At 32.9% G+C, this 230,686-nt stretch carries 196 protein-coding genes, 8 tRNA genes and 1 riboswitch (2 of these 205 running past the window's edge); of the genes, 118 read left to right on the top strand and 86 right to left on the bottom strand.

Annotated elements, in window-relative coordinates; translation table 11 throughout:
• The 5 genes from BM053_RS02120 to BM053_RS02100 form a co-directional block, all read left to right on the top strand.
• Window positions 1-690, top strand: partial view of a SulP family inorganic anion transporter gene (locus tag BM053_RS02120; RefSeq protein ID WP_091473490.1) — the end only. It extends 912 nt beyond the left edge of the window; the window shows 690 of its 1,602 coding nt (coding positions 913-1,602); the start codon falls outside the window, past its left edge; its stop codon occupies window positions 688-690.
• Window positions 691-715: 25 nt separating this feature from the next.
• Complete coding sequence (locus BM053_RS02115) at window positions 716-1,381, top strand: DUF2490 domain-containing protein (RefSeq protein WP_091473488.1); 666 nt, start codon at window positions 716-718, stop codon at window positions 1,379-1,381.
• A 30-nt stretch (window positions 1,382-1,411) separates the two neighbouring features.
• A complete protein-coding gene (locus tag BM053_RS02110) occupies window positions 1,412-2,071 on the top strand; it encodes a carbonic anhydrase family protein (RefSeq protein WP_091473485.1) in 660 nt (219 codons plus the stop codon).
• 18 nt (window positions 2,072-2,089) lie between these two features.
• Complete coding sequence (gene can / locus BM053_RS02105; RefSeq protein ID WP_091473483.1) at window positions 2,090-2,725, top strand: carbonate dehydratase; 636 nt, start codon at window positions 2,090-2,092, stop codon at window positions 2,723-2,725.
• Window positions 2,726-2,809: 84 nt separating this feature from the next.
• Window positions 2,810-3,490, top strand: a complete 681-nt coding sequence (locus BM053_RS02100; RefSeq protein WP_091473481.1) for a DedA family protein — start codon at window positions 2,810-2,812, stop codon at window positions 3,488-3,490.
• A 27-nt stretch (window positions 3,491-3,517) separates the two neighbouring features.
• Here BM053_RS02100 and BM053_RS02095 read toward each other — a convergent pair whose 3' ends face one another.
• The 10 genes from BM053_RS02095 to miaB form a co-directional block, all read right to left on the bottom strand.
• A complete protein-coding gene (locus BM053_RS02095; RefSeq protein WP_091473479.1) occupies window positions 3,518-5,896 on the bottom strand; it encodes a hypothetical protein in 2,379 nt (792 codons plus the stop codon).
• An 82-nt stretch (window positions 5,897-5,978) separates the two neighbouring features.
• Window positions 5,979-7,607 (bottom strand): chaperonin GroEL, encoded by a 1,629-nt coding sequence (gene groL, locus BM053_RS02090; RefSeq protein ID WP_091473476.1) that lies wholly within the window; start codon window positions 7,605-7,607, stop codon window positions 5,979-5,981.
• Window positions 7,608-7,670: 63 nt separating this feature from the next.
• Complete coding sequence (locus BM053_RS02085) at window positions 7,671-7,946, bottom strand: co-chaperone GroES (protein WP_091473474.1); 276 nt, start codon at window positions 7,944-7,946, stop codon at window positions 7,671-7,673.
• A gap of 132 nt (window positions 7,947-8,078) precedes the next feature.
• Window positions 8,079-8,477, bottom strand: a complete 399-nt coding sequence (gene secG, locus BM053_RS02080; protein ID WP_091473472.1) for a preprotein translocase subunit SecG — start codon at window positions 8,475-8,477, stop codon at window positions 8,079-8,081.
• 3 nt (window positions 8,478-8,480) lie between these two features.
• Window positions 8,481-9,332, bottom strand: a complete 852-nt coding sequence (locus BM053_RS02075; RefSeq protein ID WP_091473469.1) for a tetratricopeptide repeat protein — start codon at window positions 9,330-9,332, stop codon at window positions 8,481-8,483.
• Between the two features lie 26 nt (window positions 9,333-9,358).
• The gene (locus BM053_RS02070) at window positions 9,359-9,862 is read right to left on the bottom strand and encodes an LptE family protein (RefSeq protein ID WP_091473466.1); all 504 of its coding nucleotides are present in this window, start codon (window positions 9,860-9,862) and stop codon (window positions 9,359-9,361) included.
• A 94-nt stretch (window positions 9,863-9,956) separates the two neighbouring features.
• Window positions 9,957-11,213 carry a sigma 54-interacting transcriptional regulator gene (locus BM053_RS02065; RefSeq protein WP_091473464.1) on the bottom strand — a complete coding sequence of 419 codons (1,257 nt, stop codon included), beginning with the start codon at window positions 11,211-11,213 and terminating at the stop codon, window positions 9,957-9,959.
• 11 nt (window positions 11,214-11,224) lie between these two features.
• Window positions 11,225-11,347, bottom strand: coding sequence for a hypothetical protein (locus tag BM053_RS12260; protein WP_262487526.1), 123 nt, complete (start codon window positions 11,345-11,347; stop codon window positions 11,225-11,227).
• 45 nt (window positions 11,348-11,392) lie between these two features.
• Complete coding sequence (locus BM053_RS02060; protein WP_091473461.1) at window positions 11,393-11,764, bottom strand: GxxExxY protein; 372 nt, start codon at window positions 11,762-11,764, stop codon at window positions 11,393-11,395.
• 69 nt (window positions 11,765-11,833) lie between these two features.
• Window positions 11,834-13,279, bottom strand: coding sequence for a tRNA (N6-isopentenyl adenosine(37)-C2)-methylthiotransferase MiaB (gene miaB / locus BM053_RS02055; RefSeq protein ID WP_091473460.1), 1,446 nt, complete (start codon window positions 13,277-13,279; stop codon window positions 11,834-11,836).
• Between the two features lie 252 nt (window positions 13,280-13,531).
• Between miaB and topA the strand changes: the two genes are divergently transcribed.
• The 7 genes from topA (at window position 13,532) to BM053_RS02020 (ending at window position 23,188) form a co-directional block, all read left to right on the top strand.
• Window positions 13,532-16,048 (top strand): type I DNA topoisomerase, encoded by a 2,517-nt coding sequence (topA, locus tag BM053_RS02050; protein WP_091473458.1) that lies wholly within the window; start codon window positions 13,532-13,534, stop codon window positions 16,046-16,048.
• A gap of 3 nt (window positions 16,049-16,051) precedes the next feature.
• Window positions 16,052-17,197: a formimidoylglutamase gene (locus tag BM053_RS02045; RefSeq protein ID WP_091473455.1), complete on the top strand. Its 1,146-nt coding sequence runs from the start codon at window positions 16,052-16,054 to the stop codon at window positions 17,195-17,197.
• A gap of 142 nt (window positions 17,198-17,339) precedes the next feature.
• Window positions 17,340-18,734, top strand: coding sequence for a T9SS ring complex lipoprotein PorK/GldK (porK, locus tag BM053_RS02040; RefSeq protein WP_091473742.1), 1,395 nt, complete (start codon window positions 17,340-17,342; stop codon window positions 18,732-18,734).
• Between the two features lie 52 nt (window positions 18,735-18,786).
• Window positions 18,787-19,428: a type IX secretion system motor protein PorL/GldL gene (gene porL / locus BM053_RS02035; protein ID WP_091473453.1), complete on the top strand. Its 642-nt coding sequence runs from the start codon at window positions 18,787-18,789 to the stop codon at window positions 19,426-19,428.
• A gap of 48 nt (window positions 19,429-19,476) precedes the next feature.
• On the top strand, window positions 19,477-21,012 hold the full coding sequence (gene porM, locus BM053_RS02030; RefSeq protein WP_091473451.1) for a type IX secretion system motor protein PorM/GldM: 1,536 nt from the start codon (window positions 19,477-19,479) through the stop codon (window positions 21,010-21,012).
• 50 nt (window positions 21,013-21,062) lie between these two features.
• Entirely contained in the window at window positions 21,063-22,073 is a 1,011-nt protein-coding gene (porN, locus tag BM053_RS02025) for a type IX secretion system ring subunit PorN/GldN (protein WP_091473449.1), read from the top strand.
• Between the two features lie 68 nt (window positions 22,074-22,141).
• On the top strand, window positions 22,142-23,188 hold the full coding sequence (locus BM053_RS02020; RefSeq protein WP_091473447.1) for an NAD(P)/FAD-dependent oxidoreductase: 1,047 nt from the start codon (window positions 22,142-22,144) through the stop codon (window positions 23,186-23,188).
• A 97-nt stretch (window positions 23,189-23,285) separates the two neighbouring features.
• Here the strand turns inward: BM053_RS02020 and BM053_RS02015 are convergent, their stop codons facing one another.
• The gene (locus BM053_RS02015; RefSeq protein WP_091473445.1) at window positions 23,286-23,675 is read right to left on the bottom strand and encodes a DUF983 domain-containing protein; all 390 of its coding nucleotides are present in this window, start codon (window positions 23,673-23,675) and stop codon (window positions 23,286-23,288) included.
• A 106-nt stretch (window positions 23,676-23,781) separates the two neighbouring features.
• Between BM053_RS02015 and BM053_RS02010 the strand changes: the two genes are divergently transcribed.
• Window positions 23,782-25,692 carry an ABC-F family ATP-binding cassette domain-containing protein gene (locus BM053_RS02010; RefSeq protein WP_091473444.1) on the top strand — a complete coding sequence of 637 codons (1,911 nt, stop codon included), beginning with the start codon at window positions 23,782-23,784 and terminating at the stop codon, window positions 25,690-25,692.
• 178 nt (window positions 25,693-25,870) lie between these two features.
• On the opposite strand, the gene BM053_RS02005 is transcribed toward BM053_RS02010, so the two are convergent.
• From BM053_RS02005 to BM053_RS01990, 4 genes are all read right to left on the bottom strand, one after another.
• Window positions 25,871-27,025 carry an 8-amino-7-oxononanoate synthase gene (locus BM053_RS02005; RefSeq protein WP_091473442.1) on the bottom strand — a complete coding sequence of 385 codons (1,155 nt, stop codon included), beginning with the start codon at window positions 27,023-27,025 and terminating at the stop codon, window positions 25,871-25,873.
• A 54-nt stretch (window positions 27,026-27,079) separates the two neighbouring features.
• On the bottom strand, window positions 27,080-27,562 hold the full coding sequence (locus BM053_RS02000; protein ID WP_091473440.1) for a DUF1761 domain-containing protein: 483 nt from the start codon (window positions 27,560-27,562) through the stop codon (window positions 27,080-27,082).
• A gap of 102 nt (window positions 27,563-27,664) precedes the next feature.
• Window positions 27,665-28,111: a KTSC domain-containing protein gene (locus BM053_RS01995; protein ID WP_091473438.1), complete on the bottom strand. Its 447-nt coding sequence runs from the start codon at window positions 28,109-28,111 to the stop codon at window positions 27,665-27,667.
• A 58-nt stretch (window positions 28,112-28,169) separates the two neighbouring features.
• Window positions 28,170-28,242 (bottom strand) — tRNA-Met (locus tag BM053_RS01990).
• Window positions 28,243-28,446: 204 nt separating this feature from the next.
• Here BM053_RS01990 and era point away from each other — a divergent pair.
• Window positions 28,447-29,328, top strand: a complete 882-nt coding sequence (era, locus tag BM053_RS01985; protein WP_091473435.1) for a GTPase Era — start codon at window positions 28,447-28,449, stop codon at window positions 29,326-29,328.
• Window positions 29,329-29,548: 220 nt separating this feature from the next.
• Window positions 29,549-30,859, top strand: a complete 1,311-nt coding sequence (gene der, locus BM053_RS01980) for a ribosome biogenesis GTPase Der (protein ID WP_091473433.1) — start codon at window positions 29,549-29,551, stop codon at window positions 30,857-30,859.
• A 114-nt stretch (window positions 30,860-30,973) separates the two neighbouring features.
• On the opposite strand, the gene BM053_RS01975 is transcribed toward der, so the two are convergent.
• From BM053_RS01975 to BM053_RS01935, 9 genes are all read right to left on the bottom strand, one after another.
• Window positions 30,974-31,369 (bottom strand): hypothetical protein, encoded by a 396-nt coding sequence (locus BM053_RS01975; RefSeq protein WP_091473430.1) that lies wholly within the window; start codon window positions 31,367-31,369, stop codon window positions 30,974-30,976.
• A gap of 11 nt (window positions 31,370-31,380) precedes the next feature.
• Window positions 31,381-32,133 carry a class I SAM-dependent methyltransferase gene (locus tag BM053_RS01970; protein ID WP_091473428.1) on the bottom strand — a complete coding sequence of 251 codons (753 nt, stop codon included), beginning with the start codon at window positions 32,131-32,133 and terminating at the stop codon, window positions 31,381-31,383.
• Window positions 32,124-32,858 (bottom strand): DUF2071 domain-containing protein, encoded by a 735-nt coding sequence (locus BM053_RS01965; RefSeq protein ID WP_091473426.1) that lies wholly within the window; start codon window positions 32,856-32,858, stop codon window positions 32,124-32,126. The genes BM053_RS01970 and BM053_RS01965 overlap by 10 nt, the downstream gene beginning before the upstream one ends.
• Window positions 32,852-33,229 (bottom strand): DoxX-like family protein, encoded by a 378-nt coding sequence (locus tag BM053_RS01960; protein ID WP_091473424.1) that lies wholly within the window; start codon window positions 33,227-33,229, stop codon window positions 32,852-32,854. Before BM053_RS01960 ends, BM053_RS01965 begins: the two co-directional genes overlap by 7 nt.
• Window positions 33,230-33,268: 39 nt before the next feature.
• A complete protein-coding gene (locus BM053_RS01955; protein ID WP_091473422.1) occupies window positions 33,269-34,066 on the bottom strand; it encodes a TPM domain-containing protein in 798 nt (265 codons plus the stop codon).
• Window positions 34,066-34,503: a TPM domain-containing protein gene (locus BM053_RS01950; RefSeq protein WP_091473420.1), complete on the bottom strand. Its 438-nt coding sequence runs from the start codon at window positions 34,501-34,503 to the stop codon at window positions 34,066-34,068. Before BM053_RS01950 ends, BM053_RS01955 begins: the two co-directional genes overlap by 1 nt.
• A gap of 11 nt (window positions 34,504-34,514) precedes the next feature.
• On the bottom strand, window positions 34,515-35,105 hold the full coding sequence (locus tag BM053_RS01945; RefSeq protein ID WP_091473740.1) for a LemA family protein: 591 nt from the start codon (window positions 35,103-35,105) through the stop codon (window positions 34,515-34,517).
• A 72-nt stretch (window positions 35,106-35,177) separates the two neighbouring features.
• Window positions 35,178-35,510, bottom strand: a complete 333-nt coding sequence (locus BM053_RS01940; RefSeq protein ID WP_091473418.1) for a MerR family transcriptional regulator — start codon at window positions 35,508-35,510, stop codon at window positions 35,178-35,180.
• Window positions 35,510-36,487 carry a M23 family metallopeptidase gene (locus BM053_RS01935; protein ID WP_091473416.1) on the bottom strand — a complete coding sequence of 326 codons (978 nt, stop codon included), beginning with the start codon at window positions 36,485-36,487 and terminating at the stop codon, window positions 35,510-35,512. Before BM053_RS01935 ends, BM053_RS01940 begins: the two co-directional genes overlap by 1 nt.
• A 335-nt stretch (window positions 36,488-36,822) precedes the next feature.
• Here BM053_RS01935 and alaS point away from each other — a divergent pair, with 335 nt between their 5' ends.
• Both alaS and BM053_RS01925 read left to right on the top strand, forming a co-directional pair.
• Window positions 36,823-39,459, top strand: a complete 2,637-nt coding sequence (alaS, locus tag BM053_RS01930; protein WP_091473414.1) for an alanine--tRNA ligase — start codon at window positions 36,823-36,825, stop codon at window positions 39,457-39,459.
• 148 nt (window positions 39,460-39,607) lie between these two features.
• Entirely contained in the window at window positions 39,608-40,375 is a 768-nt protein-coding gene (locus tag BM053_RS01925) for a hypothetical protein (protein WP_091473413.1), read from the top strand.
• A gap of 55 nt (window positions 40,376-40,430) precedes the next feature.
• Here BM053_RS01925 and BM053_RS01920 read toward each other — a convergent pair whose 3' ends face one another.
• Window positions 40,431-42,191, bottom strand: a complete 1,761-nt coding sequence (locus tag BM053_RS01920) for an ABC transporter ATP-binding protein (RefSeq protein WP_091473410.1) — start codon at window positions 42,189-42,191, stop codon at window positions 40,431-40,433.
• 161 nt (window positions 42,192-42,352) lie between these two features.
• On the opposite strand from BM053_RS01920, the gene BM053_RS01915 reads away from it, so the two are divergent.
• The 10 genes from BM053_RS01915 to BM053_RS01870 all read left to right on the top strand — a co-directional run bounded on the left by BM053_RS01915 (window position 42,353) and on the right by BM053_RS01870 (window position 53,229).
• Window positions 42,353-43,141 (top strand): hypothetical protein, encoded by a 789-nt coding sequence (locus BM053_RS01915; protein WP_091473408.1) that lies wholly within the window; start codon window positions 42,353-42,355, stop codon window positions 43,139-43,141.
• A 132-nt stretch (window positions 43,142-43,273) separates the two neighbouring features.
• Entirely contained in the window at window positions 43,274-44,029 is a 756-nt protein-coding gene (locus tag BM053_RS01910) for a hypothetical protein (protein WP_091473406.1), read from the top strand.
• A 207-nt stretch (window positions 44,030-44,236) separates the two neighbouring features.
• Entirely contained in the window at window positions 44,237-45,019 is a 783-nt protein-coding gene (locus BM053_RS01905; RefSeq protein ID WP_091473404.1) for a hypothetical protein, read from the top strand.
• Window positions 45,020-45,115: 96 nt separating this feature from the next.
• Window positions 45,116-46,066 carry a GSCFA domain-containing protein gene (locus BM053_RS01900; protein WP_091473401.1) on the top strand — a complete coding sequence of 317 codons (951 nt, stop codon included), beginning with the start codon at window positions 45,116-45,118 and terminating at the stop codon, window positions 46,064-46,066.
• Window positions 46,067-46,141: 75 nt separating this feature from the next.
• Window positions 46,142-46,420, top strand: coding sequence for a hypothetical protein (locus tag BM053_RS01895; protein ID WP_091473398.1), 279 nt, complete (start codon window positions 46,142-46,144; stop codon window positions 46,418-46,420).
• A gap of 2 nt (window positions 46,421-46,422) precedes the next feature.
• Window positions 46,423-48,345, top strand: a complete 1,923-nt coding sequence (locus tag BM053_RS01890) for a tetratricopeptide repeat-containing sensor histidine kinase (RefSeq protein WP_091473396.1) — start codon at window positions 46,423-46,425, stop codon at window positions 48,343-48,345.
• 100 nt (window positions 48,346-48,445) lie between these two features.
• Window positions 48,446-51,202, top strand: a complete 2,757-nt coding sequence (locus tag BM053_RS01885) for a T9SS type A sorting domain-containing protein (protein ID WP_091473394.1) — start codon at window positions 48,446-48,448, stop codon at window positions 51,200-51,202.
• A 102-nt stretch (window positions 51,203-51,304) separates the two neighbouring features.
• Entirely contained in the window at window positions 51,305-51,763 is a 459-nt protein-coding gene (locus BM053_RS01880; protein WP_091473391.1) for a hypothetical protein, read from the top strand.
• 78 nt (window positions 51,764-51,841) lie between these two features.
• A complete protein-coding gene (locus tag BM053_RS01875) occupies window positions 51,842-52,489 on the top strand; it encodes a response regulator (protein ID WP_091473389.1) in 648 nt (215 codons plus the stop codon).
• Between the two features lie 119 nt (window positions 52,490-52,608).
• Window positions 52,609-53,229 carry a DUF4230 domain-containing protein gene (locus tag BM053_RS01870; RefSeq protein ID WP_091473387.1) on the top strand — a complete coding sequence of 207 codons (621 nt, stop codon included), beginning with the start codon at window positions 52,609-52,611 and terminating at the stop codon, window positions 53,227-53,229.
• Window positions 53,230-53,232: 3 nt separating this feature from the next.
• Here BM053_RS01870 and BM053_RS01865 read toward each other — a convergent pair whose 3' ends face one another.
• The 5 genes from BM053_RS01865 to BM053_RS12135 all read right to left on the bottom strand — a co-directional run bounded on the left by BM053_RS01865 (window position 53,233) and on the right by BM053_RS12135 (window position 59,015).
• On the bottom strand, window positions 53,233-54,987 hold the full coding sequence (locus BM053_RS01865; RefSeq protein ID WP_091473385.1) for an aromatic amino acid hydroxylase: 1,755 nt from the start codon (window positions 54,985-54,987) through the stop codon (window positions 53,233-53,235).
• A gap of 46 nt (window positions 54,988-55,033) precedes the next feature.
• Window positions 55,034-55,999 (bottom strand): DUF6340 family protein, encoded by a 966-nt coding sequence (locus tag BM053_RS01860; protein ID WP_244148496.1) that lies wholly within the window; start codon window positions 55,997-55,999, stop codon window positions 55,034-55,036.
• 136 nt (window positions 56,000-56,135) lie between these two features.
• Window positions 56,136-56,669 (bottom strand): DUF4136 domain-containing protein, encoded by a 534-nt coding sequence (locus BM053_RS01855; protein WP_091473380.1) that lies wholly within the window; start codon window positions 56,667-56,669, stop codon window positions 56,136-56,138.
• A gap of 60 nt (window positions 56,670-56,729) precedes the next feature.
• Window positions 56,730-58,706: a urocanate hydratase gene (locus BM053_RS01850; RefSeq protein WP_091473378.1), complete on the bottom strand. Its 1,977-nt coding sequence runs from the start codon at window positions 58,704-58,706 to the stop codon at window positions 56,730-56,732.
• A 132-nt stretch (window positions 58,707-58,838) separates the two neighbouring features.
• The gene (locus BM053_RS12135) at window positions 58,839-59,015 is read right to left on the bottom strand and encodes a C1orf53 family protein (protein WP_167357266.1); all 177 of its coding nucleotides are present in this window, start codon (window positions 59,013-59,015) and stop codon (window positions 58,839-58,841) included.
• A gap of 25 nt (window positions 59,016-59,040) precedes the next feature.
• Between BM053_RS12135 and BM053_RS01845 the strand changes: the two genes are divergently transcribed.
• Entirely contained in the window at window positions 59,041-59,367 is a 327-nt protein-coding gene (locus BM053_RS01845) for a hypothetical protein (protein WP_091473376.1), read from the top strand.
• 1 nt (window position 59,368) lies between these two features.
• Here the strand turns inward: BM053_RS01845 and BM053_RS01840 are convergent, their stop codons facing one another.
• Complete coding sequence (locus tag BM053_RS01840; protein ID WP_091473373.1) at window positions 59,369-62,764, bottom strand: T9SS sorting signal type C domain-containing protein; 3,396 nt, start codon at window positions 62,762-62,764, stop codon at window positions 59,369-59,371.
• A gap of 362 nt (window positions 62,765-63,126) precedes the next feature.
• Window positions 63,127-68,871, bottom strand: a complete 5,745-nt coding sequence (locus BM053_RS01835; protein ID WP_091473371.1) for a GEVED domain-containing protein — start codon at window positions 68,869-68,871, stop codon at window positions 63,127-63,129.
• Between the two features lie 214 nt (window positions 68,872-69,085).
• Here BM053_RS01835 and BM053_RS01830 point away from each other — a divergent pair, with 214 nt between their 5' ends.
• From BM053_RS01830 to hemL, 4 genes are all read left to right on the top strand, one after another.
• Entirely contained in the window at window positions 69,086-70,978 is a 1,893-nt protein-coding gene (locus BM053_RS01830; protein WP_091473369.1) for a T9SS sorting signal type C domain-containing protein, read from the top strand.
• Between the two features lie 192 nt (window positions 70,979-71,170).
• A complete protein-coding gene (locus BM053_RS01825) occupies window positions 71,171-72,073 on the top strand; it encodes a 1-aminocyclopropane-1-carboxylate deaminase/D-cysteine desulfhydrase (protein ID WP_091473367.1) in 903 nt (300 codons plus the stop codon).
• On the top strand, window positions 72,066-72,929 hold the full coding sequence (locus BM053_RS01820) for a glucosaminidase domain-containing protein (RefSeq protein WP_091473366.1): 864 nt from the start codon (window positions 72,066-72,068) through the stop codon (window positions 72,927-72,929). Before BM053_RS01825 ends, BM053_RS01820 begins: the two co-directional genes overlap by 8 nt.
• Window positions 72,930-72,957: 28 nt before the next feature.
• Window positions 72,958-74,244: a glutamate-1-semialdehyde 2,1-aminomutase gene (gene hemL / locus BM053_RS01815; protein WP_091473363.1), complete on the top strand. Its 1,287-nt coding sequence runs from the start codon at window positions 72,958-72,960 to the stop codon at window positions 74,242-74,244.
• Between the two features lie 47 nt (window positions 74,245-74,291).
• Here hemL and BM053_RS01810 read toward each other — a convergent pair whose 3' ends face one another.
• The 4 genes from BM053_RS01810 to lysS form a co-directional block, all read right to left on the bottom strand.
• Complete coding sequence (locus BM053_RS01810; RefSeq protein ID WP_091473361.1) at window positions 74,292-74,630, bottom strand: hypothetical protein; 339 nt, start codon at window positions 74,628-74,630, stop codon at window positions 74,292-74,294.
• Between the two features lie 32 nt (window positions 74,631-74,662).
• The gene (locus tag BM053_RS01805) at window positions 74,663-75,001 is read right to left on the bottom strand and encodes a hypothetical protein (RefSeq protein WP_091473359.1); all 339 of its coding nucleotides are present in this window, start codon (window positions 74,999-75,001) and stop codon (window positions 74,663-74,665) included.
• Window positions 75,002-75,064: 63 nt separating this feature from the next.
• Window positions 75,065-75,523 (bottom strand): hypothetical protein, encoded by a 459-nt coding sequence (locus BM053_RS01800; RefSeq protein WP_091473357.1) that lies wholly within the window; start codon window positions 75,521-75,523, stop codon window positions 75,065-75,067.
• A gap of 118 nt (window positions 75,524-75,641) precedes the next feature.
• Complete coding sequence (gene lysS, locus BM053_RS01795) at window positions 75,642-77,333, bottom strand: lysine--tRNA ligase (protein ID WP_091473355.1); 1,692 nt, start codon at window positions 77,331-77,333, stop codon at window positions 75,642-75,644.
• 290 nt (window positions 77,334-77,623) lie between these two features.
• Here lysS and lipB point away from each other — a divergent pair, with 290 nt between their 5' ends.
• The gene (gene lipB, locus BM053_RS01790) at window positions 77,624-78,325 is read left to right on the top strand and encodes a lipoyl(octanoyl) transferase LipB (RefSeq protein ID WP_091473353.1); all 702 of its coding nucleotides are present in this window, start codon (window positions 77,624-77,626) and stop codon (window positions 78,323-78,325) included.
• 2 nt (window positions 78,326-78,327) lie between these two features.
• Here the strand turns inward: lipB and BM053_RS01785 are convergent, their stop codons facing one another.
• Window positions 78,328-78,987, bottom strand: coding sequence for a ribonuclease HII (locus BM053_RS01785; RefSeq protein ID WP_091473351.1), 660 nt, complete (start codon window positions 78,985-78,987; stop codon window positions 78,328-78,330).
• Window positions 78,988-79,186: 199 nt separating this feature from the next.
• Between BM053_RS01785 and BM053_RS01780 the strand changes: the two genes are divergently transcribed.
• The 10 genes from BM053_RS01780 (at window position 79,187) to BM053_RS01735 (ending at window position 93,160) form a co-directional block, all read left to right on the top strand.
• Window positions 79,187-82,315 carry a SusC/RagA family TonB-linked outer membrane protein gene (locus BM053_RS01780; protein ID WP_091473349.1) on the top strand — a complete coding sequence of 1,043 codons (3,129 nt, stop codon included), beginning with the start codon at window positions 79,187-79,189 and terminating at the stop codon, window positions 82,313-82,315.
• Between the two features lie 10 nt (window positions 82,316-82,325).
• Window positions 82,326-83,855 (top strand): SusD/RagB family nutrient-binding outer membrane lipoprotein, encoded by a 1,530-nt coding sequence (locus BM053_RS01775; RefSeq protein ID WP_091473346.1) that lies wholly within the window; start codon window positions 82,326-82,328, stop codon window positions 83,853-83,855.
• Window positions 83,856-83,880: 25 nt separating this feature from the next.
• Entirely contained in the window at window positions 83,881-84,699 is an 819-nt protein-coding gene (locus tag BM053_RS01770) for a hypothetical protein (RefSeq protein ID WP_091473344.1), read from the top strand.
• A gap of 20 nt (window positions 84,700-84,719) precedes the next feature.
• The gene (locus BM053_RS01765; protein ID WP_143076452.1) at window positions 84,720-85,703 is read left to right on the top strand and encodes a hypothetical protein; all 984 of its coding nucleotides are present in this window, start codon (window positions 84,720-84,722) and stop codon (window positions 85,701-85,703) included.
• Window positions 85,704-85,787: 84 nt separating this feature from the next.
• Window positions 85,788-87,710, top strand: a complete 1,923-nt coding sequence (locus BM053_RS01760) for a putative porin (protein ID WP_091473339.1) — start codon at window positions 85,788-85,790, stop codon at window positions 87,708-87,710.
• A 194-nt stretch (window positions 87,711-87,904) separates the two neighbouring features.
• Window positions 87,905-89,266, top strand: a complete 1,362-nt coding sequence (locus BM053_RS01755) for a pyridoxal-phosphate dependent enzyme (RefSeq protein WP_091473337.1) — start codon at window positions 87,905-87,907, stop codon at window positions 89,264-89,266.
• A gap of 169 nt (window positions 89,267-89,435) precedes the next feature.
• Window positions 89,436-90,704: a DUF2851 family protein gene (locus BM053_RS01750; protein WP_091473335.1), complete on the top strand. Its 1,269-nt coding sequence runs from the start codon at window positions 89,436-89,438 to the stop codon at window positions 90,702-90,704.
• Window positions 90,705-90,848: 144 nt separating this feature from the next.
• Window positions 90,849-91,076 (top strand): hypothetical protein, encoded by a 228-nt coding sequence (locus BM053_RS01745; RefSeq protein WP_011963325.1) that lies wholly within the window; start codon window positions 90,849-90,851, stop codon window positions 91,074-91,076.
• A 3-nt stretch (window positions 91,077-91,079) separates the two neighbouring features.
• Window positions 91,080-91,955, top strand: coding sequence for a ComEA family DNA-binding protein (locus BM053_RS01740; protein ID WP_091473333.1), 876 nt, complete (start codon window positions 91,080-91,082; stop codon window positions 91,953-91,955).
• Window positions 91,956-91,990: 35 nt separating this feature from the next.
• Window positions 91,991-93,160: an acyl-CoA dehydrogenase family protein gene (locus BM053_RS01735; protein ID WP_091473331.1), complete on the top strand. Its 1,170-nt coding sequence runs from the start codon at window positions 91,991-91,993 to the stop codon at window positions 93,158-93,160.
• A gap of 83 nt (window positions 93,161-93,243) precedes the next feature.
• Here the strand turns inward: BM053_RS01735 and BM053_RS01730 are convergent, their stop codons facing one another.
• Window positions 93,244-93,912 (bottom strand): ferredoxin reductase domain-containing protein, encoded by a 669-nt coding sequence (locus BM053_RS01730; RefSeq protein WP_091473329.1) that lies wholly within the window; start codon window positions 93,910-93,912, stop codon window positions 93,244-93,246.
• A gap of 165 nt (window positions 93,913-94,077) precedes the next feature.
• Here BM053_RS01730 and rpsU point away from each other — a divergent pair, with 165 nt between their 5' ends.
• From rpsU to BM053_RS01640, 18 genes are all read left to right on the top strand, one after another.
• A complete protein-coding gene (gene rpsU, locus BM053_RS01725; RefSeq protein WP_091473327.1) occupies window positions 94,078-94,272 on the top strand; it encodes a 30S ribosomal protein S21 in 195 nt (64 codons plus the stop codon).
• A 69-nt stretch (window positions 94,273-94,341) separates the two neighbouring features.
• On the top strand, window positions 94,342-95,238 hold the full coding sequence (locus tag BM053_RS01720; protein WP_091473325.1) for a tyrosine-type recombinase/integrase: 897 nt from the start codon (window positions 94,342-94,344) through the stop codon (window positions 95,236-95,238).
• A 32-nt stretch (window positions 95,239-95,270) separates the two neighbouring features.
• Window positions 95,271-95,573 (top strand): ribosome hibernation-promoting factor, HPF/YfiA family, encoded by a 303-nt coding sequence (gene hpf, locus BM053_RS01715; protein WP_091473324.1) that lies wholly within the window; start codon window positions 95,271-95,273, stop codon window positions 95,571-95,573.
• Window positions 95,574-95,662: 89 nt separating this feature from the next.
• Window positions 95,663-95,736, top strand: a tRNA-Thr gene (locus BM053_RS01710).
• Between the two features lie 66 nt (window positions 95,737-95,802).
• A tRNA-Tyr gene (locus BM053_RS01705) sits at window positions 95,803-95,883 on the top strand.
• Window positions 95,884-95,938: 55 nt separating this feature from the next.
• A tRNA-Thr gene (locus BM053_RS01700) sits at window positions 95,939-96,010 on the top strand.
• Between the two features lie 58 nt (window positions 96,011-96,068).
• Window positions 96,069-97,256: an elongation factor Tu gene (gene tuf, locus BM053_RS01695; protein ID WP_011963319.1), complete on the top strand. Its 1,188-nt coding sequence runs from the start codon at window positions 96,069-96,071 to the stop codon at window positions 97,254-97,256.
• 60 nt (window positions 97,257-97,316) lie between these two features.
• A tRNA-Trp gene (locus tag BM053_RS01690) sits at window positions 97,317-97,387 on the top strand.
• A 16-nt stretch (window positions 97,388-97,403) separates the two neighbouring features.
• A complete protein-coding gene (secE, locus tag BM053_RS01685; RefSeq protein WP_091473321.1) occupies window positions 97,404-97,601 on the top strand; it encodes a preprotein translocase subunit SecE in 198 nt (65 codons plus the stop codon).
• Window positions 97,602-97,611: 10 nt separating this feature from the next.
• Window positions 97,612-98,163, top strand: coding sequence for a transcription termination/antitermination protein NusG (nusG, locus tag BM053_RS01680; RefSeq protein WP_091473320.1), 552 nt, complete (start codon window positions 97,612-97,614; stop codon window positions 98,161-98,163).
• 62 nt (window positions 98,164-98,225) lie between these two features.
• Entirely contained in the window at window positions 98,226-98,669 is a 444-nt protein-coding gene (gene rplK, locus BM053_RS01675) for a 50S ribosomal protein L11 (protein WP_091473318.1), read from the top strand.
• A 2-nt stretch (window positions 98,670-98,671) separates the two neighbouring features.
• Window positions 98,672-99,361 carry a 50S ribosomal protein L1 gene (gene rplA, locus BM053_RS01670; protein ID WP_091473316.1) on the top strand — a complete coding sequence of 230 codons (690 nt, stop codon included), beginning with the start codon at window positions 98,672-98,674 and terminating at the stop codon, window positions 99,359-99,361.
• A 5-nt stretch (window positions 99,362-99,366) separates the two neighbouring features.
• On the top strand, window positions 99,367-99,867 hold the full coding sequence (gene rplJ / locus BM053_RS01665) for a 50S ribosomal protein L10 (RefSeq protein WP_091473313.1): 501 nt from the start codon (window positions 99,367-99,369) through the stop codon (window positions 99,865-99,867).
• A 53-nt stretch (window positions 99,868-99,920) separates the two neighbouring features.
• Complete coding sequence (rplL, locus tag BM053_RS01660; protein WP_091473312.1) at window positions 99,921-100,292, top strand: 50S ribosomal protein L7/L12; 372 nt, start codon at window positions 99,921-99,923, stop codon at window positions 100,290-100,292.
• A gap of 261 nt (window positions 100,293-100,553) precedes the next feature.
• Window positions 100,554-104,366, top strand: a complete 3,813-nt coding sequence (rpoB, locus tag BM053_RS01655) for a DNA-directed RNA polymerase subunit beta (protein ID WP_091473310.1) — start codon at window positions 100,554-100,556, stop codon at window positions 104,364-104,366.
• A 232-nt stretch (window positions 104,367-104,598) separates the two neighbouring features.
• Window positions 104,599-108,918 carry a DNA-directed RNA polymerase subunit beta' gene (gene rpoC / locus BM053_RS01650; RefSeq protein WP_091473308.1) on the top strand — a complete coding sequence of 1,440 codons (4,320 nt, stop codon included), beginning with the start codon at window positions 104,599-104,601 and terminating at the stop codon, window positions 108,916-108,918.
• Between the two features lie 99 nt (window positions 108,919-109,017).
• Entirely contained in the window at window positions 109,018-109,326 is a 309-nt protein-coding gene (locus tag BM053_RS01645; RefSeq protein WP_091473306.1) for a DUF3467 domain-containing protein, read from the top strand.
• A gap of 148 nt (window positions 109,327-109,474) precedes the next feature.
• A complete protein-coding gene (locus BM053_RS01640) occupies window positions 109,475-114,070 on the top strand; it encodes a T9SS type A sorting domain-containing protein (protein WP_167357265.1) in 4,596 nt (1,531 codons plus the stop codon).
• Window positions 114,071-114,150: 80 nt separating this feature from the next.
• Here BM053_RS01640 and BM053_RS01635 read toward each other — a convergent pair whose 3' ends face one another.
• The gene (locus BM053_RS01635) at window positions 114,151-115,740 is read right to left on the bottom strand and encodes a peptide chain release factor 3 (protein WP_091473301.1); all 1,590 of its coding nucleotides are present in this window, start codon (window positions 115,738-115,740) and stop codon (window positions 114,151-114,153) included.
• Window positions 115,741-115,882: 142 nt separating this feature from the next.
• Here BM053_RS01635 and BM053_RS01630 point away from each other — a divergent pair, with 142 nt between their 5' ends.
• From BM053_RS01630 to BM053_RS01610, 5 genes are all read left to right on the top strand, one after another.
• Window positions 115,883-116,809, top strand: a complete 927-nt coding sequence (locus tag BM053_RS01630) for a PorP/SprF family type IX secretion system membrane protein (RefSeq protein ID WP_091473299.1) — start codon at window positions 115,883-115,885, stop codon at window positions 116,807-116,809.
• A 135-nt stretch (window positions 116,810-116,944) separates the two neighbouring features.
• Window positions 116,945-118,921, top strand: a complete 1,977-nt coding sequence (locus BM053_RS01625; RefSeq protein ID WP_091473297.1) for a peptidylprolyl isomerase — start codon at window positions 116,945-116,947, stop codon at window positions 118,919-118,921.
• A gap of 24 nt (window positions 118,922-118,945) precedes the next feature.
• Window positions 118,946-120,304, top strand: a complete 1,359-nt coding sequence (locus BM053_RS01620) for a peptidylprolyl isomerase (protein WP_244148495.1) — start codon at window positions 118,946-118,948, stop codon at window positions 120,302-120,304.
• Between the two features lie 415 nt (window positions 120,305-120,719).
• Window positions 120,720-121,673 carry an AAA family ATPase gene (locus tag BM053_RS01615; RefSeq protein ID WP_091473293.1) on the top strand — a complete coding sequence of 318 codons (954 nt, stop codon included), beginning with the start codon at window positions 120,720-120,722 and terminating at the stop codon, window positions 121,671-121,673.
• Window positions 121,674-121,920: 247 nt separating this feature from the next.
• The gene (locus BM053_RS01610; RefSeq protein WP_091473291.1) at window positions 121,921-122,664 is read left to right on the top strand and encodes an SDR family NAD(P)-dependent oxidoreductase; all 744 of its coding nucleotides are present in this window, start codon (window positions 121,921-121,923) and stop codon (window positions 122,662-122,664) included.
• On the opposite strand, the gene BM053_RS01605 is transcribed toward BM053_RS01610, so the two are convergent.
• Entirely contained in the window at window positions 122,661-123,797 is a 1,137-nt protein-coding gene (locus BM053_RS01605; protein ID WP_143076451.1) for a hypothetical protein, read from the bottom strand. The genes BM053_RS01610 and BM053_RS01605 overlap by 4 nt on opposite strands.
• Window positions 123,798-123,830: 33 nt before the next feature.
• Between BM053_RS01605 and BM053_RS01600 the strand changes: the two genes are divergently transcribed.
• Entirely contained in the window at window positions 123,831-124,949 is a 1,119-nt protein-coding gene (locus BM053_RS01600; RefSeq protein ID WP_091473287.1) for an acyltransferase family protein, read from the top strand.
• A gap of 186 nt (window positions 124,950-125,135) precedes the next feature.
• Window positions 125,136-127,400 (top strand): aconitate hydratase, encoded by a 2,265-nt coding sequence (locus BM053_RS01595; protein ID WP_091473285.1) that lies wholly within the window; start codon window positions 125,136-125,138, stop codon window positions 127,398-127,400.
• 50 nt (window positions 127,401-127,450) lie between these two features.
• Here BM053_RS01595 and BM053_RS01590 read toward each other — a convergent pair whose 3' ends face one another.
• The 6 genes from BM053_RS01590 to BM053_RS01565 all read right to left on the bottom strand — a co-directional run bounded on the left by BM053_RS01590 (window position 127,451) and on the right by BM053_RS01565 (window position 131,412).
• Window positions 127,451-127,729, bottom strand: coding sequence for a TIGR03643 family protein (locus BM053_RS01590; RefSeq protein WP_091473283.1), 279 nt, complete (start codon window positions 127,727-127,729; stop codon window positions 127,451-127,453).
• Between the two features lie 91 nt (window positions 127,730-127,820).
• On the bottom strand, window positions 127,821-128,657 hold the full coding sequence (locus tag BM053_RS01585; protein WP_091473281.1) for a sterol desaturase family protein: 837 nt from the start codon (window positions 128,655-128,657) through the stop codon (window positions 127,821-127,823).
• Window positions 128,658-128,690: 33 nt separating this feature from the next.
• Complete coding sequence (locus BM053_RS01580) at window positions 128,691-129,290, bottom strand: alpha-ketoglutarate-dependent dioxygenase AlkB family protein (RefSeq protein ID WP_091473279.1); 600 nt, start codon at window positions 129,288-129,290, stop codon at window positions 128,691-128,693.
• Between the two features lie 63 nt (window positions 129,291-129,353).
• Window positions 129,354-130,058, bottom strand: a complete 705-nt coding sequence (aqpZ, locus tag BM053_RS01575) for an aquaporin Z (RefSeq protein WP_091473277.1) — start codon at window positions 130,056-130,058, stop codon at window positions 129,354-129,356.
• Window positions 130,059-130,088: 30 nt separating this feature from the next.
• Complete coding sequence (locus tag BM053_RS01570; protein WP_091473275.1) at window positions 130,089-130,442, bottom strand: DoxX family protein; 354 nt, start codon at window positions 130,440-130,442, stop codon at window positions 130,089-130,091.
• A 58-nt stretch (window positions 130,443-130,500) separates the two neighbouring features.
• Window positions 130,501-131,412 (bottom strand): EamA family transporter, encoded by a 912-nt coding sequence (locus BM053_RS01565; protein WP_091473273.1) that lies wholly within the window; start codon window positions 131,410-131,412, stop codon window positions 130,501-130,503.
• A gap of 182 nt (window positions 131,413-131,594) precedes the next feature.
• Between BM053_RS01565 and BM053_RS01560 the strand changes: the two genes are divergently transcribed.
• On the top strand, window positions 131,595-133,697 hold the full coding sequence (locus BM053_RS01560) for a TonB-dependent receptor domain-containing protein (RefSeq protein ID WP_091473271.1): 2,103 nt from the start codon (window positions 131,595-131,597) through the stop codon (window positions 133,695-133,697).
• Between the two features lie 62 nt (window positions 133,698-133,759).
• Here the strand turns inward: BM053_RS01560 and htpG are convergent, their stop codons facing one another.
• Window positions 133,760-135,658 carry a molecular chaperone HtpG gene (gene htpG / locus BM053_RS01555; protein WP_091473269.1) on the bottom strand — a complete coding sequence of 633 codons (1,899 nt, stop codon included), beginning with the start codon at window positions 135,656-135,658 and terminating at the stop codon, window positions 133,760-133,762.
• A gap of 172 nt (window positions 135,659-135,830) precedes the next feature.
• Between htpG and BM053_RS01550 the strand changes: the two genes are divergently transcribed.
• The 4 genes from BM053_RS01550 (at window position 135,831) to BM053_RS01535 (ending at window position 138,430) form a co-directional block, all read left to right on the top strand.
• Window positions 135,831-136,307 carry a lipocalin family protein gene (locus tag BM053_RS01550; RefSeq protein ID WP_091473267.1) on the top strand — a complete coding sequence of 159 codons (477 nt, stop codon included), beginning with the start codon at window positions 135,831-135,833 and terminating at the stop codon, window positions 136,305-136,307.
• Between the two features lie 11 nt (window positions 136,308-136,318).
• The gene (locus tag BM053_RS01545; protein WP_091473265.1) at window positions 136,319-137,014 is read left to right on the top strand and encodes a YiaD family glycine zipper/OmpA-like lipoprotein; all 696 of its coding nucleotides are present in this window, start codon (window positions 136,319-136,321) and stop codon (window positions 137,012-137,014) included.
• An 89-nt stretch (window positions 137,015-137,103) separates the two neighbouring features.
• Window positions 137,104-138,048: an ABC transporter ATP-binding protein gene (locus tag BM053_RS01540; RefSeq protein ID WP_091473263.1), complete on the top strand. Its 945-nt coding sequence runs from the start codon at window positions 137,104-137,106 to the stop codon at window positions 138,046-138,048.
• Window position 138,049: 1 nt separating this feature from the next.
• Window positions 138,050-138,430 (top strand): hypothetical protein, encoded by a 381-nt coding sequence (locus BM053_RS01535; RefSeq protein WP_091473261.1) that lies wholly within the window; start codon window positions 138,050-138,052, stop codon window positions 138,428-138,430.
• Here BM053_RS01535 and BM053_RS01530 read toward each other — a convergent pair.
• Window positions 138,423-139,196 carry a sulfite exporter TauE/SafE family protein gene (locus BM053_RS01530; protein WP_091473258.1) on the bottom strand — a complete coding sequence of 258 codons (774 nt, stop codon included), beginning with the start codon at window positions 139,194-139,196 and terminating at the stop codon, window positions 138,423-138,425. The two genes, BM053_RS01535 and BM053_RS01530, sit on opposite strands and share 8 nt — an antisense overlap.
• A 103-nt stretch (window positions 139,197-139,299) precedes the next feature.
• Here BM053_RS01530 and BM053_RS01525 point away from each other — a divergent pair, with 103 nt between their 5' ends.
• Window positions 139,300-140,307, top strand: a complete 1,008-nt coding sequence (locus BM053_RS01525) for a 3-oxoacyl-ACP synthase III family protein (RefSeq protein WP_091473256.1) — start codon at window positions 139,300-139,302, stop codon at window positions 140,305-140,307.
• Window positions 140,308-140,443: 136 nt separating this feature from the next.
• Here the strand turns inward: BM053_RS01525 and BM053_RS01520 are convergent, their stop codons facing one another.
• From BM053_RS01520 to BM053_RS01510, 3 genes are all read right to left on the bottom strand, one after another.
• Window positions 140,444-142,918, bottom strand: a complete 2,475-nt coding sequence (locus BM053_RS01520; protein ID WP_091473254.1) for a TonB-dependent receptor — start codon at window positions 142,916-142,918, stop codon at window positions 140,444-140,446.
• Between the two features lie 155 nt (window positions 142,919-143,073).
• Window positions 143,074-147,963, bottom strand: coding sequence for a choice-of-anchor L domain-containing protein (locus BM053_RS01515; protein ID WP_091473252.1), 4,890 nt, complete (start codon window positions 147,961-147,963; stop codon window positions 143,074-143,076).
• 345 nt (window positions 147,964-148,308) lie between these two features.
• Window positions 148,309-150,810 (bottom strand): T9SS type A sorting domain-containing protein, encoded by a 2,502-nt coding sequence (locus BM053_RS01510; RefSeq protein WP_091473250.1) that lies wholly within the window; start codon window positions 150,808-150,810, stop codon window positions 148,309-148,311.
• Window positions 150,811-151,010: 200 nt separating this feature from the next.
• On the opposite strand from BM053_RS01510, the gene argS reads away from it, so the two are divergent.
• Complete coding sequence (argS, locus tag BM053_RS01505; protein ID WP_091473248.1) at window positions 151,011-152,795, top strand: arginine--tRNA ligase; 1,785 nt, start codon at window positions 151,011-151,013, stop codon at window positions 152,793-152,795.
• A 54-nt stretch (window positions 152,796-152,849) separates the two neighbouring features.
• Here the strand turns inward: argS and BM053_RS01500 are convergent, their stop codons facing one another.
• Together BM053_RS01500 and BM053_RS01495 are read right to left on the bottom strand one after the other, a co-directional pair.
• Window positions 152,850-153,188, bottom strand: coding sequence for a DUF6686 family protein (locus BM053_RS01500; protein ID WP_091473246.1), 339 nt, complete (start codon window positions 153,186-153,188; stop codon window positions 152,850-152,852).
• Window positions 153,189-153,194: 6 nt separating this feature from the next.
• Window positions 153,195-154,106, bottom strand: a complete 912-nt coding sequence (locus tag BM053_RS01495; protein WP_091473244.1) for a DUF6607 family protein — start codon at window positions 154,104-154,106, stop codon at window positions 153,195-153,197.
• A 110-nt stretch (window positions 154,107-154,216) separates the two neighbouring features.
• Between BM053_RS01495 and BM053_RS01490 the strand changes: the two genes are divergently transcribed.
• The 10 genes from BM053_RS01490 to BM053_RS01445 all read left to right on the top strand — a co-directional run bounded on the left by BM053_RS01490 (window position 154,217) and on the right by BM053_RS01445 (window position 164,022).
• Entirely contained in the window at window positions 154,217-156,334 is a 2,118-nt protein-coding gene (locus BM053_RS01490) for a TonB-dependent receptor plug domain-containing protein (RefSeq protein ID WP_244148494.1), read from the top strand.
• Window positions 156,335-156,352: 18 nt separating this feature from the next.
• The gene (locus BM053_RS01485; RefSeq protein ID WP_091473240.1) at window positions 156,353-157,450 is read left to right on the top strand and encodes an HmuY family protein; all 1,098 of its coding nucleotides are present in this window, start codon (window positions 156,353-156,355) and stop codon (window positions 157,448-157,450) included.
• Between the two features lie 128 nt (window positions 157,451-157,578).
• Complete coding sequence (locus tag BM053_RS01480) at window positions 157,579-157,758, top strand: hypothetical protein (protein ID WP_091473237.1); 180 nt, start codon at window positions 157,579-157,581, stop codon at window positions 157,756-157,758.
• Window positions 157,759-158,137: 379 nt separating this feature from the next.
• Complete coding sequence (locus BM053_RS01475; protein ID WP_091473234.1) at window positions 158,138-158,626, top strand: PAS domain-containing protein; 489 nt, start codon at window positions 158,138-158,140, stop codon at window positions 158,624-158,626.
• A gap of 5 nt (window positions 158,627-158,631) precedes the next feature.
• The gene (locus BM053_RS01470) at window positions 158,632-159,018 is read left to right on the top strand and encodes an acyl-CoA thioesterase (protein WP_091473231.1); all 387 of its coding nucleotides are present in this window, start codon (window positions 158,632-158,634) and stop codon (window positions 159,016-159,018) included.
• A gap of 93 nt (window positions 159,019-159,111) precedes the next feature.
• Entirely contained in the window at window positions 159,112-160,461 is a 1,350-nt protein-coding gene (gene ffh, locus BM053_RS01465; protein ID WP_091473228.1) for a signal recognition particle protein, read from the top strand.
• A gap of 72 nt (window positions 160,462-160,533) precedes the next feature.
• Complete coding sequence (locus BM053_RS01460) at window positions 160,534-161,418, top strand: bifunctional 5,10-methylenetetrahydrofolate dehydrogenase/5,10-methenyltetrahydrofolate cyclohydrolase (RefSeq protein ID WP_091473224.1); 885 nt, start codon at window positions 160,534-160,536, stop codon at window positions 161,416-161,418.
• Between the two features lie 159 nt (window positions 161,419-161,577).
• Window positions 161,578-162,072, top strand: coding sequence for a GNAT family N-acetyltransferase (locus BM053_RS01455; RefSeq protein ID WP_091473221.1), 495 nt, complete (start codon window positions 161,578-161,580; stop codon window positions 162,070-162,072).
• Between the two features lie 146 nt (window positions 162,073-162,218).
• Window positions 162,219-163,238: a tetraacyldisaccharide 4'-kinase gene (gene lpxK, locus BM053_RS01450; RefSeq protein ID WP_091473218.1), complete on the top strand. Its 1,020-nt coding sequence runs from the start codon at window positions 162,219-162,221 to the stop codon at window positions 163,236-163,238.
• Entirely contained in the window at window positions 163,210-164,022 is an 813-nt protein-coding gene (locus BM053_RS01445; protein ID WP_091473215.1) for a purine-nucleoside phosphorylase, read from the top strand. Before lpxK ends, BM053_RS01445 begins: the two co-directional genes overlap by 29 nt.
• Here the strand turns inward: BM053_RS01445 and BM053_RS01440 are convergent.
• From BM053_RS01440 to BM053_RS01405, 8 genes are all read right to left on the bottom strand, one after another.
• Entirely contained in the window at window positions 164,009-166,210 is a 2,202-nt protein-coding gene (locus BM053_RS01440) for an ATP-binding protein (protein ID WP_091473211.1), read from the bottom strand. The genes BM053_RS01445 and BM053_RS01440 overlap by 14 nt on opposite strands.
• Before the next feature lie 36 nt (window positions 166,211-166,246).
• Window positions 166,247-167,245, bottom strand: coding sequence for a type I glyceraldehyde-3-phosphate dehydrogenase (gene gap / locus BM053_RS01435; protein WP_091473208.1), 999 nt, complete (start codon window positions 167,243-167,245; stop codon window positions 166,247-166,249).
• Between the two features lie 22 nt (window positions 167,246-167,267).
• On the bottom strand, window positions 167,268-168,140 hold the full coding sequence (gene lipA / locus BM053_RS01430) for a lipoyl synthase (RefSeq protein ID WP_091473205.1): 873 nt from the start codon (window positions 168,138-168,140) through the stop codon (window positions 167,268-167,270).
• A gap of 140 nt (window positions 168,141-168,280) precedes the next feature.
• On the bottom strand, window positions 168,281-169,087 hold the full coding sequence (locus BM053_RS01425) for an energy transducer TonB (protein WP_091473203.1): 807 nt from the start codon (window positions 169,085-169,087) through the stop codon (window positions 168,281-168,283).
• Between the two features lie 169 nt (window positions 169,088-169,256).
• Complete coding sequence (locus BM053_RS01420; RefSeq protein ID WP_091473201.1) at window positions 169,257-169,805, bottom strand: RNA polymerase sigma factor; 549 nt, start codon at window positions 169,803-169,805, stop codon at window positions 169,257-169,259.
• Window positions 169,796-170,908 (bottom strand): glycosyltransferase, encoded by a 1,113-nt coding sequence (locus BM053_RS01415; RefSeq protein WP_091473197.1) that lies wholly within the window; start codon window positions 170,906-170,908, stop codon window positions 169,796-169,798. The genes BM053_RS01420 and BM053_RS01415 overlap by 10 nt, the downstream gene beginning before the upstream one ends.
• Before the next feature lie 102 nt (window positions 170,909-171,010).
• The gene (locus BM053_RS01410) at window positions 171,011-172,039 is read right to left on the bottom strand and encodes an iron ABC transporter permease (RefSeq protein WP_091473194.1); all 1,029 of its coding nucleotides are present in this window, start codon (window positions 172,037-172,039) and stop codon (window positions 171,011-171,013) included.
• A 1-nt stretch (window position 172,040) separates the two neighbouring features.
• Window positions 172,041-173,183, bottom strand: coding sequence for an ABC transporter substrate-binding protein (locus BM053_RS01405; protein ID WP_091473191.1), 1,143 nt, complete (start codon window positions 173,181-173,183; stop codon window positions 172,041-172,043).
• Window positions 173,184-173,474: 291 nt separating this feature from the next.
• Between BM053_RS01405 and BM053_RS01400 the strand changes: the two genes are divergently transcribed.
• The 11 genes from BM053_RS01400 to BM053_RS01350 all read left to right on the top strand — a co-directional run bounded on the left by BM053_RS01400 (window position 173,475) and on the right by BM053_RS01350 (window position 182,916).
• A complete protein-coding gene (locus BM053_RS01400) occupies window positions 173,475-173,864 on the top strand; it encodes a C1orf53 family protein (RefSeq protein WP_167357264.1) in 390 nt (129 codons plus the stop codon).
• Between the two features lie 6 nt (window positions 173,865-173,870).
• Window positions 173,871-174,383: a bifunctional adenosylcobinamide kinase/adenosylcobinamide-phosphate guanylyltransferase gene (cobU, locus tag BM053_RS01395; protein ID WP_091473184.1), complete on the top strand. Its 513-nt coding sequence runs from the start codon at window positions 173,871-173,873 to the stop codon at window positions 174,381-174,383.
• Between the two features lie 16 nt (window positions 174,384-174,399).
• Entirely contained in the window at window positions 174,400-176,076 is a 1,677-nt protein-coding gene (gene cobT / locus BM053_RS01390) for a nicotinate-nucleotide--dimethylbenzimidazole phosphoribosyltransferase (RefSeq protein ID WP_091473181.1), read from the top strand.
• Between the two features lie 95 nt (window positions 176,077-176,171).
• Window positions 176,172-176,978 (top strand): adenosylcobinamide-GDP ribazoletransferase, encoded by an 807-nt coding sequence (locus tag BM053_RS01385; protein WP_091473178.1) that lies wholly within the window; start codon window positions 176,172-176,174, stop codon window positions 176,976-176,978.
• Window positions 176,963-177,487: an alpha-ribazole phosphatase gene (gene cobC, locus BM053_RS01380; RefSeq protein ID WP_091473176.1), complete on the top strand. Its 525-nt coding sequence runs from the start codon at window positions 176,963-176,965 to the stop codon at window positions 177,485-177,487. The genes BM053_RS01385 and cobC overlap by 16 nt, the downstream gene beginning before the upstream one ends.
• Window positions 177,488-177,581: 94 nt before the next feature.
• Window positions 177,582-177,780: riboswitch (cobalamin riboswitch) on the top strand.
• Between the two features lie 31 nt (window positions 177,781-177,811).
• Complete coding sequence (locus BM053_RS01375; RefSeq protein WP_091473173.1) at window positions 177,812-179,674, top strand: TonB-dependent receptor plug domain-containing protein; 1,863 nt, start codon at window positions 177,812-177,814, stop codon at window positions 179,672-179,674.
• 5 nt (window positions 179,675-179,679) lie between these two features.
• The gene (locus BM053_RS01370) at window positions 179,680-180,738 is read left to right on the top strand and encodes a YncE family protein (RefSeq protein WP_091473170.1); all 1,059 of its coding nucleotides are present in this window, start codon (window positions 179,680-179,682) and stop codon (window positions 180,736-180,738) included.
• A 138-nt stretch (window positions 180,739-180,876) separates the two neighbouring features.
• Window positions 180,877-181,386, top strand: a complete 510-nt coding sequence (locus BM053_RS01365; RefSeq protein ID WP_091473167.1) for an RNA polymerase sigma factor — start codon at window positions 180,877-180,879, stop codon at window positions 181,384-181,386.
• Window positions 181,373-181,825 (top strand): hypothetical protein, encoded by a 453-nt coding sequence (locus BM053_RS01360; protein WP_091473164.1) that lies wholly within the window; start codon window positions 181,373-181,375, stop codon window positions 181,823-181,825. Before BM053_RS01365 ends, BM053_RS01360 begins: the two co-directional genes overlap by 14 nt.
• Before the next feature lie 25 nt (window positions 181,826-181,850).
• Window positions 181,851-182,378: a DUF4252 domain-containing protein gene (locus tag BM053_RS01355; RefSeq protein ID WP_091473736.1), complete on the top strand. Its 528-nt coding sequence runs from the start codon at window positions 181,851-181,853 to the stop codon at window positions 182,376-182,378.
• A gap of 1 nt (window position 182,379) precedes the next feature.
• Window positions 182,380-182,916 carry a DUF4252 domain-containing protein gene (locus BM053_RS01350; protein ID WP_091473735.1) on the top strand — a complete coding sequence of 179 codons (537 nt, stop codon included), beginning with the start codon at window positions 182,380-182,382 and terminating at the stop codon, window positions 182,914-182,916.
• 53 nt (window positions 182,917-182,969) lie between these two features.
• Here BM053_RS01350 and BM053_RS01345 read toward each other — a convergent pair whose 3' ends face one another.
• The 4 genes from BM053_RS01345 to BM053_RS01330 are packed head-to-tail and all read right to left on the bottom strand — an operon-like array spanning window position 182,970 to window position 186,668.
• The gene (locus tag BM053_RS01345; protein ID WP_091473161.1) at window positions 182,970-183,410 is read right to left on the bottom strand and encodes a sterol desaturase family protein; all 441 of its coding nucleotides are present in this window, start codon (window positions 183,408-183,410) and stop codon (window positions 182,970-182,972) included.
• Window positions 183,411-183,415: 5 nt separating this feature from the next.
• Window positions 183,416-184,255 (bottom strand): phytoene/squalene synthase family protein, encoded by an 840-nt coding sequence (locus BM053_RS01340; protein WP_091473158.1) that lies wholly within the window; start codon window positions 184,253-184,255, stop codon window positions 183,416-183,418.
• 1 nt (window position 184,256) lies between these two features.
• On the bottom strand, window positions 184,257-185,720 hold the full coding sequence (locus BM053_RS01335; RefSeq protein WP_091473154.1) for a phytoene desaturase family protein: 1,464 nt from the start codon (window positions 185,718-185,720) through the stop codon (window positions 184,257-184,259).
• Between the two features lie 48 nt (window positions 185,721-185,768).
• Window positions 185,769-186,668, bottom strand: coding sequence for a MerR family transcriptional regulator (locus BM053_RS01330; RefSeq protein ID WP_091473151.1), 900 nt, complete (start codon window positions 186,666-186,668; stop codon window positions 185,769-185,771).
• 83 nt (window positions 186,669-186,751) lie between these two features.
• On the opposite strand from BM053_RS01330, the gene BM053_RS01325 reads away from it, so the two are divergent.
• On the top strand, window positions 186,752-187,888 hold the full coding sequence (locus BM053_RS01325) for a lycopene cyclase family protein (RefSeq protein ID WP_091473148.1): 1,137 nt from the start codon (window positions 186,752-186,754) through the stop codon (window positions 187,886-187,888).
• Between the two features lie 204 nt (window positions 187,889-188,092).
• Here BM053_RS01325 and BM053_RS01320 read toward each other — a convergent pair.
• The 3 genes from BM053_RS01320 to BM053_RS01310 all read right to left on the bottom strand — a co-directional run bounded on the left by BM053_RS01320 (window position 188,093) and on the right by BM053_RS01310 (window position 188,391).
• A tRNA-Leu gene (locus BM053_RS01320) sits at window positions 188,093-188,175 on the bottom strand.
• 43 nt (window positions 188,176-188,218) lie between these two features.
• Window positions 188,219-188,291 (bottom strand) — tRNA-Lys (locus BM053_RS01315).
• Window positions 188,292-188,318: 27 nt separating this feature from the next.
• Window positions 188,319-188,391: transfer RNA gene (locus BM053_RS01310), tRNA-Lys, on the bottom strand.
• 126 nt (window positions 188,392-188,517) lie between these two features.
• Here BM053_RS01310 and BM053_RS01305 point away from each other — a divergent pair.
• Window positions 188,518-189,039, top strand: coding sequence for a shikimate kinase (locus BM053_RS01305; RefSeq protein WP_091473145.1), 522 nt, complete (start codon window positions 188,518-188,520; stop codon window positions 189,037-189,039).
• On the opposite strand, the gene BM053_RS01300 is transcribed toward BM053_RS01305, so the two are convergent.
• Genes BM053_RS01300 through BM053_RS01290 form a run of 3 tightly spaced genes read right to left on the bottom strand, consistent with a single transcriptional unit; the run spans window position 189,031 to window position 190,500 of the window.
• Window positions 189,031-189,528 (bottom strand): phosphoribosyltransferase domain-containing protein, encoded by a 498-nt coding sequence (locus tag BM053_RS01300; protein ID WP_091473141.1) that lies wholly within the window; start codon window positions 189,526-189,528, stop codon window positions 189,031-189,033. The two genes, BM053_RS01305 and BM053_RS01300, sit on opposite strands and share 9 nt — an antisense overlap.
• 5 nt (window positions 189,529-189,533) lie before the next feature.
• On the bottom strand, window positions 189,534-190,130 hold the full coding sequence (locus BM053_RS01295) for a methyltransferase domain-containing protein (protein ID WP_244148492.1): 597 nt from the start codon (window positions 190,128-190,130) through the stop codon (window positions 189,534-189,536).
• Window positions 190,105-190,500 carry an RNA-binding S4 domain-containing protein gene (locus BM053_RS01290; RefSeq protein WP_091473136.1) on the bottom strand — a complete coding sequence of 132 codons (396 nt, stop codon included), beginning with the start codon at window positions 190,498-190,500 and terminating at the stop codon, window positions 190,105-190,107. Before BM053_RS01290 ends, BM053_RS01295 begins: the two co-directional genes overlap by 26 nt.
• Before the next feature lie 76 nt (window positions 190,501-190,576).
• Here BM053_RS01290 and BM053_RS01285 point away from each other — a divergent pair, with 76 nt between their 5' ends.
• Window positions 190,577-191,500 (top strand): FKBP-type peptidyl-prolyl cis-trans isomerase, encoded by a 924-nt coding sequence (locus BM053_RS01285; RefSeq protein WP_167357263.1) that lies wholly within the window; start codon window positions 190,577-190,579, stop codon window positions 191,498-191,500.
• Window positions 191,501-191,576: 76 nt separating this feature from the next.
• On the opposite strand, the gene BM053_RS01280 is transcribed toward BM053_RS01285, so the two are convergent.
• The 5 genes from BM053_RS01280 to BM053_RS12250 all read right to left on the bottom strand — a co-directional run bounded on the left by BM053_RS01280 (window position 191,577) and on the right by BM053_RS12250 (window position 196,086).
• Window positions 191,577-192,530, bottom strand: coding sequence for a transketolase family protein (locus tag BM053_RS01280; RefSeq protein WP_091473134.1), 954 nt, complete (start codon window positions 192,528-192,530; stop codon window positions 191,577-191,579).
• A gap of 19 nt (window positions 192,531-192,549) precedes the next feature.
• Complete coding sequence (locus tag BM053_RS01275) at window positions 192,550-193,224, bottom strand: hypothetical protein (protein ID WP_143076450.1); 675 nt, start codon at window positions 193,222-193,224, stop codon at window positions 192,550-192,552.
• A gap of 7 nt (window positions 193,225-193,231) precedes the next feature.
• On the bottom strand, window positions 193,232-194,086 hold the full coding sequence (locus BM053_RS01270; protein ID WP_091473128.1) for a transketolase: 855 nt from the start codon (window positions 194,084-194,086) through the stop codon (window positions 193,232-193,234).
• A gap of 163 nt (window positions 194,087-194,249) precedes the next feature.
• The gene (locus BM053_RS12255) at window positions 194,250-195,410 is read right to left on the bottom strand and encodes a T9SS type A sorting domain-containing protein (protein ID WP_262487528.1); all 1,161 of its coding nucleotides are present in this window, start codon (window positions 195,408-195,410) and stop codon (window positions 194,250-194,252) included.
• Window positions 195,400-196,086: an alkaline phosphatase D family protein gene (locus BM053_RS12250; protein WP_091473122.1), complete on the bottom strand. Its 687-nt coding sequence runs from the start codon at window positions 196,084-196,086 to the stop codon at window positions 195,400-195,402. Before BM053_RS12250 ends, BM053_RS12255 begins: the two co-directional genes overlap by 11 nt.
• A 179-nt stretch (window positions 196,087-196,265) precedes the next feature.
• Between BM053_RS12250 and tgt the strand changes: the two genes are divergently transcribed.
• The 5 genes from tgt to dnaB all read left to right on the top strand — a co-directional run bounded on the left by tgt (window position 196,266) and on the right by dnaB (window position 202,264).
• Window positions 196,266-197,396, top strand: a complete 1,131-nt coding sequence (tgt, locus tag BM053_RS01255; protein ID WP_091473120.1) for a tRNA guanosine(34) transglycosylase Tgt — start codon at window positions 196,266-196,268, stop codon at window positions 197,394-197,396.
• A gap of 66 nt (window positions 197,397-197,462) precedes the next feature.
• Window positions 197,463-198,548 (top strand): LptF/LptG family permease, encoded by a 1,086-nt coding sequence (locus tag BM053_RS01250; protein ID WP_091473117.1) that lies wholly within the window; start codon window positions 197,463-197,465, stop codon window positions 198,546-198,548.
• Window positions 198,535-199,413 carry a DMT family transporter gene (locus tag BM053_RS01245; RefSeq protein ID WP_091473114.1) on the top strand — a complete coding sequence of 293 codons (879 nt, stop codon included), beginning with the start codon at window positions 198,535-198,537 and terminating at the stop codon, window positions 199,411-199,413. Before BM053_RS01250 ends, BM053_RS01245 begins: the two co-directional genes overlap by 14 nt.
• A 195-nt stretch (window positions 199,414-199,608) precedes the next feature.
• Window positions 199,609-200,562 carry an acetyl-CoA carboxylase carboxyltransferase subunit alpha gene (locus BM053_RS01240; RefSeq protein WP_091473110.1) on the top strand — a complete coding sequence of 318 codons (954 nt, stop codon included), beginning with the start codon at window positions 199,609-199,611 and terminating at the stop codon, window positions 200,560-200,562.
• Window positions 200,563-200,713: 151 nt separating this feature from the next.
• Complete coding sequence (gene dnaB, locus BM053_RS01235; protein ID WP_091473107.1) at window positions 200,714-202,264, top strand: replicative DNA helicase; 1,551 nt, start codon at window positions 200,714-200,716, stop codon at window positions 202,262-202,264.
• A gap of 71 nt (window positions 202,265-202,335) precedes the next feature.
• Here dnaB and BM053_RS01230 read toward each other — a convergent pair whose 3' ends face one another.
• The 3 genes from BM053_RS01230 to BM053_RS01220 form a co-directional block, all read right to left on the bottom strand.
• Complete coding sequence (locus BM053_RS01230; RefSeq protein ID WP_091473105.1) at window positions 202,336-204,507, bottom strand: LamG-like jellyroll fold domain-containing protein; 2,172 nt, start codon at window positions 204,505-204,507, stop codon at window positions 202,336-202,338.
• Between the two features lie 180 nt (window positions 204,508-204,687).
• Complete coding sequence (locus tag BM053_RS01225; protein WP_091473101.1) at window positions 204,688-207,414, bottom strand: LamG-like jellyroll fold domain-containing protein; 2,727 nt, start codon at window positions 207,412-207,414, stop codon at window positions 204,688-204,690.
• Between the two features lie 149 nt (window positions 207,415-207,563).
• Window positions 207,564-210,254, bottom strand: coding sequence for a beta strand repeat-containing protein (locus BM053_RS01220; protein WP_091473099.1), 2,691 nt, complete (start codon window positions 210,252-210,254; stop codon window positions 207,564-207,566).
• Between the two features lie 182 nt (window positions 210,255-210,436).
• Between BM053_RS01220 and BM053_RS01215 the strand changes: the two genes are divergently transcribed.
• The 3 genes from BM053_RS01215 to trxB all read left to right on the top strand — a co-directional run bounded on the left by BM053_RS01215 (window position 210,437) and on the right by trxB (window position 214,111).
• A complete protein-coding gene (locus BM053_RS01215; RefSeq protein WP_091473095.1) occupies window positions 210,437-212,440 on the top strand; it encodes a tetratricopeptide repeat-containing sensor histidine kinase in 2,004 nt (667 codons plus the stop codon).
• On the top strand, window positions 212,440-213,066 hold the full coding sequence (locus BM053_RS01210) for a response regulator (RefSeq protein ID WP_091473093.1): 627 nt from the start codon (window positions 212,440-212,442) through the stop codon (window positions 213,064-213,066). The genes BM053_RS01215 and BM053_RS01210 overlap by 1 nt, the downstream gene beginning before the upstream one ends.
• Window positions 213,067-213,163: 97 nt before the next feature.
• The gene (trxB, locus tag BM053_RS01205; RefSeq protein WP_091473090.1) at window positions 213,164-214,111 is read left to right on the top strand and encodes a thioredoxin-disulfide reductase; all 948 of its coding nucleotides are present in this window, start codon (window positions 213,164-213,166) and stop codon (window positions 214,109-214,111) included.
• Window positions 214,112-214,179: 68 nt separating this feature from the next.
• Here trxB and BM053_RS01200 read toward each other — a convergent pair whose 3' ends face one another.
• The 6 genes from BM053_RS01200 to BM053_RS01175 all read right to left on the bottom strand — a co-directional run bounded on the left by BM053_RS01200 (window position 214,180) and on the right by BM053_RS01175 (window position 219,525).
• Window positions 214,180-215,016 carry a GIN domain-containing protein gene (locus tag BM053_RS01200; protein WP_091473088.1) on the bottom strand — a complete coding sequence of 279 codons (837 nt, stop codon included), beginning with the start codon at window positions 215,014-215,016 and terminating at the stop codon, window positions 214,180-214,182.
• A 75-nt stretch (window positions 215,017-215,091) separates the two neighbouring features.
• Complete coding sequence (locus BM053_RS01195) at window positions 215,092-215,832, bottom strand: head GIN domain-containing protein (protein ID WP_091473086.1); 741 nt, start codon at window positions 215,830-215,832, stop codon at window positions 215,092-215,094.
• Between the two features lie 26 nt (window positions 215,833-215,858).
• Entirely contained in the window at window positions 215,859-216,935 is a 1,077-nt protein-coding gene (locus BM053_RS01190; protein ID WP_167357262.1) for a M23 family metallopeptidase, read from the bottom strand.
• A 7-nt stretch (window positions 216,936-216,942) separates the two neighbouring features.
• Window positions 216,943-218,649, bottom strand: a complete 1,707-nt coding sequence (locus tag BM053_RS01185) for a PspC domain-containing protein (protein WP_091473081.1) — start codon at window positions 218,647-218,649, stop codon at window positions 216,943-216,945.
• Window positions 218,650-218,654: 5 nt separating this feature from the next.
• A complete protein-coding gene (locus BM053_RS01180; RefSeq protein ID WP_091473079.1) occupies window positions 218,655-218,984 on the bottom strand; it encodes a PadR family transcriptional regulator in 330 nt (109 codons plus the stop codon).
• Between the two features lie 76 nt (window positions 218,985-219,060).
• Window positions 219,061-219,525, bottom strand: a complete 465-nt coding sequence (locus BM053_RS01175) for a DUF4870 domain-containing protein (protein WP_091473077.1) — start codon at window positions 219,523-219,525, stop codon at window positions 219,061-219,063.
• 184 nt (window positions 219,526-219,709) lie between these two features.
• Between BM053_RS01175 and BM053_RS01170 the strand changes: the two genes are divergently transcribed.
• From BM053_RS01170 to BM053_RS01120, 10 genes are all read left to right on the top strand, one after another.
• Window positions 219,710-220,162, top strand: coding sequence for a DUF4442 domain-containing protein (locus tag BM053_RS01170; RefSeq protein WP_091473075.1), 453 nt, complete (start codon window positions 219,710-219,712; stop codon window positions 220,160-220,162).
• A gap of 81 nt (window positions 220,163-220,243) precedes the next feature.
• Window positions 220,244-221,152: a TIGR01777 family oxidoreductase gene (locus BM053_RS01165; RefSeq protein WP_091473073.1), complete on the top strand. Its 909-nt coding sequence runs from the start codon at window positions 220,244-220,246 to the stop codon at window positions 221,150-221,152.
• A gap of 196 nt (window positions 221,153-221,348) precedes the next feature.
• Window positions 221,349-221,921: a nucleotide exchange factor GrpE gene (locus BM053_RS01160; RefSeq protein WP_091473071.1), complete on the top strand. Its 573-nt coding sequence runs from the start codon at window positions 221,349-221,351 to the stop codon at window positions 221,919-221,921.
• Between the two features lie 45 nt (window positions 221,922-221,966).
• Window positions 221,967-223,088 (top strand): molecular chaperone DnaJ, encoded by a 1,122-nt coding sequence (dnaJ, locus tag BM053_RS01155; protein ID WP_091473069.1) that lies wholly within the window; start codon window positions 221,967-221,969, stop codon window positions 223,086-223,088.
• 186 nt (window positions 223,089-223,274) lie between these two features.
• The gene (locus BM053_RS01150) at window positions 223,275-224,198 is read left to right on the top strand and encodes an ABC transporter ATP-binding protein (protein ID WP_091473067.1); all 924 of its coding nucleotides are present in this window, start codon (window positions 223,275-223,277) and stop codon (window positions 224,196-224,198) included.
• Window positions 224,198-225,502 carry an ABC transporter permease gene (locus BM053_RS01145; protein ID WP_091473065.1) on the top strand — a complete coding sequence of 435 codons (1,305 nt, stop codon included), beginning with the start codon at window positions 224,198-224,200 and terminating at the stop codon, window positions 225,500-225,502. The genes BM053_RS01150 and BM053_RS01145 overlap by 1 nt, the downstream gene beginning before the upstream one ends.
• 187 nt (window positions 225,503-225,689) lie before the next feature.
• Window positions 225,690-226,853: a sigma-54-dependent transcriptional regulator gene (locus BM053_RS01135; RefSeq protein ID WP_091473061.1), complete on the top strand. Its 1,164-nt coding sequence runs from the start codon at window positions 225,690-225,692 to the stop codon at window positions 226,851-226,853.
• 49 nt (window positions 226,854-226,902) lie between these two features.
• A complete protein-coding gene (locus tag BM053_RS01130; protein ID WP_091473059.1) occupies window positions 226,903-227,556 on the top strand; it encodes a DEAD/DEAH box helicase in 654 nt (217 codons plus the stop codon).
• 18 nt (window positions 227,557-227,574) lie between these two features.
• Window positions 227,575-227,793, top strand: a complete 219-nt coding sequence (locus BM053_RS01125) for a putative signal transducing protein (RefSeq protein WP_091473057.1) — start codon at window positions 227,575-227,577, stop codon at window positions 227,791-227,793.
• 107 nt (window positions 227,794-227,900) lie between these two features.
• A complete protein-coding gene (locus BM053_RS01120; RefSeq protein ID WP_091473055.1) occupies window positions 227,901-228,860 on the top strand; it encodes a Fic family protein in 960 nt (319 codons plus the stop codon).
• A 10-nt stretch (window positions 228,861-228,870) separates the two neighbouring features.
• On the opposite strand, the gene BM053_RS01115 is transcribed toward BM053_RS01120, so the two are convergent.
• Window positions 228,871-229,356, bottom strand: coding sequence for a YqiA/YcfP family alpha/beta fold hydrolase (locus BM053_RS01115; protein WP_091473053.1), 486 nt, complete (start codon window positions 229,354-229,356; stop codon window positions 228,871-228,873).
• A gap of 131 nt (window positions 229,357-229,487) precedes the next feature.
• Here BM053_RS01115 and BM053_RS01110 point away from each other — a divergent pair, with 131 nt between their 5' ends.
• On the top strand, window positions 229,488-230,686 hold the 5' portion of the coding sequence (locus BM053_RS01110) for an ABC-F family ATP-binding cassette domain-containing protein (protein ID WP_091473051.1). The gene runs 436 nt beyond the window's last position; 1,199 of the gene's 1,635 nt are visible here — the first part of the coding sequence; the start codon lies at window positions 229,488-229,490; its stop codon lies off the right edge, out of view.

The raw sequence follows: 230,686 nt of genomic DNA, 5'->3' as shown, positions 1-230,686 counted from the left end.
AATATTTTAAGTTCATTACTTGGCGGTTTGCCCATGACATCAGTAGTTGTTAGAACTTCGGCCAATAATAATGCTGGCGCAAAATCTAAAATGTCTGCTATTATTCATGGAGTATTATTGCTGGTAAGCGTTTTGGCAATTCCTACAATTTTGAATAAAATTCCGTATGCTACTTTAGCGGCTATTTTATTATTAGTTGGATATAAATTAGCAAATCCGAAAACGGTGAAGCATTTTTGGAAAAAAGATAAAATTTATCAGTTCATCCCGTTTATTGCCACCTTTGTTGCTGTCGTTTTGACTGATTTGTTAAAAGGAGTTGCATTAGGAATGATAATTAGTGTTATTTTTATCTTAAAAGGGAATATGCAAAGAGCCTATGTGTTTAGAAAAGAAGCTTTTCATGATGGTGATGTAATACATATTGATTTGGCACAAGAGGTATCTTTTTTGAATAAAGCCGCCATCAAATCGACATTGGCATCTATTCCAGAAAATTCAAAAGTGATTATCAATGCTTCAGAAACCGTCTATATTGCACACGATGTTCTGGATTTGATAAAAGAATTTAAAAAAATAAAATCGAAAGAAGAAAATATAAAAGTTAAATTAGTAGGCTTTAAGAAAGCATACGATTTAGTAAATACTGGTGAAGAAGACAAACATGTTTTTGTAGAACAGAAAGTTTAAAAAGCACAATTCTAAATTCGTAATAATGAAAATAGTATATATAATTATTGTTTTTATATGCTTTTGTAATCTTTCTTTTTCTCAAAAATCGGAAACGGGTAATTGGTTTATGTATTTTGGTAATCAAAAGATTAATTCAAAATGGAATTGGCATAATGAAGTTCAGTATAGAAATTATAATTTCATTGGAGATACCAATCAATTGTTATTAAGAACAGGAATTGGATACAATCTAACAGAAGATAATAACAATCTTCTGTTAGGTTATGGATTTATTAATACCCAAAAGTATATACCCAATTCCGAACAAAAAGTAGAATCAAACGAACATAGGATTTACCAGCAGTTTGTTACTAAACAAAAGATAGGACGCTTATTTATTAATCATAGATATAGGATTGAAGAGCGTTTGATTAAGCCTAATTTTCAAATGCGTTTCCGATATTTGTTAGGAGTTAATATTCCTATAAATACTAAAACATTGGAAAAAAATACAATTTATTTATCTGCATACAATGAAATTTTTATAAATGCAGAGAGTCCAATATTTGACAGAAATCGCTTGTATGGCGCATTAGGTTATTATATCCATAAAAACATTAAAATAGAAGCAGGGTTTATGGCACAAACACTCGAGAATTCTGATCGAAATCAGTTTCAAATAGCCATTTTCAATAATTTGCCATTTTAAGAAATTTAAAATAAAAAATAACATATAATTATGAAAGCACACAATAGAGAATCACAAGCACAAATGACTCCACAAAGAGCATTGGAGTTTTTAGAAGAGGGAAATAAAAGATTTGTAAACAATCTTAAAGCACATAGAGATTTATTAGAACAAGTAAATGCAACGGTTGATGGTCAGTGGCCATTTGCTACAATATTGAGTTGTATTGATAGTAGAACATCGGCAGAATTAATTTTCGACCAAGGACTTGGTGATGTATTCTCGGTTAGAATTGCAGGAAATATCGTAAATACCGACATTTTAGGAAGTATGGAATTCGCTTGTAAAGTGGCAGGTTCTAAGCTAATTGTAGTACTTGGTCATAGTAAATGTGGTGCTGTAAAAGGTGCTTGCGACCATGTAGAAATGGGGAATTTAACAGAGTTATTATCTAAAATACAACCTGCTGTTTATCAAGAAAAAAGCACAAATGAAGATAGAACTTCTAAAAATGCTACTTTTGTAGAAAATGTAGCTGAAATTAATGTGAAACGAAGTGTGAAAAGCATTCTCGAGCGTAGCAATATTATTGAACAAATGGTCGAAAATGGAGAGATTGGAATTATTGGAGCTATGCACAATATAGAAACAGGTAAGGTTACTTTTTATAAAGACACATTATTTATAAAAGATACTCAGAGCTTGGTTTAAAATAAAAAAAAGAATAAGATGAGTGAGTTTTATAAAAAAATATTAGATAATAATAAAAAGTGGGTTGAAAATCAATTAAAAACTGATGCTAATTATTTTAAAGATTTATCGGAAGGACAAAGTCCGCCATTATTATGGATAGGTTGTTCAGATAGTCGTGTTCCTGCAAATGAAATTATAGGAGCAAAACCAGGAGAGGTTTTTGTACACAGAAACATTGCAAATATGGTTATTCATAGTGATATGAATATGTTGAGCGTATTAGATTATGCTGTAAATGTACTAAAAGTAAAACATGTTTTAGTTTGCGGACATTACGGTTGTGGTGGTGTAAAAACTGCTATGGGTAATGCTTCGGTAGGAATTATAGACAATTGGATTCGTCATATAAAAGACGTGTATCGTCATCATAAAGGCGAATTAGATGCTATTGTTGATGAAAATGAACGTTTTAATCGTTTTGTAGAAGTAAATGTTATAGAGCAAGTGTCGGATTTAGCAAAAACATCGATCGTACAAAACGCTTGGAAAAATGGTCAAGAATTGTATTTACACGGTTGGGTTTACGGGTTGAATTCTGGAATTGTAACCGATTTAGGTGTAAATTATAGTTCGAACGATGATTTAGACGATGTTTATCAGCTTAATATTTAATACAACATTAATATATTTAAATTGGGCGAATGTACTAATTGTGGTACATTCGCTTTTTTAAAATAAAACTTTTATATTTACTACATGAATAACTTTGATTGGAAACAACTTTTTAACCCAGAATTTTATATTTTATTAGAATTTAATGGCATTAAAATCGGCTTAATTGTAGTATTGTTTATCGTTTTTGCAGAAACAGGATTGCTAGCAGGCTTTTTTCTGCCAGGAGATAGTTTGTTGTTTTTGGCTGGGATTTATAGCGAAGCATTAATGCAACAAATATCATTAGGAAACGGATTTGTTAACGTTACAGTTTTGGCATCTTTGGTAGCTGTGATGGGAATTACGGGGAATATGTTTGGCTATTGGTTTGGGGCAAAAAGTGGAGCGTATTTATACAACCGCAAAGACAATTTCTTATTCAAAAGAAAATATTTATTAGATGCAAAAGCCTTTTTTGACAAATACGGAAACAAAGCCATCATTTTTGCACGATTTATTCCTATTGTGAGAACATTTACACCAGTTATTGCCGGAATTGTAGGAATGAACAAAAAGAGTTTTATGTTTTTTAATATTTTAGGTTCTTTTTTGTGGGCGTTTACAATGATTTTTTCGGGACATTATTTGTATCAGTTGTTTTTAGAAAGATTTCACATCGATTTAAAACATTATATCGAATACATAGTAATTGGAATTGTCGCAGTAACTACTTTCCCAGTGTTGTTTAAACTGCTAAAAAAATCAGTTCATTTAGAAGATTAAAGTTAAATAAAAGAATTAGATAGTTTTTTATTTAATATCTAATATCTTTATTTCTGAAATCATTTCACCATCACTTGAAATTCCTTCTATAATTATTTTGACAGATTTTTGAAATAAATTGGGGAATGAAAAATGAAATTGCCCACTTTCATTCGTTAAAACTTTTGGATTCCAATAAATTGTTCCAAAGTTTTTAAATCCTTTATCGTTAACATTATTATATTTAGGATTTTCGAACTGTCTAATAGGTTGAAATCCATTTGTGATTTTAAAGGATTTCGATAGTATACTTAAATTATTAGTAGACACAAAATTCTTCTTAGTATATATCATTATAGATCCATTTGCTCCCATAGAACCTAATCCGTAACCTGATTTATTAAAATATATTTCATCAACATTACTTAAACTTAAATTATATAATTGGTTAAACTCTGAAGGAGTGTTGTCAATAAATAAAGCTGGGCTACTGGAACTATTTAAAGAAGAAGTTCGTCTACTGCTAACGGTTATATCAATGCCACTATTGTTAACTTGATAACCATGAAATTGAATAAAGCTAATGATATCTATAAATCTTTTAGCTTCGTCGTCAGTTATTTTGAAGCCGTCTGCCATACCTTGATTCAAGCGGTTTGAGGCATATTTTAATTTTTTAGTTTTAATTCCACTTGATATATTAACACTATCCAAAATAATTGAATTCCAAAGTTTTGGAAATTCAATTTCGTCAACTTTTGAACCATCTAAAATACAAGATTTCTCTTTGACAACAAAGGGTTTTATGAACTTACGATTGTTGTTTAAAATTTGAGAATATTGCTTTAATTTTAAATTGTTTCCTTTCAAATCGGATAATTTAAAATGTACAAATGAAGAATCAATCGCCATAATGTTTTCAAAAACGTATTCATTTTTTTCATTTAAATCTGAAAATTCATTTAGATTGCTTGAAGGTGAACATAAATTTATTTTGATGCCTTTAGAGTTTTTCAATGATTCATCGTTTATTCTACCTTTTATAGTAAGACCTTGGTCGAAAGAAAACTTATCTTCAGGGATATTATTTAGAAGCTTGTTAAAATCATATTTAGCATTTAAAGTTATTAGTTGATTGTCTAATTGTGCATGTTTAGATTTACTAAAGTCATTAAGAAAATAGTTAGAATCTATATTTTCATTAATTAGATAATTATCAAAAAGGAAAGAATTAAAAATAGGTTTGCTTAAATAAGTACTCTGAGATTCATTTGGTAATATTGAGATGCTTAGTTCTCCAAAAATTAAAGGAGAAAAGCCATTAATATCTACAGTACCATTTTTTATTTGTGCAATTGCTAATTTAGTATTGTCTAAACTTTTCAGAGGTTTGTAAATGACTCTTTCTGCAATTTTATTTAATTTTTTATCAATTAAAGTAATTGTGTTTATTCCGCTTAAAAACAAATCATTACTTAGAATTAGAGTTTTTTCACTTTTGTTTTCTTCAAAAATAACATCTAAAAAAAATGCATTGTCATTCTGATGTACTAATAATGCTAAAGAATCGTTGGTTAAACTTGAAATTGTTCTTTTGTTTGACCTTATTGTTACGATTGCTTTATTTGGAAGGGTATAATTATTTATTGCCATATTATAACCTGATAGCGTTACATTAGGTAAATGTTTTTCTGTTTTTTTGCCATTAATTTCAAAAGCTAGTTTGTATAATTGATTGCTAGGATTGTTTATTACGAATTTTCCGTAACCAAAATTGTCTGTTGAAAAAGAGGTTATGAGGCTTCCTTTAGAGTCTAAAATCTCTACATTATTTGCAATAATCCCATTTTCGTTACAATCAGATATTTTAACTCCAAAAGTATTTGATACACCTTCTAAAAACACTCCGCTTTCTGGATATAAAAGAACGTCAAGTGTATTAAAGTTTATTTTTTTGGGGTTTATGTAATTATTTTCTAAAGGATTTAGGATAAAAATTTTATAAATAGAAGATTCATCTTCGGTAAAATTATTCATGTAGTTCGTGAATACTTGTAAATAATAAATACCAGATTTAAAATTTTTATCAATTACTAAGTCTCCTTCAAATGTGCTATTTTCGGCGAAATAAAGTTTTGTTGTAATGTTTTTTCCGTGTTCGTCAATTAACGAGACAAATACATTCGATGTTTTTGCATAAGGTTTTTTGCTCTTTTTTTCTATAATATATCCTTTAAACCATATCTTTTCTTCAGTTAAGTAGGTGCTTTTGTTTAACTGTAAATGAATATTTTCTCTATCTAACTTATAATAGTTTTCAATTGATTTTGTTATTCCCTCTTCATTTTTCTTTAAATCATCTTGAGCTTTGATAATGTTAGAAAATAGTATTGTTAAAAATATAAAAAAAGATAGGCTAGTTTTCATGTGTTATTTTAAAAAATGGGATTATAAAAAAATCAGGCAAAACATTTTTGCCTGATTTTGTTTTTTTGGTGACAAGTTAATCTTACATCATGCCTGGCATACCGCCACCCATTTGTCCGCCACCAGCGTTTTCTTCTTTTATTTCGACCAAAGCACATTCGGTAGTAAGAATCATTCCAGCAACTGAAGCGGCGTTTTCTAACGCTACACGAGTTACTTTTTTAGGATCTATAATTCCCGCTTTTAGCATATCTACATATTCGTCAGTTTTAGCATTGTAACCAAAATCACCTTTTCCTTCCGCTACTTTTGCGACTACAACAGAACCTTCCAAACCTGCATTTTCAACAATAGTTCTTAACGGAGCTTCTACAGCGCGAGATACAATTTGTATTCCTGTAGCTTCGTCGGCATTATCGGCTTTAATATCTTTCAATACATTTTTAGCTCTTAGTAAAGCGACTCCACCACCAGCAACAATTCCTTCTTCGACTGCTGCACGAGTTGCGTGTAAAGCATCGTCAACACGGTCTTTTTTCTCTTTCATTTCTACTTCAGAAGCAGCACCAACATAAAGAACTGCAACTCCACCAGCTAATTTAGCCAAACGTTCTTGCAATTTTTCTTTGTCATATTCAGAAGTTGAAGCTTCCATTTGACCTTTTATTTGATTGACACGATTTTTAATCATATCTGCTTCACCAGCACCACTTACAATTGTAGTGTTATCTTTATCGATAGTTACTCTTTTTGCAGTTCCTAACATTTCGATAGTCGTGTTCTCTAAGGTAAAACCTCTTTCTTCAGAAATTACAGTTCCACCAGTTAAGATGGCAATATCTTCTAACATTGCTTTTCTTCTGTCACCAAAACCAGGTGCTTTAACAGCCGCGATTTTTAATGCACCACGCAATTTATTTACTACTAATGTTGATAAAGCTTCACCATCTACATCTTCAGCAATAATCAATAATGGTTTTCCAGATTGAGCTACTGGTTCCAAAACAGGAAGTAACTCTTTCAAAGAAGATACTTTTTTGTCATACAAAAGAATATATGGACTTTCTAATTCTGCATCCATTTTTTCAGGATTGGTCACAAAATAAGGAGAAAGATATCCTCTGTCAAACTGCATTCCTTCTACAACATCTACATAAGTATCTGTTCCTTTAGCTTCTTCAACTGTAATTACACCTTCTTTTCCAACTTTGGCGAAAGCATTTGCGATTAATTCGCCAATTACTTCGTCATTATTTGCAGAAATAGATGCGATTTGTTTTATTTTTTCTGAATCACTTCCAACAACTTTAGCTTGTTTAGTCAAATCGGCAACAATAGCTTCAACAGCTTTGTCAATTCCTCTTTTCAAATCCATTGGATTGGCTCCGGCAGCTACGTTTTTCAAACCTTCTTTTACAATAGCTTGTGCTAAAACAGTTGCAGTTGTAGTTCCATCTCCAGCCAAATCGTTGGTTTTTGAGGCTACTTCTTTCACCATTTGAGCTCCCATGTTTTCTAATGGGTCTTTTAATTCAATTTCTTTGGCAACGGTAACTCCATCTTTAGTAACGGTTGGTCCACCGAAAGATTTTCCAATAATTACGTTACGCCCTTTTGGTCCAAGGGTTACTTTTACTGCGTTTGCTAATGCATCAACACCACGTTTTAATCCGTCACGTGCTTCTATATCAAATTTTATATCTTTTGCCATCTCTGAGTTTATTTGTTTATTCGTTAATTTGGTTATTTGAAAATACTTGTCTACAGCTTAAAGCTATATAATTGCTAAAATATCCTCTTCTCTCATGATCAAATAATCTTTTCCTTCTAGTTTCAATTCAGTTCCAGCATATTTTCCGTAAAGTACAGAATCTCCAACTTTTACCGTAAGGGGTTCGTCTTTTTTTCCGTTTCCAATTGCAACTACAGTACCTTTTTGTGGTTTTTCTTTGGCAGTGTCTGGAATAAAAATTCCTGAAGCTGTTTTTGTTTCAGCAGCTATTGGTTCGATAAGAACTCTGTCTGAAAGTGGTTTGATATTTAATGCCATAATAATATATTTTGTTTTATTTATGTTATTGTCTTTTCAGAAATTATGCCAAGCAATTAAAACTGACATTTTTTCTTATAAAAAATGCCAGCATTGACAGGCTGGCACTTTGATTTTATATTTCGTAAGAAACTATTTTTTAGCTTCTTCGGTTACTGGTTTAGCAGCTTCCGTAGTAGCTGGTGTTTCAGTTGCTTTTGTTTCCGTTTTTGCAGCTTCTGGAGTTGCTTGTGGTGCAGTAGGAATTGCTGGTGCCGTAACGGCGCTATCATCAATTACTTTAGAACCAGTATCGCTACTTCCTCCGTTAAAACTTAAACTTGACATTAAAATTAATACGATTAATGCACCTGCAAGATACCAAGTACTTTTGTCTAAAAAGTCTGTTGTTTTTTGCACTCCACCCATTTGAGTTGACCCTCCTAATGAAGAAGATAATCCACCACCTTTAGGGTTTTGAACCATGATGACTACGATAAGTAAGAAACAAACTATTGTTATTAAGACTAAAAAAATTGTAAATGTGCTCATTGTTTAACTATTATTATTTTGTTGTAACGTTTTTATATCCGAAATTCGGTCTGCAAAGAAAGTAATTTTTTCTGGATATTTCAAAATTAATATCTCATATGCTTGAATTGCTTTGCTATATTTTTTTTGTTCTAAATAAACCTTGGCTAAAGTTTCGGTCATTAGATAAGAATTGTCTTCTGTTTTTACAGCAATTACAGGTGTTGAAGCATCTTTTTTAACTGGCGAAATTTTAGGATTTGCTTCTATAAATTTGTCGATAATATCTAATTTTGATGACAAATTATTTTCTAAAATAGGATTTTCTTCTCTAATTATTGGTTTTATTTTAGATAATTGTAACCATTCTTGAAACGAATGTGTTTCGGAATTATTGAATGTTAGTGGTTTTCCTATTTCTAATTTTTCTTCAATAGCTAAAACTTCAACTTTTTCGAATATTATTTCTTCTTCAATATCTTGATTGGCTTCTTTTATAGACGAAATAATCGATTTTTCGAGGTTGTTTATTTCTGGTTTTATTTCGGTTTCAATAATTTCTATTATCGTGCTATCTACAACAGTTATGTCAAGAATTTGGGCTTCTTTTTCTTCAAAATATCCTTTCTGAATACCGATAAAATTTTCGGAAGTAATTAAATCAAATAAAATAGTTCTGTCGGTTGTAAAAGCTGCTGTATTTTTTAATTCCGAATTATATTTGAAACTATCTTGTTTGTATAAACCTTTTAAATGCAAACTTCTGGCACTTTGAAAATAAGGAAAATCATGCAAAATTTTTTCCAAAGCAATTATTTGCCTGTCATTGACGGCATCGGGTTTGTTTATTAAATAAGTGTATTCTGTTACGTTCATTTTCAGATTTCAATCTAATATTTAGATTACCATTTTGCTAATGTAGCGTTAAACATATCTTGCGAAATGCGTTCGAAAATTAAGTCTAAAGATTTTTTTAGTTGTGCTCCTGTAGGTAAATTATTCCCTGGAAAATCATCATAAAAATTAAAGCGTTTTTCAAAATCTTCCTCTGGTTTATTTTTGTTTGAAAACTTAAGATTGATGGTTATCGACAATCTGCTTTGCGCAGCTGTTAAATCTGCTGTGGCAGTCATTGGACTAACTCGGTAATCTACAATTTCGCCTTCGTAAACTAAATCGCCATCGGTTGATGTTAAGTTTAAGTTGGTCTGATTCTGAATTAAATCTTGCAAACGACGTGTAAAATCTCGGTCTATTCCAGGTTCTACTAATTCTGAAACATTTTGAAAATAACCTACTTGAAAAGTTTTTGCATCAATTTTTCCTGTTCCTGTAAAATTGTAAATAGAACAACCTTGAACTAAAAAAACGGAAAAAATTAAGATTATGTATTTTATTCTATTCATTTTATTTTAAAAATTGCTTCGCCATTTTGCTAACGCTCGGGTCAAAGATATTCAAATAATTGTCAATTATCAATTGTCAATTATTCATTATTATTTAAAGGTCAAATTGTTTTATTTTTCGGTACAAAGTTCTTTCGGAAATCCCCAATTCATCAGCTGCAGCTTTGCGTTTTCCTTTGTTTTTTTCTAACGATTTTTTAATCATCTCAATCTCGCGTTGTTCCAATTTCAACACTTCTTCCTCTTCGATGGTTTCGGCAAATTGAAATTCGTCTTCATTTTCATCAAAATCAGTATCTTCATCATGATTGTTGAAAGTTGTATTTCTTGGTTCTTCTTCGAACGAAATTTCGCTGTCAGCTTCTTTCGGACCGTATATTTTCTGGATTAAATTGGTATTGATTTCTTGCACTTTTGCCGAACCATTTTTCATGAGTTCCAACGTTAATTTCTTCAAATCGTGCAAATCGCTTTTCATATCAAAAAGGACTTTGTATAAAATATCTCTTTCGGTGCTAAAATCGCTTTCTGACTTTTTATTTTTAATAACCGAAGGCAAATTGCTTCCTTCTTGCGGTAAATAAGATGATAAAGTGCTTCCTGAAATATCGCGATTGGTTTCTAAAACCGAGATTTGTTCGGCCATATTTCGCAATTGACGAATGTTTCCTGACCAACGAAATTTTTGTAAAACGGAAATGGCATTGTCATCTAATTTCAAAGGAGGCATTTTGTATTTATGGGCAAAATCGGCAGCAAATTTTCTGAATAATAAATGAATGTCATCTTTTCGGTCGCGTAAAGCAGGCAAAGTAATATCGACAGTGCTTAGTCTGTAATATAAATCTTCCCGAAATTTTCCTTTTTCGATGGCATCAAATAAATTAACATTGGTTGCGGCAACAATACGAACGTTGGTTTTTTGCACTTGACTTGAACCTACTTTTATAAATTCACCATTTTCTAAAACACGAAGCAAACGCACTTGTGTTGTGAGTGGCAATTCGCCAACTTCATCAAGAAAAATGGTTCCGCCATCAGCTACTTCAAAATAACCTTCACGAGTTCCCGTTGCGCCTGTAAAAGCTCCTTTTTCGTGTCCGAAAAGCTCACTGTCTATGGTTCCTTCTGGGATGGCCCCGCAGTTTACAGCAATGTATTTTCCGTGTTTTCTGTGCGAAAGGGAATGTATTATTTTAGGAATACTTTCTTTACCAACACCACTTTCACCTGCTACTAATACCGAAATATCTGTAGGAGCAACCTGAATAGCTTTTTCTATTGCACGATTCAATTTTGGATCATTTCCAATAATCTCAAATCGTTGCTTTATTGATTGTACTGTTTCCATACGATGTCAATCTATTTTAGATTTGTTGTTTCCTCAACTTTGTGTTTTGGAAAATAAGTTTTAATGGTATAAAAAGTAATTGCAAATCCTACTACAAATGCAATTATTGCTATGATTATATTTTTTTTTGACATTTTTCTTTTTTTTGCCACAGATTAAAAAGATTTTCACAGATTTTTTTAAAGTGAATATCTTTTGTACTGTAAAGATTTGGTTTGAAAGTTTACTAATAATCCAATTTCTGAATCTGCAAGTTTTAAATAATTTAAGACTTGAGCAACATGTTCGTTAGAAAATTCTTTAACAGCTTTAACTTCTAATATTATATCTTCATTTACTATAAAATCCGCATAGAATTTATGAGGTAAAATCTTGTTTTTATACTCAATCGAAAATTCTTTTTCTCTTTCGAAAGGAATATTATTTTCTTTAAATTCAATTTCTAGAGCATCTTTATAAACTATTTCTAATAAGCCTGGACCTAGAATTCTATGAACTTCCATACAAATACCAATGATTTTATAAGTTTCCTCTTCTCTGTAGCCGTCCATAATTATTTTGTATTTTTACCACAGATTAAAAAAATTAAAAGGATTTCAAAAAAATCTGTGGCTATTTTTTTAATTCATTTCACTTAAACCAAGTGGGATTCCTTTTAAAGTTCCACTCGTACAACTTTCTATTTTCACATTTACAAAATCTCCAATATTGTAATTTTCTTTTGGGAAAACCACTGTAATGCTTTGCGAATTTCTTCCTGAAAACTCTTCTGTCGATTTTTTAGACACTTTTTCGACTAAAACTTCTACAGTTTGACCTATAAATTCCTCAGAGCGCGACCAAGCGTGTTTTTGTTGCAAATCGACAATTTCTTGTAATCTTCTAGCTTTGGTTTCTTCGGTAACATCATCTTCCATTTTTCTTCCGGCCAATGTTCCTGGGCGCTCTGAATACGAATACATATAACCAAAATTATATTTTACATATTCCATTAAACTCATTGTGTCTTGGTGATCTTCTTCGGTTTCGGTAGGAAAACCAGCAATCATATCTTGCGAAATAGACGCATTTGGAATAATTGCTCTAATTTTATCAATCAAAATCATATATTCTTCACGGGTATGCAAACGGTTCATTTCTTTCAAAATTCTATTACTTCCCGATTGAACAGGTAAGTGAATGTGCTTGCAAATATTAGCATGTTTGGCAATGACGTGCAACACACTTTCGTGCATATCTTGTGGATTTGAAGTCGAAAATCGAATTCTCATTTTAGGAAAACCAACAGCAACCATTTCTAACAACTGGTCAAAATCGACAGCAGTAGCTTTTTGCATTTCGGTAGCATTGGTAAAATCTTTTTTCAATCCGCCACCGTACCATAAATAACTATCCACATTCTGACCTAAAAGTGTAATTTCCTTAAAGCCTTTGTTCCATAAATCTTGAATTTCCGCCATGATGCTTTGTGGCTCACGACTACGCTCACGCCCACGAGTAAAAGGAACTACGCAAAATGTGCACATATTATCGCAACCACGCGTGATAGAAACTAAAGCTGTGATTCCGTTGCTCATCAATCGAACAGGAGAAATATCTCCGTAGGTTTCGTCTTTGCTTAAAATTACATTTATCGCATCACGACCTTCTTCAACTTCGGTCAATAAATTTGGTAAATCTTTATAAGCATCAGGACCTACAACAAGATCGACAATTTTCTCTTCTTCAAGAAATTTGTCTTTCAAACGCTCCGCCATACAACCCAAAACGCCGACTTTCATCTTCGGATTTATGCGTTTTACAGCATTGTATTTCTCCAAACGCTTGCGAATAGTTTGCTCTGCTTTGTCCCGAATCGAACAAGTATTAACTAAAACCAAATCGGCTTCTTCTAACACATTTGTAGTATTATAGCCATTTCCAGAAAGGATAGACGCTACAATTTCCGAGTCCGAAAAATTCATTGCACAACCATAACTTTCTATAAAAAGTTTCTTAGTGTTTTCGGGTTTATTCTCTAAAACAAGACTTTCACCTTGTTTGCTTTCTTCGATAATCTTTTCCATAAGTCAAATTCTTTCGCAAAGATAGTGCAAAACAAAAATTCTGACAAGATGGCAGTTTTATTTAACAAAATTTTTATTGGGAGCTGTTCCCGCCATTCGCTATATCTTTTGCTTTCTAAAGAAAAAAGCAAAAGGATGCCGCTGCTGTCGGGGCTAAAATATCCAGTCTAAAAAGAAAATTTTTCTAAAAATGAACCCAAAAAGACATTATATAAAAAAAACTTCTACTTTTGCCAAATCAATAAAACAGCAATGGCAAAGAATTTAGTAATAGTCGAATCACCTGCAAAGGCAAAAACAATCGAAAAATTTCTTGGAACAGATTTCCAAGTAGAATCAAGTTATGGCCATATTGCCGACTTGCCTTCTAAAGAAATTGGTGTTGATGTCTTAAACGGTTTCAAACCCAAATACGAAGTTTCGCCCGACAAAAAAGCGTTGGTTTCTAAACTAAAGACTTTAGCCAAAAATGCCGAAATGGTTTGGTTGGCTTCCGATGAGGATCGCGAGGGAGAAGCAATTTCTTGGCATCTTGCTGAAGAATTAAAACTAGATCCTAAAAAAACGAAGCGTATTGTTTTTCACGAAATTACAAAAACTGCGATTCTAAAAGCAATAGACAATCCACGTGAAATAGATTATAATTTAGTCAACGCGCAACAAGCACGTCGTGTTTTGGATAGATTGGTTGGTTACGAATTATCGCCAGTATTGTGGAGAAAAATAAAAGGAGGATTATCGGCTGGAAGAGTACAATCGGTTTCGGTTCGGTTGATTGTAGAGAGAGAAAGAGAAATCATCAATTTTAAACCTGTTGCTACTTATTCTGTTCAGGCTGAATTTACTAACGAAGCTGGAAAGTCATTCAAAGCAAAACTGCCTAAGAATTTTAATACAAAAAAGGAAGCCGAAGATTTTTTAAATAAAAATATCGGTTCTATATATAAGGTAGGAGATTTAGAAACAAAACCTACCAAAAAAACACCAGCAGGACCATTTACAACTTCGACTTTGCAACAAGAAGCCGCTCGTAAATTATATTTACCAGTTGGAATCACGATGCAATTAGCACAACGTTTGTACGAAGCAGGACTCATTACTTACATGAGAACAGATAGTGTAAATTTATCTAAAGATGCGATGGAAGCTGCGCAAGCTGAAATTATTAAATCTTACGGAAAGGAATATGCTAAACCTCGAACTTTTGTCAATAAAAGCAAAGGTGCACAGGAAGCACACGAGGCGATTCGTCCTACCGACATGTCGCAACACACTGTAAATATCGACCGTGATCAAGCGCGTTTGTATGATTTAATTTGGAAAAGAACATTAGCTTCTCAAATGAGTGATGCCGAATTGGAAAGAACAAATGTTAAAATCGAAGCTAATAATCATTCGGAAATTTTTACTGCTTCTGGAGAAGTTATCAAATTTGAAGGGTTTCTAAAAGTATATTTAGAAGGTCATGATGATGACGAAGAAGAGCAAGAAGGAATGTTGCCTTCGATGAAAGTAAATGAAAAATTAGCAAATAATTATATTACAGCTACCGAAAGATATTCTCGTGCAGCAGCAAGATATACCGAAGCTTCTTTGGTGAAAAAATTAGAGGAATTAGGTATTGGTCGTCCATCTACTTATGCGCCAACAATTTCTACGATTATTAATAGAAATTACGTCGAAAAAGGAAATCTAGAAGGTCAAGAAAGAAATTACACACAATTGACGCTTCAATCTGGTAAAGTAGGAGAGAAGCTGCTTAAAGAAAATACAGGATCTGATAAAGGAAAATTGGTTCCAACAGATATTGGTACTATTGTTACTGATTTCTTAGTGAAAAATTTCGATAATATTTTAGATTATAATTTCACAGCAAAAGTAGAACAAGATTTTGACGAAATTGCCGAAGGAAATATCGAATGGGCGAAAATGATGCAAGATTTCTATGATAAATTTCACCCTACGGTAAAAGATGTCGAAGCTAATGCTGATAGAGAATCGGGCGAAAGAATTCTAGGAATAGATCCAAAATCTGGAAAACCAGTTTCTGTTCGTTTAGGGAAATTTGGACCAATGGCTCAAATTGGTGCCGCCGATGACGAAGAAAAAACATTTGCCAGTTTATTGAAAGAGCAAAATATTGGGAACATTACTTTAGAAGAAGTATTGAATTTATTTTTGCTTCCAAAGAATTTAGGAACTTATAAAGGAGAAGAAGTTGAGGTTTCAAATGGACGTTACGGGCCTTTTATCCGTTTCGGAACAACATTTGTTTCCTTGCCAAAAGGCGAAGAACCATTAAATGTGGATTTAAATAGAGCACAAGAATTAATCGATGAAAAATTATTAGCCGATGCTCCAATTGCAGTTTACAAAGGTGAAGGTGTTCAAAAAGGAACGGGGCGTTTTGGTCCTTTCTTAAAATGGAACGGTATTTTTATCAATGTAAGTACAAAATATAATTTCAATAATTTGTCACAACAAGACATCGAAACGATTATTGAAGATAAAATTCAGAAAAACATTGATAAAGTAATTCATAATTGGGAAGCTGAAGGGATTTTGGTTCAAAAAGCACGCTGGGGAAGATCTGAAATTATAAAAGGTAAAATCAAAATCGAATTAAGCAAAGACGTCGATGCTACAAAATTAACATTGGCAGAAGTGCAAGAAATGATTGCTAAGAAAACACCTGCAAAAAAAGCGCCAGCCAAAAAAGCAGCAACTAAAAAGCCTGTGGCAAAGAAAGCAGTTGCTAAAAAGAAATAAAATATGGTATTCGATTTTTTACAACCATTAGACGACAATTTTTTAGCATTTATTCAAGGATTGTCACCACAAACTTTGGGTAAAAAGGTTGTATTTCATACTGATACCGAATTTCCAAACATCGAAAGCGCATCTATTGCAATTATTGGTGTTTTAGAAAATAGAGGATTGGGCGATACGAAGGAAATTGTCGATTTATCAAACATAAGAAAAGAATTTTATAGTTTGTTTCCAGGGAATTGGCAAACACAAATTATCGATTTAGGGAATATCGTAGCAGGAGAATCGTTAGAAGATACTTATTATGTTCTAAAAACTGCAATTGCACAACTTATCAAAAACAAAGTCGTCCCTGTTGTTATAGGAGGTTCGCAAGACTTAACCTATGCTATGTATCGTGCTTATGATTTGTTGGAGCAAATGGTCAATGTGGTTTCTATAGATAGTACATTCGATTTTGCAAGAGAAAATGGTTTGTTGTCGGAATCGTATTTAACAAAAATGATTGTCGATGAACCAAATAATTTATTTAATTATAGTAATTTAGGCTTTCAAACTTATTTTAATGCCCAAGAAGAAATAGATTTAATCGAAAAATTATATTTTGATGCCTATCGTTTGGGCGAAGTTTGTAACAATCCAACAATTGCAGAACCTGTTTTTCGTGATGCAGATTTGGTTAGTATTGATTTGTCGTCAGTAAAATCTTCAGATTCAGGGAATTTTGCTACATTTGTACCTAATGGTTTTTCGGGGAAAGAAATTTGTTCTTTATCAAGATATGCCGGAATTAGCGACAAAGTGAGCTCTTTTGGGGTCTTTAATCATGAAAATTCCAAACAAGAATCGGTTTTAATAGCTCAAATAATGTGGTATTTTGTAGAAGGATTTCATTTTCGTTCTAATGAGTATCCATTTGGAACCAAAGAGAATTATATTAAATATATTGTTACCTTAGATGACGAGCTTGTTTTTTACAAGAGTAATATTACAGAAAGATGGTGGATTGAAATACCATTTATTTCATTGCAAAACAATAAGTTAAAGAAATCTACGTTATTGCCTTGCGTGTACGAAGATTATTTAGCTGCATGCGCAGGCGAAGTACCAGAAAGATGGTGGAAAGCCCAAAGAAAAAATATAATTTAATTTCCAACAACATAAAATATAGCGAAAACCAACTATTTTCAACTTTTTTAAGGTTTTTTTAATAAAAAAATTGTTTTTTTGAAAATAAATAAATAGGTTTACGCCCTTAAAAGTTATGAATATATACTTAACCCAAATTTATATGAAGAAGTTCATTTTATTAGCAGTGCTGGTTTCATTTTTATACAGCTGCGGTTCAGGAGACAAAGGAGAGCTTGTAGGTGTTAAAGGTAAAGCTTGGCATACCGAAAAGCCTTTTGGTATGACATTAGTGCCTGGTGGTGCTTTTATCATGGGTAAATCCGATGATGATTTAGCAAACGTGCAAGATGCTCCAACTAAAACAGTAACTGTTCGTTCATTTTATATGGATGAAACAGAAATTACTAATAGTGAGTACAGACAGTTTGTGTTCTGGGTAAGAGACTCAATTGTTAGAACGCGTTTGGCTATTTTAGCTGATGAATTAGGTGAGAAAAACGACCCTAAATCTAAATCTTCTAAAAAAGGAGGAAGTATTGCTGATTATGCATTTGTTGATGCTGATACTACAAACATGAGTGTTTATGATAAATACATGTACGATAACTATTATAGTGTTGGTACAGGTGATGATCCTTATGCGGGAAGAAAAATAAACAACAAAATTCCTTTAAAATGGCAAACTGGTCAATATCCAGATGATAAATATACTGAGGTTATGGATTCTATGTATATTCCTTCTGAGGAAGCATACAATGGTTTAAGAACTATCGATGTAGATAAATTAAAGTTCCGTTATTCTTGGATGGATATCCAAGCGGCAGCAAAAGCTAAAAAAGGAAAACGTAAAGAATTTATTCGTAAAGAACAAGTTAATGTTTATCCTGATACAACAGTTTGGATTAAAGATTTTGCTTATTCTTATAATGAGCCAATGCATAATGATTATTTCTGGCACCAAGCGTATGCAGAATATCCTGTTGTAGGAGTTAGTTGGAAGCAAGCTAAAGCATTTTGTGCTTGGAGAACTTTGTTTAAAAATTCATATGTTAAAAAACAAAGAGGAAGAGATTTGATAAACACTTTCCGTTTGCCTACAGAAGCAGAGTGGGAATATGCAGCTCGTGGTGGTATAGAATCTGGAACTTACCCATGGGGAGGTCCTTATGCTAGAAATGACAGAGGTTGTTATTTGGCTAACTTTAAGCCAGTGCGTGGAGATTATGCTGCTGATGAAGCTTTGTATACTGTAGAAGCTCAGTCTTATGAGCCAAACGATTATAACTTGTATAACATGTCAGGTAATGTAGCAGAATGGACAGATTCATCTTACGATCCTGCAGCTTACGAATATGTTTCTACAATGAATCCAAATGTAAATGATATTAAAAACATGCGTAAAGTAACACGTGGTGGATCTTGGAAAGATGTTGCGTATTACCTACAAGTAGGTACTCGTGATTTCGAATATGCAGATTCAGCAAGAAGTTATATTGGATTCCGTACATTGCAAGATTATATGGGAACTGATGCGACAGGAAACGCAGGAAAATAATTAATTAACCAAACTTTATTTTATATTTTAACTTAACTAAATTTTATTTATTATGGCAATTTTAAGCAAAAAAGCGATGAACTTCGCTTACGGTATGGGAGCAGCAGTTGTAATTGTTGGTGCATTATTCAAAATTACTCACTTCGAATTAGGACCTTTAACAGGAACTTTGATGCTTTCAATCGGATTATTAACAGAGGCACTTATTTTCGCATTATCAGCTTTTGAGCCTGTTGAGCACGATTTAGATTGGTCGTTAGTTTATCCAGAATTAGCTGGTGGTGAAGCATCAGGTAAGAAAAAAGAAGTAAAAGAAGATGCGCAAGGATTGTTATCTCAAAAATTAGATGCAATGTTAAAAGAAGCTAAAATTGACGGAGAATTAATGTCAAGTTTAGGAAATAGTATCAAAAATTTCGAAGGAGCTGCAAAAGCAATTTCTCCAACGGTAGATTCTATGACTTCTCAAAAGAAATATGCTGAAGAAATGACTATGGCAGCTGCACAAATGGAATCATTAAACAGTTTATATAAAGTTCAATTAGAAAGCGCAACTCGTAATGCTCAAGCAAACAGCGAAATCGCTGATAACGCTTCTAAACTTAAAGAACAAATGCAATCTATGACGTCTAACATTGCTTCTTTAAACAATGTTTACGGTGGTATGCTTTCTGCAATGAGTAACAAAGGATAATTAGTTTTTAACTAAATTTATTTACTAACAAAACTAATTTAAAAAAAAATGGCAGGAGGAAAATTAACCCCTAGACAGAAGATGATTAACCTGATGTATCTGGTTTTTATCGCGATGTTGGCAATGAATATGTCCAAAGAAGTATTATCAGCTTTTGGATTAATGAATGAAAAATTTGAAGGATCTAATACATCTGCAGTAGCTACAAATGAGCAAATGCTTATGGCTTTAGACACAAAAGCTGCTGAAGCTAAAGGAGAATTTGCTGTTGCATCTGCTTCTGCGCACAAAGTAGAAGCTGTTACTAAAAGTTTTTACGCTTATGTTGAAACTTTGAAAAAACAAGTTTTAGAAGGTGTTGAAGTTGATCCAGAAACTGGAAAGCTACCTTACGAAGCAATGGATAAGGGAGAAAGTATCGACAACTGGTTTACAGGTGAAGGTTATGCTCCAAAAGGAAACGAAATTATTGCTAAAATTGAAAAGTTTAAAGCGGATATGAAAGTAGCTCTTGGAAGTGAAAAAAAATACGCTGTAATTCTTGCAGAGGTTAACAAAAAATTTGATGTTTCAGATGTTGCAAACAAAGAAGGGTTGAAAGATAAATATTTGGCTTACCACTTTAAAGGGTTTCCATCTGTTGCTTCTTTAGCTAAGCTTTCTGCTTGGCAAAGTGATATTAAAAAAGCGGAATCTGATGTGTATAGTGCTGCACTTGGAAAAGCTGCTGTGGCAGTTGCTTCATACAGTAACTTTAAAGCTATTGTAGCATTAGACAAAAATGTTTATTTTGAAGGAGAAACAGTAACAGGAAAAGTTGTTATTGGTAAATATGACGAAAATACAAAGCCTTCTGGATTTTCTGGACCAGGTAAAATTGTAAATGGTCAAGCAGTTATATCACAATCAGCTGGAAGCGTTGGAGAACATAACGTTAAAGGTCAATTTACTTTTATGGAAGACGGGAAACCAATTCCTTTACCATTTGATGGGAAGTATGTTGTTGTTGCTAGACCAAATTCTGCTACAATATCTGCTGACAAAATGAATGTTGTATATCGTGGGGTTCCTAATCCAATGACTATTTCATTTGCTGGTGTTGCGTCTAATAACGTAAGTGCATCTGCTCCAGGTATGTCAAGTGCTGGTGCTGCTGGAAAATACACATTAAGAGCAGGTTCTGGTACTTCAGTAATGATTAATGTATCTGCAAAATTACCTGATGGTAAAGTGGTTTCTGACAAAAAAGAATTCCGTATCAAAGGTTTACCAGCTCCAACTGGAAAAATCCGTGGAGAGGTTGCTGCTAAAGGACAAAAAGGAAACTTAGAATCTTGTACAATATCTGCAGTTATGGAAGATTTCGATTTCCCAGTTACTGTAAATGTTACACAATTTAATATTAAAGTTCCTGGACAACCTACAATTGTAGTTTCTGGAAGTAAAATGGACGGTAGAGCAAGATCTGCAATTCAAAAAGCAACTAGAGGAGATGTAGTTGTTATTTCTGAAATTAAAGCTAGCTTCTCAGGAATTGACCAAGTTGCAAAAAGAGTTTCAACTTGTACATACGAAGTACAATAATAGTTTAAGAATTTCGTTTTAGATTCTATAAACTTTACAATTATAAAATTATGAATTGGAGAAATTTATTATTAGTTATTATTTTTATTGCAGGAAGTTCAACTTCTTTTGCACAATCTAATTTGTTGAATGCTAAAAATCCTAAAGAAATTGGATTGAAATCAGCAGCGCAACAACTAAAAGATAATGACAAACCATTAGAATATGGTTACGTTGATGACAGAGATGTTTTGATGTCTAAGAAAACTTGGGAAATTATCGATCTTGATGAAAGAATCAATTTTCCTTTGTATTATCCTATAGACACTGCTAATGTTGGTAATGAGCGTCGTTCATTATATGATGTATTAGTAAAAGGAATCAAATCTGGTAAATTAACAGAAATATATTCTGATAGTTATTTTAGAGAAAAGAAAACATTAAAAGATATTAATGCTTCTTTAACTAAAACAGATACTAGTGATGCTGGTAGAGAGCAAATGAATGAAGATCCAGATGCTTTTAGAACAAGAATTGTTCAAAAACCAGAAACTATTATGGTTGCGGGTAAAAAAGGGAAAATGAAAGCTCAAAAAACAGGAAAAATGTTAACAGATACTATTCCTGCTGTCAGAAAAATTTCTGAAGAGTTTATCGTTAGAACTGACCTAGCTTCAATAGACGTTTCTGATTATAGAATTGTTGGATTATGGTATTTCGACAAACGTCAATCTGATTTACGTTATAGAATCTTAGGAATCTGTCCTGTAATACCTGATGTTTATACAATGGATAAGCCAGAAAAAGAATACATCGATTTATTTTGGGTTTTCTATCCAGGAGCAAGAGAAGTATTACATGAGTGGAAAGCATTCAATGACAGAAACTCTTCAATGCCTATCACTTTCGATAATTTGTTAAACTCACGTCGTTTCAACGCACTTACTTACAAAGAAGAAAATGTGTACAATGACAGAGAAATCGTTGATTATATGAAAGAAAATTCATTAATGCAATTATTAGAGTCTGAAAGAGTAAAAGATAAAGTTCGTAATTTCGAGCAAGATATGTGGAATTACTAATATAAATTTCTCCAATTTAAAACATAAAAACTCTTACCAATTTGGTAAGAGTTTTTTACTTTTACAAAATGATTGATTATCTAATTGTTGGTTCTGGAATTGCGGGAATTTGTTTTGCAGAAATTGCTTTGCAAAATAATAAAACCATTTTGGTTTTTGATAATGATTCCCAAAACTCCTCAAAAATTGCTGGCGGAATTTACAATCCAGTAATACTAAAACGGTTTAGTGAAGTTTGGAATGCGACTGAACAAGTAAAATATCTAAACGATTTTTACCCTAAAATAGAGAATCGATTAAACATAAAAATAGACTTTAAAACACCAGTTCTAAGAAAATTTTTTTCTGTCGAAGAGCAAAATAATTGGTTCATCGCTTCTGACAAGCCTAATTTATCACCTTTTCTCTCTATAAATATTCTGCACAAAACCTACTCTGGTATAGATGCTCCATTTGGTTTTGGGGAAGTTTTACATACAGGTTATGTAGATACAAGATTTTTGCTAGAATCCTATCACAACTATTTGAATGATAATAATTTATTTTTTCACGAAAGTTTCAATTATTCAGAACTAAAAATGTATTCTGATGGTGTTTCGTACCGAGATATAAAAGCAAAAAATATCATTTTTGCCGAAGGTTTTGGTTTGCATTCCAATCCGTATTTTAATCATTTGCCACTAGATGGCACAAAGGGAGAACTTCTTATCATTAAAGCTCCCAATCTAAATTTAGATTGCATCTTAAATTCGAGCGTTTTTATTTTGCCAATTGGTAATGATCTGTTTAAAGTGGGAGCAACTTATAATTGGGCTGATAAAACGAATAATCCATCGGAAGAAGGCAAACAAGAATTGTTAGAAAGAATCAATGAACTGCTTAATTGTGAGTTCGAAATCATCGAACATTTTGCAGGAATCCGACCGACGGTCAAGGACAGGCGACCACTTGTTGGGACACATCACGAGTATAAAAACATACATATTCTTAACGGATTGGGCACTCGTGGCATCATGCTTGGTCCATCGCTGGCTCGTGATTTATTTTTGCATATGGAACACGGAACCCCGTTGGATATAAATATTGATATCAAAAGATTTGACAAGAAGAAGTAGAAGCAAGACTTCTTTATACAGCTTTATCTTTGAAAAAATAGATTGTTTATTGACAAATTGCGTGTTCTAATTCCAGTAAATCAAAATACTGAAGGTATTACTTCAGCTTTTCTTTCCAGTCTTTATCAAAACCAATATTCAAATTAATCCAGATGTTTCTAGACAATCGCATAATAATAGGCATAAAACAAGTAAGGGAAAGCATAATGGCAACAAAAGAAGTTTTCAAATTAGTTTGAAAACCATAATGAGAAACCAAAAAAGTTATAATTCCCAAACCAACACCCAGCGCATAACTAACGAACATGGCACCAAAAAAGAAGGAAGGTTCCATTTTATATTTCAGACCACAATGGCTACATTTTTCATGCATATCAAAAACTTTACTCAAAATATAGCTGTTTTTTACCTTATACATGCTTTCTTCGTGACATTTAGGACAAGTTCCTGTTAAAATGCTATATAATTTGGATCCTTTTTTTAACATTTGCAAAAAATTTAGTTTACCATGATTTTGGTAGTGCAAATTTACGATTTTCATTCAATGTTTAAAGTCTCAAAACCTGAAACTTTAAATTTTAAACAAAAAGATAATGCTTAACATACACAATTTGTCGGTTTCCTTTGGAGGAACATATTTATTTGAAGAAGTAACCTTCAGAATGGGCGCTGGCGATAGGGTAGGACTTGTCGGAAAGAACGGCGCAGGAAAATCGACCATGCTAAAAATCTTAGCGGGCGATTTCAAGCCAGATTCAGGAAGTATTTCGACAGCAAAAGAAGTTCAAATAGGATTTTTGCGTCAAGATATCGATTTCGAAGAAGGAAGAACCGTTCTTGAGGAAGCTTATCAAGCATTTATCGAAATAAAAGCAGTCGAAAAGAAACTAGAAGAAGTAAACCACCAACTGGTTACTAGAACTGATTACGAAAGTGAAGAATATTCATTAATTATAGAAGATTTATCAGACTTAACGCATCGTTTTGACTTGTTAGGTGGTTATAATTATGTGGGAGATACTGAGAAAATTCTTTTAGGACTGGGTTTCAAAAGAGAAGTTTTCGATAATCTTACCGAAACATTCTCAGGAGGTTGGCGTATGCGTATCGAATTAGCTAAATTATTGCTTCAAGCCAATGATATATTGCTTCTCGATGAGCCAACCAATCACTTGGATATAGAAAGTATCATTTGGTTAGAAAGTTTCTTACGTAATTATCCGGGTGTTGTGGTTATTGTATCGCACGATAAAATGTTTTTGGATAATGTTACTAACAGAACTATCGAAATTTCATTAGGAAAAGCCTACGATTTCAATAAACCATATTCTGAATATTTAGAATTGCGTCATGAGATTCGTGAAAAGCAATTGGCAACACAGAAAAATCAAGCCAAAAAAATTGAAGAAACTGAAAAGTTAATCGAAAAATTCCGCGCCAAAGCTTCAAAAGCTTCGATGGCACAATCATTAATAAAAAAGCTAGACAAAGTAGAACGAATTGAAGTCGATGAAGACGATAATTCGGTTATGAATATTTCCTTTCCAGTATCTAAAGTACCAGGAAAAGTAGTCGTTGAAGCAGAATATGTAACGAAAGCTTATGGCGAGAAAGTTATCTTAAAAGATATTAATTTACTCGTAGAACGTGGTAGTAAAATTGCCTTCGTTGGGCAAAACGGTCAAGGAAAATCGACATTTATCAAAGCGATTGTTAACGAATTTGAATATCAAGGTTCAATCAAATTAGGGCACAATGTACAAGTAGGTTATTTTGCGCAAAATCAGGCGGAATATCTTGATGGCGAAATTACTTTACTTCGCACTATGGAAGACGCTGCAACCGATTCTAATCGTAGCAAAGTACGTGATATGTTAGGTTCATTCCTATTTCGTGGCGATGATGTTGAGAAAAAGGTAAAAGTCCTTTCTGGAGGTGAAAGAAACCGTTTGGCATTGTGTAAATTGCTCTTGCAACCTATCAACGTCTTGCTTATGGATGAGCCAACGAATCACTTAGATATCAAATCTAAAAATGTCTTGAAAGCTGCTTTGCAAAAGTTCGAAGGAACTTTGCTTTTGGTTTCTCACGATAGAGATTTCTTGCAAGGAATGTCCAACTTAGTATACGAATTCAAAGACCAAAAAATCAAAGAATATTTGGGTGATATCAATTATTTCTTAGAACAACGCAACTTGGAAAACATGCGTGAAGTCGAGAAAAAAGACATCGAAAAGAAAGAAGCGCCCACTACAAATGCAAAAGCATCATACGAAGACCAAAAGAAAAACAAATCACTTCAAAATCGTTTGAGCAAAATAGAAAGTCAAATAAAAGAGCTAGAACGCAATATTCAGCAAGACGACAAAGCACTAGCGTCTAACTATGACAAACATTCTGAAGATGCAAAATTCTTCGTTGCCTACAACAAGAAAAAAGCGGATTTAGACAAATTGTTAGAAGATTGGGAAGTTGTGCAAGGCGAAATTGACAATGCTAATTAGGAGCTATTTCCAGCTTTCCGTTACAAGTTTTTTTATCTCGTATACTTTTTTCTAAGCAAAAAAAGGAGCTTCTATCGTCGCTCTTTTTTTGCAAGAAAAAATGTAACGAGATTTCAAAAAGCTTTCCACTTCAATCTGGGCTAGAAATCAACATTCAATTAAAAAGTGTAATTCGTAATTATTTAAACGGATTTCGTTCTATCCAAGTGACTTCAGGATCAAAATATCCAAACAATTTCCCAATATATTTATTGATAAGGGAATTAGAATGAGAAATAAAACCAACCATTTGGATAGGTTTTGCGCCAACAGAACTTTTTATTTCTAGTGCTGTTCGTGAGAAAATAAGTTTCGAATATTTTTTGGTAATCGAATAGCCAATCATATCGTAAAGCATATTCAAATACAACATTTTTTCTTTTTGGTGTTCGTCGTCATAACCAAGAAAATAAGTATCTAAGGCACTTCCGTTTATAATCATGGTGTTGAAACCAATGAGTTTATCTTCAATAAAATAACCATAAAAAAGAAATTTATCATGTAAAATTTCTTTCAAATTAGCAAAATGATGCTCGGCCAAATAAAAAGTATTGAAAGGCGCATTTTTAGTCACATTAAAATACAATTCGTTTATTTTAGATTCATTTTCTCTAATTTCTTCTAAACTCATTTGACGTTTAGAAACCATTTCCGATTTTTTTCGAGCTCGTTTGTAATGGTCACGGTATTTTTTTGATAACGCAGTTACATAATCATTTTCATTTTCCCACAAATCATCATTGGTAAAAACCATATTAGGTTGTGTCGAAAATTGAAAATATTTCCTGAAACCATTAATCTTAAAATGATCACTTTCAGAAACAGTAAAATCTTTAAATGAAGTAATGTGAATTTTTATTCCCGCTTTTTTCAAATCTATTTTAAGCTGAGAAACTGCTTTTTTTAGTATCGACAATCCTTCTTTGATTTCAATATTATTGCTAAAACAGTAAGCGTTTTGCCCAGTAAGCATATTGTTGCCAATAAAAAGTACATTGGCAGCAAAATTCCGAAAAGCAAAATCACGTAATTTCGATTTGATGCAACTTTTGTTTACACCAAACGAAGAAACATCAGTTAGATTTAGACTTTGAGTGATTGCAACACCAACAAGTTCTTCATTTTTAAACAAAGCAATGTAATGACAAGTCATGTTTTTTGGTGAGGATTCATCTAAAACTTGTAAATATTTTTTAGATAAAAAAATGTTATTTACAGCGACTTCGTTCCATTTTTCTGGAAGTTCATTTGCATTTTTGTAAATATGAAAGGAGTAATTTGTTTTCAAAGGCATAAAAAAATCTCTTCACCAAAAGTAAAGAGATTTATGTTTAATAAAATGTTAAAATTATTTCATGGCGCAAATTATTCCGCCCATGATAGCGAAACATACAATCCAGAATCCGCCAGTTACAAGTGTATATTTGAAGCTTCTTTTTTCATACAAAGCATTTGTGCCAATAACTGGAAGTGCTAGAAATAATCCAGTCATAGTTCCGTGTAAAGCGCCATGTTTGAAAGATCTAAAAGCATCGCCATAATCTGCCATAAAAGCAGTATAAGATGGTTTTGCAGTGGCAACATCTCCGCCAATGAGTCCTAAAGCGCCAAATTGATGAATTGTGACTGTTTGTAAAATAAAAGCAATAAAAAACGCATACAATACGGAAACTCCAAAAATCATAATCATATTTGGTTTTTCTCCTTCTTCTGGGTTTATGCCGGTTTCTTTCATCCAGATTGTTCCGAAAACTTTTGGGTTATACCAGATAAATCCAACAACAAGTGTCGATAATGCTGCAAGTAATAATGCTAAAAAATTAATTTCCATGGTTTTGGTTTTTATGGTTAGTTACTCAAATATAATAAAAAATATAATAAAAAAAGACTTTCGGTTAGGAAAGTCTTTAATAGTTATAATGTAATATTATGATTAATCTTCGGCAGCTTCACCAGATTTTCTGTAAATGAAGTTTCCGTAAATATGACGTTTTGCAAAACGATTAGGAGATTCAGCATTAACCATTTTTACATAAATATTTCTAGGAACACCAATGTATTCGTATTCCATTCCGTTAAAATATTTAATATGTAAAGTTTGTTTTTCTAAATGAAAACCATGAATATTAGAATTTGTAATTGTATCTGTATATTCAGGAAGGTTTTTCTCGACAGTTTCGGCCGAAATACTTACTAAAAAGTGATAAGCACCAATAATATGCTTGCTTTTTTCTTCAGCAGCTAGTTTTCCAGCTTCGTCATTTACAAATTTATCAGGATGAGAATCTTTCATACTGTTTCTGTAAATGGTTTTTAATTCTTTCAAAGTTACATTTTTGTCAACTTCAAGTAACTTTCTGTATTCGATAACTCTTTTCATACCAATGTTTAATAATAATATTTAAAAAAAGCCACTCTTTTCAGAATGGCTTGCTTAGTAGCGGGAACAGGACTCGAACCTGTGACCTTCGGGTTATGAGCCCGACGAGCTGCCTACTGCTCTATCCCGCGTTGTTTCGAGTGCAAATATACAACCAATTTTCATTCGTGCAACAAAAATAGTAAAAAACTTTATATATTTTCTATTTACTTGAATTTTAACACTTTAACTTTGTTTTTAGCTTCTAATGTAATAGTGCTTATGTAATTAAGATTTCTTTTTGTTGCGACTATTCACTTGATATGACTACCTTTGCAAAATAAAATACAATATAAATGTCACATAAAGCAGGTTTTGTAAACATCATAGGAAATCCAAACGTTGGAAAATCGACGTTAATGAATGCCTTTGTTGGAGAACGATTATCAATTATTACATCAAAAGCACAAACAACACGTCATAGAATTCTTGGAATTGTAAATGGGGAAGATTTTCAGATGATTTTGTCTGATACGCCAGGAATTATCAAACCAGCATACGAAATGCAGGAATCGATGATGAATTTTGTGAAATCAGCTTTCGAAGATGCCGATGTTTTGATTTATATGGTCGAAATTGGTGAGCAAGACCTGAAAGACGAAGCTTTTTTTAATAAAATCATTCATGCAAAAATCCCTGTTTTATTACTTTTAAATAAAATAGATACTTCAAACCAGGAACAATTAGAAGAACAAGTTGCTTTTTGGACTGCCAAAGTTCCTAATGCAGAAATTTTTCCAATTTCGGCATTACAGAATTTTAATGTGCCAGAAGTTTTTGATAGAATCATAAAGTTATTACCAGAATCGCCAGCTTATTATCCTAAAGATCAGCTGACGGATAAGCCTGAAAGATTTTTTGTAAACGAAACTATTCGTGAAAAAATCTTGCTACATTATAGTAAAGAAATTCCGTATGCGGTAGAAATTGTAACTGAAGAATTTTTTGAAGATGATAATATTATCCGTATTCGTTCTGTGATAATGGTAGAACGTGATACCCAAAAAGGAATTATTATTGGTCACAAAGGAGAAGCTTTAAAACGAGTAGGAGTAGAGTCTCGTGCTGATTTAGAGAAGTTTTTTGGCAAACAAATACATATCGAATTGTATGTAAAAGTGAATAAAAACTGGAGAAGTAACGCAAATATGTTGAAGCGTTTTGGTTATAATCAGTAAAGTTGATTTGGTTATTTGTTTATTCGAAAACCTTAAATTGATGACAAAGCCCTAGCCCTGATAGTAGTGAAAATCCTTTTGTTTTTTTCTTTAAAAAATAAAAGATTGTAACGAATAGCAGGAAATAGCTCCTAAAAATTTAAAAAAAACTTTCCAACTTTGCAACTTTGTAGCTTTGTACCTTTTTATAACTACCTTTGCAAAATATTAAAAATACCTTATGAATAACATTGTTGCGATAGTAGGAAGACCTAATGTAGGGAAATCAACCCTTTTTAATAGGCTGATACAAAGAAGAGAAGCTATTGTAGATTCGGTTTCTGGAGTTACCAGAGATAGAAACTACGGTAAAAGCGAATGGAACGGAAAAGAGTTTTCTGTGATTGATACTGGCGGATATATTCGTGGTTCTGACGACGTTTTTGAAGGAGAAATCCGCAAACAAGTAGAATTAGCGATTGACGAAAGTGATGTAATTATTTTCGTAGTTGATGTCGAAGAAGGAATTACTCCTATGGACGATGCGGTTGCGAAAATGTTGCGTAAAGTAACCAAACCTGTTTTACTTGCTGTAAATAAGGTTGATAATGCGATGCGTGAAAAAGATGCTGTCGAGTTTTATAACTTGGGATTAGGAGAATATTATACTTTTGCCAGTATTTCAGGAAGTGGAACTGGAGATTTACTTGATGCGCTTATTGATGCTTTTCCAGTAAAACCATTACCAACTCAAGAAGAAATTGTGTTGCCTCGTTTTGCAGTAGTAGGTCGTCCTAATGCTGGAAAATCTAGTTTTATAAATGCCTTAATTGGTAAAGAAAGATTTATGGTTACAGACATTGCGGGAACTACTCGTGATGCGATAGATACTAAATACGACCGTTTTGGTTTCGAATTTAACTTGGTAGATACTGCAGGAATTCGTCGTAAAGCTAAAGTAAAGGAAGATTTAGAATTTTACTCAGTAATGCGTTCGGTTCGTGCTATCGAACATGCAGATGTTTGTATCTTAATTATCGATGCGACTCGTGGTTTTGAAGGGCAAGATCAAAGTATTTTTTGGTTGGCTGAAAAGAATAGAAAAGGGGTTGTCATCTTAGTAAATAAATGGGATTTGGTCGAAAAAGATACGATGTCAACTCGTGATTATGAAGCCAAAATTCGTGCAGAATTGATGCCGTTTGTCGATGTGCCTATTCTTTTTGTATCAGCACTTACAAAACAGCGTTTGCTAAAAGCATTAGAAGCTACTGTTCAGGTTTATGAGAATAGACAACAACGTATTTCGACTTCGAAATTTAACGAATATATGTTGAAAATTATCGAAAATCACCCACCACCAGCTTTGAAAGGGAAGTTTGTAAAAATTAAATATTGTATGCAGTTGCCAACACCAACACCACAGTTTGTGTTTTTTGCCAACTTGCCACAATATGTAAAAGATGCTTACAAACGTTTCTTAGAGAACAAAATCCGTGAGAATTGGGATTTTGAAGGTGTTCCGATTGATATTTATATTAGAGAGAAATAACAGAATTATATAAAATAAAAAAGCAACTTGAAAGAGTTGCTTTTTTATTTTATACCAAATCACCAGATTCCGTGATAAGTTAAATTATATTGATGATTGCAGAGGAAGAGAGTATTAATTTAGTGTTATTTTGAAGAAAGTATAACTTAAATAGATCCAAAGTGTTGAAAAAACAATGTGAACTATTGTTTCAAAAATTTTTCCTTTCCAAAGTTTTGAGGAGTAGCCAAAAAACTGAATTAACAATCTACAAAACCAAAAGAGTCCAAGTCCAAAACTAATTTTTTTACCAAAAGGAGTTGTAATAATTTCTGTTGCTGAAGTAACACAAAGAATTCCCATTAATAAAACCGTTAAAGCAATAAAAAATGTATGTATTTGCATTACTTGTTTGTTAATTAAGCTTAAATGATTCAATTCTTCTTTCCAATTAAAATATTTTGGAAAAATGATGTGAATTAAAGATAGCATAATTAGCAGATAACCTATTGTGTTAAGTTGAAATTCCATTTATTAATAAATTAAGGACAAGAATTAAAGACAGACATAAATGGAGTAAATTTCGTTTCGTTAAATGAAGAAAAACCAGCTTCTTTAAACGCTTTTTTCCATGTTTTTTTGGAAAAAAAATGTGTAAATCCGATTGAGAAGGCGACAAAATTTGGAAAATCTCGCAAGTGTTCAACCATAATAACACTTCCGGTTGATTTACAAACCCTATGACATTCTTTTAAAAACTGAACTTTTTCTTCTTGAGTACGAATTTCGTGAACTGCTGATAGCAAAAATATATAATCAACAGAATTGTCTTTCAAAGGGATTGCGTTTGAAATAATTTGTTGTGTATTTGGATATACCAAACTCACTTTTCTTGCTCTTATTATTGCGGGTTCTGTATGTTGTTTAGAATTATAAAAGTCAAAAACTTTTAAATCAGATTCAGGGAATAGGTTTTTGATGATAAAACTTGTTTCGTCAAATCCAGCGTTAATGTTCAAAATTTGAGTGTCTTTAGAATCTGTTAGGTTGAGGTTTTTTAACCAGTTAAAATTATAATAGCCTGAAAAATCGTAAACATAAGCTGATACTATTAATGGCATTGTCAATCCATAAATAAAGGACAAAAGGATGATCGAATACAAAACATTTGACCAATTAAATAATATGTGACTTGTAAGAATTAATGTCAAAGCGACTAAGCCAAACACATAAAAATGTCGGTTAAAGCTTAAAATATTTAATACTCCTTGAAAAGGTTTTCTTTTTACTTCCATTTTTCAATTTTTCCTTTTTTCCAATAATATGGAATGTTTTCAATAATAAAAGCATTGGCTAATTTCACGTCAGAAAAATTGAATTTCTTTAAGAAGTCAAAACTGTAATTAATTATTTCAATTGGTTTTGGATTCCATTTTTCGCGAACACCTTCAATAATTAGGATTTCATTTTCTTTAACTGTAAAAGTAAAGGGTAGCGGACCAGCATATTTTTTAGCTGTTTTCCAATCGATAAAAGGGGAATTTATTGGGAGTGAAATTTCCTCGTCTCTTATATCAGAATAAGTGAAATTAAATTTTGATTTTAAAGATTCAAAACGGGTGTTTTCTTTAGATTCTTTTTTGATGATATCAGTTGTAGAATAATTGTAATGCGTAAATATATTTCCAAAGAATTCCATTTTCTTTTTATTTGTCTCAGATTTTAGAATATATAATCCTCTGAAAATTTTCCCTTTAGGATTTTTATATTTCACAAAAATTCTATAACCTATTAAGAAAAAATCATTTCCCATGAATTCGGGAAACCCCTTTGGACGTAATTTTTCAGTTTCAACCATTGCAACTGCAATGAAAGCCCATTTGTTATCATATGTGTCTAATTCGAGACAATCAGGTAGTAAACTTTCTAATTCTTCCTTAGTAATAGCGAATGTTAAGACAATTGACTTTTTGAAAAAAGTTTCAACGGCAAATGGATGATTTTTTAATTTTTCTAACACTTTTCTTTGTTTAGAATAAATTCGTTAAAATAGATGAATAGACAAAATAATAATGCAAAAACCGAATTCCATTTTCCCCACAATAGTAAATCAGGAACCAAAGTGAATTCTAAAATGTTCATTATTAAAATAATGATGATTTGTGCTATGGCGTTAATTTTAGATTTAATTCTACTGATAATCCAAATTGCCATTAAGACTTCCAAAAAACCTATTAGTTTGGTAATAATATAAGCGGAAGGATTATCTAAACATAAAATTTCTTTAACGATTTCTTGATGTCTTGGAACATAACCTAATATTTTACAAAAAAGTCCATTGACAAGCCAAATTAGAGCGATTAAGTAAATGCAAAGTTTTTTATATATCATAATAAATTTAAATTCGACATTCTAAAATCTAAAATTAACTTACCAACTTCCGCTACTTCCGCCGCCAGAGAAACCTCCGCCGCCGAAGCCACCACCAAAACCTCCGCCACCAGAGAAACCACCTCCAGATGAACCGCCAAAACCTCCGCCGCCACTTCGTCCCATACTACTTAAAATAATCACGTCGAGTAAGCTAGGTGTTCTGCCAATTCCGCTTCCGTTTCCTTTGTTATTTTTAGAAATTATAACAAGTATAATGATAAAAAGAATGATGAAAAAGATAATAGGAATTCCTCCGCTATCATCTTTATCTCCTTTTCGAGTTCCTTTGTATTTGCCATTAAAGACATCAAAAATTGCATCGGCGCCTTTATCCAATCCGTTGTAGTAACTTCCTGCTTTAAATTCTGGAATAATGATATTTCTAATAATTTCGCCACCAATTCCAGCAGTTAATCTGTCTTCGAGTCCATAACCTGGATTGATTGCTATTTTTCTATCGTCTTTTGATACTAGAATAATAACTCCATTATCTTCTTTTGCTTGTCCCAAGCCCCAAGTGTGCGCCCATTTTGTTGCTAACTGACTTACATCTTCACCTTTTAAACTTTCGATAGTAATAACCACAATTTGCGTACTTGTCGAATCTGAATATTTAATAAGTTTTTCTTCCAGTTGTGATTTTTCGCCAGCGCTTAAAACATTGGCATAATCATATACTGAAGTCTGAAATTTTGGAATTTCAGGAATAGTAAATTGGGCAAAACTAATTTGAGTAAATAAAAAACAAACGAGTAGTTTCAGAAAAATCGAGTAATTCTTTTTAAGTGAAGTCATTATCCTTTTGATATTTCGTTTGATAATTCGTTGGTATCGTGGTCTTGATAAGGAAAATATTTTTTGAGTTGTTCTCCAGCTCTTAGAATACCATCAATAAGTCCTTGTTTGTAATTTTCGTTTTTGAAATGTGACACCATAACGTCTCTCGTACAATCCCAAAAATCATTTTGAACTACGTCATTAATACCTTGATCGCCGCAAATGACAAAGGTCTTGTCTTTTACAGCTAGATAAATCAAAACTCCATTTTTGAGTTCGGTTTCATCCATTTTCAATTCATGAAAAACTTCCATGGCGCGATCATACGCATCCATGGAAGTTGTTTTTTCAATATGTACTCTAATCTCGCCAGAAGTTTCTTTTTCAGCCACACGGATAGCTTCTACAATTTCTTGTTCTTCTTCTTTAGTTAAAAATTCTTCTACTTTTGACATTAGTTTTTATATTAGAATTTTACTTCAACAGGTTTTGCAGCGCCTGGTTCAGCATCAAAATATGGTTTTCCTTCAAATCCGAACCAACCTGCTAAAATAGAGTTTGGAAACGTTTTTACATGATTGTTAAATGGTTTGATAGCTTCGTTAAAACGAGTTCTAGCTGTCAAAATTTGATTTTCTGTACTAGCCAATTCGTCTTGTAATTTTAAGAAATTTTCGTTCGCTTTTAGCGTAGGATAAGCTTCAACACTAACTAATAATCTTGACAATGAAGAAGAAACACCACTTTGTGCTTGGTTAAATTGTGCCAATTGTTCTGGTGTAATATTTTTTGGATCAACAGTAATAGATGTTGCTTTTGCACGTGCTTCGATTACAGCAGTTAATGTGCTTTTTTCGAAATCGGCAGCGCCTTTTACAGTATTTACTAAGTTTCCAATTAAATCATTTCTACGTTGGTAAGAGGTTTGTACATTTCCCCATGATTCCGAAACATCTTCGTTCATTTTTACAGCAGAGTTATTAAAACCTGCAGCCCAACTATAAAGTGCGAATGCAATTACTGCAATTATCCCAACGGGAATTAACCATTTTTTCATAATTTTTGTTTTTAAAGGTTTGTTTTTGTTTTTAATTGATTTTTGCAATTGTCATTGATATTGCAATTTTATTTATAATTCAGTTTTAATGCTCAATAATTGTGCCTTAATGCTTTCTAATTTGCTAATAATATCAAACTTGTCTAAGGTTTTTTTCTGGTCTTCTTTCAAATGTACTTTTGCGCCTTCTAGCGTAAAACCACGTTCTTTAACCAGATGAAATATCAGTTGCAAATTCTTTACATCTTCGGGCGTAAACATTCGGTTGCCTTTCGCATTTTTCTTTGGTTTCAGAATATCAAATTCTTTGTCCCAAAACCGAATAAGGGATTGGTTCACGCCAAAAGCAGTGGCAATTTCGCCCATGCTGTAATATCTTTTATCTTTAGGTAAATCTATATGCATTAATCCAGAGATTGATTTTCTTGTGTTGCTAATTTGGCAATAGCCGTATATTCTACCGCCGAAATATTTCCGTAATAAAAATTAATCGGGTTTACTACATTTCCGCCTTTGTGTACTTCATAATGCAAATGCGGAGCCTGACTACGTCCGGTACTTCCAACAAAACCTATTATATCACCACGATTTACACGCTGTCCCGCTCGTTTGTTATATCTGCTTAAATGTGCATACAAAGTTTCATAACCAAAACCATGACTTATTACGATATGATTTCCAAAACCTGAAGCGCCTGCATCAGCACGTCTTATCACACCATCTCCAGTAGCATAAACTGGCGTTCCCGTAGGCGAAGTGAAATCCATTCCTTTGTGCATTTTTCTGGCTTTGGTAAACGGATCGCTTCGGTATCCAAAACCAGAAGCCATATGTCTCAATTGTTCGTTTTTTACAGGTTGAATAGCAGGAATAGAACCCAAAAACTTCTCTTTTGCTTTCGATAATTTCAAAATCTCATCAAGCGATTTCGATTGCATCGCGAGTTGTTTCGAAATCATGTCTACACGTTCAGTAGTATTGGTTACCAATTTTTCGTTATTAAATGCCAACAATTGTTTAAACCTACTTTCGGTAATAATCCCTTTCTTTTTTTCCATTTCCGAAATAGGAGCGTTGTTAAAATATACTCGGTAAATGTTATTGTCACGATCAGCAACATTAGCTAAAACCGCATCTAATTCGTCTATTTGTTTGTTTAAAATGGTATAATTTAATTTCAAATTCTCATTTTCTCGAGTCAGCAATCTGTCTTTTGGAGTTTCAAAGTAAGGTGTATTTAATACCGCAACAAAACATAAAAATCCAAACAATGCCGACGCCACTAAAAACAACGCGATATAACCAAAACTTCTCGCTTTTTTAGTTTTTATTTTCCGATACGCTAAATTTTCGGCATCGTAATAGTATTTTACTTTCTTCATATCTTAAAAATATACTATTTTTGCAGTCATTATGACAAAGTAACAAAATATTAGACGAACTAATGTAGAAAATGTTTCAATTATTAAGCATTTTTTTAATTAGTCGCCTAATCCAGCTATCAGTTACAAGTTCTCGTCCAGAAATCTTTTTTTCTACGAGTTTGCAGGAACTTCCTTCGGTCGTTCTACAAACTCAAGAAAAAATAGCTTTCTGAATCTCGAAGCTTTTCACTACTATCTGGGGCAAAAAAAAAGGGTTTATTTGTTAATTTGGTTATTCGGTTATTCGAAAATCCAAATCAACAAATCAACAAATAACCGAATAAACACAAGAAATGACATCAAAAGAAATCCGCAAGCAATACCTTCAATTCTTCGAATCTAAAGGACATCTTATCGTTCCGTCAGCGCCAATTGTCTTAAAAGACGATCCAACTCTGATGTTTAACAATTCAGGAATGGCACAATTCAAAGAATATTTCTTAGGAAACGGAACGCCAAAAAGCCCAAGAATTGCTGATACACAAAAATGTTTGCGCGTTTCAGGAAAACACAATGATCTCGAAGATGTAGGTTTCGATACTTATCATCACACGATGTTCGAAATGTTAGGAAACTGGTCTTTTGGTGATTATTTCAAAAAAGAAGCCATCAATTGGGCTTGGGAATTATTAACAGAAGTGTACAAAATACCAAAGGAAAATCTTTACGTTTCCGTTTTCGAAGGAAGCAAAGAAGACAATGTGCCATTCGACCAAGAAGCTTGGGATATCTGGAAAGGATTAATCGACGAAGATAGAATCATTCTTGGAAACAAAAAAGACAATTTCTGGGAAATGGGAGATCAAGGACCTTGCGGACCATGTTCCGAAATCCATGTTGATTTGCGTACTGATGCAGAAAAAGCATCCGTTTCTGGGAAAAGTTTGGTTAACAATGATCATCCACAAGTTGTCGAAATCTGGAATAACGTTTTTATGGAATTTAACCGTAAAGCCGATGGTTCTCTAGAAAAATTACCAGCACAACACGTAGATACCGGAATGGGATTTGAGCGTTTGTGTATGGCTTTGCAAGGAAAAACATCAAATTATGACACCGATGTTTTTACGCCACTTATCGAAAAAGTGGAACAAATTACCAGATTAAAATATACTTCAAACGAAGTTAAAAATATATCAGAAGAACAAAATAAAACAAATATTGCCATTCGTGTTATCGTAGATCACGTTCGTGCCGTAGCTTTTGCTATTGCCGACGGACAGTTACCATCTAACACAGGCGCAGGTTATGTAATTCGTAGAATTTTGCGTCGTGCGATTCGTTACGGATTTACATTTTTGGATACCAAAGAACCTTTTATCAATAAATTGGTAGAAGTTTTGGCGAATCAAATGGGAGAATTTTTCCCAGAAATAAAATCACAACAACAATTAGTTACCAATGTAATTCGTGAAGAAGAAGCTTCTTTCTTGAGAACTTTAGATCAAGGATTGCAATTGTTAGACAAAGTTGTTGCCGAAACAAAAGGAAAAGAAGTTTCAGGAGCAAAAGCATTCGAATTATATGATACTTTCGGATTTCCAATCGATTTAACAGCTTTAATATTAAGAGAAAAAGGTTACGAATTAGACGAAGTTGGATTTAATGCTGCCATGCAAGAACAAAAAAATCGTTCTCGTGCTGCATCAGAAGTTTCAACTGAAGATTGGTCAGTTTTAATTCCAGGAAATGTAGAAACATTCGTTGGATACGATCAAACAGAAAACGAAGTAAAAATCACACGTATTCGTAAAGTGGATTCTAAAAAAGACGGAATTTTATACCAAATCGTTTTAGACAATACGCCGTTTTACCCAGAAGGTGGAGGTCAAGTTGGAGATAAAGGAACTTTAGTTTCTGCTAACGAAACGATTGATATTATTGATACGAAAAAGGAGAATAACTTGATTCTTCATTTTGCAAAGCAATTGCCTGAAAATGTAAATGCTGGTTTTGTCGCTAAAGTAAATACCGATTTGCGAGATTTATCGTCTAGAAATCACTCAGCGACACACTTAATGCATTTGGCATTGCGAACTATTTTAGGAACGCATGTGGAGCAAAAAGGATCATTAGTAAACCCAAATAATTTGCGTTTCGACTTTTCACATTTTAGTAAAGTAACAGATGAGCAATTGCTAGAAGTTGAGAATTTTGTAAATACAAGAATTCAACAACAATTACCATTAATAGAAAGAAGAAGTATTCCGATTCAACAAGCTTTAGACGAAGGTGCTATGGCTTTATTTGGAGAAAAATATGGTGACAATGTTCGTGCAATTAAATTTGGTGAAAGCATGGAATTGTGTGGTGGAATTCACGTGAAAAACACTGCTGAAATCTGGCATTTCAAAATTGTATCAGAAGGAGCCGTTGCAGCAGGGATTCGTCGTATCGAAGCCATTACAAGCGATGCTGTAAAAACACATTTTGCTTTGCAAGAAAATATTTTAGATGAAGTAAAAATTGCTTTGAAAAACCCACAAGATATTTTAAAATCGGTTGTTTCATTGCAAGAGGATAATGCGAAATTGAAAAAACAAATCGAGCAATTACTAAAAGAAAAAATCGACGGATTAAAAAACACTTTGGTTTTTGAATTTCAAGAAATTAATGGAATCAACTTTTTGTCGAAACAAGTAGATTTGTCAATGAGTTCAACCAAAGATTTGGCGCAAGCATTGGGAAGTTCAAATCCAAATTCGTTTGTAGTTTTAGCTTCTATAGAAGACAATACACCAAATATTCATTGTTATATCTCTAAAGAATTGGTTGCAGAAAAAAGCTTAAACGCTAATGCTGTTATCAAAGAATTAGGAAAATACATTGACGGAAACGGTGGCGGACAACCTTTCTTCGCGTCAGGAAAAGGAAAAAACGTTTCTGGAATTAAGGAAGCTTTAGAAAAAGCGGTTGACTTTGTGAAGTAGATTTTTTTAAAATAGATAATTAGAAAAGCCTTTCAGTATTCTGAAAGGCTTTTTTAGTTAAATCTTCGTATTTCTAAAAATAAACTTACAAAAAAACAATTAATTCGTTTTTATTTTCTTGCTTTACACGAATTTATAAATCCCAAAAATGAAAAGAATTGTTTTGTTATTAAGTGTTGTGATGCTTGCTTTTACGTCTTGTTCTAAAAATGAGGATAATTCAGTTCAATCAGTATCAGTAGAACCAAATAATATTTTGTTAAAAAAATCAGTATCCACGAATGGAAGTTCATCATTCACTTTGGAATATGTTTATAGTGGGAATAAATTGTTAAGAATAAACATAAATACAGATTCATATATTACTCATACTTATATAGGAGATTTAATTACACGAGGAGCTCAATATAATAATAATGTTTTATCAGTTGAAACTATTTATGAGTATGATTCAAATAATAAAATGATAAGTGCGAAAAGTTTATCATATGATAATTTAATTGCTAGTAAAACAGTTTATAATTACAATTTAGACGGCACAATTCACTATGAAGTATATAGAGGAAATTTTTCGAGTCAGAATACTTTATCTGGTACGGGTAAAATGTGGTTAAATAGTGATAGCGAAATTTTTAAAAAAGAAGAGTATCAAAATGGTGTGTTGACATATAGAAAAGAAAATACATTTGATACTGGAAATTCTGTTTTTAAAAACGTCACAGGGTTTGATAAACTATTTTTATCTGATTCAGGAAAAAAAAGGAACTTAATAAGTTCGCAAACACATGATTCTAATAACGTATTAGTCACGGGTTATTCAGATGTAGTAACATATAATCAGAATAATTATCCTACTTCAGCGATACGTACTTTAAGCACAGGTTCTACTAGTACAATACAATATTTTTACGAATAATTTCTCGTTTAATAAAAAGCCTTTCAAAATTAAACTTTTGAAAGGCTTTTTTATTTTACGCTACTGTTACACTTTTTCGTTCCCCAATTTGCTGTCTCCACATCGCATAATACAAACCTTTTTCTTCCAATAAATCTTCATGTTTTCCTTGCTCGATGATTTTTCCTTGTTCCAAAACAAAAATTCTATCTGCATGCATAATGGTCGATAATCGATGGGCAATAAGAACAGTAATTCGGTTTTTGTCCGAAATATTTCTAATGGTAGTATTTATTTCTTCTTCTGTAATCGAATCTAATGCTGAGGTGGCTTCATCAAAAATTAATAAATTTGGATTTCTTAATATCGCACGAGCAATAGACAAACGTTGCTTTTCTCCGCCAGAAACTTTAATTCCGCCTTCGCCAATGGTCGAATTTAGTCCGTCTTCGGCACGTTTTAGTAAATTTTCGCAACTCGCTCTGTTTAAGGCATGATGCAGTTCTTCATCAGTCGCATCAGGTTTTACAAACAATAAATTCTCACGAATGGTTCCCGAAAATAATTGTGCATCTTGTGTTACAAATCCCAATTGTTGACGCAAATCTAACAAATCGATTTCATTAGAATTTACAGCATTATACAATACTTTTCCTTCTGCTGGCGGATACAATCCTACTAATAATTTTACCAAAGTAGTTTTTCCCGCACCAGACGGTCCAACGAAAGCAACTGTTTCTCCTTGTTTGATATGAAAATCGATATTTTCGACTGCTGAAAATTTTGCCGTTTTGTGTTTAAAACTCACATTGATAAATTGCAAAGAAGCAATTTTTCCTATCGATTTAGGATTTTCTGGACGAAATTCTGATTTAGCATTTAATAAATTTTCGAAATTTTCCATCGAAACTTTGGTTTCATTTTTAGCAATGATAAACGCGCTTAATTCTTGCAATGGATTGAAAATAAAGAAGGTGAAAAACACCATTGTAAGTAAATCTCCTACTAATATTTTATTCCCAAACAGAAAGTAATATAAGGTAAAAACAACGCATGTTCTCATAAAATGCACCGTAGTTCCTTGAATAAAACTTAAACTTCTAATGAAACGAATTTTCTCTATTTCTAAGTGTAAAATTTTGTGTGTGTTCGAATTTAATCGACTTTCTTCTTGTTGTGTTAATCCTAAACTTTTTACTAATTCTATGTTTCTCAAACTTTCGGTTGTAGAACCAGCAAGCGAATTGGTTTGTTGTACGATTCTTCTAGAAACAATTTTAATTTTTTTGCCTAAAAAAGAACTAATAAAAGCAATGATTGGAGCTGTTAGTATAAATACAAAAGCAATGCGATAATCGATTCTGGAAATGTAAACAATCACAAAAATAAATCCGATAATGGTTTGAAATATTAACGAAATAGAAAGTGTAATTAGCTTCTCCGAATCGGTGCGGGCTTTTTGCAATTTACTTAGTGTTTCTCCGCTTCGTTGGTCTTCAAAATCTTCATAAGGTAAGTCTAAAGACTTTTTAATTCCGTCAGTATACATTTCGGCACCAGTTCTTTGAATCACTAAATTGGTAAAATAATCCTGAAAATTTTTGGTAATTCTAGAAATCATGGCAGCTCCAAGAGAAAGACCTATCCAAAAACCAACGGCTTTTATGAAATTAAGTTCTTGTCCTTTGTATTTTGCGATACCAACACCACAATCTTGCATCAATTTACCAGTAATAATCGAATCGCTTAAGCTAAAACAAATGTTTATTGCGGCCATTAGCAATGCAAAAAGTAATAAGAATTTGTGTTTTATTAAGTAAGAATATAGAAGTTTCATGTTTGTTTTTCTTTATTATAGAAATACAAAAGTAGTAAATAGATTTGCACGAGTAAAAATTAATAAAAATGGAATAAAATATTATCTAAAAATAAACTTACAAAAGACCAATTAAATCGTTTTTTTTTTTTTGCTTTACGCGAATTTAATTTCCTATAATTATGAGAAAAATAACTTTGTTGTTTGTTACCTTATTGTTTGTGTTTGTTTCTTGTTCTAAGAGTGGAGACGAATCGATTGCGACATCATCTGCATCAAATCCTAATGGAATATTACCTATAAAAGTTATTACTACATCGGGAACTAATGTTGTAACACAGGAATATTTTTATAACGGAAATAAACTTATTCAAACAAAATTTTCAGAAGGTAATTATACAAATTACACCTATACTAACGATTTGATAACTAGAACCGATTTCTATAGCGACAATGTTCTTTCTAAAACAACAAATTTTTCATATAACAGTGATAATAAATTAGTACAAGCGTTATCTTTAAATCCTTCTTTAAACCAAGGTTACAAATATGTTTATATTTATAATTCGGATGGAACGGTTAGTCTTTCTATATATTCGGGTGATTTAGTTACTCAAACTACAAATACTAAAAATTATAAAGTTTTTTTTCAAAATGGAATTGCAATAAAAAGAGAGCAATATATACTTATTAATGGAACGATGGAAACCCAAACATCAAATTATGTTTACGATGCCAAAAATGAGATTCATAATTCTGTTTTAGGATTTAATAAGTTAATTACTTATGATACAAGTCGTTTTGGGGATTCAAATAATATTGTTTCAACAACTTATAGTGCTACAAACACAACAAATGTCAGTCAAACTCTTTCTACATATACTTATAATGTAAATAATTACCCAATTACTAAAACACAAACCGACTCGTCGGGTAGTCCTGCTTTAGTTACTCAAATATTCTATCAGTAATGAATAAAACAAAATCCTTTCAGAATTCAAACGCTGAAATGGTTTTTGCTTTTAGATAAAAATAAACTTACAAAAAATCAATTAATCTTTTTTTTCTTTTTTTCTTTGCAGAAATTTATATAACCCAAAAAAATGAAAAAAATTGTTTTGTTATTAAGTGTTGTTGCACTTGTTATTGCTTCGTGTTCAAGCGACGCTGACAGTTTGCCTGTTATTGTTCCTCTTGCTGATTCTGTTGTAGATACTAATGGGATTTTATTGAAAAAAGCGATTATTACTGCTAACTCTGTGTCTGGAGCCGATGAAATAAATTTTACTTATGCAGGAAATAAATTAAACAGAATTACTTATCCTAATGGTAGTTATGATGTATATATTTATACGGGAGATTTAATTACTGAAATTCGTAATTATAATGCTGACAACACACTATCATCTACAGATGATTTTCATTACAATTCTAGTAACAAATTAATTGGTCGTAATGATTTAGGCTCTGGTGTATTTGAAACATCGTATGTTCATAATTCAAACGGAACTATTTCATTTAATGACTCAGGAGACTCAGGAGTGATTTACTTTCAGAATGGCGAAATAGTTAGGATAACTAAAAATTTAAGTGGAGGAGGAGTTAGTGAAGATACTTATACATATGATGGTATGAATAGTCCGTTTAAAAATATTGTTGGTTTTGATAAAATGGCATTTGCTTATTGGGGTAGTGGAATTTTTCACAATGAGTTAACCTATCATTATACAGCAACAGGAGGTATAACAGGTACTGATACTACTACGTATACTTACAATTCCAATAATTTCCCTATAACAAGTACCCATACTCTTGATAATTCAAGTGATGTTATCACAGCTCAATATTTTTATCAATAGATTTATAATAAAAATATAAAAAACCCTTTCAGAATTCAAACACTGAAAGGTTTTTTCTTTTTATAGAAGTACAAAAGTACTAAATAGATTTGCACTAGTAGCAAAGTGAGAAAATGGGATAAAAATATTATCTAAAAATAAACTTACAAAACACCAATTAAATCGTTTTTTTTTTTTTGCTTTACACGAATTTAATTTCCTATAATTATGAGAAAAATAACGTTGTTGTTTGTTAGCTTATTGTTTGTATTTATTTCATGTAGTAAAGATTCTCCAGAAACAGCAGCAGAACCAACTTTTACTAATAATGGCACTCTTTTGAAAAGATCTATTTCAACAAATGGATCAAATGTTACGACATCAGATTTTTTTTATATTGGTAATAAATTGCAAAAAATGGTTTCATCTAATGGAACTAGAATTGAATACTCATATACGGGGAATCTGATTACTCAAACTTTATATTTTGAAAGTGATGTTTTAAAAGAAAAATCTGAAATTCAATATAATTCTGAAGAAAAAATGATACAACGAAAATCATCTGATTATTCTAATAATAAAGGATATAGATGTGAATTTACATATAGTAATGACGGGACTGTTACTGTTTTAGGGTTTTCAGGTGACTTCACTACACAAAACACACAAATTGTAAACAGAAAAGTTTTTTTATTTGCTAATGGAGATGTAGAAAAAATAGAAGCGTATGTTGTCGTAAACGGAAGTAATCAAACAAGAACAAATTATTATACTTATGATGATAAAAATGCTATAAGTAACTCCATTCTTGGATACAATAAAATTAAATTTTGGGATACTGGAACTTATGGGAATTCTCATAACAACATTTCAATACTTTACACTTCTACAGAAAATATTTCTCCATATCCTTATACAAATGATGTGGTTTTTACATACAATTCGTATAACTATCCAATAACATCAAGTGCCTACGGTAATAGTTTAACATCACAATATTTTTACCAATAGATTTGAGTAAAAACATAAAAACCCCTTTCAGTATTCAATCACTGAAAGGGTTTTTCTTTTATAAAATATTGCACTAATTTTGTTTAAAATAAAAATATGCAATTTACAACTCAAATACCTATTTCTAAAAGTAACAATCCAATAAACTATAACTCTAAAATAGTTTCTTTGGGTTCTTGCTTTGCTGAAAATATGGCGGAGAAATTCGAGTATTTTAAGTTTCAAAATACAGTCAATCCGTTTGGGATTATTTTTAATGTTGTTTCTATCGAAAAACTAATTTTCAGAGGTATTCACAAACAATATTTTACTGAAAAAGATATTTTTTTTAATAACGAAAGTTGGCATTGTTACGAAGTTCATTCGGAACTTTCAAATCCAAATGCAGCAGAGTTTTTAAAAACTTTAAACCAATTAATCGATGCAACAAATATCCGAATAACCGAAGCCACACACTTTATTATCACGTTAGGAACGGCTTGGGTTTACAGAAATATCGAAACCAACGAAATTGTAGCCAATTGCCATAAAGTTCCGCAAAAACAGTTTGCAAAGGAATTACTTTCTATCGAAACCATTCAAGAAAGTTTACAAAACACAATTGCTTTAATATCTGGTGTAAATAAAGAAGCAAAATTCGTTTTAACAGTTTCTCCAGTTCGCCACATCAAAGATGGTTTTGCAGAAAACACTTTGAGCAAATCGCATTTAATTTCAGCGATTCATAAAATTGTTAATCATCAATTATCTATTGCTAATTATTTCCCGAGCTATGAAATCATGATGGACGAACTTCGTGATTATCGTTTTTATGGCGAAGATATGTTGCACCCAAACCAAACCGCCATCGATTATATTTGGATTCAGTTTTTCGAGAATTATATCGATGAAAAAGAATTTGCAACCATGCAAGAAGTTTGCGATATTCAAAAAGCCTTACATCACCGACCATTTAATCCGAATTCGGAAAGTCATTTGAAGTTTTTAGATAATCTGAATCAGAAAGTAAATACATTAGTAAAAAAATATCCACACTTTAAATTTTAATCAAGATACGACAATAGTCGTATTTTTTTGTTTCCAAAAATATTAGAAGTTTGTCAGTATTATAAAATTGTACAAATGGAATTTATATCTATTGGAATGTTGCTAGTCTTTTCTTTTATAATACTTGTTTTAGTTGTAAAACAAATTGAAGAGGAACAAAAATTTAACCGTAAAATTAAAGTATTAGAGCTTTTAATTATGGAGTTAAATACTAACTTAGTAGCTCAAAATCAGAAAGTAAAACTATCGGATGATTTAAAAATTAAATTTAAAGAATCTAATATAAAATTAAGTAAATCTATTTTGGAAATGAATTTGGATTTGTTTGAAATAAGTTTTAAAAATAAAACCTAAATATGAGAATTAAACAATTATCGTTTTTATTATTATTTCTATTTACTGCTTTTGCAAATGCGCAAAATGCACAAGATATAATTGATGACTTGAAAAAAGATTTAAAATCTAATCCAGATGACAAAAAACGAGCAACTATTTATTCTGATTTGACATGGTATTATTCTAATATTTCTTTAGATTCATCAATGGTTTATGGTGAAAAAGCCTTGTTTGAGTCAAAAAAAATAAATGATTCTACTATTATTGCTCAAGTTTATAGTGATATTGCTATGATTTATTTTAAGAAGAGTGATTATCAAAAATCAAATAAAAATTATTTAAAAGCTTATTCAATTCGCAAAGCCAGAAATGATGTTAAAGGAATGGCAAAAATAAATGCTAATTTAGGTAACATATATCAAGTTCAAGGGAAATTGAAATTGGCTATGCGGACTTATCTTAGCGCTTATGAATATTTTAGTAAGATTAATGATTTAAAACAATTATCAATTATTAAAGGAAATATTGGCTCCATATATTATGAATTAAAAGATTATCCAAAGGCTTTAAAGTATATAAATGAAGTAATTAAATATTTAGAAGAAAACAAATTAAAAGAAAGTTTATGTAGAAATTATTTAACAAAAGGGAATATTTTGTTATCTATGAACGATACAATTGCTTCAATGAAAGCATATAATAAAAGCCTGTTTTTTTGTAATGAGATTGGCGATTTGTTTACGATTTCTAAATCCAATAATAATTTAGCAATAATTAAACAAGCTCAAAATAGAACAGAGGAATCTAAAAAATTATTTGCTAAAGTGGCAGAACAAAGAAATTTTTTTAATTCTGATGGGGCGTTTAATAAAAACAGACTAAATGAAGCTTATACTTTACTGAAAGAGAATAAATTTGAAGAAGCAAAAAAAATATTATTAGAGATTAATACGTTTTTTATTGAAAAAAAATTAGACTTTGAACTATCAAATTCATACAAGTATTTAGTTCCAATTTATGCCAGATTAAATAAACCAGATTCTGTAATACATTATCAAAGTTTATATGAAAAAAGTATTGAAAAAGCTACAAAATTGGCTACTGTAAAAGAAACTGCCGAACTTGAAACCAAGTATGAAACTGAAAAAAAAGAGAAACAAATTATTCAGCAACAAGCTGATGCCAAACAAAAAAACACGTACTTAATCGGTCTTTCTATTTTGGTTATTTTTTTAGGCTTAATTGGTTATTTAGTGTACCGCCAACAGAAACTTAAAAACACACAGCAAGAACAAGAGTTTAAGCTAAAATCGGCTATTTCTAAAATTGAAACCCAAAACAAATTGCAAGAACAAAGACTGTCTATTTCTCGTGATTTGCATGATAACATTGGTTCGCAATTGACTTTTATAATTTCTAGTGTAGATAGTGTAAAATATGGTTTTGATATTACAAATGAAAAACTAGATAATAAACTGACTAATATTTCCAGCTTTGCCAAAGAAACAATTGTAGAACTTCGTGATACGATTTGGGCTATGAATAGTGACGAAATTTCTTTTGAAGATTTAGAAGGTCGTATTCATAATTTTATCGAAAAAGCAAAAGAAGCCAAACAAGAAATTACTTTTTCATTTGCAATTGATAAAGATTTAGCAGCTAAAAAACTTTCTTCTGTTGAAGGAATGAATGTATATAGAACGATTCAAGAAGCAATAAACAATTCCTTAAAGTATGCTAATGCTAGCAACATAAAAATTAAAGCGATAAAAGAAGCGAATCAAACCAAAATTACTATTTCTGATGATGGGGTTGGTTTTAATGAAGACGAAATTAATTACGGAAACGGATTAAACAACATGAAAAAGCGAATTGAAGAAATTGGCGGAAAACTTACTATTTTCTCATCAAGAAAAGGAACTACAATTGAAGTTTTGATATAAAATTCTACAACGGCATTATTCTAAAAATACGACAATTGTCGTATTTTTTTGTGCTTACTAATAACGCAACTTTGCTTCATAATCTTTTAATTTCTAAATTATGAAAAATACAATTACTTCAATTCTAATGTTGCTTTTTGTAACAGCTAATGCTCAAATTGGTGGAGGCTGGGATTGGGCATTCAATACAGGTTCGTTGGGTGGCGCAACAATTAAACACATGAAATATACAGCCGATGGATCTGAAATTTTATTTGGAGGTACGGCTTTAGCAGCAGTGTATTTTGGTTCAACAACTCTAACCGCAACACCACAATCTGGATATGCAGGAAATATTAAATTTTTCGGAAAAATAAATTCGGCAACAGGTATTCCAACAATTATTAGGTCATTTAGCAATTTACCTGTGAATTTTGATTGTATCACTACAGATGATGCTGGGAATTTTTATATTGGTGGCGCAATAAGCGACATCAATCCAGTGGATTTAGGAAATGGTGTTTCAGTTTCGGGTTTAAACAAATCTGTAGTAGCCAAATTTGATGCTTCTGGAACTGCAATTTGGGCTAAAACATTTACTTTTGGGACTACTGGTTCTGCACAAACAAACATACTAAAATTAGCAGTTTCCAATTCAGGAAATGTTTTCTTTTGGGGATTTAATCCTAATGTTGATGTTAACAATAAAAGAAATAGTCCGTTATATAAATTAGATAGTAACGGAAATACACTTTGGTTCAAAGACGCTTTAAATGGGAGTAGTGTAATTGGAAATACGATAAAAGAACCAACACTAACCGATAAGTTTATAGATAATAATGAAAATGTGCATTTGTTTCATAATGCCATTGGCGGATACACTTTTGATGGTGTAGCATATCCTGGCGGAAGTGCTTCTTATGGTTCAACTTTAATTTCTTTAAACTCGTCTGGAACAATTACTAAAGCGCAAACTTATGATGGTAGTGTGACTAATTTTCAAGTAAACAAAACTACTGGTAATTTGATTTTTAAATGGGATCAATTTAATGTGAATGTCGCACCTTTTACAAATTTACCACATCTTTTAGCTTCAGTTATTCCGAGTTATGCTAATAAATTCACAGGAATGGTTGAAACGGACAGTAACTTTAATTTTATTAGAGCAAAAGATTTTTCTACAACCTTAGACAATCCGTTTCAGTTAACTTATAACGATGATGTTTATTTAGCTTTACCGAATGGAAAACTTATTATTCAAGCGCAGTTTGAAAAAACAATAGGTTACACTGCTGATGTTGATTATGTATATCCAATTGACGCTACAAAATATGCTACTGCCATTATCGAAACGGATGCCAATTGGAATATATCTAAATTTATAACTGGCGGAAAAGCAACTTCAGTTTTCAAACAATATATTACAGCTTATAATGATACTTATGCGATGTCGGCTGGATTTAGTTCGCACAACGTATTAAGTCCAACAACACCAACTTTGCCAATCACTTCTTATGGTTCAGTAAATTTAACAGGTTTTAATGCAGCTTCAGATTTAACAACGGCTTATGGTGTTTTTTCAACAAGTTCTTCATTAAGAAACGATGTAGCCATCGTACAAACAAAATCAGCTAATTTTCCAACAATTACTTCTACAACTTGGTTAGGAAATAACACCAATTGGAATGACGCAACTAACTGGACAAATGGAGTTCCTACAACTACAATGAAAGCTTTATTTAATGCGCCAACGCCAAATTATCCTTTGGTTTCTACTTCGCCAACAGCTGCTTCTTTACAAGTTAATTCAGGTGTAAGTTTAGCTTTACCAACAACTTTGGTTTTAAATGCAGGATTAAAAAATGATGGGAACATAACCATCAATAATGCTGGTTTTTTTCAAGGTTTTGGAACTAAAGAATGGAAAGGTTCAGGAAGTGTGAATTTCTCAGGAACTGCTGTGAGTTATTTTTATGCGAATTTATTTAGCAATAGTTTAGTTTTAAATACAAATCTTACTACACAATATAATTTACGAATTCCTACTTTAACTCTTAATACAGCTAAAGTGAATTTAAATAATAAAACATTGAGTATTACTGACAGTAGTCCGACGGCAATTACTACAGCCAATTTAACAAGTTACGTTTATGGCGGAATTTTAGAAAGAAACATTGCTAGTGCTGGAAGTTATGAATTTCCAATGGGTAATTTTTCTTTTAAGCAATCTGCAATTATTGATGTAAATAATTTAATTGGTACAGATAAACTTTCTGCAACTTTCACTGCTGGCGTAATTACAGGAACTACTCCAAGTACTTCGTATAACGGTGTTGCAATAACAAGTGCATTAGACGGCGGTTGGTTTAAAATTAGCTCTAAAACGCAACCAACAAGTGGAAATTATGATGTGACTTTAAAAATTCAAAATTCAACAAATACAAGTGCGAATGTTGGAGATTATGTTGTGATTAAAAGAGATAATAGCACTTCTCCATGGGCGGCAACTGGAACATACAATTTAGGCTCAACAACTGGTGGAATTGTTACAGTAAAAAACAGTAATTTGACTTCATTCTCGGATTTTGCTATAGGTAAAGGTGCTTCTGATATTAGTTTGTCTAATGAAAGTTTTATACAAAAAACAATTTCATTGTATCCAAATCCAGCATCAAGTCAAATTACACTTAATTTTGAAAACAATCTAGATAAAGCAAGTCTAAAAATAATATCAATTGCAGGGCAAGTAGTATTTGAAAAAGATAATGTTTCAGAAAATAATGTCAGCTTAGACGTGTCAAATTTTAGTATAGGAGTATATTATGTTCAAATAATAAATGAAGATTCAGTTTTCAATTCTAAGTTTATAAAACAATAGTATTTTGCTTAAATATCTTAAAAATACGACTATTGTCGTATTTTTTTGTGTAAGCATATTTTGCAAATTTGTACTATTAATAATAACTAAAACTTTAAAATCATGAAAAAATTATCTTCTTTATTGCTAATTGCTTTACTTGCTATTACATCTATTTCTTGTTCTGACGACGAAGATGTTGTGGTTGTTCCTGTATCAGCTACACCAGTTTCTGGCGATGGTTTCAGATGGACTGACAGTAGCAGTTCAACAGAACAAACAGTTAACAATCCTTATGCTAATAATTCATTCAAAACTATCTTTGCAACAAATACTGGCAGTGGGACAGTGTATGAAATCAATTTAACGGCAATTGCAGTAGGAACTTATGATGTTGTGGCTTCTGGAAATGCTTTTTATTACAGAAGCACAACAATGTCTGCAGCTTTTGTTCCAACTTCTGGTTCTGTGGTAATTACGGCTAATGCAAATAATAAATTAACAGGTACTTTTACCGCTACGGGATCTGGTGGTGGTGTAACATCTGTTTCGGGCTCATTTACAAATATTGCAATTAACTAGATAGTAAACTAATCAATAAAAAACCATTATTTATTCTTATTAAGTAATGGTTTTTCTTAATTTTATAAAAAACTGTAAATGATAAAAATAGCCATAGTTGATGATAATTCCTTTTTGATAAAAGCCACCCAAGAAAAATTGTCTTTTTTTGATAATTTTGATATTAAATTCACAGCAATAGATGGTTCAAATCTGATTGAAAAATTAAAAAAAAATCACAATATAGATTTGATTCTTATGGATATTGAAATGCCAAATATGAATGGTATTGAAGCTACAAATTATGTAAAAATCAATTATCCTCAAATAAAAATTATCATGTTAACCGTTTTTGATAATGATGAAAATATTTTTAACGCTATAAAAGCAGGAGCCGATGGTTATTTGCTAAAAGAAGTAAACCCAAAAGATTTGAATCAAGGAATTTTAGAAACGCTTAATGGAGGTGCCACCATGACACCATCAATAGCTATGAAAACGCTTAAATTATTTAGGAATCCGATTACTTTTGATACAAGAAAAAATCAAGAAGAAATCTCACTCACCACAAGAGAAATCCAAGTTCTCGAACAACTTTCTAAAGGACTGAAATACGACATCATTGCCGAAAACTTATTTCTATCTAAAGGAACAGTAAGAAAACATGTAGAGAATATCTACTTTAAACTTCAAGTACACAACAAGCTTGAAGCTATTCAGAAAGCAAAAATTAACAACATAATATGATGGCACTTTCTAAAAATAAAATTCAAATTATCGTAATGTCAATTATTATTTTACTTCTTCTCAATTTATATGTTTTGTTTCTAGCTTAATTTTATATTTTTATAAAAAAAAACACAAAAATGAGAAATAGAATAGTATTAGGAATAGGAATTATAGTTGTTGTTTTTTTGTTATTCAAGTTTTGTACATTCAAAAAAGATGATAATTCAAGTTTAGAAAATAGCACCGCACTCATTCAGCAACAAATTGTAAATGTTGGAAAACTGGTTGTTACCGAAGGTCATTTTGCCGAAGTGTTAACTTATAAAGACCAAGATACTTATTTTGGAGGTATGGTTTCTTTCGACAAAAAAGCATTAATTGTTGTAAATGCTGATGTGACTGTTGCCTACGATTTGCATCAAATGAAATATGATATTGATGAAAAAAATAAAATAATTACCATTCTTAATATTCCAAAGGAAGAAATAAAAATCTCACCCGATATTCAGTTTTATGATGTAGATCAAAGCAAATTGAATCCATTTACGGGCGATGATTATAACAAAATAAGCAAACAAGCAAAGACAAGTTTAGCCAAGAAAATAGAAAAATCGACTTTGAAATCTAATGCTCAAAATCGATTAATTTCTGAATTGTCTAAAATGCTAATTCTTACCAATTCTATGGGTTGGAAATTGCAATATGAAGGAAATATTATTGGAAAAGAAAGTGATTTTTCTACCAAAATAAAGTCGTAATTCCTATGCCGATTCTTTTTCGAAAACCAGTTCTAAACCATTGCTGATTAGTTTTTTTACTTCAGGTCTAGACACTTTCAAGTCTTCTAAATGCAAAATTATTTTTGATGTCAAAACGGTATCTTTAGTATGAACTAATTCTACAATTTCAACTGAAAGTAACCAATCTTTTGGATGATTTTCAATCAATTTTTCGAAAGTGTTCTCTAATGATATATTAGTCGATTTTCCTTCGCGAATATCGCGTACATTTTGGTATAAACCTTCTAATTCTTCACGTTCCCGTGTCTTTTTAGATTTGATGGTTTTAGATGAAGGAATATGTGTAATCATATCGAAACTATGCACGTCGGCTGGGCCAGAAAAAGCTGAAATCACTTTTTTTCCTACCGCCATATCATAAATTCCCCATTCTGGTTGAAACAAAATAGTTTCTCCATGAGTAACCGTACAGTTTTTGAAACTAATTAATATAATTTCGCCTTGCAAATTGCGTGAGCCAGTAACTATTTCGCCCGAAACTACGATGTTTCCTTCAAATTCTAAAGTGACTTTTCCAGCTTCATAAATATCGTAAGCTTTCAAATCGCGAGGACTCATATCTTCGATAGCGATATTTATTCCTTTTAGTTTTCCAATTGGACTTCCAAAACCTTCAGAATGATACGACGTTCCGTGACCAACCAGTTCTTTTTCTCTATAAGATAAAGCTGTTTTTCCTGTGGTTTGAATGTAAACTGGTTTTCCGTCATCTTCAATAACATTGGTAAACAAACCTGAAATCTGAATTCCGGTACTCATTTCGATAGTTCCAATCGCTTTCGAATTAATTAGTTTATGAATACCAGACAATCCGCCAGTTCTAAGTGCCATTTTGTTTGCAAATTCTTCTAAAACTTCACTTAAATAAGCAAAATCTGGCGTCACAAAAAGCTGAGGTTGTGGTTTTGTAATGTCAAAACTTTGGTTTACCGCATCAATAGAGTAGGGAAGTTTTTCAACTTCATTTGTCATACACCAAGCACTTTCGCCAATAGAAGAAAGCAAACCTGCTCCATATATTTTTGGATTTTCGACTGTTCCTATCAAACCATATTCGACTGTCCACCAGTGTAAATTTCGAATTTGTGCCATTTCTGACATTTCTCCCATATTGTTTTGAAGAAAATCTACTTGTTTTTCGGCAGCATCAATTTCGGCTTGAGGAGTTCCTTCAGCTTCTTTCACTATCGATAACAATCGTACGGCTTCATACATTTCGTAATCGCGTGACGATGAAATGGCTTTGCAACCTATTTCGCCAAAGCGACGTAAATATTCGGCATATTCTGGATTGGCAATAATGGGTGCGTGACCAGCCCCTTCGTGAATAATATCTGGAGCAGGCGTATATTCGATATGTTCTAATTGTCGGATATCGGAAGCGATAACAAGTACATTGTAAGCTTGAAATTCCATAAATGCATTCGGCGGAATAAATCCGTCAACAGCTACGGCAGCCCAACCAATTTCTTTTAGAATACGGTTCATACCGTACATATTCGGAATATTATTTATCTCCAGTCCTGTTTTTTCTAATCCTATAAGATACGATTCGTGAGCAACTTTAGATAGGTAATCTACGTTTTTTCGCATCACATAACGCCACACTGCTTGGTTTATTGGCGAGTAGTCGCTATAATCTTGCGGTTTGATAAACTGCTTCAAATGTTTTGGTAGTCTGTCAATCAGTGGGTTGCTTTCAAAAGGCGCTTCCATAATATTGTAGTTGTTGTTTGGAAGTAAAAGTACTAAATCTTTAGATTTATTTCAACTGTTCTTCAAGTTGTTTGTTCTTATTTATTCTTCTTTTTAGAATGTTCAGATATTTTAAGGCCAATTTATTGTTGTAATCCGAATATGATTTTGATGCCCATTCGACAGCAGTGTCTAAATTTCCGTTAATTTCATTTATAATGGCCATGTTATAACAAGCTCTACCAGCAATTTCTCCTTTAGAATTGTTTACTTCTTTTGCCCAAAGTTCGGCTGCGCTATCCCATTTTCCTGTTCGTGCTCTTCGCATTGCGGTAACAAAATTATCATTCCCTTTTACAAAATAATCTCTCGAAACTCTTATGTTATATGGTAATATTCTTTGTGCATAAGATTTCCCTATTTTGTCGCTACTATTTAAAACGGCTTCTTTTCTTCCTATAATAGTTTCAATAGCTTTAACAGGATTTATACCTCTTCCTGATAATGTTACGTTGTCTTGCGTTGAGAATTCTTCTAAAATCACTTTGTTTTTAAGTGAATATATTCTCCAGCCAGTTTTTATTAGTGTTGTAATGGTCGCTTGATGTTCTATAAGAGGAATTTTTAGCCCTAAAATATTGGTTGTTTCTACATTGTTTACTTTATAATCAACTTTTGCATCGGTGTCATAATACGAAAGTTCGTATACGACATCGACTTTGTTTTCTTTGCAAATTTGACTTATTTTTTCCCAAGAAATTGCTTCAGGAAAAAGAGCTAAACCTGTATTTTTCAGATTTGGTACCTCAATGATTTTGGCACCAATGATTATATTGTTTTTAGAAAGTTCATTTTGTAAACTTGCAATCGTGTTTTGAGCACCTTCTTTATCTAAATTTCTACCTTCGATGGATAAAATTTTATCAATCTCATCGATAGCTACATTTTTTTGAGATGGCACACTTCTGTTGATGATTCCTATCGAAATATCTTTAGCATTTATGTTTACTGGTGCAGGCTGTATGGCGTCCATAGTCAGTAAATTTGTAGAACTACATGACGAAATGAAAATACTAATAATGAGTAGGAGTGCTGTGTTAAAGTATTTTTGGATCATATTTTTCGTGTTAAATAAATGGTCTGCTAAAAAGCAGACCATTTATACATTTTTATTTTTTTACTGGTGGATATTGTGCTAAAATATGGGTAACAAAACATTTTATATTCTCGTCTTTTTTGTCAGTATTTTTTGTTAGATATCCTACGCCTTCACCTTGCCAAATTAACTCTTTTTTCTTAGCGTCTATTAAATCGATAATCAGAGTTCCTTCGGTATTTGTATTGATGTTGTAATTTGCGCCCCAATAAGGAGGATTCCAACCCAATCCCCAGCCATAACCGTAATTTGCATTAAATTGGCTTACATTAATATTTTTTTCGGCTTTGGTATTAATATTGATTAACAAATCAGGAGTTTCACTTTTAGTAAAGCCTTTAGTAGTCATTTCTTCATCAATAGAACGAAGGATGCGTTTTTTATCAAAATCGGAAATTTCAACTTTGTCTATGCCAGTTTTATGAAAAGCATAGGTTTTATAAACCGAAAAATCTGTTTTTTTTTCATAATCAGAATTTACCCTTACTGCACTACATGAGGCTAATAAGAACGTTATTAATATCGATAAAAATTTTATTGTTTTCATAATTTAATTGTTTTTATGGTTTAATGTTTAAAGTTGCATTAGAACCTAATAAACTTTAAACTAAAATAATTTTTCATCCACTATATTTGGGATGGTAATTTTTAATAAAGGTTGTGTCGCCATGGCTCTTTTTATTGCAAAAATTGCATTGTCGTTCCTTGCCCAACTTCTTCTTGATATTCCGTTGTTTACATCCCAAAAAAGCATCGATTCTAATCGTTTTGAAGCTTCCTTAGAACCATCAAGAACCATACCAAAACCTCCATTTATCACTTCTCCCCAACCAACGCCGCCTCCATTGTGAATAGAAACCCATGTTGCACCACGGAAGCTGTCGCCAATCACGTTTTGTATTGCCATATCGGCAGTAAAACGAGAGCCATCATATATATTTGAAGTTTCGCGATAAGGCGAATCTGTTCCCGAAACATCATGGTGGTCACGACCTAAAATGACGATTCCAATTTCTCCTTTTGCAATGGCTTGGTTAAATGCTTCGGCGATTTTTATTCTTCCTTCAGCATCAGCATAAAGGATTCGTGCTTGTGAACCAACGACTAGTTTGTTTTCCTGAGCGCCTTTTATCCAAGTGATATTGTCTTGCATTTGTTGCCTGATTTCCTCTGGCGAATTTTTCATCATTTCTTCTAAGACGGCACAAGCAATAGCATCTGTTTTTGCTAAATCTTCTGGTTTTCCTGAAGCACAAACCCATCGAAAAGGTCCAAAACCATAATCGAAACACATAGGTCCCATAATATCTTGAACGTAACTCGGGTACCTGAAATCAATATGATTGTCGGCCATGACATCAGCTCCTGCCCGTGAAGCTTCTAATAAAAAAGCATTTCCGTAATCGAAGAAATAAGTTCCTTTTGCTGTGTGTTTGTTTATCGCTTCTGCATGACGACGCAACGTTTTTTGAATTTCTTCTTTAAATTTATCTGGATTATTTGCCATCATTTCATTCGATTCTTCAAATGAAAATCCAGTAGGGTAGTAGCCGCCAGCCCAAGGATTGTGCAACGATGTTTGGTCGGAACCTAAATCGATATGAATATTTTCTTGGTCAAATCGTTCCCAAACATCGACCACATTTCCTAGATATGCAAGAGAAATAATTTCTTTATTGGCTTTCGCCAAAGTGACTCTGGCAACCAATTCGTCTATGTTTTCAAAAACCTCATTTATCCAACCTTGACTGTGGCGAATGTGTGTGATTTTTGTATTTACTTCGGCACAAACAGTGATGCAACCTGCAATGTTTCCAGCTTTTGGTTGTGCTCCGCTCATTCCGCCGAGTCCTGAGGTTACGAATAATCCTCCTGAAGTTGCTTTTTTGATTTTTCTAAAACCGTTCAAAACTGTGATGGTTGTTCCGTGTACGATTCCTTGCGGACCAATGTACATATAACTTCCTGCAGTCATTTGTCCGTATTGCGAAACACCTAAAGCGTTCATTTTTTCCCAATCGTCGGGCTTAGAATAATTAGGAATTACCATTCCGTTAGTTACTACGACTCTTGGCGCTTCTTTATGTGATGGAAATAATCCCATTGGATGACCAGAATACATCGCTAAAGTTTGATCATCGGTCATTTCGGATAGATATTGCATCGTCAATAAATATTGTGCCCAGTTTGAGAAAACAGCACCGTTTCCGCCATAAGTAATTAATTCATGTGGATGTTGTGCTACTGCATAATCCAAGTTATTTTGAATCATGAGCATGATGGCTTTTGCTTGTTCGCATTTCCCTGGATAATCAGAAATTGGACGGGCTTTCATCTCGTAATCTGGACGAAAACGATACATATAAATGCGTCCGTAAGTTTCTAGTTCGTCTGAGAATTCTTTGATTAATGTTGCGTGGTGTTTTGCTTCAAAATAACGAAGTGCGTTGCGAAGTGCTAATTTTTTTTCTTCTGTGGATAATATTTCTTTGCGTTTTGGCGCGTGATTTATTGAAGTCTCGTAAGCTTTTGGTTGTGGTAAAACAGACGGAATACCTTGTTGTATTTGTTCTTTAAAAGTCATTTTTGTTATTTTTAATTCGTTAGGTTTATATTCTAAATTTCAAATGATTGAAACCTAGGGGTAACGAATGTCAGACCTGTGATAGGATTTGTGAATTTTGATTCGATATTTGAATAATTGAATGTCCATTTTTTATTTTTTGTTGGTCCCCGTTTTTTTATCAAATCCGTAAGGGCAATGACGGCAACCGCTTTTGCAACAATAACCACGTTTTAAATGGTATTTTTCTGTAAAACATTTGTAGCCTTCGGGTGTGTAATAAAAATCTTCACCTTCTATGGGTTTATTTTCTTTACTTTGTGAATTCATACTACAAATTTATAAACTTTAAATCATGTTTCTAATTGTTTCTAAATATTTAATTCCAAAAAAATACCGAGGACTTACTTTATTTCCTTTTGTGATTATTAGAAATGGTTTTGACAAGACAAATAAAGTTTTACTAAATCACGAAAAAATACACATTCGTCAGCAATTGGAGTTGCTTATTTTACCTTTTTATATTTTATATTTTACAGATTTTTTAATCAAAACCATTCGATATAAAGATAGGAACAAAGCCTACAGAAATATTATTTTTGAAAGAGAGGCTTATGCTAACGAAAAAGACCTCGACTATTTGAAGAAGAGGTCTTTTTGGAAGTTTTTAAAATATAGGTAATTTAGTAAATTACTTTTTTAATTACTACTTTATTATTTTCTAAAGTTACTTTAACGATTAAAACATTTGTTGTTGGTCTTAATTCGGTTAGCCTCACTTCATTTTTAATGATATTTTTCTTATCTAATAATGTTTTACCCAAAACATCATAAACAATTATATCTTTAATTGTTTCTTTTGTAGAAGTTACATTGATGCCACTATTAACAAAAATTTTAATCTCATCATTGTAGTCAAAATCATTATTTGATAACGCTCTATCAGTATAACGCAATACAAATCGATCGTTTACAGTACCAGCATTTGATGTGAAACTATAAGGAGCTAAAGTTAGATTGTGAATTACGTTTAACAATTTATCTTCTAGATATATGATTTGTGCTCCATTTGTAAATAACCCATCTACTGCTTTTATAGCAATGTGATAACCACCATCTGATTGTATATTTATACCTAGAGGTACAATGTCATCTTGGCTAAATGGTGTTGGTTTTCCTTGAATGATACATTCTTTACTGTCTGCAAAACTATATATTCCAATAGCAGTAGTAATTCCAATTGTAGCATCAAAATCATTATCAAAACTATTTGTAGCTCCATCAACATATCCTAATAAAGTAGTTTCTGAAGAGTTAGTTGTATTGTCAACAATATCTAACCATATTCTGTTTTTTTCAACAGTATTTGTATTAGGAGATTGATTGTTTGTACTTGATTTAAAGAAATTATCATTTACCATTAGAGCACCTGCATTTCTTCTCATAGCATTGTTAAACTGTATGTCAGCGCCTACTAAATCTTGAGCGCCTTCTATACGTTGCGTCATAAATGCTTGTCCAGATTTTATAATATCTGATGCTCCAGGTACTGTTGGTCCTGTAAAATTGATAGTCAAATAATCATTTGAATTATAATTATATACAAAATTCTGATAAAATGGACTTGCAATTGCAGTTGGAGTGTTTAAATGTCTCCATAATCTTATGTTACCTAATAAGTTAGCGCTATTTGTAGATAAAAACTGTAATCCATTAATCGCTGATGGATATGGGTTACCAAGTAAGTTCCAGTTGTCGTCCATTACGTTAAGCCCAGCGGCCGAATAGGTAGATGGCACAGTTGCTGCGGTCATGTTACCACGAGTAGCTTTAATCGTTATATTTCCATTGTTAGGGACTCCTGTAAATGTACTGTTTATAGTGCTTGATGCCATAGCTGAATTACTAGACCCTCTAAGTATATAACCTTTTGCTGTAGTCATAGTTCCTGCAAAAGTGTCCCATCTGCCAAGTCCATTTCTAGCATTTAATCCAGTTGTATTCCATAAATATTTTGGACCTTGTACAGGAGTTGTGTATATCCCACTAATGGCTTGACTAGCTACTGGTGAGGACCAATATACAAAATCAGAACCTCTAATAGCGGTAGCATCTCTTCTATATATAATATTACCACTATTTACTACATTGTTTGTTTGTAATAATGATGCGTTATTATTTAATGTAAATATACCTCCTGTATTTACAGTTACAGTATTAGTTACGGTTATATAATTATTAGAGTTTACGGTCAAATTACCGCCGTTTAGGACAGTTAGTGTTCCTGCTAAGGCTTCAGTTCCTGAAGAAACGATAGGGTTGTTAGGTACGCTTCCTGGTATAACTACACAATCGGTAGCTGTGGGTCTTGCATTACCAGACCAGTTTTGATTTGTGTTCCAATCTGTACTATTGCTACCATCCCAAGTTTTAACACTTGTGTCTAAAATTGTAAATGGGCCAGGAATGGTTATGATTCCACAACTGACAGTGTTTAATTGAAAATTAGAATAAGTACCAGCTGATAAGTTGCTTAAAATAATTTGAGGGGCTCCAATGTTTATTGTTGCTGATGCAGGACCCGTAAATGTCCATTCGTAATTTCCAACAGCACCTGTACTAAAACTAGTAGATACTAAATAATAGGTAATTCCAGTTGATAGTGTTGCTACAATTCTAGAATCATTTTCGCAATTCCCTCCTGTATTTGTATCATCATCAGCAATTATAAAATTTGCTGGAGTTCCACAAGGTGCGGCTCCGCTAAATGCATTTTGATATAATGAGGCATGCGCATCAAAATCTGTTCCAGGTGTACACATGTTAAGTGTATATGATCCGTTGGTTGAAACTGTAAATGCGAATACATCATAATATTCATCGGTTCCTGCGGTTGCGCCACAGGTTGTTCCTCCTGTATTTCTAACCCAAGTAGGGTCTGTATTGGCGAGTGTTCCAGCATTAAAAACTGCGCCTTGAGCTATACTAGTACTTCCTGATCCTGGTGTAACAGTTTGAGAAGTTGGACTTCCGTTTATGTTGTAACCAAGATTGTAACTTCCGCTTAAATTTACGGTATTAAATATTATAGAACCATTTGGTGTAGCGCAGCTTGTGTTGTCTGCTTGTGCATTTAAACTATAACTTGGTCCATTTACATTTACAACGGTATCGTCATTACACGGACTTCCGCCACAAAGCCAATAGGCTGTATATGGTGTGGTTACATTTGGTGATATGGTTAAATTCGGACTTGCAGAAACTACAGTTGCGCCTTGTTGCCATCTTTGAAAAATACAAGGTTGAGGGTTAAATATGGTGCAGTCTTGAGCACCAGCATTAATTCCTGGCCAATCGGTAGAGTTTCTTCCTGGAACTGGAAAAGCGTATGTTCCATTGTCATTTTCTGCACCAGAAGTTGCTAATGCGCCAGAGGTTGTTGCATTCCAGTTTGCTGATAGTTGAGAAACAATTACTTGAAAGGATCCTGTTTCGTTAAGTACGATTTGAAATGAGGCTGTTCCTGTACCAGCTCCTGTGCCAGAATTGTAAGGAACAACATTGTTATAGCTTACTACAAAACGTCTGTTTGGCGCAGTGCCTACTGTTTGATAGGTTATTGTTCCTCCGTAACGAATGTCTATATCGGCAAAAAAACCAGCAATATAATTGTTTGGGTCTCCTCCAGATGGTATAGCGAAAGCACTATAACCTGTATATGAAAAAGTAGGGCCAAAACCCAAAATACCGTTAGAGGAGATTACACCTGTGGTATATGTGTTTCCGTAAAAATTAAATGGGAATCCAATGGGAATCTGACCTGTAACACAGTCATCGCAAGTGGTAGGGAAGGCGGTTGTACCTGCAATAGCTACCGGACCACATGATGATGTTACTACACTATAAGTTACTGCAGTTGTTGTTGCACTCAAAGTAGTTGATGATCCGCAATTTATAGTTACATCTGCGGGTGCTGTTGTTACGCATTGCGCAATAAGTGTGTTGTTAGTGACTGTAAATAGACCAAGTAGTACTAATAAGAAAAAAGTATACTTTTTCTGAAAATAATTCTGTTTCATAATAGTTAAAGATGTGTTTTTTAGTTTTGGAAAAGTATAAATAAAAACAACATAATCAAACTATTATGTAAAAATATTATCAAATAATTATTAATAACTAAGAAGAAGTGCTGTATTGTTAGTGTTTTTCGAAGTTTTTATAATATTTGTTTTGTAGCATTTTATGGGCTAAATTTTCCGATTTTAATAGATTTGTATTAAAAGTCTGCGGGAATGTTTAATTCTTTGTGTATTTTTTTAATCATTTCTGCTGAAAGTTTACATTTTTTATATAAAAAGTAGTAAACGGATTACAAATGTTAAAGACAAAAAAAGGGCGCAAAGAAAATATCTTTGCGCCCTTAATTATTTATTGTCGATTATTAGAAAATCACTTTCGTAACCACCACTTCGTTATTTTCTAAAGTTACCTTAACAACAAGCATTGTACTTGTTTGTTTCAATTCGTTTAGAGAAATTTCTTGCTTGTTAATGTTTGTTTTGTTTATTACTGTTTTCCCTAAAACATCATAAACAACTACTTCTTTTATAATTTTACTTGTTGAAGTTACATTGATGGTATTGTTACCTGTAAATACTTTAACTGTATTTGCATCAAAATCATGATTTGACAATGTTGTCGCTGAATAACGCAATACAAAACGATCATTAAAAATTCCCGCAGCTGTAGTAAACGTGTACGGAGAATCTTTTAGATTATGAGTTGTGTTTAGTAACTTATCTTCTAATAGGATGTTTTGTGATGCATCAGAGAAAAGACCATCAACAGTTGCAATAGCAATACTATGAGAACCACTTACACTTGTTTTGAATCCCATAGGAACAAAATCAGTGTTCTCGAAAGGTAAAGCTCTACCTTGTATTTGCATGATTTCGGTATCGATTAACGAATAGAAATTTTCAGAATTTTTATAATCTGTAAATGAATCATACAAGCCGTCATTTGCTTGTGTTGCACCTGCTATATAACCCACAAGAGTTCTACTTGCATTTCCGTTTGCACCTACTAAATCTAACCATATTCTATGTTTTTCAACAACGGCAGTTTCATTTGCAGAAACTCCATTTTTATAGAACACATTATTTGCAAATGCAGCACTTCTCATACTATTGTTGAAAGTAACAGTGTTAGATCCTGCAGCACCCGCATTCATTAGTACCATAAAACCTTGTCCTGATCCAATTTTCACATCTCCCGCTCCACTTGTGGCTCCGGTTAAGTTTACTGCAATATAATCGCTAGGATAATAATTGGTTACAAAATTTTGGTAAAAAGGGTCTGTAGCATTTGTTGGCAATTGACCATGAGTCCATAACCTTACACCACCTGAAAGGTTTGCTGCATTGGTTGTTAAAAATTCATTTATACCAATTGAAGAAGGATAAGGATTTCCTAACAAATTCCAGTTGTCATCAGTAGCTGTTCTTGGAATGCCTTGTGTACCTACAGTTGTAAAATCAGTTCCTCTGTAAATAGTAGGTGTGAATATTCCGTTACTAGGTACGCCAATAAAGTTAGCTGTTAGTGGTGTTGTAGTTACATTGTTGAATCCGTTTGGACCACGAACAATATATCCTGTTGTAGGAACCATATTTTCTGCTGTATTTATCCAATAACCTTGACCTCCATTTGGATTAACAGTAGTTGTTCCCCATTTGAATATATAACCTGATGGCGTTGCTGTAGATACACTTGTTACAGGGAATGTTCCTGCTGCTGCATTACCTACTGGTGATGACCAATAAGAATAATCTTGTAAACGAAGATTGGCAATACGCTCCATGTTAATGTTACCTGAATTGGCTGGTACTGGTGCGTTAGTTACTTGTACTAAATTAGCGCTATTTCTTACGTTAAATGTTGCTCCAGCTTCTACATTAATCCAGTCAGTTACTGTAAGGTTTCTGCCAGATTGTAATTCTAGATTTCCTGTTGGAGCTTTTACTGTTAGGTTTTTAGCTAATGCATCAGGAGTATTCATGATTTGAGAGGTACTGCCTGTTGGTATAATAACACAAGTGGTAGCATTTGGAATCACTGCCGGCAACCAGTTACCAGCTTTGTTCCAATCGTTATCGATAGTTCCTTTCCAAACTTTCGTTTGATTTGTTACATTAATTGTACCGTTAGTTGTACAGCCATTATTAAGATTTGCGCTAACATTAATTACAAATGAAGCTTGTTCTAATTGTGTTAATGTTGGTTTTATCCATATAGTATTTCGTTGATCTCCAGTATAAGTAATCGTGGTAGCTGCATCTGTATATGCATTTACACCACCACCAAGAGCAAAGAAAGGAGTTAATGGTCTGCTACCGTATAATTTCACATCATCTATAGCAGCTCCGTCACCTGCAGTTCCAGATCCAGATCCATCTCCTAAAACTCTAATTCTTATTTTTAAATTGGTTTGTGCTATATATGCATTTAAATTATAAGTTAAAGTCACAAAGTTCGAGCCATAACCTTGGTCAGCAGTAATAGCTGCTAAGGATATTGGCCAAGTTGTGCCTCCATTTGTAGATATTTCTATATTACAATTTTCAAGCGCAGTGCTTGCTCCATCATCAAAATATCTTGAATAGTACATTCTGAGGCTAAGCGTTAAATTAGCAAACGAAGTTGCTGCCGGATTTACTGCTGTTGTAAGTGTTAATGAATTTTCCATGTCAACTGTTGGTAATGGAACAGTTTTAAAATCATCCATTGAAGTTAAAACAAATTTATTTGTTCCAAAACCAGAAGAAATTGCTGGAAACCATCTGCCTCCACTAGGAACAAAAATACTGGTTTTATTTTTCCAAGCAGTTTGCCCTTTTTGAGCAACAGTTGTTCCGTCGCTATTTACATTAGAGAAAACGCCTAGAGTTCCACCTTCAAAATTCTCATCTATTAAATAAGCAACTTCATTATTTCCAGTTGCATCTAATTGGATTGTTTGATTCTCTCCACAAATAGTCACATTTGGTGTTGCAATAATTAGAGCAGGAACTGGTTTTACTTCCGCAATTACAGGTATTCTAGTCAAAGTCTCACAAGTAACGCTTGAAGAAGTAATGTAGTAAGTAGTTGTTCCAATAATAGCTGGCGTAAAGTTTGCTCCATTCGCAGTTGTTCCAACTAATGTTCCGCCGGTTAATGCGTCATACCATTTAACGTCTGTACCTGTTCCTATGGCTGATAAGGTAGCTGTACCTGGACCACATATTGCTGGGTTTGAAATAGAGGTAATTTTGTTATCACATTTTGCAATTACTGTAAAGAGATAGTCTTCTGCCTCACCATAAGTTTTTCTAGTACCTGAAATCGTGTTAAAAGAATTACAAGAGTCAAAATACAAAAGTGTTTCATAGTTGGGGTCATTAACTGGAAGACTAGTGTCAATAGTGTTTTGTACACGTACCCTCATTCTATAATCGCCAGGTGCAGCGTTAGCAGGTACAATAAACCCAAAAGTAGTTGAAGCAAATAGATAACCACCTGGGTTGTATACTTCTTCGCCTGAATCAGCAAAATCGCCATCTTTATTCCAATCTACCCATACTTTCCAAAAACCACGACCAGTATCAGATGTTAGCTTCATATTTATTGGGCCAGCTTGAGCTTGTATGCTTTTTGTATTACCTGTGAAATCCTGAAAACCATCAGCAACACCATCTGTAGTACTTACCTGACTTGTGTCAAGTAAAGTTCCTACAAAAGCGACGCTTGAAACATATAAACGGTTAATAGCTGTCGATGTAGTTACAGGGGTACAATAAGTTGGTAGGGTTCCTGTTGTTGTTGCTGGTCCGTTTAGTGGAGTTACAGTTCTGTACAATGGGCCTCCAGTACAAGCACTATTGTATGAAAATACAAAAACGTAATAAGTAGTGCTTAAATTTAATTGACCAGCAGTAAAAGTTGTATTGTTATCAATATCCACAATTACATTTGTTCCTCCCAATGTTGTATCTCCAATAGCGTAGGTTGTTCCGTTGCTTGGTGTTGGAGTAACGTTGGTAGTATTAATTACAACCAAATAATGATCAGCACCTGCCGCAGCAGTAAATGAACCATTAATAAAGGTTCCTCCAGGTGTTAATACCAAAGCTGTTGGTTGTGCTGCTGGCGTTGCGCAAGCAGGTCCTGCAATGATATTAAGAGTATAATCTTCATCTTGAAAACTACCACCAGTAGGACATGGTGAAGGCGCAGAGTTAAATTGATTTGCTACCCTCATTCTAACAGTTGATCCTATTACGGCTGTAGAAGGAATTGTGATACTTGCAGATAATACACCACTAGCAGTTGTTGTATAGGTTCCAATTGTTGTAAGTCCTCCATCATCAGTAAAGTCACCATTGTTATTCCAATCAAAAAACACATAAATTCCAAATGGATTTGGTGAAACACCAGTTGCTGTAGCAGAAAAAGTATAAGTGCCGTTAGGTATTACACTGCCTGAAATAGCTGAAAAATCTTGATAAAAAGGACCTGCTGATGTTGCAGCTGAAGAGCTGTTGTTAATCCCAGCAAAAGTTACATTAGAAATAGGGTATGTAGTAGGGGCTGCAGAGCTTGGTGTACAATAAATCAAGCTGACTGTTAATGTAGCCGCAGTCGAAGCTGCCGAAGTGCCACAAGCATTTACTGCCATGGCTCTATACATATAACCAGACATACTTAATGTAGCGCCTGTAATATCTAATGTTGCTGTAGTTTCATTCGAATAAATAGCGCTAGCCGTTACTGTAGACCATGCGCCACCGCCATTTGTGCTTACTTCCCAAATATAGCTTGTAGGAGTGCCAGATGCCGTTACTGTAAATGATGTATTTGCACCCACTGCAATACTTGAATTTGCAGGGTTTGCTGTTATTGTTGGTGTTGAATTAATAGTTACAACAATAGAGCCTTGAGGACCCCAACAACCAGCTGCGGATTGAGCTCTAAAATAATAAGTACCTGAGGTGCTTACAATTTGTGATGTTGATGGAGTTGCAGTACTAGTTCCGTTTGAAGTCGTATTTTGCCAATAAATAGTGCCACTTGACCCATTTGAGGCATTTAATGTTGTAGATGTACATGCTGGAGTAGTTCCAGTAACTGTTACTATTGTTGGTGATGGATTAATTGTGATGCTTCTTCCGTTGTTTCTTCTCCCATTGTTATTAATATCAACAACTCCTGAGGTTGCACTAGCTCCGACAACGGCTGTAATTGTAGTTGTGTTTACAACAACAATACTTGTACAAGCTGTCCCGTTAACCGTTATTGTTGTAGTACCTAGAGTTGAAAAATTCGTACCAGTTATGGTTATTGTAGCTCCTATACAAACAGGATTTGGTGTAACATTCGAAACGGTAATATAATCAAACATGACACGACCAGGCGCACCTGCTCCTCCAGCTGAATTTGTCCCTCCGTTTCTTTCTCCACCACTTCCTCCTGCGCCAGGTTGTCCTCCAGGTGTTCCGGTTGAATCTGATACTCCTGTAGCTCCTGCACCGAAAACAGTAAATGCTGTCCCTGAGTTTCCACCAGCTCCACTTGGATTAGTATTTCTAGCACCATCACTTCCAGGGCTATTTATTCCTCCGCTAGCACTTCCTCCTCCGCTATTAGTTGGGGTGCCTAATGCTACATTACCTCCTAATCCTCCAGTACCACCATTTGCAGATAGATTAGTTGATGGTGTAACCGCTGTTATTGATGATAATGTTCCATTACCTCCTGTGCCATTAGCAGCTGCTCCAGCTGCTCCCGAAGTACCAACAGTGTAAGTAAAACTGTTACCAGAAGAAACGGCTATTTGGTTTGAAGCAGCGCCACCTCCGCCTCCGCCATTTCCTCCTAGATTATTACCGGATGCACCACCACCACCACCACCTGCGCCCCATGCTGCTGCATTAACGTGAGTGACGTTAGCAGGGACATTGAATGCTTTCAGTGCTCCAGGTACATTGTCGTTTCCTGGGAATTGCGCGAACGATGAACTAGTAGAGAAAAAAGCAAAAACAAACAGTAAAGCACTGTATTTGTTCAAAATAGATTTCGTAAAAAAAACTTTTCCTTTTGTAAGAAAAGAACCATTAGATTTTTGGATAGGGTAAAATTGTATCATACAAAATTGATTTAGAAGAGTAAATGTACATATATATTTTCTGGTAACCAAATAAAAAAGTATAAAATATTGAGAAACAGTGTTTTTAATCGATTTTAATTGTAGTTTGTCGATGTTTTTTTATTGTTTATTTATTTTGAATATATTTGTTTATGGATTTTAATTGGTTTATTAATTTTTAGTAGTCAACTCACTTTTTTAATACCGTAAACATATGAAATACAACTATCTATTATTGTTATTTTTTTTAGGAATAGCTACTCAGGCTCAGCTGTACGTAAGCCCTAATACTTATGTGTATGTAAACGACCAATATGTTTATGCAACAGGAAATGTAGAGCTAAAAGACCCTACAAGTAATTTGTTTTTGCGCAATAGTTCTCAGTTATTACAAGGGACTTCGGGTGCTGGAAACAACAGAGGAAATGGTGCTTTGTCTGTTTTTCAAGACGGAACAGTTAACAATTACCAGTACAACTATTGGTGTTCTCCAGTAGGAATTCCTGTGGCAGCATCGACAGTAAATGATTCTTTTGGTATTGTTAATCTAGGAAGACCTACGACGGTTACGGCAACTACATTTACGGCGCCGTTAGCAATGGCAGCTGTCGACGGGATTTCGTCACCGCTTCAAATTGCTTCCCGCTGGATTTATAAATTCTTGTCATCTACTACTTATTCTCAATGGTTTTCAGTAGGAGCTAATCCAACAATTGCGGCTGGAGAAGGATTTACGATGAAAGGAACTAGTGGTACCGATGGGACTACAATTACAAATGAAACAGGAACAAACAATTCGGGGAGTAATCAACGATATGATTTTAGAGGGAAACCTAATGACGGAAATATTTCGGTTAGCGTTGCTAATGGGAATTTTACATTAGTAGGTAATCCTTATCCTAGTGCTATAGACATCAATATGGTTTTGGGTAAAGATGCTCCTGGTCCAGATACTTTATGGGGTACTGCAGATGATATTGGAGCAATAAACAATCCGTCGATAAATGGGACTGCTTATTTCTGGGAACAATCAGTTGTAAATTCGCATCTCATTGCGGCTTATCAAGGAGGTTATGGAAAATATACACCAGGTGGCGGTTATTTAAGATCTGATATTTGGTCCTATAATGCAGACGGAACTCAAAACTTAGATTTGAATCCAGATGGTGGAGCTTCTAATCAAGATGGGACAACTTTCGCCAGAAGATTTAGTCCAGTTGGGCAAGGATTTATGGTTATGGGTACCGCAGCAGGGAGTGTTACTATGCAAAATAAATTTAGAACCTTTGTTAAAGAAGGAGGGACTTCGCAGTTTGCTAAATCTAGTAGCAATACTGTTCAAGGAAATGAATTTTATCCTGAAATACCTAATGTAGCAGGAACTGATTATACAATCCAAAAAAAGGGTTATGCACCACAACTAAGAATAAATGCGATTGTAAATACCAATCAAGGATTTATAAGAACAGCATTAGGATTTGCTGATGGTTATACAAATGGTTTTGATAGCGCTGCCGATGCACGAGCATCATCAGATACTGCGCCGTTTAGTTTTTATCATATTTTAGAAGGAAGCGACAAGGAATATGCGATGTCATTTTCTCCATTCGATATTAATAAAAAATGTCCTGTAGGATTTAGAAATAATATTCCAGCCACATTCAAAATTAAAGTTATAGGTACTTTATATGGTTTCGATGACAATCAAATGGTGTACTTGCATGATAAAACAACAGATTTGTACCACGATATAAAAAATGCGGAATATGAAGTTTCTCTTCCTGCAGGTGTAAATAATAATGGATATGAAATTACATTTGTAGAGAATGCGTTAAGTACAAATGATAATGTAGCTAGTAATTTTGATGTTTTTCAAAATAATGGAAGCGGATTTTTAACTATCAAAAACCCTGAAGCAATAGATTTGAAATCTTGTACTTTGTATGATGTTTCTGGAAAAACAATATTGTCTAAGGCAAATTTAGGTTCTAATGTTAGTTATGAATACAGTACAGTTGGATTAAGCGAAGGGGTTTATATCGTAAAATTAATAACTGGAGCCAATCAGGAAATCACTAAAAAGGTTTCTATTTCTACTAAAAAATAAAGGTTAATTCTATATTAAAATTAAAGCAGCTTTCGGGCTGCTTTTTTGGTTTTAGATTTTTGAAGATAAATTGGTACGCGGATGACAGGGATAATACGGATTGTCACGATTTTTTTATTTTTTTACCACAAATTTGCGAATTTTCAAACCTTAGTTCCTAAGAGCCTTTGTACCTTTGTCTCTTTTGTAAAAATGAATTCTGTCAATCAAAATATTGAAATCCAAAATAAAACCATCACTTTAACCATAAAGCGAGAGGATTTGTTGCATCCGTTTGTTTCGGGAAATAAATTCCGAAAACTGAAATACAATATTCTTAAAGCAAAAGAGTTAAATCATGATAAACTAATTACATTTGGTGGTGCTTTTTCAAACCATATTGCGGCGGTGGCGTTTGCTTGTCAGGAAGCTGGTATTGAATCTGTTGGAATTATTAGAGGTAACGAATTGGTAGGTAAAATACAAGAGAATCCAACATTACTTTTTGCGCAGAATTGTGGAATGAAATTTGAGTTTGTTTCTCGAGAAGTATATCAAAATAAAATGTCGGAATCATTTATTTCTGAACTAAATACCAAATACGGAAACCATTATTTACTTCCAGAAGGCGGTACAAATGTGTTGGCAATATTAGGTTGCGAAGAGATTCTAATCAATGAAGATGCTCATTTCGATTATATTTGTTGTGCGGTAGGAACGGGCGGTACAATCTCGGGAATAATAAATAGTGCCACCCCAAATCAAAAAATCCTTGGATTTCCAGCCTTAAAAGGCGACTTTTTGAAAGATGAAATTCGTAAGTTTGCAAAAAATAACAATTGGGAATTAATTGCCAATTATCATTTTGGCGGTTATGGTAAAGTAACTGACGAACTAATAGGTTTTATAAATCAGTTTTATATGGATGTAAAAATTCCCTTAGACCCCATTTATACAGGAAAAATGGTTTATGGAGTAATGAATTTAATTGCTAATAATTATTTCCCAAATGGTTCAAAAATACTAATGATTCATACAGGAGGCTTGCAAGGAATAAGTGGTATGAATGGATTGTTAGAAAAGAAAAAAATGAATAAAATAGTTTTTGATGAATAAAATAGCATTTCTTATATTAGTATCATTATTAGTAAGTTGCGGGGCTTCTAAACCAAAAGTGCAGCCTAGAAAAACAGCGCATGCAACTCAAAAAACTACTGTCAAACAAAAAGTAGAAACTCCAGTAGAAAAAGTGGTAATAAAAACGCCTGAAAAAGAAAATGCGCCACCTAAAATTGAGGTTTTAGAAGCCACTCAAAAAGTGAGAGTGACTACCGAAATGGTTTTGGCTTATATCGCACAATTTAAGGTAGTTGCAAAAGAAAATATGGTTCGAGATGGCATTCCTGCGAGTATTACACTCGCACAAGGAATTCTGGAATCTGGAGCAGGAACAGGGGATTTGAGTGTTCAGGCAAACAATCATTTTGGAATAAAATGTCATAAAGAATGGACAGGTCCTAGTATAAAACATGACGACGATACTGCACAAGAATGTTTTAGAAAATATGAACATGCAGAGGAATCTTATCGAGATCATTCTTATTTTTTGACTAGTAGAGCTTGGTATAAACCCTTATTTTCATTACCAAAAAATAATTACAAAGCTTGGGCAAGAGGACTTAAAAAAGCAGGTTATGCTACTGATGTGAAATATCCAGAAAAACTAATTGGAATCATAGAAAGATATGAGCTGCAACAATACGATGCTGAAGTTTTGGGAATAGATTTTCCTGTAAAACCTTTAGATAAAAAAGAAGAAATTGCAGATAACGAAAGTCAATACGTAGTAATAAAAGGAGATACGTTATATTCTCTTTCTAAGAAATTCAATATCACTATCGACGAGTTAAAAAAGAAAAACAATATTATTGATAATAACCTTTCATTAGGTCAAAGTATTATTATAAAGTAATTCATAATTCATAATTCATAATTTTTTTATGTTATACCAAAGAAGTAGCCAGTTGTTTACGGAAGCGGAAGAAGTAATTCCTGGTGGCGTAAACTCGCCAGTAAGAGCATTCAAATCAGTAGGAGGAACGCCAATATTTGCAAAAAGTGCAAAAGGCGCTTATGTTTATGACGAAGACGGAAATAGATTTGTAGATTATATCAACTCTTGGGGACCAATGGTTTTAGGACATGCTTACGAACCCGTTGTAAGTGCTGTGATTGAAAAAGCAAAACTAGGAACTTCTTTTGGTATGCCAACAGCATTAGAAACTGAGATAGCAAAATTAGCCGTTTCAATGGTGCCAAATATCGATAAAATTCGATTTGTAAACTCAGGAACCGAAGCTTGTATGAGTGCCATAAGATTGGCTCGCGGGTTTACAAAAAGAGATAAAATAATCAAATTTGCAGGTTGTTATCATGGGCATTCTGATTCTTTTTTAATACAAGCAGGAAGCGGAGCGATAACTTTTGGTTCGCCAAACAGTCCTGGAGTAACGGCAGGAACTGCGAAAGATACTTTGTTAGCAAGCTATAACGACATTCAAAATGTAAAAGATTTGTTTGAGGCTAATAAAAACGAAATTGCAGCCATTATTATAGAGCCGGTTGCAGGAAATATGGGTTGTATTCCGCCGCAACAAGATTTTTTAGAAGCTTTGCGACAAATTTGCGACGATAATGGCACATTGCTAATTTTTGATGAAGTAATGACTGGATTTCGCCTCGCAAAAGGAGGGACTCAGGAATTATATAATATAAAAGCTGATATTGTTTGTTTTGGTAAAGTAATAGGAGGCGGATTGCCAGTTGGTGCCTTTGCTGCACGTAACGAAATAATGAATTATTTAGCGCCACTTGGGCCGGTTTATCAAGCAGGAACATTATCTGGAAATCCTTTGGCAATGGCTGCTGGATTGGCTATGTTGAAAGCTTTAAACGCAGACCAAGCAGTTTTTACAAGATTAGAAGAAAAAACAGCTTATTTAGAAAAAGGAATTGCCAAAGTACTTACTTCAAATAATGTGCTACATACTATAAACAGAGTGGGTTCGATGATTTCTGTTCATTTCGATGCTAATCCAGTTTTTGATTTTGAAACTGCTAAAAATGGTGATAATGACACGTTCAAAAAATTCTTCCACGGATTACTTGTAGAAGGTGTTTATATTGCGCCATCAGCTTACGAAACTTGGTTTATTTCCGATGCTTTAACCTATGAAGATTTAGATTTTACAATTCGAGCGGTAGATAAAGTTTCGAAAGATTTTTAAACAAAAAAACCACTATTAATAGTGGTTTTTTTGTTTAAAATATAAGTTTATTTATAAATTAACTTGTCGTATAAACCTGTAACAGATTTTAATCTCTTAATGTCTTCAGCAGAAAGTGCCGCTTTTAGATTGGTATCAACATTTTCAGAAAATCCTTTAGCTTCTTCTTTAGTTAATGTTTGGTTTGCATTTAAGGCATCGTATTTTTTTAAAAATATGATATGAAGATTCTTTTTCATACTTTCTTCCAAAGCGATTACTTTAGATACTTTTAACACATCGTTTTTGGCCAATGTTTCTGAAGTTTGGCTTTTGCTTTCCGTTTGTGCGCTAGCAGAAAATGTAAAAGCAAAAAATAAAGCTAATATTGATAATATTTTTTTCATGAATTAGTAGTGTTGGTTTTTATGTAAAAAAATTAATTAAGCAGTTTTTTGTAGATTCCTTTAGATTCCAATTTTTGAATTGATTCGTAATTTAGAGTTGCTCTTAATTTGGCATCAATTAGATTTGAAACTTCTTTTTTGTCAGTCTCTGTAAGACCTTCCCTTGAAAGCATCTTGTGTTTTGTTGTAAATAGTTGCGTAAGAGCATAATCCAGAGTGGGATCTTCAAGATTTATTACAGATGTCAGATCCGTAAAGTTTATTTTAGCTTTTTCCTCAATTGATAATTCTTTTTGAATTGTTTTTTTTTGAACTTGAGCACTTGCGTTCAATGCAAAAAGCAGTACAAATATTGATAATATTTTTTTCATAATTTAATGTGGTCGATTAGTTATAATTATCAAATCTAAACTTTTTTTTCGAACTACCAAAAATTATTTAGAAACTTCTCCTTTGGTTTTGTTTCTATGTTGTCTTTTTATCTTGTTCATTTGATCTTTTCTTTTTCCTTTATTGGCTTCCCATTTTTCCATTTGTTCAGCGTTTAAAATCTTTTTCATTTTGGCTTTCATCTCGATTTGATTATCGAGAGATTTGTTTTTCATTTCAAATTTTTCATTTGCTGTCAGTGATTTTTTAGCCTCTTTTTTCGCTTTCATTTCGTTTCTTTTTGCTTCCATTTTTGTGGTTTGTTCAGCAATAATTGGCGCTATTTCTTTTTGTTGTGAAGCTGTCAAATCTAAATCTAATGTCATTTCTTTCAGATGTAAAGCATTTCTTTGTTCTGCCGATAATTTTTCAGTTGCGTTTCTTTTTCCTGATTCTTTTTCTTGTGCAATTGCTGCAAACGAAAGACTAGTAATTAATGCTAAGGTGAAAATTAATTTTTTCATGATATTTTTTTTTAAGGTTATATCATTAAGACGATAAATAGATGAAAAGGTTTAATTGTAAATAAAAAAATCTGCCCATTTGAGCAGATTTATGATATATTTAAGAGTTTAAAAACTTCTAGTTCAAAACTACCGTTTTGCTATCGCCATCAACTACAACTTTGGTCAAGCCGTGTTTAGACAAGCCTTTCATAGCTGCGTCCCATTTTTTTCCACTCAAAGTCGATTTTTCTTTCAAACCATTTAATGATTGATTGTTTTCTGCTTTTAGCAATTCAACAATCCATTTTTCATCTTCAGTCAATTCCAATTGCTTTTTCTCAGGTCTCATTTGCGGGAAAAACAATACTTCTTGTATCGATGCGTTATTGGTCAAAAACATAATAAGTCTGTCCATTCCAATTCCCATTCCCGATGTTGGTGGCATTCCGTATTCCAAAGCACGAAGAAAATCCTCATCGATCACGCCATTTGCTTCATCATCCCCTTTTTCTGATAATTTCAGTTGGTGTTCGAAACGTTCGCGTTGGTCTATTGGGTCGTTTAGTTCAGAATATGCATTGGCAATTTCTTTACCACAAACCATCAGCTCAAAACGTTCTGTCAAATCTGGATTGTCACGGTGCGATTTACATAATGGAGACATTTCTTTCGGATAATCGGTTATAAAGGTTGGTTGAATATAATTTCCTTCGCATTTTGCTCCAAAAATTTCATCAATCAATTTTCCTTTACCCATGGTTTCATCAACATCGATTCCCATGCCTCTAGCAGCAGCAAATAATTCTGCTTCACTTTTTCCGGAAATATCAAAACCAGTAAAATCGATAATTGCTTGCGTCATTGTAACTCGAGCATACGGAGCTTTGAAGTTTATTTTGTGTTCACCAAAAGTCGCTTCGCTACTTCCGTTTACAGCAGTAGCACAATGTTCTAATAAATTTTCAGCAAAAGTCATCATCCAATTGTAGTCTTTGTAGGCTACATATATTTCCATAGCGGTAAATTCTGGATTATGCGTTCTGTCCATTCCTTCGTTACGGAAGTTTTTCGAAAACTCATACACACCATCAAAACCACCTACGATTAATCTTTTTAAGTATAATTCATTTGCAATTCTCATATACAAAGGAATATCTAAACTATTGTGATGCGTCATAAACGGACGCGCCGCTGCACCACCAGCGATAGATTGTAAAACGGGAGTTTCTACTTCCATGTAACCACTTTCGTTAAAAAAGTTTCGCATGGCAGTAAATAATTTGGTTCTTTTTACAAAAACTTCTTTCACTTGCGGATTTACAACCAAATCTACATAACGCATTCTGTATCTTAATTCAGGATCGTTAAACGCATCATGAATATTTCCGTCTTCATCAGTTTTTGGTAAAGGTAGCGGACGCAAAGTTTTACTTAAAAAAGTAAAATTCTGAACACGAATACATTTTGCACCCACTTGAGTGGTAAATAATTCGCCTTCAATACCTATAAAATCACCTAAATCGGTCAGTTTTTTAAAAACCTGATTGTACAACGTTTTATCATCACCTTCACAAATTACATCACGGTTAAAGTACAATTGAATTCTACCTTCGCTATCTTGTAACTCAGCAAAAGAAGCTTTTCCTTGATCTCTTACACTCATCAAACGACCAGCAACAGTCACCTTTTTACCTTCTTCAAAAGAGTCTTTCACTTGCTTCGAAGTATGGTTTACAGGAAATAAATCCGCAGGATAAGGGTTAATTCCTAGTTGGCGTAAAGCGCTCAGTTTTTCTCTTCTAATGATTTCTTGTTCCGAAAGTTGCATGGGTAAATTTTATTTAAGATTGCAAAGATAGAGATTAGTTACAAAGTTTCAAAGTCGCAAGGTTTCAAAGTTTTTTAGGAGCTATTTCCAGCTTTTCACTACAATCTTTTATTTTTTAAAGAAAAAAACAAAAGGATTTTCGTTGCAATCTGGGCTATTGTCAACATTGTCACTCAGAACAAGATTAGAAAAATCCATGACTACCCGTTTAATCCATGTTATCCGCGTACCATAATTTCAATCAAAACTTTGTACCTTTGCTTCTCACAACCTCAGTGCCTTCTAAAAAAATGAACAAAACCATACAACTCCAAGATTTAGGACACAAAGACTACAAAGAAACGTGGGATTACCAAGAAAAAATATTTCAAGAAGTTCTAGATATTAAAATCCGAAATAGGAGAGAGGAACGTCAAGACGAAACACCAAACTATTTTCTTTTTGTAGAACATCCGCATGTTTACACTTTGGGGAAAAGTGGCGATTTGTCCAATTTGCTTTTATCGGAAAAACAACTCGAAGCAAAAGGCGCAACTTTTTACAAAATAAATCGAGGTGGAGATATTACTTACCACGGGCCAGGGCAAATTGTAGGTTACCCAATTCTGGATTTAGAAAATTTCTTTACAGACATTCATAAATATTTACGACTTCTAGAAGAAGTCATAATTCTTACTTTGGCAGAGTATAATATAATAGGTACAAGAAGCGAAGGCGAAACTGGAGTTTGGCTTGGGGTAGGAACTCCGTTTGCAAGAAAAATATGTGCTTTAGGTGTTCGTGCTTCTCGTTGGGTTACCATGCACGGATTTGCACTTAATGTAAATGCCGATTTGGGTTACTTCGATAATATTATTCCGTGTGGTATAAAAGGAAAAGCGGTAACTTCATTAAATGTAGAACTTGGTGTCGAAAAAGTAAACGAAGAAGAAGTAAAAGAAAAAATACTAAAACATTTTACTGTATTGTTTGATTGTACAATTATTGGGTGATTTTAAATATCAAGTTCTAATTGTTCGGGTAATAACCTAAAAGACATTCGGTGGTATTTTGTTACACCATATTTTCTAATGGCTTCTCGATGTTCTTTTGTAGGATAGCCTTTGTTTTTCTTCCAGTTATACATTGGAAATTCCTCATGAATTTTATTCATATATTCATCACGATAAGTTTTTGCTAAAACCGATGCGGCCGCAATGCTTAAATATTTAGAATCTCCTTTTATGATACTTGTATTTGGTATCGAATGAAGAATTTCTGTTTCTTTATCGGTAAATATTTTGCCAGAGCTTTTTTTGAAGCTGTTTTTGGATAGTAAAGGACGATTTCCATCTACAATAATATATAAAGGAGCAGGGTTTAATTGTAAAACGCATTCTTGCATTGCTTTTAGTGAAGCGTTCAGGATATTTATTTCATCAATTATTATAGGCTCTAGATGTGTAACGGCAAAGGAAATTGCCAATTCTTCAATAATAGGTTTTAATTGTTCTCTAGTTTTTTCAGACAATTGTTTGGAGTCATTTAAAATTTTAGATTCAAAATTTTCTGGCAGCATAACTGCTGCCGCTGTGACAGGCCCAGCCAGACAACCTCGTCCAGCCTCGTCAGTGCCGGCTTCCAAATGTTGTGTTAAAAAAAAAGGATTTAGCATAAATGTAATTTTGACAAAAATATAATTTTTTACACAACCTTTTGCATTATTATGTATCATATAAACGAGTGATTATCATTCCGATTATATTCAAGCATTTTTTTTAACTTAAATAAAATTGTAATATTCCGTCGTATTATTTGGTTATTTAAGAAATTATTAAGAAGTTTGCGGAATAACTAACTCAAATAAAAATAATATGAGATCAAAGTTCAAATGGATTTTTACGCTATTAGTAGCGTTGACTATGCAGCTTTCCTTTGCACAAGAGAAAACTGTAAAGGGTATTGTGACTGACGCAAGTGGTCCTATGCCAGGTGTAAATGTTGTAGTAAAAGGTACCCAACGTGGTGTATCGACAGGTTTTGATGGAGCGTATTCTATCAAGGCTAGTGAAGGTGAGGTTCTTGTTTTTTCATTCATGGGTATGAGTGATATTTCAAAAACAGTCGATGCTTCGGGTTCTATTAATGTTAAAATGCAAGATGATGCTAAGCAATTAGAAACTGTTGTTATAACTGGTTTAGGGATTAAGCGTAAGCAAGATGCGATTACATCTAGTTATACGGTTGTAAAAGCTGAAGAGTTGAACAGAGCTTCTAGTCCAAATGCTGTTCAAGCATTAATTGGAAAAGTATCTGGTTTGCAAATTAATACTACTAATAGTAGTGTTGCTGGTGAGAACAGAGTTGTTTTTAGAGGAGCTCGTTCTATCACAGGAAACAATCAAGCGTTAGTGGTTATTGATGGTGCTATATCATCTTTAGCGACTTTACAACAAATTCCACCAGAGACTATCTTAAGTGTAAATGCTATGAAAGGTGCTCAAGGATCTGCGATTTACGGATCTGATGGTGTTAATGGTGTTATTATTGTAACTACTAAAAAAGGTGGAAGTGATAAATTTTCTGTAACAATAAAATCTTCTTTAGATATTTCTGAGATAGCTTACACGCCTATTAGACAAATGCGTTACGGTCAAGGTTGGGATGGAGCACATTCAAATGTTGAAAACGGATCATGGGGTCCTGAGTATGATGGTTCGCTTCAGCCAGTTGGTATGATGCAAGCTGATGGTAGCTTTGTTATGGCGCCATATACAGGAAATCAAGATAATATAAAAGAATTTTTTAATAATGGTCTTACTTCTCAAAACGGAATTAGTATTAGTGGAGGTTCATTAGAAACTGGTTACGTAAACTTCTCTGCAAATCGTCAGGTTAATGATTTTATCGTTGACGGAGATGAGCTGAAAAGAAACTCATTTTTATTGAAAGCGGGTAAAAAAATCGGAAAATTTTCTGTTGAAGGAAATTTAAATTATATCACTCAGAATGTTAGACAAACTGAGTCTGAATTGTTTAGTGATTTATTACAAGCTGCAACAAACATTCCAATTTCTTCTTTCCAAAGCGGTAACGAACACCACTGGACTGTTTATGCTAACAATCCTTACTGGAAAAGAGATAATCAAAGACAGATTTTAAAAGGAGATGTTGTTGCTGCAATCGCTACTTTTGGTTATCAGTTTAACAAAAATATTAGTGCAAGTTATTTGGCTAATTTAAGAATGAACACAAACAACAACTTGAAGTATCGTAATGCTTATGTTGATGTTGTAGGTCCTGATACTTATGGAGCGTCTCCAGCTGCTATTGATGCTGCTTTAGTATCTTCTACTGATTTTAGAAGAGTGTTTTATGGTGATTTATTGGTGAATTTTGATTATAAATTAACAGATAATGTTTCTCTTAAAGCAACTGTAGGAAATAACCTTCAAGATAATAGTTTCAAATCTAACGAGGTTGGAGGAACAAACTTTGCTATACCAGGAGTTTATAACATCTCTAATGTTTTAAACCCGTATACTGCTGGTGCTTTAGTGTTTGATAATGATGGTGGTTCACGTACTTTAGCAAACAGATCTACTCATTTTAGAAAAGTTGGTGTTTTTGCTAGTGCTGAATTAGGATATAAAGATTATTTATTTTTAAATGCTACTGGTAGAAATGACTGGTCTTCTGTTTTTGATAAAAGTTTATATAGCTTTTTCTATCCAAGTGTTGGTTTATCATTTATTCCTACAAAAGCATTTGAAAGCATTAAAGGAAATGTTCTTAATTACATGAAAATATTTGGAAGTTTTACTAAAGTGGGTAATGACTCTGCAGTTGGTGCTTATGCTATTAATCAAACTGCTACGACTGGTTTCGGATATCCTTTTGGAAACAATTCTTATGTACAACAACTAAGACCTACATATTCTCAAATTGAACCAGAATTTGTAACTACAAAAGAAGCTTCTATTAATTTAGGTTTCTTTAATGATAGACTTACTTTAGACGGATCTTATTATGTTGCAGATACTGATAATTTGATTACACAAACGAATGTTCCTTTCTCTACTGGTTATCAAACTGTTTTAGATAACGTAGGTTCTTTGCAAAATAAAGGATATGAAATTGATTTAGGTTTTACACCTATAAAAAATTCTGACCCTAGAGGTTTTCGTTGGGATAATAAATTAAACTTCTCACATAATAAAACAACTATTACTGCTTTAGAGGGTGGTTTAACTTCAATTAGTTTAAGAGCTCCATCTGCTACTGCAGGTATCTTTGCTGATCTTGGAGATGAGTTTCCACTTATCAAAGGAACAAAATATACTAGAGATAGTATGGGTAGAGTAATTCTTGGTGCAAATGGTAATCCTACTATTGACCCTAGTCAACAAAAATTAGGAAAAACTACTCCTGATTATATTTTAGGATATAGTCCTTCTGTTTCTTATAGAGGAATTAAGTTATCTGCTACAATGGATTACAGAACAGGACATCAGTTTGTTTCTTATGTAAAACAAGATTTATCATTTAATGGTTCTACAATAGAAAGTGCTGAAAACCGTGGTGGATTTATTATGCCAAACTCTTCTTATGATTATAATGGAGATGGTGTTTATGGTGCTGACGAAACAAATACTACTGTAGTAACAGGTGGTGGTGGTACTGCAAGTTATATTGCTGGTTACAACAACGGTTTCTACTCAAGAACAGGTGAAAACTTAGTTTTAGACGCTACTGCTTTCAAATTGAGAGAAGCTTCTTTAAGTTATTCTTTCCCTGAATCTTTAATAGGTAAGACTGGTTTATCTGCTTTATCTATTGGGGTAAATGCTCGTAATCCTATAACTATATTTTCTAAACAAAACAGAAATTATGGTGATCCTGAAGCATCTGAAACTAGTGGAAATGCAGCTGGTATCGATCCATTTACTTCAAGATATCCTGCGCAACGTTCTTACGGATTTTCGCTTAACTTAACTTTTTAATTAATTTATTATGAAAAATAAAATAGTCAAATTATTTTTTACAGGTTTAATTTTATCCTTAGGCTCTTGTGAGAGTTATTTGGATGTAAATGATACTCCAAATACTGCACTATTGTCTCAAATAACACCAAATTTGGCTTTAAGTGCTGCACAAACGCAAACTTTTCGTGTAATTTCTGGTGATACTAGAAATGTTGAAGGTGGTATAGCTTCACAAAACTTAAATCAGTTTGGTAATATCATGATGAACTCGTGGAGTGGAAATGTTAATTCATTTACAGATCCTTATGGTGCTGAATTACGTTCTACCATGACAACCTCTTTTTATCAAAATATTTGGAATTACGGGTATGCGAATATTGCTAATTTACACAATATTACAGTGTATGAAAGTGATAATTATGATAACCATAAAGCCATTGCAAAAATCCTGAAAAGTTTTTACATGCAAACTATGGTCGATATGTATGGAGATTGTCCTTATTCTGAAGCATTTTTAGGTAACGCTAATTTAGCGCCAGCTTATGATGATGATAAAATGGTATACAGAGCTCTTGTAACTAATTTAGATGAGGCGATAGCTATGATAAATGGTGCTAATGGTAGCGATGCTGTTGTAGGAACTGAAGATGCTATGTTGGCTGGAAATATGGATAATTGGAAACGTTTTGCTAATACTATAAAATTAAGATTGTTAATGAGACAATCTGGTTTAGTTGATGCAGAAACTACTGCTTATTTAGATGCTCAATTAGATACACTTATTGGAGCTGATTTTATTACTTCAAATGTAACTATCAATCCTGGTTATTCTTCTGCAAGTGGAGATGCTCAAAATCCATTTTACGCTGCTTACGGTTTTGGTATTTCTGGAACTAAAGTTCAAAATAGAGATTTAGTTGTAGCTTCTGATAATGCAGCTTCAAAATTAAACTCTACTAGCGATGGACGTAGAGGTAGATTATTTACATTGGTTGCAGGAAGTGTAGTAGGAGTTGAACAAGGGGAATCAGCACTAGCGGCAGCAGATGTTGTTTCTTCTTTAGGAGCTGCTATTGTGCCACTACCAGTTGGTACAAATGCAACTGTTGGTTCTTCTATGGCAGGTCAAGTAATGACTTTGTCTGAAGCAAAATTCCTTTTAGCTGAGGCTGCTTTCAAATATCCTGCTAAATTTACAGCTGATCCAAAAACTCTATTTGATGAAGGTATTGCTGCATCATTTACTAGATTAGGAGCTACAATAGGAACTTATTTAACAGATATTGATGCTGTTCCTGGTTTTGGTTGGAATGCTACTACTGATAAAGTAGAAGCGATTATGACTCAAAAATGGATTGCTTTAATGCATGTGAGTGGACACGAAAGTTGGATTGACTACGTGAGAACAGGTTTCCCTGTAACACCTAATGCACTTAACAACGTTAATGGTAAACCTAAAAGATTGATGTATCCTAATTCTGAGATTATATCTAACTCTTCAAATGTTCCATCTCAATCGTCTGCTAGCGTTTTTGCTACAGGACCATTCTGGAAATAATATTATTAACTTTAAATTTATTATTATGAAAAAAATATTATTAATTGCGACACTTGCTTTCTCATTGTTCTCTTGTAATGATGAAGAGAGATTGGCAAATGATACTCGTAATGAGGGTCCTGAAATTGTAGGATTCAATAAAAGCGTTGAAAATGTTGCTTACTTTTCTAACGTTGGGCAAAAAACACTTGATGTACCTGTAGTTATGCAGGGATTAGGTGACGGACTAGCTCCTGTTACTCCTATAGCAGTTTCTTACGAAATTGATTTAGCAAACTCTACTGCTGTAAAAGGAACTGAATTTGATTTTGCTGATGCAACTGGAAAAGTTACTATTCCTGCTGGAGGATCTTTTGCTAACATTCCTTTATTAATAAATACAGGTTCTTTTAATGCTACTCAAAAAACTGAGTTGGTATTAAAACTTACTTCTGCATCTAGCGGAGTAGTTGGTGAGCAATACAAATCTATCAAAATTATTTTTGTGGGTTGTGCTACGGCTCTAGAAGGTAATTATAATACCTATCTTGTATCGGGTCCTACATCAACTTTTGCTGGAGCGGCTACGGTTGTTAAGATTGCACCTAATGTTTATAGATGTTCTCGTTTACCAGGAATTTCTTCAGGAGGTCAGCCTCTTACATTTGATTTTTCAGATGTTTGTAGAGATCTTGAAATTATAGACTGGCAATTTGAAGGTAGTTACCCAATGTTTAAAACTGGAACTACTGATAGACCAACTGGTATTATTGAATCTCCATCAGGTAATTTAGTTTTTACTGAGGTTAATTTAACAGGTCTTTCTTTTTATGTAAATAGAAATTTTACATTAGTTAGAATTTAATTATAATAAATATGATAAATATGAGAAATATAAAAAACTTATTACCTGTTTTGCTTGTTGCACTTGCATTTGTTGCTTGCGATAATGATGATGAAACATTAGAAGATGTTAGACTTGTCAAAACAGTTGTAACTTTAGACAAAACTAGCGTTACGGCTACTGAGGGTACTGAAATAACATTTACACTTAATGTTGACAGTCCTAATAGTAGTGCGATGGATTATAAAGTTGAGATTTATGACGCCGGAACGACAGCATCTTTTAGAGATTTTAGCTGTTCAGGTGACGAAACTGATACTGCTGCAGGAGGTTTTCCACAAGGAAGAATTGGTTATATTATGACTGTTCCAGCTTATGCTACTTCTACAACTTTTACTATAACTCCGGATATAGATTTGTTAAAAGAAGGTAATGAAGTTCTTAAACTTAGATTAGTATCTTCTGGAAATGGTTTAATAAAAGTTAACCCGGATTCTGAAATTATCACAATTAACATCGCTGATTACGTAAGTAATGATGTTGGTGTTGGATTAACTTGGGATAAGCAAACTAACCTTTTTGGAAGTATTATTGATACTCCATATATAGGAACAGATAATCTTGCGCATGACACTAGTATGTTTGATTTTGATCTTTACATATTTGATCCTTCAGGAGCTCCATTAAATTTTGATGGTGCTACATCAGCTAATCCTGAGTTGACTGTATTAGATGCTTCGCTTCCTGATGGTGATTATTATGTGTATTTTGAAATTTATACTTATACAGGGTTTATAAGACCAAAGGTTGCATTTAATCATGATATGAAACTTACTATGTCTAAGTACGGTGTATGGTCAACAACTATTTCTGTACCTATGACAACTAGTGATAGTTTTGCAGATTATGTTGCAATAATTACAAAAACTGGAAACAGTTATGTTGTTACTGATTATGTAACTAATGAAGTTTTAGCCTCTGGAAAAGTGGCTAATAAAAAACCATCATTTACAAGAAGAAAATAATTTTCTTTAAATATTTAAAGCCCACCAATTGGTGGGCTTTTTTTATGTATAATATTTGTGTATTTTTGCAACACAGTTTATTATATGAAGCACATTCTTACAATCTTATTATTCGTTTTTACTTTGAGCAGCTTTGCTCAAGTAGATAATGAGTTGTCTATAAATAAAAATGATACTATAAAAAAATCTTTGCGCGACAAACCCAAAGAAAACCCCAAAGCACCTATAAATATGTATCGTATTGTGACTTTGCAAAAAGACACAACTTATGTTGATACTTCGTTAACAATACACAAAGATTATAAATTTAACCATTTGCGTAAAGATAATTTCGGACTATTACCATTTGCTAACGACGGGCAAACTTATAATACGTTAGATTTTGGTTTAAATAATCCTAGCACTTTGCCAGAGTTTGGGTTTAAAGCCAAGCATTTTAACTATGCAAAGTCAAAAGATATTAATTACTATTCGGTAGCAACTCCAATTACCGAGTTGTATTTTAAGACCACTTTAGAACAAGGACAATCGGTAGATGCGTTTATAACCTTAAATACTTCCGAACAACTTAATTTTTCTATTGCTTACAAAGGATTACGTTCTTTAGGTAAATACGTGAATTCTTTGTCCAGTTCAGGAAATTTCAGATTTACAACCAGTTATTTTTCAAAAAACAAGCGATACTTAGCGAATTTTCATTACACGAGTCAAGATGCATTAAATGGCGAAAACGGTGGTGTTTCTAATCTTTCAGATTTTGAATCAGGAAATCCGCAGTTCACGCAACGCTCCCGATTAGAAGTCTATTTTGAAAATGCTAAAGCCTTGCTAAAAGGTAAAAGATATTTTCTAGATCATTCTTTTAGGATAAATTCTAAAGACAGCGAGAACAATATTTCTATAAACCATCAGTTTAGTTACGAAAGCAAAATGTTCGAATTTAGTAGTGCCGCTACAATTGAAAGATTCGGAAGCGGATATTTACCTTCTAATTATTACGATGTAACGAAAAACAATATCGCTTATAACAAAATAGAAGCTAGTTTTTCAAATAAAACACTAGGAGATTTTCATTTTTTTATAGAAAATTATCAATATAACTATTTATATAATAGACTTTTAATATCAAACAATCAGGTTTCAGTGCCAAATCTAAATAATGCCAAACTCAATGCCGTTGGTGGAAAATATTTATACTCTAAGAACAAGCTAAGAGGAGAAGCTTTATTTTCTAAATCAATATCAAAACAAACATTTTCTACTTTAGATGTTTCAGTACAGTACAAATGGAACGAAAAAAATAATTTCTCTGCACAATATTTAAACCAAAGTAAAGTCCCAGATTTGAATTATACCTTATATCAAAGTAGTTTTGTAAGTTACAATTGGTATAATAATTTTAAGAACGAAAAAATAAACACCATCAAGCTAAAAGCCAATATGCAATGGCTTTCTGCCGAAGCACAACTCACCAGATTAGATGATTATTTGTATTTTAGTGATGACGACAAATCCGATTCAATTATTGTTACAACGCCAAAACAATACGGTAAAACAATAAATTATTTATCGGTAAAAATCGGTAAAGAGCTAAAATTCAGAAGATTTGCTTTAGATAATACTGTTTTGTTTCAGCAAGTTACACAAGATGAAAATATTCTAAATGCGCCCAAATTAGTCACAAGAAACACTTTGTATTTTTCCGATTATGTATTCAAAAAAGCCATGTTTTTGCAAACAGGATTCACATTTCAAACCTTTACAAAATACTACGCAAACGATTACAACCCGCTAATTGGAGAGTTTTATGTGCAAGAAAAGACAAAAGTAGGAGATTTTCCACTAGTCGATTTCTTCATCAATGCACGGGTGCGTCAAGCCAGAATATTCCTAAAAGCTGAGCATTTAAATTCTAGTTTTACAGGAAGAAACTATTACTCGGCACCCGATTATCCGTACAAAGATTTCATTATCCGCTTTGGTCTGGTTTGGACATTTTTTCAATAAAAAAATATTTTTTTGGGCGTGACCACAAGGGCCGGGCTTTCGGCTATATCTTTTTTTCGTGCCTCAAAAAAGGATACCGCCTCAATCCCTCACGCAAACAACATTCCATTTCACAATTATAATTCTAATATGTATCTTTGCATATAAATTCGAAGGTTCTGATTTTTAAAATCAAAATCCAAAACTAAAAAACAATGAAATATTCAGAAAACATATTAGGAACTATCGGAAACACGCCGTTAGTACGACTAAATAAAGTTACCAAAGAAGTAAGCGCATTAGTACTTGCAAAAGTAGAAACTTTCAATCCAGGAAACTCTGTCAAAGACCGTATGGCCATAAAAATGATAGAAGACGCCGAAGCCGATGGTCGCCTAAAACCAGGAGGAACCATCATCGAAGGAACTTCAGGAAATACAGGAATGGGATTAGCACTTGTAGCGATTGTAAAAGGATATAAACTAATTTGCGTTATTTCCGACAAACAATCCAAAGAAAAATGTGATATTCTTCGTGCTGTAGGAGCAAAAGTGGTCGTTTGCCCAACTGATGTTGAGCCAACTGATCCTCGTTCATATTATTCAGTTTCTAAAAAATTAGGAGAAGAAACACCAAATTCTTGGTATGTAAATCAATACGATAATCCAAGTAATTCAATTGCGCATTACGAACAAACTGGACCAGAAATTTGGGAACAAACCGACGGTAAAATCACACATTTTGTAGTTGGAGTGGGAACTGGAGGTACAATCTCTGGCGTTGGAAAATATTTGAAAGAAAAAAATCCAAATATCAAAATTTGGGGAGTCGATACTTATGGTTCAGTATTCAAAAAGTACCACGAAACAGGTATTTTCGACGAAAACGAAATTTATTCTTATATAACCGAAGGAATTGGAGAAGATATTTTACCTAAAAATGTCGATTTCGATATCATTGATGGTTTTACAAAAGTTACCGATAAAGATGCAGCGGTTTATACTCGTAAAATTGCTTTAGAAGAAGGGATTTTCGTAGGAAATTCAGCAGGTTCTGCGATAAAAGGGTTGCTACAACTAAAAGAACATTTCAAACCAGAAGATGTAGTCGTGGTGTTATTTCACGATTCAGGAAGTCGTTATATAGGAAAAATGTTCAATGATGATTGGATGCGTGAACGTGGTTTTCTAGATGAAGAAATCACAAAAGCCGAAGATATTATTAAGGATCATATCGACAAACCATTAGTAATTGTTCGTACTGAAGAGTTGGTTTCACATGCTATCGAGCGTATGCGAAAATACAAAATATCTCAAATTCCAGTGATTGATATTACAGGTTTTGTAGGTTCGGTAGATGAATCAGATTTATTTCAAAGTTACGTGACCGATAAAAATGTGGCCGATAAACCTATTCGTGAGATAATGGGAAAACCATATCCTATTGTAAAAACAGGAACAGCAATCGAAGAAGTTTCTAAATTATTTACCAAAGAAAATCAAGCTGTTTTAGTCGATTTAGGAAACGGAAAGCATCATATTATTACGAAATATGATATTATTGGTTCGATAAAATAGCTATAAAAATAATTCTATTTCCAAATATACCTGACAGGTTTTCAAAACCAGTCGGGTATTATTTTTTCTAATTTCATTGATTTACAGAAAACCAATTTTCGTAAATTAGTGAAATTAGTGTTTTTTTATTACTTTGGTCTTTCATTTACAAGCCTATAAAACAATTGCAATGAAAGAAGATTTTCTCCACTATATTTGGCAATACAAGAAGTTTGATTTTGCCAATTTAAAAACTACTTCGGGGGAAAACTTATCTATATTTAATGTTGGGAATTTTACACAACTCGCAGGACCAGATTTTTTTAACGCACAAATAGAAATCGATAATCAAAAATGGGCAGGAAATATCGAAATTCATATCAAATCTTCCGATTGGTACGTACACAATCACGAGCGAGATGAGAATTATGATTCGGTTATTTTGCATGTAGTTTGGGAACATGATGCAGCGATTTTTAGAAAAGACAACTCGGAAATTCCAGTTTTAGAAATAAAAAAATATGTTTCTCCAATTTTAATTCATCAATACGAAAAACTAAGAACAACAAAATCATGGATTTATTGCGAAAACGAAATAAAAACCATTCCAGATTTTGTGTTTAAAAATTGGCAAGAACGTTTGTTTTTTGAGCGATTAGAAAGAAAATCCAATCCAATTGAAATCTTACTTTTAGAAAATAAAAATGATTGGGAAGCTACTTTTTTCTGTTTCTTGGCTAAGAATTTTGGTTTGAATACCAATGGTGAATCATTTTTTAAAGTAGCACAATCTATTCCGTTTTCCATCATTCGAAAAGAATCTTTTGAGGTTGAAAATCTCGAAGCAATTTTATTTGGTCGAGCCAATTTATTAGAACATGATAAGGAGGATAATTATTTTAAAGACTTAAAACAACGTTGGGAATACATTCAAAATAAATACCAATTAGAAAATATTTTTATTAATTCGGTTCAGTTTTTCAAGCACCGACCAGACAATTTTCCTACAATAAGATTGTCGCAATTGGCAAATTTGTATCACACGCATCAAAATTTATTTTCTAAAGTAATTAGCGCTAAAAACATCGAAGAATTACATCAAATTTTCAATGTTTCGGTTACAGAATATTGGCAAATACATTATAATTTTGATAAAATAAGCCCAAAAAAAGCAAAATCATTATCAAAATCATTTGTCGATTTGCTTATCATTAATACTATTATTCCTTTTCGTTTTGCTTACGAAAAAAGTTTAGGTAAAGAAACATCGGAAGAAAACATTCAGTTTTTAGAACAAATTACCTCAGAAAAAAATGCAATTATTGATAAGTTTAAGTCAGTTGGAATCACATCAAAAAATGCATTCGAAAGTCAATCTTTATTACAACTTAAAAATGAATATTGTAACAAAAATAAGTGTTTGCAATGTGTCGTTGGATTAGAACTGTTGAAGAATTAGACTTCTTAGACTTTTAGATAGTTAGACAATTAGATTTTTTGTAGTTTTACAAAAATGTCATCCTGAGAAGTTTATGCTGAACGGAGTCGAAGTATAGCCGAAGGACGATTAAATAAATAACCAAATTACCGATTAGCCAAAAGAATGAGATTCGTTATAAAACTAAAATATCTTTTCGAAAAACAAGGTTTTCACATAGCTTCTCGTCTTGCTGATAGGTTAGGAATGCGAGCAAATAGTGTGCGTTTGTTTTTTATTTATATTTCGTTTGTAACTGCAGGATTATGGTTTGGGGTTTACCTAACATTAGGGTTTTTAATAAAATTAAAGGATTTAGTGCGAGCTAAAAGATCTTCAGTTTTCGACTTGTAGCTTATGAATATCAAACAATATTTCATTTTCAATAAAGAGCAAAAAATTGGCTTGACCGTTTTGGTTGGGCTAATAATTACAATGCAAATATTGTATTTTTTTGTCGATTTTTCAACTAAAGAAATACCAACAAAAGAAGAAGAACAATGGTTGGCGATGCAAGCAGAAATCGATTCGGTAAAAACTATGGCTGGTGAAGATACTTATAAAATGTATCCTTTTAATCCTAATTTTATTAACGATTTCAAAGGTTATAAACTAGGAATGAAAGTCGCCGAAATAGATAGATTATTGGCTTTCAGAAAAACCAATAAATATGTAAATTCTGCACAAGAATTTCAAAAAGTAACTCAAATTTCCGATTCGTTATTGGCTGTAATTGCTCCGTATTTTAAATTTCCGGATTGGGTTACAAATAAAAAAAATTATGCATCTAATGGAAATACAAATTATAAAGACTTTAACAAAAAAGAGAAAATTGTAATTATAAATATCAACGAAGCTTCAAAAGAAGATTTGATGAAAATTTACGGAATTGGCGATGCGATTTCTGATAGAATTCTGAAACAAAAGGAAGTTTTCGGTTCGTTTGTAAGTATGGATCAAATGCAAGATATTTGGGGACTATCGCCCGAAGTGATTAGTCAATTAAATTCGCATTTTAAAGTTTATGGAACTTCAGTCACTAATAAAATCGACATTAATAATATTTCTGTCAAAGAATTAACAAAATTTCCGTATTTTAAATATGCTTTAGCTAAAGAAATTGTGACTTATCGAAGTATGAATAACGGAATCAAGAATATTGAGGATTTAACAAAAATTAAGGGTTTTCCTGTTGAAAAAGTTAAAATTATTGCCTTATATTTGAACTTCTAAAAAAACACAATATTTTTTAACGGTTTTAAGTTATTATGAATTCAATATATTTTACAGAAGAACACGAATTATTTAGAAAGAGTTTACAAGATTTTTTGCATAAAGAAGTGGTGCCTCACATTGAAAAATGGGAAAAAACAGGTACAATTGAACGATTTATTTGGAAAAAATTTGGTGATATGGGCTTTTTCGGGTTAAAATATCCAGAAGTTTATGGTGGATTAGGTTTAGATTTGTTTTACACAGTAATCTTTTTGGAAGAACTTCAAAAAATTAAATCTTCTGGTTTCGCTGCAGCAATGTGGGCTCACGCTTATTTAGCCATGACACATTTAAATGCGGAAGGTAGCGAACGAATCAAAAAAGAATATTTAGCGCCAAGTATTTTAGGTGAAAAAATAGGTGCATTATGTGTTACGGAGCCTTTTGGTGGTAGTGATGTAGCAGGAATGAGAACAACTGCTATTAGACAAGGAGATAAATTTATAATTAATGGTTCTAAAACATTTATTACTAACGGTATTTATGCTGATTATTATGTAGTGGCTGCAAAAACAAGTCCCGAACTTGGAAATAAAGGAATTAGTATGTTTTTGGTTGATACCAATTTAAAAGGAATATCTGCAACAAAATTAGATAAGTTAGGTTGGAGAGCTTCAGATACTGCAGAAATTGCATTTGATAATGTAGAAATTCCTGCAGAAAATTTAATGGGTGAAGAAGGAAAAGGATTTCCTTATATCATGCAACATTTTGCTTTTGAAAGACTAATTATGGCTGTTAACGCTCATTCACGTGCTGAATATGCGATAGAATATACGTTAGGATATATGTCAGAACGTGAGGCGTTTGGAAAATCGTTAGATAAATTTCAAGCATTGCGTCATACAATGGTGGAACATGCTACAGAAGTAGAACACATTAAAGTGTTTAATTATGCAGCCATTGCACGATTAGACAAAGGCGAATATGTAGTAAAGGAAGCTACTATGGCTAAATTAAAATCGACTAAAGTTGCCGACCAAGCCATTTATGATTGTTTACAAATGTTAGGAGGTTATGGTTATATGGAAGAATATCCGTTAGCAAGATTATCACGTGATAGCCGTTTAGGCCCAATTGGCGGTGGTACTTCAGAAATTATGAAAGAAATATTATCGAAAATGATAATTGATAATAAAAATTATAAACCAGCGGTAGAATAATAATTTTGTCACGCTGAGCGGAGTCGAAGCGAATAACAATAAAAAAGCCAAGAATTATATGTTCTTGGCTTTTCTATTGATTACTATTCTTCAACAACTAATGTATCGGAAGTCACGCCTAATTCCAACAAATGTTTTGAGATATTTGCTACAAAATCGATAGGTCCGCAAACATAAAAATGTTGTCCGAAATTAGAAATGTTTTCAATTAAAAAATTGCGATCAATTCTTCTTTCCATAAACCCAATAACGGTTTCTCGGGTAAAAACTTTGGTGTAATCGGTTTTTAACATCTTTTGCAATTCAATATCCATAATTACATCTTCCGAAGTTTTATTGGTATAAATAAGTGTATTGCCGCGTAGTTTATTTTGTTTATATAAATCTCGAAATATAGCAATAAATGGAGTTATGCCTGCTCCAGCTGCAATAAAAACGCCTGGTTCTTTAAATTGTATCGCGCCAAAAACATCATGAAGAATCAATTCGGCACCAGCGTTAATGCTTCCAAGTTTATTCGTTACGCCATCATGATCGCGGTAAATCTTAATCATAAATTCTAAATATTTTTGGTCTTTCAGGCTAGTGAAAGTAAACGGTCGTAATTTGTCTTCCCAGCCTGGAAGGTTGATGGAAACGTCTGTAGCTTGCCCAGGAATAAAATCATAATTTTCAGGCTTTTCAACCACAAAACATTTTACATCGTATGTAATATAAAAGGATTGGATTATTTTTACAATATGACTTGCCATGATTATTTATTTACAATTAACTTATATAAAATTAATGAATTAGATTGTCTTTCATCGTTTTTTGAAGGTTGTTTTTAAAACTTATAAAATAATTCAAAATTTATAATTCAAAATTCAAAATAAATATATACTTTTGCACCCTTAACGAGAGGAGGTGTCTATATTATGTTAATTATACCAATTAAAGACGGAGAAAATATCGATAGAGCATTAAAGCGCTATAAGAGAAAATTTGACAAAACAGGAGTCGTAAGACAATTGAGAAAACGTCAAGCTTTCATTAAACCATCTGTTATAAACAGAGCAATGGTTCAAAAAGCGGCTTATGTTCAAAACATGAGAGAGAATTTAGAAAGTTAGTAAATAATTTTCCTAAAATATAAATCGTTAGTTGTAGAAGTTTCGTACTTTTATACTAACGATTTTTTTATGCAATCAAACCAGCAAAAATTCCAAGATTATTTACTCAAAGAAAAAAACTATTCCATACTTACGGCATTAGCTTATGGGAAGGATTTGCAATTTTTTCAAAAATTCCTTGAAAAAGATTTCGATAGCACACCGCTCGAAGAAGTTTCTTATACTTTAATAAGAAGTTGGGTAGTTTCTATGGTCGATGCAGAAATGAGTAACACATCTGTAAATCGAAAAATAGCATCGCTCAAAGCATTTTACAAATTTCTATTAAAGACAAAACAAATAGAAATAAATCCATTATCGAAACACAAAGCGCTCAAGACTGCAAAAAAAATCCAAATTCCATTTTCGGAAGAAGAACTCGATAAAGTATTAACTCAAATAGAATATAAAGAAGGATTTGAAGGAGTGCGAGACAAGCTAATTATCGATTTGTTTTATACTACAGGAATTCGTCGTTCGGAGCTTATTTCTCTTCAAATATCAAATACAGATTTAGTTGCCGGAACTATAAAAGTCATTGGTAAAAGAAATAAAGAAAGAATGATTCCGTTATTGCCAGTAATTATTCAAGGTGTAAAAATGTATCTAACTGAAAGAAAGCAACTTCCGTTAATTATAGATAGCGATAATTTAATTTTACTCTCAAACGGAAATAAAGGCAACGAAACATTTGTGTATCGATTAATAAATGATTACTTTAGTAATGTCTCCGAGAAAGTAAAAAAAAGTCCGCATATGCTTCGACATACATTTGCAACTCACATGCTTAATCACGGAGCCGATTTGAATTCTATTAAAGAATTGTTAGGTCACTCAAGTCTTGCGTCAACCCAAGTTTACACAAATTCAAGTTTAGCCGAACTTAAAAATGTTTACCAAAATGCGCATCCTAGAAATCAGAAATAATTCTTCACATTGTTTAACCAAAATTTAAAATTATGAAGGTAAATGTTCATGCAGTTAACTTTAATGTTGACAAAAAACTAGTAGATTTTGTAGAAGAGAGAATTGTTAAATTAGAAAAATTTTATGACAAAATAGTGTCGTACGATGTGTTTCTAAAAGTCGAAAAAACCAGTGACAAAGAAAATAAAATGGTTGAGCTAAAAGTTATAGTTCCAGGAGACGAATTTATTGTAAAAAAACAATGCAAAACATTCGAAGAAGGAGTAGAATTAGCATCGGAATCGCTAGAAAGATTATTATTAAAAAGGAAAGAAAAAGTCAAAGCGCATATTTAGAGAATTTTTTATAAAAAAAGTTTTGATTAATAAATAAAATACATACATTTGCAGTCCGTTAGAAATAGCGGACTTTTTTTATTGATTTTGCCAGCGTAGCTCAGTTGGCTAGAGCAGCTGATTTGTAATCAGCAGGTCGTGGGTTCGAGTCCCTCCGCCGGCTCTAAAATTTTAATTCCAAAGCGTTTGGAAAATGTTCTTTTAAAGTACTGAAAAAATCAATAAAAATGGGGAGATACTCAAGCGGCCAACGAGGGCAGACTGTAAATCTGCTGTGTAAACTTCGCAGGTTCGAATCCTGCTCTCCCCACAAGTCGAAATTTTAGATTTTAATCTAAAATGTAAGCTCTAAAATCAAGGATTCTGCCGACTTAGCTCAGAGGTAGAGTGCTTCCTTGGTAAGGAAGAGGTCACGGGTTCAATTCCCGTAGTTGGCTCAAAATTGTAAAATTTGAACACTAATATATTATAATTAAAGATTAAAAACTAAGTAAAATGGCAAAAGAAACCTTTAACCGTTCGAAACCACACTTAAATATTGGTACGATCGGACACGTAGATCACGGTAAAACTACTTTAACAGCAGCAATCACAAAAGTGTTATCTGATGCTGGTTACTGTCAAGCAAAATCATTTGATCAAATTGATAATGCTCCAGAAGAAAAAGAAAGAGGTATTACAATTAATACATCACACGTTGAGTACGAAACTGCTAACCGTCACTACGCGCACGTTGACTGTCCTGGTCACGCGGATTACGTAAAGAACATGGTTACTGGTGCTGCTCAAATGGACGGTGCTATCCTTGTTGTAGCTGCAACTGATGGGCCAATGCCGCAAACACGTGAGCACATCCTTTTAGGTCGCCAAGTTGGTATTCCTAGAATGGTAGTATTCATGAATAAAGTGGATATGGTTGATGATGAAGAATTATTAGAATTAGTTGAGATGGAAATCAGAGACTTATTATCTTTCTACGAATATGATGGAGATAATGGTCCTGTAGTTCAAGGTTCAGCTTTAGGAGGATTGAATAACGATCCTGCTTGGGTTCCTAAAATTATCGAATTAATGGAAGCTTGTGATTCTTGGATCCAAGAGCCAATCCGTGATACTGAAAAACCATTCTTAATGCCGGTTGAAGATGTATTTACAATTACTGGTCGTGGAACTGTTGCTACAGGTCGTATCGAAACAGGAATCTGTAATACAGGAGATCCAGTTGAAATCATTGGTATGGGTGCTGAGAAATTAACTTCTACAGTAACAGGTATCGAAATGTTCCGTCAAATCCTTGATAGAGGTGAGGCTGGAGATAATGCAGGTATCTTGTTAAGAGGTGTTGCAAAAGAAGATATTAAAAGAGGAATGGTTATCATTAAGCCAGGATCTGTAAAACCACACGCTAAATTTAAAGCTGAGGTTTATATCTTGAAAAAAGAAGAAGGTGGTCGTCACACACCATTCCATAACAACTACCGTCCACAGTTTTACGTACGTACAACTGACGTAACAGGGGTAATCATGTTGCCTACAGGAGTTGAAATGGTTATGCCAGGAGACAACTTAACTATCGATGTTACTTTGTTAAGCCCAATCGCGATGAGCGTTGGATTGCGTTTCGCTATCCGTGAAGGTGGTAGAACAGTAGGAGCTGGACAAGTTACGGAAATTACTGAATAAGCATATTTTTAAATAAATAAAACCCAGTGTCGTTATTTTACGACACTGGTTTTTTAACAAACGGGCGTAGTTCAAGGGTAGAATAGCGGTCTCCAAAACCGTTGATGGGGGTTCGAATCCCTCCGCCCGTGCAAAAAATAAAACACAATGACAAAAGTTGTTAATTATATATCGGAAGCTTTTGAAGAGCTAAAGTCTAATGTTTCTTGGCCAGCTTGGGAAGATACTCAAAAATATGCAATAATCGTTGCGATTTTTTCAGTTGTATTTTCATTAGCTACTTGGGCTGTCGATACGGCTTTTGCGGAATCTATTTCAGGTTTTTTTAATTGGATAAAATCTTAAAAATTACCTCATGGCAGATGTTAATGTAAAAAAGTGGTATGTTGTAAGAGCTGTAAGTGGACAAGAAAATAAAGTTAAAGCTTATATAGAAGCTGAAATTAACAGACTTGGTTTATCTGATTATGTTTCTCAAGTACTTGTTCCTACTGAAAAAGTGGTTACAGTAAAAGATGGTAAAAAGATAATAAAAGACAAAGTTTATTTTTCTGGTTACGTTATGATTGAAGCTAATTTAGCAGGAGAAATAACACACATCATAAAATCTATTACAAGTGTAATTGGTTTTCTTGGAGAAACAAAAAACGGAGATCCAGTTCCATTAAGAATTGCCGAAGTAAACAGAATGTTAGGGAAAGTAGATGAATTAGCAGTAACTGCGGATCATAGTTCAATTCCATTCACAATCGGAGAAACAATAAAAGTGACTGATGGTCCTTTCAACGGTTTCAACGGTACTGTTGAAAAAATAAATGAAGAAAAGCGTAAACTTGAAGTAATGGTTAAAATTTTCGGAAGAAAAACACCATTAGAATTAAGCTTTATGCAAGTAGAAAAAGTATAATTTTTTGTTACATATATTAACCGCATTAATCGCTTCCAATGATTAATGTAAAATTTTAAAAAATGGCTAAAGAAGTTAGTAAAGTAGTTAAACTACAAGTTAAGGGAGGTGCTGCGAACCCGTCGCCACCGGTTGGACCTGCTTTGGGAGCTGCTGGAGTTAACATCATGGAATTCTGTAAGCAATTTAATGCTAGAACCCAAGATAAACCCGGCAAAATATGTCCAGTGCAAATCACTGTATATAAAGACAAATCATTTGATTTTGTTGTAAAAACTCCACCAGCTGCAATTCAATTAATGGATGCTGCAAAATTGAAATCTGGTTCAGGCGAGCCTAATCGTAAAAAAGTAGCTTCGGTTACTTGGGATGTGATTAAAACTATTGCTGAAGACAAGATGGTCGATTTGAATGCATTTACAATCGAATCTGCAATGAGTATGATCGCAGGAACGGCTAGATCTATGGGTATAACTGTAACTGGAGATTCTCCTCTAAAAAAATAGATATGGCAAAATTGACAAAAAAACAAAAAGAAGCTGTTTCGAAAATTGAAAAGAATAAATTATATTCTTTAAAGGACGCTTCAGTATTAATCAAACAAATTGCTTCTGCAAAGTTTGATGAGTCAGTTGATATCGCAGTAAAACTAGGAGTAGATCCAAGAAAAGCGAATCAAATGGTACGTGGTGTGGTTGCATTACCACACGGAACAGGAAAAAACATGAGAGTTTTAGCATTAGTTACTCCAGATAAGGAAGCTGAAGCTAGAGAAGCGGGAGCGGATCATGTTGGTTTAGACGATTATTTACAAAAAATAAAAGATGGTTGGACGGATGTTGACGTTATTGTTACTATGCCAGCTGTTATGGGTAAATTAGGTCCATTAGGTCGTATATTAGGACCACGTGGTTTAATGCCAAACCCTAAAACTGGTACTGTAACCATGGAAATTGGTAAAGCAGTAGCAGAAATTAAAGCGGGTAAAATCGACTTTAAAGTAGATAAAACTGGTATCGTGCACGCAGGTATTGGAAGAATTTCTTTCGATGCTGACAAGATTACTGAAAATGCACACGAAATCATTCAAACATTAATCAAATTAAAGCCAACTGCTGCAAAAGGTACTTACATCAAGTCTATTCACTTGACAAGTACAATGAGTCCAGCAATTGCTTTAGATCCTAAAGCTGTATAATTGATATGACAAGAGAAGAAAAATCAATCGCTATTGGAGATTTAACTGCACAGTTAGCTGGTACAAACATTTTATATGTAGCAGATATTTCTGGATTAAATGCAGAAACTACTTCAAACCTAAGAAGAGCTTGTTTTAAAGCAGGTATCAAATTAGAAGTTGTAAAAAATACCTTGCTTGTAAAAGCAATGGAAGCATCTGATAAAAACTTTGGTGATTTACCATTGACTTTAAAAGGAAATTCTTCAATTTTTATTGCAGATGTGGCTAATGGTCCTGCAAAAATCATCAAAGACTTCCGTAAAAAATCAGACAAACCTCTTTTAAAAGGAGCTTACATCAACGACGAAGTTTATATTGGAGACAATTTACTTGATTCGTTAGTAAACCTTAAATCAAGAGACGAGGTTATCGGAGAAATCATCGGATTACTTCAATCTCCTGCTAAGCGCGTGATCGCTGCATTATTAAACCATGCAGAATCTAAAGGCGAAGCAGCAGAATAAATTCGCGCACTAAATAAATTATATAATTACAAATCATTTAAAAGATAGAAAAAATGGCAGATTTGAAACAATTCGCAGAACAATTAGTTAACCTAACAGTAAAAGAAGTTAACGATTTAGCTACAATATTAAAAGATGAGTACGGTATCGAACCAGCAGCAGCTGCAGTAGTTATGTCAGCAGGTGGTGGAGACGCTGGTGCTGAAGAGGCTCAAACAGAATTTACAGTTGTTCTTAAAGAAGCTGGTGCTTCTAAATTAGCAGTAGTAAAAGCGGTTAAAGAACTAACAGGTTTAGGTCTTAAAGAAGCTAAAGATTTAGTTGATGCTGCACCATCTAATGTAAAAGAAGGTGTTTCTAAAGATGAGGCTGAAGGTCTTAAAAAATCTTTAGAAGAAGCAGGAGCTGTTGTTGAGCTTAAATAGTCCAACATAGTTTTTGAAACAGGTTTAGGTCTTGGATGTGATGTCCAATGACCTAAACCATTTTTCGTATAATAAAATTATATAAATTTTTATATAAAATAATTAAAATACGAAAAGCTTTTAATCAATACGAAGAAAGAAATCAACTAAATTTTCCTGGTTTATTTTTAAAGATGTATTGTTTTAAAAAGGAAAAGTACAGATTATACAGTGTTTTATACACAAACAATTACTTTTTTTTAATCAAAATTTTGTCCATTGATGATAACAAATCAGACCGAAAGATTGAATTTTGCCTCAACAAAAAATATTCCTGCATATCCAGATTTTCTAGATGTTCAGGTTAAATCTTTTCAAGATTTCTTTCAATTAGAAACGAAATCTGACGAAAGAGGCAACGAAGGGCTTTACAATACCTTCATGGAAAACTTTCCAATTACAGATACTAGAAATAACTTTGTATTGGAGTTTATCGATTATTTTGTAGACCCACCTCGTTATACAATTCAAGAATGTATAGAAAGAGGTCTTACTTATAGTGTGCCACTAAAAGCACGTTTAAAACTATATTGTACAGATCCAGAACATGAAGATTTTGAAACTATAGTACAAGACGTATATCTTGGAACTATTCCTTATATGACACCTAGCGGAACTTTCGTTATCAATGGTGCTGAACGTGTTGTTGTTTCTCAACTTCACCGTTCTCCTGGTGTTTTCTTCGGACAATCATTCCATGCAAATGGAACAAAATTATATTCTGCTCGTGTAATCCCTTTCAAAGGATCATGGATTGAATTTGCTACCGATATCAACAGCGTTATGTATGCTTATATCGATAGAAAGAAAAAATTACCTGTTACCACTTTATTCCGTGCAATCGGTTTTCAAAGTGATAAAGATATCCTTGAGATTTTTGACCTTGCTGAAGAAATTAAAGTTTCTAAATCAGGACTTAAAAAATATATTGGAAGAAAACTTGCTGCACGTGTATTAAATACATGGCACGAGGATTTTGTAGACGAAGATACTGGTGAAGTAGTTTCTATCGAAAGAAATGAAATCATCTTAGATCGTGATACGATTTTAGATAAAGATAATGTAGAAGAAATTGTAGAATCTAACGTAAAATCTATCTTGTTGCACAAGGAAGATAATAATGTTGTCGATTATTCAATCATTCACAATACATTACAAAAAGACCCAACAAACTCTGAAAAAGAAGCCGTTGAGCATATCTACAGACAATTGCGTAATGCAGAACCGCCTGATGAAGAAACTGCTCGTGGTATTATAGATAAATTATTCTTCTCTGACCAACGTTACAACTTAGGTGAAGTAGGTCGTTACAGAATAAACAAAAAATTAGGTCTTGATACACCAATGGAAAAGCAAGTGCTTACCAAAGAAGATATCATTACTATAGTGAAATATTTGATCGAATTAATCAATGCGAAAGCAGATATTGATGATATTGATCACTTATCAAACCGTCGTGTAAGAACTGTAGGTGAGCAATTATCTCAGCAATTTGGCGTTGGTTTGGCTCGTATGGCTAGAACCATTCGTGAGAGAATGAACGTTAGAGATAACGAGGTGTTTACACCTATCGATTTGATTAATGCAAAAACATTATCATCGGTAATCAACTCTTTCTTTGGTACAAACCAGTTGTCTCAATTTATGGATCAAACGAATCCATTAGCTGAAATAACGCACAAGCGTCGTTTATCTGCCCTAGGACCAGGTGGTCTTTCTCGTGAAAGAGCTGGTTTTGAGGTACGTGACGTTCACTACACACACTACGGAAGACTTTGTCCAATTGAAACTCCTGAGGGACCAAACATTGGATTGATTTCATCTTTAGGTGTTTATGCAAAAGTAAACGGAATGGGTTTCATCGAAACTCCTTACCGTAAAGTAACAAATGGTGTTGTAGATTTAACTTCTACACCAGTTTATTTAAGTGCTGAAGAAGAAGAAGGAATGTTAATTGCGCAAGCAAACATTCAAATGGATGCTACAGGAAAAATTACTGCTGATAACGTTATTGCTCGTCAAGAAGGTGATTTCCCAGTAATCGATCCAACTGCTGTTCATTATACTGATGTTGCACCTAATCAAATTGCATCTATCTCAGCTTCATTAATTCCTTTCTTGGAACATGATGATGCGAATAGAGCCTTGATGGGATCTAACATGATGCGTCAAGCTGTTCCACTTATTCGCCCTGAAGCACCAATTGTTGGTACAGGTTTAGAGCGTCAAGTAGCCTCAGATTCTAGAGTATTAATAAATGCTGAAGGAGCTGGAGTTGTAGAATATGTTGATGCCGATATGATTACCATCAAATATGATAGAACTGATGCCGAAAGAGCAGTAAGTTTCGAATCTGATGAGAAAACATACCAGTTAATTAAATTTAGAAAAACGAATCAAGGAACTTCTATCAACTTAAAACCTATCGTAAGAAAAGGTGATAAAGTAATAAAAGGTCAAGTACTTTGTGAAGGATATGCAACACAAAACGGAGAGTTAGCTTTAGGTCGTAACCTAAAAGTAGCATTTATGCCTTGGAAAGGGTATAACTTCGAGGATGCAATTGTAATTTCTGAAAAAGTAGTTCGTGATGATATATTTACATCAATCCACGTAGATGATTATTCATTAGAAGTTAGAGATACAAAATTAGGTAACGAAGAGTTAACTAATGATATTCCTAACGTTTCTGAAGAAGCTACTAAAGATTTAGATGAAAATGGAATGATTAGAATTGGAGCTGAAGTTAAACCTGGCGACATTCTTATCGGAAAAATTACACCAAAAGGAGAATCAGATCCAACTCCAGAAGAGAAATTGCTTCGTGCAATCTTCGGAGACAAAGCTGGTGATGTAAAAGATGCTTCGTTAAAAGCTTCTCCATCACTTCACGGTGTTGTTTTAGACAAAAAATTATTCGCAAGAGCAGTAAAAGACAAGCGTAAACGTACACAAGACAAAGACGCTTTAACTGAACTTGAATCAGAATTTGAAACTAAATTTGTTGAATTAAAAGACAAATTAGTAGAAAAATTATTTACAATCGTAAACGGAAAAACATCGCAAGGTGTCATGAACGATTTGGGTGAAGAAGTTTTACCAAAAGGTAAAAAATACACTCAAAAAATGTTATATGCTGTTGAAGATTTCGCTCACTTAACTAAAGGGCAATGGGTTGCTGATGATGAAACCAATAAAATGGTGAATGACTTAATCCATAACTACAAAATTAAGTTGAACGACCTTCAAGGTGCATTAAGAAGAGAGAAATTCACGATTACAGTTGGAGATGAATTACCAGCAGGAATCTTGAAATTAGCCAAAGTTTATATCGCCAAAAAACGTAAGTTAAAAGTTGGAGATAAAATGGCGGGTCGTCACGGAAATAAAGGAATCGTTGCACGTATCGTGCGTCACGAAGACATGCCTTTCCTTGAAGACGGAACACCAGTAGATATCGTACTGAATCCACTTGGAGTACCTTCTCGTATGAATATTGGTCAGATTTACGAAACCGTTCTAGGATGGGCAGGACAAAACTTGGGACGCAAATATGCAACACCAATTTTCGACGGAGCATCATTAGATCAAATAAATGAAATCACTGACGAAGCTGGAGTTCCACGTTTCGGACACACACATCTTTACGATGGTGGTACAGGAGAACGTTTCCACCAAGCAGCAACAGTTGGAGTAATCTATATGTTGAAACTTGGACACATGGTTGACGACAAAATGCACGCACGTTCTATCGGACCATACTCACTTATTACACAACAACCATTGGGTGGTAAAGCTCAATTTGGAGGTCAGCGTTTTGGAGAGATGGAAGTTTGGGCACTTGAAGCTTATGGAGCATCAAGTACACTTCGTGAAATTTTGACTGTAAAATCTGATGATGTTATTGGTAGAGCTAAAACTTACGAAGCTATCGTTAAGGGAGAATCTATGCCAGAACCAGGATTACCTGAATCGTTCAATGTATTAATGCATGAACTAAAAGGTCTTGGATTAGACATTCGTTTAGAAGAATAAATAATAATTTGTCACAGGTAGAGACGTTAATTGTAACGGCTCTACTTTGGCATTTATAAAGGTTTTTAGGATTTATACCCGTAATCCGTTCCGATTTTTTATTAATACTTAATAATTAGCACTTCAAAATTTATTTGAAGTTTAGAGAAGTAATCCGAGGTAATAGAGGAAATGAATTTAATCATCAATCTAAAATCAATTTTTAATTGCAAATAAATCAATAGTAAAAACTATGATGAATAATAGAAGTAATACAAACAATAATAGAGATAAGAATCCAGTAAAAAGATTCAACAAAATCTCGATAGGATTAGCTTCACCAGAATCTATCTTGGCAGAGTCAAGAGGAGAAGTTTTGAAGCCAGAAACTATCAACTATAGAACTCACAAACCAGAACGTGATGGTCTTTTCTGCGAACGAATTTTCGGACCAGTAAAAGATTTCGAATGTGCTTGTGGAAAATACAAAAGAATCCGATACAAAGGAATTGTTTGTGACCGTTGTGGAGTAGAAGTTACCGAGAAAAAAGTACGTAGAGACAGAGTAGGACACATCAACCTTGTTGTGCCAATCGCTCATATCTGGTACTTCCGTTCACTTCCAAACAAAATTGGTTACATTCTTGGATTACCATCTAAGAAATTAGATATGATTATTTACTACGAAAGATACGTAGTAATTCAAGCTGGTATTGCTCAAAATGCAGAAGGAGAATCAATCAAAAGATTAGATTTCTTAACAGAAGAAGAATACTTAAATATTCTTGACACTTTACCAGCAGACAATCAATACCTTGATGATTTTGATCCTAATAAATTTGTTGCCAAAATGGGAGCAGAGTGTATTATGGATTTATTAGCTCGTATCGATCTTGATGAGTTGTCTTATCAATTGCGTCACTCAGCTAACAACGAAACATCAAAACAAAGAAAAACTGAAGCATTAAAAAGATTACAAGTTGTTGAATCTTTCCGTGAGTCTAACTTGAACAGAGAAAATCGTCCTGAATGGATGATTATGAAAGTCGTTCCAGTTATTCCACCAGAATTGCGTCCACTTGTGCCACTTGATGGAGGTCGTTTTGCAACTTCAGATTTAAATGATTTATACCGTCGTGTAATTATACGTAACAACCGTCTAAAAAGATTAATGGAGATAAAAGCTCCAGAGGTTATCTTAAGAAACGAAAAACGTATGTTGCAAGAATCTGTAGATTCACTTTTCGATAATACTCGTAAAGCATCTGCTGTAAAAACAGAATCTAACAGACCATTAAAATCATTATCTGATTCCTTGAAAGGTAAGCAAGGACGTTTCCGTCAAAACTTACTTGGAAAACGTGTCGATTATTCTGCTCGTTCGGTAATTGTTGTTGGACCTGAATTGAAATTATTCGAATGTGGTATCCCAAAAGATATGGCAGCCGAATTATACAAACCATTCGTTATCCGTAAATTGATAGAACGTGGAATTGTAAAAACTGTTAAATCTGCAAAGAAAATAATAGATAAAAAAGAACCAGTAGTTTGGGATATTCTTGAAAATGTAATTAAAGGTCACCCAGTATTACTGAATCGTGCTCCTACTTTGCACAGATTAGGTATCCAAGCTTTCCAACCAAAATTAATTGAAGGAAAAGCAATCCAATTGCACCCTTTAGTTTGTACTGCATTTAATGCGGATTTTGATGGGGATCAAATGGCAGTTCACTTACCGTTAGGACCAGAAGCTATTTTGGAAGCACAATTGTTAATGTTGGCTTCACACAATATCTTAAATCCAGCAAATGGTGCGCCGGTTACTGTACCTTCTCAGGATATGGTTTTGGGTTTATATTATATGACCAAAGAACGTATCTCAACTCCTGAGCATGTAATTTTAGGACAAGATTTAGTTTTCTATTCTGCCGAAGAAGTAAATATTGCTTTAAACGAAGGAAGATTAGAATTAAATGCTCGTGTTAAAATTAGAGCGAAAGATTTCAACGAAGAAGGAGAATTAGTAAATAAAATTATCCAAACCACTGCAGGTCGTGTATTATTTAATGAAGTGGTACCAGAAGCAGCAGGATATATAAATGATGTATTAACTAAGAAAAACTTACGTGATATTATTGGAAAAATCCTTGCAGTAACAAATGTTCCTACAACGGCAGCTTTCCTTGATAACATTAAAGATATGGGTTACAAATTTGCCTTCAAAGGTGGATTGTCATTCTCTCTTGGTGATATTAGAATTCCAGAACAAAAAACGCAGCTTATTGCAGATGCAAGAGCACAAGTAGAAGGAATTTCTGGGAACTATAATATGGGACTTATTACCAATAACGAACGTTACAACCAAGTTATTGATATCTGGACTTCAGCAAATGCTCAATTAACAGAATTAGCAATGAAAAACATTAGAGAAGACCAACAAGGTTTCAACTCAGTGTATATGATGCTTGACTCTGGAGCAAGGGGATCTAAAGAACAAATTCGTCAGTTAACTGGTATGCGTGGTTTGATGGCTAAGCCTAAAAAATCGACTGCTGGTGGTGGTGAAATTATCGAAAACCCGATTCTTTCTAACTTTAAAGAAGGGCTTTCTATCCTTGAGTACTTTATTTCTACTCACGGTGCGCGTAAAGGTCTTGCGGATACTGCCCTTAAAACGGCGGATGCTGGTTACTTAACTCGTAGATTACATGACGTTTCTCAAGACGTAATTGTAAACATCGAAGATTGTGGTACTTTAAGAGGTGTAGAAGTTTCTGCATTGAAAAAGAACGAAGAAATTGTTGAAACATTAGGAGAAAGAATTTTAGGACGTGTTGTTTTACAAGACGTTGTAAATCCTTTGACTAACGATATATTAGTTCATGCAGGTGAGCAAATTACTGAAGCAATAATGAAAGTTATTGAAGCTTCTCCAGTGGAAAAAGTAGAAGTACGTTCGCCACTTGTTTGTGAAGCTACGAAAGGAATTTGTGCTAAATGTTACGGACGTAACTTAGCTACAGGAAAAATGACTCAAAGAGGTGAAGCAGTTGGAGTAATTGCTGCACAATCTATTGGAGAACCAGGAACACAGTTAACACTTCGTACTTTCCACGTTGGAGGGGTTGCGGGTGGTATTTCTGAAGAATCTAGCATTGTTGCAAAATTTGCAGGACGTTTAGAAATCGAAGATTTAAAAACTGTAAAAGGCGAAGATACTGACGGTAATGCTGTTGATATTGTAATTTCTCGTTCTACGGAAATGAAATTAATCGACCAAAAAACTGGAATTCTTCTTGCTACAAATAACATTCCTTATGGTTCAAGTATTTTTGTAACTGATGCACAAGCTGTAGCAAAAGGAGATGTAATTTGTAAATGGGATCCATATAATGGAGTTATTGTTTCTGAGTTTACTGGAAAAATTGCTTACGAAGATTTAGAACAAGGACAATCGTTCATGGTCGAAATCGATGAGCAAACAGGTTTCCAAGAAAAAGTAATTTCTGAAGGAAGAAATAAAAAATTAATACCTACTTTATTGGTTTATGGTAAAGATGGCGAACTTATTCGTTCGTACAACTTACCTGTAGGAGCCCACCTTATGGTAAATGACGGTGAGAAAATTAAAGCAGGTAAGATTTTAGTAAAAATACCACGTCGTTCATCAAAAACTGGGGATATTACAGGAGGTTTACCAAGAATTACTGAGTTGTTAGAAGCTCGTAATCCTTCAAACCCAGCTGTAGTTTCAGAAATTGATGGTGTTGTTTCTTTTGGAAAAATCAAAAGAGGTAACCGTGAGATTGTAATCGAATCTAAATTTGGTGAAATCAAGAAATACCTAGTTAAATTATCAAGTCAAATTTTGGTACAAGAAAATGACTTCGTAAGAGCAGGAGTTCCTTTGTCTGATGGTGCAATCACACCAGACGATATCTTAAGAATTCAAGGACCAGCAGCTGTACAACAGTATTTGGTTAACGAAATTCAAGAAGTTTACCGTTTGCAAGGAGTAAAAATCAACGATAAACACTTTGAAGTAGTAATACGTCAAATGATGCGTAAAGTGAGAGTTCAAGATCCAGGAGATACTTTATTCTTAGAGGATCAATTAATTCATACTAAAGATTTTATCGTCGAAAACGATAAATTATACGGAATGAAAGTAGTTGAAGACGCTGGAGATTCTAGTAACTTAAAAGCGGGTCAAATTATTTCTCCACGTGAATTGCGTGACGAAAATTCATTGTTGAAACGTACAGATAAAAATTTAGTTGTAGCTCGTGATGTTATCACAGCAACGGCAACTCCAGTATTACAAGGTATTACTAGAGCATCGTTACAAACTAAATCGTTTATTTCTGCGGCTTCTTTCCAAGAAACAACTAAAGTACTTAACGAAGCTGCTGTTGCAGGTAAAGTAGATTACTTAGAAGGTCTTAAAGAAAATGTAATTGTAGGACACAGAATCCCAGCCGGTACAGGTATGAGAGAATATGACAATACAATTGTAGGGTCTAAAGAAGAATACAATGATTTGATGGTTGCAAAAGAAGAATTCAATTATTAATTCAAATAATTAAATATTCTTAATTATATTTATAAATCCTAATAACTCTTTATTGAGTTATTAGGATTTTAGTTTTAACCAATTTAAAAAATAAAAAAAATGAGCGAAAATAACCAACAAGGACAAATCAATATCGAATTAGATGAAGCTACAGCCGACGGAATTTACTCTAATCTTGCTATAATAAACCACTCAAATACAGAATTTGTTTTGGATTTTGTGAATATTATGCCAGGTGTGCCAAAAGCAAAAGTAAAATCGAGAATCATACTCACGCCACAACATGCCAAACGATTGGTTAAAGCCATTGCTGAAAATATTCAACGATTTGAAAGCGTAAACGGAAAAATTGTCGAATCAGAGCAACCAGCCATTCCGCTTAATTTTGGCGCTGCTGGTCAAGCATAATTTTATAACCTTTTCATTTTGAAAAGGTTTTCTTTTTTTGCATGTATTTTTTTTGTAGATTTGAGTTTATTAATCAAACCAAAATTATACAAATATGAACAAAAATTACTTTCAAAGTCGAACGCGAAAAGTCCTTACATGGAAGTCCATGTTCGCGATTTTCGTAATGTTTTTTGCTTTTCAAAGCATTTCAGCACAAGTAACCACAAATAGTGGTTCAGGATTAAATCCAACATATCCTGATTTAGATTCAGCGATTACAGCACTAAACGGAGCGACAATTTCGAGTCCAGTAGTAATAACTTTAGATCCAGTAAATCCTCAAACTGCACCTGTAGGAGGTTATGCAATTACAGCACAAGGTGATGCTACAAATACAATCCTTATTCAAGGTAGTGGAAATACAATTACAGCATCAGGTGCTTTGGTTGCAGGAGTATTGAATGATGCTATTTTTAAATTAGTAGGAGCGGATTATATCACTTTGCAAAACTTTAGAATGCAAGAAAATGCCGCTAACACAACTACGGTAGCAGGTACTAATAATATGACTGAGTGGGGTATTGCTTTGTTGTATACAACCACTACAAATGGAGCACTAAACAATACAATTCAGAACAATACTATTTCATTAAACAGAACGTATCAAAATACTTTTGGTATTTATAGTAATTCTACTCACGCTGCTGCAACTCCACTAACAAGTGCAACTGCAACAACTGCAACGGGAGGAAATCACGGGTTGAAAATTTATAGCAATGCTGTTAATAATGTTAATAACGGGATTGTTGTTGTTGGGCCAACTGCTGTGGCAGACCAAAATACAGGATTAGATATTGGAGGTAGTTCTTTAGCTACTGCTAATACTATTACAGACTATGGTACAACAGGAACTTTCTCTGGTTATGCAAATGTATCTGGAACTGTAAATGGAATTTTAGTTAGAAACTCTAACGGAACAAATATTTCTTATAATACCGTTACAAGTTCTGTTGGTGGTGTAACTGCAGGAACGTTAAATGGTATTCAGGTGGCAGCTTCTTCTAATCCGCCAACGGGTACTACATTTACAAATACTATAAATAATAATAATATTTCATTAAGATCTGGATTAATTGCAGGCGCTATGAATGGGATAAATTATCCTTCTGGATCTGCGAGCGCTACAAGTACGCTTAATATTAATAATAATGATTTTAATAATTTTGGGCATACAGTTGCAGGATCTGGTACTATAATATTTATTTTGACAGCTAGTACAAATCAATTTACGACGATAAATAACAATACATTTAGTAATATCTCTGTAAATACTACAGGTAGTGTTACTTTTATTTCACAAAGTTTTACAGCAGCTGCAACAGGAACAAAAGCAGTAAATAATAATGCTATTGTAACTGCTTTTAATAAAACTGGAGCAGGTGGAACAGTTATTTTTATAACGGATAATGGTTCGACAGTTGCTGGTGCAGTTTCAAACTGTATGAGCAATAATTTTTCAAATGTTACTCTTACTGGTGCAACTATCCTTACAGGTATAAATTATACAGATGGAGGTACGGCACCTACTAGAACGGTTACAGGGAATATATTGAATAACTGGACAACTGGGGCGGCTACAATAAACGCAATGAATTTTACTTATTGGAGTGGTGTATCAAGTCTATCTAATAACACAGTTACTAATATTAATGGTCAAGGTAATATTACTGGTGTAACAATAGGAAGTACGGCAAATAATGCTACATCAATTGCTATTGGTTCCAATATAATTAATAACTTATCTTCTACTGGAACTGGAGGAAGTGTTACGGGAATAACATGTAGTAACACATCTCTTGGAATCACTATTTTTAATAACAGTGTAAATACATTATCAAGTACTGGTGCTTCTGCTGTAAATGGTATTACAGTAAGTGGAGCAAATGCTGCTGGAACTAATGTATTTAAAAATAAAATTTACGACTTGTCAGGAAGTAACGCTTCTTCAACGGTAAATGGTTTCCTTATAAGCGGAGGGACTTTAGTGACTGCTTATAATAATATTATTGGAGATTTAAGAACACCAAATGCAAATGCAGCTAATCCTTTAAACGGTATTAATATTACAGGCGGAACAACTGTAAATGCTTATAATAATACAGTAATGTTAAACGCAACTAGTGCAGGAGCATTGTTCGGTTCTAGTGCTGTATCTGCTTCTTCAACTCCAACAGTTGCTTTGCGTAATAATATTTTTGTAAATAACTCAACAACTGCGGGTGCAGGATTAGCGGTTGCATACAGAAGATCATCAACTACGTTAACCTCTTATGCAGCAGCATCTAATAATAACTTATTTTATGCAAGTAATATCTTTACAGATGGTACAAATACAGACGCAACTTTAGGAGCTTACAAAACTAGAGTAGCTTCTCGTGATTCTTCATCGGCGAGCGAAAATCCTAATTTTGTTAGTACAGCTGGTACTAATGTAAATTTCTTACATATTGATACTACTATTGCAACTCAAATTGAAAGTGGGGGTGCTAATATAGCAGTTGTTACTGATGATTTTGACGGAGATGCTCGTAATGCAACTACTCCTGATATTGGAGCAGATGAATTCGCAGGAATTCTTTTAGATATGGTAGGTCCAACAATCGCTCATACTGCAGTAGGTAGTGATTGTACGGGAGGGTCAAGAACTATAGCTGCTACTATTACTGATGCTAGTGGAGTGCCTACTTCAGGTATTGGTTTGCCAGTGGCTTATTGGTCTATAAATGCAGGTGCTTATATTGCTGCAACTGGTGTTTCTATGGGAGCTGGGGTGTATAATTTTTCAGTTGGAACAGGAAGTGTATTAGCTGATGTTATTACTTATTATTTTGTAGCTCAAGATAATGCAGGAACACCAAATACAGGAGCTTTGCCATCAGCAGGAGCAGCTGGTTTTACAGCTAATCCTCCAGCGGTGTCAACTGCACCAACATCACCATTTAGTTATTCAGTAGTAACCCCATTGAATGGTGTTTATACTGTAGGAACTACAGGTACTTACGCTACATTAACAGCTGCTGTTGCGGATTATAACTTCAAATGTTTGACAGGAGCGGTTACTTTTTCTTTAATTGATGCTACTTATCCATCAGAAACTTTCCCAATTACAATTAACCAAAATGCTGATGCAAGCGCAATCAATACATTAACAATTAAGCCAGCTGTAGGAGTTGTTTCTACAATCTCTGGATCAAACGCTACAGCAATCATCAAATTGAATGGTGCTGATTATATTACGATTGATGGTTCTAATAACGGTTCTACAACTAGAGATTTAACAATTTCGAATACTAATACAGGTACTACTAGTGGCGTTGTATGGAATGGAAGTGGAAGTGCGTCAAATGGAGCTATAAATAATACATTTAAAAACTTAAATATCGTAGGGCAGGCTCCAACAGCAGCAACGTTTGTCGGTATTTTTAGTGGTAGTGGTGTTACAATGGGAGGAGTTGCAGAAGCGGCTAATAATAATTGTATTATGCAAAATAATGCAATTTCTAAATCTCAATACGGACTTGCAATTGCTGGTGCTTCAGTTGGGGAAACAGGAAATGTGATTACTCAAAATAGTATAGGATCTAACACTGCAGCAGACTATATTGGATTTATTGGTATGTTTTTTAGTAATAATAATGGATTGTTAGTAACTAATAACTCTGTTTTCAATATTATAATGCCAACTAATACTAATCTAATTGGTATTAACATTGCAGCTAATGTTATCAATTCAACATTTAATGCTAATACTATTTCAAGTATTGCTTACACGGGTACAGGTGGTTACGGAGGAAAAGGTATGAATATAAATACAGGAACGGCTACAAGTAACCTTACAATTTCTAATAATATGATTTCGGATATTAGAGGTGATGGTTGGAATGCCTTAACAGGTGATTCTACAGTTGGAATTAGAATTGGAGCAACTGCAGCAGCAACTGTTACTACAGGCGGAATTAAATTATATAATAATACTGTAAATTTAGGTAGTGGTTCCTTTGTTGGAAATGCTTCAGGTACTTTGTCTGCAGCGCTTTACTTATCATCTACAACTAGTAATTTAGATATACGTAATAACATCTTTGTGAGTAATCTTGTAAATAGCACTGCTGCGGCAGCTAAAACATATGATATTTATTCTGCTGCTGCAAATACGGCATTTACAAACATCGATTATAATGATTATTCTGTAAGTGGAGCACAAGGTGTTTTAGGTTTTATAGGTTCAGATAGAGTTACAATTGCAGACATTCAAACTGGTTTTGGTCAAAATGTAGCATCTATAAATGTAGCTCCAGTATTTACATCAGCAACTAATTTACACCTAGATACAGCTAATAATGCTGGATTGGATAATTTAGGAACAATGATTGCTGCTGTTACTAATGATATTGATGGAGATGTTAGATCAGGAACTCCAGATATGGGTGCAGATGAGTTTACTTTATTAAGTGTAAATCAATTTGATTTGGCTGACGGTTTCAAAGCTTATCCAAATCCAGTAAGCAATGTATTGAACATTGAATATACTTCAGACTTGACAAGTGTTTCAGTATTTAATTTGTTAGGACAACAAGTCTTAACTAAAAAAGTAACTGCTACATCTACTCAAATAGATATGTCAGGATTAAACGCTGGTACTTATTTAGTAAAAGTTTCTTCAGAAAAAGCCTCTAAAACTGTCAAAGTTGTAAAAAGGTAATTCTTAGTTAGAGAATAACTAAAAATCCCATTCGTGAAAACGAATGGGATTTTTTATTTTAATCAAAAACCTAAAACTAATTAATCAAATTCCGAAGTAAAAAATAACTTTACATTTGGAAATTTGCTTTGTGTCATTTGGATAGTAAAATCACTATCGGCAAGAAATACCAATTGTTTGTATTTGTCGTGTGCCAAGAATTTCTGTTTGATACGTCTAAACTCTTTAAATTCTTCACTTTTAGGATCGGTAGGTTTTACCCAACAAGCTTTGTGAACAGGGAAATTCTCGTAAGTACATTTTGCACCATATTCGTGCTCTAATCGGTACTGAATTACTTCGTATTGAAGCGCTCCAACGGTTCCAATAATTTTTCGATTATTCATTTCTAAAGTAAATAACTGAGCAACACCTTCGTCCATCAACTGGTCAATTCCTTTGTCAAGTTGTTTGGCTTTTAGCGGATCGGCATTGTTAATATATCTAAAATGTTCTGGCGAAAAGCTCGGAATTCCTTTGAAACTCATTTGTTCGCCTTCTGTCAAAGTATCTCCAATTTTGAAGTTTCCTGTATCGTGTAAACCTACAATATCTCCAGGATAGGAAATGTCTACAATTTCTTTTTTCTCAGCAAAAAATGCATTTGGACTAGAAAATTTTAAATTTTTTCCTTGACGAACGTGCAAATAAGGTTTGTTTCTCTCGAAAGTTCCAGATACAATTTTTACAAAAGCCAGTCTGTCTCTATGTTTAGGATCCATATTAGCATGAATTTTAAACACAAATCCAGATAATTTTTCTTCGGTAGGATTTACCAATCTCGTTTCCGATTCTTTTGGTCTTGGTGATGGAGCAATTTCTACAAAACAATCTAGTAATTCTCGAACTCCAAAATTATTTAATGCCGAACCAAAAAATACAGGCTGCAATTTCCCGTCAAGGTAATCTTGTCTGTCAAATGGCGGATAAACTTCGGTAAGTAATTCTAAATTCTCTCGAAGTTCATCAGCTGGTTTCTGACCAATTATTTTTTCTAATTCAGGACTTTGTACATCAGAAATAGCCACAACATCATCAATGTTTTTTCGGCTATCACTACTAAAAAGATTAATGTTCTTTTCCCAAATATTATATATTCCCTGAAAATCGTAACCCATTCCTATCGGAAAACTCATAGGAGTAACAGTCAAACCAAGTTTTTGCTCCACTTCGTCCATCAAATCGAAAGCGTCTTTTCCTTCTCTATCTAGTTTGTTTATAAAAACGAGAATAGGAATTTTTCGCATTCTACAAACGGCAACGAGTTTTTCTGTTTGTTCTTCGACTCCTTTGGCAACATCGATAACAACAATAACACTATCTACAGCAGTTAATGTTCTAAAAGTATCTTCTGCAAAATCCTTGTGTCCTGGTGTGTCCAGAATATTAATTTTTTTGTCTTTATATATAAATGCTAAAACTGAAGTAGAAACCGAAATTCCTCTCTGACGTTCTATTTCCATAAAATCGGAAGTAGCACCTTTCTTGATTTTATTGTTTTTTACAGCACCAGCTTCTTGTATGGCACCACCAAAAAGTAAAAGTTTTTCGGTCAATGTTGTTTTACCAGCATCGGGGTGCGAAATAATACCAAAAGTTCTTCTGCGTTCTATTTCTTTAAGGAAACTCATTATTTTAAATTTTTGCAAATATACATTATTATTAAATATTGTTTTACTCACTTGGGTTTTTTAGATTAAAAGTGTAGATTTAACTCGATAATGTATATTTGATGAAATTCCCGTTAGAATTTATGTTTCTTTAAACTTAAAAATGAAATCGATAAATAGTAGAAAAATATTTTTAACATTAGTATTTATGTTACTGGAATCTTTTGCTTATTCGCAACAGGATTCTCAGTTTACACAATATATGTACAATACTATTAATGTGAATCCGGCTTATGCGGGTTCTAGACGTGTTATGAGTGTTTTTGGATTACACAGAAACCAATGGGTTGGTCTTGACGGCGCTCCAATTACCAATGCTTTTTCTTTGCATTCGCCAATAGGCGATGCTAATTTGGCTTTGGGATTGTCGTTTGTTAATGATAAAATTGGAGTATCTAACGAAAATTCAATTTCTATTGCGGCTTCTTATGCGATACAAACATCAGAAAACTATAAATTAGCATTTGGTATTAATGGAGCTTTTAATCAGTTGAATATTAACTATAATAAATTAAAAACCTACGATACTTCCGATGTTTTATTAGAAGAAGAGAATAATAAGTTTTCTCCCAATATTGGTGCAGGATTGTATTTTCATTCAGACAAAAATTATATAGGAATTTCTGTTCCTAATTTACTTGAGACAAAACAGTATGACGATATAAAAAAAGCAGTGGCAAACGATCAAATACACTTTTATTTTATCACAGGTTATGTTTTCGATTTGTCGTCAAGTGTAAAATTAAAACCAGCTTTATTATCTAAAATTGTAAAAGGAGCACCACTTCAAGCTGATTTGTCTGCCAATTTTTTGTTTAACGAAAAATTCACCTTAGGAGCAGCTTATAGATTTAGCAAAGCTTTGAGCGCAATGGCAGGATTTCAAATATCAAACTCATGGTTTTTAGGCTATGCTTACGATTTAGAAAGAACCAAATTGGCAAGCTATAATTCTGGTTCGCACGAAATATTTTTGCGATATGAATTATTTAAAGAGTATAAAAAATTTAAATCACCAAGATTTTTCTAGAAAATATTTCAGCAAATCTGCCTCGGTTTGCAAATATAAATTTTTGTTAATACATACCGATATAGTTGTATAATGTAACTGAATTGTTATTTTTGTTCGTTGTTAAAAAAAGTGTCTTTAAAAATAATATAAAGAATGAGAATTAATAAATTAATCTTAGGTTTTGCACTAGTTATAAATTCTTTGGCTTTCGCCCAAAGCGAGAAAAAAGAAGTTTTGTTTACCATTGATGAGAAACCATATTATACCGATGAGTTTTCACGAGTTTACAACAAAAATATCGACTTGGTTAAAGATGAATCTCAAAAAGATTTAAACCAATATTTGGAATTGTTTGTTGGCTATAAGCTTAAAATAAACAAAGCAAATAAGCTTGGGTTGCAAAACAATACAAAGTATATCAATGAGTTAAAGTCATATAGAGCGCAGTTATCTAAAAATTATACTTCAGATACAAAGGTTACAAAAGCACTAATCGAAGAAGGTTATAATCGTTCTCTAAAAGAAATTAGAGCCTCTCATATTTTAATTTTGGTCGATGAAAACGCCATGCCAGCAGACACGCTAAAAGCATACAATCAAGTCATCGATATTAGAAAAAAAGCACTAGCAGGAGAAAATTTTGCAGAGCTTGCGGTTAAGTTTTCTCAAGATCCATCATCAAAAGAAAATAAAGGAGATTTAGGTTATTTTTCAGCGTTTGGAATGATTTATGCATTCGAATCGGCAGCTTACAATACAAAAAAAGGTGAAATTTCGATGCCAGTTCGTACAAAATTTGGTTATCACTTAATCAAAATTGTAGATTCTCGTGACAATCGTGGCGAAATTACTGTGGCACATATCATGATTTCGAAGGCACCTAAAACAAATGAAGATAAAGCTGTAAACGAAAAAGCAAGAACAACGATTCAGGATATTTATACAAAACTGAAACAAGGCGAACACTTCGAAAGTTTAGCCAATCAGTTTTCTGAAGACAAAAATTCAGCGCCAAAAGGCGGATTGTTACCACGTTTTGCTTCAGGACAATTAAGTTCAGAGGAATTCGAAAATGTAGCTTTTAGTCTTACAATCCCAAACAGTTATTCTGAACCATTCGAAAGCCAATTTGGCTGGCATATTGTAAAGTTAATTGAGAAACATCCAATAAAAAAACTCGACGAAATGGAAAGAGAGTTGGATGGAAAAATCAGAAAAGACGACCGTTCTCGATTAATAACAAATTCGCTTACAAGCAAACTTCAAAAAAAATATACTATCGTTCGTGATGAAAAATTATATGCACAAATAAAAGCATCGGTTACCGATAAATATTATACAGGCGAATGGAAACTTCCAGCTAATTTGAAAGATTATAATGGGAATTTATTCAAAATTGAAGATAAAAGTATAAACGGAGCCGAATTTTTATCAAACCTAGAAACACAACAAAAAGCAAATCTAAAAATAAAACCTATTGGTAAACTAGTCGATTATGTGTATCAAAATTTTGTGGACACACAAATGACAAATTATTACAACGATAATCTAGAAAAAGAATTTCCAGACTTTGCAAACGTTATAGAAGAATATCGTGACGGATTATTGCTTTTCGACTTGATGGAAAAAGAAATTTGGGACAAAGCAAAACAAGATTCTGTTGGGTTAAAAAATTATTATAACACCAACAAATTGAAGTACCAATGGAAAAATAGAGCTGAGGTTTTAGTTGCTTCATCAACAAAAGAAGATGTAATTAAAGCAGCAAGAAAATTGTTAAAAAAAGACCAAACTGCCGATTCTATCAAAACAAATCTTAACACAAAAGATGTTGTAAATGTGATGACTAAGCAAGAAACTTATGAAGAAGGCGCAGAGAATTTTCCTAAAAAGGTACTCTTTAAAACAGGAGTTTCAGAGGTTTATAAAGAAGGAGAGTTTTATTTTGTAAATAAAGTTTCAAAAATAATACCAGCTTCAAACAAAACACTCGAAGAAACAAAAGGAAGAGTGATAAATGATTACCAACAATATCTAGAAGACAATTGGGTAAGTAATCTAAAAAAAGAATTTAAAGTAAATGTAAATCAAGAAGTTTTCGAAAGATTAAAAACTTCGATGAAAAAATAATTAATGCCAATAAATAAATTTAAAATGAACATAATTAGTAGTAAGTTAAGTTTTATAATAGCACTTTTTGCTATTTCGTTAGGGATTTCCGCTCAAGAGAAAAAGCAAAAAATAGATGGTGTAATTGCAGTTGTTGGAGAATATGTTATTTTAGATTCAGATATAGACAAAACAACACTAGAGCTTAAACAACAAGGAGTAGATACAAAAGATATTACTCGTTGCCAGTTGCTAGGAAAACTTCTAGAAGATAAATTATATGCACACCAAGCCGTTCAGGATAGTATTGTTATAGATGACAAAGAAGTAAACTCAAAACTAGATGAACAAGTAAGTTATATGGTAGAACAGTTGGGTTCTATGGAAAAAGTAATTCAGTATTTCAAAAAATCGAATGAACAGGATTTTAGAGCCGAATTGTTTGATATTATCAAGGTAAATAAGTTAGCAGGCGAAATGCAAAAGAAAGTTATCGAAGAAGTAATTATTACACCAGAAGAAGTTCGTAACTTTTTTAAAGCCATTCCTAAAGCAGATTTACCTGTTTTTGGAGCAGAAATGGAAGTAGCACAAATCGTGGTAAAACCAGCCGTTTCTCCAGAAGCAAAGCAAAAAGTAATAGACCAACTTAAAGCCATCAAAAAAGAAGTGCAAGAAGGTTCTAGTTTCTTCGGAAAAGCAGTATTATATTCAGAAGACAAAGGATCAAGCTCTAATGGAGGTTATTACAAAATGGACAGAAGAACCCAATTTGTAAAAGAATTTAAAGACGTAGCATTTAGTCTAAAAGAAGGCGAAATCTCAGAACCATTTCTAACGGATTTTGGGTATCACATCATTTTCCTAGAAAAAATTAGAGGACAAGAAGTCGATTTACGTCACATTGTTATTTCACCAAAAGTTTCTGACGAGGCTTTAAAAGCATCAAAAGAAAAAGCAGAGCTTATTCGTAAAAGAATTTTAGACAAAGAAATTACCTTTGCCGAAGCCGCTCGAACTATGTCCGACGAAAAAGAAACTCGTAACGATGGTGGGGTTTTAACCAATCCAAAAACACAAGATACTCGTTTCGAATTAACAAAAATGGATCCCGCTTTATACGGTCAAGTTTCAAACTTAAAAGACAACGAAATTTCAAATCCTATTGCTGACGAAGATCGTACAGGAGGAAAATTTTATAAAATCATCACAGTAACAAATCGTTACGACGAGCACACAGCCGATTATTCTAAAGATTACACACGTCTAAAAGAACTTGCGCTAAAAGAAAAACAAATCAAAGCCATTGCAAAATGGTCTGAAGAAAAAATCAAGGAAACGTACGTAAAAATAAATGACGAATACCGCAATTGTACCTTTACAAACAATTGGTTAAAAAAATAATTTATTTAGGAGCGACCCGAGCTATAGCGAACAGGCGAAGCAATCGCTCGGGCATTATTTGTTAATCATTTTCCCGCTTTCCATTACAATTAGCTTTGTCAAAGTTTTAAACTTTGACAAAGCTAATTTTCATTTCAAACGAAGTTCACTGAACTCCAATGAAAAATAAAAAGTAAGTGAAGTAATCGGGGCTAAAATAGGAAATTGTCATAATTTTTGTAATCATTACAAATGTCCAGCTGAGCGAAGTCGAAGCCATATACTGGGCTTCGACTTCGCTCAGCCGGACACTTTTTCAGTTAGCTTATATGGTCTTAAATGCCTTATATGGTTTAATTTTTTTACAATTATAAGCCATAATAATTCGTAATTAATACTTACATTCGTAATTCACAATTTATAATTTATAATTAACATGTCTGATGTTGCTGCCATTCAAAATCTAGTTCAAAAACAAAAAGAACTCAAACAAGAAATCGCTAAAATAATTGTAGGTCAAGACGATGTGGTAAACCAAATCGTGTTGAGTATATTTTCTGGAGGACACGCGCTGTTAGTAGGGGTTCCCGGATTAGCAAAAACCTTAATGGTCAATACAATTGCACAAGCATTAGGATTAGATTTCAAACGCATACAGTTTACACCAGACTTAATGCCTTCGGATATATTAGGAAGCGAAATTCTCGACGAAAACAGAAATTTTAAATTCCTAAAAGGACCAATATTTTCCAATATAATCCTTGCCGACGAGATAAACAGAACACCACCCAAAACACAAGCCGCTTTGCTAGAAGCCATGCAAGAAAAATCGGTTACCATTGCTGGTGAACAACATAAACTAAACCTGCCATTTTTTGTATTAGCAACCCAGAATCCAATCGAACAAGAAGGGACTTATCCTTTGCCGGAAGCGCAGTTAGACCGTTTTATGTTTGCCATAAAATTAGATTATCCGTCATTTGCAGAAGAAGTACAAGTAGTAAAAAGTACCACTGCCGATTTCGATGTAAAAGTAAATCCACTATTTACAGCGCAAGAAATCATCGATTTTCAGCATCTAATACGTCGTATTCCAGTAGCAGATAATGTGATAGAATATGCGGTGACTTTGGTTTCAAAAACCCGTCCAGACAATCCATTATCTAATGAATTTATAAAAAACTATTTAGATTGGGGAGCAGGACCAAGAGCATCGCAAAACCTAATATTAGCAGCAAAAACCAATGCTGCTCTTAACGGAAAATTCTCTCCAGATATTGAAGATGTACAAGCTGTTGCAACAGGAATTTTACGTCACAGAATCATCAAAAACTACAAAGCAGACGCAGAAGGAGTTACCGAAGAAATGATTATTAAGAAGTTGTTTTAAAATGTATTATTCATTAATATTCCTCAGTGGAATCAATGATTCAACAATATTTGTTATTCTACTACTTTTTTTCTTATTCATTGCTTTAGTCTATTTTTTGATTAGATTTATTTTGTATTTATGTAACTATTCAGAATTAATAAATACGAGTTTAAAAAAAGTAATCCTATTTATTCTTTGTGGAATAATAGTATATTTTATGTTGAGTATGAGCTATCAATTAACAGGAAAAGGGTTGTTGCAATAAATGAAAAAATACTTGATTATTACAGGTGGAAACAAAGGTATTGGCAGCGGACTTGTTTCAGCATATAAAAATAACGGATATCAAATTATATCTATTGCTCGTTCGGTAAATCAATCGGAAGAATATAAAGAAGTTAATCAAATTGTTTTAGATTTAAGTAAAACAGAAGACTTAGAAAACACTTTTTCTCAAATATTCAATAAAATAGATAAAGATGCTGTAGAAAGAATTGTATTTATAAACAATGCGGGCACTTTAGGTAAAATAGGAAGATTAGAAAATAATTCGGTTTCAGATATTCAGAATATAATTCAGATTAATACAATTACTCCGTTTTTATTAACATCTATCTTTCTTAAAGAAACTCAAAATTGGCATTGTTCCAAAAAAATAATTAATATTTCATCTGGAGCAGCCGCAAAACCTTATTATGGCTGGTCATTATATTGTGCTTCCAAAGCAGCTATCGATATGATGACAAAAGCAGTTGCAGTCGAACAAGAAACAATTGCTAACGGAACAAAAATAATAGCCATTTATCCGGGAGTTGTTGATACGGATATGCAAGGACAAATTCGCAAAAGTTCTCCTGAAAGTTTTATCGATGTTCAAAGATTTATCGATTTGAAAGAATCTAATTCATTAGTAAACATCGAAACTATCGGTCAAGAAATCTTCGAAATTGATGCATTAGGAAATTATCTGAATGGTGCTATTTTAAATGTTTCGGATTATAGAAACTAATGCGAAATTTTGTTGTCTAATTCACTATCATAAAAAAACAAAAACATACTACCCATCATGTCTTGGTCTATTTTTGAAGTATTGTTTGTTGTTAAAACCAATTCGTATTCGTGATTTTCGTATAACCAAATTCCAGTTTCAGAGCTAAAAGGTTCTATTTTTGCTAAACCAATTTTGTTTTTATAATTTGTCACTTTACAAGCAGTAATAGTCTTATTGGCTGTTTTATCAAAAATGGAAATATTGGTGGCAAACGGATGAACATGTGGTGCCGAAAAATGCAATCGCAAACTATCTTTAATCTGTAATTGTTTTGTTATCGAACTTCTGTAAGTCTTTGTTCTGGTCGGAATTACCCAATGTCCAGACAACATATTTCCTTTCCCGTCATCATAACTATGGTTTTTAGTTTCCACAGGAATACACTGGTTACTGGCTGGATCTAAAGGGCATTTATAAGGATTTTTTTTGTCATAGGGCAACTCGATAAAGACCGTTTTGCTTAGTAATGGTTTCTGAGTTTTGTTATAATTCTCATATTTTACAGTGACTTCATGCTTTATGGTTTTGAAAATAGTAGGGATATTAATATTCAATGACTGTGTGGTCACATTTAGGAAATCATTTCCTATAATTGGAACGCCAAAACCTTTCGGAAAATCGAAATTTTCTAATCCGTTAGATAATGATGTTAATCGTGGATATTGCTTTCCAATTCTATCTTCTAACTGCCAATGACTGTAATATTGCGTGTCATTTATATCTACATTCATGTGGCAAATAAAATCGTTCGAGATTGTTTTGTTGGTTTTTTCATCGATTGCTTTGACATTAAAACCAGTAATCCAAAGTAATTTTTCGGTCTGATTTAACTGGATATATCTTGAAGCTTTTGGTCCTTCCATCGATTTATAAATGCCGTCGATCAGGAAAGTTGGCGAACGCATTTTGTATTCTTTGGTATCATTATTTACAGTCCATTCGCCATCAACCAAACCTGTTTTTTGAAAGAAAAGTGTTTTTACAATGGCTTTATGTCGGTTAGATAGCAAATAAAAAGTGACAATTCCCAACATACTCGAAAGGAAAAAGGCAAATGTCAAATATTTGTATATCTTTGATTTTAGAAGCATAATTAAATAGATGTAGCCGCAAATATAAACGAAATGAACGCATTAGAAAAACAAAATAATACGCGAATATTCGGATTAGATGTAATTCGTGCGCTCGCCATTTTGCTGGTTTTGTTTTCGCATGTGTATTACTTAATAGATAGTATAAATCCTTTAGTGATTTCGCTAAGTGGATTGTCAGGTTTTACTGGTGTTGAGCTGTTTTTTGTGCTGAGTGGTTATCTAATAGGCTCCATATTATTACGACAATATATTACCGATGATTTTTCGCTGCAAAGCATTTTTGTTTTCCTAAAAAGACGTTGGTTTCGCACCTTACCTAATTATTATTTGATACTTTTTGTAAATCTAGGAATTGCTTTTTTGTTAGGTTATCCTTCTCAATATTGGTATAAATATTTTTTCTTTTTCCAGAATTTCAAAACGTATTCGATTGGTTTTTTCTCCGAATCATGGAGCTTGTCGGTCGAAGAATGGACTTATATTCTATTGCCTTTTAGTTTGTTTTTAGCATTGAAATTTGGAAATAAATTATCTAGAAAATGGACATTCTTAGCTACAATTCTTTTATTGATTGTTTTGGCTCATATTTTCCGTTATTTTAATATGAAAAACAGCGATATTTCTACTATGGAAATTTGGAATACAAACCTAAAATCTATCGTAATTTATCGTTTCGATACGATACTTTACGGTGTTTTGTTAGCTTGGTTGTATCAGTTTTATGCTCATTTTTTAGATAAATATAAAACTTATTTTCTGATTTTAGCAGTGCATTTATTTGTCTTACAATTTATTATTTTAAATGTTTTAGGTGTCGATATTATATCTTGTCCTACCTATTTCAAAGTTTTTTATTTTACACTTTCGTCAATGATTTTCTTTTTGGTATTGCCGTATTTTGTTTTTTGGAAAACTTCACAATCTGTATTTTCGACGAGTGTTACATTTATAAGTAAAACGTCTTATGCCGTATATTTAATTCATTATAGTATTGTTGTTGTGCTTTTTAAGTATGTACTCAGTCAACTTTATTATCAATTACCAACGAGTTTAGTTTTATTTATTTATTTTGGAATTACTTTTTCGTTGTCTTACATTTTATACCGATTTTTTGAAAAACCAATCATGAATTTGCGAGATAAGAATTAAGAATTGTTTAAAATTAATGTTCAATAATTCATTTTTGATAATAATAACAATGCAAAAACTAGCTTTTCGTAAATTATTTCAATCGATTAATATATTCCTTTAAATATTTTTTAATAATGCATCAATTTCGTAAATTCGCATCACGAATACTCAAATTTATAGAATAACCGAATAAACATAGAAATTATGGCTTTTGATATTGAAATGATTGAAAAAATGTACGCAAATATGGCTTCTCGTGTTGATAAAGCACGTGAGTTAGTTGGTCGTCCGCTTACATTAACAGAAAAAATTCTATACGCTCACCTTTGGGACGGAACACCTTCTAGTGTTTTTACAAGAGGAAAAGATTATGTAGATTTTGCTCCAGATAGAGTTGCTTGTCAAGACGCAACTGCACAAATGGCGTTATTGCAATTTATGCATGCTGGAAAAAGTAAGGTTGCTGTGCCAACAACGGTACATTGCGATCACTTAATTCAAGCAAAAGATGGTGCAAAAACAGATTTAGCTTTTGCTAATTCACAATCCAAAGAAGTTTTCGATTTTCTTTCTTCGGTTTCAAATAAATACGGAATTGGTTTTTGGAAACCAGGATCAGGAATTATTCATCAAATCGTTTTAGAAAATTATGCATTTCCTGGAGGAATGATGATTGGTACCGATTCACATACTGTAAATGCTGGTGGATTAGGAATGTTAGCTATTGGAGTTGGTGGTGCTGATGCAGTAGATGTTATGTCTGGAATGTCTTGGGAATTAAAATTTCCAAAACTAATCGGAGTAAAACTAACAGGAAAATTAAACGGTTGGTCATCTCCAAAAGATGTTATTCTAAGAGTTGCGGATATCCTTACTGTAAAAGGAGGAACTGGAGCTGTTGTTGAATATTTTGGCGAAGGCGCAATCAATATGTCATGTACCGGAAAAGGTACTATTTGTAATATGGGTGCCGAAATTGGAGCAACAACTTCAACCTTTGGTTACGATGATTCGATGAGAAGATATCTTGCAGCAACTGGTCGTCAAGATGTAGTAAATGCTGCCGATAAAGTTGCCGATTATTTAACTGGAGATGCAGCAGTTTATGCAAATCCAAACGAATATTTTGATCAAGTTATAGAAATTAATTTATCTGAATTAGAACCATACATCAACGGACCATTTACACCAGATAGAGGAACACCAGTTTCTAAAATGAAAGAAGAAGCTGCCGCAAATGGATGGCCAATAAAAGTAGAATGGGGATTAATAGGTTCTTGTACTAACTCTTCTTACGAAGATATGTCACGTGCTGCTTCTATTGTAGAACAAGCGGTGGCACACGGAATTTCTCCAAAAGCGGAATTCGGAATCAATCCAGGTTCAGAGCAAATTCGTTACACTATCGAAAGAGATGGAATCATCGCAACTTTCGAAAAAATGGGAACCAAAGTATTTACAAATGCTTGCGGACCATGTATCGGACAATGGGATAGAGCAGGAGCGGACAAAGGAGAGAAAAATACTATTGTTCACTCATTCAACCGTAACTTTTCTAAAAGAGCCGATGGTAATCCAAATACACACGCTTTTGTAACTTCACCAGAAATGGTAGCAGCATTGGCTATTTCAGGACGTTTAGATTTTAATCCATTAACCGATACTTTATTAAATGATAATGGTGAAATGGTAAAATTATTACCTCCAAAAGGCGACGAATTACCATCGAAAGGTTTTGATGTAGAAGATGCAGGTTTTCAAGCACCAGCAGAAGATGGAAGTAAAGTACAAGTTGCAGTTTCTGAAACATCAGACCGTTTGCAATTGCTAGCTCCGTTTGCTGCTTGGGACGGAAAAAATATTATGGGAGCTAAATTATTAATTAAAGCTTTCGGAAAATGTACCACTGACCATATTTCTATGGCTGGACCTTGGTTGCGTTTCCGTGGTCACTTAGATAATATTTCGAATAACATGTTAATTGGTGCTGAAAATGCTTTTAATAAAGAAGCTAATAAAGTTAAAAATCAATTGACAGGAAATTACGATACAGTTCCTGGTGTTGCAAGAGCTTATAAAGCGGCTGGAATATCATCAGTTGTTGTGGGTGATCAAAATTACGGAGAAGGATCTTCGAGAGAACATGCAGCAATGGAACCAAGATTTTTAGGTGTAAAAGCAGTTTTAGTTAAATCATTTGCTCGTATTCACGAAACGAATTTGAAAAAACAAGGAATGTTAGGTCTTACTTTTGCTAACGAAGCAGATTATGACAAAATCCAAGAAGATGACACTATTAACTTTACAGATTTAGTTGATTTTGCTCCGGGAAAACCATTAACCTTAGAATTCGTTCATGCTGATGGTACAAAAGACATCATTTTAGCTAACCATACTTACAACGCGAGTCAAATTGGCTGGTTTGTAGCTGGTTCTGCATTAAACTTAATTGCGGCTGGAAAAGCGTAATTTAGATTTTTATACAGAAAAAGGCTGTTCGTAAGAACAGCCTTTTTTATTTAGTCAAATTTATTTTTTATATAATATTTACCATCTAAATCATCATCAAATTCATCAATCTTGATTTGTTTTGGCTTTGGTTTTCCAGCATTGGCTTTCTTTTTCCAAATTTCAAACTTGTCAGCTGGCAATTTTTTCTTCATAATTTCCAAAACTTGTTTTTCTTCTATGCCAAGTTCTTTCTTGATGATTTCAAAAGGATTTCTTTCCTCATTTGCCAACGTGATTAATTTTTGAGTATCTTCCCAACTCAATTCTATGCTTTTACCTTTTTTCATTACTTTAAAAACAATTCAGTTTATTTTTTTTAAATGGTTACAAATTCTATTCCAATATTAATCAAAAAAAACTAAGATTTGAAAATTATTTTCATTTTTTTAATTCCGACACGAATGTCTGACTTGATTTGAAAGGAATTTTTAATAAACTAGAAAGTTTATTGTGTTCTTCTGGGTTCATGTGTGTGTCAACGCCATAAATAATTTCGCTCATTGGAAGTATTAAAAAAGTACCAAATAATCTGTCCCAAACAGAAAATATATTACCATAATTACTGTCGGTATAAGGCAAAATATAATGATGATGTACTTTATGCATATTTGGCGAAACAATAAAATAGCTAATATAATTATCTAGTTTTTCAGGCAAATTTAAGTTGGCGTGATTAAACTGCGACAAGAAAACGGATAAAGATTGGTATAAAAAAAATAACCAAATTGGAGCGCCAACAATGATGATTGCTAGGGTTGTAAACAAAAATCGAATTACACTTTCCCCAGGATGATGCCTGTTTGCTGAGGTTGTATCTATCCAAGTATCTGTGTGGTGAATGAGGTGAAAACGCCACAAAATTTTCATTTTATGTTGAACAAAATGTGCTGTGTATGCACCAATCAAATCCATTAATAACAAACCGATTATTGCTTGCAATAAAAGCGATTTGATAGACAACCAATGCAAAACCCCAAAATTATTTTCGGTAACCCAAATCGAACTTTTGTACAAAATTATTGCCAAACTAAAATTGACAACAATGGTAGTAAGCGTAAAAAAAATATTTATACTAGCGTGTTGCCATTTGTTGTATTTAAATTTAAAAAGCGGAAAACCATTTTCGATAATCCAAAAAAGTGTAATACCACCAACTATTATAAAACTTCTATGAGAAGAAGGAATGTTTTCAAAATAGGCTACAATTTCATTCATGGGGAAATATTTTTATCAAATTTAATAAAAAAACTATTTAATAATTCTAAAAGTAAGATTTATTCTAGGCTCGATTTCTTTTTTTGTTTTGGGAATTTGATGTTTCCAAAAATGTTGGGTTGTACCTCTCATTATTAATAAACTTCCGTGCTGCAAAACGATATTTTGTTTCAGTTCGAGCGTGTTGTGTTTGAGTTGAAAAACCCTTTCGGTGCCAAAACTTACCGAAGCAATTATAGGATTTCGTCCCAATTCCTTTTCGTTATCGGCATGCCAACCGTTACTGTCTTTACCGTCACGATATAAATTTAGCAATACGGTGGTAAAATTTTCATTACAAATTTTTTCAACTTCATCTTTTATAAACACAATTAGCGGAGACCAAGCGTGTGGCTGCATCACAATGTTTGAGTATCCGTAAGGTTTTCCTTCGTTGCCAAAAAGAGCAGTTAATCTAGGTTGTGCGTGCATTTTCCCGAAAACAGTTATATTATCCTGTTGCCAAGGAATTTCATTTTGAAGTTTTAGGAAAAGTTCATTGGCTTTTGCCAAAGGAAAAAAATCGGGATAATATTCGATTTCGGCATCGGTCAGATTGAATGTAATTTTTTCTTCTGGAAATAGGGAATTCATATTCCAAAAATAAAAAAAGCGATAGTAATTACCATCGCTTTTGTATTAAATATTTTCAAAATATTATTCGTCTTTTTTCTCAAGTAAAGCTTTGTATATAAATCCACCAAAAACAGCCCCTACAATTGGAGCCAACCAAAATAGCCAAACTTGGGTTAATGGTTCTCCTCCTGCAAAAATAGCTTGCGATAACGAACGTGCAGGATTTACTGATGTATTTGTAATTGGAATACTTATTAAATGAATTAATGTTAATGCTAAACCAATTGCGATTCCTGCAAATTTTCCGTTAGCAAATTTATCAGTTGCTCCCAAAATAATGATTACGAAAAATGCAGTTAATACAAATTCTGCTAAAAATGCCGATTCTAAATTATAACCATCTGGCGAAAAAGCCCCAAATCCATTTGATGCAAAAGCTCCAGCTTTAGTATTGTCTATTGTAAAACCTGGTTTTCCAATTAAAATTGTATACAAAGTTGCAGCAGCAGCAATGGCACCAACACATTGCGCAGTTATATAAGATGGTAAATCTTTAGCTGAAAATCTTCCGCCAGCCCATAATCCTATGGAAACTGCGGGATTAAAATGTCCCCCTGAAATATGTCCCACAGCATATGCCATCGTTAAAACTGTAAGTCCAAAAGCTAAGGAAACTCCCATAAATCCGATTCCTAAATCAGGAATTCCTGCTGCGAATAATGCGCTTCCGCATCCGCCAAATACCAACCAATAAGTTCCGAAGAATTCTGCAAAAATCTTTTTCATAGTAATAATTTTTGTTTAATAATTTATTTATTAAGTATATAAATATGCCCAAAAAATTAGGGCAAGTTGTAACGGCAATCTTAATAACCGCATCGTTTTAGACAAACCCAGACTTGCATTGTCATTTTTGTACATATATAAGTTTGCAGGAAAAATAGCGATTAGTAACGCTATAATTCCCCACGAAGCAATTTTTGATGTAAAAGGTAAACAAAGACAAACTCCTAAAATTATTTCGGCAAGACCGCTTAGTGAGTTTAGTAATTTTGGATTTGAAAAATAGACTGGAATAATTTTTATATACAATCTTGGATTTCTAAAATGGTTGAAACCTGCTAAAATATATAGCAAAGCCATTAGATATAAATGCCAGGGTAAATTCATAATTAAAAATTAGTTATTACGAATTTACTTAAAAAAGTATTAAAAAGTTAAAAAGTTCTTACTTTTTTTGAAATTGAATATTCATAATCACAATAGCGAGAATAATTAGAATAATTCCGATCCATTGTGTGAGTATAACGGTTTCGTTTAAAATAAAATAAGCCATCATTACAGAAACTGGAAGCTCAAGAGCCGAAACAATACTTCCCAACCCAATTCCCGTCAACGGAAAACCAGCATTCATCAACATAGGCGGAATTACCGTGCCAAAAAGAGCTAAAAGAATTCCCCATTTGTAAAAAATATCATAATTAAATGCTGTTGTTTGGGTGAAAATAGCAAAAACAAAAACAATAACTGCGCCACCTAAAAGCATATATAAACTGCGTTGTGCCGAAGAAATATCTATAGCTACACGATTTGCAGTAAACATAGTTGTGGTAAATGAAGCTGCAGCCAAAAGCCCTAAAACGATACCTCTCCAATCTAAATCTATTTTGTTTTGAATTAGGTTTGTAGCCAATGCGGTACCAAATAAAACTACAAAAACGGCTGCAATTTTTATTTTAGAAGGCATCTTTTTTTCTAAAAACATCTCTAATAAAACACCCATCCAAACGGTTTGCATCAACAACACAATTCCTATAGAAACTGGAATATATTTAACTGCTAAATAATAAAAGATACTAGTTAATCCTGTCGAAGTTCCAGCAATCATTAATTGTTTTATGTTATTTGCAGAAGCTTTAATCACATCGGTTCCTTTTTTTGCTTTTTGAAAGGCATTTATCACAAGAATAGCAATAATTCCTATAATAAATTGAGCAGAAATTACTTCGGCTGGCGTAAAAGGATTACCAGTAATTCCAGTGTGAGAATAAGCTAGTTTTACAAAAGTTGCCAACATACCGTAGCTTGTTGCACCCAATCCTACAAGAAAAACTCCTTTTAGTATATTATTATTTGTCATTTTTTCAATTTTAAAAAGCGGGCAAAGATAGGGTTAATTTTAGTTTAGATGATGATTTATTTTTTATAATCTTAATAGTTTATAAATAAGATTATGAAGTTGCAAAAAGGTCGAATTTTTTGTAGGAATTATAGCAACAAAAAATTATTTTTACCATCTTATTCTAATATAAAATATTCTAAATGAGAACTTTTCCCTATTGCATCATTTTATTATTTTCGTTTTTTTTAATTTCTGCACAAGAAACACCTAAAAAAGCAACTGAGTTAAACGAAGTTTCTATAACAAAAGAAAAAAAGGCAGTTGAGCAAAAAGCAGATAGAACCATTTTTGATTTTGCAGCTCAGTCTCATCTAAATTCAGGTTCAGTTCTGGAGGGATTAAAAAAACTACCAGGCTTAATTTTGTCTGATGTCGCTGGAATGATGTACCAAGGAAAACAATTAGATGTTTACATGGACAGTAGACCGTTAAATATTTCATCAAATGAACTAAATGCTTTTCTAGAAGGAATGCCTGCAAATGCTGTAGAAAGAATTGAAGTAATCACACAGCCCGGTGCTGAATTTCCTGCTACTTCTGGTGGAGCCATTATTAATATTATTACTAGTAAAAAAGCTAAAAACTATTTGAGTGCAACTTATAGTTCGGGTCTAAATTTCACCTCTTACGATAAGTTAAGAACCAGATTCAATAATAGTTTATTGTTAAATGCTAAAAATAAATACTTTGGTTGGCAATTAAATTTGGGACAAAGTTATAGAGAAAGTGCTTTGTGGTCTACCATTACTAAAAATGAGAACAATATTATAACTAATCTGTCAAATACTGATTCTGACAGAACAACCAGAAGTTATTATGCGAAATCTGCCTTGAATTTTGATTTAAAAAAAGACAGATTGCTGCTTAATTATGATGTGAATTATAATAAAAATAATGCAGATACTCAAGGAGAAGGTTTTGGTTTTACATCGAACGATGCAAGTAAAACAAAAATTACAAGACAAGATGCGGTAGCTACTTATCAGAAAAGGTTTGAGGATAAAAACAAGAAGTTAGATTTTAAATTTAATTTTGCTCGAAACCAGAATGATTTCGATTTAGATTCAAGGATTTTTAATACTGCGGTCTTGGAAAATTCATCTTTGCAAGAGTATTTGAATTTTAAAATAGATTATTCTCAAGGGCTTACTATTCTTGATAAAGGAAAATTTAGTGTAGGAACTTTAATCGATGATTTGTCTTTTGAAACCCAAAGTCTAGGGACAACTAATTTAGATTATACCCGAAAAACAACTGCAGGATATTTAGAACTTCAATCGACGTATAAGAATTTCGATTTTATTTTAGGAGGTAGAGCAGAAGATTATAACATTACTGGAAAAACAAATACAGCCGATTTAATTCCGTTCAAACAATTTCGATTTTTTCCAAATGCTAGTTTGCAGTATAATTTTGGTCCACAAATATTTTTTAATGCAAATTATAATAAGAAAATTAGTTTGCCAAGTACTTCATCTTTAAATCCTAATAATACAAATTATCAAAATCAAAATGTTAGTTATTCAGGAAATCCGCAATTGCAACCGACTATTTTTGATAATTATGAAATGAAAATTAGCGCTTTCGATTATGCTTTTTTAGGATACAATGTGAGTGTTGCGAAAAATCAAGTGGCAAATAGGGTTATTGTAAATAATAATCTTGTTTCAAATACTAGTATTAATGTTTCAGAAATAAAAATTCATAATTTTAATTTTGGATTTCCGTTACCCTATATGTTATTTACAAAAGGACTCAAAGAAACCTTGAAATTTGATGTTAATCCGGATAAAATCAATTTTTTGTATATTTATACGGGCTATCAAATTCATAAACTTCCCGATGCAGATACCAAAGGTTTTTGGATAATTAATTTAATGTCACAAATTCTTTTACCAAAGGAAATTAAGTTTGTTACCAATTATAACTATACTACAACAAAGGGGAATTATTTTTACTATGTTTCTACACAACCTTACGGACATAGTTTAGATATAAGCTTTTCGAAAAAAATCATGAAAGACCAACTATCAGTTTCACTGAATTTTGATGATATTTTAAATACAAATAAGCAAGGGTTTACATCTGTAGGAACATCAGTTTTACTAGAAAGCAAATATGATACACGCAGATTTGGGTTTACTCTAAATTACAAAATTCCTACCAAAAACAAATTAGCTAAAGAAGATGCTAATTTGTTAAATAAAGAGAAAAAAGAAGATAACGGAATTATTGCTAACTAAAAAAACCTGTAAGTTCTCACTTACAGGTTTTTTTTTTGAATAAACGATTAACCAAATAAATATTATTTAATCAATTCAAAACTTCTCTTTACAAAAGCAGTTAATTCTTCTCCTTTTAATAAATTTTGTGACAATTTTGCCAAATCTAAAGCTTGTTTTACCAAGTTTTCTTGAGCCGATTTGTCTTTATTATTTAAAATTGAAGCAGCCAAATCAGAATTTGTATTTACCACTAAATTATACATTTCGGGCATATAATTCATGCCAAACATGCTTCCGCCACCAGATTGACTCATCTCTTTCATACGACGCATAAATTCTGGTTGCGTGATAATAAAGGGAGAAGCATTGCTGTCTAAAGCTTCCAGTTGTACCGAATATGCTTTTGGTATAAATGATTCTAAAGAGGTTTTTAGGCTTTCTTTTTCTTCATCAGATAATTTAGAAATCGCAGTTTCTTCTTTCTTAATCAAATTATCAATATGATCAGAATCGACACGAACGAAAGTTATATCTTGATTATCGCTTTCTATTTTTTGAATTAAATGAGAAATAATTGGAGAATCTAACAACAAAACTTCATAACCTTTGTCTTTTGCAATTTCGATATAAGAATGCTGTGCTTCTTTATTTCCTGCGTATAAAACAACTAATTTTCCGTCTTTGTTGGTTTGGTTTTCCTTTAGATTTTCTTTTATTTCATCTAAAGTAAAATATTTATCATCAACTGTTGGATACAAAACAAAAGCACCTGCTTTTTCGTAGAATTTCTCTTCCGAAAGCATTCCGTACTCTAAAACAATTTTTATGTCATTCCATTTTTGTTCAAAATCTTCACGGTTTTCTGTAAATAAAGCTTTTAGTTTATCGGCAACTTTACGAGTAATATAGTTTGAGATTTTTTTAACCGCACCATCGGCTTGTAATCCTGAACGAGAAACGTTTAAAGGAATATCTGGAGAATCGACCACACCACGAAGCATCATCAAGAATTCAGGAACAATTCCTTCTACATTATCGGTTACATAAACCTGATTTTGATACAATTGAATTTTGTCTTTCTGAATTTGTAAATCGGAACCTAATTTCGGAAAATATAAGATTCCAGTTAGGTTGAAAGGATAATCTACATTCAAATGAATATGAAACAAAGGCTCTTCGAACTGCATTGGATAAACCTCACGGTAAAAATCTTTGTAATCGGCATCAGTCAAATCTGTTGGTTGTTTTGTCCAAGCCGGATTTGGATTGTTGATGATATTATCAACTTCTACTTCTGTAAAAATATTTTCTTTGTCTTCTGTTTCAACAAATTCGCCTTTCTTTTGTTCTATTTTTTCGGTTCTAGTTCCAAACTTAATCGGAATAGGCATAAATTTATTATACTTATTCAATAAACCTGAAATTTTCGAATCTTCTAAAAACTCTAAAGAATCCTCAGCAATGTGAAGGATGATTTCTGTTCCACGAGAAGTTTTGTCAGCAGTTTCTAAAGTAAATTCTGGGCTTCCGTCGCAAGTCCAATGTGCAGCTGGTTCGTCTTTGTATGATTTGGTAATAATCTCTACTTTTTCGGCAACCATAAAAGCAGAATAAAAACCAAGACCAAAATGACCAATAATCCCAGAATCTTTAGCAGAATCTTTGTATTTGTCTAAAAATTCTTCGGCACCAGAAAATGCAACTTGATTGATGTATTTTTCTACTTCATCAGCTGTCATTCCTAATCCTTGGTCGATGATGTGAATTTTTTTAGCTTCTTTATCAATTTTAATTTCGATAATAGGAGAGCCATATTCTACTTTGGCTTCGCCAATGCTTGTAAGGTGTTTCAGTTTTAAAGTGGCATCGGTTCCGTTAGAAATTAGTTCACGTAAGAAAATCTCGTGATCGCTATAAAGGAATTTCTTGATTAAGGGAAAGATGTTTTCTACCGAAACATTAATTTTTCCTGTTGTCATATTTTGAGTTTTTAATTAGTATTTTTAATATCTTTGAGTAGTCAAAATAAATACCAAAATTTATTAAAATGACAAATTGACTGAAATTATTATAACTTTTGTTAAAAAAAGCCATAAAATTGGCATGGTAGTTGTATATTAGGCAAGCATTAAAAATTAAACAAACTAACAAATGAAAAAATTACTATTAGTAAGCTTACTGGCATTTTTTGCTGCATGTAAGACTCCAGCTCCAGTCGCTGCAACCAGTGTTGACAGGAAATCTCAAGTCGCTATCAAAGGAAATTGGACAATCGCTTCTGTAACTTATGCAGGATCGGATATGTTTAAAATCACTTCTTTCGATTTGGCCGACTCAAAATGTTTCGAAGGTAGTACTTGGAAATTTATTTCGAACAATGATTCGGGAGAAATGGCTTTAACACAGGCTAATTGTACGAGTTTTGCTTCGAAAATTAAATGGTATGTAAACAAAGACGGACAATTTGTATTAAAATTTTTGGCTGAAGGCGTAAAAGCCAAAAAAATGCAACAAGGTTATATTCTTAATGTTGCTGATCAAACTGCTGAATCATTCAAATTGATTGACAATATAAATATTGGAGGAAAAATGACGAATATCGTTTATCAATTTAATAAATCAAACTAAAAACTGCAAATATGAAAAAGTCAATTATATACATACTTTCGCTTTCCTTCTTTTTAGGAACTGTTTTATCAGGTTGCGAATCGGTAAAAAACACAAATAAAACCCAACGTGGTGCTGCAATTGGCGCAGTTGGTGGTGCAATACTTGGGGGTGTTTTAGGTAACAACATCGGAAAAGGAGGAAACGGTGCTTTGGGTGCTGTTTTAGGTGGTGTTATTGGTGGTGTTGCTGGTGGCGTTATTGGTAACAAAATGGACAAGCAAGCAAGAAAAATATCAGAATCTTTGCCTGGAGCAAAAGTAGAAAGAGTAGGAGAAGGAATTAGATTGGTTTTGGGTGAAAACTCAGTGCGTTTTGATACTAACAAATCGACATTAACATCTACTGCCAAAGCAAATTTAGATAAATTAGTGTCAGTTTTTAATGAATATCCAGATACTGATATTCAAATATATGGTTATACTGATAGTTCAGGAGCTGATGATTATAATATGACATTGTCACAACAAAGAGCCGCTTCTGTAAAATCTTACTTATCAGCAAAAGGTTTGGCGAGTTCTCGTTTTAATACTTCAGGACTTGGAGAAGCAGATCCTATTGCATCTAACGAAACAGCTGAAGGGAAATCTCAAAACCGTCGTGTAGAGTTTGCAATTACTGCAAATGATAAGATGGTAAATGACGCTAAAAAAGAATCTGGTAACTAATTTTTTATCACAATATTTTAAAAGCTGTTTCGAGAGAAACAGCTTTTTTGTTTAGAATACTTTGTAAGTTTGTATTTTTAAAATTAACTATGCTTCAAGTTCAAAATATTTCATTTGGTTATACCAATAAAATAATTATTCATAATATTGATTTTACCGTAACTCAAGGGCAAAACATTGCTATTTTGGGTGAAAGTGGTTGCGGAAAAAGTACACTTTTAAAACTGGTTTATGGTTTATATGATTTAGATGAAGGTCAGTTGTTTTGGAAAGAAACGGAAGTTTTAGGGCCAAAATTCAACTTGGTTCCAGGCATGGATTGTATGAAATATTTGGCACAAGATTTCGATTTGATGCCTTATATAACCGTTTCCGAGAATGTAGGAAAGTATTTGTCGAATATAGATAAAGAGCAAAAAAATAACCGAATTCAGGAATTGCTCGAAATTGTCGAAATGACAGAATTTGCTCATGTAAAAGCACAATTTCTTAGCGGAGGACAACAACAACGGGTTGCCATTGCTAGAGTTTTAGCACTTGAACCCGAGGTTTTGTTACTCGACGAACCGTTTAGTCATATAGACAATTTTAGAAAAAATGCTTTGCGCAGAAACCTATTTTCATATCTAAAAGAAAAAAATATTACTTGTTTGGTTGCTACTCATGATAGTACTGATGCTTTGTCTTTTTCTGACGAAACAATTATTTTACACGACGGAAAAATTCTAGAAAAAGGCATTTCAAAAGAAATTTATACGAATCCAATTCATAAATATACTGCATCGCTTTTTGGAGAAGTTAATGAGCTTAAATTATCGCAAATTTCTTCTGTAGAAGGAGAAGATGAAATTATTTTATTGTATCCGCATCAACTGAAAATATCTGAAAACGGAATGTTGAAAGTGATAGTAAAACAATCTTATTTTAGAGGAAGTCATTTTTTAATTAAATCGATTTTCGATAAAAAAATAATTTTTTTCGAGCATGATACGGACTTAAAATACAATGAAGAAGTGGCTTTAATTATAAAATAAAATGGGAAAAGAAGATTATTTGACAAGGCAAATTAATCAATTGGGATTTGTTTTGAAAAAAATATTAGAAAAGTTAACAAGAACTAAGAGCAGTGATGGATTATCTGAAACAGTTTCGGTGGTTAATTTTAAATTAAACGAGCAATTAGGTTTTGATTTAGAAATTTTAGATACTATTTCTGATGATAATCTTATTGAATTTTTGACGCAAAAAGAAGGTTTTAATCACGAAAATCTTGAATTATTTGCTGATATTTTGATTAAAATGGATAAAGAAAAGTATGCAAAAAAAGCGCTTCAAATTTACAATTATGTCAATCAAGCGACTGCAACATTTTCTTTCGAAAGAGATTTTAAAATTAAGGAATTAATGTTTAAATAATTCCAAAAATCAATAAAAAACCATAAGCAAGCAACATAAATGCGACAATGTTTTGAATAGATTTATAGGTTGTTTTTTGCAATAATTTATTACCAAAATAAACTCCTAAAAAGGCAGAAAGTGTTGCAAATAGAACTAATTTGTAATTTAACGAAAGTTCATTATTTACAATTTTTGGAATATAAATACTTAATCTAGAAACATCGACCAAACAAGCAATAACAACTCCTGTGGCAATAAACGATTCTTTGCTTAGGCCGGAACGAATTAAGAAAGCGCTTCGTAATGCGCCTTGATGACCAGAAATCCCACCAAAAAAACCACTTAAGATACCGCCAACAGATAAATATTTTTTATCGAATTCTAAATTTTTTAGCTTCGGAATAAAATCGAACAAAGAAAAAACAATTAGTAATAATCCAATAATAAGTTTCAAAGGCATTATTTCAAAAACCTTTTCGGAAATAGAATATTGAAATATGGGTTGCATTTGAGTTAGTAATTTTAATAAATAAGCACCAAGAAAAGCAAAAAATATAGCAGGAATTCCGAACTTAAAAATAACAGCTGAATTGGCTTTTTTTCCGAAGAGAAATAGCTTAAAAATATTATTCATAAAATGAACTAAAGCAGTAAGTACAACTGCGATTTCTATGGGAAAGAACAATCCAAAAACGGGTAGAAGAATTGTTCCCAAACCGAAACCAGAAAATAAGGTTAAAGCGGAGCCCAATAATGCAAATAGGCAAATGATAATATAATCCATTGGTTTTTTATTTATACAAATTAAGTAAAACTAACTAATATAAATTGCGTAATTTTACAATAAGTGTAAATTTGCAAACTGATTTTTAATAAAAATATAAAATATGTATCATTCTAAAATTACTGGTCTAGGTCATTATGTTCCAGACAATATAGTCACAAACGACGATTTAGCAAAAATTATAGATACAAATGACGAATGGATTCAGGAACGAACTGGTATTCAAGAACGTAGGCATATTGTAAGAGGGGAAGATACAACAACATCGATGGGTGTAAAAGCTGCAAAAATTGCAATTGAACGTTCTGGATTGTCTAACGATGATATCGATTTTATTGTTTTTGCGACCATTTCTCCCGATTATTATTTTCCAGGTCCAGGAGTTGCTTTGCAAAAAGAGTTGGGACTAAGAACTATTGGCGCATTAGATGTTAGAAACCAATGTTCGGGATTTGTTTATGCTTTGTCGGTTGCAGACCAATATATTAAAACAGGAATGTATAAAAATATTTTGGTTGTTGCTTCAGAAGTGCAATCATTAGGATTAGATATGACTACTCGTGGGCGAAATGTTTCGGTTATTTTTGGAGATGGAGCAGGAGCAGCGGTTTTAAGCAGAGAAGAAGATGTAACCAAAGGAATTTTATCGACACATTTACATTCGGAAGGGGAACATGCAAAAGAATTATCTGTTTTAGCACCAGGAATGGGCGGACGTTGGGTTTCGGATATTATTGCCGAAAACAATCCAGACGACGAAAGTTATTTCCCTTATATGAACGGACAATTTGTGTTTAAACACGCGGTAGTTCGTTTTAGTGAAGTGATAAATGAAGGTTTAGTAGCCAATAATTTACAAGTTTCGGATATAGATATGCTCATTCCGCATCAAGCGAATTTGAGAATTTCTCAGTTCATACAAAAGAAATTTGGTTTGAATGACGATCAGGTTTTTAATAACATTCAAAAATACGGAAATACTACTGCAGCATCTATTCCTATTGCTTTGACCGAAGCTTGGGAACAAGGAAAAATTAAGTCTGGTGATACAGTTGTTCTCGCTGCATTTGGTTCAGGATTTACTTGGGCAAGTGCTATTATTAAGTGGTAATTCTTATTTATTAAGAAAGATAATAATTTAAAACTTGTCAGTTTGAGCGGAGTCGAAACCTTTCAATCCTTCGACTTCACTCAGGAAAACATTTTTATAAAAAAAAGCTCCAAAGAAATTTGGAGCTTTTTGCTTATTACATCATTCCTCCACCGCTTTGGGTTTCGTTGGCATCACGTTGTTTGCGCTGTAGTGCTTTGTTTTTTCCACCACCAAACATATAATTTAATCCTACATAAACCGTTCTGCTTTCCCAGTAAAAAGCACCTGCTTGTTTGTAAGGAATACTTCCGTCAAACTGAAAATGCATGTTATTAAAAATATCATTTAATCTTCCTGTAATACTTCCTTTTCCTTTAAGGATAGAATAAGTTGCTCCTATGTCAGCTTTATACATTGGGCTTCTTTCAAATTGTAATCCTAAATCACGACCGCGATACATTCCGAATAAATTAATTTTTAGGTTTTTTGTTGCTGTAAATGTTTGATTTACGCGAGCGTTAAAAGAAACAACATCGATCTCACCATTTTCCATAAGACCTGTGTTGGCATTTTCTACAGTTCCTTTTACAGTTTTAAAATATGCATCGGCACTGGCATTTGCAGACCACCATTTTGCGAATTTCAAATTTGCAGAGGTTTCAACCCCAAAAGCATTGTTATTATCAAAATTTGAGTATGAAACAATATCTTGTTTGCTATCACTTGGGTTTTTATATATTGTTCGGTTTATTTCGTTATTTATTTGTCTGTAAAATACGCCAGAAGTGATAGATCCAATTTTTGTGGTGCGTGTATAATTTACTTCAAACGAATTGGTAAATTGTGGTTCTAATTCAGGATTTCCTCTAAACTCTACCAATGGTGATGTTCGCTCACGAATAGGACTTATTTGTCCAATACTTGGTCTGTCTACACGTCTTGAATAATTAAAATTGAATGAATTTTTGTCATTTGCAGCATAAGTAAAAAAGGCTGAAGGATAAACCGAAAAGATATTGTCTTTTGTTGTTTGGTTTCCGCTAAAACTGGTTGTAGGATTTACAGAATTTTCGTTTCTCTGGAAATCGCCATCTATTGCATAATTTTCGATACGAACACCAATTTGTCCGCTCCATTTATCCCATTTTTTGCTGTAATTAGTGTATAAGGAACTAATGTTTCGGTTGAATGTGAAGTCGTTGTCGGCTGTTGTCGAATTAAATACAGAAGGTTTGCTAGTCGATTCATCAAAATTATTCTCTGTATTTTGAATTCTGGTTTCGGCACCAACTTCTAATTTTGTAGTTTCGGTTAATGGATTTACATAATCAACATTAAACTGAATGTAATTTGTGTTTCCGTGTACAATATTTATTTTTGATGAATTAGAATTTGGGTTAAACTCTGTTGAATCATAAGTTGTATTTTCTTTATTTTTTGTATTCGAAACATTAGCCTGAAATTCTATGTTTTCACCTTTTTTAGTAAAATCATGTTTAAAATCTAAATCATAGGTTTGTGTGTTATTATCGGATTTTGATTGGAATAATTGACTCGAATCACTATTTAAAACACTAAGATAATTTACATCTGTCAAACCATTACCACTTCCATTTGTAATATTCTGATTGGTATATATCGAGAATGTATTTTTATCATCAATATAATAATCCATTCCTAATTTTAATAAATGAGAAGTATTTAAACTGTTAAACTCAAATTGTTGCTCATTTTCTAAACTTGGTCTAAAACTGTTTACATAACCATGGTTTCTGTTTTTTCCGTGGTTTAATCCGTAATTACTATAAATATTTACTTTACCAACTTTATAATTTAGGTTTAAAGCGGTGTTTAATCTTGGTGTTATTCCAAAAGTTACGCCAGAATTTATACTCCCGTTGAAACCTGTATTTGCATTTTTATGCAAAATGATATTTATAATTCCGCTCATTCCTTCAGGACTATATTTAGCCGAAGGATTTGTAATCAATTCAATTTGTTTGATAGATGAAGACGGAATTTGTTGCAATAATTGTGTCGCATCAATATTTGTTGGTTTGCCATCTACTAAAACTTTTACATTGGTATTTCCTCTCAAACTCAATTCTTTGGTTTGCGGATCGACACTCACTGTAGGAATATTGTTCATTATTTCTGAAGCGGTTGTTCCAGAAGCAACTAAATCTTTACCAACGGTTACTACTTTTCTATCTATTTTTTGCTCAATACTTGAACGTTCTTTTACGATAGAAACTTCAGTAAGTTGCGTAGCTTCTTCTTCGAGAGCAATTGTTTTTAGAGTAATATTTTTATTTTCAGAATTTAAAGTGACATTGCTAACCTGTTTTTTGTAGCCCATAAACTGAACTTCGATGGTTAGCTCTTGTAGTATTAAGTTCGAAATTGTAAAGCTTCCATTTTCTTTTGTAATTCCACCAGAAACAACTTTTGCGCCATCTTTTATAGTTACCGATGCGTAAGGAATTGCTTCGTTGGTTTTTTTGTCAACGACTTTTCCAGAAATACTTCCAGAAACATTCCCTATATTTTTAGTTTCAGGAGCAGAATTTTGAGCTTTTACAAAAGTAAAATTCAATAAACTAAAAAGGATTAAGATTTTAATTTTCATAACTTTTTTTGATGATTATTTTTTTAAAACTACCGCAAAAGTAGTGTCTACTAGACGACACGAGGAATGTTTTGTTACATTTTTAAGAAATGTTTAACACAAAAAAAGCCTCGACAATTTTATTTTGTCGAGGCTTTTGTGGTTTTCGTTTTGACTTATCTTTTGAGTGCAAAGTGCGATTTAAATATTTTTGAAGCTCCTTTTTCGGTATAATCTACTGTAAACCAATAATCGGTTGCTGGTAATGGTTGTCCGTTGAATGTTCCGTTCCAACCATCGCTTGTTGGTGTTATTTGTTTGATTAGTTTTCCGAATCTATCAAAAATAAATATTGGTGCATTTGGATTGGTCATTTTCAAATTCGGAATATTCCAAGTTTCGTGATAACCATCACCGTTTGGTGTGAAAAATTTCGGGTAATTTATAATAGTAGCTTTTACCGGAGCAGGCGAACAATGTCCGTCTTTATCTCTTACCGAAATTGTGTGTTGGCCTGGATAAACGTTGTAAAAGATATTACTACTTTGGTATGGCCCATTATCTAATTGATATTCATAATTTCCTGAACCATCTCCTAAAACATTTACAGTAATATACGTTGGGTTTTCGAACGCATCACTGTAATCGAAACTAATGTAAGGTTCGTATAAGGTGACTTTTGTCGTTATAGTTTTAGGACAATTTGGAGTTACGGAAGTATCTGTAACTGTTACAACGTAAGTTCCAACTTGATTTGTTGTAATTGATGCGGTACTTGCAGGAGTGCTTGCATTAGGATAAGGAGCTCCTTCTAAAGTCCATGCATAAGTATAATTTGGATTTGATAATCCTGTATTTAAAGTCGCGAAATTTAATAAAGTATGAGTCTCGTAATCACTACAAATAAAATACTCAGGATCTAATTTCGGATCAGGCAAAAGATTCACCTTTAGTTTTAATTCGGTTACTGCAAAACAAGGATTGGTTATGGTATTGTTTTGCACTCGAATCCAAACACTATCCGTAAGCGGATTATCGTTAGGATAAGCTGCTGGTGTCGGAATAGGAGTTGCTAACGGATTAGTTCCATCGGCATCAGCCAAAGAGGTGTAAAATGTTAAAGTAAAATCGGCATCTGGTGTTTGTCCGTTTAGAACCTGATTTCTAATGGCAATATCATTCAGATTGAATTCGAAAATACCATCATTTAATCCAAAATCATCACATTTTTCTAACAAATTCACAGGATAAGCAATAGGTCTTTTTACAATAGTAACTGTAAAGCTCGTTTGGTCGAAACAGGTTGGAACAAATGGCGCATTCCCACGAATATATATTGTGGTAATTCCAGAGTTAGAAATAATTGCGTTTGATGCTAATAATCCAGTACCATCATTATTTAAATAATAATTTTCGCCAGGTTTTAAATCACTTGCTTTTAATTGATAACTATCGCAGGTTGCAGGAACATCTGGTAATTGTGTTACATTAAACAAACTAATAGGAATTTCTCTTTCTATATAACAAGTTTTTGTAGTTGATGTACCTGATTCTGCATACACGAAAACAGAAGCTGGCGGTAATATTGTTCCTGTTGGTGGTGATGTAGCTCCTGCTGGTGAGTTTAAAATACTACTGTAAATAGTTCCGGCAGGAATTTCTACTCTACCTACTGTATTTGTAATAGATTGGTTGTAATATTTACCAACGGTAAGTGGTTGTAAGGTAAAAGTATCACAATAATTAAACGCCATAGGAAGCGTGACATCTAATACGGGTGTGTCATAAATAACAATATTAAACGCAAATTCATCTGAACAAATCTGACGCACATTCGTTTCGGTATAAATGAAAATAGGCGCAGTGGTTGAGGTTGTATAGGTTTGTTGTGTCACAATACTACCCGTGCCATTTGGTCCTCCTGAAGCGGTGTAATAATAAAAATTTGCAGGAAGTGCAGGTAAGGTATAAGTATCGCAAGCGTATCTGTCTACTTTTAGATTTGCAGGAATGGCAACTCCATCAAAATCGACAACAAATGAGGTTTCACTATTACAAGCTGGGTCATTAGGATTTTCAGCATAAATATATATAGTTTCTAAATTACTAGGAGTATTTGTTTGTAAAATAGTATAAGGGAGTGTTATAGGGTTAACACCGCCTGAATTATGATAATAATTTCCTACTGGTGGCTGACTAGTTAGCGTAAAATCATAACATCTTATATAAGTAGTTGCTACAGGAGCCAATACAGGTTTTTGGTTTATAGTAATTGTCCAAGGTTGTTCATTATAGCAAACTGGTACTAAAGCAACTGCGGATTCTTTATAAACATAAATTGTACTCGTTGTTGTAATAGAATCTGTACCAGCAAATAATTGAACATTAGAAGCCGTTGCTGGGCCACCTGATAAAGTATAATAACTAGCGCCTTCTGGATTTACTGGTAACATGTATGAATCACATCTGGTTACTGGAGTTGGAGCAGTTAGCGTTGGTTTCAGAATTCTAATCGTAAACGAGTAATTATAAGTACAAGGTGCTCCTGCTACATAATGAAATAATGTTGTTGTGGCGGCGCTTATTAACCCTGGAGCTATTACTGTTCCACCTCCATTAGCTTGTGTACGGTATTCTCCAACAAGAGGAGCAACTAAATTGTAAGGGTCGCAACTATCGGTGTTGTCAAGAAAGCTACCAGTTCCTATAACCACAGCGAAACTTAATATAGGTGTTCTGCAATTATTATTTTCAGCATACAAATATACCGTAGTATCGCTTGTTATTGGCAGTACAACTGGGGTGTAAATACCAGTTGGAATATCTAAAGTATAATAATTTGCAGTTCCAATATCTACAGTTATAGGTTGTAAAGTGTTAATGGCTGTACAGTCGAATAAGTTTGGATAAGTACCTGTTATGGTAGGTGTTTTGTTTATCGTAACATCAAAACTTGTAAATATGATACAGGTTGGATCAGTTGGTGATTGATAATATACATGTATTGTGGTAACTCCTAAAGCAGTAATAGGTGTTCCTGTTGGTGGCGGAAATAATTCGGTGTTTCCAGCAATTGGACCTCCTGCATTGGTAAAATAGCGAGTACCAACATAAGGGTAAGCAGGTAAAGAATAACTATCGCAAGCACTTACGTTTCCAGGTGTTAAGTCTTGTTGTTCTACAATGGTAACCTGAAAATCTGTTTGAGCACTACAGCCTGTCGTTGGGTTTTGATAATAAATATAAATAATCTGATCTATGGTTACTTCATAACCAACAGGATATAATGTACCCGTTCCGTTTGGTCCAGAGTAGTAATTTCCTAAAGCTGGGTTTAGGGCAGGCAAGAAGTAACTGACGCACACGAATTGATCGACTTTATCTTCAACAACTGGTTTTGGATTTACAATCAAATTAAAACTTATTGAACTCGAGCAATTCGGATCTGTGGTCACGTAAACTCTAACAAATATGGTTGTGTTACCCGAATTGAATGCTGTTGTTGTACTAATAGGATTTGCCCCAGAAGCTGCATCGAGAGCAGTAAGATGATACGAAACGCTGTAAGTATTAGATGATTGACCACCTAATACGGCGTTTGTTTGTGGTATATTACCTATATCAAAATCAGCTATACCGGATCCTGCAATAGTTTCGCATCTTTCCATATTGCCTGGAGAATTAGCAACGGGAGCAGGAGTAAGTTCTAAAGTAAATGATTTAGAGTAATAACAGCCTGTCGTTGGGTTTTGTATGCGTACCCAAACAGTTTTAGGTAGGCTTCCCGTAGCAACCGTATAATTAGTTGGTAATGGAGTATTACCAGCATTTGCGTCGGCTTGAAATTCGTAGTAACTTATTAAATAACTAACTGCAGGGTCTATAATGGGTGTGTTTGTCGCTAAATCGAAAGTATAATCAGTAGACCCATTGTTACATTTGTATAAGTTTATTGGGTTAGGTGTACTAATGGGTGTGTTGTACTCAATAACAATTGTATTGGTATCTACTTCACAAGTTGTCGATTGTACATAATAGGTTAGTATGTAAGTACCAGGTTGGTTAATTATAAGATTTGGACCTGTTTCACCAGGAATTGGGTTCCCGTTTCCGTCTTTCCACACAAAATCAAATAAACTAGGATCTAATCCCGAGCTTATGGTATAAGGTTCGTTTATATTATTGTTGTTACAAGGTGCTGTCCCGCTTGCAATGGTTACATCTGGCCCTAAAACATCTTGCCCAAAATCGAAACTACCACCACCTAAGAAGACAGCTGAATCAAACTGATTGTCGTTATTTCCATCGGCAATAACTAGTTTTATATGATAGGTATCCGTTGTTGAAAGATTTGTAGAAGAAGCATTCATAACTACCGTTTGCCCATTGTAATTTGTTGCCGAAGCTGCCGCAGCAGTTCCATCATTAAACAAACCAAAATAACTAGGATTAGCAGAAAGACAGATAGGATTATAAATATTATTTCTAATCGTTTGAACAGATATCGGAATTGTAGTACTAGGTATAACTGCAAGGTTTTCAGTAAACCCTGTTGTAGTGTTAGTTAATAAAAAGGCAAAAGCATCGGGCGAAAGACATTGGTAGGTACCATATTCTTCGGAAGCAAATAAAAACTGAAAATTAAAATTTGGCGAAAGCGGAGTAAAATCAAATTCTAAAACCGTAGCATTTCTAGAAACCATAGTTACTCCAGCTGCTGCAAGAGCAGTTTCGAGGTTAGCATCTCCAGCCCAACCTAATGTTCCGTCGCTTAAAATAGTATTGTTTGGACCAGGGGAATTCATTACATTTCCTGTAGTCAGGATTACTCCGTTTTGTAAAGGAAAAGCTGGATTTGTATTTGTAAAATAACCAATTCCGTTTGTAGATAAAAAATTTGTTCCAGTTCTTGAACTCACATTATTGATGTTTAAACAAGGACTGTTGTTTGTAAGCACATTTCTTACTAATCCGTCAGCGGTATAAGTACCTGTATCTATAGTAATTACTTGTGAAAAACCAATAATTGAAAATAGTAAAAATGATAGTAAGATAATTTTTTTCATAGATAGAAAATTATAATTATAGCTAGCAAATGTATATAAAAAAACCGATTAAGCGCGTTATTTTAACGACAAAGCGCATATTGATAAGAAAATGGTAATCAGGAATTCTTCAAAAAAAATGATATAAGATAAATTTGTAATTATTGAGAATATTATCCAACGAGACAAAAAAATAGTTTTTATTTCGTTACTATAAATCTACAAATAATTTTACAAATAAATAGCCACTTTATTCTTTTAAAATAAAAGTAAACTCAATGTGTAACAAACTAAAATACGCTAAAACTAATAATTAGTTTTAGCGTATTTTATAGTTTTAGCTTTTTTTTCTTTAGATGGGGGAAACTAATTTTTAATAATTTTTCTCGTTAAGCTTTGCGAATCGGTTGCAATTTTTATAAAATAAATCCCGTTCGAAATAGAAGATAAGTTTAACACAATTTCGTTGTTATTTTCAAATCCTTTTTGAGTATAAATTATTTTACCAGTTAAATCAGTAACTTCAATACTTTTAGGAATAAATTCGCCTAATTTTATTGAGAAAATTCCGTTTGATGGATTTGGATATATTCCAATATTTTGAAGTTGAAACTCATCAGTTCCTAAAACTGTTGGTAAAGGCGATTGCCACACACCACGACCAAAAGTTGCTGCAGTAATGTTATTGTCAACATAATTTATCTCTAAATCAGTAACTTTTACATTTGGCAAATTAGTGTCAAAAGCAGTCCAGGTTGTAGTTGTGTCATCTTTATAATATACGCCAAGATTTGTGCCTACAAATAAAGGATTGTTTGCATTTCCCGCCTGATGCTTAATGCAAAATTTCCCAATTGAAGGTAATCCTGTGGCAATATTTAAAAAGGTTGTACCGCTATCAGTAGATTTTAGGGCTTGTCCTGATGTTCCAGCGGTTAAAAGATAAATAATGCTACTATTTGAAGAATGTACAGAAATATCCGAAATAGTTGTGGCTGCAGTATATGCAAGTACAAAATTTATTCCTTTATCGGTACTTTTATATAATTGTGAGCCGTTTACAACATACATATTGTTGTCATTACTTGGGTCAATAGCAATCAAGTCTATATCTCCAGTTCCAATTGTCGAAACGCTTTGTTGTGCCCAAGCGCCACCAGTTGATTTATATAATCTAGAATATCCTGCAAAAAGTTCGCCTAAGCTGTTAATGTCTAATGGCGTAACCCAGTTTCCTCCAGAATCACCTGAGCCTGTTTCCGCTGCGGGAGCGCCAGCTACGGATCCACCCGAACTAGTTCCTGCATTTGTACTTTTGTACAAAGAACCACCATATTGTATAAACCCGTAACTTAAATCTTGATTTAGTGGACTTATGGCAACATCCATTCCGTCAGCGCCATAATAATTTTTCCATTGATTAGTATTAAAAGCGTGACCACCATTGTCTTGGTGTCCAGTAATCATTTTAGATGAGGTTTGTTTTGCTACGGCCAGTTTATAAATTATTCCGTTTTGAATGGTTTTTGTTAAATCGGTAAAAATAGTTCCTCCATTTGACGAAACATAAATACCGCCATCGCTTCCACAATATAATTTTGTTCCGAAAAACCTTAAAATATGAATATCCGCGTGGGTGTATGCTGCCGCCGAAGGCGAGCTCCAATTGTTCATTTTTGTAAAGGATGTTCCGCCATTTATCGATTTCCAAACATTCAAACAACCTGTGTAGATTTCTTCAGCATTTGTGGTTGATACCGCAAGGGCCAAATCATACCATGCTTGTGTAGATTCTAAAACATTGGTAACATTTGCTGTTATAGCAAAATTTAATCCTGAATCTGTCGATTTATAAATACCCTGATATCCATTACCTGTAGTAGCACTTAAAACATAAATATAATTTGGATCTGCAGGAGTAACATCAATAACCAATCGCCCAGAAGAAGCAGGTAATCCAGAAGTTATTGTTGTAAAAGTACTGCCTGAATCTGTAGATCTATAAAAAGTAGAAGCGCTTACAGCATATACTATTGTTGGGTCTGTTGGTTTAATTTTAATATCTTTTATGTTTCCAGTCAAAGTTCTTGTCCAAGAAGTTCCAGCATTTACGGATTTATAAAGACCAGCACTTGTAGCAACCCAAACCATATTAGAATTGGAAGGATTTACATAAAGATCAGATGCTCTACTTGCCCCAGAAATAGTACCAGTTACATTCCAAGTTGTACCACCATCTATCGATTTGTACACACCAACAAAATTTGTGTCTGAATGATCTCTATCTCCAGTTGCAATATAGATTATGTTAGAATTGTTAGGGTCGATAGCAATTCCTGAAACCCCAATTTGCGGGAATTCATCAAACAAAGGAACAAAAGTAGTCCCTGCGTTAGTCGATTTCCAAACACCACCCGCAGGAGTACCAGCATATATTATACTTGCATTGTTAGGATCTACAGCAACAGCTTGCACACGTCCTTGACCTGATGACCAAGAACCTGAATTTATATAAGGCAATGTTCCAAGAACTGGTTGCCAATTACTTGTAGCAGTAACGCTTCGGTTACTTTGTGATTGTTTTTTAGTATTATAAATTTCAAGTAATTCCTCATTTGTTAGTATTGTACCATCATCATGAAGCTGATTTTCTTGATGGTTAACCCAACGCATAAAGGGTTTGTAGCCACTTCCTTTAATATCTCTGTCATGGTGTAGCCAATACTCGTCAAAGGCATTTTTCATTTCTGTCATTGTTGCATTACCATTTTTAGATTGCAAACTTTGCATCCAAGGAGCGTCAGAATTGTATTGTGCAAATGCAGATAGATTGGCAAATAGAAAACATAGAAAGATAATTTTTCTCATAATTGTGATACTTTAAATATGATTGTTCTAAAGGTAATTCTTACTTAAATTTACTACAAATTTAGATTTTTATTTTAAAATAACTAAATTATGAAGCATTTTAGATAAATAAACCATTCAGTTTAGTAAGGAGTTAGAACTTTACGCCCTTTGACTATTTAGAATAAAATAGTATCTTTGGCATCTTAAAAAAAGTAAAAATGTCACTACAAGAAATTCTAATTCCAAGTATCAAAATCGCAATTCAGGAACTTTTCGAGGTTACAATCGAAAAAATAGAATTTCAATCGACACGGAAAGAATTTGAAGGAGATATTACTATGGTAATTTTTCCGTTATTGAAAGTGATAAAAGGGAATCCAGTTGATTTAGGAAATAAAATTGGAAATTATTTAGTCGAAAATGTAACCGAAGTCGAAGCTTTCAATGTAGTTTCAGGTTTCTTGAATATTGTAATTGGTAACGAATATTATATCGATTTCTTTAACGGAATAAAGACCAACGAACAATTTGGTTTTGTATCTCCAAAAGAAAATGAAAAAGCTATTATGGTCGAATATTCTTCGCCAAACACCAACAAACCATTGCATTTAGGTCACGTTCGTAATAATCTTTTAGGATATTCTGTTGCCGAAATTATTAAAGCTTCGGGCAAAAAAGTATACAAAACACAGATTATTAACGATCGAGGCATTCATATTTGTAAATCGATGCTCGCTTGGCAAAAATTTGGAAATGGCGAAACGCCACAAACTTCGGGTCTAAAAGGTGACAAATTAGTTGGTAAATATTATGTTGCCTTTGATAAAACCTATAAGACAGAAATTAGCGAATTAATGTTGCAAGGAAAAACCGAAGAAGAAGCTAAAAAACAAGCGCCAATCATTATAGAAGCCCAACAAATGCTTCTCGATTGGGAAGCTGGAAAACCAGAAGTAATTGCACTTTGGAAAACCATGAACCAATGGGTTTACGATGGTTTTGCAACAACATATAAAAATTTAGGAGTCAATTTCGATTCTTACTATTACGAAAGTAACACCTATTTATTAGGAAAAGAAGTCGTTCAAATAGGATTAGATAAAGGTGTTTTCGAAAAAGATCCTGATGGTTCAGTTTGGATAGATTTGACAGAAGACGGATTAGATCGTAAAATTGTATTGCGTTCTGACGGAACAGCGGTTTATATGACACAAGACATAGGGACAGCGATTCAGCGTGTTAAGGATTTTTCAGACGTTGGTGGAATGGTTTACACTGTAGGTAACGAGCAAGATTATCATTTTAAAGTTTTATTTTTGATATTAAAGAAATTAGGATTCGATTGGGCTTCAAGCTTATTTCATCTATCTTACGGAATGGTCGAATTGCCTTCTGGAAAAATGAAATCTCGTGAAGGAACAGTAGTTGATGCCGATGATTTGATGGAAGAAATGACCGAAACCGCTCAAAAATTATCGGAGGATTTAGGCAAATTAGAAGATTATTCTAAAGAAGAAAAAGAAGCATTGTATAAAACCATTGGTTTGGGCGCACTTAAATATTATATGCTTAAGGTTGATCCTAAAAAATCGATGATGTTTAATCCAGAAGAATCTGTCGATTTTGCAGGAAATACTGGGCCATTTATCCAATATACTTACGCTCGTATTCAATCTATTTTGCGAAAAGCAAATTTCGATTCGTCTGTCACATTGAGCGCAGTCGAAATGACATTGCACCCAAAAGAAAAAGAACTCATCAAACAAATAGAAATGTATCCTGAAGTGATTCAGAGCGCTGCGACTAATCATAGTCCAGCTTTATTAGCAAATTATATTTATGATTTAGTAAAAGAATACAACTCGTTTTACCAAACGGTTTCTATTCTTGGTGAAGAAAATCACGACAAAAAAGTATTCAGAGTGCAATTATCTAAAAAAGTTGCAGATACTATAAAAACAGCTTTCAAACTTTTAGGGATTGATGTTCCTGAAAGAATGTAAATAAAAAGTCCGCCTTGTTTTTTAACAAGGCGGATTCTTTTAACTTATGTAACTTTAATTCAAAATCAAAGGATATTTAATGTCTTCTACATCTAAATAAATCTTTCCTTTTTTGAGATTTAGCAAATCTAAAAGTTCATATAACTCATATCTATCTATTAGTAGCATTAGGTTTGTTTGCAAGGTAGGAATCGGAATTTTTTTCTCATAAATAGAATTTTCATACTCTTTCTCCCAATAACTAGCATCAATCTTCGATAAATAAGTTTTAAAACTTTCTAGCTCAAACGGAGTCAAGCTAAAAGTCAAATTCTTGTACGACAATTGGAAATTTTCGGAACGAGTGCATTTAATCAAATTTCCATTCAGGCTTGTGTTTAAAAATTCGCACATGGGTGTTTATTTTACAATATAACTATCAATTATTTTGTTAACGTCTTCTCTTGTAGCGTCTGGTTTTAGTTCAAATAATTTCATAAATAAAAATTGATTGTCCACTTTTTTCTCTAACGATAAAGTTCTGTTTTTTAAAAAAATTATTTCCCATTGGTCTCTAACTTTTTTCCAAATAGCATTGTTTTTTTTCCAATAATTTTGAGCCAAAATACATTTAGAATCTTCCACTTTTGTGTACACATCATGTCCTTTTTCTTGTGCTAACAAGACATCTTTTTCGCTATCTTTTCTAATAAGTTTAGAATTATCTTGATCGTGAATCCAACCAGTAGCTGTTGTTTCTTGAACATTAGTTCTTTTCAAAATATTATAATCATTACGAATCGTATGTTCACGTCTTGGTAATGGTGCATCGGTAGTATTTTCCCAATAATGTCTGCCATCTGCGTGAATCCAAGTCGCAGTGCCTTCGTATCTCGGGCTGTCATCTACCTGATATACTTTTTGTGTCCATTGTCCTTTTACTTCTTTAGGCTTTTTTTGATTAAAATTCCAAGTAGTTTCTTTATTGAAATTATAAAAATTGGTATTTTCAAATAACCAATCTTGGCGCCAATGTTTTACAATAGACTCTTCCGTTTTTCCAGTAATTAATAAATGTTGTAACGAAATTTTATTGGGTTGGTCTTCTAATAATTCTACCCATTCTAACGCTGTTTCATGTTTCACAGGCGATTTTTTGTATAAACTATCTTTAGAATAACTAAAGGTTTCTGTAAAATTGAACTGCACTTCATAGCAACCGCACATTGACTTAATGGCTTTTATGTCTTCTGTTTTTTTAAAATCTTGACTTTTTGCCGACAAACCAGCTAGCATAATTGATGCCGAAAATAGAATTGTTTTGATTTTCATAATGTTATGTTTTTAGTATTAAATTTCTTTCGCAAATATATTATATTTATTTAGAATAATTAAAAATAAGATATATATTTGCTAAAAATTATTAAGAATTATTCTAAACAATGAAAAATATCTTCTATATAGTATTCATGATTATTGTAAACCTAAAAGGAGTAAGTCAGGAAAAAAAGATTGATTCTACAAATGTTAAACAACTAAATGAAGTTGTAGTTACAGGACAATTTGCTCCACAATCGATAAAAAAATCAGTTTTTAATGTACGATTGATAACTGCTAAGGACATTCAGAATTTAGCTGCCAATAATTTGTCAGATGTTTTGAGTCAGTATTTGAATATTACCATAAGACCGAGCGGAACAAGTGGTCGTTCTACCGTTTCATTATTTGGATTGGATGCTCAATACTTTAAAATATTAGTTGATGGTGTTCCTTTGGTTAACGAAGCCGGTTTGGGAAATAATACTGATTTATCTCAAATTAACTTAAACGACATCGAACAAATAGAAATTGTAGAAGGTTCGATGGGCGTGACACACGGAGCCAATGCAGTAAGTGGTGTTTTGAATATTGTAACCAAAAAATCTTCGCAAAATACTTGGAATATTTCAGCAACAGCGCAAGAAGAAACTGTGAAAGATGAATATTCACTTTTTGAAGAAGGAAGACATATTCAAGCTTTAAAAGTTTCACATACTATAAATGACAATTGGTTTGTGAGTTTGGGTGCGAACAGAAATGATTTTAAAGGTTTCTTAAGCGATAAAAAAGGAAAAAACTATACAGAAAACGACCAAATGCGTGGTTTCAGATGGCTGCCGAAAGAACAAATAAATTCTACTGCATTAATCTCGTATCGTAAAAATAATTTCAATTTTTTCTACAAATTTGAATATTTAGACGAGAATATCGACTTCTATAATAGTACTGTACAATCGGGTTATAACACAGGATTAGGTTCGTATCGTTATGCGAGTGACAAAAGATATATGGTCAACCGATATTTTCATAACTTAAATACAACTGGAAAAATTTTCTCGAAATTAAATTATAACATTTCGCTTTCTCATCAAAAACAAGAAAGAAATGTGGAAGATTTCAGGTATTATTTACAAACCAAAACGGAAGGAAATAATGTGATTGTAAAAGATCAATCGATGGAAGTTTTATATTCTACGGGAACTTTGAGTAATTTCTTTATAGATAAAAAAGTCGATTTACAATTGGGTTATGAAATCGTCAACAACAAAGGGTTTTCTTTGATTCAAGAAGCAAATAACATAATTGTCCCAATTCGTAAAACGCTCGAAAACTACGATTTCTTTGTTTCTTCTGAAATAAAAGCTACTGGAAAATTCTCTATTCGACCAGGAATGCGAATTTCGGCACAATCGAAATTTAAAGATCAATATGCTTCCTCTTTAGGCTTAAGATATTTATTTGAAAAAGGTATGGAACTTCGTGGTTCGTATGGAACTTCGTTCAGAACACCAACTTTTGAAGAATTATATTCGAAACAAATTTTCGACGGACACTTTTTCGCAGGAAACGAAAACCTAATTCCAGAAACAAGTGCTTCGTATGAAATGAGTCTGAAAAAGACTTCTTTCTTAGCTTCTAAACTTCAAATTTCAAACACTTTTTCTGGAAGCTTTCTAAATGTGAACGACAGAATTGACATGGCTTTAGTGCGATTTAATACGGATACTGGAAATCCAGAATACGAATACATCAACATTGGTAAATACCGAATGTGGAATTTTTCAACCACAAACCAATTCAAAAAAGAAAACTGGACATTTAATATTGGTACTTCCATTATTGGAATTTCTCAAAAAATAGAAAATCAGGTTTTTGCATCCAATGAAAAATACTTGTATTCCTTCAATTTGAATAGTAGCGTTTCTTATATGATTCCGAAATGGAATACCACATTTTCTACTTATTACAAATACAACGGAAAATCGCAACAATTTGTAGAAGGCGCTACAGAATATATCATTTCAACAGTAGATCCAAGCAGTTGGCTAGATGCTTCTATTAGAAAAACTTTTTTCAAAGACAAACTGGAAACAACAATCGGAGCAAGAAACTTGCTAAACATAACTAGCATCAATCAAACTAGAACCAATGAAGGAGCTGGACACGCCACATCTACACAAATTATGTTGGCTTATGGTCGCTCCTATTTTTTAAAACTCACGTATAACCTTAATTTTTAACATTTATATATTAATAGTATGAAAACAACAATTTTATCTTTAAGTTTTGCTTTGCTAACCTTAGCATCTTGCTCAAACGACGACGAAACTACTTCTTCTGTAGCAGTAATAAAAACACCTGTTTCGACAGGAACAATAAAACAACCAACAGTTGGTGGAGCGAACCAACCGAATCAAGTATTTTTAGATTTAAGTACAGAAATCTCAACACCAGTAAATAGATCTTCTTGGGATTTCGGATTTTCTTCTGGTTCTGATTTTAGAGTTGTAATTAATGGATCAATTAAAATGGCTGTAAAACAATTAGCCACTTCTGACATTACTTTAACACAAACTTCAGATGCTAGTGTAGCCGTTGGAGCAGGAACAAATCCTTCAAGCAACGGATATTGCGATAATCCAACTGGAGTTTTAGCTGGTGCTGGATTAGGAATTGGAACTGCTATTGCAGAAGTTTCTGCAACTGACGCAGACAATAAAGTGTATTTAGTAAACTTAGGATTTGCAATTTCAACTACAACTCCAAGTGTAGGTTCTGTGAGTATTGATGGAAATGCAAGAGGATGGAAAAAAGTTAGATTTTTACGAAATGGAAACGGTTACAAAATTCAGTATGCCGATTTGACTTCTACAACTTATAGTGAAAAAACAATTACTAAAGATGCAGATTTCAACCTGACATTTTTTAATATGACATCTGAAATTACAGTTGTTATAGAGCCACAAAAAGCAAAATGGGATGTGTGTTTTACAACTTTTACAAACTATGTAAACTTTGGTAGTGAGGTAACTTACGGATATTCTGACTTTATTACTACAAATATGAAAGGTGGTACAAAAGCATATCAAGTTTTAACTTCAGAATTTGCTTATGATACTTTCGTAAAAGCTAATATTATGGAAGCTAACTTTATAACATCAGGAACGGATCAAAGAATTATTGGTTCTAACTGGAGAAATGGTGGTGGTCCAACAACTTTACCAAGTGTAAAAACAGATCGTTTTTATGTGGTAAAAGATGTAACTGGAAATTACTATAAAATAAAATTTTTAGCGATGACAAATGACGCAGGAGTTAGAGGAAATCCAACCATTCAATATGCCATCTTAAATTAACAGAAGTACTTATTTTAAAAGAAAAATCGAAGTTTCTCATTAAACTTTGAATTTTGTTCGTGTTTAGTTTTAAAGACTGCTCAACAATAGGGCAGTCTTTAATTATATTAATCTCAACAAAATAATATATGCTAGATTATACCATATTTATCCTAGAAAAAGTAAGTTTCGATTTGAATCTCTTTTCGAAAGAATTACTAAAAGCATTAAAAATACTTATTCCTTCAGATATTATTCAATTGCGAGATTGGTTTTATTATTTTGCAAAAGATAAAAGGGAATTGCTAATATTTGGATCCTATTTTTGATATCCAAAATAACACAAATTGATTTTATAGCTTATACATTCCATTTGTTATATTATCCTTACATTTGTGACTCACAAAATAACTTAAATCAATTCCGAAAGATTTTTTCTTTTGTTGTGGAATCAAGTGAAATTCTTGAACTGTCGTGCAACTGTGTTTTCCTTTTTATGGAATAAGTCAGATACATATAATTGATTTTTGTTTAAGCATCACGAAAGTGCTTGGACTCGCGTATTTCATTAACCTCTAATGAAAGAATACGTCTGTTTTATTCACTTTTTTAATAATAAAAATGAATAAACATGAAACACAAAGAATTAATATTCGATTCAAATCATCAACTTAATATTGCTTTCCAATATTGTGAAACTATTCAAATATGTTAGAAGAATATGAGAAAGCTTTTGCAAAATATAGGAAAGGTTTAAAAACAATTCCCTTGCCAATTATTTGTTGGGATTTTCATAGTATTAAAAATTTAGAATTACTAAGTTTTGATGTTATTCAGAAAAATTGGAACGGAAAAATAAGTTTTCTGAAAATTGTAAACAATGAAAAGAAAGACATTATTGTAACCGATAAAAATTTCAAAATTATTTTTGCAACAAAAAGCATTGTAGCAATGACTGGTTACCAAGCGGAAGAAATTATGGGCAAATCACCTAAAATATTTCAAGGAATTTTGACGTCAGAAACTACAAAAACCAATATTAGACAAGCAATAACTAACAAATTACCATTTAAAGAAGTAATTGTAAACTACAAAAAAGACGGTTCTACTTATTTATGCGAAATTGAAGCAATTCCGAAATTTGATAAAAAAGGAGAATTTTTAAACTATATCGCTTTCGAAAGAATAGCATCTTAAATACTATGAAAACACAAGAAGGAAAAATTAACGATTCAATTACACGAGTTTTTAAAGCCGTATTTCCTAACACAACAAATCACTACGATACCTTATTTGGCGGAACAGCCATGCAGTTTATGGACGAAGTTGCTTTTATAACAGCCACAAGGTATAGTCGCCAGAAAATGGTTACCGTTAGTAGTGATAGAATAGATTTTAAAAGACCAATTCCGCATGGAACCATTATTGAATTGATTGGTAAAGTAACTTATTTAGGAACTACAAGTCTAAAAGTTAGAGTCGATATTTTTATTGAAGAAATGTATTCGAATTCAAGAGAAAAAGCCATTACAGGAGAGTTTACTTTTGTTGCGATTGATGAAAATAAAATGCCCGTTAAAATCGGTTAAAAAAATAATGTTTTAAGTAATATTTTTATTTTCAATAATCTTTACATAATCCACTTCAAATTCTTAAATTTGCGGCATTAAAATAAAAAAATTATGTTCAATAGTTTAAGCGAAAAGCTAGATAAAGCCTTCCATATATTAAAAGGTCACGGAAAAATCACCGAAGTAAACGTTGCCGATACATTAAAAGAAGTACGTCGCGCCTTACTTGACGCCGATGTTAACTTCAAAATTGCCAAAGATTTTACTACCAAAGTAAAAGAAAAAGCAATAGGAGCAGACGTTCTAACAACCTTACAGCCAGGGCAATTATTAGTTAAAATCGTAAAAGATGAACTAACTGAGTTAATGGGTGGCGATGTGGCTGGAATTAATCTTTCTGGAGCACCAACCGTAATTTTAATGTCGGGATTACAAGGTTCAGGAAAAACTACTTTCTCAGGAAAGTTGGCTAATTTTCTAAAAACTAAAAAGAACAAAAAGCCATTATTGGTTGCCTGCGATATTTACCGTCCGGCAGCAATAAACCAGTTGCATGTAGTTGGAGAACAAATAGGTGTTGAGGTATACTCTGAGCCAGAAAACAAAAATCCAGTCGATATTGCTCAAAATGCAATCAAACATGCTAAAGCAAATGGTTTTAATGTAGTTATTGTCGATACCGCCGGTCGTTTAGCTGTCGATGAAGAAATGATGGCAGAAATTTCTCGTGTTCATAAAGCAATTCAACCACAAGAAACCTTGTTCGTTGTCGATGCGATGACAGGACAAGATGCCGTAAATACGGCAAAAGCTTTCAACGATATTTTAAATTTCGATGGTGTAATCCTTACTAAATTAGATGGAGATACACGTGGTGGAGCTGCAATTTCGATTAAATCGGTAGTAAATAAGCCAATCAAATTCGTAGGAACTGGAGAAAAAATGGATGCGATCGATGTTTTCTATCCAGAACGTATGGCAGAACGTATTCTTGGTATGGGTGATGTTGTATCACTTGTAGAAAGAGCGCAAGAGCAATATGATGAAGAGGAAGCTAGAAAAATCCAAAAGAAAATTGCCAAAAACGAATTTGGTTTCGATGATTTCTTATCTCAAATCCAGCAAGTGAAGAAAATGGGTAATATGAAAGATCTTGTAGGTATGATACCTGGAGCTGGAAAAGCCCTAAAAGATGTTGAGATCGAAGACGATGCTTTCAAACATATTGAAGCTATAATCTATTCGATGACACCAACCGAGAGAAGCAAACCTGCAATAATCGATGTGAAACGAAAAACTAGAATTGCAAAAGGAGCAGGAAGAAAACTAGAAGAAGTCAATCAATTGATGAAGCAGTTTGACCAAATGAGCAAAATGATGAAAATGATGCAAGGGCCAGGCGGGAAAAACATGATGAAAATGATGGGCGGAATGAAAGGCGGAATGCCAGGAATGAAATAACATTTAAAAGGCGCGATTTATCGCGTCTTTTTTTTAATAAAAATATTACACAACTACAATACAACAAACAAAATGATTCTACTAGACGGAAAAAAAACAGCACAAGACATTAAAGTCGAAATTACAGCCGAAGTTAATAAAATGAAAGCCAACGGAGAAAAAGTTCCGCATTTGGCAGCATTAATTGTGGGTAGCGATGGCGCCAGTTTAACCTATGTTGGTAGTAAGGTAAAAGCTTGTGAATTAGTAGGATTCGAATCGACATTAATAAAAATGCCAAGTACTACTTCAGAAACCGAATTACTTAAAAAAATTAAGGAATTAAATCAGAATGACGACATCGACGGATTTATTGTCCAATTGCCATTACCAGAACAAATAGATACGCAAAAAGTGCTAATGGCTATTTGTCCGAGCAAAGATGTAGACGGTTTTCATCCAGAAAATTTCGGAAAAATGGCACTCGATATGACCACATTTATTCCAGCAACACCATTCGGAATTCTCGAATTATTAGAGCGTTACGGAGTAGAAACAAAAGGGAAACACACCGTAGTTATTGGTCGTAGCCACATTGTAGGTCGTCCTATGAGTATTTTAATGGGAAGAAAAGGTTTTCCCGGAAATTCGACAGTGACACTAACACATAGTTACACAAAAAATATTGCACAAATTACTACACAAGCCGATATTATAATTTCAGCATTAGGTGTTCCTAATTATCTTAAAGCCGAAATGGTAAAAGATGGCGCAGTTATTATCGACGTGGGAATTACTAGAGTTCCAGACGAAACAACTGAAAAAGGATATGTAATTACGGGTGATGTTGATTTCGAAAACGTGTCTAAAAAAGCATCTTATATCACACCAGTTCCCGGCGGAGTTGGCCCTATGACTATTGCAATGTTGCTAAAAAACACCTTGTTAGCAAGAGAACAACGAAGAGTAAATAATTAATTTGTTATTGCATAAATTGATATGCAAATCAAATTATTTTGCCACAGATTAAAAGGATTAAAAAGATTAAAAAGATTTTTCATATAGTGTAGTGAAAATCTGTGCTAATCTTTTTAATCTGTGGCTAATAAAAAAAATACATTTTAACCTTAATTTTTTATGAAAATTTCTGTTGCAACAAAATCTCAATTAGAGATTATCAAAGATTTAGCTTATAAAATCTGGCCAAGCACCTACGGACCAATTCTTTCGAAAGAACAAGTAGATTTTATGTTAGATAAATTTTACAACATAAAATCTCTTGAAGAACAAATGCTTCAAAAGAATCAAGTTTTTTTACTAATCGAAGAAAATAATAAATATTTAGGTTTTTGTGCCTATGAATTGAATTGTGAATCTTTAAACAAAACCAAATTGCATAAGATTTATGTTTTGCCAGAAACACAAGGAAAAGGAATTGGTAAAATACTATTGAATGAAGTCGAAAAAATTGCTTCAGAAAATAATAATTCAGCACTTTTTCTAAATGTAAATCGATACAATAATGCACAAGAATTTTACAAAAAACAAGGTTATTCGGTAATTAAAACTATTGATATCGAAATTGGAAACGGTTATTTGATGGAAGATTTTGTGATGGAAAAAAATTTATAAATCAAAATTTCATAACACGAATTTCACTAATTTACGCAGATTAATTTGTGTACATTAGCGACCAGAGCCTGAAAGAGTGAACTGGTGAAGCAAATTCGTGTTAAATCTTAGCTTGTAACGTTTTTAAATAATCGTATATTCGTAAAATGAATTTCCTGCGAAAAATACTATTCCCATTTGCCATTTTATATGGTTTTATAACTAGTATTCGTAATTTTCTTTTCGATTGTGGGATTCTAAAATCCTATTCTTTTCCCATTCCAGTTATTGCCGTAGGAAATCTAAGCGTTGGTGGAACAGGAAAAACACCGCAAATAGAATATTTAATCAGATTGTTATCGGATAAATACAATGTTGCTACTTTAAGTCGAGGTTACAAACGAAAATCTGAAGGTTTTATCTTGGCAAATGTAACTTCAAATTCAGAAATTTTGGGAGACGAACCATTTCAGTTTTACAAGAAATTTCCAAATATTCAAGTAGCTGTCGATGCCAATCGCAAAAACGGAATTGAGCAATTATTGTCATTATCTAACAAGCCAGATATAATTTTGTTAGACGATGCTTTCCAACACCGTAAAGTAAAAGCAGGATTTTATATTTTACTTACTGCTTACAACGATTTGTTTACCAATGATTTTATGCTTCCCACTGGTAATCTTCGAGAAAGTAGGAGCGGAGCAAGAAGAGCCAATATCATCATTATTACAAAGTGTCCCAGAGATATTTCGGAACTTGAGCAAAATAAAATAAAAGAAAAAATAGGAGTCGACAAAACAGTATTTTTTACTTTTATAAATTATGATGATAGACTATATTCGAATAATAAAACATTAAATATAACTGAAATAAAAACTGTTGATAAATTACTTGTCGCAGGAATTGCTAAACCTGAATCCTTTTTTGCATATTTGCAATCCAAAAATGACAAATGTCTAGTTTATCCAGATCATCATCATTTTTCTGAAAAAGATAGTATTGATATTAAAGAAAAAGCAAAAAATAGAATCATTATTACCACCGAAAAAGACTTTGTTCGCCTTAGTGAAAAACTAAAAAGCGACAACCTTTTTTATTTACCAATAAAAAGTTCATTCGTAAATAACGGGAATAATTTTGATGAAAAAATTATAAATTATGTGGGAACAAGTACAACAAACAGCTGATTTTATTACAAATAAAACTAATTTTTCGCCAGAATATGGTGTGATTTTAGGTTCAGGATTAGGCAATTTTACAGATGATATTGATGTAGAATATATTTTGCCTTATTCAGAAATTCCAAATTTTCCAGTATCTACTGTTGAAGGACATAAAGGCGCTTTGGTTTTCGGAACCATTCACGGAAAAAAAGTAGTTGCCATGCAAGGACGTTTTCATTTTTATGAAGGTTACGATATGAAGCAAGTTACTTTTCCAGTTCGTGTGATGAAACATCTTGGTGTAAAAAAACTAATAGTTTCTAATGCTTCTGGAGGTGTAAATCCTACTTATAAAGTTGGTTCGATTGTAATTATCAAAGACCATATCAATTTTATGCCAGAACATCCGCTTCGTGGAAAAAATGACGAACGTTTTGGTCCACGATTTGTAAATATGAGTGAACCATACAGTCGTAAAATGATGGCTAAAACCAAAGAAATTGCATCGGATTTAAATATTGAAGTTCGCGATGGCGTTTATTTAGGAATTCAAGGTCCAACTTTTGAAACGCTTTCAGAATACAGAATGGTTAAACTTTTAGGTGCCGATTGCGTAGGAATGAGTACCGTTCCCGAAGTTATTGTAGCAAGTCATATGGGTTTAGAAACTTTCGGAATCTCGGTAATTACCGATATGGGTAATGAAGAAAGCATCGATACAATTACTCATGCTGAAGTACTTGAAGCCGCTCGCAAAGCCGAACCACATGTTCGCAGTTTGATAAAAGAATTAATTATACAATATTAGTTTCCGCCATAAACGTATTTTCGATAACTTTATAAAAATTATCAGGGTTAAAAGGCTTGGTAATTACATCGTTCATGCCGTAAGATAACAGCATTTCTCTATTTTCGTCTAGAGATATTGCTGTGAGTGCAATGATTGGAGTATTAATGTTAAATTTCCTAATCTCGGCGGTGGCAATAGTTCCGTTTATTCCTGGTAAATGCACGTCCATCAATACTAAATCGTATTGATTAGTTTGCATTTTGCTAATGGCATCTTCGCCAGTTTCGCATATTTCGCAAAGCATTTGTTTCTTCTCGAGGAATTTTTTGGTAATCATCTGATTAATTTTGTTGTCTTCAACCAACAAGATTTTTTTGCTTATAAATATTTTTTCATCAATAAGATTGTTTATTGTTGAAGGAGTAATTTTTTCTCCAACCTTGAAGCTTAAGTTTAATGTAAAGGTTGATCCAACACCTATTTCGCTATTTACAAATATTTTCCCGTTCATTAATGTAACTAACCTTTTTACAATGGTTAATCCCAATCCTGTTCCGCCATATTTTCGGTTAATTTCTATCGATCCTTGTGAAAAACTCTCAAAAATAGATTCTTGTTTGTCTTTCGGAATGCCAATTCCAGTATCTTGAATTTCAAATTTAACTAGGCAATTGTTAAGATCTCTATTTATAAGTTTAGCATTTACAGTAATAGTTCCATTTTCTGTAAATTTTAAAGCGTTGTTTATCAGGTTTATGAATATTTGAGATAATTTTGTTGGATCTCCAATTAAGATTTCAGGAACTTCATTGTCTATATTTAAATTAAAATCGTTGTTGTTCTGGCTAGCTTGTTCTTTAAGCGAATTTTGAATATTGTTTAGTAATTCTTTAATATTAAAACTGATATTTTCAATTTCAATATTATCGGATTCAATCCTGTTTATTTCAAGAATTTCGTTAATGTAAGTGAGTAAATAATTTCCTGAAAACTTCAATGATTTCAAGTATTCAATTTGGCTTGGTTTGGGTTTGTCATCTAATAAAATATGCGAAATTCCATTAATCGCATTTAGCGGAGTTCTTAATTCGTGACTCACGGTCGATAGGAATTCGGCACGAGCTTTCGATGCTTTTTCTATTCTTTCTTTTGCAATTTCTAACTCACTATTTTTATCTCGAAGCAATTCATTCGATTTGTTTCTAATAATATTATTTTTATACAACGACAAACTTAAAAGCGAAAGAATTGTGATTAATGCAATACTTAAAATATTAATTAATTTCGAAAATTTATTCGATTTTTCCTGTTGTTTTTTCTCTTTATCTAATTTATCTAAAGAACGCATCATATCATCGACTTTAAACCGTTCGGTTACTAAAGTTTTGTCGCTATGTTCTGATATAGAATTTAAGGAATCGTTTAGTCTAGTATGAATTTTTAGAAAAGCAAGCGAATTGTTTGTTTGCTTCATGTTATCGTAAACCTCACTTAGTTTTTTGCTAATTTTTATTTGTTGGTTGACGTTTTTATTTTCAATACTTAATTGGTAACCTCTATTTAGATAATTTAAAGCAAGATTGTTTATTTTTTCCGTTGCTTTTATTTGTCCTAATTGATACAAAGCTTCAGATTGTAGTTTGAATGTATCTTTTCCAGTAGGTAAATGTGAAATTTGCAAAAATACTTTTTCAGCTTGGCTTACCTCTTTTTTGTCTAAATACATAAGCCCTTTTTGCAGATTTACCATATTTACTGCATTAGACAAATTGATACTTTCGTAAACTGAATTTGCTTTTTGAAAATATGATTCGGCTTTGCTAAAACTTTCTTTTTGCATGTAACACAAGCCTAAATTGTAGTAGGATAACGCTAATTTAGAATTAACTTCGACGGTATTTAAGATGGAAACTGTTCGCAGTAAATTTTCGATGGCAATGTCGTATTTTTTCAAATCTATATATACTGTGGCCAAACAATAGTAACCGCTTACCAGCGCATCTACATTATTGGTTTTCTGACCAAAAACTATCGATTTGTTAGCATTTTCTAATGCTTTGTCAAATACTTTATTGTCCTTAAAATAGTTTGCTTTTTCAGTATAAAAAAAAGAACTATCTACTTTCGACACAGATTGTTGTCCGTTTCTTGAGAAAACAGAAAGTGAACAAACAAAAAGTAGAATTAAGAATAATCGTTTAAACATTTTTTTTTCAGCTAAGAAAAGACTCCCTAAATATAATTATTTTTTGTGAATAAGCGAAATTAAATCGATGATTCGACTAGAATAACCGATTTCATTGTCATACCAGCCCACAACTTTTACCATTTTGTCTATTACAGAAGTAAGTTGTGCATCAAACATACAGGAGTTTTTGTTTCCAATAATATCGACCGAAACAATAGGATCTTCGGTATAAGCAAGAATTCCTTTCAATTTATTTTCAGCCGCAATTTTGAAAGCGAGATTTATTTCTTCGATAGAAACTTCACGTTTCACATTGAAAGTTATATCAGTCAAGGAACCATCAGGAACAGGAACTCGAATACCGCAACCACCTATTTTTCCTTCCAATTCGGGAAATATTTTGGTTAACGCTTTTGCAGCTCCAGTTGTTGTAGGAACAATACTTTGGCTTGCGCCACGTGCTCTTCGCAAATCTTTGTGTGGTTGGTCATGCAAACTCTGATCGGTCGTGTAGGAGTGAACCGTCGTGATATAAGCTTGCTCGATACCACATAATTCCTGAATGACTTTTATCATGGGAGCGGCATTGTTTGTGGTGCAACTCGCATTAGAAATTATAGTTTCTGTTCCGTCAAGAATGTGTTCGTTTACGCCTAGAACTACGGTTTTTATATTTTCTACTTCGGCTGGTGCCGATAAGATCACTTTTTTTGCACCAGCTAAAATATGTGTATTTATAGCATCGAAAGTTTTGTATTTTCCTGTGCTTTCTATAACAAAATCAATATCTAAAGATTTCCAATCGAGATTTTTTATTTCTTTTTGATGAAAAAATAAATACGGTTTCTTATCAACTAAAATCGAATTTTCATCGGAAGAAACTTCGGAAGATAAAACACCGTGAATACTATCATATTTTAATAAATGAGCCATCGTTTTATTGTCGGCAATGTCATTTATGGCAATGATTTCGATTGTAGGATGGTTTAATAATAATCGAAATAAATTCCGACCAATTCTTCCAAAACCATTTATAGCAATACGTGTTTTCAATTCGTAATTCGTAATTTTTAATTTAAAGGATATGTTTTTGGGCGTGATAAGACGAACGAACTAATGGACCACTTTCTACATGACGAAAGCCCATTTCTTTACCTAAAATTTCATATTTTTCGAATTGTTCTGGCGTTATAAATTCCTTTACGGGCAAGTGTTTTTTGCTTGGTTGCAAGTATTGCCCTATGGTTACAATATCTACATTGGCTTCACGCAAATCTTTCATGGTTTGTATCACTTCTTCTTCTCTTTCGCCCAAACCAAGCATGATTCCAGATTTTGTTCTTTTAATTCCCTTGGATTTCAAATAGCGTAAAACTTCTAAACTTTTGTCATATTTCGCCTGAATTCGGACTTCACGAGTTAAACGACGAACGGTTTCTACATTGTGTGAAACAACTTCAGGATTGGCTTCTACAATTCGGTCTAAATTTCTTTCGACACCTTGAAAATCTGGGATTAATGTTTCTAAAGTGGTTTCGGGGTTCATTCTTCTAATCGCCTTTACGGTTTCTATCCAAATTATTGAGCCCATATCTTTTAGATCATCCCTATCTACACTAGTAATTACGGCGTGTTTGATGTTCATTATTTTTATAGAACGGGCTACTTTTTCGGGTTCATCCCAATCGACAGTTTCTGGACGACCAGTTTTTACACCACAAAAACCACAAGAACGAGTACAAACATTTCCTAAAATCATAAATGTTGCCGTTCCTTCTCCCCAACATTCGCCCATATTTGGGCAACTTCCAGAAGTACAAATCGTATTGAGTTTGTATTTGTCGACCAGACCACGCAATTCGGTATATTTTTGACCAATAGGTAATTTTACTTTTAGCCATTTTGGTTTTCCTACGGGAAGTATGTTAGAATCTAGAACAGTTTCCATAAAATGTAATTTTTTACAGGGCAAAGATACTAATTGTAGTTTATTTGTGGATTTGTTTAGTCGTTAATTTCATTTTTTAAAATAAAAAAAGTACACTAAAATATTTCTTAGCGTACTTTATAAAAGTTTATGATTATAATTTATTGTGTTTTAATCAGAATAGGTAAAGAATAAGACGTTCTTACTGGTTTTCCTTTGTAGATTCCAGGATCCCATTTTGTTTTTATAGATTTTAATACACGAATTGCTTCGAGATCTAAACCAAAACCAGGGTTTTTAGGAACAGTAATGTTAGATAATGTTCCGTCTCTTTCTACCACGAAGAATACAAGGATTTTTATTGTTTTTTCTTCTTCTAATTCTGGCGTCACAAATTTTTTACCTACGGTTTTTAGAAATTCATTTATTCCGCCAGGAAAGTTAGGAGATTTGTCCAAAATTCCTGAGGGTTTAATTTCATTAGGATTATCAACAGGTTCAGTTATTACAACATGAGTGTTTCCAGTTTCAGGATTATTTTCAGTTCCAGTTGATGCAGTGTTTGTAGTATTGGTTTTGCCAACATCTTCGGGTTTTGTAAAATCAATATCTGGAGCTTTTGTAGCTTCAACAATCCTAGTGTTTGCTAAGTCTTTAGATTTTATTGGTTTTTGTGTTTCTTTTTTTGAAGCTGGTAGTACTTTTTTTATTTCCTCATGCTTAAAAACTATTTCTGTTACATGAAGAAAAGGATCTGGTGCTAAAGGTTTTGCAACTGGTTTGTCAGCAAATGAACTTAATAAAACAGGTAATAATGCAATTCCAGAAATTAATGCAATCGCACTAAAAAAAGCTTTCATAGTTGTTTTTCCGTCTTCTTGACGCAATTGGTACGCACCGTATTCTTTGTTTTTCCCTTCAAAAACCAACTCTAACCATTCGTTTTTGTTAATGTTTAATTTTGACATAATTTTTAGTTTTTATAATTAATAATCTTCTAATGTTCTGATTGATTAATTGAAAAAATCGTGCCAAAATTTCGTTAAATATATTAAGAGTTTAAATTATTATATAAATAATTGATTAATCATAAATTTAATGATTAATGTTTAAAAAAAACGAATTTTGTGATGTAAATTATGCTTTTGTGATAATCTCAGCCAATAGCTTTTTAGCCCGAAGGAGTTTGATTTTTACATTATTTAGCGGCTCTTCTAAATCGTCAGCAATTTCTTGGTAACTCATTTCTTGAAAATAACGCATCTGAATAACTTCTTGGTAAGCAGGTTTTAATTCTTTGATGAATTGTAGTAATCGAGATAAATTTTGCTCGGTAATTAATTTGTCTTCTGCCGAAGGGGAAGTATCGGCAACGGCATAAGCAATATCATCTTCTTCGTCAGTAATATCTATAAAAAGTGATGATTTTTTCTTTCGAAGCAAATCGATATGTACATTTTTTGCAATAGCAATTAGCCAAGTATTAAACTGAAATTCGGGATTGTAAGTCGCTATTTTGTCGAAAGCTTTAGAGAAAGTTTCTATAGTAATATCTTCGGCATCGGTTTCATTTTCAGTTCGTTGCAACATGAAACCATACACTTCGTTCCAATAACTATCTAGTAGAAAAGTAAAAGCAATTTGATCACCTAATTTGGCTTTTTCTATATATTTTTTTATTTCCAAGTGACTGGTTTTGAGAACATATTTCTAATAAACACGTTTAATTGTGTGAATATAAGAATTATTTCGAGAACTGGGAACCAATACATAACATCTTTTTCTTTTAGTTTTCCTGCCGAATATCCTAAGGAAATCCATGCAATTAGGTATCTAAAAGCAATTATTGATGTAACAATAATCCATTGAAATTGGAAAGTCAATAAAACAATAGGAATAAGTAGGAAAGATAATTGTGAAAAGTAAAAAAATCCTAATTGTGTTTTATCGAAAGATTTGTAATATTTTGCTGTCGAAACATGACGGCGTTTTTGCATAATCCAATCTTTGAAAGTTTTTTTCGCTTTAGAATAAGTAAAACTCTCGGGATTGTAAGCGAGTGCAATGTTGCTTTTGTTTGCTGCTTCATTTATAAATAAATCATCGTCGCCAGAACGCAATTTCATATGATTTATAAAACCATTGACTTTGAAAAATTCGTCTTTTTTGTAAGCTAAATTTCTTCCTACGCCCATATATGGTTTGCCTAATTTTGCCCAAGCAAAATATTGTGTGGCAGTAAGTAAAGTTTCGAAACGGATTAATTTGTTTAAAAAACTAGACTCTTTTTCGTAAGCGCCATAACCTAAAACAATAGTTTTATGTAAAGTAAAATGAGAAGACATTTCGGTAATCCAGTTTTCAGAATTTGGATAACAATCGGCATCTGTAAAAAGTAAATAATCTTTTGTAGCAGCTTTGATGCCAAGGGTTAATGCAAATTTTTTGTTTCCCCAAAAAGCTTCGTTATTAGCAACTTTTACTAGTTTTACATTAGTATATTGTTTCTCAAATTGTTCGAAAATCTCTAAAGTTTCGTCGCTAGAAGCGTCATCGATTAGTATAATTTCGAAGTTTGAATAATTTTGAGAAGCTAGAAGTGGAATAAATTTTTTTACATTTTCTTCTTCGTTTTTTGCGCACACAATTACCGAAACCGAAACATGTTTAGCTGTGCTCTCCTGAGGTTTTGCAAAAGAAAATTTACCAAAAATAAACAAATAGTAAATTACCTGAATAACCACAATTCCTATAAAAATGTAAAGTAAAATGAGTAAAAATTGTGTCATAAAATGTGTCAAAAAATATTTTGCAAAGGTACTAAAAGATTTTAGATTTCAGATTTTAGATTTCAGATTGTTTGCAAAAGATTATTTTATATTTAGTTAGAATCAATTAAAACCTCGTTTTCTAACCAACAGCCAAATCACAACTGGCGCGCCAATTATAGAAGTTATGGCATTTATAGGTAAAGTCACATTTGTTCCCGGCATTTGCGAAACCATATCACAAAACAACATGATAATAGCACCAAAAAATAAAGTGCTCCAAAATAAAATCCAATGATTGCTTGTGTGAAAAACCATTTTTGCAATATGCGGAACGGCTAATCCGATAAAAGCGATTGGTCCTGCAAAGGCAGTAATACTTCCAGCTAAAATACTCGTTGCAATGATGATTATAAATTTCGATTTTTTGAAATTTATTCCCATACTTCGGGCATAATTTTCGCCTAATAATAATGCGTCCAAAGCTTTAATATTCAAAACACTTAAAAATAAACCAATTGTTACCGCTACAAGAAGAATTACAATCTGATTCCAAGATAAATTACCCAAACTTCCCATAGACCAAAAAGTGAATTTTTGTAATTGTTCCGCCGAAGAAAAATAAGTTAAAACACTAACTATTGCACCAGAAAAACTACTAAACATAAGTCCTACAATTAGAATGGAAGTAGTATCTCGCAGTCGTTTTGAAACTAATAAGACCAAAAATAAAACCAGCAAACTTCCCAAACAAGAAGCAAACATAATTCCGTAAGGAGATAAAAAATAATCGGCAATAATAGTTGGTAAATAACTGGCTCCTAAAATGACAAAGGCAACACCCAAACTGGAACCTGAACTTAGTCCTAAAACATAAGGTCCAGCTAATGGATTTCTAAATAAAGTTTGCATTAATAATCCGGAAACAGACAACCCCATTCCAACTAAAATAGCTGTAATGGCCTTAGGTAAACGATAATTAAAAATAATATATTCCCAAGTTTCTTTACTTGCTTGTGATCCTGTAAGGCTTTTTAAAACTTCTTTGAAAGGAATAAAAACTTGACCCAAACTAATGTTGATAAAAAACAACAATATCGCTCCAATAAGAAGCGTCAGAAAAAGGAATATATTTCGTTTGTTGTTAGGCAATTTAATTTAGTTTTTGAGCAAAAGTTAATGTGTAATCAGGTAATAATTCTGGATGGAAAATTTTGATATAATCCTTTAATACTAAATCAGGGCGGCTTGGAGCTGATTCGTAATAAATAGTTCCGCCTTTTGCTCCTACTTTTGCTTCAAAAGTATATACATTTTTGTTTTTAAAGGCATCAAACTGACTATAGTGGGGATTGCTTTTTTCCAATTCGGCTAATGATTTATAATGCCCAGCAGCAATCCAGCATCCTGCGTTTTTTGCCTTGTCCAAAATATTTTCAAATGACAATCCTAAGCTACCAGTTCCTTCAACGTCTTTCCAGAGATAATTCGCCTTTGCATCTCTTAAAAACTGGGCAACCCAGCTGTTTCCTTTGGCAACAAACCATTGATCTTGATACATAGAACCATAAAGAACCGAAGTTTCTGCCTTACTATTTTTAACGGATAATAAAGCATCATTATAATTTTTTACAATATCATCAAAAAGTGTTTTAGCTTCTTTTTCTTTGCAAAAAAGACTCCCGAAAAGTTTTATCCATTCCGCTTTTCCAAGTGGTGATTGCTCCATCCAATCGGCTTGAATTAGCACTTTTAGACTACTTTTTTGTAAATTATCAATCATTGGATTGTTGTTATCTACTCCAAAAGCTACAATGAGACTAGGCGCTAAATCGATGAGACGTTCCATATTTAATTTTTCGTTTTGTCCCACGTTTTTTACCGAACCAGCATCAATTAATCTTCTGGTTTTTTCGGACGAAACATAATCAGTATGCGGAAAACCTACTAATGATTTCTCTACTCTAAGCATTTCTAGAAAAGGAATATTGGTTGTTGAGGTCACTACAACCGATTGTAACGGAACAGAAATAGTAATCTCTTTTTGCAAACTATCTGGAACGATTCCGCCTTTTTCTTTTAGAATATAAGTAAAATCTTTATTAGCATTCGGCCAAGGATTCGAAACTTTTACCACCGAATATCCTTCATGTTTAAAAATAGCTAAGCTTTTTGAATATGTTATGGAATTTCCAACAATACCAGTTGTTTTAGCTCTGTTTTCTTCATTTTTTTTACATCCAATTAGCATTAAAAGTAATATAGAAAAGGATATTTTAACACAGTTTAGTTTCATATGGTGGTATTTATTGTTTTTCATCTGTCACATGTAATTCACATATAATCATTGGTGTTTGCAACCAAATTTCCGTTATGTTCATTTCATTGTTTTTGAAAATTTTATGACAAAGGTAAATTATAATTTTTTTATAATGCGAATCAATTTTAAATTGCCTCTTAAACTTAAAATTAGATTTTTACTTAATAATTGCCTTCAGACCACTATATTTGTTGTTAGGTTTTTAAATAAAACGAGTAAACACAAACATAAATATTTGTCTTTTTACACTTTTGAAAAAGTAAAATAATGACCGATTTTCCTTCTAATACCATTCGAGTAAAAAACTGTTCTTCCTGCGGGACGTCTTTTAATTGTGGAGATACGCCAGAAGGAAGTAAATGTTGGTGTAATGATTTTCCACCTATTTTTACTCCCTCAGAAGTGGTAGGTTGTTTGTGTTCGAATTGTTTTAAAATATCATGTTCATCAAAAATCGACGAGTATGTAGCGACTATAACACCAAAAAACGCAATTCAAAATAAGGCGAAAGATTTACCCAAAACAACCAATTTAGTGGACGGAATTGATTATTATATCGAGAATGGGAATTATGTTTTTAAAGCATTCTTTCATCTCAAAAGAGGACATTGTTGTACCAATGGATGCCGACATTGCCCTTATGGATTTAAAAAATAAAGAAAAATGATTTATTTAATTACAGGCGGAGAACGCTCAGGAAAAAGCAGTTATGCCGAAAATTTTGCCAAAGAATTATCGGATAAACCAATGTATGTGGCGACGGCTCGAAAATGGGATGACGATTTCCAAAAGCGTATTGATCGTCATCAAAAAGACCGAGACGAAAGATGGGTCAACATTGAAAAAGAGAAACACCTGAGCGAAATTGATTTTTCGGGGAAAGTTGCCGTAATTGATTGTGTGACGCTTTGGTTAACCAACTTTTTTGTGGATACTAAAAACGATGTGGAATTGTGTTTGGAACAAGCCAAATCCGAATTCGATGCTATCGCCAATCAAAAAGACACAACCATTATTATCATCACCAACGAAATAGGAATGGGCGTTCATGCCGACACCCACATTGGACGAAAATTTACCGAATTACAAGGTTGGATGAACCAATATTTAGCCAAAAAAGCTCATACCGTAGTACTGATGGTTTCTGGTATTCCTGTAACGATAAAAGGAAATTAACAATAATTAGATGACCATGTTTGATTTAGATGAAATTTTAAAATCCCGTCGTGACACTCGCCATTTTACGGATGATGAGGTTCCTGATTCGGTCATTGAAAAAGCATTGCAAGCGGGACATTGGGCGCCATCTGTGGGGTTGACTGATGCTACAAAATACTATCTCATAAAGTCAACAGAAATTAAAAAAGCGATCAAAGAATTGTTTTTGGATTATGACAAGAAAGCAACTAATCAAACCGATAACGAACAACAAAAATCACAATACCAAGCCCTAAAGCTTGAAGCTATTGAGGAAGCTTCACTCGGACTTGTGATTTGTTATGATCGTTCGGTTCTGAATAATTTCACAATTGGAACAGTGGGTAGTAACGAAGCTATAAAATTTAGTGCGGTTTGTGCGGCACAAAATATATGGCTTTCCCTTACGGAACAAGGCTATTCCATGGGATGGGTTTCTATTTTAAATTATTATGAGTTTAAAAAGTTATTGGGTTTACCTGAAAATATAGAGCCTTTGGGTTATTTCTGCGTAGGTAAACCTGCTACAAATTATGAAAACCAACCGATGTTGCAACAATTGAATTGGAAGCAAAAATTGGAAAAACCATTTGTAGAAGAAATAAGTAAGCTTCATCTGAATAATGAGGTTACTCCAGTTGAATTGGGTGGTAAAATGGTCACTGATTTTGATTTATCCGAAGCATTACAGTATAAAATTAACAACAAAACCAAGCCAGCAGGTTCTTTAGGAATGTTAGAAGTTTTGGCAAAACAAATCGGAATGGTGTTTCAAACCTTGGAACCTAAAATTATCCAACCCAATATGGTTATTTTTGCTGCCGATCACGGTATTGCAAATCATGGAGTGAGTGCGTATCCGCAAGATGTTACACGTCAAATGGTAATAAATTTTCTTGAAGGTGGAGCGGCGATAAATGTATTTTGTAAGCAACATAACATTCAATTATCTATTGTAGATTCTGGGGTGAATTATGATTTTTCGACGAATACTAATTTGATTTCAGCAAAAATAGCAAAAGGTACACAGTCTTTTTTACATGGTGCAGCAATGAGTGCAACCGAACTCGATTTGTGTTTTGCTAAAGGAAGTAAAATTGTTAAAGCTATTGCAGAAACTGGAAGTAATTGCATTGGTTTTGGAGAAATGGGAATCGGAAATACATCAACGGCTTCGGTTTTAATGAGTGTTATTTTAGGATTGCCAATTGAAGATTGCGTAGGAAAAGGAACGGGTGTTGATGATGAAAAATTACTGTTCAAAAATGAAATTCTGCGAAAAGTAATTGAAAATTATAAAGGTTCAGATGATTTGGATAGCAAATTAGCTTATTTCGGAGGATTCGAAATTTTTCAGATGGCTGGCGGAATGATTGAAGCCTATAACAATAATATGTTGATTCTAGTTGACGGATTTATTTGTAGCATCGCTTTTTTAATTGCCTTTAAAAAGAATCCAGGGATTATACAAAATGCTATATTTTGTCATCAATCTGCCGAGCAGGCACATATGAAATTGTTGAATTATTTAAATGCAAAATCCATTTTAAATTTAAATTTACGTTTAGGTGAAGGGACAGGTTGTGCGGTCGCATTTCCAATTATTCAATCGGCAGTAGCTTTTTTGAATGAAATGGCGAGTTTTGAAAGTGCAGGAGTTAGTAAAAAGTAATCAGGGAAGTTCATAGAAAATATATTTATAACTAAAAAAAAAACCAAGATAATCAGCGTTGCTTGCATCCGTTTTATCAGCGTTCCATAAAAAAAATGAAAAAAGAAATCCATATATTTTTTACCGCATTAATGTTTTATACTCGAATTCCGTGTCCGAAAAACATCGATCACAATCCAGATTATCTCAACAAAGCCTCTCGGTATTTTCCGTTTATTGGTTGGATTGTAGGAGGAATAAGCTTTGCGGCTTATTATCTCTCATCTATTCTCTTCTCTCATGATATAGCAATTATTTTAGCAATTATTGCAGGAATTCTAACCACAGGTGCTTTTCACGAAGATGGTTTTGCCGATGTTTGTGATGGTTTTGGAGGTGGTTGGACTAAAGAAAAAATCCTAATAATTATGAAAGATAGCGCCATTGGAGCGTATGGAGCAATTGGTTTGGTATTGTTGTTTTTACTAAAGTTTCAAATTTTGAGTCAATTAGTCAATGATTCACAAAATCATCAATTTATCATTTACCATTTACCATTTACCATTTTTTTACTTTTCGTTTCTGCTCATTCCATCAGTAGATTAGCTGCCATTTCCATAGTTTTTACACATCAATATTCTCGCGAGGACGCTTCGAGTAAAAGTAAACCCATTGCCCAGAGTTACACTTGGCGAGAAGTTTTTGGAGCATTATTTTTCGGACTGTTGCCACTTGTTCTTTTGTTTTGTTTTCAATGGCAGTTGCTATTAGTCATACTTCCAGTTTTTACCACTCGGTTTTTCTTGGTTCGCTATTTCCAGAAATGGATTGACGGTTATACTGGAGATTGCCTAGGAGCGACCCAGCAAGTGTGCGAAGTTGTTTTTTACCTGTCAATTATAGGAATATGGAAGTTTATTTAGTACGTCACACCGAAACAGTTTGCGAAAAAGGTATCTGTTATGGTCAAGCCGATGTAGAAATTCAAGATGATTATTTATCACTTTTCGAATCTATAAAAACAAAAATACCTTCAAATGCAATCGTATATTCGAGTCCTTTGAAACGATGCACAGTATTAGCTAATCATATTTCAGAAGGAAATTTCAAAACCGATTCCAGATTAATGGAAATGAATTTTGGCGATTGGGAATTAAAAAAGTGGAACGATATTCCAGAAGATGAAATGAATCCTTGGATGCAAGATTTTGTAAATGTACCAGTACCAAATGGCGAATCCTTCGTACAACTATACGAAAGGGTAAATACTTTTTTTGACGAAATAAAAAACACAAACCCATCAAACCCAGTTGTAATTATAACACATGCTGGTGTTATTCGGAGTGTTTTGTGCAAAATTTCTAATTTACTACTTCAAGATGCTTTTCAAAATAAAGTTGATTTTGGGGAAGTAAAAAAGATAAATTTCTAATAAAAATTTAGTTTAATCATGATAATAGTGATTATAATTTAAAAATATATTTAAAAAGTCTAAAAAAATTGGGTTATTAATATTTATGCAATTATCTTTGCACTCGAATTAAGGTTTCTGTCTTTTAACAAAAAGAAGGAATTAAAAGGGAATTTGGATAAATACCAAAGCTGTTCCCGCAACTGTAAGCTATGAGCTTGTTGTTATCTACAAATACCACTGATCGCTGTAGCGAATGGGAAGGTCAACAACAAGACGCAAGCCAGGAGACCTGCCTCAATTCTTAACAAATATCGAATCTCCGGGAAAAGAGATTCTGAGATTATGACTTTAAGAAAATACATTTTATTCTTCTCGATTTTGGTTTGCCAATTAGTTTTGGCACAAAACGATACCATAACAAATTTGAAGGAAGTTGTTGTGTCAGATACTTATTTGAAAACCAATAACAAATCGCAATCTATTCAGGTTTTAAGTGATTCGATAATTAGTAAAAATCAATCTTCTCTTACTAATTTACTTAATTACAATAGCACCATTTATTTTAAAGAATATGGTCGCGGTATGCTATCTACGGTTTCTTTTAGAGGGACAACATCGGCACAAACAGCCGTGATTTGGAACGGAATAAATATTAATTCACAACTTAATGGAAGCACCGATTTTAACACCATAACGGCAAACGATTACTCTTCAATTAGTGTTAAAGCAGGAGGAGGAAGTGTCATTTATGGTAGTGGTGCCGTGGGCGGAAGTGTGCATTTAAACAATAATTTGAGTTTCAAAAAACAATTTACTAACAACCTGCAATTGTCCTACGGAAGTTTTGATACTTCTGGAATAAACTATAAAACACTCCTGTCTAACGAAAAATGGAGTGCTCAAATTGGTTTTTCTTATAATGCCTCCAAAAATGAATATCCTTATATTAAACTATTTACTTGGAAAGGAGAGCAAAGAAAAAACTTAAACGGAGAATATCTAAATACGAGTTTGAATGCTAATATTGGGTATAAAATTAATTCGTCTAATTTGATTAAATTTTACAGTCAAACCTCAAATACTGACAGGCATTTGTCTTTGGTGTCAGAATCCGATACAAAAACAAAGTATGTAAACAGTTTTAGTCGTAATTTATTAGAATATGACGGTAACTTTGATAAGTTTTCGGCTAATCTTAAATCGGCTTATATTGTTGAAGAATATCAATATTTTGGAAATATAGAAAGTGATTATTTTAGTTTTGGTAAGTCCGAAAGTGCCATTGCAAAATTAGATTTGAGCTATCAATTGTTAAAATCTTTAAAAATAAATACGATTATAGACTATAGCCAAACCAGAGGTTTCGGTACAAGTTTTGGTAATAATATAAGAAAAATTGGTTCGGCAGCAGTATTAGTGAAACAGCAGGTAGGTAAGAAATGGCAAAATGAGTTTGGGATTCGTCAAGAAATTACAGATAATTATAAAAGTCCGTTGTTGTTTTCTGCGGGGACTTCCTGTTTTTTAAATAATTGGTATACCGTAAAAATAAATCTTTCTAGAAATTACAGAATCCCTACTTTCAATGATTTGTATTGGGAAGGAACTTCAGATCAGGGAAATCCAGACCTAAAAGTAGAGAGTTCTTATCAGGCTGAGGTTGGAAATGTATTTTCGTTTCAAAAAATAAAACTTTCTCAGACATTTTATTACAATAAAATAAAAGATCTAATAAGTTGGAAACCTGGAGATAATGGTGGTTGGACACCACAAAACACGAATAAAGTTGCCGCTTATGGATCTGAAACTGTATTGGGTTGGGCAAATAATTTTGGTAAACATTTTTTGAGTATAAACGGGACTTATGCTTATACAATCTCACAAGACGAAGAAACAAAAAAGCAATTGTTTTTTGTTCCTTTTCACAAAGCCACAGGTTCAGTCGCTTATTCGTATAGAAAGTTTGCTATAAACTACCAATTCTTATACAACGGATTCGTATATACAAGATCTGATAATGATCCGAAACAAATCATAAAATCATATAAAGTATCTAATGCAGGAATAGACTATGATTTTAAATTTTTAAACTCTTCAAAATTAGGTTTTCAAGTACTTAATTTATTAAATGAAAAATACCAAAGCCTTGAAGATAGACCGCTTCCAGGTAGAAATTTTAATCTATACATAACCCTTAAATTTTAATAATTATGAAGTTCAGTAAAATGTTTTTAGTATCTCTAATGAGTTTTCCATTGTTTTTTTCTTGTTCAAACGATGATGATGTGCCAGTAGCACCAGTTCCTGGAGCGTTTGAAAACGGTTTTTTTGTGCTTAACGAAGGGAATGCAACTACGGGTTCGGTTACATTTGTGAGTAATGATTTAAATACAGTAAAACAAGATGTTTATGTTACTGTAAATCCGTCTGATAATATTGGTGGTTATGCTCAATCTATCTTTTTTGATGGCGATAAAGCATTTATAATTTCAAATGGTTCAAACAAAATTACTGTTGTAAACCGTTACACGTTTAAGCTAATTGCTAAAATCACAACAGGGCTAAGTATACCAAGATATGGAGTTGTTGTAAACGGAAAAGCTTATGTTACCAATGCTAATACATTTTCTTATTCTAATCCAACTACTGGAGATACCGATGATTTTGTTGCAGTAATAAATCTTTCGAATTATACAGTAGAAAACACAATTCCTTTAGGGACTTTTGGAGAAAAAATTACTGCTGTAAATGGTAAAATATATGTTGCAAATGGTGCGTTTGGTGATGGAAATTCTATGAAAATAATTAGTCCAAGTACTAATACTGTTGTTAAAACACTAACATTTGGAAATTCACCAAACTCGATGTTTGAAAAAAATGGAAGTCTTTATGTTTTGTGCTCAAGCTATGCAGCCAATAGCGAATTGGCAAAAATAGACTTGACGACTGATACTGTTTCGAGTACAATTGTTATGGATTCAGCACTTGGAAATGCACAAAATTTAAGTTTCGATAATAATAAATTTTTCTTTTCTATAGATTCAAAAGTTTATGATGAAGATATAACAGCAACAACAATAGCTACAACACCATTATTTACATCATCGGCAGTTTATTTGTACGGAATGATTGCAAAAAACAGTAGAATTTATGTGGCAGATTCGCCTACTTTTACAGCAGATGGAAAAGCTTTTATCTATTCTTCAATAGGAACTTTACAAAAAGAAGTAGCTGTTGGGCTTGGTCCAAATGGTTTCTATTTCAATTAGAATCAAACAACATTTAGAAAATTATTCAAGCCTCGTTCTAACCATTTAGAACGAGGCTTTTTTGTATTAATAAAAATAATTTTTAGTATCTTGTAACAAAAAAGATAGTAGCTCGTCTTGACTATATAACCAACCATTATGAACCAAATTGAATTTATAAACCATGTAAAACCATTTAAGGACAAAATGTTCCGGTTAGCCAAGCGATTACTCGTAAGTACCGAAGAAGCCGAAGATGCAACGCAAGAAGTTCTTGTAAAACTTTGGAATAAAAACAATGTGCTGAAGGATTTTGGAAGTACCGAAGCCTATGCAATGACTATAACAAAGAATTATTGTTTAGATGTTCTGAAGTCAAAACGAGCAACGAATTTGCAAATTGTACATAATAATTATGCCGAAAACGGAGCCAGTTTACAACAAAAAGTTGAAGACAATGATTCTTGGAATTGGGTCGAAAAATGGATAAATGATTTGCCAGAACAACAAAAAATAATAATCCAAATGCGAGATGTAGAACAATATGAGTTCGAAGAAATTGCAAAAATATTAGAAATGAGCGAAGCTACAATTAGAGTAGCTTTATCGAGAGCTAGAAAAACAATAAGAGAAAAACTGACAAATACCCATAATTATGGAATTCAATAAAATAGAGATATTAATCGAAAAATACTTTCAAGGAGAAACCTCGATTGCCGAAGAAAAGGAGTTGCGCAGCTACTTTTCATCTCAAGATGTGGCGCCACATTTAGAGCAATATAAAGCAATATTTGGTTATTTTACCCAAACAAAAAAACAAGAATTTGAGCAAGAGATTCCACAAATCACTAAAAAACGTAATGTTATGTGGTTGTCTGTTGCAGCATCGGTTGTCGTTTTGTTGGGTGTTGCTACCTTTTATATGATAAATACTAATGAGCCTGTGAATCATCAGAATGAGTTAGGAACTTACGAAAGCCCCGAAATTGCATTCAAAGAAACACAAAAAGCATTAGCCTTATTATCATCAAATGTAAATGTTGGCATAGAAAGTGTAATGTATGTACAAGAGTACGAAACTGCTAAAAACAGAATTTTTAAAAAGTAAAAATCAATCAATTAAAATTAAAGTCATGAAAAAATCAATAATTATAGCCTTATTTATCTTATTACCATTTTTTAGTCAAGCACAATCATTGTTCGACAAATACGACGGGCAAGATAGTGTAACTTCGATAATCGTAAACAAGAAAATGTTCGATTTGATGAGCAAAGTAAAAATGGAAGCTTCAGATAAAGATGCACAAAAATACTTGGCATTAATAAAAAAATTAGACAACTTAAAAGTATTTATGACATCGAGTTCAAAAACAACTGCCGACATGAAATTTAACGTAGAAAAATATCTAAAAACTAGTAATTTAGATGAGTTAATGCGTGTAAATGATGGTGGAAAAAACGTAAAAATTTATGTAAAATCAGGAAGCTCAGATAGCCAAGTAAAGGAATTATTAATGTTTATCGAGAATACAAATGTAAAAGACAATCAAACAGTTTTGATGTCACTTACAGGAGATTTTGATATTAATGAAATTTCGACACTAACAAACAAAATGAATATTCCTGGCGGAGATGTTCTTAAAAAAGCTGGTAAAAACTAATATGGCAACGCTAGTAAGATTTCTCGTAGGTTGTACTTTGGCACTATTATTTAGTTGTAAAAGCGAACCAAGTTTGCAAAAGTATTTTGTAGAAAATACCGAAAATAAAGATTTCGTAGCGATAGATTTAACACCAAAAATGTTAAATATAGACAATACAAAATTAAGTGTTTCTCAAAAAGAAGCTTTGGCATCATTTGAAAAAATAAATTTATTAGCATTTAAAGTAAATGATAAAAACAAAGCCCAGTTTGATGTTGAAAGAGCAAAAGTCACTTCGATTCTAAAAGATGCAAAATACCAGCAACTCATGAAGTTTGGTTCTGGAAAGGAAGGAGCTCAAATAAGTTTTGTGGGAACTGATGATCACATTGAAGAATTTGTAATTTACGGAAACAAAAAGGAAAATGGCTTTGCCGTAGTTCGAGTTCTCGGAAAAGATATGAATCCTACTTATATCATGGAAATGATGAGTGTTCTTAAAAATGGAAATATCAATTTAGATCAATTAAAACCATTGCAAGAGTTAATGAAATAATTTGGGTTAAGTTATTATAAAAGAAAAGCGATTTATCAGATCGCTTTTCTCGTTTATTTGAAATATTTAAAAGGAACAATAAGCATTCCAAAACACTCTCCATCACCTTTTCCTAAATGCTTATGATGCATTTTGTGTGCTCTGCGAACTGCACGAGCATATCTGTTATCAGAATTTCTGAATAATTTAAACCGTTGGTGAATAAAAATATCATGCACCAGAAAATAAGCCAATCCGTAAGCAAAAATTCCTAAACCAATGGCAAGACCAATGTTGAGAATGTTGTTTTTCCAGAGTAAAAAGAAAATGATACTCACAATGGCATAAAATATAAAAAAGGCATCGTTTCGCTCAAACCAAGAATTGTGGTCTTTCTTGTGGTGGTCTGCATGCAAATTCCACAAGAAACCATGCATAATATATTTGTGACTAAACCAAGCCATAAATTCCATAAAGAAGAAGGTGAAAAAGAAAACTAAAATATATAACCACATAATTTCTATAATAAGTTTAAACGATATTTGACATAACAATTTGCGAGTAAGCCAACTTTTTGATAATCGGAAACTCGAATTCTAGTATTTTTTATTTCTGCCGAAGGTGTTTTTTTTAATTTAGATAATAATTTTTTGTAATAAATATAAGCTGTATAAACGCCAAATTTTGCATCTATTGGTAAGTTTATGATTCCTTCATAACCTGCTTTAAAATCCGCTTCAATTTCTTTGATAATTTCTTCTTTAGAAGTTTCATCAAGTTGTGATAAATCGGTATTGGGGAAATAAGTTCTTTCTAAACCTTCAAAATCGGCTTTCAAATCTCTCAAAAAATTTACTTTCTGAAAAGCTGAACCCAATCGCATAGCAGCACTTTTTAAACTTTCGTATAATTCAATATTCCCTTTCACAAAAACTTTCAAACACATTAGCCCAACAACATCGGCACTTCCGTAAATATATTCGTTATATTCGTCTTTGGTTTTGTATTCTTTTTTTACCAAATCTAGTTTCATGCTTTTCATAAAAGCATCAATTAGCTCATTGGAAATTTTGTGTTTGTGAACCGTGTGTTGAAAAGCATTCAAAATTGGATTTAAACTTATTTTTTGTGTAAGTGCATTTTTTAAATCTACTTCAAAGGTATTGAATAAGGCTTCTTTGTCATAATCATGAAAACTGTCTACGATTTCGTCTGCAAAGCGAACAAAACTATAGACATTGTAAATATCCTGCCTTATACTTGGCGCCAACATTTTTACTGCCGATGAAAATGAGGTGCTATAAGATTGTGTTACAATCTTACTACAATCATTAGAAACTATGTCGAAAAGTGATTTCATATTATGATGAATATTTTTTTATTAAATCGGCAACTAATTTTCCAGAAATTAATGCAGGCGGAACACCAGGGCCAGGAACAGTTAGTTGTCCTGTAAAATATAAGTTTTTTACTTTTTTACTTCTTAGTTTAGGTCTTAAAAAAGCAGTTTGTAGCAAAGTATTCGCCATTCCGTAGGCATTTCCTTTGTATGAGTTGTATTCTTTTACAAAATCGTTTACACAAAATGATTCCTTAAATATAATATTTTCTCGAACTTTTTGGTTTGTGATTTTTTCGAAACGAGTCATTATTTTTTCGAAATAAGTATCTCGTAATTCTTGTGTATCTTCAATTCCGGGAGCAATTGGAATTAGGAAAAACCCATTTTCACAGCCTTCGGGTGCAGTTTTTGAATTTGTTTTTGATGTAAAATTTGCATAAAACAAAGGTTCTGTTGGCCACTTCGGGTTATCATAAATTTCTTCTGAATGCAAATCGAAATCGACATCAAAAAATAAATTATGATGTATCACATTGTCTATCTTTTTGTTGAAACCTACATAAAATAGGAGGGAAGATGGTGCGAAAGTTTTCTTATTCCAATATTTTTCAGAATATTGTCTGTGTTTAGGTTCTAAAAGTGTTTCGGTATGGTGGTAATCGGCACCAGAAAGTACAATATCGGAAGTAATTACTTCTTCATTTACCAGAATTCCTTTAGTGATCTTATTTTCAACAATTATTTTTTCAACATTTGCATCGGTAATTATTGTAACACCTAATTGTTTTGCCAAAGTTGCCATTCCGTTTATTACATCATGAAAACCATTTGTAGGTTGCCAAGTTCCTAAACCAAAATCGGCAAAATTCATAAAACTATAAAAAGTAGGTGTTTTAGATGGTTTTGCGCCCAAAAACAATACAGGAAATTCTAATATTTGAATTAGTTTTTTATTGTTAAATTGTTTTCTAACATCTTTACTAATGGTCGAAAAAAACTGATCTATTTTTTTGGCGGTTTCTATAGTTACCAATTCTAGTGGCGATTCTCCGGGTCTGTAAACCAAGTCTTTTATAGCAATATCGTAATTGCTTTGTGCTTTTTGTATAAATTTTTGAAGTTTGTCACCACTTCCAGCTTCAATATTTTCAAAAGTATCAACTATTTCTTGAAGATTATCTGAAATGGCTATAAAATCATTAACACCATAAAAAACTTGGTATCCAGGCGATAATTTTTTTAAGTCATAATAATCCGATGGTTTTTTGCCAAAATTGGCAAAGAATTTCTCGAAAACATCAGGCATCCAGTACCATGATGGTCCCATATCGAAAGTAAATCCTTCTTTTTCAAATTGCCTTGCTCTTCCACCAATGGTGCTATTTTTTTCATAAATAATCACATCATTGCCAGCTTGCGCTAAATAACAGGCAGCTGCTAAAGACGAAAAACCAGATCCTAATATTGCAATATTCTTTCTCATAATTGTTTAACAAATATATAAAAAAGTTAAACAATAAAATGTTAAACTTTATATTTCTTCTATAATTGATTCTATCGATTGAAATATTTTTGTTTTTTCGTTCAAAAACTTAGGATTTATTTCGGTTGTCATTTTTCCTATAAACCAACATTCTGAATCTTCATTAGTAAGAATTTCGGTCTTAATTTTCTCGATATAATTGTTAATTTCGTCTTTTGTAGGCTGAACAGTCATATAACTTACAAAAGTTATTTTGTCGAAATAGCGTTGAACATCTTTAAGACTTTCTATAGGAACACTTTCGCCAAGATATATTGTTTTGTAGCCGTTTAGTATCAATTCGTAATTGAGGTACATTAATCCAAGTTCGTGAATTTCGTTTGAAGGTAAAAATAAAACAAAGATTTTATCCGTTCTAGTAGGTTCTAAAACCTGAATTTTTTCGGTATTAACAATGAGTTTTTGTTTTATCAAATAACTAATAAAATGTTCGTGAGCAATTGTTATGGTATTCGATTGCCACAGCAAACCAATTTCGTTCATAAGCGGAATAAAAACCTCATAAAAAACCTCTCTAAAAGATTTTTCTGATAATAAATTATTGTAGGTGTTAATGAAAAGTGTCTGGTCAAAATTCATCATAGCCATTTTAAAAGCATTTATAGCATGACTTTTTGCACTTTTTTCTGATACAATTTCTCTAACTAAAACAGGGATTTTATCAGGAGATAATTTAGATATTCTCGAAATTTTATATCCGTAATCGTGTAGCAATGTTATGTTTAATAACTTTTGAAGATTATGAGTGTCATAAAAACGGATATTTGTATCAGTTCTCATTGGTTCGAGTATCCCATATCTTTTTTCCCAAATACGAATCGTATGCGCTTTTATTCCCGAAAGATTCTCTAAATCTTTTATGCTAAATATATTTTTAACCGCGTTCATCTTTTTATTGTAAAAGTTAAACAAAACTAAATAAATAATTGTTTTCTTTTCTTATATTTGTTAAAATACTTTCAAAAAAAAGAATGAAGTACGATTATATCTTTGCAGGAATTGGATTAGCAAGTTTAATGATTTTAGATAAAATGATAGATGCTAAGCTTTTAGAAAGCAAAAAAGTACTATTGTTAGAGCCCAATGATAAAAACTGTAATGACAGAACTTGGTGTTTTTGGGACAATAAATTAGGTGATTTTGACCATTTAGTTTCAAAAAAATGGGAGCAAGCCTTGTTTGTTAATGAATGTAAAACTGTTCAATGTCTTTCTGATGATTCAAATTATAAAATGATAGAATCGATTCGTTTTTATAATTATGTTTTAAATAAATTAGATAAATACCCAGAAATTGTCTGGAAAAAAGAAAGTTTCATTGCTTTTGAAGATAAAAATTCGGAAGTAATTGTAACTTCTAATGTTGCTGAATATAGTACGGATAAATTTTTTAATAGTGTTTTTGAGGTATCTAAAATTGAAAACAATATAAATTATCCCTTACTAAAACAGCATTTTATAGGTTGGTTCGTAAGAACTACTAATCCGATTTTTGATGTCAATTGTGCTACTTTTATGGATTTTTCGATCCCACAAAAAGAAAACACACGATTTATGTATGTTTTGCCATTTTCCGAAAATGAAGCTTTGGTTGAGTATACTTTGTTTTCTCCCAGTTTGTTGCAAGAAAGCGAATATGAAGAGGCAATAAGTGATTATCTAAAAGAAAAAGGAGCAACCACTTTCGATATTATTAAGAAAGAACAAGGGAATATTCCCATGACCGTTTTTCCTTTCTGGAAAATCAATTCGAGAAACGTTTTGCATATAGGAACAGCTGGTGGCTGGACAAAAGCCAGTACCGGTTATACTTTTAAGAATGCAATAAAGCAATCGGAAAGAGTGGTTTCATTATTTAAAAAAACAACAATCGATTTTAGAAAATCTCATAAAACCAATAGATTTCTATTTTACGACAAACTTTTTGTAAAGGTTTTGTATAAAAATAATGTTTTAGGAAAACAGATATTCTCTAATATGTTTATAAAAGTGCAACCTAAAAAAATATTTAAATTTTTAGATGAAGAATCTAACTTGAAACAAGAATTAGAAATTATATGGGCTTGTCCTAAAATCCCGTTTATAAAAGTGTTGTTAGGGTTAAAATAGCAACTATTTCCTAATTAAGTTGGGTTTAAAAACAAAAATTCTAAAGAAATTATTTCAAGCAAATGAATATTTCTTTCGGATTTTTCTGTGACCACTATGGGATTGACTTTGTCTTTCCCAACAAAGCTACGCTTTGAAAATATAAATGGGTAAAAAACAATCAAGTTTACTTGAAATTGTTTTTTACCCATTTATATTTATTCGTGACCACGGCGGGATTTGAACCCGCACGCCCTTGCGAGCACCAGCCCCTCAAGCTGGCAAGTCTACCGTTTCTCCACGTGGCCTAAAATAAAAAAAGTCATTCACTTGTGGTGAACGACTTTCTTGTGACCTGGCTGGGGCTCGAACCCAGGACCCCATCATTAAAAGTGATGTGCTCTACCAACTGAGCTACCAAGTCATTGCTTTGAAGAAATAAATAAAATTGTGACCTGGCTGGGGCTCGAACCCAGGACCCCATCATTAAAAGTGATGTGCTCTACCAACTGAGCTACCAAGTCATTGTATTTCTTCAACGCGGGTGCAAATATAAGAAGTTATTATTCATTTTTCAAAGCAATTTTGTATTAAATTTGTCTTTTTTTCTCAAATGTCCTCAGTATGTTAATTTATAAGGTTTTAGCTTCATGAAAAAGATTGTTTTAGTTGGTTATATGGCTTCTGGAAAAACAGAAATAGGAAAATTACTGTCAAAAAAACTCGATTTGCCTTTTTTTGATATCGATCACTTAATCGAAAATGAAGTTTCTAAAACGGTAAATGAAATTTTCGATGAAAAAGGAGAGATTTTTTTTAGGAAAAAAGAACATGAAGTATTTGCCAATAAAATAAACTCAGACGAGACTTTTGTATTAAGTCTTGGTGGCGGAACACCTTGTTATGCAAATAATCATCTGTTTCTGCAAAAAGAAGATGTGATTTCGATTTATTTGAATGTTAAGATTCCATCATTAATAGAAAGATTAAAAATTAATAAAGCAAATAGACCGCTTATTAAAGATTTATCTGATGATGAATTAACAGAATTTGTTTCCAAACATCTTTTCGACCGAAGTTTCTATTACAACCAATGCAAGCATACGATTTTTATAGATGATACTAAATCTCCGTTTGATGTTATTGAAGAGATTCAGAAAATATTACTCTAAGAAAGCGCAATCTTCATTTTCATTAAAAACCACTTGCACATGTTCTAACAAGGATGTTGATAGTGAAATTCCTTTGAAATCTGCTTTTATAGGATATTTTTTGTGGTTTCGGTCTATTAAAACTGCGGTTTTAAACTTCCTCAAATCAACATCTAGAAAATGCCTTACACCGTAAATTAAGGTTGTTCCAGAGTTAAGAACATCATCAACCAAGACTAATCCTTTGTTTTGGTATTCCTTTTTATTGATAGAAGTTGTAATGGGTAAACTCGGATTTTTCTTATCAATAATAACTTCGCACAAAATAACTTCGATAGGAGATATATTTTTTAGTTCTGAAGCAATTTTATGAGCAAAAATACTTCCGTTTCCTTGAATTCCGGCTATAACAATCTCTTTTTCGTCGATAAAAGTTTCGTAAATCTGATACGCAATTCGCTTTATTTTGAATTTAATTTCTTGGTGGTTTAAGATAATATTTTGGCTCATGGTGGTTATTTTTTTGTAAAGATAAAAAACAGTTCGTTTCCGTGACGTGGTTTGATAGAATTATAAGCGGTCTCTAATATTTTTATGTCAAAATAATCAGAAAATAATTTTAGATATTCGTCTTTCGAGCCGCCAAATGGTGGTCCAACTTCTGTTAAAGGAAATTGAAAAAACAAACCAATCAATCTGCCTTTCGGCGAAAGTAAAGAAAGCATTTTTTGTACATATTTAGCTCTTAATTCGGGATTTAATGCGCAAAAAAAGGTTTGCTCGATAATTAAATCATAGCTTCCTTCGTGCTCAAAAAAATCAGAAACAATTAATTGATTCGGATTAAAATTTGGCATTCTTTTCTTCAAGTTATCAATTGGAGCCTGAGCATAATCTACAACAAAACTATTATTGAAGCCTTTGTTTATAAGATATTCGAATTCATAACCATTACCACAACCAGGAATTAATATTTTGATAGATTTATCTTCTATTTGGTCGATATATTCTTTGATTGGTGTGGTTATTGTGCCAGTATCCCAAGCAATGTCATTGGTTTCATAACGGTTTTGCCAGTATTTTGGGTTAAGCTTCGTCATCGGAATCTTCATTTTTTGTATCAGTACCAAAATCTTCTATATCACGACGGTCTTTTTTAGTTGGACGACCGGTTCCATTTTTTCGGTAATGTTCTTTCGATAATTTTAATAATTCTAAATGAGCAAACGATTCACTTGGGGTTTCATCTTTTCTATAGATGTCAACCAGTTTTGCGCCCACGCGATTGTCAGGAATATCTAAAACCGAAATAATATAGGTAATCTGATCTCTTCTAAAAGTGACTTTATCGCCAGGAAATACTTCTTTAGAAGCTTTTGCTACTTGATTGTTTACTGTAATATGATTTTTTTTACAAGCTTCGGTAACCATATTTCTGGTTTTGTAATAACGTACACACCAAAGGAATTTATCTATTCGCATAAAAATTAAAAAACAAAGTTAAATTTTAAACAAAAATAAATCAAAATTGTATCTTGCGCACCTAAAATAGAATATAATGATTAGATTTTTTAAAGTAGCTTTTGTTTTTATAATGAGTTTGACAATTTTTAGCTGTAGTAAGGCTGACGATCCTGTTGTTACTTATGTTGTTCCTTTTGCGGAGCAGTATCCTAGAGATTTAGCAGCTATCGATAAATATTTAGATGAATATCATATGGATGTTAATTCTGATAAAGATGTAACATTTACAAAAATACCTACACCCAATACTGCAAACTTACAAACAATTAGAGCTCAATATGCATCTAATTTACATACAAAAACAGTAAACAGTAATGGTGTCGATTATAAAGTTTATTATATAAACACTACTGACCTTTCAGATCCTGCAAATTATGGCGCTGGTGAAAAACCAACAGTAATAGATTCAGCTTTTGTTTCTTATAAAGGAAGTTTACTTGATGAAACAGTTTTTGATCAAGCTCAGAATCCAGTTTGGTTTAGACTTTACCAATATGGTGACCTCGATATAATTCGAGGTTGGAAAGAAATTTTTCCATTGTTTAAAGCTGGGGATAAAGATGTTACAGATATAAATAATCCTATTTATACTAATTTTGGTGCAGGAGTAATGTTTTTGCCTTCAGGATTGGCTTATTATAGTGGTAGTGGACCTACTGGATCTCTCCCTTCTTATTCACCACTTATATTTAGTTTTAAACTAAAAGACGTGAATTATGTAGATCATGATGCTGATAGGATAGACTCTAGATATGAAGATGCAAATGGAGATGGCGACCCAACAAATGATGATTCAGATGGCGATGGACATATTGATGCTCTAGATATAGATGATGATGCAGATGGGATTCCTACTAAAACGGAAATAAAAAACCCTTCTGGAGGATATTATTCTTTTGCAAGTATTCCTTTATGCACAGATGGAAAGAAAAAGCATTTAAGTGCTGCATGTCACTAGAATTTAAATTTAGAATATAAAAAAAAATCCCGTTTCAATTGAAACGGGATTTTTTTATACAATAATATTTAGAATATTATTTTCTCTTCACAACTCTTTCAACCGCTTCAACAATTGCTTGGTTGTTTAGTTTGTATTTTTCCATAAGTTGTTCTGGAGTTCCGCTTTCGCCAAAACTATCGTTTACCGCTACAAATTCTTGCGGTGCAGGATTGTTTAATGCTAAAACTCTAGCAACACTTTCTCCTAATCCGCCAAGGATATTATGTTCTTCGGCAGTAACAATACATTTTGTTTTTGCTAATGATTTTAAAATAGCAGCTTCGTCTAAAGGTTTAATTGTATGAATGTTTATTACTTCGGCTGAAATTCCTTTAGCTTCCAAAGCTTCGGCAGCGATTAAAGCTTCCCAAACCAAATGTCCTGTTGCTATAATAGTTACATCAGTTCCTTCGTTTAACATAATAGCTTTTCCAATTTCGAATTTTTCGTCAGCAGGCATAAAGTTAGGCACAACTGGACGTCCAAAACGCAAATAAACTGGCCCATGATGATCAGCAATTGCTAATGTTGCAGCTTTAGTCTGATTGTAATCGCAAGTATTGATTACAGTCATTCCTGGTAACATTTTCATCAATCCAATATCTTCAAGAATTTGGTGTGTCGCGCCATCTTCACCTAGTGTTAAACCAGCGTGAGAAGCACAGATTTTAACGTTTTTGTCAGAATAAGCTACACTTTGACGAATTTGATCGTAAACTCTTCCTGTAGAAAAGTTAGCAAATGTTCCTGTAAAAGGAATTTTTCCACCAATAGTTAATCCTGCTGCAATCCCAATCATGTTAGCTTCTGCAATTCCGATTTGGAAAAAACGTTCTGGGTGATTTTTCTTGAAATCATCAAATTTTAAAGAACCAATTAAGTCAGCACAAAGTGCCACTACATTTTCATTTGTTTGTCCTAATTCTGTCATTCCAGCTCCAAAACCCGAACGAGTATCTTTGCTTCCTGTATTTATATATTTTTTCATGTTGCGTGTTTTTATAAGCTTAATCTTTCCTGTTAAATGTAAAGTTATAGTCTATGTTTTTGTTTTCTAGATATTCTACGTCAAGACTTATTTTACCATCGGTTAGGCATAAAGTTTTTGTTAGACTTTCTTCTTTTTTTAAATTAACATTGTGTGTTGTTATTAAATCTCTGACATCTTGATTTATTCTTTTAAATTCTGAATCTTCCTTTTTTTGAAAAATAAAGTAATCTTCATGAATAACTTTTTTTAATTTTTTATTTTTATACCTAATTAAATGAACAACAGTTTTATTTAAAATAGTATCTCTTTCAAATTCAATTTTTTCAACATTTTTATTGTCAATATTTTTTTGATGTTTATGAAAAAAATAATCTACTAATTTTGGCTGTTGGAGGTTTGCTAAATCGTTCATTTTGAAAGTAATATTATCTATACTAAATTCTACTACTTCCTTTTTTTTGAAATCATATAATCTAGCATCTTTCAAATCTTTAGCAACCCTTATTTGAAGCAAATAAGTTGAGTCTTTTGAATTAATAAAAATAATCCTCTTTTCAGGAAATCCATGCTGATAACCATAATTTTTAGTTACTGAAACTTCGTAATGATTAAAATAATAATTTAATTTTTTATCTTGAGAAAACATTACAATTGAAAATAGAAGCAGCAATAAGAGGGCATTTTTTTTCATAGTTAATTTAATAATCTAGTTCGCCTCCAGTATTATAGTTTTGTGCTAAAGCATTTTCTAACTGTGCGTCATTAGGTGCTTTTCCATGCCAAGCGTGAGAATACATCATATAATCGACACCATTCCCCATTTCTGTATGTAATAAAACACAAACTGGTTTTCCTTTTCCTGTTCTAGATTTTGCATCATTCATACCAGCAAGTATCGCTTCGATATTGTTACCTTCTTTAATATCGATAACGTCCCAATCAAAAGCTTCAAATTTTGCTCGAATGCTTCCCATGTTTAATACTTCGTCGGTTGTTCCGTCTATTTGTTTTCCGTTTAGATCGACAGTTGCAATAAGATTATCTACTTTTTTAGCAGATGCATACATAATAGCTTCCCAGTTTTGTCCTTCTTGTAATTCGCCATCACCATGAAGTGTGTAAACTAAATTTGAATCGTTGTTTAGTTTTTTAGCTTGAGCTGCTCCAATTGCTACAGACAAACCTTGTCCAAGAGAACCTGAAGCGATTCTTACACCTGGCAAATGATCGTGTGTGGTTGGGTGACCTTGCAAACGAGTATTTATTTTTCTAAAAGTTGCTAATTCAGCTACTGGAAAATAACCACTACGTGCTAAAACGCTGTAAAAAACTGGCGAAATATGTCCGTTAGATAGGAAGAATAAGTCTTCGCCATGACCGTTCATATCGAAACCTTCTTTTCGATTCATTAGGTTTTGATAAAGTGCTACTAGAAATTCGGTACAACCTAGAGAACCTCCGGGATGACCTGAATTTACTGCATGTACCATTCGGAGAATGTCTCTACGAACTTGTGTTGTTAAATCTTGAAGTTGTTGCGTGTTTGGTTTCATTTTATGTGTAAAAGTTAAACTTCCGCAAAGATAATCAGATAATTGGATTTTTTTATATTAAAGATAAAGTAGATGCAAAATGATGGTAGAAATTGAGATATGAAAGAATACTTCATGTCGATTTAAAACATGAAGTATTTTAAAATTAAGGTATTGTATTTGTCTAATGTTGAATTATTAATTTTTGAGTAGTTGTAGAATTTTCTGAAGTGATAGTTACAATGTAATTGCCATTTGGTAAATCATCTGTTGGATATCTTTCAGTCCAAATGCCAGAATGTTTTGAAGTTGTAAAGTTTTTAATCTCTTTACCCGTCAAATCAATAATTTTTAAATGTACTGTTCCAGATTGGTTTAAGTTATAATGTATGGTGAAAAAGGAATCTGAAGGATTAGGATAAAGTGAAAGTATTTTAATATCTTCAGAGATATGATTAGTACTTAATACCTGAGAGAAACAAATTTCAGGTTGTATCACATTCGTCATAGCACTTGAAGCGAGTATAGGACTTGTGGCTTGGCGTAAATGATTTTCAGAGTCAAGAACATACCACGAAGCTCCAATCTGATGAGTTGCCGAAGATGTATTGATTGTGCTTACATAATACCAATCAGCTTGTACTTTTGGAGAAGTTACATCAAGAATAATAAAACCTTTTTTACTTCCTTCACTATATTTCACAAAAGAATTCCCCAAAGCTATAAGTTCAACGGCTCCTCCTGGAGAGGTTACACTTGGAGTTACAAATTCAACGCCCCAAGATCCAGTTCCGGTACTGGAAGAATAATTCGATTTTGGTAAATCATTTGCCCAAGATGTATGGATATCGCCAGTTAAAACTACAAAATTATTGATGTTGTTATTCACAATAAAATTTGAAAGATTATTTCTTTCTACAGGATAGCCATTCCATTGATCTTCGTTAACAGGAACTCCAAAAACTTTTATTGGAGCCATCATAACCTGCTGTACTAAAAACTTCCATTTTGAGGTAGTGTTAAGTAGTTTATCATTCATCCAAGTTTTTTGAGTATCACTTATCATTTTTCTTGTAGTGCTATTCACCCCAGATCCCGTAGTTCCAATTTGTTGTTCGCGACCTTCTAAACGAGTGTCAAGCATAATTAAGTCGATTGTTTTGCCGTAGGTTATCTCTCTATAAATTTGATAAGGATCTGTAGGATTGGTTTGGCGTATTGGCAACCATTCAAAATAAGCTTGTCTTCCTTCGTTTTTTCTGTTCTGCCAATTCCCTTCACCTGTACTATGATTTTCTGCACCGTCTTTCCAACTGTCATTCGCGGTTTCATGATCATCCCAAATAGGAATCCAAGGATATAATTGATTGGTTTCTTCTAAGGTCTGGGTCTAAGTGATATACGGAATAGCGCGCTCTATAATCGGCAAGTGTGATGGTTTCTGTAGCAGGCTGCCAAAATCTTTGAGTAGCGGTATTCGGTTCATAACCGCCAGTTTCATATTCGTAGATGTAATCTCCTAAACAAAGTACCGCATCAACATCATTTCGTTGGTTCATAGCTTTGTATACATTAAAAAAACCAGCTTCCAAATTGGCACATGAAACCACTCCAAAACGAGCATTAGTTGTTGTGTCCCCAGGAGCTGTTTTGGTTCTTCCTATTGGGCTTCCAATTCCATCAGAGTAAAATTGATAATAATAATACGTTTGAGCTTGCAATCCTGTTACATCTATTTTTACTGTAAAATCTTTACTTGTATCTGTTGCAAAAGAACCTGATGTAATAACATTACTCATTTGATTGTCGGTAGCAAGCTTCCATGTTCCTGAAATATTTACATTGCTTATATCTTCTGGAGTAACTCTAGTCCAGATAATTACTCGGTCTTGTAAAGGATCGCCTGAAGCCACACCATGATAAAATGGTTTTAAACACGGATCTAATGTTAAGTTTGATTGACTAAATCCTAAAGCAAAACTCATAAAAGCCAGAAACAGAAACAAAGTAATTTTTTTCATTTTAAATATTTATATAATTTTTTCAATTGCAATATTAATTTTTAGACCATAAAAGGATGTTAAGTTACTATTGTCCTTTTATTATAAAATCAGAGGAGGTAGGATTCTTAGGTAACTAAAATGTTAATTAAATTCACAATTCACAACCCATAATTTATAATTATTTTATATTTGCCGTTATGAAATTTGATTTACTTAAAAAAGACCCACAAACTAAAGCCAGAGCAGGAACAATTACAACGGATCACGGTGTGATTGAAACTCCAATTTTTATGCCTGTTGGGACGGTTGCATCGGTAAAAGGTGTGCACCAAAGAGAACTTAAAGAAGAAATAAATCCTGATATTATTTTAGGAAATACCTATCATTTGTATTTGCGTCCGCAAACCGAAATTCTTGAAAAAGCTGGAGGTTTACATAAATTTATGAATTGGGACAGAAATATTTTGACCGATTCAGGTGGTTATCAAGTGTATTCTCTTTCGGCTAATAGAAAAATTAAGGAAGAAGGTGTGAAGTTTAAATCGCATATTGATGGTTCTTATCATTTTTTCACACCAGAGAATGTGATGGAAATTCAGCGTACCATTGGTGCCGATATTATCATGGCTTTTGATGAATGTACACCATATCCTTGCGATTATCATTATGCAAATCGTTCGATGAAAATGACGCACCGTTGGTTGGATAGATGTATCAAACATTTAGAAAAAGTGCCGACAAAATATGGTTACGACCAAACATTTTTTCCAATTGTACAAGGAAGTTGCTATAAAGATTTAAGAATGCAATCGGCAGAATATATTGCCAATGCTGGAGCACAAGGAAATGCTATTGGAGGGCTTTCTGTTGGGGAACCAGCTGAAGAAATGTATGCCATGACCGAAATTGTAACTGCAATTTTGCCAGAAGATAAACCGAGATATTTGATGGGTGTGGGAACACCAATAAATATTTTAGAAAACATTGCTCTTGGAATAGACATGTTTGATTGTGTGATGCCAACAAGAAATGCTAGAAACGGAATGTTGTTTACAGCTAACGGAACTATCAATATTAAAAATAAAAAATGGGAAGCCGATTTTTCTCCAGTTGATGAAATGGGACTCACATTTGTAGATACCGAATATTCAAAAGCGTATTTGCGTCATCTTTTTGCTGCCAATGAATACTTGGGGAAACAAATCGCAACCATACACAATCTTGGTTTTTATATGTGGTTGGTTCGTGAAGCCAGAAAACATATCATAGCAGGAGATTTCCGTGAGTGGAAAGAAATGATGATTAAAAATATGAGTCAACGATTGTAAAAATGTACAATCGGTTAATCGTTAATTCGGTTAATCGATTAAACAAATAACCGATTAAACTTTTAGATGCTAACAATATTAGACAAATACATTCTCAAAAGATATTTAGCCACTTTTTCGGTGATGTTGCTTTTGTTTATTCCTATTGGAATTACAGTCGATGTTGCTGAAAAAATAAATAAAATCCTCGAAAATAAAGTACCTATCGATAAGGTTTTGTCTTACTATGTCGATTTTGTAATTTATTTTACAAACTTTTTGTTTCCTATTTTTTTGTTTTTATCTATTATTTGGTTTACAGCTAAACTGGCAAATAACACCGAAATTATTGCTATTTTAAGTTCCGGAATTTCATTTAGAAGATTCTTGCGTCCTTATATTATTGGTGCGACAATGGTATCAATTTTCGCCTTACTTATGGGATTTTTTCTTGCGCCAAAGGCAAGTGAAGGGTTCAAAAATTTCAGGTATTTATATCTAATAGGAAATGGTAAGAACGAAATGCGTGAAACAGGTGATGTTTACAGGCAAATTAGCGACACCGAGTTTATTTATGTAAGTAATTTTAACCAAGAAGTAAAAACAGGATATAATTTTGTTTTCGAAAAATTTAATGGCGAAAAATTAGTTTACAAAATTTCTGCCACATCAATACAATGGAATCCAAAAGCAAAAAACTATACGTTACTAAATTATACCAAAAGAACCGTTGGCGAATTAGATGACAAAATTGAAACAGAATATTCAAAACAACTGAAATTTAATTTCGATTTAGAAGACTTGACTCCTGTAGTTTATATTGCCGAAACACTAAATTTGAGAGATTTAAACAAATTTATCGAAAAAGAAAAAAAACGTGGTTCAGCAAATATAAATACCTATTTGGTTGTAAAATACAGAAAATATAGTATTCCAATTTCGGCATTTATTTTAACGATTATTGCAGTTGCAGTTTCTTCGATGAAGCGTCGTGGCGGAATGGGAATAAATCTCGCCATAGGAATCGCCATTGCTTTTAGTTATGTTTTTTTAGATAAAATTTTTAGCACACTTGCCGAAAAATCTTCGGTAGAACCAATAATTGCAGTTTGGATTCCTAATGTTGTTTTTGGAATCATGGCTTTTTTCTTACTCCGAAATGCAAAAAGATAAAAACGTAGAAAGCTATCTCAAACTTCATTTAATCGTATTTATCTGGGGATTTACAGCAGTATTGGGTAAATTAATCTCGTTAGAAGCCTTGCCTTTAGTTTGGTATCGAATGATTTTTGCCACGGGTTTTATTTTACTATTTATTGCGGTCAAAAAAATCCCACTGAAACTCTCCAGAAAAACAATAATAGGACTACTTTTTGCAGGTTTAATTATTGCTTTACATTGGCTCACTTTTTTTAAAGCCATCAAAGAATCTAATATTTCGGTAACACTAGCTTGTCTAGCAACAGGTGCTTTTTTTACCTCAATATTAGAACCTATATTTTACAAACGAAAAATAATTGCTTACGAAGTTCTCTTCGGACTCATTGTAATTATTGGACTCTATATCATTTTTAAAGTAGAAGGAAATTACGTTTACGGAATAATCTTAGCCTTATCATCAGCATTTCTTTCAGCCTTGTTTTCGGTAATAAACGGAAAATATGCTGTAAAATATGACCCAACAGTTATCTCATTCTACGAAATTTTAGGAGGCGTATTGTGCTTGACGATATTCATGTTGTTTAACCAAAGTTTCACAGCCAGTTTTTTTCAATTGTCAGTAAACGATTTAATTTGGTTATTAGTCTTAAGCTCTGTTTGCACGGCATACGCCTTTATAGCATCGGTTGGTGTTATGAAATATTTGAGTCCATATACGGTCATGCTTACCATCAATCTCGAACCTATTTACGGGATAATTCTAGCATTAATCGTTTTTAATGACAAAGAAAAAATGAGCACACAATTTTATATCGGTGCTTTAATTATTTTATCTACAGTGATTTTGAATGGCGTTTTAAAAAATAGAAAAAAGTAATTTTTTCAGGAGCTATTTCCAGCTGTCATTCCAATCTTTTCTTTTTTTAAAGAAAAAAAAGAAAAGGATTTTCCCTTCCATCTGGGCTAGGGCATTCAAATCAAAAGAAACTGATTTTTTCAATCTTTAAATTTTTCAATCTTTAAATTTAAAACTATCTTTGCTTTTCAAACCTAAACAAAATACAAAAATCTTATGGAATATTTAGATTTTGAATTACCTATAAAAGAACTCCTAGAACAATTAGACAAATGTCAAATAATTGGAGAAGAATCTAGCGTTGATGTTACAGAAACCTGCAAACAAATAAACCAAAAATTAGAAGATACCAAAAAAGATATATACGGAAACCTGACCGCTTGGCAAAGAGTACAATTATCTCGCCATCCTAGTCGTCCTTATACTTTAGAGCATATTACCAACCTTACAAAAGGTACTTTTCTGGAGCTTTTTGGCGACAGAAATTTCAAAGACGACAAAGCCATGATTGGTGGTCTAGGAAAAATAGGAGACCAGTCTTTTATGTTTGTAGGACAACAAAAAGGAATCAATACAAAAATGCGTCAATTTCGTAATTTTGGTATGCCAAATCCAGAAGGTTATCGTAAAGCATTACGATTAATGAAAATGGCAGAAAAATTTAATATTCCTGTAGTTACATTAATCGATACTCCTGGAGCATTTCCAGGAATTGAAGCAGAAGAAAGAGGACAAGGAGAAGCTATTGCAAGAAATATTCTTGAAATGGTAAGACTTAAAGTACCAATTATTTGTGTTATTGTAGGAGAAGGAGCATCTGGTGGTGCATTGGGAATAGGAGTAGGAGATAGAGTGCTGATGATGGAAAACACATGGTATTCGGTAATTTCTCCAGAATCTTGTTCTTCTATTTTATGGAAAAGTTGGGAATACAAAGAACAAGCAGCCGAAGCATTAAAACTGACTTCTGCCGATATGAAAAGACAAAAATTAGTCGATGATATTATTCCAGAACCATTAGGCGGAGCGCATTATGATAAAGTAACTGCTTTCAAAACGGTCGAAGAATATATACTTAAAGCTTTTAACGAATTGAAAGACTTATCAACAACCGATTTAGTTTCTCAAAGAATGGACAAATACAGTAAAATGGGCGAATACAACGAGTAAAATCGCACTTTATATATAAAAACCGTCTTGTTAGTAATAAGGCGGTTTTTTTGTGTTGTTAACAGAAAATAAAAGTTGTTAACACAAGTTATTCACAATCTAATGATTGTTTTTATTTCAATTTGATGGTATTAAAACCTAAATTCGCAACATGGAAAATTTCAAAAACATAAACCCTGTAAGAGTAGATAAAACTACGATTATAAACCTAGAAAAAGGAAAGCTGCCACCGCAAGTTCTCGATTTAGAAGAAGCTGTGTTGGGTGCTATGATGATTGACAAAAAAGGGGTCGATGAGGTTATTGATATTCTTCAGCCTGACGCTTTTTACAAGGACGGGCACAAATATATTTTTGAAGCCATCGTTACTTTATTTAATGATTCTCAACCGGTCGATTTGCTTACAGTTTCTGCTCAATTGCGAAAAATGAGCAAACTAGATTTGGCTGGTGGCGATTTTTATCTGATACAACTTACCCAAAAGATATCATCTTCGGCGCATATCGAATTTCACTCAAGGATTATTTTACAAAAATACATTCAAAGAAGTTTGATAAAAATATCTTCAGAAATTATTGAAGAATCGTACGACGAAACTACCGATGTTTTCGATTTGCTAGACAAAGCCGAATCAAAATTATACGAAGTAACGCAAGGAAATATAAAACGAAGTTCCGAAACTGCACAAAGTTTAGTAATTCAAGCCAAAAAACGTATCGAAGAAATTGCAGGTAAAGAAGGACTTTCTGGAATTGCAACTGGTTTCGAGAAATTGGACAAAGTAACTTCTGGCTGGCAACCGTCCGATTTAATTATTATTGCGGCTCGTCCAGGTATGGGAAAAACCGCATTTGTCCTATCAATGGCGAGAAATGTCGCTATCGATTTTGGTCATGCCGTAGCATTATTTTCTCTAGAGATGTCTTCTGTTCAGTTAATAACACGTCTTATTTCTTCAGAAACAGGTTTGTCTTCGGAAAAATTAAGAACAGGAAAACTCGAAAAACACGAATGGGAACAATTAAGTGTTAAAGTAAAAGATCTCGAAAAAGCACCATTATATATAGATGATTCGCCGTCGCTTTCTATCTTCGATTTGCGTGCCAAAGCCAGACGTTTGAAATCTCAGCATGATATAAAAATAATTATTGTCGATTATCTTCAGCTGATGACTGCTGGAGGAAACGGAAAAGGACCAGGAAATCGTGAGCAAGAAATCTCGACTATTTCCCGAAATTTAAAGGCTTTGGCCAAAGAGTTAGAAGTTCCCGTAATTGCACTTTCGCAATTATCGCGTGCTGTTGAAACTCGTGGGTCGAGCAAAAGACCTTTACTTTCTGACCTTCGTGAATCTGGAGCGATTGAGCAAGATGCCGATATCGTTTCGTTTATTTATCGTCCTGAATATTATAAAATTGATGAATGGGATGATGATGAACACTCACCAACACAAGGTCAAGCCGAATTTATTATAGCAAAACACCGTAATGGTAGTTTAGAAAATGTCCGTCTGAAATTTATTGGAAACTTAGGTAAATTTGACAATCTTGAGGATTATTCGGGAGGTGACGATTATTTGCCATCGACTATGAATTTAGGTCATGACGACAATCCTTTTCAAACTAAAAACTTACCATCTGCTAATGAAGCTTTTGGAAGTAGTTCTAATAATTTTGATGACGATAGCGATGTTCCTTTTTAGGAAATTTATTATAAAACAAAAAATGAGGCTTCTTTTTAGGAAGCCTCATTTAGTTTAAAACAGTTTTAAAACTATTGTTTTATCAACTTCATCATTTTAGTTTGATTGCTATCATTAGTCACTTTCATTAAATATAGTCCACTTGGATAATTACTTAAATTTAGTTTTGTAATGCCTAAATCTAAATTTTCAGATTTGATGATTTTTCCTATCAAATCATAAACAACTATATTACCTCGTGTTTCACTATTTATTGAAAACACATTACTTGATGGATTAGGATATACGGATAATTTTGATGAGAATTCAAAATCATTCACGGCTAAATAAGTAGAACAAGTATTCCCTGTTGTAACGCCACCAGTTCCTGTCCAATTTGAAGTTGTTCCTGTAAGTGTAAAATTGCTTAATGTTCCAGTATTAGTATTTCCACTAGAATCTGTAAGTGTAGTTATTGTAGTATTACTTGCGTTATCAATTCCTTGATTAAATTTATAATAAGCAACTAATCCTGTTTGACCAGCACCCAATTCACAATTTAAATTATTTTGAATTTCAGCTTGAGGCAAAGCACGATTCCAAACACGGACTTCGTCCATTTTTCCTTGAAAAATTTCGCCATAACCATTATTTCCCATTATAATAGGAGCAGTACTAGCGGGTAAGGTATATGATGGAGTATTTGTAGTACCAACATTAACACCATTAACATATAATTTTAATGTTACCCCATCAAATACCATAGCAACGTGTTGCCAAGTATTAGGAATAACTGTTCCTCCTGTGACAACGTATGTTCCAAAACCAACAAAGCAATTAAAATTAGTTCCATTTGTGCGTAAATCGAATTGGGTAGGTAAACCACTTCCATGGTTACAAATAACTGTTTTTATACCTGTTGTATTAGTTGTTTTTACCCAACCTTCTACTGTAAGTTTATTAGTTCCGCTTAATACAGTTGTTATTGCATTTCCAAAACTTACTTGGTCATTCACTCCATCAAAATCTAATCCAGCACCATTAATATTTACTTGAACAGATCTTCTCAGACTTTCGCAACCTGATATAGTTTGAGAAACATAATACAAACCGGTTACTAATGGAGTTGTACTTACTAAAGCAGCTCCACCTGTTGAAACTGCATACCATTTTAAAGCAGTTCCTGTTGCTATAAGATTGGCAACGGTAGACCCTGTATTAAAAGCTTGAGGGGAAGTAGCCGTTGGTATAGCCGTTGTATTTACTGTCACAATCACAGCCGTTCTAGGGCTTTCGCAAGTTCCAGTAGTTTGTGTCACATAGTAAGTTCCAGTAGCTAATGCTGTTGTAGAAACCAAAGCAGTTCCGCCAGTAGCCACATTATACCATTTGATAGTGGTACCTGTAGCTGTTAAATTGGCAACTGTTGAGCCTGTACAAAAAACTTGAGGACTTGTAACCGACAAAGGAGCTGGGCTCATAGTTCCAGTAGTCACACCTCCTGGTGTTACCCAGTTTGAGGTAGCTCCTGTAAGGGCAAAATTAGTAAGTGTTCCAGTATTTGCATTACCACTAAAGTCTGTTAAAGTTGTAATAGCTGCATTATTTGCTAAAGCAATTCCTTGATTAAATTTATAATAGGCTACCAGTCCTACTTGTCCAGAAGGTAATTCGCCATTCATGTTGTATTGAATTTCACATTGTGGTAACACTCTATTCCAAATGCGAACTTCATCTAATTTACCTCCAAGTTGATTTGAGGCTGCATCATAAGAACCAAGTCGTAAAGCACTACCACCTATAAAAGGAGGTACACTTGTATTTGTTGAAACTAAAATTCCATTTTTATATAATTTCATCGTAGTGGTTGCCACATCATAAGTCAAAGCAACATGATACCAAGTATTGACTACTATTGGAGTTGGATCTTGCACTGCATTCCAAGTACCATTGTGTCCCGCAGACAATCTGTTTCCATAAGTAGTTGAAGGATACAGCGCATGTTGCCCATCTGAACCTCCAGAAATAAGATTGTTTTGAAGTCCTAGGTTTGAAACATAAAACCAAGCTTCTTTAGTATAAGTTGCGGGCATGATATTTCCCATTTGTACATAATCATTTGCACCATCAAAAGATAATGCTGCGCCTGCTTGGCTAAACATAGTATTGCTTAATAAAATAAAAGCCAAAGTGGTTATTATTTTTGTAAAAATTTTTCTTCTTATTGAAGCATGATTTTTTGTTTTAAGTACATTTTTTTTCATAATTTATTTTTATATTAATGTTAGAAAGAATAGATTACTTCAGTAATCCTTTAAATCAGATTACAAAGTTGGTGTAATAGAAAATGAATTCATATAGGGGGAAACCCCTGAATTTTAGCAAAAAAATAAGGCTTCCAAAATATTTTTTGGAAGCCTTATTTCATTAAAAACTAATTAAATTTACTGTTTAATCAATTTCATTGTTTTAGTTTGATTGCTATCATTAGTAATTTTCATTAAATAAATACCTCTCGGATAATTACTTAAATCTAATTTTGTAATCCCTAAATCGATAGTTTCAGATTTGATTATTTTTCCAATTAAGTCATAAACTACAATTTCACCACGTGTATCACTATTTATAGAAAATACATCACTTGACGGATTAGGATATACCGATAATTTTGATGAGAAATCGTAATTATCTGTACTTAAAAAAGGAGAGCAAGTATTTCCAGAAGTAATAACTGATCCCGATTTCCAGTTAGATGTGGTTCCTGTTAGTGCAAATCCGTTTAGTGTTCCGTTTAGATTATTACCGCTCGAATCGGTCAAAGTGTTTATTGTTGTATTGTTAGCAATATCAATTCCTTGATTGAATTTGTAATAAGCCACCAAACCTGTTTGTCCTGCTGGTAATTCGCAATTCATATTATTCATGATTTCAGTTTGTGGTAATGCACGACTCCAAATACGAAGTTCTTCATAATCTGCTCCTGTAAAATTCCCAGAAAACAACTTATTTATAAGTAAACTTCTCCCCGCATTATTTACCGCAATGTTACCAATTGGTATGGTGTTTTCTAAAACTCCGTTTACATAAATTTTAAGATTAGTTCCTTCTCTAACACCAGCAATATGATACCATGTGTTTAGGTTTAAGTTAGTTGTTGCAGCACAAGCATAATATGTTGTGCCAGATTCAAATACAAAATTTGGCTTGTTATTTGACGCACCATCTTCTCTTAATATTAATCCCCACTCGTTACTACCTGCTGTAGCGGCTGTGTTCCATTTGTTTACACCACCATAAACATCATTGTTTTTTTTATTTACCCAATATTCGACGGTAAAATCATTTGCACCAAAATCTAATAAAGCATTGTCGTTAACTTCGACATAATCACTATTGTTATCAAAATTTAAAGTATTTGCGAGTATATAAGCAAAACAAGAATTTCCTGTTGTTACACCACCTGGAGCAACCCAGTTAGATGTTGTTCCGTTTAAAGCAAAATTATTTAAAGTTCCAGTATTAACATTTCCGCTAGCATCTGTTAAAGTTGTTATTGCACTATTATTGGAATTGTCAAAACCTTGGTTAAATTGGTAATACGCAATTAAACCAGTTTGACCTGCAGCTAATTCGCAATTCATATTATTTACAATTTCAGCTTGTGGTAAACCTCTGTTCCAAATACGTACTTCATCAATTCCACCACTAAAATATTCAGCATTATTGGTAGAGCCAATACGAAAATTAGTATTAGTTACTGTATGTACTCCTGGAGTATCTGAGCCTATTACAACTCCGTTTACATATATTGTACGAGTAGTTCCATCGAACGAACAAGCCACGTGGTACCAAGTATTTAAAGCAAAAGCATAGTTTACTGTTAAATCTTGATCCCACCAATAGTTTACTAACCCCGTTGGTGATAATCTGAATGCGTTACATTGATTATCCACTCCCCAATTTCCCCATCCAACAATTCCTCTTTCTCCAAGAGCTGAAGGTTTTATCCAAGCTTCGATGGTATAATTAGAATTTCCAATTGGCAAGTTAGTTGGAGCTGTTACACCTACATAATCATTTGCTCCATCAAAATTTAGCGCAGCAGCTGGAGTACTCATTTTGTGTACAAAAATATCTTGACCACCAACTGACGTAAGATTGGAAACCCCAGCATTTGGGTCAAAATCGACTGTTCCTTGAAAAGAACCTGTGGTATATACATTTCCTGAAGCATCTACAGCAATTCCATAACCTATATCGTTAGTAGTTCTACCCATTGCTTTTGCCCAAACCAAATTGCCCGAAGCATCTAGCTTAGAAACAAAAATATCGGCACCACCAGCCGAAGTAAGATTATTTGTTCCTGCATTAGGGTCAAAATCGGCAGTTGCTGAAAAACCTCCTGTGGTATATGCATTTCCTGAAGCATCTACTGCAATGCCATAACCTATATCGTTAGTAGTGCTACCCATTGCTTTTGCCCAAACCAAATTACCATTCGCCTCTAGTTTAGAAACAAAAATATCTTGATTACCAGCCGAAGTAAGGTTTGTAGTTCCTGCATTAGGGTCAAAATCGACTGTTCCTGCAAAAACCCCTGTAGTATATACATTAGCAGACGCATCTACAGTAAAGCCATAGCCAATATCATTACTAGTGCTACCCATTGCTTTTGCCCAAACAAAATTGCCCGAAGCATCTAATTTAGAAATAAAAATATCGTAGCCTCCGGCCGAAGTAAGGTTTGTAGTTCCTGCATTCGGGTCAAAATCTACAGTTCCTGCAAAGCACCCTGTAGTATATACATTTCCTGAAGCATCTACAGCAATACCATAGCCAATATCATTACTAATGCCACCCAATACTTTTGCCCAAACTAAATTGCCTGTGGCATCTAGTTTAGAAACAAAAATATCAGTACTCCCAGCCGAAGTAAGATTGGCAACCCCAGCATTAGGGTCAAAATCGACTGTTCCTGCAAAAAACCCTGTAGTATATATATTGCCTACCGCATCAACAGCGACGCTTCGGGAAATATCATTACCTGTACTACCCATGGTTTTTGCCCATGCCAGAGTGGTGTTTTGTGCTTGTGTTGTTGCACTGCTTAGTAGCATAAAAAACAAAAGTAGGGCTAGTGTTTTTGTTTTTTGAAGTAGTCTTATGTTCATAAATTAAAGTATTAAATTGATTTTTAAAACGGAATAACAAAGATGACTCTAATTAACAGAGAATCATATAAGGGGAAACCCCTGAATTTCAAAATAAAAAAATGGACTAACCAAATAGTTAGCCCATTTAAAATAAAGAAGTTTTAAAACTATTGTTTAATCAATTTCATTGTTTTTGTTTCATTTTTATCATTAGTAACTTTCATCAAATAAATACCACTCGGATAATTACTTAAATCTAATTTTGTAATCCCTAAATCGATAGTTTCAGATTTGATTATTTTTCCAATTAAATCGTAAACAACTAGGTTACCACGAGCATCACTGCTTATAGAAAATACATCGATTGATGGATTTGGATAAACAGAAAAATTTGAATTAAAACTAAAACTTTGATTTCCTAGAGTTCCTGAAAATTCTGATGCCCCAATATCTGGCGTGGTTACATCTCTTGTAACTCCGAAAAAATCGTTAGTGATTGACGGAGTAGAAATTGGCATACCAGCATTATTGGCAACCGATACTACACCATCTGCCAATCGTAAAAAATCTACATTAGAACCAACTGTGCTTGTAAAAGGGGTTGTGGTTTCGGTAACAGAGTTTTGGTCACGCGTTGCCATTCTGGTTTTGAAAGCAGCAAGTGTTGTATCAGTGTTTGTACCATCGGAAAAAATAACAGGTGCAAAAAGCAAATTATTGTTTGATGAGGTGTCATAAGTAGTTGCAAAATTAGTACAATATAGTGCTCTTGCGTTTCCTGTACCAGATACTACCGATTTGTTAATAAATATATTGTTTCTAGAAATTAACGTTCCAGACGAGTTAAAGAATACCACATTAGAACCTGAATTTGGTCCATTTTTTACTGTTTCGTTTAACAAAATAGTATTATTATACAAGCTCATACTTCCATTGGTAATAAATCCGTTTACCCCATTTGAAGAAGTTGAATTGGGTGCTCTTAAATCTGAAATTACATTATTGTAAAACGTTGCATTTCCTGCCGAAGTATAAATCCCTCGGCTTGAACCTAAAGTAGAATTAGCAGAAAGATTATATATTTTATTATTGAAAACCTTATTGGTAGGAGAATCCAAGCGTATGCCAGACACGGAACTTCCAGCAGTTGCATTGTTACCAGAAATATTAAGACTATAAATACTGTTGTTTCCTATTGTAACTGTACCAGTTACACAATATGCTCCATAAAAATTGGAACCACCTGTACCACCTGTACTTGTAGCAAAATTGAATATTTGATTACTACTTATTGTTTTTATTCCTGAACTTCCTGCATCATAAATCCCATAAATACTTCCTGTAAATGGAATAGAAAGGTTTTTGATTGTATTGGAATCTAAATTCGTATTTGGACTAGTAGAATTCAGCCCATAGATATTTCCTGTTGAACTTGTTGCCGAAAATTTAAGATTGTCTATAATATTACCAAAAGCATTCCAGTTAGCCGACCTAATTTTCATGCCAGATAAAATACCACTAGCGCCTGTTCTATCAAAATTTCTGATGTTATTACCATTTGTATTTACAGTGGGAATAGTTGATGTATTTACAATACCATTTATTTCTCCTGTTCCTGCTAAAGGAACACCTGAAATCCCTTCGACTGTGTTGTAATTCATATTTAATACAGTAGGCAAAGCACTGTTAGATATCCCACTAATAGCTCCAGTTGTACCGTTTGCATAGCCTAAATTTACAGCATTATCGCTTATACTTATTGTTCCTGTACCAGCACCTGCACTATTGTTTATAGCATACAATATTTCGGTTCCGCTTCCGCTTTGTAGCTTTATAGTATTGTAAGTAATGTTTACATTGGCGTTATTTCCACCAGATGGTAAAAATATTCCATATAAAGTATATAGTGTGTTTACGCCTGTTCCTGTATTATTGTCTATTATGTTATTGGTAATTAAAATATTCCATTGGTTGGTTGCGGTTATACCAGTTGCAAATGAGGCTGTGGTTGCACCACCACCAAAATTTCGAATTGTATTTGAGTTACCAATCTCGTTATTATAGTCATCGTTAGGTGAAATATTTGCAAAACCAGATAAATGAATACCATTATTACCACCATTTATTGTATTTCCTGCTATTCGATTATTAGAATTGGCTCCCGAAACACTAGTTGGTACTAGAGAGGTTATTGCTGCCGTTGGTGTCGAATTGACCATAATAATTCCTGTTGCACCAGCTGGCATAGGACCACTTCCTGCTGCAAAATTGACACGTTGCATATTAATGTTGTTACTTAATAGGATATTGTTGTTACACCCATCGGTGGCACTGGCTTTAAACAAACCAATACCAAATTCCATAGTGGCAGGGTTGGTCGTGTTGCCATCTACAAGCGAAAAATTACGAAAATCGATATAGTTTGCTCCAACAAGTTTTACCATTCCATCTGGACTAGCGCTAGAAGGAGTTGCTGTTCCTAAACCAGCATTTATCAAAGAACCATTTCCGTTAATCATAACATTATTTGTTGCAGACAAAACTGGGTTTAAAGTTGCACTACCAATTGTGAATCCTTTTGGTGGTGCAGTTTCAGTGCCATAAGTAAAGGCAGTCATATAAACAGTACCTGTCATTCCTGTAACGGCATTTAAAGCATTTAACGCATCAGCTAACGACGGATAGCTTGTTGCTAAATTTGGCGTAGTGTTAGTGTTGTTTTGCACGGTAATGGTAATTTGTGCGCTTGTTTTTGTAACGCTTAGTACTATAAAAAACAATAGCATAGCCAATGTTTTTGTCCAATATTTTCCTTTTTCAAAGGATTTTTTTTGGTTTTTGAGTAAGATTCTGTTCATAAAAATTGGTTTTTAAAATTAATTAAGTTTTTGAATTTTTTGATTATGTGTTTTAGTCCCTATAATTCAGATGACAAAGTTGACCTAATAGAAAATTAATTCATATAGGGGGAAACCCCTGAATTTTGACAAACACTTTTTTATGCGATTTAATTAGATACTTTTGTTAAAAAAATATACAAATGTTTAAAGACACCATAAAATCGTCCAGACTTCTTTTGCTACTTGCTGTTATCACTTTATTATATGCTTGTAATGAAAAGAAAGAAAATGGAGTGGTTTTTGTAAAAGAAATTCCAGCTCAAGAAGATACTACCAAAGCCTATTTACGTAAAGTAGAAAACTACAAAAAAGATAAAAAATATTTATCGGTTTTATATAAATACTATAATCAAAAAATTGCAGAACAAAACTATGTAAGTGCTGCTGAAATTTTAGATATAGCCTGTATATATCTAGCCGATTCTTATGATTTTAACGAAAACTTTATGGCTACAATCAAAGAATTTGATGCTAAATACAGAAAGGAAGTGCCAGCCCTAAAAACCACTTTTGTAGATGCTTATTTAGCTAATTATTATTTTGATAAATCCAATTTAAAAAAAGCGAGTGACTATTTTAAAAACATCACTTTATTAGAACCTAATGACTACAATAGTTGTTACAATATTGCCAGAGCTTATTATGATTTATCCTATATATATTATATTACGGGTAAACAAAATTTAAGCTTAGCTGCCAATCAGAAATCTTTTGAATACTTTACTAAAATTAATAATCCTAAAGGATTGGCTTTTGTTTATTCAAATTATTCAAATATTTACACAGCTATTGGTGATAAAAAAAGAGCTATTGATAATGCAGATAAAGCTATAAAATCCTATAAGAGCATTGACAATACGTATAATGTTTACATCGGTTTGATTAATAAAATTTCCATATATGATTTTATGAATGATTCTCGAAAAACAGAACTTATCGATTCTACTTATCAGGCGTTTATTGATAGTAAAGATGAAAGTAAAATATTAAAACTTAAAATATTTGATTTTAAAATTGAAAATTTAGTACAAGCGAATAAATTACCCGAAGCTAAAGAAGTAATTGACGAATTGAAACCAATAGTTGAAGAAATTAATTCTGATGATTTAACCTTAGAATACAAAGTTGCCTTGGCACAATATGAAATAAAGAAAAATCCAAATTATTCCGAGTTTGAAGATATTAAAAAAGCATTACCAATACTAATAACCAATCAGCAATACGAAAAAGTAAATATGTTTTATGGTGTTTTACAAACAAGTGCGCTTCAAAATAATGATTTTAAAAATGCTTTTACTATCGAAAAAGATAAACGAATAATTGCAGATAGCATATCTGATATTGCAACAAGAGGGAAAATAGCTGAGCTTGAAGCTATATATGAAACCCAAAAAAAAGAACAACAAATCACACTTCAAAAAACAACAATTTTAAATAAAAATACAACAATTGCACTTTTAGCCTCACTGTTTCTGGGACTATTTCTAACAGTGGTGGTTTATATCACTCGACAAAAACAGAAAAAATTAAAATTAGAAAAACAAAATGCACAACAATACACCAAACAATTATTAGAAAAAACCGAGGAAGAACGCAAACGTATTGCTAGCGATTTGCACGATAGTGTGAGCCACGAATTATTAAGTCTAAAAAATTCGTTTGAAGAAAAAACAGATGTTACCAATAATAAAATAGATGCCATTATTAATGACATTCGTATTATTAGTCGAAACTTGCATCCAATAATGTTTGACAAAATTGGATTAAAAGCAAGTGTCGAACAATTAGTCGAACGTGCACAATCTGTAAATGATTTTATGGTAACAGCAGATGTTGATTATAACAATTCCTTATCTATAAATGATGAATTGCAAGTGTATCGAATTATTCAGGAAGCATTGTCTAATATTATTAAATATGCCAATGCAGTTGCTGCAAAAATTACAGTTTCTCAAAAAAACAACACTCTTTTTGTAGAAATAAAAGACAATGGAAAAGGATTTAATGTTACCGAAACATTAAACGGAAAAAATGCATTTGGATTGCATAATATCATTGAAAGAAGTAGAGCAATAGGTGGAGAAGCAAAAATTATATCAGACAAAAACGGAACAATTATCTCAATTGAAATCAAAAAAGTATAATGAAAATATTAATTGCAGACGATCATCCATTTACTTTACAAGGAACAAAAAGCTTTTTAGAATCTTACGGTCATAAAGTAACCGATACTTGTTCTAACGGAGTTTCAGCTTTAAATTTAATTACACTTCATCAACCAGATATTGCTATTTTAGATATAAATATGCCAGGTCTAGATGGTTTAGATGTTGCCAAAAAAGTACAAGAAAGCAAACTAAAAACTAAAATTATTTTGCTTACCATGCACAAAGAAATGACCATTTTCAAAAAAGCTAGTGAGTACGGAATTTACGGATACATTCTTAAAGAACATGCCCAAACAGAATTAGAAAAATGCTTGCTGGAAGTAAAAAAAGGGAATCGTTATGTGAGCGAATTCCTCGAAGATGATCTAGTTGTAGATAATAAGAATAAGAATAACAATGATGACCTTGCTAAACTAACCTTATCCGAAAGAAAAATTATCGAACTCATTGCCCAACAAAAAACAAGCAAACAAATTGCAGAATTATTGTTTCTTTCTGAAAAAACAGTAGAAGGTCATCGTAGTAATATTATTGAAAAATTAGGTTTACCAAAAGAAAAAAACACCTTACTAATCTGGGCAATCCAGCATATAAAACAATAAAAGTATTTTTCTATAAATAAATAAGTTTTTTCAATTTATTAAAGAGTAAATTTTTTATAATAAAGTTTACATTTGCATCTTTATAAAAATATTCATTATGTCCGATACAATCGAAAAAATAAAATGCCTAATTATAGGTTCAGGTCCTGCAGGTTACACGGCAGCAATATATGCTGCTAGAGCAAATATGAACCCCGTTTTATACCAAGGAACTCAACCCGGTGGTCAGCTTACAACAACAAACGAAGTAGAAAATTTTCCAGGAAACCCAGAAGGAATAACTGGGCCAGAAATGATGGTTGGTTTAGAAGAACAAGCCAAACGTTTTGGTACTGATGTTCGTGATGGTTGGGCTACAAAAGTCGATTTTTCTGGTGGTATTCATAAAGTTTGGATAAACGACACAAAAGAATTACACTGTGAAACAGTAATCATTTCGACTGGAGCAACTGCGAAATATTTGGGAATCGATTCAGAACAACATTATCTAAAAACTGGTGGTGGCGTTTCGGCATGTGCAATTTGTGACGGATTTTTCTATCGTAATCAAGAAGTTGTTATTGTTGGTGCAGGAGATTCAGCTTGTGAAGAAGCACATTATTTATCTAAAATGTGTAAAAAAGTAACCATGTTAGTTCGTAGTGAGCAATTTAGAGCTTCGAAAATTATGGAAGCTCGTGTTCGCAAAACCGAAAACATTACAATCTTAATGAACCACGATACTGTCGAGGTTTTAGGAGATGGTCAAGTGGTTACTGCTGTTAAAGCAAAAAATAAAACCACTGGAGATATTTTTGATATTCCAGCTACTGGTTTCTTTGTAGCCATTGGTCACAAACCAAATACCGATATTTTTAAAGATTATATCACTCTTGACGAAACTGGTTACATTGTAAATATTCCAGGAACTGCTAAAACTAATGTTGCTGGTGTTTTTGTTTCTGGTGATGCTGCCGATCATGTTTACAGACAAGCAATTACTGCTGCAGGAACGGGTTGTATGGCTGCGTTAGATGCCGAAAGATATTTGGCTGCAAAAGAATAACGAAAAATAGATTCATAAAAAAAATCCCACTTCATTGAAGTGGGATTTTTTTTATGAATATGTAACAATTACTTCACTACTTTTTTATACAAAACAGCTTCGTCTCCAAACTTTTTTAGCTCTATTTTTGGTTCGCCAAATATCGAAATTTCCGATTTTCCCGCAGCAGAGATAGACAAACTTCCATTTGTGTAAATACTACATTTTGTGCTACTTTCGGTGGTTAAATTAAGCATTTTTGAAGTTAATTTCTGACCGTCATAAGTGGCATTATTATCTAAACGGAGTTTCATTTCTGTAACTTCACCATCAATAATTGCTTCAGATTTCTGGTACATATCAAATTTTAATTTATTCACAGAAATATGTGCTTTTATTTCAGCAGTTTTACTCATTTCTATAAAGGCATCTTCACTTTTTAAGTTTAGTTCTACTTTCGATTTGTCGTTTGCTAGCAAAGTAAAATTAGGAGCATTTGCATTAATAACTGTCTTGCTATAATCGTAAGTTTTTATAGTAATATTTTTTAATCCTAAATCAGAAACGGCATTTAGTTTTGCTTCGTGTTTTACTGATATTAATTTTAAACTATCGGTATAAGTAACTCTGATTTCTAATTTTTTGAAACCCGAAATTTCTTTATTTGTATTTAAACGCAAAGAAGTACCATAAGTTTGATGGTTGATAGCAGTGTGCAAATTTTCGTCAGTTTCTACATCGATACTGTTTTTATCACCTTTTACTAAAAAAACTTCAAGATTGTCTTCGATTTCAATTTCTGTAAAAGCAGCAATTTCTACTTTTTCGACAGTAACTATTTTAGATCCTTTTACTTTTTCCTTTTTCTGGGCAAAAGTTATTGTAGTTAATAAGATTGTAAAAATAAGTAGGATATTTTTTTTCATTTTCAAATTTGTTTATCACAAATATAAAAAAATCATTCACTTTTGATGAATGATTTTAATAAATTTAAATTTATTTTACTCTTTGTCTACGCTTCCGCCAGAATTTTCTTCGATAGTTAAACTTTTAGGAGTTTTAGAATATGTTATAGAGCTTGCGCTCGATGCGTGTGCTTTTAGTTTCAGAATTGGATTTACAATTGTTGTGCTTCCACTCGAACTTTGAGAATTTATATCGTTGGCTAGTAAATTTTTGGCATCAATACTGCTCGCGCTAGATGAGGCTGTTGTTAGTTCTAGCGCTTTGCCTTCAATGTTTAAATCACTTCCGCTAGTGGCTTCGAGTATAATTTTGTCGGCTTCAATATTCGCATCTAAATTACTTGCACTACTGGATTTTAAATAAATAATATTACCTTTTATAATGTTTTTAGTAACTAAAGAAGAAGCACTTGTAGTTTCTAAACCTAAAATTTCTGGTATTTGAACTCTGATTTTTCTAGATTTCACATTATTATAATTATTGTATTTTGATGATATTTTTAAAACACCATTAGTAACAGTAGTAATAATTCCGTCTTGTAAATTATCATCGGCTTCAATTACTACTTTTTGATCATTTCCTTGTGTTACTTCGCAATCTAAACCTTGGCTTACTTCAATTTTTGTAAATGTTGCTAAGTTTCTTTCTCGTGTAACAACATGACCGCTTCCGGTGATTTTTTCGCCTAATTCTATGTCATATTTGCAAGAATTAAATAATAGCGCAATGCATGCTGCAATTACTATTCGGACTAAATGAACCATTAGTTTTATCATGATTATTTGGTTTTTAGTTGTTTGTTTTATTTTGATTGAATGATATCACCTGTATTGACAGTTCCTTTTTTGATTTCTTTTATTTCTGATCCTAAAATCAGATTAAAATTTGTAAAATAAGAAGGAACTCCTTCTGCATCATGGTTTATATTGTTTCTCACTTCGAAATGCAAATGCGGGAAAAATGAACTTCCACTTGTTCCGATCGAACCAATTTTCTGACCTTTTTTTATTTTATCCCCAATTTTAAAAGCTACAGAACTTTGGTTTTTTAAATGACCGTACATGCTATAAACATTGTCATTGTGCTTGATGACTACATAATTTCCGTACAATGCCAACGGATTGTCCTTTAGAGCCGGAATGTCAAATTGTTTGTTGTCTTTTTGATTAGTTTCTACAGTTACAATTTCCCCATCGGCAACTGCAAGAACATCATTTCCAAATCCGAACCAATCTGTATCATTCTCACCTTTGTTCGCAAATTGCTTGTTTTCAGTATTTAAAACTACAAAATCATACGCATATCGCATAAAATTTCCTGTAAATCCTAATTGATGAATAGGAGCAAACTCATAATTAAATCGACGGTGATGCGAATTCAAATCATGACCATCATAAATCAATAATCTGCTTTTTAAGGGTAAATTAAAATCTTTCAGTTGTTCGTAATCTTTCGGAATAACGGTGTTTTTAACTTCAATATTATTATTGAAAGTGAAAGTATATTCCAACTTGCGAATCACCAAATTTACTTCTGGAAACGGATTGAACAAAATGTTTTTCGCCATACCATTCCATTGAATTTCCGGAATGGTATTTATACTTGGCGCTGTACCGTTATTGTCTAAGAACTTTTGTTGAACAAGAACATTATTTTTGTCGAATGCTTGAACCTCCAAACGTGTTAATATCAAAGTGTCTTTTGAACTATTTTCAATAACAAAATCGAAATTCAAATGGTATTGATTGCTGTTTTTTTCTTTTAAAGGTTGTTCTGGGTAATGTACAATTTTAATATTATTTTGTGCATTACTATTTATACTTGCTAAAAAAACTACAGATGCTAAAAGACTGTTTTTTAAATTTAATAAAGATTTCATTTTTAAATTATTTGGTTTTAATGATAATTCCATCTTCATTTATTTTAAGCTCTTTTATTTCTTTTGAATTTGAAATCACAGTGTCATTTTTAATTTTCACACCGTCTTCATCAATAGTAACAGTTGCAGTATGTTCATCGTCTTCGTCCTCGTCTTTTTCTATCGGACAGTTTAAACATTCTACTTTGTCAGTTCCCACTTTGTAAGCATAATTTGAATCGTCTCTTGATTGGAAATAATCCCAATCTGAATCATTATAACGTTCTACAGAAGCATCTGGTTTTAGCAAAGTTCCTTTTGGTAAATACAAGTACAATGCTACTTCCTGACCACGATATTTGCTTTTTACATCGGCTAACAAATAATTATCAAGAATCAATTGGTTTCCTTCAATTTTGAATCCGTAGTTTATTTTTTCGGCTCTTTGTTTTGCTTCAGTAAAAGTTTTACCATTGGCTCTTTTTTCGATTTGAATAAATGGTAACTTTTCGTCAGTTGGCATAATTTCGATGCTCACATTGTTAGAATAAATCAAATTGTTATTGGCTGAATCCTGAACGAATTTAAAATCTTCACGATTATCAATCGATTTTGTGTAATAATCATTGTATCTGAATTTTACAAAAAGCGTATCGGTTGGCTTGATATTGATGATTTCTTTTTGAACTACTTTGTTTTCGAAAGCGATTTCAGTAGCTGTACGAACTCCTAAAGTGATTAATACTCCAATGGCTAAAATCCAAATAGCTAATAATGTATATTTTGCAATATTTCCAATAGATTTTAAGTTGCTAACTAATATTTTTAGACCTAAAATAAGTAGAAAGAAAAATGGAATTCCGATTGCTAAAACGGTTAGTAAAGCAACAAACCACATTGACGTATTTGTATAGTTGAAAGTGTTAAAATAATCCATCCATGGCACACTTAGAAACGAAGTAGAACCTACGGTAAACAAACTTATTATTAGACAGATTAACATTGCTGAGGCAATTATAACTATTAATGCACCAATAAATTTAGCAAATACACTGAATATAGAAACTAAGACATCACCTAAAGAACTTCCTATTTTTCCGGCAGCTGTTCCTACTTGGCTTCCCATTTTTCCGTAATCGGCATTTTTAAATTTTTCAGAAACATTTTCAAATTCTTCCTTTACTTTCTTTTCTATATTAGAAATGTTTATAGGTTCTCCTTGCATTTCTAATTTTTCAGTTGTAGTTACCGCTTCAGGAGTTACCGCCCATAAAATAATGTAAGCCAATATTCCTGTTCCAAAACCAGCAAAAACCAGTAGTACTAAAATAATTCTTATCCATACAGGATCCATACCAAAGTAGTGTCCTAAACCAGATGCAACACCTCCAATAATACCTGATTCTTTGTCGCGATATAGTTTTTTTGAACGAGTTGAAGCAGAAGTGTAATTCATTTGAGTTGAATTGTCGTCTTCAATTTTATAGTCCTCAGGTTGTCCCATAACGGCTATAACATCGTCGATATCTTTTAGACCAATCACTTGTTTTTCAGAAGTTAATTTTTCTGAAAAAAGTTCCGAAATCCTACTTTCAATATCGTTCATGATTTCGTCACGACCGTCGCTAGAAAGAGATCTCTTTATAGCATCAAAATAGCGATTTAATTTCTGATAGGCGTCTTCATCTATGTGAAAGAAAAAACCTCCTAAATTCATATTTACTGTTTTGTTCATGGCTATTATTTTTGGATAGTTATAATGTTTACTGCATCAGACAATTCTGTCCAAGTGCTATTTAATTCGTTTAAAAATGTTTGTCCTTCTTCTGTCAATCCGTAATATTTTCTTGGTGGTCCAGAAGTAGATTCTTCCCAGCGATAGCTGAGTAACTCATCGTTTTTAAGCCTGGTAAGTAAAGGATATACTGTTCCTTCTACAACCAGTAGCTTTGCGTTTTTTAAGGTGTCTAAAATTTCTGAGGTGTATGCTTCTTTGTCTTTTAAGACCGATAAGATACAAAACTCGAGTACACCTTTTCGCATTTGCGCTTTCGTGTTTTCAATGTTCATAGATTTTCTTTTTTAATGATTAAACTGTTCATTTTTTGATTGATTTTTGATTTGCCTTTCGGCTGATGATTGAAACTTATTTTAGAAAATTAATAGTTAACGGGTATTTAAAATATTCTCCTTCATTGGTTTTCATAGCACCATATATGATTAGGAAAAATTCGGCGATTTTCATAAAACAAAATAATCCGATGGCAATTAAAGCAATGGTTACAATGCCTGTAATGTTTCCAGTAGATAATTTTTCGATTAGAAAATTACCATTTTCAATTTCGTTAAAACTTACATTATTGAATATCGAAAACAATAAAGTAGGAATAGAAACGATTAATAACAGAATTGAATATAATAACATGCTTAGTTGAAAATTCAAAACTTGCTTTCCGTTATGATTTATAAATTCCGATGAATCTTTTTTGCTTCCCCATAACACAATAGGTAAAATATAATTTCCAAAAGGAATAAAATATTTTGTCAAAGCACTCAAATGGATAAATGAGGCGTAATTTTTTTCTTTGTTTGATGTTAGAACTGCTTCCATAATTTTGATTTTTTTGATGATAAAATAAATAGTACTTTCTTTTAGCTATTAATTTCTTATGCAAAGATACGGTTAAAAAAAGCTATTATGCATTACAAAGTACTAAATATTAACATTTATTTAACAATTAAAAATATTATGCGTACATAGTATTTTTTTGTACATTAGCGAAAAATATAGCGTTATGGAGTTTTCAGCATCAAATTTAAATAAATTTTTATTTTTCAAATTACCATCAGCTTTTTGGTCTGGAGTTAGAGCAAAAAGCATTACCGAAACACAATGTGTTGTTTCTGTAAAGCACCGTTGGGTAAATCAAAATCCATTCAAATCGATGTATTTTGCAGTACAAGCAATGGCTGCCGAACTCACAACAGGAGCAATGGTTATGCTACATATTCAAAAAAGTAAGCGGAACATTTCTATGTTAGTGGCTAACAACAAAGGAAATTTCACCAAAAAAGCCACAGGAAGAATCACTTTTACTTGTAACGACGGGCATCTTATAGAAGAAGCAGTAAAAAAAACTATCGAAACTGGAGAAGGTCAAACTTTCTGGATGAAATCGATAGGAACTAACGAAAAAGGAGAACAAGTTTCTGAAATGGATTTCGAATGGAGTATTCGACTGAAATAAAATAATTTCAACAATAGTTAAATTCTATACAATTAATAAATACTTAAGACAATCATTTATTAATTTTAAATAAAAATTAGAATGAAAGTCCTTATTACTGGTGCAACTGGTCTTGTCGGAACGGCGCTTACCGAATTGCTGTTGCAAAATGGTATAAAAATTAATTATCTAACAACAAGCAAAAACAAAATCGAACACCAACCCAATTATAATGGGTTTTACTGGAGTCCTGAATCTGGAGTTATCGACGAAAATTGCCTGATAGGTGTAAAAACAATTATACACTTAGCAGGAGCAAGTATTGCAAAAAGTTGGACGCCAAAATACAAACAAGAAATAATTGAAAGCAGAGTATTATCAGCAAACTTATTATATAGTGCTTTAAAAAATAATCCACACCAAGTAAAACAAGTCATTTCGTCGTCAGCTATAGGAATTTATCCAGATAGTTTAAAAAATTATTATTCTGAGGATTTTACAAAATTTGAGGATACATTTCTTTCTAATGTAGTTGTGAAATGGGAAAAATCCGTAAATCAAATCGAAAGATTGGGTATAAATGTTTGTAAACTTCGAACTGGTTTGGTTCTTTCTACAAAAGGCGGTGCGCTTCCTGAAATATTAAAACCCATAAAGTTAGGAATTGGTGCTGCATTTGGCTCAGGAAAACAAATGCAATCTTGGATACATATTCATGACTTAGCCAATATGTTTTTGTTTGTGATACAAAATAATCTTCAAGGTGTGTATAATGCAGTGGCTCCATCACCAATTACTAACTATGAACTGAACTATACAGCGGCACAAATTTTAGAAAAACCTTTCTTTATGCCAAATGTTCCTCGATTTGTTATGAAATTAATTTTAGGAGAAATGCATACCTTACTTTTCGAAAGTCAAAATGTAAACGCACAAAAAATAAAAAATGCTGGTTTCGAATTTCAATACAAATCAATACAACCGGCTCTAAAACAACTTCTAGAAAAATAAAAAAGCGCTTGCCGCAACAAACGCTTTTTTAGTATGGTGAATTAATAATTGTATATAAAAAGGTATTGTATAATTTCTACTTATTATTTCCAAATTTAAAAAATTAATCACATTTTTCTCTTAAAATTATATTAAAGTTTTTAATGACAATTTGACATTGTTTTATAATTGGCAGTAATTTTGCAATGGGTAAAGAATGTTTCAAAATATATTTAAAAATAAATCAAAGATGACTACTGAGAATACTGAAATTGATAAAGAGTTAGATGAAATAACATTAGAAGAAAATGCTAATGGTGAGCAATTAATCATAGAAGAATTAAGCGCTGAAGAACAATTATCTAAAGATTTAGCGCACGAAAAAGATAAATTTTTACGTCTTTTTGCTGAATTTGAAAATTACAAAAAACGTACTACAAAAGAAAGAATAGACTTGTTTAAAACTGCCAATCAAGAAGTTTTACAAGCCATGTTGCCAGTTATGGACGATTTTGACAGAGCTACTGTCGAAATTTCTAAATCTGAAGACGAAAATCTAGTAAAAGGAGTAGAACTTATACATACAAAACTAAAAGATACTTTATTTTCTAAAGGATTAGAGGTTATGGAAGTAAGAACTGGAGATGCTTTTAATGCCGATTTTGCTGAAGCAATTACACAAATTCCAGCGGGTGACAAACTAAAAGGAAAAGTAGTTGATGTAATTGAAAAAGGTTACAAATTAGGTGATAAAATCATCCGTTTTCCTAAAGTAGTTATTGGAAATTAAATCAAATTGTCACCCTGAGCAGAGTCAAAGGGTAAAATTATAAAGATGAAAAAAGATTTTTACGAAATATTAGGCATCACAAAAAGTGCAAACGAAGCCGAAATAAAAAAAGCTTATCGCAAAAAAGCAATCGAGTTTCACCCTGACAAAAATCCTGGTGATGCTGCTGCCGAAGAAAAATTTAAGGAAGCAGCCGAAGCTTATGAAGTGTTAAGTGACGCACAAAAGAAAGCGCAATACGACCGTTTCGGACACCAAGCCTTTGAAGGTGGTAACGGTGGTGGAGGCGGAGGTTTTCACGGCGGCGGAATGAACATGGACGATATTTTCAGCCAGTTTGGAGATATTTTTGGTGGTGGTGGTTTTGGCGGATTTGGTGGCGGTGGCGGAGGTCAACGTCGTACTAAAGGAAGTAATTTGAGAATCAAAGTCAAATTAACGCTAGAAGAAATTGCCAACGGTGTCGAGAAAAAAGTTAAAGTAAAACGCAAAATTCAGGCGCAAGGAGTTTCATATAAAACATGTTCTACTTGTAATGGTCAAGGTCAAGTAATGCGCGTAACCAATACTATTTTGGGTCGTATGCAATCGGCTTCAACTTGTCCAACTTGTGGAGGTTCTGGTCAAATTATCGAGAAAAAACCAGCCAATGCCGATGCACAAGGAATGATTTTAGAAGACGAAACAGTTTCTATAAAAATCCCTGCTGGTGTTGTTGATGGAATGCAACTAAAAGTTTCTAACAAAGGAAACGATGCGCCAGGAAACGGAATCCCAGGTGATTTGATTGTTGCTATCGAAGAAATAGAACACGAATTCTTAAAGCGTGAAGGCGAAAATTTACATTACGATTTGTATATTAGTTTTGCCGAAGCAGTTCTGGGGGTTTCTAAAGATATTGAAGCCGTAAACGGAAAAGTTCGCATTAAATTAGAAGAAGGAATACAATCAGGAAAAATTCTCCGACTAAAAGGAAAAGGAATTCCTAGTATAAATAGTTACGGAAACGGAGATTTGCTAGTTCATGTAAATGTTTGGACGCCAAAAACGTTAAACAAAGAGCAAAAGCAATTCTTTGAAAGTAATCTTTCAAACGAAAATTTTGTTCCGAGTCCAGAAAAATCAGAAAAATCATTCTTTGAGAAAGTAAAAGATATGTTTTCATAATTTATAGAACGGGTTTTATATCCGTTTTATTTTTTTTCCCATCCTAGTGAAAATTAGGGTGGGTTTTTTGTAACATAAATCTGCTTTTTTCTACTTATTAAAGAGTCAGAAAAAACTTAAATGAACTTATATGACTTATATGTTTCGAAAAAATAATCTTACATTTACACCAATCAATTTTCTACAATGAGTAATATTCTTGAAGTTAAAAATGTAGTCAAACAATACGGCGATTATACTGCCTTAAATAGTGTTTCATTACAAGTTCCTAAAGGTAGTATTTATGGGCTTTTGGGTCCAAATGGTGCTGGAAAAACCTCCTTAATTCGTATCATCAATCAAATTACAATGCCAGATAGTGGTGAGATAATTCTTGATGGCGAAAAATTATCACCGCATCACGTGCAACATATTGGTTATATGCCAGAAGAACGTGGTTTGTATAAAACAATGAAAGTTGGGGAACAATGTTTGTATCTCGCACAACTAAAAGGATTGTCTAAAACAGAAGCGCAAAAACAACTCAAATATTGGTTCGAAAAATTCGAAATTGAAGGTTGGTGGAACAAAAAAATTCAGGAACTATCCAAAGGAATGGCGCAAAAAGTACAGTTTGTAGTTACGGTTTTGCATCAACCTAAATTGTTGATTTTTGATGAACCATTTTCAGGGTTCGATCCTGTGAATGCAAATTTAATCAAAGACGAAATTTTAGAATTAAAGAAAAAAGGATCTACTATTATTTTCTCGACACATCGTATGGAAAGTGTCGAAGAACTATGCGACGATATTGCTTTAATACACAAATCGAATAAATTGATTGAAGGAAAACTGGAAGATGTAAAACGTCAGTACAGAAAAAATACGTTCCAAGTAGGAATTATGACAAACAATGTAGAAGGTTTAATGTATGATTTAACTCAGAAATTTACAGTAGGTCAAACGAATTTCAAATCGCTAAATGATGACTTGAAATTAGAAATAGATTTAGGAAATTCAACATCAAACGAATTGTTAAGTATTCTGACAAGTAGAGGTCAAGTAACTCATTTTGCAGAAAACATTCCGAGCGTAAACGATATATTTATTCAAACAGTAAGTCAGAAATAATGGGAGTATTATCATTGATCATAAAAAGAGAATTTATTGCAAAAGTTCGTAATAAATCATTTATTATAATGACTTTTTTGAGTCCATTACTAATCGTAGGATTGTCATTTTTTGTAGGCTATCTCGCTAGTATGAATAAAGATGAGGTAACAAAAATCGCTATTCATGACGAATCAGGAGTTTTAAAATCCGATTTCAAAAACACCAAACAAACCGCTTACGTCGATTTATCCGGAATGCCGTTACAATTGGCAAAAGATACTGCAAGCAAGAACTACGAAGGACTTATTTTTGTTCCAAAAGTAGCCGATATTCAGGAATTATCTTCTAAAGTTGAATATATTTCAGATGAAAGCCCAAGTATGGAATTCATCATGGGAATGGAAAAAGTAATCGATACCAAACTAACCAAAAATAATCTGACTACGATAGGTTTCGATTACGATAAAATCGAAAAAGCAAAAGTAGATTCTAACATTCATTTAACTAAATTTTCTGGAGAAGACACTATAAAAGGTATCAACGAAATGAAAATTATCATAGGTGGTTCATTTGGTTATCTAATTATGATGTTCATTATTATTTATGGAAATTTTGTAATGCGAAGTGTTATCGAAGAAAAAACATCTCGAATTATCGAAATCATCATCTCATCGGTAAAACCGTATCAACTAATGATGGGAAAAATCATAGGAAATTCATTAGCAGGAATTCTACAATTTGCCATTTGGGCAATCGTAGGAGCCATTTTGTTGTTTGGAGTTTCTGCATTTTTTGGTATTCAAACAGGAACACAAGCCAGCGTCGATCCAGCTATGATGAATGCTGTTCAGCATGAATTGGGAACAACAATGCAAAGTTACATCAAAGAAATTTTCAACTTACCATTAGGAACACTAATCACTTGTTTTGTAATATATTTCATAGGAGGTTATTTCCTTTATAGCTCATTTTACGCAGCTATCGGAGCCGCTGTCGATTCCGAAACTGATTCACAACAATTCTTATTGCCAATCATAATGCCACTTATGTTAGGTGTTTACATCGGATTTTTTACCGTAGTCAATGATCCGCACGGAACAGTAGCTACAGTCTTTTCAATGATTCCACTCACATCACCAATCGTAATGCTAATGCGAATCCCGTTTGGCGTGCCATGGTGGCAATTAGCGCTATCTATCACCATATTATTTGCAACATTCCTAGGCGTAGTCTGGTTTGCTTCAAAAATATATAGAATAGGAATCCTAATGTATGGCAAAAAACCAACATGGAAAGAATTATACAAATGGCTTAAATATTAGAATTAGGTAATTTGGAAAATCGGGAGCGAATCGCTCGGGCATTTTCAGCAAACCATATTCCTGCTGTCCGTTACAATCTTGTCTCGTCAAAAAAACGAGACAAGGATTTCCACTTCCATCAGGGCTAAAGAGAAATTTTTTCGTACTTTTGGCGATTAAAAGAATAACCGAATCAACAAAGAAACAGATGTCAAAAATCCTTATCATCGAAGACGAACCAGCAATCCGACGGGTATTAACCAAAATACTAACCGAAGAAAGCGATACATATATTGTTGACGAAGCTGAAGACGGCATACAAGGTCTGGAAAAAATAAAAAACGAAGACTACGATTTAGTTCTTTGTGATATCAAAATGCCAAAAATGGACGGTGTCGAGGTTCTTGAAGCCGCAAAAAAAATAAAACCCGAAATACAAATGGTTATGATTTCTGGTCACGGAGATCTAGAAACTGCTGTAAATACAATGCGTTTGGGTGCTTTCGATTATATATCAAAACCACCAGATTTAAACCGTCTGTTAAATACTGTTCGCAACGCTTTAGACAAAACGAAGTTGGTTGTAGAAAACAAAATTCTAAAAAAGAAAGTTTCTAAAAACTACGAAATGATAGGCGAGAGCCAACCCATCAATCATATAAAAGACATGATTGAAAAAGTAGCACTAACCGAAGCTCGTGTACTTATAACTGGACCAAATGGAACAGGAAAAGAACTCGTAGCGCATCAATTACACGAAAAAAGCGAAAGAGCAAATTTTCCTATAATTGAAGTAAACTGTGCAGCCATTCCATCAGAATTGATAGAAAGTGAATTATTTGGACACGTAAAAGGAGCGTTTACATCGGCAGTAAAAGACAGAGCAGGAAAATTTGAAGCCGCCGATGGTGGAACTATTTTTCTTGATGAAATAGGAGATATGAGTCTTTCGGCGCAAGCCAAGGTTTTAAGAGCTTTGCAAGAAAGTTTGATACAAAGAGTAGGAGCGGACAAAGACATCAAAGTAAATGTTCGTGTCGTAGCGGCAACCAATAAAGATTTAAAAGTAGAAATTGCCGAAGGTCGTTTCCGTGAGGATTTATACCATCGTTTGGCGGTAATTTTGATAAAAGTCCCAGCTTTAAATGAGCGTCGTGATGATATTCCGTTATTAATAGAATATTTCAATGATAAGATTGCCTCAGAACAAGGAAACTCATCAAAAAAATTCTCAAAACAAGCTATAAAATTATTACAAGAATATGATTGGACAGGAAATATTCGGGAACTAAGAAACGTAGTAGAACGCTTAATTATTTTAGGTGGAAACGAAATTTCTGAAGACGATGTAAAACTGTTTGCAAGTAAATAATAAATTAAAAGATTGAGAATTTTAATTTTTAATCTTTGAATCATAAAAAATGAAACTAAAGAAAATAAACGAAAACCTGCAACAAGCACTTATCGAAAACGGTCTAACCGAAGCCAATGAGTTGCAACAAGAAACATTTAGCACTATAAAAAGTGGTGCCGATGCAGTTGTAGTAGCGCCAAAAGGTTCTGGAAAATCGACAACAATAATTATTAATGTCATTCAGCGAATGGAGAAATCCATTGGTGAAAGTACCAGAGCGTTAATCATTGTTGAAAACAAAGAACGTGTTCTAGAAATGGAAGAAATGTTCTTAAAGTATGCAAAATATCATGATTTAAGCATTTTAGGAGTTCATGACAAAGGTGATATCGATTATGATAAAAACATCATTTCGTTAGGATTAGATGTACTTATTGGAACACCAAATAGGATAAATGCCATGTTTGCTTCGGCAGGATTTAATATTAGTACAGTAAAAATGTTTGTGGTCGATGATGCTGATATTCTTTTCAGAAACCGTATGGACGCTGTCATTCACCGTTTGTCAAATAGTATCGATAAAACACAGCGTCTTTTTTTTACAACCGATTTAACGGAAAGAGTAGAATCTCTGGCAGATAAAATAATGATAGAACCTTTGTTTTTCGAAATGGACGAAGAAGACGAAGATGAGGATGAAGAAGAAGAAAGCGAAGATTAATTTAAAATAAAATAGGATATGGGATTGATGAAAATATTTTCGGGAAGCGAAATTTTAGCACAAGCATTACAAGCAAAAATTGAAGCAGTTGGTGTAAATACAATTATAAAAAATAACATTCAATCGGCTAAATTAGCAGGTTTTGGTACTGCTGACCAAGCGGTAGAAGTTTTTATTCAAGAAATCGATTTTGGAAAAGCAAATCCAGTAATCGAAGAATTTAGAATGAGTATTTAAACATAAAAAAAGTCAAAATAATTATTTTGACTTTTTTTATGTTTAAATTTTTAATATCGGATAAAATAATTTTTTAATCTAACCGATATTAGTATATTTGTGGTGTTATGTGGAATATAAATAGAACATACTTGCCGGATTTTGAGTCAACTTTCGAAAGATTGTATGACAAACAAGCGATGCTTTCTAAAAACAGACCTTTGTCAAACAGTGCTTTAAGTAAAATTAAAGAAGCGCTTTCTGTCGAATGGACTTATAATTCGAATAGTATTGAAGGGAATACGCTGAGTTTACAGGAAACTCAAATGGTTCTCCAAGATGGAATCACTATAAGAGGAAAGTCACTTCGAGAACATTTTGAGGCTAAAAATCACGAAAAAGCTATCAATTATTTGTATTCTATTATCAATGAAGATTACAATTTGCGAAGCATCGATATTTTGTCTTTGCATGGTTATGTTTTAAGAACTATTGAAGATGATTTTGCAGGTCGAATTAGAAATGGTGGTGTTCGTATTTCAGGTGCAAATTTTGTTCCTCCAAATGCAAATAAGGTTTCAGATTTGTTAGATGAATTGGTCAATTTTATCAATACCAATCCATTAGGAATGAATGATATCGAGTTGGCTACTATTTTTCATCATAAGTTTGTTTGGATTCATCCTTTTTTTGATGGAAACGGTCGAACAGTTCGTCTGGCTATGAATTTATTATTGATGAAAAAAGGTTTTCCGCCAGCCATTATTCTTAAAAATGATCGAAAAAAATATTATGAAGCTCTCAATCAGGCTAATAATGGCAATTATCAAAAGTTAATTTTGCTTATGTGTCAGGCGCAAGAAAGAACGCTAAATATTTATTTGAATGCTTTACCTGATAACGAAGAGGAATACGATACGATTTCAAATATTGTAAGTGAGCCTAGTTCGCCTTATGGTCAGGAATATATTAGTTTGTTGGCACGTCAAGGAAAAATAGATGCTTATAAAGAAGGTCGAAATTGGCTTACTACAAAAAAAGCTATCGATAATTATATAGAAAATAGACAACGAAAAAGACTGCTGTAAAGTGGTCTTTTTATTTAAAAAACGAATTTACTTCGCTCTCAAAAACATCCAAAGGAATTCCATGACCCAATTCGCTGAGAAGGTGTAATCTGAAATTGTTTTTTAGCGGCAATAATTTCATGATAAAATTAAGATTATCTTTTGCCAAAATTACATCATCTTGGTTTCCAATTACAATTTGTAACAAATGATTGTGGTCGTCATTAATAATTGGAATATTTTGTAAAACAGAAGTCCGATAAGGCAAAGCTGGATTAAATAACAAAGCAGGAATTTGCATTAATTTGGAAAGATAAAAACCTGCAAAACCGCCCATACTACTGCCAATAATTGCATCTATATTTTGGTTTTTATATTCAGTATACAAAGTTTCAATCATGTTAGGATTTGCTCTGTAATCTAAATTTGGAGCAATAATATTTCCGAATGGTTCCAAAACAAGATTTTTTTCGTCGCTTAAATTACTGTCAAGTCCGTGCAGATAAAGAATGTTCATTGTTTTTAATATATTAAAAATCAAATATCCGAATTCTTTTTTTCATAATTCAAATTCATTTTTAAAATTGTCAAATTCCTTAATTAATCTATCTTTGCAGCTTCAAAAAAGCGATTAAAAAATAACCGAAAATGATTACAGTAAACGATATTTCCGTACAATTTGGCGGAACCACTTTATTTAGCGATGTTTCTTTTGCTATCAATGAAAATGACAAAATTGCCTTAATGGGTAAGAATGGTGCAGGAAAATCTACGTTATTAAAAATAATTTCGGGTCAAAGTAAACCATCAACAGGAAATGTGTCGGCTCCAAAAGACGCAGTCGTGGCCTATTTACCTCAGCATTTGCTAACTACCGATGGCGCTACGGTTATGGAAGAAACTTCGAAAGCATTCGGAGAAGTTTTTGCCATGAAAGCCGAAATCGACGAAATAAACGAGCAATTAACCGTTCGTACCGATTACGAAAGTGACGATTACATGAAATTGATTGAAAGAGTTTCGGACTTATCTGAGAAATTTTATGCTATCGAAGAAATAAATTATGAAGCCGAAGTTGAGAAAATTTTAACTGGTTTAGGATTTATGCGTGAAGATTTTACACGCCAAACTTCAGAGTTTTCTGGAGGTTGGAGAATGCGAATCGAACTAGCAAAAATCTTATTACAAAAACCAGATTTAATTTTATTAGATGAGCCAACCAATCACATGGATATCGAAAGTATCCAATGGTTAGAGGATTTCTTGATAAATTCTGCCAAAGCGGTTGTGGTAATTTCGCACGATAGAGCGTTTGTCGATAATATCACAAATCGTACTATCGAAGTCACGATGGGAAGAATTTACGACTATAAAGCAAAATATTCTCATTATTTAGAACTCAGAAAAGACCGAAGAATTCATCAGCAAAAAGCTTACGACGAGCAACAACGAATGATTGCCGATAACAGAACTTTTATCGACCGTTTCAAAGGAACATTTTCTAAAACTGATGCGGTTCAATCTCGTGTTAAAATGTTAGAAAAATTAGTTATTGTTCAGGTTGATGAGGTTGATACTTCTGCATTGAAACTTAAATTTCCACCAGCCGTTCGTTCAGGTCAATATCCTGTAGTTGTAAAAGATATGACGAAATCTTACGGGGATAAAGTTATTTTTCAAGACGCAAATATTGTTATAGAACGTGGCGAAAAAGTAGCTTTTGTGGGTAAAAATGGAGAAGGAAAATCGACCATGATTAAAGCCATAATGAAAGAAATTGAAATCAATTCTGGTTCGGTCGAAATCGGTCATAACTCTCAAATTGGTTATTTTGCTCAAAATCAAGC

It is taken from the genome of Flavobacterium swingsii (assembly GCF_900111965.1).
In the GTDB taxonomy this organism is placed as follows: Bacteria; Bacteroidota; Bacteroidia; order Flavobacteriales; family Flavobacteriaceae; genus Flavobacterium; species Flavobacterium swingsii.
Note: the sequence above shows the minus strand (reverse complement) of the source record. Positions and strands in the feature narration are given on the sequence as shown.

Bases quoted from the DNA above. Each gene is read 5' to 3' on its own strand.
- BM053_RS02115 (WP_091473488.1), top strand. From the start codon at position 716: ATGAAAATAGTATATATAATTATTGTTTTTATATGCTTTTGTAATCTT.
- BM053_RS02110 (WP_091473485.1), top strand. From the start codon at position 1,412: ATGAAAGCACACAATAGAGAATCACAAGCACAAATGACTCCACAAAGA.
- can (WP_091473483.1), top strand. From the start codon at position 2,090: ATGAGTGAGTTTTATAAAAAAATATTAGATAATAATAAAAAGTGGGTT.
- BM053_RS02100 (WP_091473481.1), top strand. From the start codon at position 2,810: ATGAATAACTTTGATTGGAAACAACTTTTTAACCCAGAATTTTATATT.
- BM053_RS02095 (WP_091473479.1), bottom strand. From the start codon at position 5,896: ATGAAAACTAGCCTATCTTTTTTTATATTTTTAACAATACTATTTTCT.
- groL (WP_091473476.1), bottom strand. From the start codon at position 7,607: ATGGCAAAAGATATAAAATTTGATATAGAAGCACGTGACGGATTAAAA.
- BM053_RS02085 (WP_091473474.1), bottom strand. From the start codon at position 7,946: ATGGCATTAAATATCAAACCACTTTCAGACAGAGTTCTTATCGAACCA.
- secG (WP_091473472.1), bottom strand. From the start codon at position 8,477: ATGAGCACATTTACAATTTTTTTAGTCTTAATAACAATAGTTTGTTTC.
- BM053_RS02075 (WP_091473469.1), bottom strand. From the start codon at position 9,332: ATGAACGTAACAGAATACACTTATTTAATAAACAAACCCGATGCCGTC.
- BM053_RS02070 (WP_091473466.1), bottom strand. From the start codon at position 9,862: ATGAATAGAATAAAATACATAATCTTAATTTTTTCCGTTTTTTTAGTT.
- BM053_RS02065 (WP_091473464.1), bottom strand. From the start codon at position 11,213: ATGGAAACAGTACAATCAATAAAGCAACGATTTGAGATTATTGGAAAT.
- BM053_RS12260 (WP_262487526.1), bottom strand. From the start codon at position 11,347: ATGTCAAAAAAAAATATAATCATAGCAATAATTGCATTTGTAGTAGGA.
- BM053_RS02060 (WP_091473461.1), bottom strand. From the start codon at position 11,764: ATGGACGGCTACAGAGAAGAGGAAACTTATAAAATCATTGGTATTTGT.
- miaB (WP_091473460.1), bottom strand. From the start codon at position 13,279: ATGGAAAAGATTATCGAAGAAAGCAAACAAGGTGAAAGTCTTGTTTTA.
- topA (WP_091473458.1), top strand. From the start codon at position 13,532: ATGGCAAAGAATTTAGTAATAGTCGAATCACCTGCAAAGGCAAAAACA.
- BM053_RS02045 (WP_091473455.1), top strand. From the start codon at position 16,052: ATGGTATTCGATTTTTTACAACCATTAGACGACAATTTTTTAGCATTT.
- porK (WP_091473742.1), top strand. From the start codon at position 17,340: ATGAAGAAGTTCATTTTATTAGCAGTGCTGGTTTCATTTTTATACAGC.
- porL (WP_091473453.1), top strand. From the start codon at position 18,787: ATGGCAATTTTAAGCAAAAAAGCGATGAACTTCGCTTACGGTATGGGA.
- porM (WP_091473451.1), top strand. From the start codon at position 19,477: ATGGCAGGAGGAAAATTAACCCCTAGACAGAAGATGATTAACCTGATG.
- porN (WP_091473449.1), top strand. From the start codon at position 21,063: ATGAATTGGAGAAATTTATTATTAGTTATTATTTTTATTGCAGGAAGT.
- BM053_RS02020 (WP_091473447.1), top strand. From the start codon at position 22,142: ATGATTGATTATCTAATTGTTGGTTCTGGAATTGCGGGAATTTGTTTT.
- BM053_RS02015 (WP_091473445.1), bottom strand. From the start codon at position 23,675: ATGTTAAAAAAAGGATCCAAATTATATAGCATTTTAACAGGAACTTGT.
- BM053_RS02010 (WP_091473444.1), top strand. From the start codon at position 23,782: ATGCTTAACATACACAATTTGTCGGTTTCCTTTGGAGGAACATATTTA.
- BM053_RS02005 (WP_091473442.1), bottom strand. From the start codon at position 27,025: ATGCCTTTGAAAACAAATTACTCCTTTCATATTTACAAAAATGCAAAT.
- BM053_RS02000 (WP_091473440.1), bottom strand. From the start codon at position 27,562: ATGGAAATTAATTTTTTAGCATTATTACTTGCAGCATTATCGACACTT.
- BM053_RS01995 (WP_091473438.1), bottom strand. From the start codon at position 28,111: ATGAAAAGAGTTATCGAATACAGAAAGTTACTTGAAGTTGACAAAAAT.
- era (WP_091473435.1), top strand. From the start codon at position 28,447: ATGTCACATAAAGCAGGTTTTGTAAACATCATAGGAAATCCAAACGTT.
- der (WP_091473433.1), top strand. From the start codon at position 29,549: ATGAATAACATTGTTGCGATAGTAGGAAGACCTAATGTAGGGAAATCA.
- BM053_RS01975 (WP_091473430.1), bottom strand. From the start codon at position 31,369: ATGGAATTTCAACTTAACACAATAGGTTATCTGCTAATTATGCTATCT.
- BM053_RS01970 (WP_091473428.1), bottom strand. From the start codon at position 32,133: ATGGAAGTAAAAAGAAAACCTTTTCAAGGAGTATTAAATATTTTAAGC.
- BM053_RS01960 (WP_091473424.1), bottom strand. From the start codon at position 33,229: ATGATATATAAAAAACTTTGCATTTACTTAATCGCTCTAATTTGGCTT.
- BM053_RS01955 (WP_091473422.1), bottom strand. From the start codon at position 34,066: ATGACTTCACTTAAAAAGAATTACTCGATTTTTCTGAAACTACTCGTT.
- BM053_RS01950 (WP_091473420.1), bottom strand. From the start codon at position 34,503: ATGTCAAAAGTAGAAGAATTTTTAACTAAAGAAGAAGAACAAGAAATT.
- BM053_RS01945 (WP_091473740.1), bottom strand. From the start codon at position 35,105: ATGAAAAAATGGTTAATTCCCGTTGGGATAATTGCAGTAATTGCATTC.
- BM053_RS01940 (WP_091473418.1), bottom strand. From the start codon at position 35,510: ATGCATATAGATTTACCTAAAGATAAAAGATATTACAGCATGGGCGAA.
- BM053_RS01935 (WP_091473416.1), bottom strand. From the start codon at position 36,487: ATGAAGAAAGTAAAATACTATTACGATGCCGAAAATTTAGCGTATCGG.
- alaS (WP_091473414.1), top strand. From the start codon at position 36,823: ATGACATCAAAAGAAATCCGCAAGCAATACCTTCAATTCTTCGAATCT.
- BM053_RS01925 (WP_091473413.1), top strand. From the start codon at position 39,608: ATGAAAAGAATTGTTTTGTTATTAAGTGTTGTGATGCTTGCTTTTACG.
- BM053_RS01920 (WP_091473410.1), bottom strand. From the start codon at position 42,191: ATGAAACTTCTATATTCTTACTTAATAAAACACAAATTCTTATTACTT.
- BM053_RS01915 (WP_091473408.1), top strand. From the start codon at position 42,353: ATGAGAAAAATAACTTTGTTGTTTGTTACCTTATTGTTTGTGTTTGTT.
- BM053_RS01910 (WP_091473406.1), top strand. From the start codon at position 43,274: ATGAAAAAAATTGTTTTGTTATTAAGTGTTGTTGCACTTGTTATTGCT.
- BM053_RS01905 (WP_091473404.1), top strand. From the start codon at position 44,237: ATGAGAAAAATAACGTTGTTGTTTGTTAGCTTATTGTTTGTATTTATT.
- BM053_RS01900 (WP_091473401.1), top strand. From the start codon at position 45,116: ATGCAATTTACAACTCAAATACCTATTTCTAAAAGTAACAATCCAATA.
- BM053_RS01895 (WP_091473398.1), top strand. From the start codon at position 46,142: ATGGAATTTATATCTATTGGAATGTTGCTAGTCTTTTCTTTTATAATA.
- BM053_RS01890 (WP_091473396.1), top strand. From the start codon at position 46,423: ATGAGAATTAAACAATTATCGTTTTTATTATTATTTCTATTTACTGCT.
- BM053_RS01885 (WP_091473394.1), top strand. From the start codon at position 48,446: ATGAAAAATACAATTACTTCAATTCTAATGTTGCTTTTTGTAACAGCT.
- BM053_RS01880 (WP_091473391.1), top strand. From the start codon at position 51,305: ATGAAAAAATTATCTTCTTTATTGCTAATTGCTTTACTTGCTATTACA.
- BM053_RS01875 (WP_091473389.1), top strand. From the start codon at position 51,842: ATGATAAAAATAGCCATAGTTGATGATAATTCCTTTTTGATAAAAGCC.
- BM053_RS01870 (WP_091473387.1), top strand. From the start codon at position 52,609: ATGAGAAATAGAATAGTATTAGGAATAGGAATTATAGTTGTTGTTTTT.
- BM053_RS01865 (WP_091473385.1), bottom strand. From the start codon at position 54,987: ATGGAAGCGCCTTTTGAAAGCAACCCACTGATTGACAGACTACCAAAA.
- BM053_RS01860 (WP_244148496.1), bottom strand. From the start codon at position 55,999: ATGGACGCCATACAGCCTGCACCAGTAAACATAAATGCTAAAGATATT.
- BM053_RS01855 (WP_091473380.1), bottom strand. From the start codon at position 56,669: ATGAAAACAATAAAATTTTTATCGATATTAATAACGTTCTTATTAGCC.
- BM053_RS01850 (WP_091473378.1), bottom strand. From the start codon at position 58,706: ATGACTTTTAAAGAACAAATACAACAAGGTATTCCGTCTGTTTTACCA.
- BM053_RS12135 (WP_167357266.1), bottom strand. From the start codon at position 59,015: ATGAATTCACAAAGTAAAGAAAATAAACCCATAGAAGGTGAAGATTTT.
- BM053_RS01845 (WP_091473376.1), top strand. From the start codon at position 59,041: ATGTTTCTAATTGTTTCTAAATATTTAATTCCAAAAAAATACCGAGGA.
- BM053_RS01840 (WP_091473373.1), bottom strand. From the start codon at position 62,764: ATGAAACAGAATTATTTTCAGAAAAAGTATACTTTTTTCTTATTAGTA.
- BM053_RS01835 (WP_091473371.1), bottom strand. From the start codon at position 68,871: ATGATACAATTTTACCCTATCCAAAAATCTAATGGTTCTTTTCTTACA.
- BM053_RS01830 (WP_091473369.1), top strand. From the start codon at position 69,086: ATGAAATACAACTATCTATTATTGTTATTTTTTTTAGGAATAGCTACT.
- BM053_RS01825 (WP_091473367.1), top strand. From the start codon at position 71,171: ATGAATTCTGTCAATCAAAATATTGAAATCCAAAATAAAACCATCACT.
- BM053_RS01820 (WP_091473366.1), top strand. From the start codon at position 72,066: ATGAATAAAATAGCATTTCTTATATTAGTATCATTATTAGTAAGTTGC.
- hemL (WP_091473363.1), top strand. From the start codon at position 72,958: ATGTTATACCAAAGAAGTAGCCAGTTGTTTACGGAAGCGGAAGAAGTA.
- BM053_RS01810 (WP_091473361.1), bottom strand. From the start codon at position 74,630: ATGAAAAAAATATTATCAATATTAGCTTTATTTTTTGCTTTTACATTT.
- BM053_RS01805 (WP_091473359.1), bottom strand. From the start codon at position 75,001: ATGAAAAAAATATTATCAATATTTGTACTGCTTTTTGCATTGAACGCA.
- BM053_RS01800 (WP_091473357.1), bottom strand. From the start codon at position 75,523: ATGAAAAAATTAATTTTCACCTTAGCATTAATTACTAGTCTTTCGTTT.
- lysS (WP_091473355.1), bottom strand. From the start codon at position 77,333: ATGCAACTTTCGGAACAAGAAATCATTAGAAGAGAAAAACTGAGCGCT.
- lipB (WP_091473353.1), top strand. From the start codon at position 77,624: ATGAACAAAACCATACAACTCCAAGATTTAGGACACAAAGACTACAAA.
- BM053_RS01785 (WP_091473351.1), bottom strand. From the start codon at position 78,987: ATGCTAAATCCTTTTTTTTTAACACAACATTTGGAAGCCGGCACTGAC.
- BM053_RS01780 (WP_091473349.1), top strand. From the start codon at position 79,187: ATGAGATCAAAGTTCAAATGGATTTTTACGCTATTAGTAGCGTTGACT.
- BM053_RS01775 (WP_091473346.1), top strand. From the start codon at position 82,326: ATGAAAAATAAAATAGTCAAATTATTTTTTACAGGTTTAATTTTATCC.
- BM053_RS01770 (WP_091473344.1), top strand. From the start codon at position 83,881: ATGAAAAAAATATTATTAATTGCGACACTTGCTTTCTCATTGTTCTCT.
- BM053_RS01765 (WP_143076452.1), top strand. From the start codon at position 84,720: ATGAGAAATATAAAAAACTTATTACCTGTTTTGCTTGTTGCACTTGCA.
- BM053_RS01760 (WP_091473339.1), top strand. From the start codon at position 85,788: ATGAAGCACATTCTTACAATCTTATTATTCGTTTTTACTTTGAGCAGC.
- BM053_RS01755 (WP_091473337.1), top strand. From the start codon at position 87,905: ATGAAATATTCAGAAAACATATTAGGAACTATCGGAAACACGCCGTTA.
- BM053_RS01750 (WP_091473335.1), top strand. From the start codon at position 89,436: ATGAAAGAAGATTTTCTCCACTATATTTGGCAATACAAGAAGTTTGAT.
- BM053_RS01745 (WP_011963325.1), top strand. From the start codon at position 90,849: ATGAGATTCGTTATAAAACTAAAATATCTTTTCGAAAAACAAGGTTTT.
- BM053_RS01740 (WP_091473333.1), top strand. From the start codon at position 91,080: ATGAATATCAAACAATATTTCATTTTCAATAAAGAGCAAAAAATTGGC.
- BM053_RS01735 (WP_091473331.1), top strand. From the start codon at position 91,991: ATGAATTCAATATATTTTACAGAAGAACACGAATTATTTAGAAAGAGT.
- BM053_RS01730 (WP_091473329.1), bottom strand. From the start codon at position 93,912: ATGGCAAGTCATATTGTAAAAATAATCCAATCCTTTTATATTACATAC.
- rpsU (WP_091473327.1), top strand. From the start codon at position 94,078: ATGTTAATTATACCAATTAAAGACGGAGAAAATATCGATAGAGCATTA.
- BM053_RS01720 (WP_091473325.1), top strand. From the start codon at position 94,342: ATGCAATCAAACCAGCAAAAATTCCAAGATTATTTACTCAAAGAAAAA.
- hpf (WP_091473324.1), top strand. From the start codon at position 95,271: ATGAAGGTAAATGTTCATGCAGTTAACTTTAATGTTGACAAAAAACTA.
- tuf (WP_011963319.1), top strand. From the start codon at position 96,069: ATGGCAAAAGAAACCTTTAACCGTTCGAAACCACACTTAAATATTGGT.
- secE (WP_091473321.1), top strand. From the start codon at position 97,404: ATGACAAAAGTTGTTAATTATATATCGGAAGCTTTTGAAGAGCTAAAG.
- nusG (WP_091473320.1), top strand. From the start codon at position 97,612: ATGGCAGATGTTAATGTAAAAAAGTGGTATGTTGTAAGAGCTGTAAGT.
- rplK (WP_091473318.1), top strand. From the start codon at position 98,226: ATGGCTAAAGAAGTTAGTAAAGTAGTTAAACTACAAGTTAAGGGAGGT.
- rplA (WP_091473316.1), top strand. From the start codon at position 98,672: ATGGCAAAATTGACAAAAAAACAAAAAGAAGCTGTTTCGAAAATTGAA.
- rplJ (WP_091473313.1), top strand. From the start codon at position 99,367: ATGACAAGAGAAGAAAAATCAATCGCTATTGGAGATTTAACTGCACAG.
- rplL (WP_091473312.1), top strand. From the start codon at position 99,921: ATGGCAGATTTGAAACAATTCGCAGAACAATTAGTTAACCTAACAGTA.
- rpoB (WP_091473310.1), top strand. From the start codon at position 100,554: ATGATAACAAATCAGACCGAAAGATTGAATTTTGCCTCAACAAAAAAT.
- rpoC (WP_091473308.1), top strand. From the start codon at position 104,599: ATGATGAATAATAGAAGTAATACAAACAATAATAGAGATAAGAATCCA.
- BM053_RS01645 (WP_091473306.1), top strand. From the start codon at position 109,018: ATGAGCGAAAATAACCAACAAGGACAAATCAATATCGAATTAGATGAA.
- BM053_RS01640 (WP_167357265.1), top strand. From the start codon at position 109,475: ATGTTCGCGATTTTCGTAATGTTTTTTGCTTTTCAAAGCATTTCAGCA.
- BM053_RS01635 (WP_091473301.1), bottom strand. From the start codon at position 115,740: ATGAGTTTCCTTAAAGAAATAGAACGCAGAAGAACTTTTGGTATTATT.
- BM053_RS01630 (WP_091473299.1), top strand. From the start codon at position 115,883: ATGAAATCGATAAATAGTAGAAAAATATTTTTAACATTAGTATTTATG.
- BM053_RS01625 (WP_091473297.1), top strand. From the start codon at position 116,945: ATGAGAATTAATAAATTAATCTTAGGTTTTGCACTAGTTATAAATTCT.
- BM053_RS01620 (WP_244148495.1), top strand. From the start codon at position 118,946: ATGAACATAATTAGTAGTAAGTTAAGTTTTATAATAGCACTTTTTGCT.
- BM053_RS01615 (WP_091473293.1), top strand. From the start codon at position 120,720: ATGTCTGATGTTGCTGCCATTCAAAATCTAGTTCAAAAACAAAAAGAA.
- BM053_RS01610 (WP_091473291.1), top strand. From the start codon at position 121,921: ATGAAAAAATACTTGATTATTACAGGTGGAAACAAAGGTATTGGCAGC.
- BM053_RS01605 (WP_143076451.1), bottom strand. From the start codon at position 123,797: ATGCTTCTAAAATCAAAGATATACAAATATTTGACATTTGCCTTTTTC.
- BM053_RS01600 (WP_091473287.1), top strand. From the start codon at position 123,831: ATGAACGCATTAGAAAAACAAAATAATACGCGAATATTCGGATTAGAT.
- BM053_RS01595 (WP_091473285.1), top strand. From the start codon at position 125,136: ATGGCTTTTGATATTGAAATGATTGAAAAAATGTACGCAAATATGGCT.
- BM053_RS01590 (WP_091473283.1), bottom strand. From the start codon at position 127,729: ATGAAAAAAGGTAAAAGCATAGAATTGAGTTGGGAAGATACTCAAAAA.
- BM053_RS01585 (WP_091473281.1), bottom strand. From the start codon at position 128,657: ATGAATGAAATTGTAGCCTATTTTGAAAACATTCCTTCTTCTCATAGA.
- BM053_RS01580 (WP_091473279.1), bottom strand. From the start codon at position 129,290: ATGAATTCCCTATTTCCAGAAGAAAAAATTACATTCAATCTGACCGAT.
- aqpZ (WP_091473277.1), bottom strand. From the start codon at position 130,058: ATGAAAAAGATTTTTGCAGAATTCTTCGGAACTTATTGGTTGGTATTT.
- BM053_RS01570 (WP_091473275.1), bottom strand. From the start codon at position 130,442: ATGAATTTACCCTGGCATTTATATCTAATGGCTTTGCTATATATTTTA.
- BM053_RS01565 (WP_091473273.1), bottom strand. From the start codon at position 131,412: ATGACAAATAATAATATACTAAAAGGAGTTTTTCTTGTAGGATTGGGT.
- BM053_RS01560 (WP_091473271.1), top strand. From the start codon at position 131,595: ATGAGAACTTTTCCCTATTGCATCATTTTATTATTTTCGTTTTTTTTA.
- htpG (WP_091473269.1), bottom strand. From the start codon at position 135,658: ATGACAACAGGAAAAATTAATGTTTCGGTAGAAAACATCTTTCCCTTA.
- BM053_RS01550 (WP_091473267.1), top strand. From the start codon at position 135,831: ATGAAAAAATTACTATTAGTAAGCTTACTGGCATTTTTTGCTGCATGT.
- BM053_RS01545 (WP_091473265.1), top strand. From the start codon at position 136,319: ATGAAAAAGTCAATTATATACATACTTTCGCTTTCCTTCTTTTTAGGA.
- BM053_RS01540 (WP_091473263.1), top strand. From the start codon at position 137,104: ATGCTTCAAGTTCAAAATATTTCATTTGGTTATACCAATAAAATAATT.
- BM053_RS01535 (WP_091473261.1), top strand. From the start codon at position 138,050: ATGGGAAAAGAAGATTATTTGACAAGGCAAATTAATCAATTGGGATTT.
- BM053_RS01530 (WP_091473258.1), bottom strand. From the start codon at position 139,196: ATGGATTATATTATCATTTGCCTATTTGCATTATTGGGCTCCGCTTTA.
- BM053_RS01525 (WP_091473256.1), top strand. From the start codon at position 139,300: ATGTATCATTCTAAAATTACTGGTCTAGGTCATTATGTTCCAGACAAT.
- BM053_RS01520 (WP_091473254.1), bottom strand. From the start codon at position 142,918: ATGAAAATTAAAATCTTAATCCTTTTTAGTTTATTGAATTTTACTTTT.
- BM053_RS01515 (WP_091473252.1), bottom strand. From the start codon at position 147,963: ATGAAAAAAATTATCTTACTATCATTTTTACTATTTTCAATTATTGGT.
- BM053_RS01510 (WP_091473250.1), bottom strand. From the start codon at position 150,810: ATGAGAAAAATTATCTTTCTATGTTTTCTATTTGCCAATCTATCTGCA.
- argS (WP_091473248.1), top strand. From the start codon at position 151,011: ATGTCACTACAAGAAATTCTAATTCCAAGTATCAAAATCGCAATTCAG.
- BM053_RS01500 (WP_091473246.1), bottom strand. From the start codon at position 153,188: ATGTGCGAATTTTTAAACACAAGCCTGAATGGAAATTTGATTAAATGC.
- BM053_RS01495 (WP_091473244.1), bottom strand. From the start codon at position 154,106: ATGAAAATCAAAACAATTCTATTTTCGGCATCAATTATGCTAGCTGGT.
- BM053_RS01490 (WP_244148494.1), top strand. From the start codon at position 154,217: ATGAAAAATATCTTCTATATAGTATTCATGATTATTGTAAACCTAAAA.
- BM053_RS01485 (WP_091473240.1), top strand. From the start codon at position 156,353: ATGAAAACAACAATTTTATCTTTAAGTTTTGCTTTGCTAACCTTAGCA.
- BM053_RS01480 (WP_091473237.1), top strand. From the start codon at position 157,579: ATGCTAGATTATACCATATTTATCCTAGAAAAAGTAAGTTTCGATTTG.
- BM053_RS01475 (WP_091473234.1), top strand. From the start codon at position 158,138: ATGTTAGAAGAATATGAGAAAGCTTTTGCAAAATATAGGAAAGGTTTA.
- BM053_RS01470 (WP_091473231.1), top strand. From the start codon at position 158,632: ATGAAAACACAAGAAGGAAAAATTAACGATTCAATTACACGAGTTTTT.
- ffh (WP_091473228.1), top strand. From the start codon at position 159,112: ATGTTCAATAGTTTAAGCGAAAAGCTAGATAAAGCCTTCCATATATTA.
- BM053_RS01460 (WP_091473224.1), top strand. From the start codon at position 160,534: ATGATTCTACTAGACGGAAAAAAAACAGCACAAGACATTAAAGTCGAA.
- BM053_RS01455 (WP_091473221.1), top strand. From the start codon at position 161,578: ATGAAAATTTCTGTTGCAACAAAATCTCAATTAGAGATTATCAAAGAT.
- lpxK (WP_091473218.1), top strand. From the start codon at position 162,219: ATGAATTTCCTGCGAAAAATACTATTCCCATTTGCCATTTTATATGGT.
- BM053_RS01445 (WP_091473215.1), top strand. From the start codon at position 163,210: ATGTGGGAACAAGTACAACAAACAGCTGATTTTATTACAAATAAAACT.
- BM053_RS01440 (WP_091473211.1), bottom strand. From the start codon at position 166,210: ATGTTTAAACGATTATTCTTAATTCTACTTTTTGTTTGTTCACTTTCT.
- lipA (WP_091473205.1), bottom strand. From the start codon at position 168,140: ATGGAAACTGTTCTAGATTCTAACATACTTCCCGTAGGAAAACCAAAA.
- BM053_RS01425 (WP_091473203.1), bottom strand. From the start codon at position 169,087: ATGTCAAAATTAAACATTAACAAAAACGAATGGTTAGAGTTGGTTTTT.
- BM053_RS01415 (WP_091473197.1), bottom strand. From the start codon at position 170,908: ATGACACAATTTTTACTCATTTTACTTTACATTTTTATAGGAATTGTG.
- BM053_RS01405 (WP_091473191.1), bottom strand. From the start codon at position 173,183: ATGAAACTAAACTGTGTTAAAATATCCTTTTCTATATTACTTTTAATG.
- BM053_RS01400 (WP_167357264.1), top strand. From the start codon at position 173,475: ATGACCGATTTTCCTTCTAATACCATTCGAGTAAAAAACTGTTCTTCC.
- cobU (WP_091473184.1), top strand. From the start codon at position 173,871: ATGATTTATTTAATTACAGGCGGAGAACGCTCAGGAAAAAGCAGTTAT.
- cobT (WP_091473181.1), top strand. From the start codon at position 174,400: ATGTTTGATTTAGATGAAATTTTAAAATCCCGTCGTGACACTCGCCAT.
- BM053_RS01385 (WP_091473178.1), top strand. From the start codon at position 176,172: ATGAAAAAAGAAATCCATATATTTTTTACCGCATTAATGTTTTATACT.
- cobC (WP_091473176.1), top strand. From the start codon at position 176,963: ATGGAAGTTTATTTAGTACGTCACACCGAAACAGTTTGCGAAAAAGGT.
- BM053_RS01375 (WP_091473173.1), top strand. From the start codon at position 177,812: ATGACTTTAAGAAAATACATTTTATTCTTCTCGATTTTGGTTTGCCAA.
- BM053_RS01370 (WP_091473170.1), top strand. From the start codon at position 179,680: ATGAAGTTCAGTAAAATGTTTTTAGTATCTCTAATGAGTTTTCCATTG.
- BM053_RS01365 (WP_091473167.1), top strand. From the start codon at position 180,877: ATGAACCAAATTGAATTTATAAACCATGTAAAACCATTTAAGGACAAA.
- BM053_RS01360 (WP_091473164.1), top strand. From the start codon at position 181,373: ATGGAATTCAATAAAATAGAGATATTAATCGAAAAATACTTTCAAGGA.
- BM053_RS01355 (WP_091473736.1), top strand. From the start codon at position 181,851: ATGAAAAAATCAATAATTATAGCCTTATTTATCTTATTACCATTTTTT.
- BM053_RS01350 (WP_091473735.1), top strand. From the start codon at position 182,380: ATGGCAACGCTAGTAAGATTTCTCGTAGGTTGTACTTTGGCACTATTA.
- BM053_RS01345 (WP_091473161.1), bottom strand. From the start codon at position 183,410: ATGTGGTTATATATTTTAGTTTTCTTTTTCACCTTCTTCTTTATGGAA.
- BM053_RS01340 (WP_091473158.1), bottom strand. From the start codon at position 184,255: ATGAAATCACTTTTCGACATAGTTTCTAATGATTGTAGTAAGATTGTA.
- BM053_RS01335 (WP_091473154.1), bottom strand. From the start codon at position 185,720: ATGAGAAAGAATATTGCAATATTAGGATCTGGTTTTTCGTCTTTAGCA.
- BM053_RS01330 (WP_091473151.1), bottom strand. From the start codon at position 186,668: ATGAACGCGGTTAAAAATATATTTAGCATAAAAGATTTAGAGAATCTT.
- BM053_RS01325 (WP_091473148.1), top strand. From the start codon at position 186,752: ATGAAGTACGATTATATCTTTGCAGGAATTGGATTAGCAAGTTTAATG.
- BM053_RS01305 (WP_091473145.1), top strand. From the start codon at position 188,518: ATGAAAAAGATTGTTTTAGTTGGTTATATGGCTTCTGGAAAAACAGAA.
- BM053_RS01300 (WP_091473141.1), bottom strand. From the start codon at position 189,528: ATGAGCCAAAATATTATCTTAAACCACCAAGAAATTAAATTCAAAATA.
- BM053_RS01295 (WP_244148492.1), bottom strand. From the start codon at position 190,130: ATGAAGATTCCGATGACGAAGCTTAACCCAAAATACTGGCAAAACCGT.
- BM053_RS01290 (WP_091473136.1), bottom strand. From the start codon at position 190,500: ATGCGAATAGATAAATTCCTTTGGTGTGTACGTTATTACAAAACCAGA.
- BM053_RS01285 (WP_167357263.1), top strand. From the start codon at position 190,577: ATGATTAGATTTTTTAAAGTAGCTTTTGTTTTTATAATGAGTTTGACA.
- BM053_RS01280 (WP_091473134.1), bottom strand. From the start codon at position 192,530: ATGAAAAAATATATAAATACAGGAAGCAAAGATACTCGTTCGGGTTTT.
- BM053_RS01275 (WP_143076450.1), bottom strand. From the start codon at position 193,224: ATGAAAAAAAATGCCCTCTTATTGCTGCTTCTATTTTCAATTGTAATG.
- BM053_RS01270 (WP_091473128.1), bottom strand. From the start codon at position 194,086: ATGAAACCAAACACGCAACAACTTCAAGATTTAACAACACAAGTTCGT.
- BM053_RS12250 (WP_091473122.1), bottom strand. From the start codon at position 196,086: ATGAAAAAAATTACTTTGTTTCTGTTTCTGGCTTTTATGAGTTTTGCT.
- tgt (WP_091473120.1), top strand. From the start codon at position 196,266: ATGAAATTTGATTTACTTAAAAAAGACCCACAAACTAAAGCCAGAGCA.
- BM053_RS01250 (WP_091473117.1), top strand. From the start codon at position 197,463: ATGCTAACAATATTAGACAAATACATTCTCAAAAGATATTTAGCCACT.
- BM053_RS01245 (WP_091473114.1), top strand. From the start codon at position 198,535: ATGCAAAAAGATAAAAACGTAGAAAGCTATCTCAAACTTCATTTAATC.
- BM053_RS01240 (WP_091473110.1), top strand. From the start codon at position 199,609: ATGGAATATTTAGATTTTGAATTACCTATAAAAGAACTCCTAGAACAA.
- dnaB (WP_091473107.1), top strand. From the start codon at position 200,714: ATGGAAAATTTCAAAAACATAAACCCTGTAAGAGTAGATAAAACTACG.
- BM053_RS01230 (WP_091473105.1), bottom strand. From the start codon at position 204,507: ATGAAAAAAAATGTACTTAAAACAAAAAATCATGCTTCAATAAGAAGA.
- BM053_RS01225 (WP_091473101.1), bottom strand. From the start codon at position 207,414: ATGAACATAAGACTACTTCAAAAAACAAAAACACTAGCCCTACTTTTG.
- BM053_RS01220 (WP_091473099.1), bottom strand. From the start codon at position 210,254: ATGAACAGAATCTTACTCAAAAACCAAAAAAAATCCTTTGAAAAAGGA.
- BM053_RS01215 (WP_091473095.1), top strand. From the start codon at position 210,437: ATGTTTAAAGACACCATAAAATCGTCCAGACTTCTTTTGCTACTTGCT.
- BM053_RS01210 (WP_091473093.1), top strand. From the start codon at position 212,440: ATGAAAATATTAATTGCAGACGATCATCCATTTACTTTACAAGGAACA.
- trxB (WP_091473090.1), top strand. From the start codon at position 213,164: ATGTCCGATACAATCGAAAAAATAAAATGCCTAATTATAGGTTCAGGT.
- BM053_RS01200 (WP_091473088.1), bottom strand. From the start codon at position 215,016: ATGAAAAAAAATATCCTACTTATTTTTACAATCTTATTAACTACAATA.
- BM053_RS01195 (WP_091473086.1), bottom strand. From the start codon at position 215,832: ATGATAAAACTAATGGTTCATTTAGTCCGAATAGTAATTGCAGCATGC.
- BM053_RS01190 (WP_167357262.1), bottom strand. From the start codon at position 216,935: ATGAAATCTTTATTAAATTTAAAAAACAGTCTTTTAGCATCTGTAGTT.
- BM053_RS01185 (WP_091473081.1), bottom strand. From the start codon at position 218,649: ATGAACAAAACAGTAAATATGAATTTAGGAGGTTTTTTCTTTCACATA.
- BM053_RS01180 (WP_091473079.1), bottom strand. From the start codon at position 218,984: ATGAACATTGAAAACACGAAAGCGCAAATGCGAAAAGGTGTACTCGAG.
- BM053_RS01175 (WP_091473077.1), bottom strand. From the start codon at position 219,525: ATGGAAGCAGTTCTAACATCAAACAAAGAAAAAAATTACGCCTCATTT.
- BM053_RS01170 (WP_091473075.1), top strand. From the start codon at position 219,710: ATGGAGTTTTCAGCATCAAATTTAAATAAATTTTTATTTTTCAAATTA.
- BM053_RS01165 (WP_091473073.1), top strand. From the start codon at position 220,244: ATGAAAGTCCTTATTACTGGTGCAACTGGTCTTGTCGGAACGGCGCTT.
- BM053_RS01160 (WP_091473071.1), top strand. From the start codon at position 221,349: ATGTTTCAAAATATATTTAAAAATAAATCAAAGATGACTACTGAGAAT.
- dnaJ (WP_091473069.1), top strand. From the start codon at position 221,967: ATGAAAAAAGATTTTTACGAAATATTAGGCATCACAAAAAGTGCAAAC.
- BM053_RS01150 (WP_091473067.1), top strand. From the start codon at position 223,275: ATGAGTAATATTCTTGAAGTTAAAAATGTAGTCAAACAATACGGCGAT.
- BM053_RS01145 (WP_091473065.1), top strand. From the start codon at position 224,198: ATGGGAGTATTATCATTGATCATAAAAAGAGAATTTATTGCAAAAGTT.
- BM053_RS01135 (WP_091473061.1), top strand. From the start codon at position 225,690: ATGTCAAAAATCCTTATCATCGAAGACGAACCAGCAATCCGACGGGTA.
- BM053_RS01130 (WP_091473059.1), top strand. From the start codon at position 226,903: ATGAAACTAAAGAAAATAAACGAAAACCTGCAACAAGCACTTATCGAA.
- BM053_RS01125 (WP_091473057.1), top strand. From the start codon at position 227,575: ATGGGATTGATGAAAATATTTTCGGGAAGCGAAATTTTAGCACAAGCA.
- BM053_RS01120 (WP_091473055.1), top strand. From the start codon at position 227,901: ATGTGGAATATAAATAGAACATACTTGCCGGATTTTGAGTCAACTTTC.
- BM053_RS01115 (WP_091473053.1), bottom strand. From the start codon at position 229,356: ATGAACATTCTTTATCTGCACGGACTTGACAGTAATTTAAGCGACGAA.